This window comes from Candidatus Poriferisodalis sp., assembly GCF_965219595.1.
Classification (GTDB): domain Bacteria; phylum Actinomycetota; class Acidimicrobiia; order Acidimicrobiales; family Poriferisodalaceae; genus Poriferisodalis.
Window position 1 is genome coordinate 749,729 of record NZ_OZ244781.1, and the last position, 230,686, is coordinate 980,414.

Consider the following 230,686-nt stretch of genomic DNA (forward strand, 5'->3'; position numbering starts at 1 on the left):
GGGCGATGCACTTGCGTGACTCGCCTCCGGTAGCTGCGGATTCCACCGAAGTTGCCCGCATGCGGGCCGCCGGTGCCGTGATCCTGGGCAAGACCAACACGCCCGAGTTCGGCTGCATGGGCGACACCTACAACAACGTCTTCGGCGCCACTTGGAACCCGTGGAACACCGGCCGCTCCCCGGGCGGGTCATCCGGCGGAACCAGTGCCGCGATCGCTTCGGGCATGGTGCCGGTGGGCACGGGCTCTGACGGCGGTGGCTCGATTCGCATCCCGTCGTCGATCTGTGGCATGTCGGGCCTCAAGCCCAGCCACGGGCGCGTGCCCAGCGGGCCGCCGCCACCCGGGTTGCTCGACCTGTCGTGCGTCGGACCGATGGCCCGCCGGATCCGCGATGTGGCGTACTGCCTGGATGCAGTCATCGGTCCCCATCCCTCAGACCTGCGCAGCCTGCCGACGCCAACCGAGTCGTGGCGCGCTGCGCTGGACGATCCTCCCCTGCCCGCGCGGGTGCTGTGGGTGCCGTCGTTCGACGGCGATGCAGTGGACTCGGAGATCCTGGCGAGCTGCGCCGCTGCGGTCGAGCTGCTGGCGGCCGAAGGCGTCGAGGTAGTCGAGATGGGCACGCTCTTCGACACCGTGTCAGCCGCGTTCGTGCCGCTGTTCCTGGGCGGGCTGATCGCGCCTTCGTACAGGCCGCTGCTCGGCACGCCCGCATGGGATGACGTGACCGACCTGCTGGCCGTGGCTCTTGAGGAATCCTTGGAGAACGTGACCGTGGAAGCGATCTCGTCGGCTCGCCAGCAGGCCACCGAGTTGTCCATGCAGCTCGGCGAGGTCATGTCGGGCTTCGACGTGATGCTGCTGCCGACCATGGCGTCGCAGACCCCCGTGGTGGGCGGCGACGGGCTCATTGACGGGGTCGAGACCGAGAACTGGGTGCGCTTCACACCGCTCGCCAATCTCACCCGGCGGCCGGCGGGAACGGTGTGCAGCGGCTTCACCGATGACGGGATGCCGATCGGCCTCGGAGTGCTCGGCCACCAGACCGACGATGTGGGAGTACTGCAGACCCTCGCGGTGCTGGAAGACCTGCTCGGACTGGACCCGATCGCACCCGACATCGACGCCGGCTGAGGCTGGTTGCGCCGGTGGATGCCGACGATGTGATCGAGCTGCTGGGGCTCGAGCCGCTGGCTGGCGAGGGCGGCCAGTGGGCGCAGACCTGGCGAGACGAGCACTCCTCGGCGATCTACTTCCTGCTGCGGCCCGGTGACTTCTCGGCCCTGCATCGGCTGGGCGGCGTCGAGCTGTGGCACCACTACTCGGGCGCTGCAGTCGAGATGTTCTTGCTCGAACCGGACGGCACCGTGCTGCGGCCACGGCTCGGGGCCGACCTGGCGGCTGGCGAGCGCCCGGTAGTGATCGTTGGGGCCGACACGTGGATGGCCGCCGGCACGACCGGCGATTGGTCGCTGGTGGGCACCACCATGGCGCCTCCGTTCGACGAAGCGAGCTTCGAGCTCGGCGACCGGGCGGTGTTGTCGGCCGCATACCCCGAGGCCGCGGACGACATCGCCCGCTTCAGTCGCGAGGATGCAGCCGATGGCTGAGCAGGACGAGTTGTCGGCTGGAGACCATCTGCCGGCGCCGGACGAATTGATCCGGTTGGACGGCCGGGTCATCGTGGTGACCGGTGCTGGCGGCGGCATCGGCAGTGGCATCGCCCGGCGGCTCATCGCCGCGGGTGCGAGCGTGGTGGCGCACACCCGCTCGTCGCCGGTCGATCATCTGGCGGATCTCGATGGAACGCCGGTCGCCTCAGTACAGGCCGACCTGGCTGCGCCCGACAGCCCGCAGCGTGTGGTCGATGCCGCGCTCGAGCACCACGGCCGCCTGGACGGGCTGGTCAACAACGCTGGCATCCAGCCGCTCGTGCACTTCACCGAGCTGAGCGATGCCGAGTGGGCCGAGATGATCGACGTCAACCTGACGGCGGTGCACCGGCTGACCCACGCCGCCGCGAACGCGATGCGCGCACACGGCACCGGCGGGTCGATCGTCCACATCGCCTCGATCGAAGGGCACCAGCCCACCGACCTGCACGGTCACTACGCAACCGCCAAGGCCGGCCTGCTGATGCACGCCCGGGCAGCCGCCGGCGCATACGGCCCCGACGGGATCCGCGTCAACAGCATCTCGCCAGGCTTGATCGACCGGCCCGGCCTCGCCGACGACTGGCCCGAGGGCGTGGCGCGCTGGCACGCGGCGGCACCGCTGGGTCGGCTGGGCACCGCTGCAGACGTCGGCGATGCGTGCGTCTTCCTGTGCTCGGACCTCGCCAGATGGATCACCGGCGTGGATCTGGTGGTCGACGGCGGCGTGCTCACCCGGCCCACATGGTGAGCCCGCGCTCTTGGTTGTCACACCCCCTTGGTGCACTGAGGGAAACACCACGTGCACCTCACGGGCACGCTTCACAGAAGCGGAGAAACCACCATGGACACCTCGACTCAGCCTCGGGCCCGGGCCGGCGACTGGCTGCTCGCCATCGCCGTGGCGCTGGCCGGCTGCCTGCTGGTCCTGAGCTGGACGATGGCCAGCGGCTAGCCGGGCCCGCCCGGTCACCGGGAGCGTTCTGCTAAGTAGAGGCCAGCCTCTACAAGGAGACACGAATGCTCATCGACAATCCCCGAGGCGGCTACCGCTTCCTCACCGGCATCTCACCGTTCTCCAGCGGGGTCGTGGCATCAGACGGCCATGAGGTGGTTCACGCCACACTCGGCGCCCACGTGCCGTGGCGCCAGGGGTTCGAGCTGATCGACGCCCATCTGTCCGCCGTCGGTCGGGAGCGCCCGGCCCTGTGCGCGATCGAGCTGCGCTGCCCCGAGCCGTACTCCATGCCCGGCTTCATCGAGTTCAACGCGGGCTACGTCGAGCTCATCCGCTCATGGGACCTCTACGTCGGGGATCACAATCCGCTGGCCCGCACCAACGTGGCTCCCGCGCATGACCCGCCTGCCGAGCCGGTGCTGCACGCCTTCTCCTACACCGTCGAGGCCGCAGCCGGTACGCCGACGACGTTCGTGGTGTCGGGCGCGGGGGAGATCCCCGAAGCGACGCTCGACGACAACGAGATCGTCCGCAAGGGCGAGACCGACCCCGAGGCCATGCGAGAGAAGGCCGGCCATGTCGTGGCGACGATGGGGTCGCGCCTGGCGGCCATGGGCGCCGGCTGGAGCCAGGTCACCACCACCGACGTGTACACGGTCTTCATGCATGAAGGCCTGCTCGAGGATGCGGTCATCGGCCAGATGGGAGCAGCCACCCGTCACGGCCTGCGCTGGTACCGGTCGCGCCCGCCCGTCATCGATCTCGACTTCGAGATGGACGTCCGCGGGATCCGGCACGAGATCATCGCGTGAAGAAATCCTCACGAGCACGGCTCGAATGAGGGAGCCCGTCGAGGTCGCATCGACCGATCAAGTGCGACGGCTACGCTCGGCAGTCAGTGACAGCGGCACAGGACCCCGGGCCTCCGATCCATGAGGAAACCACCCAACCCAGGCGGAAGTCCGAGCGGGTCACCGAACAACTCTTAGACGCGGCGACAGCGGTGTTCGGCGAACGTGGCTTCGAAGCCGCCACGGTCTCAGAGGTCGCCCGCAGATGCGGCATGACGTCTGGCGCCGTGTATGCGCGCTGGCCCAACAAGCGCGAGCTGTTCCTGACCGTCATCGAGCACACGTCGGCCCAGCGCATGCTGCTGTTGATCAAGCAGGCTGAGGCGGCGGCCGACGACAAGCTCGAAATGCTCGGCGCCAACCTGCTCACCTCGACACGAGACGAGATGCGCAACCTGTGGATCGAGGCATGCGTCAGCGCCAGCCGCGACCCGTCGGTGCATCCCACGGTTGCCGGGTGCATGGAGCTCGAAGCGGGCGATCTCACCGAGATCGTGGAGGACGGCAAGGCAACCGGAGTCATCGACCCGGCGCTGAGCACCGCCGCCATCGTGTTCCTCTGCCAATCGCTCGGCCTCGGCACATACCTGGCGCTGCGGGTCCAGTCCCCCGAGCGGCCCCAGCTGTCCGGCGACGACTGGTCAGCAGTGGTCGACCGGCTCATCACAGCAGTCGCACCCCGCTCCTAGCGCCCGGTCGTACAGCCTGACCGCGCCGCGGTCGGGTGGACGTGGCAAGGTGAGCGGCGCATGACGCCTGTTGAGCTTGAGGCCATCGCTGTTGATGTCGCCCGGGCGGCGGCTGCGTTCCTGCGGGAAGCGGCGGGCACCGGCGAGGCCTTGCGCACGAAGTCCTCCCCGACTGACGTGGTGACGGCGCTGGACATCCAGTCAGAGGAACTCATCCGTGGCGAACTGCTGCGTCGCTGCCCCGGCTCCTCGATCGTGGGCGAGGAGCTAGCTGACCAAGTGGGGCACAGCGGCGTCGGATGGATCGTGGACCCGATCGACGGCACCGTCAACTTCCTGTACGACCTGCCGGTGTTCGCCGTGAGCATCGCTGCCACCCGCGACGGCACGGTCGTGGCGGGTGCTGTTGCCGACGTGCTGCGCGGCGAGGTCTTCTCCGCGGCACGCGGCTCAGGCGCTCGCTTGGACGGCTCGTCCATTGCCGCCGCCGCGTCGGACGGCCTGGCGCAGGCGCTGGTGGCAACCGGCTTCTCGTACCACGCCGAACGGCGTCGCCAGCAGGCGGCGGCGCTGTCGCGTGTGCTTCCCGCCGCCCGCGACGTCCGAGCCTTCGGCTCCGCGGCGCTGCACCTGTGCTGGGTTGCCAACGGTCGCTGCGATGCCTTCTTCGAGCACGATCTCCGCATCTACGACTGGGCCGCCGGCGCGCTGATCGCCGAAGAAGCCGGAGCCCAGGTCGAGCTCCCGAACGAGCTCAACGACGACCTCGTATTCGCCGCCAGCCCGCCTCTCTTCGCCCCACTGCGAGCGCTGATCGTCGGCTGAGCGGTCGATGACGGTCGCACTGCGTCGTCCGTCGGCCACGCAGTCGCGGCCTGAAGCCCGGGTGTGGCGGTGACCTGAGAGACTGGGCGGCGTGGCCCGCAACGTTGTCGGAGGCGAACTGCAGCCGTGCTCGTATGACCCGCTGACGGGCTGGTTTCGGGACGGCTGCTGCAACACCGACTCAGGTGACTTCGGCGTGCACACGGTGTGCGCGGTGATGACGGCGGAGTTCCTGGAGTTCTCCAAGGCGGCCGGCAACGACCTGTCCACTCCGCAGCCGACGGTCGGCTTCGACGGCTTGGTTCCCGGCGACCGCTGGTGCCTGTGCGCGTCCCGCTGGACCGAAGCGTTCGAGGCGGGCAGCGCTCCCCCGGTCGTCCTCGAAGCGACCCACGCCCGCACCCTCGAGTGGGCCTCGTTGAGCCAGCTCGAAGCACACCGCCACACCGGCGACCCCACCTGATCCGACGGCGGCAGCGTCATGCCGCATTGCCTAGAGGTCAGGGTGGGGTTTGAGAGGTGCAGGTGGCATCAGGGCGCCGTTGAGCAGGGCTCGTTCGCCGAGCGGACGCGACAGATCCACCCTGACCGAGGTGGCCGGGGCCCCTTGGCAGGTGGCAACACCCCACACCGGAATCACGGCGAACGCCACCAGCACCTCGTCGTCGGTCTCGATGATCTGCGGCCCTCGCAGCTCGTTGTCGATCTCGCGCCCGTTGGAACAGCCGATGTCTTCTACGAACAGGAAGATGCTGGTGCTGGCGGGCCTGGGCAGCGTGTCGGGATCGAGGTGGACTCTGACGTGGGCGATGCCCGGCGGGAGCGGGACACGCGATTCGCACGGGCGGCCACCGCCCCCATAACCCGACAGCACCCACCGATCGCCGGCCAGGCGGAACGATGCACGACCGGCGATGACATTGCCCTCGACGATGGCGAACGTGGCGCTGTCTTCATCAACGTGCATGACGGACCAGTCGCCGGCAGGAAGCGGCTCGGGGCTGGGCGCTTCGATCTCCGCCCGCAGAGCCTCTACGGCGGCATGATCGACCTCGTCGACTGAGACCGGATCGACAAGCCGGGAATAGCGAACGGTGCCGATGCCGCGGCATTCCACCAGCGGATCCTCGGCATTGACGAGCGGGATGATGTTGAGCGGCCCGCTGGGCGGATCAGGGGGGTAGAAGACTTCGACGCACACCATCGCTGCAGGCACGAGCTCGACGAGCCGGTCCAACGTGATGTCAGGCGGGTCGACGAAACCGATCTCGACCCGGTTGAGAGGCGCCGGGGCTCCGAAACTGCTCAGTCCTTCAAGCTCGGCAACGTTGGCATGAATCACTGCCCGGACTGCGTCGAGCTCGGCGACGGAATTCTCGGCTCGGACGACGTCGAAGGGTGTGCCTTGCGGCAGCAGGGCAGTCAACGCTTCGCGGTGATCCTCAAGGTCATCAGTGAACGCGGCCACAAGCGCCCCGCCGTGTGCCCGGTCGATCCACAGATCAGCGAACGACTCATGCTGGCTGCCGTAGGAGCGGATGATGCCGATCAGCCGGTCAGAAGGGTTCTGAGTACCACTCAAGTTGCCTTCGACCGTGCCCTCGAGCTGAGGAACGTCATCACACGCAAGGAGTGCGTCATCGACGGTGGCAGCGGCCTCGGGCAATGACCCGTTTGACCCTCGAGGCTCGGCCGTCACGGGCGAAGCCAGTGCAGATGCCAGCGTCGATTCCGGGGTACTCGCTGCCCCCGCAGTCGAGACCTGCTCCCCTTGGTCAGCCGAGCCGCATGCCGAGGCGGCGAGGAGCGCAACAGCCCCCACTGTCCACGCACAGGCCCGCAGCCGAGATCGTGCCGCCAGGTCACACTGCCCACTGCCCTGAACGGCGTCGTAGCGAGTCACGGCAGGTCCTCAACCAGCTTGATGTGGACCGCTCCCCAAGTGTGGTCGTAGCTGCACGACGGCGCATCCCGCCCTTTCGCGAATTCGCCTCCGATGGCGCCGACCTGGTCGCCGGAAGCGAACGGACCGTTGCCGAACACCCACAGCTCTCCGGTCTCGGTGTCGTACCGAGCACCCAATCGGGGCAGATGCAACAGATGCCTCTCGGGGGGAGTCGTGGCGCCAGCCCCAGACGGCGGCGCCACGAGCAAGTACGCGCAGGGTGGCTCGAGGGCGAGTGTGCCCACTCGCACGCTGGTATCGACCGACATCGGGCCGTACTCGTACCCGTACAGCATCGACTCGAATTGGGGCGAAGGCACATAGTTGACGGCTTCGGCGGTGGCATCCTCCGCAACGTAGGCAGGCAACGCGTCGCGGATGGTTTGTTCAAGCTCGCTGAGACTCATGGTGTTGCTGTCGTGCTCGACCGCCGACATCGAGGCGTCGCCGTCGGTACCGGGCTCGCGTGGCAGCAGCGGATTCCGCAGACCATCGGGCGCGCCGATCAGCACGCCTTCGACCGAGGTCAGGTAGTAGCCGGTGTCCCACCCCGCGACGACCTTGGCTGCAGTGTCGGCATCGAGACCCTCGATCAGTGCCAACGGGTCGATGCCACGAGACGCGAAGTACGAGTCCTTCGCCTGCAGGAACAGCAGCGCAGGCCGCGTGCTGTCCGTATTGATCCACGTCTCCACGGGCGGGATGCCGCCCTGCCAAACCGACACCTCGATGTTGTCGGCGCGGTGGTGGCGGAACTCGCCCGCGACGACTCGCTCGACACGCACTCCCAAGTTGGCGTACGACAATCCGAGCGGACGCGGAGCATCCTGTGTGTAGTCATCCCGCTTCGGCACGTAGATCGGATCGAAGTCGATGAACGCGACCCGGCCGATAACGACCAACGTCGAATCGCCGGCGATCTCTCCGACTGATTGCGGGTCAGCAGCCCATGGCACCTCGTCGGCGATCAAGCGGCCCCACGCCCCAGCCGTCCAGGCCAGTCGCTCGCTGTTGGAGGAATCGAGCAACTGCTCAAAGCTCAGCGGTCGAGGGATCAGGGTCAAACCGGTCGCGGACCACACGGAGTCGAAGCTGCACTCAGCCGCGTCATCTTCCGGTGAGCCTCCCCCTCCACCGGCGCCGACCTGATCACCAGTGACGAAGGGGCCGTTGTCCCACACCCACATTTCGCCGGTCTCAGCGTCGAAGCGAGTACCCGACCGGGGAAGTTGAAGCAACGCGCGTTCAAGTCTCGGCTCGCCGCTCCCCTCGTAGTAGTTGTTCCCCACGAGGTACACGCACGGAGCCTCAATGACCAAGGTGCCCTCCAGCAACGCCTGATTTGCTCCATCGCCTCGCTCGTATCCCCACATCGACACGAACTGGGCCGGTTCGCCACCAGGAACCCTCGTTGGTTCGGTATCCGGCACGTTGGCCTGCGCATCACTTGAAGAATCGGGCGGGTCTGCCGCAGCGTCGATGTGACTCTGTGGTTCGGATGCTGCAGTCATCCCGGAGTCTTCGGTCGGCTCAGAAGCCGCCTCTTCGGAAGGCGTGCTGCAAGCTGCGGCAGCGAATACCGCAGCGATTCCCAGAAGCCAGACCCCAGCCCGCAGCCACTGACGTGCTGCCATGTAGCCCGGCTTACTACCTGCAGTGCGTGGCAGCGAGACGCGCCGCAAGATTGACACCGAGTTGCCGTCGATTCGACACCCCTCAGCCGAGGCAGTTCATGGATGTCACCCCGGCGAACGGAGTTCTGCCATCAAGCTGGCGACGGCGGCCATCTCGGTCCTGTCCGCTTCGTCAGCCTCCAGTGCAGCGGTCTCGGCGGCGAGGGCTTTACGGTCTCGAAGACGTTCGACTTCGTTCCCTTCGCTCACAGGGGATCCGCTCATTGCTTCGGATTGTGTCAGCTCCTAGGCCTCGACCCTGTGAAGGGCGTTGTTCATCGATGAATGCGCTGCGTCGTCCGAGACTGAGCCTGCTTGTCAGCGGTATGTGGCGATGGAGACGCCGGGCAGACCTTCGAAACCTGACGGATCGGCGGTGATGACGATGCGGATCGCTGGTGCTGCACTGATCGTCGGGGTCGTCTTGGGCTGCACTGGAAATGCCGCCGACAGTCAGATAGTCGAAGATCGACCTCGACATCAATTCGTCGAGTGCCGGGATGTCATCGACATCGTCTCCGACGAGCTGCTGGGTCACGGCTATATGGCATACGGCGCTGGCGGCGGGTTCATCGCTCTGCCTTCGCGGCAACTGCAGCTCGGGCGGTCGGGGCCGGAGGGCTCGGGCTACGAGGACTACCGATTCGCAAAGTTCGGGCTGCTGGTGCGCCGCTCACAGCAGGCATCGCTAGCGATCGTGAAAGCCCCGGGCCGTGCGTTCCTCGAATATGGGCGGGTCGAGTTCGGGTCTGCGGATGCACTGACAGCCGGCCCCTGCGACTCACACGGTCCCGCATGCGAGGTCGGCTCGGCCGAGTACGTAGGCGGCTGGCCCTGCGGGGCCGATCGCGGCGAGTGGATCGTCTGGGCAGGCGGAATCTGGGTGGACGAGCGCGGCTGCGTCGACGTGCTCGCCTCCTCCGGCGAAGAAGAGATCCCCATACCGCTCGCAGTCGGCACTTCCTGCAACTGACCGAAAGACCGATCGACAATCGGCGAGTCGGCTGGGCGCACCTGAGGGCTCGCAAACTTGGCTCATACGCTTGCCGGAGTGTCAGTTCTGAGGTGGTCCGATGGGCTGCCGCTGAGGCCGAAACGGGTCTTGGTGGCAGGTGCGGCTGCTTCTGGCAAGTCGACGCTTGCCCGACTGCTCGCTGCCCATTGGGAACTGCCGTACGCGGAACTAGACGCTCTGTATCACGGCCCGCAATGGCAGCCAAGACCGACGTTCCGCGACGACATCGTTGCGCTGGCCACTCAAGATGAGTGGGTCACCGAATGGCAGTACACGATCGCTCGCCCGCTGCTCGCCGTGCGTGCCGATCTGCTCGTGTTCCTAGACCTGCCCAGATGGCTGGCGACCACCCGCGTCATCAGGCGGACGCTGCGGCGTGTCGTTCGTCGAAGCGAGCTGTGGAACGGGCTTCGTGAACCACCTCTGAGGACGATCCTGAGCGATCCTGACCACATCATCCGCTGGGCGATACGAACACACCACGAGCACGCGCCACGTGTCCGGGCACTGGCAGAGCAGCGCCCCGATCTCCCGATCGTCTGGCTGTCGACTCGGCGTGAGGCCGAAGCGTGGGTCAGGTCACTGACAGCAACGCCACCCGGCACAGTCGACGGAGAGGCGTGACGGCCGCAATTGGTTCGGCTCGGACGAAGAGTTCGTGGCATTGTGAGGACGAGCGCGCGTCCCGGGAGGTTCTCATGGGTCAAGTCACGTCGCTGCTTCACCGTGAGGTGTATGTGATGAGCCAGGTGGATCGCTTGCTCGACTTGGGCGTCGGCACAGCGCGGCGTTGGATCGATGGCTACGAACGTCGCGGTCGCCAGTACGAACCGCTGGTGCGTGCAGAAACCACGGGTTCCGATGCGGTCACGTGGGGCGAGTTCGTCGAGACTCGGCTGATCGCCGAGTACCGAAGCCGCGGCGTCGCGGTCGTGCGAATGCGGCCGGCGATCATGGCGTTGCGCAGAGAGTTCGAGACCGACTATCCGCTCGCAACCGCTCGCCCATTTCTCAGCGAAGACGGTCGGGATCTCGTGCTGCGCATCCAGGACGAGACGGTGCTGAGCCCGTCGCTGCGATTCGTGGTGCGCACCAACCAGAACGTCATGCTCTCGATGGAGGTTCAGCGCTTTCAGCAAGACGCCGAGTACGAGGAGACAGATGAAGTGCGCCGCTTCCGCCTATTCGGCACGCCGAACGTGGTGCTGGACCCCGAATACGGCTTCGGCGAGCCCACTGTCCGGGGCAGGCGATTGCGGGTCTCCGCTATCGCCGAGGCGATCGCCGCTGGCGAACCACGTGACGACATCAAGGCGACTTGGGACATCAGCGACGACATCGTCGACGATGCCCTGAGATGCTCACGGGTCGCATGAGCCTGCACCACCATGGCGCAAGGCGGCACGTTCAGCGGAGTCTTCATTGACGAGAACATCCTGGGCGTCGCGCACGAGCTCGACGCGCTCCGCCCGGGACTTGTGTATTGGGTCGGCCACCCTGCGATTCCGGAGATTCCGGTGTCCGCCAAGGACCCGGATCTGCTCGACGCGCTCGGCGCGAGCAGCCGAGACCTGATCTTCATCACGCGAGACAAGCGGATCCGTCGCGACAAGAACGAGCGCGATCACCTGGTCCGGTCGGCCGTCAGAGCAGTGTTTCTCACCAGCACCAAGAACATGGACAAGTCCCAGATGGCTGCACTCATTGAGCGGCACTGGGATGACATCGTTGGCGAGGTCGGAACCCAGAGAGGTCCTTCACTCTGGTCCTTAACCCGACGCGATGGCTTGAAGCCGATCGGCTAGCGGATCAGGCCTTGGTCTGTGCGGTGAGCCAGTCGGTGAGGAGCTGCAGGAACTCTGGGGCGAATTCGGGCGCAAGTTCGGTGTACTCGTCGGGGCTGCCGGTGACCGCCGCTTGGAAGAGGTGGTTGGCGCCGGTGACGGTGCCGATGGCATAGCTCGGAATGGCAGATGCTGCGATCGCCTCGGACAGTGCTGCTGCGTTGGCTGCGGGCGGCACTTGGGTGTCGAGCTCGCCGAACAGCGCGAGCACCGGCACTTCGAGCTCGACGAGGTCTGGCCGGGGGTCGTGGGTGACCAAGGATCGGAAGTAGCGGCTACGCAGCGGGGACAGCTGCTGCTCGACAGAGATGTCCAGAAATGCCTCCTCATCAGGGATCGACTCGCGTTGCTCCTCGGACATGGCTTCGAGTTCTCGACGGACCGCTTCCCGAGCGGACATCTCTGCCTCGCCCCAGCCTTCACCTCTCAGGATCGCCTGCAAGATCAGTTCCTGGTGAGCTTGTTGGCGAGCGATCTCGTCCGGCGGTGTGCCCGCTACCCTCAAAATACGAGGCAGCTGCATCCGCAGCAGCTCGTCACCCGGCACGGCGGAGCCCGCCAGAAGCGCCACGAACGCGATGCTGTGGGAGCGGTTGGCCACGATTGGGGCGATAAAGCCTCCTTCGCTGTGACCGATGAGGCCGATCCGATCGGCGTCAATGTCGGGGTGCGTGCGCAGCAGCTCGACTGCGGCCTCGACGTCACCTGCCCGATCTTCGAGGGTGGTGTGCGGGCCATAGCCATCCGAGCCGCCCACGCCCCGGTCGTCCCAGCGCAGCGAGGCGATGCCCGCCTGCGCGAGGTGACCGGCGAGATCGGCGAAGAGCCGGAACTGCCCGATGGTCACGTCGCGGTCCAGGTCGCCGCTGCCGTTGATGAGGACGACTGCAGGGTGGGGACCGTCGCCGTCAGGCAGGGCAACCTCGCCGGCCAGGACGAAGGCACCATTGGCGAAGGTCACTTCCTCGGAGCGGTGGCCATAGTCTGGGTCGGACTCTGCGGCAAAGTCCGGCTCGGCCCCATGACGGTGCAATCGGAAGGGTCCCGTATTGCTGAGCTGGGTGAATTCGCCCTCGATCACTCCGTCACGCAGCTCGCCATCCCACTTGATGAGCCCGAGCGGCGACTTCAGCTCAAAGCGCAAGCGCGTTCCCTCCAGCACGAGCTCGCTCAGCGGCAGTCCGATATTGCCCTGGACATCGATGGTGCCGCCGAGGCCGTCGTCGACGACATGCAGGTCGATCGCAAAGGGCAGGGTTCCCAGCCCTGGTACGTCGGCAGTGCCTTCCCAGCGGCCCTCGATCTCGGTCACAAGGCCGTCGCCGCCGTCCGGTTCCGCGAGTGCGGTAGTGCTCGGCGGCTGCGTCGCCAAGGTTGTTGACGAAACCGGCGCCGAGGTGGTGGCCGGAACTGCGGCATCTGCCGTCTCGTCCTCGCGCTCAGCGGGCGCAGAGCCGGTCGTCGCGGTCGTGCTTCCCTCACCGGGTGCGTCGGTTGCGGCGCTGCATGCTGCGGAAGTGCCTGCCAGCAGCATCAGCGCAGCCGCTGCCGCTGCGACGGTCAGGGTTCGCTTCATGGCGTAGCGAGTATTGCGCGGTTGCTCCCGAATCCCTTCCGGTGAGGGTCGACGGCTGGACGGCGCACGCTGGTCGGCTGCTCGTTCGACGGTGGCGGCGACCTGAGAGACTGGGATGCGTGGCCCAGAACGTTCTCGGAGACGAACTGCAGCCGTGCTCCTATGACCCGCTCACCGGCTGGTTCCGTGACGGCTGCTGCAACACCGACTCGGGCGACTTCGGCGTCCACACAGTGTGCGCGGTGATGACCGCAGAGTTCCTGGAGTTCTCCAAGTCGGCCGGCAACGACCTGTCGACGCCGCAGCCGGCCACGGGCTTCGACGGGCTGCGACCGGGCGACCAGTGGTGCCTGTGCGCCTCTCGCTGGACCGAAGCGCTCGAGGCGGGCGTCGCTCCCCCCGTGGTGCTGGAGTCGACCCACGCCCGCACTCTCGAGTGGGCAAGCCTGAGCGACCTCAACGCCCACCGCCACACCGGCAACGCCAACTGACCCCCGCAGCGGCAGCGTCACATCGACTCGCCGGCTGCTCGCGCCCTAGGCCCTTCGGCGGGCGTAGCGTGGCGGTGTGGTCGCATCATTGCTGGCGGCCGCTGTGGCGCTTGCCCACGGGCTGCTGGCCGTCTTCATCGTGGTGGGCGCACCGCTGGCTGCGCGCAGCCCCCGGTTGATGCGCTGGTACCTGGCTGCGCTGGCGCCGATCGCTGCGATCAACCTGCCCGGGTTGCCGTGCCCGCTGACGGTCTGGGAGCAAGATCTCTGGCGCCTCGCCGGTCAGACGCCGTATAGGGGCGGCTTCATCTCCCAGTACTTCGTCGAGCCGTTCTACGCCCCCGGATTAGACGCTCGTGGAGAGACGGTTCTGCTGGTGGCAGTGACGGTCTGGTGCCTCGGCTGGCTGCTGTACGCCGCCGCGTCACGCCTGCGCCTGCGCGCCGCACGCTGAGCGGGGCGCTAGGTCTCGTCGGCTGGATCTGCTCGTTGCAGCCAGAGGTCGAGTGTTGCGGTCGTCCACGTCGGCACACCGGTGCCCAGAAAGTCGTTGTCGTTGGTCCACACTCCGGCGCCGAGCGACAACGCGCACGCCACGACAGGCCAATCGTCTGGGTCGCGCAACGAACGGGCCCGCGCCTCGTCTTCACGTGCCAAGTAGATCGGCTCGGCGACGATGTCGACGTTCCCCATGACCGCCTCCAGGCAAGCCGTCACCAGGTCACGCTGTGTCGTCGGCGCGAGCCCGTGCTGCTCGCCGAATCGCTCTATTCGGGCAGGAAGCATCCACTGCGTCTCCTGCCACATGCGTTCGGGGAGAAACAGGTCGAGGCGGTTGTCACGCAGGCGCTCCCGTCCGGCCTCCCGCAGCAGTTCGCCGACGAGAACGCTGGTGTCAACGACGAGCCTCATCGGGTTGGGGGACCCAGTGCGCGGTCGAATAGACCACCCCCGCTGACGGGTCGTCGCTCACCCGAGCGGTCTGCAGCTGGATTCTCCAGTCGCTGCCGTCGCCGGCACCGACGATCTCAGACACCAATTCGTCCTCGCTCAAACCCCGCTCTTCGAGCACTTCGGTGACCAGAACGTCCAAGCGCTCGAGTGCTTGCGCCCCTGCGCGCCGGTCCTTGGCGACAATCGGGACGAAGAAGCCGACCGGCTCGCCGTGCTTCTCGATGACGAGCGTCTCGCCGGAGCCGATCAGCTTCGTCGCATGGTCGCGGAACTCCCGCACCCCGACTGACCTCATCTGAGCCGCCTCCCGCACCGTTGAGCTGGTTTGTGACCACAAGCGTAGCCACACCGCCTCGTGCCCGGACGACCGCCGATGCCGGCGACTCGGTGGGTCGAGCCCGTATCTCGTGATGGTTCGGTCGTGTCGAATTCCTTCATGGCGTTTGACTAGCCGGTGAGGTCGCCCTCCAAGAAGTGAATTTCCGGCGAGCTGACAACTGCCGCTGATTGCGGTAGGCGAGCGCCTGCTGCGGCGGCGCAATGTCGGGCGGGCAGACTGCGGGGGTGCGCGTTTTGTGGCGCGGATTGACGCTGGCTTGCCCGTCGTGCGGGGGTCGCGGCCTGTTTCGACGCTGGGGGCTGTTTGCCATGCGAGAGCGGTGCCCGAGCTGCGGCCTGAAGTTCGAGCGCATGGAAGGTCACTGGCTGGGCGCCGTGGCGGTGAACACGGTCGTGTCCGCAACCGCCGTGATCCTGACCGTCGTGGTGGCCATGCTCGTCTGGGGCACAGACGTCAGCCGCGGCTTGCTGCTGGCAATCGCAGCACCCGTCGGCGTGGTGGTGCCAGTGCTGTTCGACCCGGTGTCGCGCACACTGTGGACGGCGATCGACGCACTGGTCAGGCCACCGACCCCGGCCGACTTCGACTGATCCAACCGGTGCCGAGGCTGGGTGTAGGTTCCGCTCGGTGACGCGCTCGGGACGACGCCCGAACATCCTCGTCGTGATGGCGGATCAGCTGGCGCCCCACTTCACCGGTGCGTACGGCCATCCGGTGGTGCAGACCCCGGCGCTGGATGCGCTCGTCGAGCGCGGCGTGCGCTTCGATGCGGCGTACTGCAACTTCCCGCTGTGCGCGCCGTCACGGTTCTCGATGCTGTCGGGCCAGCTGCCGGCGTCGATCGGAGCGTGGGACAACGGCGCTGAGTTCGCGGCGTCTGTGCCGACGCTGACGCACTACCTGCGACTGCTGGGCTACCGCACGACGCTGTCGGGCAAGATGCACTTCATCGGTCCCGACCAGCTCCATGGCTTCGAGCAGCGCCTCACCACCGACATCTACCCCTCGGGCTTTGCGCTCACGCCCGACTGGGATGCGGCGTCGGGGCCGCCGAGCGACTGGTACACCATGGCCACCCTGTCCGAAGCGGGCCCGGTGGTCACCAACTACCAGCACGATTTCGACGAGGAAGTCGGGTTCGCTGCGGTGCGGCACCTCTATGACCTGGCCCGTGCCCCCGACGAGCGGCCGTTCTTCGTGGTGGCCTCGTTCACCCATCCCCACGATCCCTACGAGGCTCGGCCGCAGTGGTGGGATCTGTACGACCACGACAGCATCGACCTGCCCGACCCGATCGCTCCCGACGCCGTCGATGCGCACACCCGGCGGCTGCGCCAGGGCATCGGGGCCGACGGCGTCGGCTTCACCGAGGAGCAGTGCCGCAACGCCCGCCACGGCTACTACGCCAACACCAGCTATTTCGACTCGTGGGTCGGGCGCCTGGTGGAGGTGCTGGACCAGACGGGCCGCACCGACGACACCGTCGTGATCGCCATCAGCGACCACGGCGACATGCTGGGCGACCGCGGCACGTTCTTCAAGATGTGCTTCTTCGAGCGGGCCGCGCGGGTGCCGTTCGTGATGGCCGGGCCGGGCGTGGCCAACCGTGCCGTGCCCGATGTGTGCTCGCTGGTCGACCTGCTGCCGACGCTGCTCGACATTGCGACCGACGGGGGCAGTGACGGCTGGCCCGAGATGAGCACGCCGCCGGCGGGGCGCAGCCTGTGGGAGCTGGCGTCGGGCGGTGGTGGCAGCGGCGCCGGTGGCGAGGGCGACGGCGAGGCGCTCGGCGAGTACACGGCGGTGCTGACCACCCAGCCGATGTTCATGATCCGCCGGGGGCGCCACAAGTGGATCCACTGCGAGGGCGACCCGGCCCTGCTGTACGACCTGGTCGACGATCCGCTCGAGCGCAACAACCTGGCGGCTGATCCTGCCCATGCCGATCTGGTCGCAGCGTTCGCTGCGGAAACCGCTGAGCGCTGGGACAGCGCCGCGCTGCGCGATCAAGTCCTGGCGTCGCAACGCTCCCGGCGGGTAGTGAGCGCCGCGGCACACGCCGCCGGCATCGACTGGTGGGACTACAGCCCCCAGCGAAACGCCGCCGGCGAGTACGTCCGCGACGGCATGAACTGGCTGCACACCAGCCGAGGCAGCCGCATCCCCACCCCTCCCTGACCAGCAGCTCCGCCGAAGCCACTTTCGTCTATGTCGGCACGCCGGTGCCCAGGATGTGGCCGTCGCCCGCGTGCGCGAACCAGGCCGCCGGCGACCGCCGCCTCACACGCTCCGTGTCTCGCCGGTTCGGCGGAGGAAGGCGTCGTAGGGGTCGGCGTCGTCTTCCTGGTCGATGATGGCTTTCTCCTTGGGGAGCGCTTCGAGCACGTCGTTGACGAACGTGACGAGGGCCTCGGGGTTCTCGACCTGCCGGCCGGCGGCTCGGGAGAGCTCGTTGCGGTGCTCGATGAACTCGTAGATGAGCTGGGCATCGTCGAGCCGGTCGCGGTACCGGGCCGGGATCGCGGCGATGACCGGTTCGTAGCGCTCCGACAGCCAGCGGTAGGCCTTCACTGCCTCGGGCAGCGGTCCGCCGGCGTCGTGCTCGAGCGACAGGCCGTAGGCGTCGAGCGCATTGAGCAGCGTGCGGGCCTGGTTCTCCTGCACTTCCAGCCCGGTCAGCTTGCGCAGGCGCAGATGGGCGTGCCCCTCCTCCACCACGACAGGCCGGATGCGCAGCCGCGAGCCGTCGGACGACTGCACCACAGACAGCTCCTCCACGTCGAAGCCCATCGCGTTCAGGCGCTGGATCCGCTCGTTGATGCGCCACCGCTCGTCGGCGGAGATCTCGTCTTCGCGCGTGAGCTCCGCCCACACCCGGTGGTACCGATCGAGCAGGTCGTCGGTGATCTCGACCGGGTCGACATCTTCCTCCAGCAGCCCGCCGGCAATGGCGTCGTACAGGCCGCCGGTGATGTTCTCGACGCCGAGCTCGAGGTCGTGTCGGCGCAGCGCATCGCTGAGAGCCGGACGACATTCGGCGGTCTCGGCATCGACCAGGTACGCCATCAGGGCGCCCGCATCACGCCGGAACAGGATGTTCGCCAGCGAGATGTCGCCCCAGTACACGCCCTCGAGATGCAGCCTGGTGAACAGCACCACCGCCGCGTCGAGGAGCCGGTCGCGCAGCAGCGACGGCGAGGTGGTGCGGAACAGGTACTGGTACGGCAGGGCGAAGTCCAAGAAGCGGGTCACGAGCACCGACTGCAGCAACGAGCCGTCGGCGCCGCGCCGCCCGCTCACCACGCCCACGGCACGCACCGCTGGCAGCCGCTCGTCCTCGAGGTGGCGCAGCACGCGGTACTCGTGCTTGGCCTGCGCCTGCTCGGTCTCCTTGAGGGCATAGACCCGGCCGTCGTACTGCACCATGCGCACGACGTGGCGGCTGAGCCCCCGCCGCACCCGGATCAGCCGCTCGGTGACGTCGTGCCATTCCGCCAGCGGCCGGTCCCACGGCAGATCCAGGTAGTCGGGATGCCCCTGCCGGGTGAGGATCGTGAGCCCCGACTCAGCCGCAGGCTCAGGCCCCGACGACTGCACAGTCATCGATCTCGCGGACGAGGCTGGTGCCGCTGCCGGGCTGGCTCTCCCATTCCCATTCCTCGTGCAGCTCCAGCGAGCCGTCATCTGACACGACGATGCGGCTGCGGCAGTGCCCGTTGGCCGTGGTGCCGCTCGTGGTCACGTGCGAGTACCGGAAGTCCAAGCCGTCGCCGTCGCGCCGCCCGACGAGATGACCGAGCCGCACAGTGCCGCCCTCATAGCGGGCCCACACGACCCCGTCGGATTCCTCGTGGTACTCGAAGCGCGTCTCCGAGCCCACATCGCCCGCAGGATCATTCGAGACACCGGCAAATGTGCGCCCGTCAAGACTCGGTGCAGTACCCATCAGCGCAAGCTATCCACCGAGCAGCACCGGTCCGGTTGGCGCATCAGCTCCGGCAGGCAAACGCGGCTGCAGTGCGGGAACGGCCGGTCGCGTAGTTTCGGCTCATCACGCCTGACAGTCCACGGGTTCCCGCCGGGGCCACGCCGGCGCGCCGAACGCCCGCCTTCGACGCCGCCAACGTCCCCCCGGCACTCATCAGGTCTCATGTGACGTCGACATGGGCCGAACTCGTCGTGCTCGACGGATCGGTGCTGTTCGTCGACGACACCCCACGGCGAGTCCGTGCAGCGGCGGGAGAACGCGTGCCGATCATGCCCGGCGTCCGCCACCACATCGAACCGGCGCCCGATGCCGCGTTCTACATCCAGTTCTACGAACGCACGCTGGAATCCGCCGACTGAGCTGAGGCGCCGGCGAACCGGCTCGCGCTGGGGTCCATTTATTCGTTTGGCGGCCAGAGTCGTCAGACCTAGCGTCGCTGGGGTGTCGAGCAACTCTGGTGCGCTGAGTAAGATGATCGGTATGACAGCCACGAAGAGCCGGCTCACGATCACTGTCGACGCCGACATCGCTGACCAGGTGAAGGCGCTCGTAGCCCAAGGTGGCGCGCCGAACGTGTCGGCCTACGTCGAACATGCCGTGAAGTGCCAGCTCGCAGCCGATGCCGACTTCGACGTGCTGCTGGCCACGATGCTCGACGAAACCGGCGGGCCGCTCACACCCGACGAACGCGCCGCCGCGAGGCGTGTGCTGTCGGGCGAGGCTGCTGCCTGAGCGGCGTGGTCATCGACACCGGGGCACTCATCGCGTGGGAACGCGCGACCCGCACCATGGTTGCGCTCGTCGCAGAGGCGCGGGCTATCGGTACGACGCTGACGGTCCCGGCTGGCTGTGTCGCCCAGGCATGGCGAAATCCACGCCGTCAGGCACGTCTCGCAGCGCTGCTGCGCAGACCCGAGATCAACATCGTCCCGTTAGATGCCAGCGATGCGCGTCGAGTCGGCGTACTGCTGGCTTCAACGCAGACCACCGACACCGTCGACGCGCATGTCGCCGTTTGTGCACTGCGCCGAGGCCAGCCGGTGCTCACCAGCGACCCAGGCGACCTGGCTCGCCTATCGGCTGACATCCGAACGGTCCGCGTCTAGCCACCGAGGCACCGGCGGGCAGCCTCGCTCAGTGCGGCGGTCAGGCGTCTTCGATCATGGCTTTGAGGAGTCTGAGCTGTTTGGCGTCGGAGGTTCGGATGGCGATGCGCAGCAGGGGCCACATCGGCCGCCACAGCACGCCGGTGCTCTGGCAGTCGGCGGTCAGCGTGACCCGTGACGAACCCTCGTCGTGCCCGTGGATCTCGTAGGTGTAGTCCGCAGTCACGCCGCCCTGAACCGAGCGCAGCACGAGCGACTGCCCGTCGACGCATCGCACGATGGTGCTGGAGCGATCCTTGCCGCGAGCCCGGAACGTCAGCCGGGTGCCCTCGGCGGTGTCCCCATCGGCGGTGATCGTGTCGATCCCGGGCATCCACCGGTGAGCGTTCGGCCAGTCGGTGAGCGCGGCCCACACCCGCGGAGCCGGGTGACCAATGATCTCCTCAACAGCGAAAGCCTGCGAAATGACGCGCCCCCTCGGCAGCCCAGTCTGCCGCCGACCATCCGGCCGTCCTTAAGCTGACCGCGTGCGCAGACGCGAGAAGGTGCGGTGCCGCAGGCTGCGACGCGACGGCGAGCGATGCCGCAAGTACACGCGCTACCCCGATGCCGACTGCGGACGGCATGCGCCTGTGCACGTCCCAGATTCCACGGTCTTCGACCTGCCGGACTGTGGATTCTGAGGCCCTCGCCGGGCGCCATCAGCCCGAATCCGAAGTGGACTCAGCGTGGACGTAGCTTGCCGCTACGCGGTCTCGAACTGGAGCGAGTTGAGGTTGAGATCTGGCGATCTGGCCGACACATTCAGCATCTCAATGCCGACCACCTGTTCGGCTGCATTGAAGTCCAACACCACCCCGGGCGCGACCTCGAGCGAGTCGACGATCGCAGAATCATCGAGATGGAAATACAGCGCGTCGTCCTCCTTGTCGATTCGCAGCTTCATGCCTCACCTCGCATTCCGCGGTCAAAGAACACCGTAACCACTCGCCACGGATCTGACGACGTGTTCACCGCCGCACGCAGCACTCGGCCGTCACGCTCGTGTATTGGCCCATAGAAGCGCTCCACTGTGCTGTCGTCCGGGTCCCGCACGCGATGAGACGGCGACGCCACGATTCGCTCTACCCATGACCAAGGAATCGCTCGCCGTTCCATCTGCTGTCGTGCGTGGAGCGTGAACCTCAGTCGCATCTCGGCCTCGGTGCAGCAGTGCAGCTCTCAGGCGACGAGCACGCCGGTGTCGAGGATCACCGTTGGCTGAAATGGCGCTCGTGCATCGCAGCCACCCCGTCGGGGTCTGGCGGCCCCGATTCGGCTACCCACTCGGCCATGAAGTCCGCCAGGGCACGTCGACGGCGATGCTCTTCGGCGAGCATCACCAGTCCTTGCTTGATCGCTGCTGAGCGACCGCCGAATTCGGACGCGAGCTCGTCGAGCAGCGCACGGTCCTCGTCATCGAGGCGCACCGTGGCCGTCTCAGCAGTCGCCCCGGTATCAGCGTCGGACTCCATTTGCTCAACGGTACTCGCCATGGTCGCTCCCGCTTTCACCGCGTCACATGATGAGTCAAAAGTAGATGAAACCGCATGACACGCAAAATTGTTTTGTCGCGTCAACCGGCAACACTCCGGGCGCTGTCGCGGCGCTAGAGTCAACTTGGCCCGTTGGGCACCATTTTGGTCCGGGTTCCGGTGGAACCCGCTTTGCTAGGGATCTCTGTCGAGGTCCAGCCGGGACCCCCGCTGGGGGTCCCATTTTTTCATTTGGCGGGAAGTGGCGCCAGACGTAACGTCGCCGGGGTGTCGAGCAGTAGTGCCACGGTTTCAGGCCCTTCCCGTCAGGCTAAACTGACAAACATGAGCCTTCTAGCTCACGATCGCCTGCCGGCGCAGCCCATCGACGCGCTGCGGGAACTCGTGCGCACCATCGACGAGTGCGACGAACTCAAGCGCGACACGGTCGCAGCGGCTCGCGAAGCGGGCGCGACATGGGAAGCCATCGGCACGGCCCTGGGCATCACTCGACAGTCCGCTTGGGCGCTCTACTCAGCCGACGCTGCCGCCATCAGTGCTGATCTCGCTGCAAGCGCCGCGAACAACCCAGACCTTTCCGAGGACGAAGCACTCGACATCGCCGTCGAGGAAGTGCGGGCAGTCCGCAGATCTCGCCGGGCACGCTGACCCAGCCCAATGCGAGAGGCGTCACGTCAGTAGAGTCGCCCCTCAAAGCCACGGAACCGTCCCTGCTTCGGCAAACGGCCGGGGTTACGTCCTTTGGGGGAGCCTCAGTCACCCGCCGCCCGAGGGTGACTCGGCACTGCCGGCAGCGGCGGCGTCGGCGATGAGCGGGCGGAGCTGTTCGGCGGCGCGGTGCTGGCTCTCGAGCGTGGCCAGGATCCCCTCGCGCTCCATCTGCACGAACGCCGGGATCCCTGCAGCGATCTTGCGCACCACCGCCCGCCTGCAGCCGGCGATCACCTCGGCCACCATGTCGGCGAGCTCATCGGCCCTGCCGACGCCCAGCCCGTAGCCGCCCACCAACGCCGCTATGCGCGCCGACCGATCAGGCACGCCGGGCCAGCCCTCCAACCACCGATCCGCATCGCCGCACACCGGCGCGAACTGCCACACGGCGTGCGCGAGGTCCCACATCGGCGACGCCACGAAGATCCCGTCCCAATCGATGAACGCCACCGCCCGCCCGCCGGCGAACACCGTGTTGCGCGCAGCGACGTCGCCGTGGCACACCACCTGCCCCGACCCCACCGCGTGGGGGCCCTCGGCGAAGCCCGAGCCCGCAGCGAACCCCGCGACGCAGTCGTGATAGGACCCCAGCAGCTCCCCCACCGAGGCCAGCTCGCCTGCGCCCAGCCGCCAGCACTCGACATCGGCCGGCACCCACCCCTCGACCCAGCTGAGCACCATCGACCCGTCAGGCTCGGTACCGAGATACCGGGGAGCGCCGCCGAAACCGGCCTCCTCGAGATGGATCAGGAGCTGCCGCATCGACGCTGAGGACCCGGTCGCAGGACGCCGCACCGTGTCACCGACCCTGACGAACTCAGTGACACGGCCAGCCAGGGCTTCGGGCTCGTCTGTCACGGTTGCGGCCTCACCGCTCGGATGACGATCTTGTCGTCGCTGAAGCTCTCGATCTGAGTCTTCCTGCGACGACTTGTCGGCATAGCGCCCACTTCAGCACACCGGCCAGGTGCACTGACGCCGAGTGCGACGGACTCAAGCGCGGCTCTGTCGCGGAGGCAGGCAGAACCACGTCTGATGCGCCAGCGCGGTCTCGAAGCGACCAGCGCGAGCCTGCGCCTCGAGTTCCTCGCGTGTGAATCCGGTCTCGGCGATCGCGCTGTCTAGAGCTTCCCGAGCCTCGTCAGGAGTCGGCCGATGCACGACGATCTCGCTCGGCGATGGTGTTGAGGGTGCGGCTGACGGCGACGACCCATGTCTGGCAGTCGGCACACATCCATCCAATCAGTTCCAGCAGCTGAGCGTGATCACGCCGAAGATTGCGGCGGAAGATCGGCTCGTGATGGGCGATCCGGTTGCGGAGCAAGTGCAGCCCTTCCATTCGGTGCTCGACATCGGCACGGATGCGGCGCGGGTCACCTTGGGCTGGGTGGCACGGGAACGCCGACGCGAGGGCTGGCACCCACAGGGCCGTGAGATAGGCGGGGACGCAGATAAACCTCCAGAACCCGAATCCGAGTTCGGAGATGACAGCGCCATGCGCTGGCGAACCGCGGCGGCGGCGACTCGCGCGTTGCACGGCAGTGTCGATGGCATCACGCTGACGCTCGCGAAACAGCAGTTCTTGGGCAAACCACGGCTGTTTCCAGCCGCTCGCTGCGGCGAGGTCTTTCAGTGCTCTGTCCACAGCGTTTCGGAAGACGACCTCAAGCCGGCCGAGATCTGCATGAATGGCACCCGCCACAGCGCTGTTCCAGTCGTACAGGCGCAGGGCAGCAGCAAGGTCGCCTGCAGCGGAGTCGAGATATGGCCCCATGCGCTCGACGGTGAGGCGCTCCACGACGACGTCGAGGCCGTAGGCAGACTGTTGCGGCGCTGAGGTCATGCGTCTAAGGTGACTCCGAACACCTCGGAACCGTCCCTGCTTCGGCAAACGGCCGGGGTTACGTCTTTCCAGGATCCGACACGTCGGGAACCGCCAAGCGGGTGCCCTCCGCTGCGAGCTCGATGCAAGCTCCGGTCGCACCGTAGAGCCGGGCTACGGATGGACAGGCATGGTTTTCGGGGACGCGTTCGTCACCCGCTGATCGGCATCGCCACACACCGGCGCGAACTGCCACACGGCGTGCGCGAGGTCCCACATCTGCGACGCCACGAAGATCCCGTCCCAATCGATGAGTGCGACCGCCCAGCCGCCAGCACTCGGCGTCGGCCGGGACCCACCCCTCGACCCAGCTGAGCACTATCGAACCGTCAGGCTCGGTACCGAGGTACCGGGGCGCATCGTCGGCATTCGCCGACGCATCGAGGGCTACCGTTGCCGAGATGGCGGGGCGCATCCGGTTCGGTCCGCAACAGCCCGAGATCACACTCCGCTCAGGTGAGAATGTGCCGCTCGTCAGGCTCAAGGAACGGGCTGCGGCACGCGCAATCGACCTGGTGCCCGCCGGACTCGTGCTGGTGTTCGCAACTGCGCTCATGGGGTGCTTGGCGTACGCCAGTCTCGCCACGGGCGACGAATACGAACCATACGGGTGGTTGCTTGCGCCGCTGGCCATCGTGTTCGTGGCGCTGTTCTTGACCGCTGCGTATGAAACCTGGACAACATCGGCGACTGGGCAGACGCGAGGAAAGCGCCTGAAGGGAATACACGTCGTGCGTTTGCGCGACGGACGCAAACCGGGAGTGGCGGCGTCGTTCGTCCGCGCTGCATTGCCCGCCTCGGCAAGTTTGCTTGGGTTGACACTCATCTGGAGGGCCAGCCCGCTGATAGCGACGCTCGTCGCAGCCGCCTTGTATTGCCTCACCTATCTCTCGGCGATCTGGAATCGACGCGGGCGCGCCTGGCACGACAGCCTCTCCCAAACTCTCGTCACCACCCGCGTCACGAACGGCCGCTGACGCGCATCGGCTCCCGGCGTGCAAGTGACCGTGATCCAGCGATGTCCGCGCAATGGTCGCCGCTACTCTCACTTGCCGTGAAACGGGATGACATACCGATCGACAAGCTCCTGCTTGATGCCGAGAATCCACGGCACGGCGAGGTAGAGAACCAAGACGCGGCCCTGGAGCGACTCGTCGCTGTGAGACCACAGCATCTCAGGAACCTCGCAGAAGACATCGCCGAGAACGGACTTCACCCTGGACTCGGCTTTCTGGTCTATGCAACGGGGGATGGCCACTTTGTGGTGCTCGATGGCAATCGACGATTGGCTGCGATCAAGCTCCTCACACAACCGGAGTGCGCACCTGCGTCTTGGCGCCCACTCACAACTGAGATCAAGGTCGACTTGGCATCGTTCGAGAAACTGCCATGCACCATCTTGGATTCGCGTGAGGAGGGAAAGCCGTGGCTTGAACGGATGCACACGGGCCAGCGCGACGGAACCGGGGTCGTGCAATGGCCGCCGATCGCACAGCACCGCTTCAGCCCGCGGAACGACCAGCGCGGTCGTGGTGCAGCGGCATTGGCCTGGTTGAGCAGCCGCACTGCGACCGATGCGATCGAGATCCATGAAGCGATCGAAACCGTGGAGCACGAGATCACGACATTTGGCCGGTTTGTGCAAACCAAGGACGTTCGCCCAATCTTGGGGTACGACTTCAAGAAGAGCGACCTGGTGCCGACAGCGGGCACCAGTGACGCGGTCCTCTATGGACGCTTGATCGCCGCCGTCAAGGACCTCGCAGGCGGCAAAGACGTCAACGATCTGCGGTCGATTCAGCAGCGTGTCGCATACGCGCACCACTTGGCCGGTTCAGACGATGCCACCGACGAGGGCGAACCCGAGACGCAGGAGGATCCTTCGGAGGAAGCCAGCGAATCAGAGGAACCAGAAGGCGAACAACCCGCTGACGATAATCAGGAGCAGGAAAGCCACCGCGGATCACAGGAACAGTCCGAGCCGACAAGGCGGAAGCGGACACGTCGGCAGCAGGCAAACGTTCTCGAGGCTCCGCTGCCGGATGCGTACAAGCCTCGGATCGTGCGAATCTCAGAGGAACTCTGCGACCTCAACGTTCACGAAAAGCCCAACGCAGTGGCGGTCCTCTTGCGATTGCTGATCGAGATGACCACGGAGCAATGTCGACGACACGAGAACCTGCAGAAGAAGGGCTCGCTGAATGATCACATTGAACGGGTGATCGAGCGCGTCCAAACACCTCAGGATCAACAGGACAAGGTGTTTCACGGCGTCAAGGTCAGCCTGCAGTCTCCGGACGACCGTGACCACACGAAGAACTTCAACCAGCATGTCCACAACGTTGACTACCTTCCCGCCCCAACGGACCTGATCAACACTGCCCACAACTACGGCATCTACTTCGACCGCATCGCGTTACGCCTCGCCACGAGCTCCTAGGTCCCAGCAATGCCTCACGTGAGCCCGCTGCGCTACCCGGGTGGAAAATCGCTGTTGGCGAATTTCGTCGCAGACGTGCTCGGCGGCCTGCCTGATGTCAAGCACTACATGGAACCCTTCGCGGGGGGCGCAGCTGTTGCGCTACGTCTGCTCTACGAGGGCCGCGTGTCGTCGGTGGCCATCGGCGACTCTGATCCCGCAGTAGCAGCGTTCTGGCGCTGTGCTGTTGCGGACACGGACGAGTTGATCGAGAGGGTGAACGAGTGCCAGGTGGATCTCAGCACTTGGCATGCTCAATACCGAACGTTGACGAGCTCAGAGCCCGCGAACGACCTCGATCTTGGGTTCGCGACGTTCTTCCTCAACCGCACCAACCGGTCGGGCATCTTGCGCGCAAGGCCAATTGGCGGGCTGCACCAGGACGGCCCTTGGCGCTTGGACTGCCGCTTCAACAAGAGCGACCTTGTCAAGCGACTGCGCAAGATCGCCCAGCACGCTTCCCAGATCGAAGTCTTCGAAGGCGAGGCGATCGACCTGCTCACCGGCACCGACGAGGATCGACGGCAACGCACATTCGTGTATGTCGATCCGCCATATCTGACGCGCTCTTCGGGTCTGTATCTGGATGAGATGTCGTTCGGAGGGCATAGGGACATCGCGCAGTTGCTGCGGAGTGAATTCCCTTACTGGATGGCGAGCTACGACATCGATGATCGCGTCAAGTCGGAGCTGTACCCCGGCAGCCACATTTTGACTTTCGCTCTGCGCCACTGCGCTTCGAGCCCGCATGTGGGGACTGAACAGATCGCGTTCTCCGACGCCTGCGCTCTTGGCGGCAAAATCCGCTACCCCAACGCTGCCGCTTCGGTGTGGACTCCAGCCAGCGCGGCACGTCGCTCGCAGAGCTCTAGCTCATGAGCCTGCCGCTCAAGAAGTGCCGCGGCGGCACTCCTTGCCCGAGCGCCCCTAGATCCATCCTCGCCCGACGAGGCATGCGCGCCCCAGGGCGCGGCTAGCGCATCAGGCCTGCCCGAGGGCGAATCTCGGCCACGAGCTCGACTGGGCGCAGGATTCGGATTCCGAACCGCTCCACGTCATCCCTCACTCGCCAGATCGACTTGTAGTCCATCGTGAGGAACACATCGCAGCGCAGCAGTAGGGCGTCGATCATCAACTGGCGATCGCCTTCGTCCGGCATCGCTGCCAGCAGCTCGGCCATGAAGCATCGTTGGCGTGCGGTGAGGACATCAGTGTCGACCGGTCTCCGTGATTCCGGTTCATCTGCACACGCCTCCAGGAGCCCAGACGAATAGCGGTCCAGATCAGCGCCCCACAAATCAAGCCGTACGCGCTTAACGGGATTTGGTGTGGCAGCAAGCTCGTCGCGGGTCCTGGGCGAAATGACGATTGGCAGTCCACCGCGACGGCCCAAGTCCATGAGTTCGGCCAACGCGTGTACGTCGTCGGCGGTTCTCGGGCCCAAGCGGCTCAGCTTCTCCTCCGACTCAGGCGAGAGATCATTGTCGTAGATGAACTCGCCAAATGTTGCGAGGTTCTGAACAACATTGGTGTCCAAGAAGATCAAGCGGGGAAAGTCCGGGCGACCGTGTTCGCTCGCGTTCGGCGGGTAGAGAGAATTCGCCATCACATTCTCCGTTGAGTGCAGAACGATTCGTCCGGCGTACGCAGGCCGAGGGGAACCGTCCAGCCCAGGCTGACTTAGGAAGATAGCGGTGACTCGGATCGCCTCCTAGCCCATTTTCTTGTACAACCGTCGGCGGCCCACCCGCATCACGCGCACACAACCTCACGCGAACCCACATCTAGCTAGCTGTTGGGTCGGGTCCTCGTCACCTGCGAGAGCTCAGATGCCGTGACCGGGCAGATCAGATAGCGAGTGCCTCATCCTCAGCCCATGCCAGCCGAGTTGAGTGATGCACAGGCTCGCCATCGGAGTCCGAGCCCAGCTCCACTGTGATCAACTCGTCACCCTCGAAGGCAGGGCTCAGTTCGAGCGCAAGGTATTCGAATAGCTCACGTTCGTGAACTGCCAGCACCAATTGTCGTTCGTGGTGCTTCGCCAAGATACGAAGGAGTGCCGCGAACTGCGCTATGTGCACCTCATCCATCGACTGCACAGGGTCATCGAGAACGAGACACGGGAACTTCGGTTCGACTGCTAGATGGAGAGCGATGAACAACGACAGTGCAGCTGTGTTCAAGTTGCCGGTGCTGAGCATCATGGACGGCGTCCCGGCCGTGCCACCCGCTCTGTGAATTGTCTCTAAGTGGAGTTCAAGCGCGGTGCGCGTCGCAGTTGGGGGCCCGAAGCTCGGAACAAAGGGCTCGGCAGGTGCCAAGCGCGAAAAGACGTCCCTCCAGACGTCATTGAGCGACTGGGTGAAGACGCGCTGGACGATCGCCGTTCGACTGCGCGATGCGGCTGCGTGGACGGAGCGTGCAACCTCGCGTCGACGGTCGGCTTCCCTAATTCGCTGGTCCCACAGTTGTTTCGATCGGGCTGCCTCAGCGACTGCCTCCTTGAACCCTTCGGAGCGGGCGATTGCCGCCCGAAGCCGTCCAAGAAGCGCCCTTGCTTCGGACGACGACCGGGAGTGTTGGCCAAGCTCCTGCAGTTGGCTCGAAGCGAGGTTATGTAGCCGTGTCCAAACCTCGTCCGGTGACTCACGCGGTCCCGGGGTGATGGTGCGAAGCTCGGTCGCAAACTTGGTGAGCTCATCTGCGACGGCTTGCTGCTCGCGATCCTCGGCTTCAGTCTCGGCAAGCTCCCTCGCCGCATTCTCAGCGCCGGTTTGCAACTCCTGCCCTCTGTCCATCGAATCGGCCAATGCTTCAAGTCGGTCTTGAAGTCCAGCCACGGCCAAATGACGTGCAGTCAACTCATCGTGTTCCGCCTCTGTGAGCAAGGAAGCCTCAGCCGCGGGCGCACGTTGTTGCGCGGCGAGAAGTTGCGTCGTCAGCTGAGCTCTCTCATCTGACAGCGTTTGGATCTCGGCCCCAACGCTGGCGAGATCGGCGATCTTCCGGTCAATGTGCACCAGCAGGTGCTCCTCAGAAACTTCGGAGAAGTCTCGATCGCAAACAGGCTCTTCGTGTTTTAGCGTGGAGTCAGCGTGTCGAGCAGGGTCCAGTCGGGCTTGCCTGCATACAGCAGGACTCGTGTGCGGTAGTGGTCGAAGTTGGTGATCCCGAACGACACCCGCTTGATCAGCTTGGCGAGGTTGTTCGCTGCTTCGGTCGGCCCGTTGGTCACACGCGACCGGTGCCAGTTCGTGATCTGGGTGCGCCAGGTGGCCAGTGGGCTTCCCCCGGAATCTGGGAGGCATGCTCTTTGAGGAAGGGGAGCTGTGCCAGAGACAAGAAGAAGGTTCGATCCGGAGTTCCGCGCGGGTGCGGTGAGGATCGTGACAGAGACAGGCAAGCCGATCGCTGTGGTCGCCCGCGATCTTGGGATTCACGCGGGCACTTTGGGCAACTGGGTCAAAGCGGAGCGTCAGGCTGGCGGGGAGGGCGTTCTGGACGCTGACGAGCGTGCCGAGCTGGTCCGGCTGCGGCGCCGCTGCGCTGAGCTGGAGATGGAGCGCGACGTGCTCAAACGATCCGTGGTCCTGTGGGTGAACGAGGCGACAAGGTGACCCTGGCGCGGTTTGTGGCTTCCCAGAGGACCGATCACGGCATCCCCCACGCGGTCGCGTGCCGGGCGCTGGGGGTGGGCGAGTCGTGGTTCTACCGGTGGCGCCACGGGCCGCCGTCGGGCATCGAGGCGCGGCGGGCCGATCTCGACGCAGCGGTGAAGCGCTGCTTCGAGGACTCCGGTGGGACCTACGGGTCCCCCAGGGTGCGGGTGCAGCTGCGCCGAGCGGGGCGGGCTGTGTCGAAGAAGTCCGTGGAGGCCTCCATGGCCCGCCAGGGCCTGGTCGCACGCCCCACCAAGCGCCGTCGCTCCCGCACAGACGACCGCGACGCCGCCCCCGAGGACCTGATCGGACGCGACTTCACCGCCGACGCGGCCGACCGGCGCTGGGTGGGGGACTTCAAAGAGATCCCCACCGGCGAGGGCAAAGTGCACCTCGCCGCGGTCATGGACCTGTACTCGAGGCGCATCGTGGGGTTCGCGACCTCGAACTCCCATCCCACAGCCGAGCTCGCCCAGGCCGCCGTCGAGATGGCCGTCGCCACCCGAGGCGGCGACGTCGCCGGGGTGATCTTCCACAGCGACAAGGGCACCCAGTACACCGCCGGCGACTTCGCCCTGGCCTGCGAGAATCTCGGCATCACCCGCTCCACCGGACGGGTCGGCTGCGCTTTGGACAACGCCCCAGCCGAGTCGTTCTTCTCGACTCTCACCCACGAACTCATCCACAAGCGACACTGGGCCACACGCCGCCAAGCCAGACGCGACATCGCCAGATGGATCACCGACTGGTACAACCCCCGACGGCTGCACAGCACCCTCGACATGACCAGCCCCATCGACTACGAACAAGCCAACAACGACTGACCGACCCTCCCAAATTTGGGGGGAAGCCCACCAGGGTGCGGCCGAGCTTGTTCAGCTCCGCCGAGAACGTGTCGTCTTGGAGGTCGCGGGCGAGCTCGTCGAGCGTCTCGGCGGCGACGCTGCGTTTTGGGATCCGGTAGACGCCGCGCAGGGTCTCCTTCGCGTGCCACGCGTCGCGCACCTCGCCGCGGGGGTCGCCGGCTGCGAGCAGGCCCCGCAGCTTGGCTCGTCCGCGGTCGGTGACTCGCTCGGACGCTTTGAGCAGCAGTCTGCGTATCCGGTAGAGGGGGTCGTGTTTGGTGCCTCGCCCGCCGGTGGTCTCGTTCTGAACCCGGCGGCGCACGTCGTCGATAGCCGAGTTGGCGAGCTTGATCACGTGGAACGGGTCAGCGACCTGGCGGGCGTGCGCCAAAGCGTCGGTGAACGTCTTGCGATAGGGACCCGACAGGTCCATCACGCCCCAGCGGATCTGCTTGCGCCATAGCGACGATCTCGCTCGGATCCATGCGGTGGCCCCGTCGGCGCTGCGACCAGCGACTATGTCGAGCAGCCTGCCGCGGCGGGTGTCCACGATCGTGGTGCCCCAGTGCTTTTCTCGGTACCGGCCGCGGCGGAACATCAAAATCTCGTCCAGGCCCAAAGCGGTTACCCCGTCGAGGCGTGCCGAGTCGGCATCGAGCAGCGCCGATCCCCACCGGTGCACTGCCCGCATCACCGTGTGCCATCCCGCACCCAGCTCGGCGGCGATCTCGCTGACCGCCCGACCGGCACCCGCGCGGCGGGTCGCGTGACGCGCTGCCCGGCTGGTCATCCGCGCCCTGGGCGGCGCGACTGCGGGGTCCTGGTCGGTGAACGTGCCTACCGCGCACGACCCGTCGGGGCAGCGCCAGCGGCGCTTGCGCCACCCCAGCCGCACCGGCCGCCCGAACGCCGGCAGATCAGCCAGCCTCACCGTGCTCGCGCTGTGCGCCCACACCGGCCCCCCGCAGCCGACACAGCACGGCCGCCCCGCCAGCTCGACCCCGATCTCGAGCGGACCGCCGTCGCGGTCCCTCACACCGGTCACCGTCACGCCGGCGCCCAAGCCGACAACCACATGCAACGCGCGAATAGCGTCAACCCTCACAGGGATCCTCCAGAACTCGGGGCTACGAACACCTCCGATTCTGGGGGATCCCTCCCAATCAGGCCGTGACCCTCACACAGCTACTCCACGCGCAAACGCGAAGCGCCCGCAAACAGGGCAGATGCCCTCCGAGGCTTGATCCCGCAACTCGGCCAGCACCGTCGCCAACGTGCCCGCCTGTGACTCTCTTGCCGCGATTTCGGTATTGACGCGGTCTAGCCGGAGATGAAGATCGGCCGAGGTCTGCTTGACTTCGGCGAGCTGGGCAACAGCAGTGCCGTGCTCCGCGATGCGGAGCTCTATGGCTCTGGTTTCGTCTACCAACGATTGTCGAAGCGTGGGGCCGGCGCCTAGGCCGAGCGCGGCAACGTCGTCACGAAGTGCTTGGATCGGGGCCTCATAGGATGCGCGCCACTCCTGAAGCGCCGCCTCAGCGGCTGCGAGTAGAGCGCGGGCTTCCTCGAAGCGCGCCGCTGCCGGGCGCTGGCCGAGTCCGCGAATTCGGCCGCGGAGTTCAGTCATCGCCCTAACGCGCTACTCCGACGCAGCAAGCGCTCCAGCCTGGTCTCCCTCGGTGAGCAGAGACTCGATCTCTTCCAGATCTCCTTCCGATCCGGGGAGAGCCGCACTTAGGCCCAGACTCGCCAGCACCGCCACAAGCCGCTCACGTATCTCAGCAAGCTCGCCCTCGGCCCTCGACAGTTCACCGGAAGTAATCTCGATCACAGCAGTGGATTGCTTCACTTCACTCTCTGCGTCGGCGTAGTGGTCCGAGAGATTCCTCAACCGCCGAATATCTGTCGCGTCATGCAGGCCAGATCTCAGCGCGTCCAACTGATCAAGGCCGAGTAGCTCACTCACGAATCGAGCAAGCGCGGACTCCTGATTGCCTTCTGTGTACTGATAGAGGTCCAATAGCTGACCCAGAGATGCTTGGTCGAGATATGAGCGCTCAGCGAAGAACTGGGCCGTCTCTGGGTCGAGTGTCGGAGCGCCCCTGACCTCGTCTCCGCCTACCGTGGTCCGCGTCGGCAGATGCGCGCGACCGTCGTCGCCAGCGATGTCTACTTCGATTGTCGCAAAGGACGAGCCACGATGTGGCAGGTGTGCTGTGTAGCGGTCGTCTTGGCGGTGCATGGCCCGGATCTCACCCGTGAGTCCGAGTTCAATCGCGGAGAGAATGCTCGTCTTCCCACTCCCATTGGCACCGTGAATCAGGACGATCGGGGCGTCCAGCAGAATGCCCCAGCTGCCCTTGATACGCCGGAAGTTAGAGATCAGCACTCGGCGAAGGGGGAGTGGGGTCACGGAGTCTCCTCCCCCTCGTCCTGCTCCGTGCCGTCCTGCAGCGCATCGTCCAGGTAACGGCGGAGCGCCTGCTGGACTGCCTCGGGCCCGGTGCGTGCGGCATCAATGAGCAATCGGTGTCCGTCAGAAACCGAGTGGCCGAGATCGGCCACGACTTCATCGAGTGGGTCAACGACCTCCTGTGCGGTGGGCGGAAGGCGCAGCGGGAACAACACCGCGATCGCGTTTCGTATGTCCGAGGGCTCTGGAAGCTCACTCTCGATGACCATGACTCGAGCGTTGTCTTCGAGTTCAGCCAATGTCGCGGGCTCTGGACGAGACCCGACGAGTGCCAAGCTCACGGGCCTTCGCGACGCAATGCGATCCAGACTCCTGTTCAGACCTGACAGGAGCTGGATGAGGTGGACCGGGTCTGCCCCTTGGCCACCCACAACCACGAGGTCATGCGAGACTCCTGTGCCCGTGACGGCAGCGTCGAAGTCAAATGCCGCGCCGGCAACGACCAGTGGCTTCGGAAGTCTTCGGAATCCAGCCGACTCAAGCTCCGCGAGCACCGACTCAACCGCGGCGTTCACAAATCGGCCCCTTGGCGAAATGCCCCCATGAGTGCCTGGAAGTCCGGTGCGTCGCCGGCGATCGTCTCGATTGCGACCTGTCTCGCTGGCTGCCAACCGGTCCGTCCGTAGCGAGTCTTCGGCGACCGGGCTTGTCGTGGTGGAATCGCCTTCGCATGAATCGCAAGCACACTGCCGTCACTCATGTCGATGTGCCCATGCCCCTCTAGCTGAGCCAGCACGCTTGAGTCTCGCACCAAGAACACGTGTGAGTTGCCCGACGTGCTCTCGACTGTGAAGGCACCTTCCTCTGGAACATCGACATCGCCTGGCTCCAGTTTCCAGAGATGTTCGGCAGCACCTCGGCCGATCAGCGAGGCCGCTACTGCCAAGTACCCGAGCGCATCCGTATCGACGTTGGGGTCAAGCACCGTCTGCTCGATCGGCTGAGCTGTGAGTGGGTCGTAGCGGCGATCGGTGGCATCGAATGGCGCTCCGGTGCGAAACATCGACAGCACGATCCCCACGCCTGCGATAAGGCGTTCAACGAACCCTAAGGCGTCGTCGTCCGGAGCTCGCGCTACCAGGTCCCGCAAGTCGCGTATGCCTTCCTGTAGCGCCTCCTTGGTTGCATCGTCAATCACTTCGGACGAGATCACTGCAACGAGCGAAGACAGCTTGCCGGCCAGGATGTAGAGAACTAGAGCGAGGAGAAGCGGCTGCGCGTAGGCCCCGAGAAGGGCTGCCGCCTCGATCTCGTCACGATGTTCGGCGAAGCTCTGCCCATATGTGATTCGAAGAACGTCCCTTTGGGCCTGCTTCAAATCCTCTAGCGCAAACACAACAGCGGGTGGCATGACAGGCCAAGTACGCCCAAGGTTTTCGGCTGCATTGTGCAAGATCGTTTGAATATTCGCGTCTTGGGCCGACAGGCCGACCACTAGAGCGTTGCTCGTCGCCACGAGATGCTCAAGGTGGCCCTTCATCACAGGGTTGTGGGAACCGGCCGCCCAGCCCAAGACTTGCAAATGTTGCGCGATCAGTGCCTTTCGGTATGCATCAAGGTCTTCGCGAGCCTTCACTGCACATCCATGGAACTTAAGGAGGTCACATCGAGATTCGGGCTCTGAGAACTCATCAGGCAGGACGACGACTCGCAGATAGCCAGTTGCTTCGCCGGTCAATCGATGGATCGCCCGCTCGACGAGACCGTCCCAGTTTGCAGAGGCAGCGCTCCGGATGACCCCCTCGAGCATGAGAATGGCGAGGCAGAGGTGCTCCGCCGCCGGTTCGAGATCCGGAGATCCGTACGTGTTGACGACATCGACTCCCTCCCATAGCAAGAAGTCCGAGTCTTCGTCGTCCACGAGCACGCCAAACACCAAAGAGTATTGGCCTGTGAGTTGCTGCACGATCTCGTCGATCTGGGGCCAAGCATCGACCGAAGTCGTTAACGGAACCTGCGCAAGATCTTTCCCCGCGATTTCTAGGATCTCGCGAAGAGCTTTCCTAAAACGGCAAGCCTCGTCGGCCGGGTCAATTCGTGATTGGACGTACGACAGAAGTTTCCTGAGCAGCTCCCCTACATCGGGTACAACCGAACGCGATAATCCCGAGCCCAACCAGAACACGTATTCCCCGCGTGCCACTCCTGAGGCGACGCTTTGCAGCCGGCCGTCGAACGACTGCAGCAGTTCCAATGTCCCGCCACTGGCCGGCCCTTGGTCCGCCGCTCCGGTCACAGCGCAGCCCTGGCCTCGATTGCAGTGAGCACGCGGGCTACTCCTCCGAGAAGCCAGTGCCGTCATCGAACCTCAGTGTTCGAGCGTTCTCGGTGATCGTTCGAATGATGTGGTCGGTAAACCCATCTTGATTCTCAGCAGTGATGATGAGCTGTACATCAAGGTCGATGCCGATCTGGCTGGCGAAGTGATCGAGGATCTCCTTGCTGATGTCACCGAAGTGCCTTACGGGTCGTGTGTCGTCGAGGCTGATCGACCCTCGAAACACCCGGACGTCGGGGGGCGATTCAGGAGTCTCCTCGCCGTCTCCAGCCTCGGGCGCTCCGCCACCGGGACCGGGACCGGGTTGTTCCCCCGGGGTCTGGGCCTCGTTCTCCATCTGGCGGTTGGCGACCTCGGGTTTGACCACCAACGCAGTCGGAGTGAGCGGACTCGGGTGAAAGCCTGCCGTCAGCCCGAGATAGCGGCCGGTGCCGTCATCAAGGCCGACTGCGACGGCGAATCCCTCCGATTGCCAGACGGTTGAAGACGGCCCGGCTTCGATCGTCGACAACAAAACTCCTTGGTCTCGAAGACGGGGCAGATAGAGATACTTGGCGAAGTCCTCCCAAAGCTGCGAGACCGACACGTGGCCGTCCTCCCATCGCGATGCGAGCTCGTTGTCGAGCTTGAGGCGCAACATCACCGGTGGGAACTGAACTGCCAAGCTCCCTTGGGAGACGAGTTTGCGGCTGACCCGCTGTGCAACCGAACCCTGCTGGTCGAGCGAGACGACATCGAGCGCGACGGCACCGGTCGAGTCATCCTGTCGGGGAACGACCGCGTACTTGTAAGCCTCCGCTATTCGAAGACCTACGGCGTCGTCAGATTGCTGGCGACGGGTATTGGCCTGCGCGGTCTGGTGAGCATCGAGGTTCAGTTCTTCGACGCGTTCGCCGATCGACGACCACGCCAGAAACTCGGCCGTTGCCTCTTCGAGCCCTTCGAGGGATCGCTGGTCGCACACGGCGAACACCATCATGTTGCGGTACTGCCGTGGGCTGTTGCCGCGCTGGTCGAGGATCGTTCGAGACGCTTCGAGCGCCGGCGACTCCTCGGCCTTCGCGATGTGAGGAGCGTCGGGGCCCAGCACAACGAGCCGACACATCGGGTCGTCGGCCACATCGTTCGTGGTAGCAGGCGCGACATGAACTCGCCGGAAGTCACCGTCGCCGTGCTCGGCGCGGAGGCGTTGCACGATCTCGTCGCGAACTTCGTGCTTGTCACCGGACAGCAGTCGCGCTGCTTCGTCGCGGGCCGTGCGGTTGACGTTCTGCTGGCGGTCGAACCAGTACCGATTGCGATCGACGTACAGATACGGGGCGTGGGCCGAGAGTCGGTTGAGAGCGTCGGCCACGAACCCGGGCTTCTCGCCGGCGAAGGTGGCACCCAGACGAACCCGTTCGGTCTCGATCCCACGGTTTGCGTGTCCAACGTTCGGAGTCGCGCCGAGGAAGATCGTCCGCGCAACCCGGCGGGTTGCGTGGTGTTGACCGAGCGCAGGCACCTCGCGGTCGATCTGCCAAGCGCGCGACGTCGGGCCATCGACGTCGGCGTCAATGACCGGCGCCCAATAGTCAGGCAGCTTGCCGGCCAGCTCGCCACTGACGCGGCTGTCCATCAACGGAATCGAACAAGGCAAGATCAGTGGCGATCGATCATCGCTCTCCCATAGCGACGAGATGACGGCGGCCATGAGGCGAAGCACGCCGCGAGTCCGCTGGAAGCGATCGACGGTGGACCAATCCTCGTAGAGCCGGTCGAAGACCTCAGGGTGGATGGGGTAGGCCGTCTTGATCCTTTCGACATAAGCCATCTCCCTGCATTCGGAGGGAAAGTCGGCTCGTTGGCTGCGGTACAGCTCACCGAAGGCTTCAGCAGTCGCATCCCGGTCGGCGGCCTGATCGGGGTCGAGCGGCTCGAACAGGCGTCGCCGGACGATCTCGAAGGTTTCATCTCCCTTGGCCGGCTGCCATTGCTCGGCCTGACGGGCGACCACGTTGGTCAGCCGATGCAGTGCTTCTCGCCCCGCCACGCCTCCGACTTCGAGGCTGCTGGCCAGCGCCTCTTCGTCCGATGAGCTGGTTCCCTCGGACGCAGGGATCGACACGACAAAAAGCGCCCCCTCGGTCCCGCGCGCAGCTTCGGTAAGCGCCTGGGCGAAGCCGAACTGACTGTCGAAACTGCCAGCCTTGAGCGTGTCTTGCCCATAGAGCTCTCTGGCATAAGCGACCCATTCGTCAATAAGGACCATGCAGGGAGCTGCGAGCTTGAACACGTCACGGATACGGTCACCGGGATTCGTGCCGTTTCGGTCGGACTCCGCGACCAGCGCGTAGCCGTGCTTCCCAGCGAGCTGCCATGCGATCTCACCCCAGATGGTGTGAACGACGGTGCCGTCGGGCTTCTCGTGCGTCTCGCCAGCCGCGAAACGGTTGCCGACTACGACCGCACGGTTCACAGCCGGGAGTTCTTCAACACCGGCCGCTGCAGCTATGTGGCGGACTTCATCAGGTAGCGAGTCCAGAGGTACGCCCGAGAAGAGGTGGTAGAGGGCAATGAGGCTGTGGGTCTTTCCACCGCCAAAGTTGGTCTGGCAGTTGATGACGGGCTGACCGCCCTGATTGGTGACGCGCTTCACACCGAACGACAGCAGTTCCGCGAGCCCGACTGTCAGGTAAGTACGTTCGAAGAACAGGACCGGGTCCACGTACTCAGGGCTGCCTTCACCTCTTCGTACGAGCTCAAGGTCAGCGGCAAACTCGGCAACGCTGAACATCCCGGTCGAGACGTCGTCGTGCGGGCGAATGACATCGCGCCACGGCCTGAGGCCGGCCTTCGGAGCTTGGAGCACGTTTGAAGCGGCGCCCTCAGTCTCCACCTTCTTCCTCTCGCGTGCGAACAATGATCGGTTCAGCTCGTCGAGACTGATATGGACCCGGTCTATCTCGCGGGCGTCGATGGCCTCAAGAAGGGTCAGGATGCCGCTAAGCGTGAACTGCGCATCGTGCGGTTGGATGGCGCGGTTGTGGGCCCAATCGTTGCGCTTGTCGCGCAAGGTGAATAGCAGATTGCGAGTCGAGCGAGGCAACTGGCTGCGGAACACGCCGTCCCAACACTCGATCATCACGTTGAGCAGGAAGCTCGGGTCAGAGGTCGAGTACTCCCGGTCTGGGCTGCGCGACGTAGCGACGAAGTGCGCGGCCCACTCCCTGCCGTTCGGAGTCGTGCGTTGCATGTGACGTGCGACGAATGGCTCGAGGCCTCGGGCGAGGAGGTCAAACGCTTCGCCGATCCGGGCCTTATTCGTGAGTTCGGCCATACTTCAGTCCTCTCGCTGCGCTGGCTGCTGCGCGACGGTCATCCGTCGAGACTCAACTGCTCGTACTCAGCTGTGGGATCCACTATCTCTTTGGCGAGACGCTGGATCTCGGACCACGAGGCCACCAATGCGTTGTATGGCCCAGCCAGGTTCGGCCTCGTGCGTTCGCACACCGTGTAGAGACGGTACGCCAGCAGCTGGGCCGAATCGCCAAGAGCACCCATGCGTCTCAGCAAGCGTGCTGCGGACGCCTCGCCCTCGGTCTCCAACCGCTTCACCAGATGCTGCGTGGCCTCCCAGATCGGAGTGCGCTGGTCAGCGAGGGGGTCCCAGTCCGGCGGGAGTTCATTCCGGTTGAGCAACCGCACATTGCCCCCGCCTGACTCCAGGATCCCTGACTCCTCCATTCCGGTCACAGCCACATTCATGGACAGAGCCAACTGCTCCGCAGTTCCGTACGGACCATTCTCTAGAAAGAACTGGGCGAACCAGTGGATCGCCCATCGAGTCTCCGAGTCAAAGTCCTGCTCTTGTGAATCGAGAACTTCGTCAATAACCTGGTTGATCAGGCCCAATGCCGTCTGGACGGACATGCGCGAGTTGTCCGCTTCCACCACCCGATCGAATCCTGAGTAGATCGACATGCCCGGGCCAATTGCCGCTTGGCGTAGGTCTACGGGTGCGACGTGAGATCGCTGCAGGTCCCGCAGCGGATCGGGCAACCCGCGTCGCAGTTGCAGGACGAAGCCTTGTCGATCGACAATGGCCGCTCGCTTGGGTCGCTTCCGACATGTCAGGACGATCGACGACATAAGGGCATTGCTGTCGAGGCCACGTCGACGAGTCTTGCCTTCGGTCAGCAGGGGCCAAGTGGCCACCACTTGCCAACCCGCAGAGACTAAGCCCTCAAGCATGGTCGACCAGCCCGTTGAGCCAAGAAGATCCTCAGTCGATCGGATCTTCTCTCCCTGCTTGAATGCATAATAGACGCATACTGGAACATTGTCTACTGACGCTTCCCTCGCAGCGACAAAGAACTCATTCAGGCCCTGCTGGAACGTTGAATCCGCCACATGCCGCGAACCGGCTCGGTGTGCGTCGGCGACGATCTCGTCGGATTTGGGCGTCAGAGTCGTTGCTACAAGATCCGGCTCTGCGACGTGTACCACCTTGCGTAGCCAATAGTAGAAATGATCGGCCAGATCACTGTACGGAATGTTGTCGTAGTATGGGGGATCGGTACAGATGATTCTCCGTTCATCCACACCAATACGACGCGCATCATTCTGCGCAACCTTACCCTGAGCAGCGGGACGTAACCTGTCGAGCACATCAGCCGTTCCGGCGATGAGGCCATTGATATCGCCACCAGAACCAGCAAATGGATTCGCCTCAGCGAAATCCCATGTCATCTCCATCGCTGGTCCGCCAAAGGCTCCCCTGAACTTCTGCTCGTCGGGTCGCCAAGTGCTGAGAGTAGTATGGAATCGAGCCATCTTCGAAATGGTTAGCCCGAGAAGAACAGTCAGGTCTTTCGCATAGCGCTTCGCTTGGGGTGCCGATCTACACTGAGAGAGTGCATCAGATTCCACTAGTTTAGGCAGATTCTGCGCTAGTGACACCATAGTTTCCATCAGCTCAAGTTGGCGTGCCGTGTAAAACGATTTCACATCCCGGAGGCCGTACGACACGCCGCCCATATGCCGTGAGTTCCCGGAGAGTTCTGGCCCAGAGCGGTCCACGGGCGTCGTGATGACTTGGGCTGAACCTGCCAAAAACTCCCTTCCAGCTTCGGTCTGCACGCATGTGGCGAGCTCAAGGCAACTGTCCACTGACTCAGCGAGAGTCTCCTTGACGTGCGTCTCCTCGCAGATTTCGCCACACACGAGACATCTGAAGCTGGCACCCCGGGGAGTCACTTTGGGCGCCGGGGCGGGTTCACCTCGCGGACCCCGGACTTCAAGGTTGATCTCCCCGCTCTCGATCTCGGCGGAGAGATATCTTTCCTTGCCCTTCTTCCTGCTCAGCCAGAAAGATCGCGCAAGCGGCATCTGCGCACCGCAGGTCGGATTCGGGCATTTGACAGTACGCGCCCAGATCCAGGCAATCACCTCGGCAGTGGAGCCATCGGGGCGCATAGCCTTGGGGTAGTTGGGAGAGAGGCGTTCGTAAGCCTGTTCCCGGAGCCAATTCCCGTAGCGGCGCACATCCTCGGCCAGTCCCTCGGCACCCTGCCATCGTGTCCGATTCTCGGCGTCCGGATGAACCGGTTCGGAGCCATCCCAGCGCATCGTTATCTCTATCAGGGCCTTGTTGATCAGGACTGCTACCGGGTTCAAGTCAGAGGCGTACACGTCTAGCCCGAGCCGCTGAGCCTCTAGAGGGATCGAGCCGCCACCAGCGAACGGGTCGAGTAACGGCGGAGGGTCGTCACCGAGGGATCTTCGGATCTCGGCCCGTGCGGCGGCGAGCACATCATCGTTGGTGGAGTTCTCCCACTTGACAAGGTTCTCGATGATCGTGAACAAGCGCTGCCGCTCGGCACCCTGCTCAGCCTCCGTCGGGAACTCGTCGGGGTGTGCAGAGGGGTCGTCAACGAGCTGCGAGAACAAGACCGCTCGGCACGCTGCGAGTGGTCGCCGGGCCCACCAGAGGTGAAGGGTGGAAGGGTGCCCGTGCCGAATGGACTTCTCACGCGCTGACTCAGCATTGATGGCATCGAGCGGGAGGGCGACTTCGATCAGTTTCTTCTTGTCGGGCTGATCGCTCACTCGCTCTTCCTCACGATTGCCGCGGCGGTCCTGTACGCCCTAATCATGATGGTGTCTCGGATCGGTCCCAAAGCGCTGACCACGTGAAATTGACGCTTGTGACGTCGAAGACGAAGTCGTCGCTGCGTCCGTCGAAGGGTCTGCGGAGGTACCGAACGGTGTCTGTGCCGTCGGGCGACACTTCGACGAGTGCGAGCACGAAGTGCTCAGGGTCGTTCAGTCCGGTCAGGATCTCGTTGCGACTGATGGTCACCGTCGGTGCGCCGGCGATGCGTCCTTTGACCTCGATGAACTTCATGCCACCTGGTTCGTGATCTCGTCCTGGGCGACGTGACCGGATGTCATAGCCAGGGTGGTTGCGATGCTCCTCATTGAGATCGACTGCTTCCCAGCCGAGATGATCTTCGGCAGCGAGCACGGCTTGGATGGCCCGACGCTCGACCTCGGCGCGGGTAATGGCGAACTCCTCTGGTTCGTCGATTCCCGCAAGTCGGCGGAGGAGGCCAACCGGTACGACGAGAGCACCGCCAATCACGACGGGAGGGAGTGCCCGCAAGCTGCGTTCGGCCTGGAGCTCGCCAACGCGGTATTCAAGGCGGAGGGCGAGCTGGTCGGCTCGCTTGCGAGCCCGATCTGCATTGGCCTGGGGAGTCTTGCCGGCGTCAGCTCGCAGCTGGAGCTCGTTGGCGCGATGGTCCCAGTAGTTGACCTCGCGCGTCAGTCGTTCCTTGACGGCGGCGAGCGTGGCGTCAACGCGATTCTCGGTATGGAGCCGAACCCGGGCGAGGTGTTCGGGCACAGCGACGCTGATGGCGTGATCGAGTCCCACGGTCTCAAGGTCAGTATCGAGCCATTCTGATTCGAGAATCGACGTGACGTGAGCGATCTCGTCTTCGTTAGGCGGCCGGTAGTCGAGGTATGGGGCGTAGCCGGCAGCGACGGCGTGGTCACCACCCTTGATCTCAACAAACTCGAACCTTCGACTGACAACTGTGTGAGGGTGGCTGCGCGTGGGCCGCCCGTCAGCAATGGAATGTTCAAGCATGATGAGCACGCGGGGTTGGTCGCCTTGGTCGGTCTCATCTACCAGCACGGTCCCTTGAGTGAACAGACCTCGGTGTCGTTCGAGGATCAGGTCAATGGTGGCGCTCAGCAACGGATGGCCAGGGGCCAGAAGCTCAGCTGGAGGCGCGCCAACCTGACGGATGAGCTCCTTCTCGAAGGTGATGCGCTCGTAGCGCGTGAGCACTGGTGCACCGGTGCCGATCTGCCGGTCGCGTTGGCGGACCGACGCGGGCACGTTGGAGATCTGGAACCGACCGGCCTCGCGCTCGACGAGCTTGCCGCCAAGATGGGCTATCGCGGCCTCAAAGAACGCCCGTATGTAGTGGGGCTGAAGCCGTCGTGCCGAAGCCTCCTGCATCTCCTGGCGGACGCGTTCGACGTCGGCGAAGGCCATCGTCTCTTCGGCGAGAGGTGGGTGCTCGATGGCGTCCCGAATGCGTTGTTCAACGGTGTCGTCAATGACGTGGTTGATGCGGTCGCGAACTTGGGGGTCCTCTCCGTAGCGGATGGCGTCGAGGAGCAGCCGTCGGAGCTCGGCACCACTCAGTGCTTCCCCGAGCACATCGAAGACTTGGCCCTTGTAAGCGATTCGTTGCTGTTCGATCTTGTCGAGCAGACGAAGGTACACCTGCGCTTCGCGGGTCTCGGCGGCGACGAGATTCCACATATGGCAGACCTCGGTCTGGCCGATTCGATGGACGCGACCGAAGCGCTGCTCGATGCGGTTCGGGTTCCACGGAAGGTCGTAGTTGATGACCAAGTGGGCTCGTTGGAGATTGATGCCCTCACCCGCTGCATCGGTGGCAACGAGCACGAGGCACGTCTCGTCTTGGGTGAAGCGGGCCTGGATCTTGCGCCGATCCTCGCGTGGAGTGCTGCCGGAGATGTACTCGACGGCCTCTGAGTCACCGAGGAAGGTGCGGAGCCGGTCGACGAGGTAGTTCATGGTGTCGCGATGTTCGGTGAAGATGAGGAGCTTTCGACGTGACCCGTCGGGCTTGAACATCGCCTGATCGGTTGAGAGCAAGCCTGAGAGCTGGACCCACTTGGCATCGACGCCTTCACCCCGCAGGCGACGGGCAAGAGATTCGAGTTGCCCGAGCGTCTTGATCTCGAGCTCGAGTTCGGAGATGGTGGCCGCCGCAGTTGCGGCGTCGACGACTTCAGATTCCAACTCCTCCTGTTCTTCTCCGTCGAGGTCATCCCAGGCGTCGAGGTCGAACCCGTTGTCGTCGACCGTGTCATCCGACAGAAGAGAGGACAGCCGCTGTTCCTGTGGAGTCATTCCAAACGCTGCAGCGCGAGCCCGTTGGCGTTCTTCGATGATCCGCTTCTCCAGCCGTTTCCGACGGCGTGAGAGCGACTGGTAGATGGCTTCGGGAGACGAGGCGAGTCGACGCTGGAGCATCGTCAACGCGAACCCAACCGTGTTGCCGCGACGCCCTTGACCTTCTTCGGTGAGCCGGTCGGCCCGATTCATCTGCTCGCGGACGTACTCGGTGACCTCGTCGTAGAGGGTCATCTCGTCGTCGGACAGCTCGTAGTCGACGGTGGTGGCTCGTCGCTCGGGGAATAGGGGCCGGCCATCGAAGGTGAGCAGTTTCTCCTTGACCGTGCGGCGCATGAGGTCACTGGGGTCAACAGAGTGGACCCCGTCGCGGAAACGTCCCTCGAAACGGTCGCTGTCGAGCAGAGCCAGGAACAGCTGGAAGTCCTCCTCCTTGCCGGAATGCGGCGTGGCAGTCATGAGAAGAAGGTGCCTTGCGGCGGCGCCAAGGGTCTCGCCCAGCTGGTACTTCTTCGTCTTCTTGACCTCGGACCCGAAGAAGTGCGCGGACATGCGGTGGGCCTCGTCGACTACAACGAGGTCCCAGTCGGTTTGGGCCAATCGCTCCACCAGATCCTCTCGGCGGCTGATCTGATCGACGCGACATATCAGCCGGTCACGTTCCTGGAACACCTCACCGACGTGGGTACTGTCAAGGTGTTCCTTGGTGACCACCTCGAAGCGCATACCGAATTTGTCGAATAGCTCGTCCTGCCACTGATTGACGAGGCTTCCCGGCGCGACCACCAGCACCCGCTCGGCGTCACCACGGATGATGAGCTCCTTGATGTAGAGGCCAGCCATGATCGTCTTGCCAGCGCCTGGGTCATCGGCGAGCAAGAAGCGCAGTGGCTGACGTGACAACATCTCGCCGTAGACGGCCTCGACCTGGTGCGGCAGCGGGTCGACTTCGCTGGATGTCAGCGCCAGGTACGGGTCGAAGAGGTGGGCGAGGTGGATACGTCGAGCCTCGGCGGCAAGGCGGAACCTGTGGCCGTCACCATCGAAGCTCCACGCCCGCCGGGTTCCCTCGCGAATCGAAAACGTGCCCTCGTCAGAACGGTAGAGAAGTTGCTCTCGGGGCTGGTTGGCCGAGTCGCGATACGTCAGCGTGATGGCCTGATCTCCATGCCACACCGCTGACACCACCGTGACCGGTCCATTGGGTTCGACCCCGTCCGCAATCGATCCGGCGACGAGATCCTCCAGTTTCGACACATCTGAACTGTAGGAAGCGGCTGAGGGGCGCGTCGTATCTTCGTTCATGCGTGCTCGAGTCCCAGCCGGCGACGCTCCAGTTCAATAATTCGGCGCTCTTGCTCGGCCTGGCTCGCGACTTCGGTGGTGCGCTCGTCGTCGGTGATATCGATGGCTTCGGGCGTCGCTTCCTTCATGGCGCTCTGTCGAACGTACTCGGCGAACAATGCCGACTTGCGGGCGAGGATGACAAGCATCCGTTCGTCGACGCTGTTCTCGGTGAGCAAGCGATGAACCTCGACAGGCCGTAACTGGCCGAGCCGGTGACAGCGAGCGATGGCCTGGTCCTCGGTACTGGGCTTCCACTGCGGTTCGGTCAGGACTACGACCGAGGCCGCCTGGATGTTGAGCCCGACTCCCCCGGCTTCGATCTGGCTCACCAAGACAGCGGGATCCTTGCGGCTCGCGAAGTCGTCCACAATTTGCTGGCGTTGAATTGCCGACACGCTGCCCGTCAGCGGGCCGAACGCCAAGGACCCCAGCGCCGCGTGGACTCGGCCGATTACGTCACGGAAATAGGAGAAGACGACTACCTTGCGGTCGTTGTCTGCCGCCTCCTCCGCTATCTCGAGAAGGCGGCTGAGCTTCGGCGAGTCATGTGCCCGGTCAGTGAGGAAGGCAGCTCGGCGCATCGACATGAAGTTCTTCGCCGCGACTGCAGCCCGGTAGACCTCGGCTGCGGGACCGTCGAGCGGGAGCCACTCGGCCGTCTCGATCCGAGGCGGGAGTTCCTCGAGAACATCGGTTTGATTGCGCCGGAGATAGACGGGCCCAACTGACCTACGGAAGGCTTCAGCCCCGGCAATTCCATCGGTTGTGCGGATAGCAGCTGCTACGTCCGGTCGGACGTGATGCACCAGATTGCGGAACTCCTCGACGCGGTTCTCCATCGGCGTGCCGCTCATCAGCAGCGATAGTTCTGACCGAGTCAGCCACGACCGCACAGACCTAGTGCGCAGGGCGTCGGGATTCTTGACGTAATGGGCCTCGTCGACGACCATCGCTGCGATCCGAACTGCCGGGACGTCGAGGGATCGGAGCGTGTCGAAGGTGGTGACACCGATACCACCTAGCCGGGCCCAACTGGCGAGACTGCGATCGCGTTCCAGGCCGTGCAGCCTCCAAGTCCGCTCGATACAGGTGTGGCGATCGATCTCGTGCTCCCAATTGGCCAGGACACTGGCGGGACTGACGACGAGAAAGTGAGTGGCGCCTTGGGCCCGGAGATGCGAGAGCACCGCAAGGGCCTCAATGGTCTTGCCCAGGCCCATTTCGTCACCGAGTATCGCTCGACCCTGAATGAGCGCGAACTTGGCCCCGAATGACTGATAACCACGCAGGGACACCTGAAGCAGCGACGTGTCGAGCTTGAAGGCTCGGATCTTCTCGACAATCTCTTCGGGAAGGAACCCGTGCGACGCCTCGTCGTCGGGACCCTGGCCGCTGATCTCGATGAGAAGTCCGTTGTAGGTCACCGACCGGGCGATGTAGTCGTCCCACTGAGATTGAGCCGACAGGCGCTCGGGCAGCTTCGATCGGGCATCCGACATCTCGTGCGCCAGCAGCACCGTCGAGGCCTCATTCACCAGCGCTGCCAGTTGCTCGAGCGCTAGACGGGCCTTTTCCTTGCGCTGACGACCGGCGAAGAACCGGCGGACGCGCCGAGTTTCAAGTCGTGCTGGCCCGCGGCGTTCGTCGATTGTCGCTTCCAACCTGTCAAGCCGCTCATGCAGCGGATCGATGTGCCGGTGGGCTGCCTCCCACTCGCGCAGCCGAGCCAGAAGCGCCGTCTGCGTCTTCGGTCGACCATCGACGTCGAATCTGACCCGCGTGACGTCGTGAAGCGCCGTTTCAATCTGTCGGGCCGCTGCAACCGCCTGGACCGAAGTCTTCTCTCCAACCCCTGGAATCGACTGCAACCGGTAGCGACCCGCAGCCTGCACCGCGGCAACGGTGCGTAACCCAGCGGCTTCGACAGCACCCAGTCGTAGACGTCCCTCAGAAGCCGACCTCAGTGCGTCGAGCGGCATCCGTTCGAGTTGTTCCTGCACAATTCGAGCTCGCTCGGCTTCATAAGCCTCTTCGGCTCGGACACCGACAATTCGCAAATGGTCGAGGAGCCCAGAAGCCGCTGAGTGCAATTGCTCGACGCGTGCTAGTACCGCCTGTGGCGATTCGTCGGCCATGTCGCGTTGCCCGGCCTGATTGTCCGTATCGCCGGACGTGCCCACATTCACCTCCCGGCTGCCGACAGCACGAGTAGACCCGCCGGTGCATAGTAAGTGGGGCCTGTGACAACTGAGCGGGTTCGTCCCGCCGCTCCGGCCGGCAGCGGTCAGCAGTCGATGGCGGGAACCCGATAGTCGGAGCCGAGTCAGAAAGCCCCGTCACATTGGAGATCGCGCATGGCATTGTCCACTGGTCATGACTGAACCCATTCTTGATCCCGACAGGGCGCTGGTGCTTGCGCTCAAGCCGAGGTTCGCGGAGGCGATGCTGGCCGGCACCAAGACCGTCGAGGTGCGACGGGCCATGCCGCGCATCACCGTCCCGACGCTGGCACTGCTGTACGCATCAGGCAGCGTGCGGGCGCTTGTCGGCACATGCCTGGTCCGAAGCGTCGCCCGCTACCCAGCTGACGAGCTGTGGCATCTGTACGGCACCGACACTGCGCTGTCCCGCGTCGAATTCGACGCCTACCTCCAAGGCCGAGACAGCGGCGTCGCCGTGCTGCTTGAGAGCGCCGAGCCGCTTGCCGCCCCGATATCGCTGCACACACTTCGACGGGCTCACGGCTTCCGCCCGCCCCAGAGCTTCGCCTATGTGAGCCACGCCCAGCGCAGGAGACTGCTGGCGGCGTAGATACCTGCCACGCAGAACTGCGAAGGTCGGACCTTCCTATACGTCGTCCTTTGGCGGCAGCATCAGCACCCGGTCGTCTTTGGCGTTGGCGACGACGAGCCGGGGCATGCTCGGGTGTCTCCATCTGCGAATGTCGGGTGTGTTGCCCTTGTACTTGTTGCACCGCGGGTGGGCTGCTTGGAGGTTCTCCATGCCGTGCAGAACGCTCGTGTAGTACGTGCCCTGCTGTGCCTTGCCTTCGGCGGTGAGTTCGAACACCGCGAACCGTTTAGGGACCACGTGTTCGACTTGGGCCCCTTTCAGCTTCATGGTGCCGCCGCACAGCCCGCAGCGCTCCCCGTCACGAATGTGTAGGTATTCGAGCACCTTGCGGCGGTGCTTGGGCTTCCAGCGATCCGTCGCATCGGGCTCGTCTGCTTCGAGACTCCAGCGCCAGATGCCGTCCATGGCCGCGACGGCTTTCCGCAGCAGTCCCTTCTGCGGTGCAGGAGGCGGGCTGCTGAAGGGACAGATTTGGTCGCTTCGGTCAGCAGTCGGAGGCTCCTCTGGCGCTGATTCCTCGATCGGCACGATCGATCTGCACTTCGGGAACGTCGAACAGCCCCAGAACTGGCTCCCCGCGTTCTCGCCCCGCTTCGCGACCCGGCGCACCATCGCCGCACCGCACTTCGGGCACGACCGCTCGGCGGAATCCGCGGAGGCGGAGGGGTCGACACGTTTCAATGTCATGCATGGCCTCCCAGCGAACGGGGACTGTAATTCGGGGCTGCCTACACGGGCCGCAAGCTGGGATTGCGCTGCAGATGTCCATCCGCTGCGCGCGTCGTCGACCCTTCACGGGCGACTGCTCGCGGAGTAGCGACCGGCGAGGGGCCGCGTCGGCGTCAGCCGGTAGGCGTCTCTTGAGGGGTCGGGATCTCGACTTCGACCGTTTGGAACCGGGCCGACTGCGGCGCCATGACGTCGCCACCCGCAGCCAGCCATTCCGCGTCCACGTCGGCGAGGGACTGGCTGTGGTAGGCGATGGCGTCCTCGATGGACATCGCAGGCGTCGGCACCGGGTCGCCGCCGCGGATCAGGCCGTCAATGTGGAAGGCGAGCGCCTCGCGGATGTTCGCGAGCATCTCGTCGGGGGTGGCGGCGGTGCTGATGCATCCCGGGATGTCCGGCGCGTAGGCGCCGTAGTTGTTCGGGGTCTGCTCGATGACGACTGCATAGGTCAGCTTCATCGCGAACTCCTGCTGTGGCCTGCCTGTCTCAAGATGTTGAGCCACGTACCCCTCGGCATCTCGGCCGAAGCTAGCCGTACTGGTGGCGGTGCCCCGGCTCGTCTGGACGGCAAACCGGCGTGGCTGTTGTCCAGCGGCTGTCCACGGTGCTTGTCACACCCCTTCGCGAGGATGTCGCCCTATCCGCAGTCGAGTACGAGGAGCAGGGGTTGTGATGGTGCTGAGCAAGCCGGGTTGTCGAGGCCAGTCCTCGGGAGGTGGATACGCTGGACGTGTGACCCGTCTGCGTACCGATGTGTCTCGTACATCGGAGGCGATGAAGGCGCTGTTGGGGCTTGCAGCGGCCCGAAACTTGTGGATAACACGCACCAAGTACGCCAAGCTGCTGTATCTGGCCGATCTGCGTTCAGTCGAATATGACGGCGTCACGGGCTCCGGTGTGGTGTGGCAGTGGCACCACTACGGACCGTTCTCGGACGATCTATACAGCGTCGAGAAGCAACTGGCCGCGAACGGCGACATCGTCATCGACGAGACCAGCAACTTCTTCGGCAACCCTGAGTACCGCTTGCGGGCCGCGTCTGAGACGACGAGCCTGGACGAGGCAGATCGTTTTCTGGTGCACCTCGACGCCGTGCTCTCCCAGCACGGTGACCTCAGCCCGACCGAGCTCAAGGACCTCACCTATGAGACCGAGCCGATGCGCGAAGCCCAGGCAGACGGCGAACGCAACGTGATCCTCGACATGGGGGACTCGCCTTCCATCCCCGATGCGTCTGCGACACTGCGCCGTTTCCAGCGCATGCTCGACAATCACGTCGATGACGAAGAGCCGGCACCACCCGGCTGCAGCCCAGAAATCTTGAACCCGCTACGAGCAAGCCGAGCGCGAGCGAACCGGATCCTGCTCGACGACTAGCTGTGGCCCGGCCTGTCACCGGCGGCATCTACCTGGTCGCGGACGAACTGATCTCGCTGGATGACGGCAAGCACCGGAACGTGCACGATGCACGCCGGCCGTTTCTCGTTCTCAGCGCTGCCGATTACAACGATCAGGACGACTGGCGTGTCGTGCTCGGCTGCCCGATTTCGAAGTCCACCAGATTCCGCACCGAGCTCTGCGTGAAGCTGGCAGCCGGCGAAGGCAACGTGCCCGAGAAATGCTGGATACGGGTGCCGGCGCTGCAAGCCATCCCCAAGTCGGATCTCCAAGACCTCACCGGCAGCGTCCCGCGGCCCAAGCTGAACGAGGTGCAGATGCGAGTGCTGCAGTACTTGGGGCTCATCGACGAGGAAGTGCCCTTCTAGCGCACCTGGCGCGCAGAACGGGAGGCCTGTCCGCAGGACTTCGACGCGATGTCCCATGGAGAAGCTGAGCGTACGCTGTCGGACGGAAATCACGTTCCGGTCCAACATGCGCATTTGGCGGTCGAGCCACATCAACACCGGCCGAAATGTGTCGCAGAGACCATGGCTCGGGACACGCAGCCAGCCACCGGAACTCAACTTCCATTGAACGGTATATAATTTCCAATGAATGGAAACTAAATCGGCTCCGAGTCTGCTTCCCATCTTGCGATCGCGTCAGCAAGGCGAAGTGCTCACCTATCTGATGTGCGACCCGGATCGGGAAACCAGCATGAGCGAGCTGGCCCACCGTGTCGGGGTGCCGCTCAGTTCGGTGCACCGAGAGGTCGAGCGCGCCGAGGCGGCCGGCATCGTCACCAGCCGCCGATTGGGCAACACCAGGTTCGTACGGGCGGACACCGACAGCCCTTACTTCGACAGCCTGTCTGACCTGTTGGTCAAAGCGTTCGGGCCGCCGCATGTGCTCGCCGAGGCGCTCGACGGCGTCGTCGGGATCGAGGCTGCGTACGTGTTCGGCTCGTGGGCGGCGCGCTTGCACGGCGTCTCGGGCAGGCGGCCTGTCAATGACATCGACGTGCTGGTGCTGGGCGAACCCGACCGGGGAGAGCTCTACCGAGCACTCAGCGGCGTCGAGGAGCGTCTGGGGCGCCCTGTCAACGTCGTCATCCGAGACTCCGAATGGCTGCAAGACGGGTCAGGCGGCTTCCACGCGACCGTCACTGAACGCCCAGTCGTCGCAATCGAGATCAAGAAGTCACGCGGTACGGACCGAGTTCGACAGAGCTCGTGAGATCTTGTGCGCCCGACAGCGCATCATCGGCAAGGCTGACCGCCCACTGAGCATCGCTGTGGGTCAGCTCCGGAGATTCGAAGTCCGGGTATTGCGAGGCGTTCCTCATCTGGCGGAACTGCTCGAACTCCGGCTTGGAGAACGCTGATATCACATCGCCGAATTGACTCGAGACCGCTTCCTCGACCGTCCGATGCGAGCCTTCGCCGCCTGTAACCCGTAGACACTGCCGAGCCAAGAGCGAGTCCGCGGCCATTCGATACGCGTCGTACGCCAACGAGAATGCCGACCCGCTGTCCGAACCGAGCAGGCTGCGCGCCGAACGAAGCCTCTTCGACGCGTCGTGAATCAACCGATCAGCGGCTCTGTCTCGTCCTTCCTCCGATACCGATTCCAGTCGCTCTTTTTCGATCAGGAAATCGATTGCAGAGCTCCCCTTCCGCACGTGCTGCTCGCGGCGGTGCTCGGGCCTGTCAGGAATTTTGTGTATCGGGCGTGGTCTGATGGTCCGCAGCTTGGGGCTGTGGGCCGGGGAGGATCATGTCTGTGACTGATCTTGACAGGCCGGCTGTGCCGGCGAGCGATGCTGCCGGTGAGGCGGCGATGACCGAGTGGGCTGAGCAGCTGGTGGCCCAGGCGCGCGCCGAGGGCGTGGAGCTGACCGGCGACGATGGCCTGTTGACCGGGCTGGTGCGTCGGGTGCTCCAGACCGGCCTGGAGGTCGAGATGACCGAGCATCTGGGCTATGAGCGCCACGCCGCCGAGGGCAGAGGGTCGGGGAACTCGCGCAACGGGTCGACCCCGAAGCGGGTGACGACCGAGATCGGCGAGGTCGACTTGGCGGTGCCCCGTGACCGTGCGGGCACGTTCGAGCCGGTGACGGTGCCCAAGCACCGCCGTCGTCTGGACGGCCTGTCGGGCAACGTGATCTCGCTGTATGCGAAGGGCCTCACGACCGGCGAGATCCAGGCGCATCTCGAGGAGATCTATGACGTCTCGGTGAGCCGGGAGACGATCTCGAAGATCACCGACGAGATCGTCGCCGACATGGCCGTGTGGCAGAACCGGCCCCTCGAGCCCGTGTACGCGGTGGTGCTGATCGACGCGATCGTCGTCAAGGTCCGCGACTCCCAGGTCGCCAACCGGCCCGTGTATGTCGCCATCGGCGTCGATCTTCAAGGCGAACGAGACGTGCTGGGCCTGTGGCTGGGCCCGACAGGCGGCGAGGGCGCCAAGCAGTGGGCGACGATGCTGACCGAGCTGAGAAACCGCGGCCTGGCCGACGCGTTGATCGTGCGCTGCGACGGCCTGGCCGGCCTGCCCGAGTCGATCCGGGCCACCTGGCCCGACGCCACGGTGCAGACCTGCGTCGTGCACATGGTCCGAAACAGCCTCCGCTACGCGTCCAAGAAGCACTGGGGCCAGATCACCAAGGCCATGCGGGAGATCTACACGTCCCCCACAGTCGAGGCCGCCGAGGCCCGCTTCGAGAGCTTCGCCGACGACTGGGAAACCACCTACCCCGCCATGATCCGCAGCTGGCGGACGTCCTGGCACGAGTTCGTGCCGTTCCTGGAGTTCCCCGCCGAGCTGCGCAGAGTCGTCTACACCACCAACGCCATCGAGAGCCTCAACGCCAGATTCCGACGAGCCGTCAGACACAGAGGGCACTTCCCCAACGAGCAGGCAGCCATGAAAGTGCTCTACCTTGTCGCCACGACCAGACGCAAGAACCGGTCCAACCTGACCGGCAAGACCAACGGCTGGAAAGCCATCCTGAACACACTGACCGTCCACTACGGCGACCGGATCGCCGACCACATCCGATGAACACCACCACAGCCGGATACACAAAAAACCGGACAGTCCCAGCTCAGGGCCAGCAGTACATTTCGAGGGAGTCCCCGCCCTCGTAGCTCAGGGGATAGAGCGTCGGTTTCCTAAACCGTGCGTCGCAGGTTCGAATCCTGCCGAGGGCGCATGGACGGCCGGTTCAGGCGAGAAGCGTGTTCAGGGTCGAGGTGAGCACAGCCTTGGTCTCAGTGGCGGACAGGCCGCGGTGGCGGCGGAGGTAGTCGATCGAGTCGAGCTGGGTCAGCAGATCGCCTGCCGCGAGCACTGCGTCGCCGTCTGCCGCCGTGTCTGACGTCGGCGCACTGGTCTTAGGCCGAGGCGAGCGCGACGCCGACTCGGGGGCGTCGGTCCCCGAGTCAGGCGTGCGGGCTTCGAGTTCGGGGGCGAACTGGAGCTTGAACTGCTGACGCATCTCGTCGCGGGCCGTGGCGAGCTGCTCGCCGATGCGGGGCAGCCGGTGGGCATGCGCCAGGGTCGCCCGGTATTCCGGACCGATCGAGTCGTACAAGCGCAGGCGCATCGTCACGAAGTCGTCGATGCGGCCCTCCAGCGGACCCTGGCCGATGGCGTGCAAGCGTGTGAGGGGAGCGGTGCGCTCACGGTTGCGCCTGATCGTGGCTTCGAGCAGCTCGCCCGGATCGGCGAAGTACCGGTACAGCGAGCGCAACGAGAGTCCTGATCGGGCCGCCGCTTGCTCCATGGTCGGGAACAGCGACTCCTCGGCGAACATCTCGAGCACCACGTCGAGCACCGCGTTGATGTTGCGCTCCCGCCGAGCCACCCGGCCATCCGCCGGCGTCGCATCATCAGGCGGAGGGCCAGCCTCCACACCCGGTGGCACCCGATCAGTCACTGATGCACGCACCCGCTTCTGACGCCCAGCCATCTGCAGTCGCCTCGGCGCCGGGCGTAACGGATGACGCGCCACCTCGGGGGCCGGCCGCATCCCGGTCAGTCATGACATCAGTCTCAGCATCTCGCGGGCCACCATGGGGCCGGCGTTCTGGTTCTGGCCGGTCACGAGGTTGCCGTCGACCACCCAGTGGTTGGCGAGCGGGTCGCGGAACCGGGTCACGCTCTCGAACAGGGCGCCGGCCTTGCGCAGCTCGGTCTCGGGATGCTGCGGCGTGGCGGTGATGCGCAGCTCCCGGACTTGCTTGTCGGTTACCCCGGTCACCCTGCGGCCCGCCACCAGCGGGCTGCCGTCGGCGGCCTTCGCCTTGAGCAGCCCGAGCGGGCCGTGGCAGACGCCGCCGATCACGCTGCCGCGCTGGTTGGCCTCGGTGATCTTGCGGCCGAGCTCCTCAGAGAACCCGAAGTCGAACGCAGCACCCCAGCCGCCTGCCAGGAAGACGATCGAGTAGGCGGCGATATCGACCTCGCCAATGGCGAGCGAGTTGTTCACCTTGGCTTTGAATTCATCGTCGGCCAGGAATCGGTCACAGGCCTCGGTGCGCAGCGGGGCACGCACCGACTGGGGATCCACCGGGATGACTCCCCCGTTGGGGCTGGCGATGTCCACCGACATGCCCGCATCGGCGAAGGCGTAGTACGGCACGGTCATCTCGCTGGCGAACACCCCGGTCGGCTTGCCGACGTCGAGCACGCCGTGGTTCGTCGCCACGATCAGCGCCCGCCGCCCGGCGCCGTCGGCGTCAGTCGTCTCGGTGTCTTCCGGGTGCATGCCGAGCCGCTGCAGCACCTTGCGTATGGCACGAGCGGGCGGTGGCACTCTCTTCGAAGCAGAACCCGTCGTGGCCGGGATGGGGCCGGGCGTTCGGGTGGCGTAGGGCCATGGCTGGTTGCGTTCGGGCACGGCCCGGGCTCGTTCGACGGCCAAGCGTTGCTCCAGCTCGGCGAACACCTCCTGCGCGCTGGGATCCGCCCAGCGGTTGTGGGCCTCGATCGGGTCGGCGTCGAGGTCGTACAGCTCCCACTGGTCGGGCAGCGGCTCGGTGCGGTACACCTCTCCCGCAGGGCCGTCGGCCGCCAGATGCCGCACGCCCGGCTCGGTCCACGTCGCCGGATCGTCGAACGTGCGCACGATCTTCCACAGATGGCCCGCGTCGTCGTCCCCGGCCCCGTCCGTATCTCTGCCCCCGCCCGCGCCGCCGTCCCCACTCCCGGCCGTGCCTCCGGCCCCGGCCACCCGGCAGACCAGGCTCTCGAAGTTGGCACCCACATGGGCGGGCACCTGGATGCGCAGCGGCGGCGGCGTCCTGCCCATCCGGCGAGCCATTCCGCTGGCCCCCGAGTCGCCCTCGGGCATGTTGTCGCGTGTCATCAGATAGACCGAGCGGTCGCGGTCGGGCTCGGCATCGCCATCGACCACACCCATCAGGTCACGGCCCGGCAGCGGGTGCACCTCGGTGTGGCTGCCCCGCAGCTCCTCGGCGGCCGACGCCGCATCGATTCCCGCCGCCGAAAGCAGCGTCGGCACCAGATCGACATGCGACGTCGGCGCATCGACAGCCCGGCCAGCCGTCGCCTTCGAGCCCACCCGGGCGATCACGAACGGCACCCGCGTCGCCTCGTCATACAGGTTGAACCACTTCTGATGCAGCCCGCCGTGGGCGCCCAACAGTTCTCCATGGTCCGACGTGCGCACCAGCACTGCGTCAGACGAGCCGCCCTCTGTCACTGCACGGCGCACCCGGTCGAGCGGGCCGTCGACCTCGGCATGGAGCCGGTAGTACAGACTGCGGTATTCGGCCGCGTGGTTGCGATACAGCCGCTCGACCGCCGGCGCCAGCCCGTAGGTGGTCGGATACGACGCCCGGTAGGCAATCTGCGCCGCGGGCTTGGTCGACAGATCCTCGTCGTCGGTCGGCGATGCGGGGATCGGCGGCGGTTCGGCAGCAGTCAGCGGAATGTCGCTGCTGCCGCGGCGCAGCCACGCCGGGCCGAGCCACACCGGAGCAAACACGATGTCATGGGGGTTGACGAAGCTGGCCACCAGCAGGAACGGCCGAAGCGCTGCCGCCTCGCCCGCCCGCCGGCGTGCGTACCGGTCTTCCAGCCAGGCCACCACCCGGTCAGCGAACAGGGGGTCGCGCACGAGGCCGCTGTTGGCCAGTGCGGCGCCATGAGGCTCGGGCCCGATCCAGCCGGAGAATCCGAACTCGTCGAGCGGGTCGGCGTCGAGGTACGCCTGCACGGCGTCGCCGTCGACTACACCCTCGTCGTCATTGGTTGCCAGCGGGACCCCCGCAGCGCCGACCAGGTCGGCGTGGCTCATATGCCACTTGCCCTGGTAGTGCGTGTCGTAGCCGCCGGCCCGGAACCAGTGGCCCAGCGTGGGCACCTCGCCGGGCCGCAGCCAGCGCATCCGGCTGTCGTCGGCCATCTTGCCGAGGCCGTTCGTCTGGGTGACGCCGTGCACATCGGGGTACTGGCCGGTGAACAGCGTGGGCCGGCTCGGCACGCAGGCCAGCGAGCCGGTGTAGTGGCGGCTGAACGATACGCCATGATCGGTGAACCACGCAGCGCCCAGACTCTGGCGCCATGCTGCGACCTCAGGCGGCTCGTAGGGAGGCGCGGCCCGCTCCTGGTCGGTCATCAAGATCACGACATCGGGCCGAGCGCTCATCGAGCGGCCTTTCGCAGGTGATCGTCGAGGCCGTGCAGCATCTGGTTCGACACCTTCGAGAGCTGGCGGCTCAGCACCGTTGCTGCCAACTGCTGCGGCGGGCGCGGCCCGACATCCACGGAACTGGTCAGCGTGATCTGCGTCGAGCCGTCCCCGTCGTCGAGCTGCCAGGTGTTGCGCAGCGACCGGATCGCCGACGGCAGTCCTTCCACGACGTAGCTGAGCCGTTCGCCGTCAACCCATTCGACGACGCGCTCGACAAGCGTCCTGCGGCCGGACTGGATGCGCCGCACCATGCCCACGCCTTCCCGCTGGGCGCTGAGCAGGCACGAATGATCCACGATGGCAGCCCAGCGAGCGATCTCGCCGAAGTCCGCCAGCACCGCCCACACCTCGGCGGCCGGTGCCGGGACCCTCAGCGTGGCCGTGGTGTCGCTCACGCCGGCCACCCTAGCCCCGGCGCCATCAATTGTCGTGAGGACTGGCACTTGTTTCGCCTGTTCACATCTGCGGCCAGCCGGCGCCCGCGGCAACATTGGGGCCCAGCGAAGAGGAGCCAGCATGCACGTCAGCGCCACCCTGCCCCAGCACAACCTGCGAGCCGTGCCCGACGAGGTGCGGCGGATCGAGGCCGACGGGTACGACTGCGTCGTCACCATGGAGAACCGGCACGAGCCGTTCATCCCGCTGGGCATCGCAGCGGTGCACAGCGAGCGGGTGCGGCTGGCGACCAGCGTGGCGATCAGCTTCCCCCGCAGCCCCATGGTGACTGCGTCGACCGCCTGGGACCTGCAGGGGGCCTCGGACGGACGGTTCGTGCTCGGCATCGGCAGCCAGGTCAAGGGGCACAACGAGCGGCGGTTCAGCGTGCCGTGGTCGGCGCCGGCGCCCCGCATGGCCGAATACGTGCAGGCGATCCGGGCCATCTGGCGTGCTTGGTCGACCGGCGAGCGGTTGAGCTACGAGGGCGAGCACTACCAGTTCTCGCTGATGACGCCGAACTTCACGCCCGAGCCCATTGAAGCTCCGCCGCCAATCATGATCGCTGCGGTCGGGCCCGCCATGCTGCGGGTGGCCGGCCAGCACTGCGACGGGGTGCGCCTGCACGGCTTCTGCACGCCCGACTACTTGCGCCAACATGTCATGCCTGAGCTGCAAACCGGCCTCGACCGGGCCGGGCGCAGTCGCAGCGACTTCTGGATCACCGGCGGCGGGTTCATCTGCACCGGCCCAGACGACGAGACGGTCGACCGCATGGTCGAGTGGGTGCGCTACCGGATCGGCTTCTACGGCAGCACCCGGGCGTACTGGCCGGTGCTCGAGCAGCATGACCTGGGCGATCTCGGCGAGAAGCTGAACCACCTCTCGCGCAACGACGGCTGGGGCGAGATGGCCGGCTGCGTCGACGACGACGTCGTGCAGCTGTTCGCCGCAGTCGGACGTCATGACCAGATCGCCGGTGCGATCGCCGAGCACTTCGACGGGCTGGTCGACGAGGTCAACGCCTCGGTCTCGATGGACATCGGCGCCGACCTGCCGCCCGACGTGATCCAGGACATCCAGGCCATCCCCACCGACGGCAGCTGAGCTTCATGTCACAGGCCCCTGCAAGACTGCGTCTCGCAGGCAACGAAAGGAACTGCCATGTCAGAAGCAATCGTGGAAGTCCGCGACTACACCATCGATCCGGAGTGGTTCGAGGCGTACAAGGAGTGGGCCGCCGAGCACGCAGCGCCGTGGCTGCGAGAGAACCTCGACGTCATCGACTTCTGGGTTGATGACGGTCACGAGCCCGAGGTCGCCGGGTCGGATCCGCAGGTGTCGCCGCACGGCCAGCCGAACGTGTGCTGGATCATCCGATGGCCCAGCCGCGAGGCCCGCGAGGAGGGCTTCAGGTCACAGCTCAGCGGCCCCGAGTGGCAGGCGATCTGGGCGAAGCATCCCAACCCGAACGCCTACCTCCACCTCAACGTCCGCTTCATGGCGGCTGCCTGATCAGAACTCGCGCAGCACCGACGAGCGGGCCACCTGCACCTGGCGGGTGGTGGGCGGCGTGTTGCGGCTGCGGCCGACGAATCGGGGCACGCCGTCGGTGATCACGGCACCCACCGCAACCATGTCGCCGTTCTTCATGGCGTCAAGCGCGGTGTCTTTGGTGCCGCCGAGCGGGGCGTCGATCACGATCAGGTCGGCGTCGCGGCCCACGGCGATCAAGCCGTTGTTCAGCCCGAACATCTGAGCCACGTTGCCGGTGGCCGCGCCGATCAGATCAGTCACCTCGAGATCGCTCACTGCCGCCATGTGGATGATCGTGTAGAGCATCCCGAGCGGCATGATCCCGCTGCCGGTGGGCGTGTCTGTGCCGATGAGCAGACGGTCGAAGGCGTCGTGGCGGTGGGCTGCTTCGGCGGCGAGGATGCCGGTGCGCAGGTTGCCCGCGGCGCACACCTGCATGCCCATCTGCGTCTGGGCAATCACGTCGTAGTAGCGGTCTTCGATGGCGACCGGGCCGCCGTTGATGTGGAACGAGATGTCGGGATTGATGTCGAGCACGTCCTCGCCCGTCACCGGGAACGTGCCGGGGATCGAGCAGCCGCCGGTGTGCAGCGTCGTCATCAGCCCTGCTGCCTTGGCCATAGCCACGAGCTCGACGTAGTCCTTGGCGCTGTCGACGGCGCCGAATCCGGCCTTGGAGAGCCACACGCCGTCGGCTCGCACGGCCGCGAAGTCGTCCGGCTCGAGCCCCGGTTCGAGCAGCAGCGAACCGGCGTGGACGCGCATGCCGCCTGGACGGAAGTTCTCGAAGCACTTGTGCGCTGCGACGGCGAGCGCCTTGACACCCGCGACGTCCTGCGGGCGGCCGGGGATATGCACCTCGCCGGCTGACAGCACGGTGGTGGTGCCGCCGTGGAGGTAGCTCTCGAGGTAGCCAATCGTGTTCTGGCGTGGCGTGAAGTCGCCGAACGCCACATGCACATGCGAGTCGATCAGGCCCGGCGCCACCGTGGCACCGCCCGCATCGATCACCACATCGCATGAGCCGAGATCAGCAGCGCCGACGGACTCAATCAGGCCGCCGTCCGCTACCACCGTGTCGGCCTCAACGAACGGATCGCGCCAGTCCCCCGACAGCACCACGCCGATATTGGTGATCGCAGTTCGCATGAGCTCAGCCCCCGATCATGTCCTCGCCGATGGCGTCGTCGATGCTGAGGCCGCCGACTCGGTGGTGCGGGCGGCCACGGTCAGCAAGACAGCAGAGCACCGCCATCGCGCAGATCGCAGCAGTGCCGACGGTGGCAGGGGTCGGCATCGGATCTGCCGGCATCAGGTCAGACCGTCCTCGCCGGTGGCGTCGTCGATGCTGAGGCCGCCGACTCGGTGGTGGGGCCGGCCACGGTTGGCGAAGCAGCAGATCACGGCGATCTCGTCGGACAGCGGGGCGTCGTGCAAGGTGATGCTCATGGCGTCGTAGTGCGAGCGCACATACAACGCATCCTTGTACGCGAGCGGAATGTCGATGGACGCCCCGGGCTGCGCACGCTTGGTCGCCGAGGAGATCCAGGCCGCGCCGCCGCCAGCTGCCTCGCGCAGCACGTTGCCGTACGGCGTCGTCAGCAGCGCCACGCCGTGCTCCTGCTCGCCGTCGAGGCCCACGATGGCCGCCTTGCCGTAGCTCTCGATCGAGTACGGCTTCATCTGCTCCACCGCCAGCCCGGCGATCTCGTTGCCGATCTCGACGCTGGCCTCGTAGTACGGCGACAGATCGTCGACATGACGACCGGCGTACTCGTTGCGGACGACCGCCACCACCGCCACCTTGCGCAGCACCGGATCGACCGCCTCGCCGGCCTCGCTGCGCGTGTCCTCGACATAGGTCAGCATCTTGCGAATCTCCATCAGCGTCCCTTCCAGTCGGCGTCGTTGCCTTCGAGCATCGCCTCGAGCAGCCGGTCGGCACCCTCCCAGTCGTAGGTGCGGAAGCTGTGGCCCTGGGTCACGAACTGGGCGCCGGCGTAGAACATCTCGTACTGGGTGTGGCGGCTGGCGAACTCCGAGCCGACGGCGTCCCAGGCCAGCTTCAGGAACTTCATTCGCTCGTAGGCCCCCTCGCCCTCACGAGCCGACACCAGCGTGCTGTCGAGCACCGACGCCACCTCATCACTGGACAGGTCGGCCGCCGACGACGGCAGCATGATCAGCCCGCCGCCGGCCAGCTCCCGGATCTCGGTGATCAGCTGCGGGTACAACGCCTGGGTGGTGACCTGCGCCGAATACAGCAGGTGCCGGTTGGGCACGTAGTACTCGCCCATACGACATCCACTGGCCTCCATGCCGAACAGCAGACCCTCGATCGAGGCCACCCGGGCGGCCAGCTCGCCCAGCTTCCCCTGCACCATGTTCAGCGTGCCGATGGTCTCGGTAAGGCGCCGGGCTACCGCCAGCAGGAACCGGAGCTTCACCACCAGACGAACTTGCGCTTGGTAGTTCTGGTACACGTGCCCCGGCGTGTCATGGAACTGCCGCCGGCACATGTCGACGTCGCGGTACACGAAGACCCGCTCCCAGGGCACCGTCACGTCGTCGAAGTAGATGATGGCGTCGTTCTCGTCGAACCGGTGTGACAGCGGATTGTCGAACGGGCTGACTGCATGCTGCTCGAAGCTCTTGCGCGACACGATCTTGATGCCCGGCGTGTCGAGCGGCAGGGCGAATGAGATGGCCAGATCCTCCTCGCCGGCCTGAAGCGGCTGCAGGTTCGCGACGAAGACCTCCTCGGCCATGATCGAGCCGGTCCCCAGCATCTTGGCTCCACGCACCGTCGGCCCGTCCGGCCCCTCGTCGACGATGTGGGTGCTGATCTGCTTGGCCTGATCGCCCCACGCCCGGGACCGGTCGCCCTGTGGGTTGATGATCACGTAGGTGAGGAAGATGTCGTTGGCCCGGGCCCACTCGTAGTAGTCCCAGTAGGCCTTGGCGCAGCGGGGGTTGTGCTCTTCGAACAACTCGAGGGCCATGAGCTGCCCCGACACGGCGCACGCCAGATGGTCCGGCGAGCGGCCCATGAAGCCCGCATGCAGCTCAGCCCACGCCGTCATGGCCTGGCGCTTGGCCACCAGATCGCTATACGAGCGAGGCATCTGCCACGCCCGGTTGGCCCGACGGCCGTCGCCGACGTCGAACGTCATCAGTTCATGATTCGCGGCCTGGAAGTCGTACAGGCCCGCGATCGCCCGGCAGCTCTCGGCAAACGCAGGATGCTCTGCGACCCGGGAGATCAGCTCGCCGTCCAGGAAGACCGCTCGGTCAGTGTCGAGCGCAGCCAAATGGGCCTGCCCGTCCTTGACCGCCCCCGCCATCATGCCCGGACCTTAGAGGCTCGGCCGAATGGCATAACCGTGGCCCATGCGGCCCGAGCGGCCTGCGAGTGACGCGAGTTCGACCGGAACGCACAGGGCGAGACGGTGGCTCACGCGGCCCGCGCGGTTGTCTAGTTCATCGGCGCGAGCGCAGCGGTACCGAAGACCACGCGGAACCGGACGCACCAGACCGACACCGTGCTGTAGCGGTCGAGATCGACGTCGCTGGGAATCACGAAGTTCTGCGCCCCGATGTTGCCCTTCAGGTCGCCCAGGTCGATGAAGTCGCCCACAAGATCATCGACCGATGCGTCCGGACCCGCAGTGTGCAGGTACACGTTCAGGTCCGGGCCGTTGTCGGTGGCGAAGTCGTCGTCGAACCGCAGGAACGTCTGCGTGCCGTCGGTGAGCACCACCGCCGTGCCCTCGGCCGGGTGCGACCGGGGCCCGAAGCTCCCCACGTAGGCCACCCGCACACCCTGATCCTCGGTCTCCCCTGATTCCCCAGAATCGCTGGACTCGGCAGACTCAGTGGACCCGTCGGAACCGGCGGACGCGTCAGACTCAGCGGGCTCGCTGGGCTCACCGGATGCGTCAGTCTCGGCAGACTCGGCGGACTCGCTGGTTCCAGCAGACCCCGCTGAACCGTCAGTCTCCGCCGAACCGGCTGACCCGTCTGATGCGTCAGTGTCAGCATCATGCTCACCCACCGACATCGACTGGTCGGCGGGCTGGTCATCGCTGCCGGTCTCGGCGACGGCAGCCGTCGTCGCTACGGGACCGGCCTCGAGCGCCTCGCTAATCAGCTCGTCGATGTCAACCTCGACGGCGAACTCGGGGCCCGCCTCGTCGACCACCTCGTCCACGAAGATCAGATGGAACGCAAAGACGAAGAACACCAGGTAGATGCCGACCCCGATCACACCGGCAACGCCGAGGCCTGCCGCCCAGCGCCCACCAGTGGATCGAGGAATGAGCTTGCCGAGCAGCCGTCTCATTGCTCGGTCGCATTCATATTCATGGTGCACACCGTAGGAGCACAGCGGACCGACTCATGTTCACGAACTCTGAGTTCGCCGAGGCAACTGATGGCGAACGGCAACGTCAGGCTCGGTGGCGCGACAGGTTCAGCAGCACACCGACGAGCACGAACACGCTGCCGGCCATGTAGGGGATCGACACGAACCCGAACTCCCACGCGTACCGCACGGCGCACGGGCTCGTGATGCTGCACGTCGTGGCGCCCTCGAGATCCGGAAAGTGCTGCAGCAGGTAGTGCCACGTCGACATCGCAGCGCCCGCCAGGCACATCGGCAGCCCGTACAGGTGAACCCCACGGTCCCGCCGCAACCAGCCCACCACCAGCACCAGTGCGAGCGGGTACATGGCGATGCGCTGGAACCAGCACCACCGGCACGGCTCCAGATGCGCAATCTCGGACAGGTACAGCGAACCCAGCGTGGCACCCACAGCCAGCAGTGCCGCAACGCTCACGAGCGCTCGAGCGCTGACCGCTCCACGCCCGGCCGAATCACGGCCACGGCGCCGCACTACCGCCAGACTCAGCGTCGCGACATTGCACGCCAGCGCAGCCACCGCGAACAGCCGGAGCATCTGATCCAACGACACCGTCGCTCAGCGTGCCAGACGCACGCGCCCGGCATCAACGCGAATCGGCTAGCGATCTGACTGGCCAGGCCGACTCATCGGAATCCACAGCGACGCGAAGCCCACGCAGGCGGCGATCAGGAAGAGCACGAGGGCCCGCTGGTAGTAGATCAGCGAAGCCGCACCGGAGTCTTCGGTGAGCACCGCAAAGAGCGCCGCTATGCCGATCGCCGCGGATGCGTAGCGCAAGGTGTTGAACAGCCCGCTGACTTCCCCGAAGTACTTCTCGGGCACCGCTTTGAGCGCCACGCTGTTGAGCAACGGCACGCACATGCCCCAGCCCAAGCCGAACAGGGCGATGCTGGGCGCCATGACGAACCAGTAGCTCGGCGTGGTCCCCAACGTCAGCACCATCCAACCGACGGAGGCGATCTGCATCGCCGAGCCGGTCCGGCAGAAGCCGACCGCATTCCAGCGTTCGCCCAAGCGGCTGAAGGTGATGGTGGAGAAGCCCGCGGCGATCGGCCCGAGCGTCAGCGCCAATCCGACCTTTGCGACGCCGTAGCTCCACACGTTGAGCAGGAACAACGGCCACAGCAGCCACAGCGACTGCGACGAGAGGCCGACGAGGAAGTTGGCCAGCTGCGTCACCCACACGTTGCGCCGACGGAACAGGTGCAGGTTCAGCAACGGTTCCTGATGGCGCAGTGAGTTGAAGACGAAGATCGCGAGCGCCACCACACCGACGCCCCCGAGTGCCAGTGCGACAGGTGAGAGCAAGCCCCAGTCCCTGCCCTGCATGAGCGGCGTCACGATTGCCAGCAGTGCCACCGTGCCGGCGGTCGCTCCCACGATGTCGAGCCGCTGGTGTCTCGGCGGTGTCGGCTGTTCTCGCAGTACGCGCCAGCCCACGACGAACAGCAACGCAGCAATCGGAGCGCTCACGAAATACAGCACGCGCCAACCCGCTGCCGCCAGCATCAGCGTGGACACCTGCGGTGCAATCGCGGCGGCCAGCGGCCCCGAAGCCGACCACAGCCCAACCGCGGTCGTTCGTCTCGACTCGGGGAACAACGGCAGCACAAGACTCAGCGACGCCGGCAGGATCGCTGCACCGCTGATTGCCTGCAGCACTCGGGCCATGTTCAACGTCCACACCGTGGGCGCGATGGCGGAGAACACCGCAGACAGCGCGAACAGCGCAAGCCCGATCTGGAAGATGCGCTTGCGGCCGATCCTGTCGGCGAGACGTCCGGCAAGCGGCAGAAACGCAGCCGTGCCGATCATGAACCCGGCGATGCCCCAGCCCACGTCGGCTGCCGATGCGCCGGCGAAGCTGTCGCGGATCGAGTCCAGCGCCAGGTTGGAGGCCGTGCTGTTGAAACCGACCAGCACGGTTCCTAACGAAGCGACTGTGAGCGCCCGCCAGGCCCGCCCCGACACCGCTTCGCGAACTTGCGAAGGCGCCGCAGGAACCCGACGATCTGCAGCGGGGACGGGAGGAGCTGCCGTGGCCGGACGAATCGCAGCGGCCGAACGAGTCGCCGTAGCGGAACGGGGTGCCGTGGCCAGGCCGTTTTGCAGACCCGTCTCGACATCGCGACGCTCGATAACCGGGGTACCCGCCGCCCTGACTCGGGAACCCACCGGCTCACCCGACTCAGCCGGAGCGTCTGACCCAGCTCGTGCAACCTGCGGCACGCGCGCCAGATCAACCTGAACTGGCTCGACCTCGTTCCGCATCCGTACCAGCGTACGGCTCAGCCCGAGCCGCCAATCGCAGAAATCGAATGTCCGTTAGAAGATGGACTCGCCGTCAGGATCAACGACCGTGGAACACCGGCTCGCGCTTCTCCACGAATGCCTGCGCCGCTTCCTTGTGGTCGTCGGTCTGGCCGGTATGGATGTGGTGCGCCGCTTCCATGTCGAGGCACTCGCCCATGTCGCCGTGAACTGCCCGGTTCAGGTTCTCCTTCATGTACCGGTACGCCACGGTCGGGCCGTTGGCCAGCCGCCTTGCGACCGCTCCCACCTCGTCCATCAGGCTCTCCGCGGGGAACACGCCGTTCACCAGGCCCAGCGACACCGCCTGATCCATATCGACCCGGTCGGACAGGAAGTACAGCTCACGCGCCTTGGCCGAGCCGATCAGCCGCGACATGAACCACGTACCGCCGTAGTCGCCGCTGAACCCCACCCGGGCAAACGCCGTGGTCATGATCGCGTTGGGCGCCGCATACCGCAGGTCGCACGCCAGCGCCAGCGACAGGCCCGCCCCAGCAGCCGCCCCCGGCAGCGCCGCAATGGTCGGCTTGGGCATCTCGTACAGCTTCCCGGAGGTGTCCCGCTGGCTGCGGCGCTGATTGTGCACCCGGGCGTCGTACTGCAGCGGGCTGCCGCCGCCCTCGCCGCCGGCCGCAGCCATGCCCTTCACATCGCCGCCGGCACAGAACGCACCGCCCGCACCGGTCAGCACCAGCGCCCCCACATCGGAAGCCGTCTCGGCATCGGCAAGCGCCGCGACCAAGCCTTCCATCATCGGCGTCGACATCGCATTGCGACGGTCAGGACGGTTCAGCGTGACGGTCATCACGCCGTCGGTGATCTCGACAGCAATGTCGTCGGTCCCCGTATCGAAGATTCGGTCAGCCATCATTTTCTCCTTGCGGATGTGTTGAGTCGGCAGCCAGCCCCCGCAGTATCGCGAACCGCTGTGACACGCGCCGGATCACCCCTCGGCGTCGTCGGGCACGAACGAACCCAGCTCCACCTGGACCTGCCTGAGTTTGCCGTCGTTGCCGATCACACCGATCTCGACCTGATCCCCCGGCAGCCTCGCCAGAATCTCCACCACGAGGTCGTTGCTCGTGCGAATCTCCACGCCCTCGAAGCCGACGATCACATCACCGGGCTCGATGCCCGCCCGATCGGCGGCCCCGCCGGCCTCGACGCCCACCACCAGCGCTCCAAAGGTGACCTCCGGCAGCAGCTCGATGCCGGCGAACTCGTCGTCGGGATCCGGCCCCGGCTCCACGGTCTCCGGGCCGCCGTCGCCAAGCTCTCCGCCCGGATCATCGGATTCATCAGGTTCTTCAGGAACTCTCGAACCAATGAAATCCTCCACCGACACGATCCGCACGCCCAGATACGCCTTGGCCTGCACAACGCCCTCAAGCAGCTGATCGATGATCGGACGGGCATGGTCAATCGAGATGGCGTAGCCGATGCCCTCGGCGATGCCGCGAATGCTCGACGAGGCAGCCTGGATCGCCGTATTGACGCCGATCACCTCGCCCGCAGCATTCACCAGCGGCCCGCCCGAATTGCCCGGATTGATCGCAGCGTCGGTCTGTATCAGCCGCACCAACCGCTTGCCGTCTGGGAACTCGAGGTAGCGATCCAGGCCCGACACGATGCCCGACGTCACCGTCGGCTCGCCGATGATGTCGAGCGCATTGCCAATGGCAATCACCTCGTCGCCCACCTCGACGCCGTCGGTGGAGCCCAGCCGCACGGTCGGCAGTTCGTCACGTTCGACCTTCAGGATCGCAAGATCTCGCTCCGGGTCGACGGCCATCGCCTCCGCCGGCAGGAGCTCCCCGCCGAACAACCGCACAGCCACCGTGGTCGCTGCCTCGACCACATGCGCATTGGTCACGATGTGTCCCTGCGGCGTCACGATGAAGCCGGAACCGCTGCTCTCGCCCTCCTCGGCGGTGACCTTGACGATCACCACCGCCTCCTGCACCTCTTCGAGCACCGCCTTGACGTTGATGCCTTCGATGCGGCTTCCGAGCGGCGAACCCGGCTGGTCCGATTCGCCGGCCAGCATGCGCGCCCACGCCTCAGCGAGCGTGTCCGGGTCGAGATCGACGGGCCCCGAGCTGGCGCCGGAGTCGCCGGGTGCGGCGCCGAAGAGATTGGAATTGGCGAGCACCTGGCTCCAGAAGTCGGCATCGCCCGTGGATCCCTCGGGCGGCTGCACGTCGCTCGCCTCGCTCTCGTTGCTTACCGGCACCGCCACCGTCGGCGCCGGCGACTCCGGCTGCGAAGAAGAAGATGCCTGCGTGTCGTCCTCGGGCTCCGACGCCTCCGGGGAAGCCGGCGCCGTCGGCGCGGCAGTGTCCGGACCGTCGTCGCCGGCGAGCACGATGACCAGGAGCAGCCCGGCCACCAGCGCCCCGATGAGCGCCCCCACAGCCCCCGCAATACCGACCAGCAGGCACCCCGGCCGCCTTGATTCAGACGACTCGGTCGCGATCTCCAGACCTGCCTCCTCCACGGGGAAAGCTGCCGTCTCGTCTGCTGGTTCGACGGGCAGATCCGGTTCAGCCATCAGCGAACGGCGAGGCGTTCGGCTGCGCTGGTCGACAAGAAATCGACGTTCTCACGGAACTGATCGGTGTCGGCTTCCTCGGTGTCAGCCATCACGCCACGCAGGTACCGGTTGAGCACGCCCTCCGATATAGCAGCCAGACGCCAGTACGAGAACGCGCGGTAGTAGTCGACCTGCGACAGGTCGCGCCCCGACGCATCGGCATACCAATCCAGCATCTGGCTGCGGGAAGCGAACCCGCCCGCCTGCGTGGGCGCCGAGGAGCCCGCCGACACCTCATCGGGCGACACCCAGTTGTTCATCAGGTAGCCCACATCGGCCATGGGGTCGCCGAGCGTGCACAGCTCCCAGTCGAGCACCGCAACGATGTCGCCGGAACCCGACAACATGTTCCCCAGCCGGTAATCGCCATGGACGATCGCCGAGCCGACCTGCTCAGGCTTGCGAGCCTCCAGCTCCGCAGCGACCTCATCCATGATCGGCAGCTCACGAGTCTTGGACTGCTCCCACTGGCGCTTCCAGCGACGCAGCTGCCGCCCCAGGTAGTCCTCCCGCCGCCCCAGATCGCCGAGCCCCACATCGTCGGGCTCGATCGCATGCAGCAGGGCCAGCACATCAGCAACCCGGCGGCTCAGCGGCACACGCTCGCCGTCAGGCACCAGCGCCGACTCATCAGCCGAATGCAGCACCGCCCCCTCCTCGTAGCTCATGACATAGAACGGCGCCTCGTTCACGGTCTCATCCGCGCACAGCGCGATCGCCCGGGGCACCGGCACCTCGGTCTGCCCCACACCCGAGATGATCTTGTGCTCCCGGCCCATGTCGTGCGCCGTGGCCAGCACATGGCCCAGCGGCGGCCGCCGCAGCACCACCGACGAGCCGTCGCCGCAGTGCACCCGGTAGGTCAGGTTCGAATGCCCGCCGGCAATCAGCTCGAAACGCAGCGGTTGAGCAGCCTGCGGCACATGAGCGGCGAACCACTCGCTGACCGCAGGGGCATCGATGCCCGTCGGCACCTCACCGTCAGCCGACATGTCAGCCGTAGGTGTAGAAGCCCCGGCCGGTCTTGCGCCCGAGCAGCCCGGCGTCGCACATGCGGCTGAGCATCGGCGGCGGGGCGTAGAGCTGCTCGCGGAACTCCTCATACAGCGACTCGGCCACCGCCAGCGTCGTGTCGAGGCCGATCAGGTCGCACAGGGCCAGCGGGCCCATCGGATGGTTGCAGCCCAGCACCATGCCGGCGTCGATGTCTTCGGTCGAAGCGAAGCCCGATTCGAGCATCCGGATGGCCGACAGGATGTAGGGGATCAGCAGGGCATTCACCACGAACCCCGCTCGGTCCTGACTGTCGACCACCCGCTTGCCGAGCCGTTCAGAGGCGAACGACCGGCAGCGCTCTGCCGTCTCCTCAGCGGTCAGCAGCGACGAGATGACCTCCACCAGCCCCATCACCGGCACCGGATTGAAGAAGTGCATGCCGATGACCTGCGACGGCCGATCGGTGGCCATGGCCAGCTTCATGATCGGGATGGCCGACGTGTTCGACGCCATCACTGCCGCCGGATCGTCGAGCACCTTCGACAGCCGCCCGAACACCTCCAGCTTGGCCGGCTCAGACTCGACCACCGCTTCGATCACGAACTCACGATCCGCCAGCTCGTCGAGATCCACGCCGAACGACATGGCGCCCAGCGCCGATTCCCGCCCCGATTCGTCGAGCTTGCCGGCGTTGACGGCCCGGTTCAGGCTCTTCTCGATGCGGGCCATGCCGGCGGCCAGCGCATCCTCGTTGACCTCCACGATCTTCACGTCGCACCCGTTGCGGGCCGCAACCTCGGCGATGCCCGACCCCATCAGGCCGCAGCCCACCACACCGATCTTGTCCATGAGCCCCTGCCCTCAACTCGACGCCGTGGGCAATCTACCCGTCGAGGCCCGCTGACTCCGTGGCCGGGGCCCAGTCTCAGGATTCGGCCGGCGTGCTCCGGGATCGGTCAATGGCGCCCTGCACAGCAGCCACCACCTCGTCGGCGGTGGCACCGGGCGTGAGCACTGCCGCCACGCCCGCCTGCTCCATGGCTTCGAGGTCGCCGTCGGGCACGATGCCGCCCAGGATGACCGGGATGCTCTCGGCGCCGGCCTCGCGCAGGCGCTCGACGACCAGCGGCATCAGCGCCTCATGCGCACCCGACAGCATCGACACCCCGATGGCGTCCACGTCTTCGTCGATGGCAGCGGCCACCACGCTCTCGGGCGTCTGGAACAGCCCGGTGTAGATCACCTCGAAGCCGGCGTCGCGCAGCATCCGGGCCACCACCTTGACGCCGCGGTCATGCCCGTCAAGACCGAGCTTGGCAATCAGCACCCGTGACACGGGCCGAGATTACCGGCCTGCCCTGCTGATCTGCCGTGCCGATCTGCCCTGCCGGCTAGCTGTCCATCAGTCCGGGGAACGGAATGGCCTCGGGCAGCGGACCGGTGATGACCGGCGCCGCGGCCTCCAAGCCGGCGGCAAGCCGGAACGCCGTCTCCCAGCCCGTCGGGCGCGCCCCGAGCTGCGCGATCCCCACCTCCGCCTCCGACCGCAGCGCAGCAGTGTCGGGCGCATCGAAGCACTCATGACCGATGGCACGGGCCAGCCGCACCACGGTCTGGCTGAGCCGGCTGTCGGTGGCCTCGGTCAGGATCATCACCTGCTCGAACGCCGCCTCCATCGCCGGCAGGTCGGCGTCACGGGCGTGCGCCAGCGCCCGTGCCACCAGGGCATTGCGCACGTCGACGTAGGTGCCGGTGCCGCTCGCCATGGCGAAGCGCGACTGCTCGAGTGCGTCCACCGTGCGTCCGGCGGTGGCATAGGCGATGGCGAGGCACGAGTGCAGGTAGGTCGACGGCAAATCCGCAGTGGGAACGGCCTCGAGCGCAGCAATGGCGTCCTCCGCCTGGCCGAGCTGCGCCAGCGCCAGCCCCAGCGAGACGTCGAGATCACGCTGGCCGATCACTGCGGTCTGGTCGGGGCCCCGTCCCGGCTCGCGCGGCCGCTGATCAGCCGGCTGCTCCCAGCCGGCACGGGCCAGATCCTCACTGACCATCTCGGGCTGGCCCATCTGCACCGCGGCACCGGCCCGCACCGCCCGGGCGAATCCCTCCAGCGGCTGGCCCGGCATGTCGTTGGCCCGCTGCAGGCATTCGGCCAGCATCGCCCGGCTGCGCTGCAGCTCGCCGACGGCCGCGTACGCCCGGCCCAGCAGCCCCATCGCCTGCACCTCGCCGAAATCGCTGTGCACGTCGCGGAACACCTGCTCGGCAGCCTTGGCCCGCTCGACGGCATCCGCGGCCCGGCCCGACCACAGGCTGAGCGACCCCAGCAGCAGGTCCATCATGGCCTCGGTGAAACGCTCGCCCCGCTCGTGGGCGATGGCATGCACCGACGTGGCCAGCTCCTCGGCCTCGTCACGATCCCCGGCATGGAAGCGCAGGAACGCGAGCAGCCCTTCCGCCGTCGCCAAGCCGACCGTGTCGCCCAGATCGCCGAACCGTTCGATGGCGGTGGTGATGCGATCGCCGGCCTCGTCGATCAAGCCCTGCTCGAACGACAGCCACGCCAGATTCTGCAAGCACCACGCCACGCCGCTCTCGTCGCCCAGGTGCCCGAACGTGCCGTTGGCCTCGTTGATGTAACGGTCGGCCCGGGCGTACTCACCGGCTCGCAGCGAGGCCAGCCCCCGCAGCCGCAGCGACTCGGCCGCCTCGCGCACCTCGCCCAGCGTGCGGAACTGGTCGAGCGCGTCGGCCAGCAGCTTGTCGGCCGCCGCGTGCTCGTCGCCGGCAAGCGCCACCTCGCCCAGCACCCGCAGCCCATGAGCCGCAGCGAGCCGGTTGCCGTTCAGCGTTGCGAGCGCTCGGGCCAGCTCGGCGTCGGCATGGGCGCCGTGCAGCTCCCCCAGCCGCAGGCGTGCCGCCGCCCGGCCCAGCGCCATGTCGATGAGGCGCGGGTCGGCATCGCCGAGCATCTCGATGGCACGCCGGTAGAACTGCGCCGCGGCGTAGTGGCTGTCTCGGGCCGCGGCCCACTTGCCGGCACGGCCCAGCCACTCGATGGCCACCTCGGTCATGCCGCCCTCGAACGACTCAGGATCTGCAGCGGTCTTGCTGGCTCCGGACTGACCGGCGTCGGCACCCATCTCCACCGCCGAGGCGAAGTGATCCGCAATCACGCCCACCGAGTCGCTGGCAGGGTCGTCGCGGTTCTGCGCCAGCCACAGCGCGACGTCGAGATGCCGTTCGGCCCGGTCGGTCTTGGTCAGCATGCTGTAGGCCACGTCGCGCACCACGTCGCTGCGGAACGTCCAGACATCGGCCTCGCTGGTGAAGATGTCCTTGTCGACCAGCCGCTGGAAGGTGGCGGAGTCGCTCTCGGCACTGGTGTCGGGATTGGTGGCCGCCGTCATCTCCAGCAGCTCGCTGGTCGAGCCGCCGCCGCCGAGCACCGATGCGGCGTCCACCAGCCGCCGCTCGGGCGAGCTCAGCGTGTCGAGACGGGCCGCAACCAGTCCGCGCAGCGTGTCGGGCATCTCGGCCAGCGATCGTTCCTCGTGATCCGGGCGAGCACCAGGACCCACCACGCCCGATTCCCGCAGCAGCACGCACATCTCTTCGAGGAAGAACGGGTTGCCGCCGCTGCGCTCGTAGAGCTGATCGGCCAGATAGGCGGGAGCGCTGCCGCCCAGCAGCTCGGCGGCCAGCTCGGCGGTGGCCTCGCGGCTCAGCGGATCCAGGTTCAGCACCACCGTGCTGTGGCGGCCCGGCGGCACCGTCCAGCGCTGCTCGTCGACGTTCCAGCGGGCCGTGGTGATGACCACGAACGGCTGGTTGGCCAGTGCTGCCAGCAGCTGCTCGAGCACGCTGAGCAGCCGCTCTTCGGCCCAGTGCACGTCGCTCAGCAGCAGCACGACGGGCTGGCGACGCGTCATCGCTCCCAGGAAGCGGCGCAGGGAGCGGAAGGTGGCCTCGGCGCGCCATTCGATCTCGGCGGGGTCGCCGCTGCCCACCCGGCCCAGCACGGCGAGCACCACGTCGGTGATCTCGTCGATCTCCTCGTAGTTGACGATCTGGCTCTCGCCGTTGTTGTTCGTGGGCCGCAGCACGTCGGCCACCAGCGACGAGATGCGCCGGGTGGCCTGCACGGTCGAGTCGCCGGCGTTCACCCCTGCTGCGGTCGCGATGGCATCGCCCAGGCAGCGCAGCGGGTTGGTCTCGTCGTAGGGCAGCGCCATGCTCTCGAGCACCATCGCGTCGTGGCGTTCGGTGGCGCCGTGCGCGGCTTCCCGGGCGAGGCGCGTCTTGCCCATGCCGGCCTCGCCCACGATCTGGCACAGCCCCGCGCGGCGGCGGGCCACTGCGGTGTCGATCGCGGTCTCCAGCAGGGCATGTTCGAGATCGCGCCCTACCAGCGGCGAGATCGTGGCGCTGCGGTGGCGACCGGGCGGCGCCAGCTCGCCGCTGGCCAGGAAGACGGGCACGGGCTCGTCACGCCCGCGCAGGCCGATCTCGCCCCGGGGCGTGTAGTCGACGATGCCGACCGTGGCCGCCTGCGTCGTCGGGCCCACCAGCACCTCGTCGGCCTCGGCCAGCGTCTCCAAGCGGCTCGCGATGTTGACCGTGTCGCCCATGGCGGTGTAGTCGCCGCCGGCTCGCAGCGCTCCCACCAGCACCTCGCCGGTGTTGATGCCGATGCGGATCCGCAGATCGAGATTGCGCTCGGCGTTGAAGGCTTCCAGTGAGCGCTGCATGCGGAAGGCGGCCCGCAGCGCCCGCTCAGGGTCGTCTTCGTGCGCCGTCGGCGCGCCGAACAGCGCCAGGATCGCGTCGCCGATGATCTTGTCGACCGTGCCCCCGAACGCGGTCACGTCGGCCACGAGCCGCTGGAAGCACTGGTCGATCAGATGCTTGATCTCTTCGGGGTCGGCGGCCTCGCTCATGGAGGTGAACCCGACCAGGTCGGCGAACAGCACCGTGACGACGCGGCGCTCCTCGGTCGAGACGAGCAGGTTGCCGCAGGTATGGCAGAAGCGTGCGCCCTGCGGGACCTCGGTGGCGCACGCAGGACACTTCATCGCGGCATTCTAGAAACGACGCCCGGAACAGGCTGAAACCCGCTATTCGTGGGCGATCGCGTCCAGGATCTCCATGCGCCCGGCGCGGCGGGCCGGCAGCACTGCTGCCAGCAGACCCGCCAGCCCCGCAACCACGATGTAGACGGCCAGCGTTGCGTAGGGCACATCGACGGTGGTGATGAACGAGTCTGGCGTGGCCAGCGAACCGGCCACGCCCAGCACGGTGCCGACTACCACGCCCATCAGGCCGCCGAACGTGGCGACGATCGCCGCTTCCCACCGCACGGCCCGACGCAGCTGGCGCCGGGTCATGCCCACGGCTCGCAGCAGGCCGATCTCACGGGTGCGCTCGAACACCGACAGCGCCAGCGTGTTGGCGATGCCGATCAGCGCGATCACGAACGACAGGCCCAGCAGCACCGTGATCACCGCGAAGATCGAGTTGACCAGGCTCTGGTTGGCTTCGCGGAACTCGACCCGGTTCTCGCCGATCACGCCGGGATAGCGGTTGACCACATCGGCGAGAGCGACCTGGCTGCTTTCGGCGTGGCCAGCATGAGCCAGTGCAGTGCCGAAGCGGTAGTCGCGGCGGCCGAAATGCTGCTCCCACAAGGCGTTGTCGATGAGCCAGTTGCCGTAGATGGCCGCGTCGGCGAAGATCGCTGTCACGGTCAACGTGACGGTCTCGTTGTCGGGGAACGTCGCCTCGAGCGTGTCGCCGACGGCGACGCCGAGATCTCCGGCGGGGTCGACGTGCAGCGCGATGCCCGTGAGTGGATCACCGCTCGTCATCGACCCGGAGATCACATCGCCGTCCATGTGGCCCTCCACCGTGTCGAAATCGGCAGTGACGACATCACGGCTGTCACCGCCCACGACCATCCCGCCGAACGCCACCCGGTAGCCGACGACGCTCTCGATCTCGTCGCGATCTTCGAGGTCGTCGAGCAGCTGCGCCGGAAAGCCAGTCGCAGGATCGAACGGTGATGCTTCGCTGCGGACGAAGTAGTCGGCCCGCACGGCGTCGCTGAGGACATCGGCGATGGTGCTGCTCACCGAGGCGCCGACGACCGACGTCGTCGCCATCAGCGTCACGCCGATCATGAGGGCGCCGGCGGTGGACGCCGTGCGCCGAGGGTTGCGGGCGGCGTTCTCGCGCGCCAGCCGGCCCGGCATCCCGAACAGTGCCTGGATGGGCCGTCCCAGCACGCGCACCACCGGCCGCGCAATCGCCGGACTGGCGACGTTGAGGCCCACGAAGGTGACGAGCGCGCCGATGCCCGTCAGTGCGAGCACCGCGGCGGTGCTGCCGACGCCGGCCATGCCCAGCGCCAGGCACACCACGCCCGCGGCGGTGACAGCTCCGCCCACGGCGACCCGCCGGCGCCACCCGCTGCGCTCGATGCGGTAGTCATGCGCCAGAGCGGCAATCGGCGTGATGCGGCGCGCCCGCATGGCAGGCACGATCGAGGCGATCATCGTGACGCCGAGCCCGATCACCAATGCCAACACGACGGTACGCGGCCGCAGCACCAGCGGCCCCGACGGCAGGCCGAAGCCGCTCGCACGGATCGCTGCCCGCATGACGAGGCTGACCAGCATGCCGACGGCAATGCCGATGGCCGTGCTGAGCAACCCCACGATCGCCGACTCGACGACGATCGAGCGCGACACCTGCTTGGGCGTCACGCCGATAGCCCGCCACAGCCCGATCTCGCGCACCCGTTGAGTGACGACAATCTGGAACGTGTTGTTGATGATGAACGCCGACACGAACACCGCGATGAAAGCGAACACCAGCAGGATCGAGGTGAAGATGTTGAGGACAGTCTGGAACTGCTCGGTCTGCTCCTCGGCGGCAACCTCCTGGGTGATCACCTCGTAGTCAGCACCCACCGCCGCGCCGATTGCCGCGCGGACCTCGGCGACATCGGCGTTCACGAGCACGCGTATCTCCACCAGCCGGTCGCCGAAGCCCAGGAACTCCTGGGCGGTGTCAGTGTCGAACACCGACATCGTCTGCCCGAGGCTGGTGTTGGTGTCGGGCGATCCGAAGTTGAAGATGCCGACCAGCTCGAAAGGCTGCGAGCGAACCGGGCCGTTGATGTCGTAGGTCTCGCCGACCTCGAGGCCGTTGTTCGTCGCCGTCGTCGCGTCAACGACAAACTCCCCGGGCCCGTCAGGCGGTTGGCCCTCGATGAGGAAGAAGACCCGTGACGAGAAGTTCATCCCCAGCGCGGGCGGGCCCTGCGGCCTGATCGCATTCCCCTCGCCGTCCACGATGACCACGTTGCGCGCCTGCACCGTGCCCGAGGCCTCGACCACGCCGTCAATCGCAGCGACCTCGTCGAGCAGCGAATCCGGCATGGTCGGGCGGTCGGCTTCGTTGCCGACCTCCTGCGAGGCCCGCACGGTCAGGTCGGTCTCACCAGCGATGTCCTGCGCCAGGTCGCCGAAGGTCGAGCGCAGGCTGTCAGTGAGCGCGAACGTGCCCACCACGAACGTGACGCCGGTCACCACCGACAGCGTCGTGAGCGCGAAGCGGATCTTCTTGTCGAGCAGATTCCGCAGGGCGAGCTTCAGCACTGCTTCACCTGCCCCGCACCTGTCCGACCAGCGTTACTCGTCTGCGATCGCGTCGAGCACGTTCATCCGGCTGGCCCGGAATGCCGGGAACAGCGCAGCGATCAGCCCGAACCCGACCGAGATGACCAGGAAGATGAAAAGCTGCAGGTAGGGCACCGCGATGGTGTCGATGATGTCCTCGGGGATCGCCGCCGAGGTGGCCATACCGAACGCTGCACCCAGCACCACGCCCACCACAGCGCCGTACAGCGACACGGCGGCAGCCTCCCAGCGGATCATGCGCCGCATCTGGCGGCGGGTCATGCCGACCGCCCGCAGCAGCCCGATCTCGCGGATGCGCTCGAACACCGACAGCGTCAGCGTGCTCACAATGCCGATCAGCGCGATCAGCAGGGCGAAGCCCAGGAACACGTTCACCAGCACGAGCACGGTGTTCAGGCTCGACTCGATGCTCTCCTGGAACTCCTGCCGGTCTTCGAGCACAGCTTGCGGGTAGCTGTCCAGCACGTCGTCGATGGCCGCGCGGGCGGCCTCGGGGTCGTCGATAGCCGACTGCACCATCACGACGTCGTCGAACGCGGTCGTCGCGAACTGGTCATACAACGCGCTGTCGATGAACCAGCTGCTCCAGAACCCGTTGCCGTCGAAGATGGCCGCGACGCTGACCGTGGCACGGTCTCCGCTGACGAAAGTCAGTTCGACGGTGTCGCCGAGCCCGAGGTTGTCATCTGCGGCTACGTCGCTCTGTATCAGCAATCCGGTCTGGGGATCGAAGCCGTCCAAGCTGCCCTCGATCACATCGATGTTGATCACCGCTTCCAAGTCGCTGACGCGGGCCGCGGTCAGCTGGGTCTCCACCTGTGAGTCGCCGATGTCGATCTGCACGAGGTCGAGATCGAATCCCACCGGAGTGCCGATGCCGGCGGCGCGGATGTCGGAGCTGAGCGTCTTCGGCAGCCCGGCCTGCGTGTCGGCGGTCACGATGAAGTCGGCAGTGAATGCGTTGGCCAGGCGGTCGCCGAAGGACACCTTGAGCGACTGCCCCACGATCGACACCATGGTCACCAGCGCCAGGCCGATCGTGAGCGCCACCGCCGTGGCGGAGGTGCGCCGCGGGTTGCGAGCGGCGTTGGCACGGGCCAACCGGCCCGAGATCGGCATCATCCACTCCAGCGGCCGCGCCAGCAGCGACACCACTGCCCGCGACACCAGCGGGCTCAGCACGGAGACTGCCACGAAGGTGACCGCGGCACCGGCGCCGAGCGTGCTGAGCTGCGGCGTCGCGCCGTCGAAGTCGCCGAACAGGCCGAGGCCAGTCGCCACCAGGCCGATGGCCAGCAGCACACCGCCGCTTGCCAACCGGGGCCAGCCGAGGCTGGCACCCTCGTCGCTGCTCGTGCCCTCGGCCAGGCCCGCCACCGGCGAGATGCGCGAGGCCTTGATGGCCGGCACCAGCGACGCCAGCACGGTGAAACCCACACCCACCACCACGGCCCACAGCACGGTGCGCGGCACCAGGGGCAACGGACCGTCAGGCAGCGACGCCCCGAAGAAGTTCAGCAGGGCTTTCAGACCCAATGCGCCCAACATGCCCAGACCGAGCCCGGCCACCGAGGCGACTGCGCCGATGATCGCCGACTCGGTCAGCACCGACATGCGCACCTGCCCGGGCGTGGCACCCACGGCTCGCAGCAGCGAGAGCTCCCGCACCCGCTGACCCAGCACGATGTTGAACGTGTTGGAGATGATGAACGTGCTCACGAACAGCACGATGAACGCGAACACCAGCAGGATCGTCTGGAACGGCCCGATGAAGGTCTCGGTGGCGTCGCTGAACTCCTCTTCGGAGTCGGCTGCGGTGATCACCTCGACGCCGTCGGGCAGCACGGCTTCGATGCGGGTCTGCAGCTCGGCGATGTCGGCCCCTGCTTCGGCCCGCACGCTGATCACGGTGAACTCGCCGGGGAAGCCCAGAATCTCTTGGGCTGTCGCCGTGTCGAACAGCGAGAAGATGGCGCCAACGCCGGCGTTCTCGGGGAAGCCGAACTGCGCCACGCCGGTCAGGGTGAACTCACGCGGACCGGTGGGCGTGACCACCTGGTACGTGCCGCCCAGCTCGAAGTCGTAGCCGTCGTCTTCGAAGGTGGTGATGTCGATGGCGAACTCGCCGATGCCGACGGGCCAGCGGCCCTCCATCAGGTAGAACTGCGACAGCGACTCGTCTTCGAGCCAGTTGGTGCCCGCCACCGGCGGCCCGAACGTGGTGACGGCTTCGCCGTTGCCGTCCACCGGGATCACGCCGTTGACGAACAGGCCGCCCTTGGCGATCTCCACGCCGTCCACTGCGGCAATGTCGTCGACGAGGTCGGCGGATACGGCTGGTGCCACGGCTTCGGTGATCTCGCCGAACGGCAGCTCGCCGCGCACCGTGTAGTCGGTGCCGGTGTTGATGTCCTCAGCGAGCTGGTCGAAGCCCGAGCGCAGCGAATCGGCCGTCACGAACGACGCCACCACGAAGGCCACGCCGATCACGATGGTGCTCGCGGTCAGCGCAAAGCGGACTTTGTGCGCGAGCAGCGATTTGATGCCGAGTCGCAGCATGTATCAAGCGCCGAGCTGGTTCATGTGGGCGCGGATGCGCTCGGGTGTGGGGTCGACGAGCTCGTCGACGATCTTGCCGTCCACGAGGAACACCACCCGATCGGCGTATGAGGCCGCGACTGCGTCGTGCGTCACCATCACGATGGTCTGCCCCATCTCGTCCACGGCGTTGCGCATGAAGCCCAGGATCTCGGCGCCCGTGTTGAGATCGACGTTGCCGGTGGGCTCATCGGCGAAGATCACCTGCGGCTGGCCGGCCAGCGCCCGTGCCACCGCCACGCGCTGCTGCTGGCCGCCCGACAGCTCGCTGGGCCGGTGCTTGAGGCGGTCGGCCAGCCCGGTGGCGCTGACCACCTCGTCGACCCAGTCAGTGTCGCCTTGGCTGCCAGCAAGGTCCATCGGCAGCATGATGTTCTCGATGGCGGTCAGCGTGGGGACGAGGTTGAACGCCTGGAACACGAACCCCACGTTGTCGCGGCGCAGCAGTGTGAGGTCTCGTTCGGACAGGGTGGACAGGTCGATCTCGCCGATGAGCACCTGCCCTTCGGTCACCCGGTCGAGCCCTGCCATGCAGTGCATGAGGGTGGACTTGCCCGAGCCCGATGGTCCCATGATGGCGGTGAACTGGCCTCGCTCGAACGTGACGTTGATGGCGTCGAGCGCGCGCACCGCAGTGTCGCCTGAGCCGTAGATCTTCGTGGCGGCGACGGCTCTCGCCGCTGCATGCGTGGGTGGAGCCGCGACAGACATGAAGCCTCCCGGAGAGGTTGCAGACCAGCGCGCAACTCTACGCACACCGTCCTCCCGCCCATGTTCAGGTTTTTCTCAGGTTCGCAGCGTGGGACCTCGGTATCCGGCGGTGAAGCCATGCTCGATCAGTGCGTCGTGGATCGGGTGCTCGGCTGCAGGGCCAGCGTCGATGCGGGCCAGCTCGACCTTGGCAAGACGGCCGTCGGCGAGTGCTCGACGCAGTGCGTCGATCCAGCGCAGATCGACTGCTGCGTGCTCGAAGGTGTGCAGGGTGCGCCCGCCGCGGTCCAGCGCCACGAGCGGCGCGCCGTCAGCCAGCACCACGTGCGCGCCGGCCGTGCGGCTGGGGCGGCCCTCGCTGGGCGGCCAACTCAGTGCGGCGCCGTAGGGCTGGGCCGGGTCGGCCGCGCCGAGCACCACGACCTCGTCCGAGCTCTCGCGGTAGTCCCGCAGGCGCTCGACCGCTGCGGCGGTGGCGAACTGTGCCGCGCCGAGACCCTCCACGAAATGGCCGCGCCGCACGCTGCCGCGTTCTTCGAGCGCCCGCAGGATGCCGTAGGCCGCTGCGAAGCCCCCCGGATGGCCCTCGGCCAGCACGCCGGGGCGGGTGACGATGCCATGCCGCTCCAGCAGCGCTTGCGCGCCGCCGTGCGCACGCTCGGTGGGAGACGGCGCGGGCTCGCGCAGCAACGAGGTCAGCGACCAGCGGCCCGCCGCGCTCGGCGGCCCGCCCGAGCGCAGGCGGCCGGGCCGTCGACGGGCCGGGCCCGAACGGGTCAAAACGCCTGACCGGCCCCGGCGTGCACCCTGCCGGGCGCCTGTAGCTCGGCCAGCGCCAGCGGATCGGCCGCTTGACTTGCTTCGGCCGCTGCGACGCGGGCCGAGCGCTCGCAGCGGCGCCAGCGTGTCGTTGGTGACCAGCCCTGCCCACACCAAGTCCCACAACGCAGTCAGCACCCGCTCGGACAGGTTCGCCAGATCCGTGGGCCGTGCCGAGGCGGCGGACTTCGGTGCGAGCGCTCGCCCATCGGGTGCACCATCTGTCGACTCAGCGGGGAGTGCCGCACTGTCACCCTGCTGACTGCTGTCGGCGGTGGCGGCGTGGGCTGCACTGAGCAGGTCGGGCCAGAAGGCGGCACCGTGTTCGCTGAGGTGAGCGAGCACTGCTGCTGACACCGGGTCGTCGGGCTCGTCATCGGTTGGCGGTGCCAAGGTGGCGATTTCGTCGCGCCAGTAGAGACGGATGCGGCCGTCGTTGGGGCCGAGTGATCCCGCACCGATCCACACCAACTCGCCGCTCGCCAGCAGTGCATCCAGGTCGGCACTGCTGTAGCGCGCGACGCGCGCCGGCAGCACATCGGTCTCGAGGATCGAGGCGGCCACAGGCGCACCAGCGAGCTGCGTGATGGCATCGGCGAGCGCATCGGCGCCCCGTCGCGGCCGGTCGATGCTGTGCCACGCCGCCAGGAAGCGCGCGTATGCCTCGGGCGGCACCGGCTCCACCTCGCGGCGCAGCCGTGCCAGCGAGCGTCTTCGCACGGTTCGCAGCACCGACGTGTCGCACCATTCGGTGCTGGTGCCGTCGGGCCGGAACGCTCCCCGGGTCACCCGTTTGGCTGTCTCGAGCCGATTGAGCGCAGCCGTGACGCGCACAACCGCAATGCCCAACCGCTCGGCAACCGCATCGGCTTCGAACGGCACATGCGTGGATGCGAAGCGGGCCACGAGCTCGTCGAGCGGATCGGCACCCGGCGTCAGCACGTCGACAGTCAGCGCCGCGGGCAGGCCCACGGGCAATGCGCACCCCAGCGCATCCCGGTACCGCGCGGCGTCCTCCACCGCCACATACCGGGTCTCGCCCGCCACCCGCAGCTCAACAGCACGACGCTCGGCCACCAGCTCAGCCAGCCAGCCTTCGCCCGGCGCACTCGGCTCGCAGCGGTGCTCGATCTCCAGCGCGGTGAGGTCGCCGACTCGGCTGAGGATGTCGGCGAGCTCGTCTGCGCTGCGAGCCCGGCGTCCGTCGGCCAACCGCTGCAGCTCCAGCTCGAGCGTGGCGAGCACCTCCGCATCGAGCAACTCCCGCAGCTCCTCGGCGCCGAGCAGATCGGCCAGCAGGTCGCGGTCGAGCGCCAGGGCAGCGGCCCGCCGTTCGGCCAGCGGCGCGTCGCCGCCGTACATGAACACCGAGATCCAGTCGAACAGCAGGCTCTGTGCCATCGGCGAGGCACCGTCGGTGTCGACCGTGACCATGCGGATCTTGCGCGACCGGATGTCAGACAGCACCTCGGTCAGCGCCGGCACGTCGAACACTTCCTGCAGGCATTCTCGCGACGTCTCGAGCAGCATCGGGAAGCTCGGGTATTTGGCCGCTACCTCCAGCAGCCCGGCCGAGCGCTGGCGCTGCTGCCACAGCGGCACCCGCTCGCCGGGCCGGCGGCGAGGCAGCAGCAGCGCCCGGCCCGCCACCTCCCGGAAGCGCGACGCGAACAGGGCCGTCGAGGGCAGATGACTCACGATGGCGTCGCGCACCTCGTCGGGATCGAGCGCCAAGTCCGTCGCATCCAGCACGGGCGTACCGCCGGCACCCGGCGAGTCCCACGCGGACCCATTGGGGGCAGCGCCGTCATGGTCGTCGGGCAACCAGACATCGGGCAGCCGCAGCACGATCCCGTCGTCGCTCCACAGCAGCTCGACGCCGCCCATGCCGTTGACTTCCCGGCTGCCAGCGGCCTGCTCGGCGAGCTTGGCCTGCAGCGCGATCCCCCACGGGGCATGCACCCGGGCGCCGAATGGCGTGAGGATGCAGATGCGCCAGTCGCCGATCTCGTCGCGGAAGCGCTCCACCACGATCGTGCGGTCGTCGGGCACCGCACCGGTCGCCGCCCGCTGCGCGTCCAAGTAGCGCAGCACGTTGACCGCGGCCGAGCGATCGAGGCAGTTCTCACGCTGCAGCTGTTCGACGAGCCGAGCGGTCGGCTCCGCTGCCTTCGAGGCCCGGCGCGGCGGCGCTGCTGCGCCGCCCGTCTCCGATGACGGCTGGCCTGCCGGATCCACGTCGCCGCGCCGGGCCATGACAGCAGCGCGCTCGGCCTCGGCGTCGAGTTGCATCAGGTGGGACTCAAGATCTGCCGGCAGCTCGTCACCGATCGTGCGGATGAACGCTCCCACCGCCCGGCCCAGCTCCAGCGGCCGGCCGGGCCTGTCGCCGTGCCAGAACGGCATCTTTCCGGGCTCGCCCGGCGCCGGCGTGACCACCACCCGGTCGAAGGTGATCTCGGCGATCCGCCACGTCGACGCTCCCAGCAGGAACGTCTCGCCCACCCGGGCCTCGTACACCATCTCCTCGTCCAGCTCGCCCACACGCGACCCGTCGGTGGTGAACACTGCGTAGAGGCCCCGGTCGGGAATCGTGCCGGCGTTGGTGACCGCCAGTCGGCCCGCGCCCTGGCGAGCCCGCAGCATCCCGGTGGTGCGGTCCCACACGATCCGCGGCCGCAGCTCGCGGAACTCCTCGGACGGGTAGCGGCCCGCCAGCAGATCGAGCACCGAGCTGAACACCTCCTCGCTGAGCTGCTCGTAGGGCGCGGCCCGCCGGATGACCGCCAGCAGGTCGGGCACCGACCAGTCGTCGACCGCCACCATGGCCACGATCTGCTGGGCCAGCACGTCGAGCGGCTGACGGGGGTAGCGGATCGACTCGATCTCGCCGGTGCCCATGCGCTGCGCCACCACCGCTGCCTCGACCAGATCGCCCCGGTGGCGCGGAAAGATCTTGCCGACGCTGGGCTCGCCCACCTGGTGCCCGGCCCGCCCGATGCGCTGCATGCCTGCGGCCACCGACGGGGGCGACGCCACCTGCACCACCAGGTCGACCGCGCCCATGTCGATGCCCAGCTCCAATGACGAGGTGGCCACGATGGCGCGCACGCGGCCCGCCTTGAGATCGTCCTCGATTCCCAGTCGCTGCTCGCGGCTGAGCGAGCCGTGATGCGCCCGCACCAGCTCGGCACCCTCCGGCGGCGAGGTGCCCTCGGCTTCGGCAGCCCGGTTGAGCCCCTCCAGATGCAGCTCGTTCAGCCGGGTGGCCAGCCGCTCGGCAAGCCGGCGCGCATTCGTGAAGATGATGGTGGAGCGGTGCGCGTAGACAAGCTCCAGCAGCCGGGGATGAATCGCCGGCCAGATGCTGTTGGAGTGCGTCTGCGGCGCCGTCGCGTCCGGCTGGGTCAGCGTCTCTGGGGGCGCAGTCTGAGGAGGCACCGCTTCGTTCGGCGCTGGGTCGGCCTGAGCTGCCGGCACGACCGTGTCTGATGGCGCCACCGCCACCGCCACCGGCGCGGCGAAGTCGTCATCATGATCGACACGCACTGCGCCATTGGGCGTAGCGCCGGCACTGGCAGCCGCCAGATCGCCCATGTCGGACACGCCGACGATGACCTCCACGTCAAGCTGCTTGGTCATCCCGGCATCGGTGATCTCGACATGCCGAGACGCCGGCTGCTCGGGATCGCTGCCGCCCAGGAAGCGGGCAACCTCCGACAGCGGTCGCTGCGTGGCCGACAACCCGATCCGCTGCGGAGGCTCAGCCGTCAACTCGCACAGCCGCTCCAGCGACAGCGCCAGGTGCGTGCCCCGCTTGGTGGCCGCAACCGAGTGGATCTCGTCGACGATCACCCACCGCACCCACCGCAGCGTCTCGCGCGCCTGCGACGTCAGCATGAGGTACAGCGACTCCGGCGTGGTGATCGCAATGTCGGGCGGCCGGGTGACCAGCCGCCGGCGTTCAGCAGCGCTGGTGTCGCCCGTGCGCACCCCCACCGTCGGCATATGCACGTCGACACCCAGCCGTTCGGCGGCCAGGCTGATGCCGGCCAGCGGCGCCCGCAGGTTCTTGTCGACATCGACGGCCAGCGCCCGCAGCGGCGACAGGTACAGCACCCGGGTGCGCTCCGCACGCGCCGGCTCCGGCTCGCTCATCACCCGGTCGATCGCCCACAAGAACGCGGCAAGCGTCTTGCCCGACCCAGTAGGAGCAGCAATCAGACAATGCCGCCCCGCAGAAATGCTCTCCCACCCAGAAACCTGACACTCAGTAGGAGCAGCAAAAGTAGAAGCAAACCACTCCCCCGTAGGCGCGGAAAAAGCACCCAGCGCCGGGTGCATCCGGCCAGAAGCACCGTTATCAGCAATAGCGCCAGCCATCCAGCGCCATTACTACCGCCCCGGTGTCACACCAACCGCCCAGAAAGGCACAGACGCCAAGGTTCTACCGCCGCGGCGTCGCACACACCGCCCGCAAAGAAACGGACGCCATAGCTGCGGAGGCGGCAGGAGAATCGGCGACGTTGCGACCTGCCGGATCGCTGGTCGCTGAGGCGCCTGCCGCCTCCGCAGCGGTCGCGCGCAGGAACGCCCGCTAGCTAGGCGGGTTCAATGTCCCGTCGAACCCCTGGTTGTGGCTGCCATCGCACATCGGCTTGGTATTCGACTCACCACACCGACAAAGCGCAACAACCGCATCGCCCTCAGACAGCGTGTTCCCCTCGTGGTCCGATACCTGGCACGGACCACGCACCAGCAGCGGTCCATTGTCCAGCACTGTCACCGTGACATCAGCCATGTGAATCTCCCGAGCTCGCCTCTGCCGCAGCGGCGTTTGCGGCAATGCGGCCAGTGTTGCACGCCCCGGCGTCGCATGACGCAGCAGCCGAATGGAGCGGTTCGGGCAGCGGCCGCGACGACACCACCGCAACACGCTTGGTGGCGCGGGTCAGCGCCACGTACAGCGCCCGTAAGCCCTGCGGCTCCTCGTCGATCATCGCAGCCGGCTCCACTACCACCACGCCGTCGGTTTCCAGCCCCTTGCACAGCCGCACCGGCGCCAGGGTCACATGCGGATGCAGCGCTCCAGTGGCGTTGCGGCTCGCCGCGGTGGCGCGGCCGAAGTCGACGCCGGCAGCAGCGAGCAGCTCGGCAATGCCGTCCATGTACTCGGCGGGCGACACCACCAGCATGCTCCCGCCGTCCAGCTCGGCCGCCTCAAACACCACCGTGTCCAGCACCGCCTGCGCCACACCGCCGGACGCTGTCACGAAACGGGGCGGCGAGCCGTCGATGCGCACCGCAGCGGGCGGTGCCAGGCCGGGTGCGGCGGCAGCGAGCACCTGGTTGGCCAGCTCGAGGCTGGGCTGGGGGATCCGGTAGCTGAGCGTGAGCTCGGACAGCCGTGGCGCAACGGGTCCCGACGGCAGGTGGGCCAGAATCTCGTGCCAGCTCGACGGCGCATGCGCAGACGTGGCCTGGGCAACGTCGCCCACCAGCGTCATCGAGCCGTTCAGCGACCGCCGGGCGATCATCCGCAGCGCCATCGGCGGCTGGTCCTGGCATTCGTCCACCACGATGTGGCCGTAGGTGCGCATCTCGGTGTCGCTGCGGCGCTTGCGCGAGCGCGACCGGGGCCCGAGCACGGAATAGGCCTCGTCGAGCATGGGCACATCGGCGTCGCTCCACTCGTAGTCGGCCTCGCCGTCGCCCCGGGGGCGGTACAGCTGCTCGGTTTCGGCATCGGCCAGCACCCCGTCGGCCGCCGACCGCAACAGCGCACGCGAGCCGTAGAGGTCGCGCAGCAGTTGCGCAGGGGTCAGCAGCGGCCACATGCGCTCGAACGCCTCCATCACATCGGGGTGACGGGAGAACCGTTCGCGCAGCTTGGACGGGTCGGGGCGGCGGCGGTGCGACGCCGACATGGCTGCATAGGCCGCCTGTTCCACATATGCCCGGCCGGCGTTGTGATGGCGGAAGCGGCGGCGAGCCTCGGCCACGATGGCCCGCGACGTGCTCGCCGCCAGCGTGACGTACCCCAGGCCGAACTCGAGGCGCAGATCGCTGCGAAGCGGGCGCTGCCGGTCGCGCACAGCGTTCTTCACCACCTGCGACATGCGGACATCACCCTTGATGCGCGCCACGTCGGGCGCGTCGGCCAGGCGCACCCGCACCTCGGGGAAGATCTCGTTGAACAGGTCGGCCAGCACGAACAGGTGCACGCCCGCCTCGCCCAGGCTGGGCAGCACCCGTTCCACGTAGCGCAGGAAGAGCCGGTTGGGCCCCACCACGAGCACGCCCTGCCCGGCCAGCGGGAACCGGTACGTGTACAGCAGGTAGGCGGCGCGGTGCAGCGCCACGATGGTCTTGCCGGTGCCGGGGCCGCCTTGTGTGACCAGGATGCCCTTGCGCGGGCTGCGGATGATCTCGTCCTGCTCGGCCTGGATCGTGGCCACCACCTGGCGCAGCTGGCCGTCGCGGCGCTGTTCGAGCGCGGCGTACAGCGCCCCGTGAGCGCTCAGCCGGGAGCGATGGCCGCCGCTCTCGCAGTCGAGCGCATCAAGGTCGAAGAACTCGTCTTCGAGGTCGGCAAGGACGCGGCCGCGGCACACGAAGTGCCGCCGGCGCAGCAGGCCGAGCGGGTCGCCACCGGTGGCCCGGAAGAACGGCTCGGCGACCGGGGCCCGCCAGTCCACCACCACCGGCTCCTGGCGCTCGTCGGCCACCGCAAGCCTGCCGATGTAGAAGGTCTCGCTTGCGCCATTGCCATCAGGGCTGCCGTCGAACTTGTCAGCGCCGCCGTTCGGCCGCGCGGACCGGTCGATGCGGCCGAACACCAGCGACGACGAGCCGAGCTCCAGCTGGCTCAGGCGCCCGGCCACGGCATCTTCGATCACGTCGCGTTCGAAGCGGGCCTGCCGTGTGCCGCCTCGACCCACCTCAACCATGTCGCGCAGCCGCGTCGCCCGCTGCCGGGACGACTCCAGCAACGCGTACGCACGGTCGATATGAGCTTGTTCTGCCTGGATTTCGGGATGGCTCACGCTTGGCTCGTCACCGCTTTTGAGGCTGATCAAGGCTACTCGCGGCTCGTCACCCCTCCGCACGGTTGCTGCGCGTGCCGACCGGCGAAACGCACCACGCGAGTACCAGAGCCGCAGCCACGATCAGCGGCCAGGAGCCCAGCGCCACAGCGGGAGTCGAACCGGATCGAAGCTCCGCATCTCCGGCCAGCACGATGGATTCGCGCAGCTCGCTGCGGTGAGTGACCTCGCCGTCGGGCGACACGATGGCGCTGTAGCCGGTGGTGGACGCCTGCAGAACCCAGCGCCCGGTCTCGACCGCCCGCAGCCGGGCGCTGGCGAGCGATTGAGAAGGCACCACCGATGTGCTGTACGACGACGCCAGCGTGGGATTCGCGACGATGCGGCCTCCCGCCCGGACCCCGTCGCGCACGAGGTCGCTGAAGTACACCTCATAGGAGGTGACGACGGCGAGGTCGCCCAGCGAGGTCGACAGCACGCCAGGACCCTCGCCGGCGATGGCTTCGCGGGCGATCAGCGACAGGTCGGCGAACGGTTCCACCACGCTGCGCAGCGGCACGTATTCGCCGAAGGGCACCAGGTGGGCCTTGTCGTAGCGGTCGGCGAGACCCGTGGCGGGATCGATGGCGACCGTGGCGTTGCGAAAGCGCTCGGCGTCAACTGCCCGCTCGTAGAAGTTGGCGATCAGGACCGTGTCGCGCCACCCGGCCAGCGCCTCCAGCTCAACCAGGTTGTCGGAGGCCTCCAGCGGGCCGTCGGCAGACGTGCTGCTCTCGCTCCACACCATGAGATCGGCGCTGCCCTGCCAGGCATTGGTGGTGTCGAGGTGCCGCAGCCGCACGCTGCGCTGCGGCGTGTCGACGTTGGTGCCCAGTTCGCCGCCGGCCTGCACCACCGCTGCGGTGATGGTGGCGTCGACGGTCGTGTCCGGCACGGCCAGCGCCGCGATCGGAATGCCGATGGCAGCCACCGCCGGCCAGGAGACCGCGCACCATTCGCGTGCGCAGAGGCGTTCGATGATGACGGCCCCGACGCCGACGAGTGCCACCATTCCGAGCGGACCGGCAAGCACGGCCGCGCCCAGCCAGGGACCGTCGACCTGCCCGAGTGCGAGGTTCGACATGGGCACGCCGCCGAAGGGCAGCTGCCAGCGCACCGCCTCGCCCAGCACCAGCGCGGCGGGCACGCCCAGAGCTCGCCATCGGCCGCCTGCGGGGACGAGCGAGAGCGGCAGCGCCATGATCAGCGTCTCGACCGGCACCGCCGCAATCCATCCCGGCACGGTCAGCTCGGTCATCCAGAACAGCCCGAGCACGTACGCACCCAGCCAGAATGCGGCGGCCACCTCAAGCCGGTCACGCCAGCGCTGCGCTCCCCGGTTGCAGAAACGCAGCCACAGGCCGAGCCCGACCGGGCCGAGCGGCCACAGCCCCCATGGCGGCAGCGACAGCATGGTGAGCGCGCCCAGCACGAGCGCAAGGCCGTCGCGAAGCAACCGGTTCACGGCGAAGCGGGGGTGCTTGCTGAGGCGAGGTGCGCTCTGGCCTTCTCGGCCGCCTCATTGCCCTGCCGGATGCACGCGGGGATGCCGAGACCCCGGTACGCAGCCCCGGTCACGAACACACCAGGCATCTCGCGAGCCAGCGCCTCTTCGACCCGGTCGACGAGATGACCGTGTCCGGGCCGGTACTGCGGCAGCGAATGGAGCCAGCGCGAGACCCGCCACTCGGCGACCGCGTCAGGGTCGCTCAGGCCCCGCAGCGGCGGCAGGCTCGACAGCTCGGCGAGAACGGTGTCGCGCAACTCGGCATCGTCGAGGCGCGTGTGGCGGTCATCGTCGTCCCGGCCCACCGACACCCGCAGCACGATGTTCGGATTGCTGCCGACGCCGCACCAGTTGGGCCACTTGGCCGAGCCGTAGCTGCAGGCCGTCGTGAGCCAGCCGACGTTGCGGGTGACCAGGAAGCCGGCTTCGTTGGGTGCTTCGATGGCATCGGCGCGCACGCTGAGCGTCACCACCGCGACCGACGCGTACTTGATGAGCCCGAGCGCTGCCGCAGCGTGCGGTGCGGCCGGCAGCATCTGCGCCGCCGCATGGGCGGGTGCCGCGATGACGACGGCATCTGCGTCATGCACCTCGGAACCGGTGTCCACGGCGAACCGTGTGGCGGGATGGCGGATGGCCTCCACCGGTGTGCCGAGCCGCAAGATGCACCCGTCCAACCGCTCTGTCAGCGCCTGGACCAGCCGGCCCATCCCGACATCGAAGCTGCCGAAGATCGGTGCTGGTGCGGCGCCGTCTGCGGCAGGCGCCGGCTGCATCTGGCGCAGTCCCCGCATGAGCGAGCGGCTGCGCTCCAGCGCCTGGCCGAGGATCGGCGCAGAGGTCGCGGCGTCCAGCCGGTTGATGTCCCCCGCGCTGATGCTGCCGAGCAGCGGATCCACCACCTGCGCCGCCACCGCCGCTCCCAGCCGGGCGCGCACGATGTCGCCCACGCTGGCGGAGCTGAGCCAGGAGCCCAGTTCGTCCCTCTCGCCCTCGGTCACGACGTCAATCCCGTCCGGCCCGAGCGGGCGTGTGATCGTGAACCAGCGAGGCAGGACGTAGTCGGCCGCGGCACGCAGCGTGTCCGCCCGGCCCAGCAGCGGCGAACGCAACAGCGGTCCGAGCCGGGTCGGCACCCCGCCCACGAGGCCATCAGGCAGGGGCGTGAGCTGTGTGCCGCGTGCGGCCGGATGGGCCACCGAGGCCCCGCCGACCGCCGGCGAGATGCGCTCGGCCGAGATGCCCAGCTCGTCGCACAGCTCGATCGCCCACGGAACCCGCAGCAAGAAGGCGTCGGCACCTTCGTCCACGAACCGCCCTTCGAACGGCGTCGAGAGGATCTTGCCGCCCAGGCGCTCGGCGCTGTCGATCAGCACCACACGGGGCACCTCGGCCCCCGCGTCGGCAGGGTGCAGCAGGCGGTATGCAGCAGTCAGCCCGGCGATGCCGCCGCCGACCACAACAACCCGCTGAGTTGTCATGCCGACAGGTCACCACGGCTACGGGGTGCCACGATGCAGGCCACCGCCCGCTCAGTCGGGTTGCTTGGGCAGCGGGCGCCGGTACGCGTGCACATGGTCGGTCAGCCGTTCAAGCACGGTGGGGTCAGTCTCGGGCAGCACGCCGTGGCCCAGGTTGAAGATGTAGCCGTGCTCGGTCGTGCCTGCGGCCAGGATGCGGTCGGCGGCGGGGCGCACGGCATCCCATCCCGCCACGCACAGGGCCGGGTCGAGGTTGCCCTGCAGCGCGACGCCCGGCCCGACCCGCTGGCGAGCCACCTCGAGCGGCACCCGCCAGTCCACGCCCACCACGTCGGCGCCCACCCCGGCCATCTGATCGAGCAGCTCGCCGGTGCCCACGCCGAAGTGCGCCCGGGGCACGCCCAAGTCGGCCAGCTCGTCGAAGACCCGCTTGCTGTGGGGCGCCACAAATGCCGCATAGTCGGCGGGCGACAGCGTGCCCGCCCACGAGTCGAACAGCTGCACGGCGCTGGCGCCGGCCAGCACCTGTGATCGCATCGAGGCCACGGCAATGGACGCCAGCCGTTCCATGAGGTCGTGCCACAGCGCCGTGTCGGTGTACATGAGCGACTTGGTCCGCAGGTGCTGGCGGGAAGGTGCGCCTTCGACCAGGTAGCTCGCCACCGTGAACGGCGCCCCGGCGAACCCGACGAGCGGCACGTCGAGCTCAGCGGCCAGCAGCCGGACGGTGTCGAGCACGTAGGGGGTGTGCGCCTCGGCGTCAAGCTCCGGCAGCCGATCCAGATCAGCGCGGCTGCGCAGCGGCTGGCCGGCCACCGGCCCCACTCCGGGCACCACGTCGATCCCGAAGCCGACTGCGGCGGCCGGCACCACGATGTCGGAGAACAGCACGGCCGCATCGACCCCGTAGCGGCGCACCGGCTGCAAGGTGATCTCAGCGGCAGTGGCCGGATCGGCGATGGCGTCGAGAATGCTGCCCTGCCCTCGCAGCGCCCGGTACTCGGGCAGCGAGCGCCCCGCCTGGCGCTGGAACCACACCGGCACCTGCTCGGTCCGCCGACAGCGGGCCGCCCGCAGGTACAGGCTGTCGCCCAACCGGTGGATCGGATGATCCGCCGGCAGCGTTGCAGCCGGCGCCGCAGCGCCCTCAGGTGTGTCAGCCATGCGCTGCGAACGGTACCGGCACCGGGTCGGGATACTCCGCTCCCGTCCGGGCGTCCAGATCGGCCTCGGCAGGTTGGCAAGTAGCCTCACGCGACCTTGACGAGCTCGCCCGCTCAATCCGGTTCTGCCGGGACGGCGCCTGCCGGGTTCTCGCTTTCCGACGGAGGCTGCGATGGGTCCCGACACCGGGCCGGCAGACATGCAGTCCGACGACGAGCCGGCTGACAGCGGGCCGCCGTTGCGCATCGCACTGCTGACCTACCGCGGCCATCCCTGGGTCGGCGGCCAGGGCATCTACGTGCGCCACCTGGCACGTGAGCTGTCAGCCCTCGGCCACAGCGTCGAGGTGTTCAGTGGGCCGCCCTACCCACACCTCGACCCGGGCATCAAGCTGACCGAACTGCCCAGCCTGGACCTGTACCGCATGCCCGACCCGTTCCGGGTGCCCAAGCTGGCCGAGTTCCGCTCGCCCATCGACGTGCTGGAGTGGCTCATCACCTGCACAGCCTCGTTCGCCGAGCCGCTGACGTTCAGCCTGCGAGCGTTCCGGGCACTGCGCAGCCGGCTCGACGACTTCGACCTGGTGCATGACAACCAGTGCCTCGGCTATGGCATCGACTGGCTGCGGCGGGCCGGCGTGCCCACGCTCGGCACGATCCATCATCCGATCACGGTCGACCGGCGGCTCGAGATCGCCCATGCACCGAACCGCGGCAAGCGCCTCGCCATGCGGCGCTTCTACGCCTTCACCCGCATGCAGAACCGGGTGGCGCGGCGCCTCGACCGGATCGTGACCGTGTCCACCAACAGCTTCGACGACATCGTGACCGACCTCGGCGTCGATCCCGCCCGCCTGAGGGTCGTGACGGTGGGCGTCGATCCGGCCCAGTTCCGACCCCTGCCCGACGTAGTGCCGGTGCCGGGCCGGCTCATGACCACTGCCAGCGCCGACGTGGCCATGAAGGGCCTCGCATACCTGCTCGAAGCGCTGGCCAAGCTGCGCACCGAAGACCCCTCGCTGCACCTCGTGGTGATCGGGCGGCCAAAGGACGGCTCGGCGGCGAGCCGGCTCATCGATCGGCTCGACCTGGCCGGCAGCGTCGAGTTCGTGAGCGGCGTGCCCGACGAGCGCATCGTGGAGCTCTACAACGAGGCGCAGCTCGCCGTGGTGCCGTCGCTGTACGAGGGCTTCTCGCTGCCCGCCGTCGAGGCGATGTCCTGCGGGGTGCCGCTGGTGGCGACTACCGGGGGCGCGCTGCCCGAGGTCACCGGCGCCGACGGCGAGACCTGCCTGCAGGTGCCGCCTGGCGACTCGGAGGCGCTTGCGGCACGCATGCGCTGGGCGCTCGCTCAGCCCGATCTGCGTGCCACCGTGGGAGCGGCAGGACGGGCGCGGGTGGCAGCGAACTACTCGTGGGCCGCTACGGCCCGCAAGACCGTCGAGCAATACCGTGCGCTGCTGGCCGGGGCCCCAGCGCGGCCGCCGCGCAGGTCGCCGATCCGGAGGCTGAGTCGGCGCTGATGCTCACTGTCGACTACGAGCGTCTCGGCGCTGTTCGCGGCGACCGGGTGCTGGACCTGGGCTGCGGCGCGGGCCGTCACGCCTTCGAGAGCGCCCGGCGAGGCTGCGTCACCGTGGCGTCTGACCGTGACGCCGACGAGCTGCGCGCCGTCACCGGCATGTTCGCGGCCATGGACGATGCCGGCGAGATCGACTCGCCGGGCGACCAGCAGCTCGGCCACGCGGTCGTGGCCGATGCCACCGCCTTGCCGTACCCCGACGCCAGCTTCGACCGGATCATCGCCGCGGAAGTGCTCGAGCACATCGTCGACGACGAGCGGGCCATCGCCGAGCTGGCACGGGTGCTGCGGCCCGGCGGCACGATCGCGGTGACGGTTCCGGCGCGAGCCGCCGAACGGGTCTGCTGGGCGCTGTCGGCCGACTACCACGCACCCGCGGTGCCCGACGGACACGTGCGCATCTACAGCTCTGGCGAACTGCGGGCGAAGATGGCGGCGGCCGGCCTGTACGTCTCCGACAGTCACGGCGCGCATGGCCTGCACACGCCCTACTGGTGGCTGCGCTGCCTGGTCGGGCCGCGCAATGACCAGCATCCGCTGGTGCGGGCGTACCACCGGCTGCTGGTGTGGGACATGACGGCGGCGACGCCCGTGACGCGCACGCTCGACCGCTTGCTCAACGCGGTGCTGCCGAAGTCGACAGTGCTGTATGCCTACAAAGCCCGGGCTAGTCGGGCGGCCGAGCCGGTCGCCCAACCAGTAGGAGCCGCACATGCAGCCTGAGTTCGCGCCCGCGGAATTCGCCGCGGAATCCGACGTCGGACCGAACGGTCACTCAGGGCTCGCCACGGCACCCGACCGCGGACGTGTCCGCCAAACGCAGGCCGTTGAACAGACCACGCCGCTGCTGACAGGCGCTGAGGTCGCTACCACCGCAGATGCCATCGAGGCGTGCCAGCAGCCCGACGGTCTCATCCTCTGGTTCGACGGCGGGCACGCCGATCCGTGGAATCACGTCGAGGCGGCCATGGCACTCGCGTCGGCAGGGCGTCACCGAGCGGCCGAAAACGCATACGAGTGGCTGCAGGCGAACCAGCACGACGCAGGCAGCTGGCACAACTACTACACCGCACTCGGCATCAAGGATTTCAAGGTCGACACGAACTGCTGTGCCTACGTGTCCGTGGGCGTCTGGCACCACTGGCTCGCCACCGGCGACCGGGGCTTCGTCGAGGCGATGTGGCCGACGGTGGCACGGGCGCTCGACTTCGTGGTGAGCCTGCGCACTGCCAGCGGGCACATCCCCTGGGCGGTGCACGCCAACGGCACGCCGTGGCCATACGCGCTGCTGACGGGTTCGTCGTCGATCGTCCAGTCCCTGCGTTGCGGTCTCGCGCTGGCCGAACTGACCGGTCACGAGCGCCCCGCATGGGCGCGCACCCTGGCCCGCACCGAACACCAGATCCGCCACCGGCCCGACGGCTTTGAGCCCAAGGACCGCTGGGCCATGGACTGGTACTACCCGGTGCTGTGCGGCGCGCTGACGGGCGCGCAGGCCCGGTCTCACCTCGCTGCAGGCGCACCCAAGTTTCTGTTGAGTCAAGGCGTGCGCTGCGTGGCCGACCAGTCCTGGGTGACCGCGGCGGAGACCTGCGAGTGCGCGCTCGCCTACCTGCGGTCCGGCAGCGCCGCCACTGCCCGCCGGCTCGTCGAGGCCACATCTGCGATGCGCAATGACGACGGCAGCTACTACACCGGCTGGGTCGTGCCCAAGTCCCGGACCTTTCCCGACGGCGAGCGCTCCAGCTACACCGCCGCGGCCGTGCTGCTGGCCGCCGACGCGCTCGACCGCCGCAGCAGCGCCGCGGGCGCACTCATCACGACGCCGAGCGGCTGACCGGTCTGGCCGGAGGCCGGATGCCGTGGCCCGACCGGCCCGAACAAAACGCGGACAACCGGCGTCGCGCCGGCCAGCGTCACCGGCTGACGGATCTGCGCAGCACGCGCAGGCTGCCGGCGGCTGCATGTTCAGCGAAGCCGTCGTCGAGGGCCCGCAGCCAGATCTCATAGGGGGGCCGCCCGCCGTCGGCGGGATCCGGGAACACGTCGTGGATGGCCAGCAGCCCACCCGGCATCACTCTCGGCGACCACGCCTCGTAGTCGGCGTGGGCCGGCGCCTCCCCGTGGCCGCCGTCGATGAACACGAGTGCCGCACTCGACCAGTGCGCCGCGACCGTGACCGAGTCGCCCACGATGGCCACGACGGTGTCGTCGAGGCCGGCGTCGATGAGGGTCTGGCGCAGGACCGGCAGCGAGTCCATGCGACCGGTCCGGGCGTCCAGCAGCCCAGGGTCGTGATGCTCCCAGCCGGCCTGCATCTCTTCTGAGCCACGGTGATGGTCGATGGTGAACAGCACGCCGCCAGCGGTTGCGGCAGCAGCACCCAGGTACACCGCCGACTTGCCGCAGTACGAGCCGATCTCCACCAGCGGTCCCAGCGAGGCGACCTCGGCGGCGGCGCGGTACAGCGCCAGGCCTTCGTCGTGGGGCATGAAGCCCTTCACCTGCCGGGCCAGCGCCGCCAGCTCGGGGTTCATCACGCTTCCGGGGCGTCCGCCGCGCGGCGGGCATCGGGACGGCCGCCGGCGGGGACCTCGGGCCGAGCGAACAGCACCCGGTCCAGCAGAATGAACTTCCCGGCCCACAAGACGCCGAAGCCGATGAGGTTTGCCGCCGAGACGGCCACGGTCGACTGCCACCACCGGTCGGCCAGCGCTACCAGCAGCGACGATATGCCGAGCCCGGCGAGGCTGTAGGCCCAGAAGGGCAGGATCTCACCGGTGAGCGAGTGGCGGTCGGTGCGAGACCACACCCAGCGCCGGTTCGCGTAGTAGGCCGGCCCGGCGGCGACGCATACCGCCACCACGTTGGCCGCGACTGCCGGCCACCCCAGCACCGCATAGGCCACCACCAGCACGGCCTGGGTCACCACCACGGTGCCGGCCGACACCGTGCTGTAGCCGACCAGCCGCCCGAAGAACCCCCACCTCATCGCTCGCGCCTCACAACGACGATCTCACTGCGGGGATCTCGGCTGCGCGGATCTCTGGGCGCGAGAGGATCCGGCGAAGTGTTGCAAGCGGAACGAGGCGGTCACTGCTCCGCTGGAGCGTTCGGCCGGTAGAACGCGGCCAGCAGCAACAGCGTGGAGACCAGCCCGCCGGCGATGGCGATCACGAACCAGACCGGCCCGCTCCAGTCGAGGCCAAGCGCGTTGTCAACCGACCAGTCGCCCGGACCGGTCGCCGCCACGGCCGCGGCGGCCACGGCCAGCACGAACACGTACTCCCAGCCCTCACGGATGATGAAGAAGCCATTCTTGCGGTGGCCGACCCACCCGGCGGTGGTCATCACGCCGATGAAGGCCATCGCGCTGAGGGGTGTCAGCAGCCCGAGCGCCAAGCCGATGCCGGCGCCGATCTCGGTGAGGGCAGCCAGGTAGGCGTGGAGCAGTCCCGGGCGCAGCCCTTCGGCGGCGAACCAGTTGCCGACGCCGCGGATGCCGCCGCGGAACTTGGCGATGCCGTGGAGCGCCAGGGTGACGCCCACGATCACTCGCAACACGAACAGACCCAAGTTGATGCTGTCGGGATCCATGGTTCTGGGGCCTCCTCAAGATGGTGCGGCGCGACGCTCGCGCTCAAACCGTACTTACAGGTCGAGTCGGTAGACGTTGGTGCTCCGCTGGTTGAAGCCGAGCCGGGCGTAAAGGCGGTTGGCGGCCTCCCGGTCGGGTCGCGAGGTCAGATCCACCGTGCGGGCGCCTGCCTGCCGGGCGATCTCGATGGCCCGCCGGTTGAGCGCAGCACCAATGCCGCGGCCCCGCGCCGACTCGTCCACCACAACGTCCTCGATCCAAGCCCGCAAACCGCTGGCCAGCGGGAAGAGCACGAGGATCATCGCGCCCAAAATCTCCCCGGCGCCGTCTCGCGCGATGAGCACCGTGTTCGCCGGATGACCGACGATGCGCTCCAGCGCCGCGGCATCAGGCGGCGGCGAGCTGGACAGCTGCGGGTGCAACCGCGCGAACGCCCCCACCAACGCATCGTCGACAACGTCGCACACCTCAATGCGAACACCAGCGTCCGAGCCAGCCGCCGACGTGCCAGGTTCCGCCACGATGAGCATCGTACGACTACGGAACTTGCCGAAGGCATGGGCCTCGGGGCACAGACGTCATAGCTGTGGAGGCGGCAGGAGACTCTGCGACGTTGCGACCTGCTGGATCGCTGGTCGCTGAGGCTGCTGCCGCCTCCGCAGCGGGCGCGCCGCACAGGGTCGGCTCACAACAGGGTGCCGCTAGCCTCGCCGACGTGGGCCATCTTGAGTGGTTGGAGCGACCCGAACCCGGCAAGGACACCATCCTCATTGCAGCGTTCTCGGGCTGGAACGACGCCGGCGATGCAGCCACCGAATCCGCCAAGTACCTGCGCCGACGCTTCCGCTGCCACCCGGTGGCCCACATCGACCCCGAGTACTTCTACGACTTCGCCTCGGTGCGGCCCAGCGTGCAGGTTGTCGAGGGCGAGCGGAAGATCGACTGGCCCACGCCCGATGTGCGCATCGGCGAGGTCGACAACGGCCGGCCGGTGGTGACCGTGCTGGGCGTGGAGCCCCGGTTGCGCTGGCGCACCTTCTGCGACGTGATCATCGAGATGGCCGAATCGCTGGGTGTCTCCACGGTGGTCACGCTGGGCGCGCTGCTCACCGACACACACCACAACGCACCGGTCAACGTGGTGGGCGCCTCCAACAACACCGCCCTCAACCTGAACATGGGCCTGCGCCAGTCCACCTACGAGGGTCCCACCGGGATCATCGGCGTGCTGAACGACGCCTGCCACCGGGCCGGCTTCGACAGCGTGTCGTTCTGGGCCACCGTGCCCACCTACGTGCACAACTACCCGTCGCCGAAAGCCGCCCTGGCGCTCGCCGAGCGGGTGGGGCAGTTCCTGGGCGTGACGTTGGGCGAATCGGAGCTGCACAGCGCCGCCGCCAACTACGGCCGCCAGATCGACGAGCTGGTTGCCGGCGACGACACGCTGGCCCAGTACGCGCAGCAGATCCTCGAGGAGTCGGCCGCCGAAGCCGTGGAGGACTTCAGCGAGATGGTCGAGAACCCCGACGGCCTCATCGACGAGCTGGAGCAGTTCCTGCGTCAGCAGGAACCAGACTGATCAGCAGCGCTAGGCGAGGGCGTGGCGCAGGGCCAGCTCTACTTCTCGCTGGTGCGCCTCGTCGATGACCGGCCCGTCGGGGCCGACCACGTAGAACGAGTCGACCACTTCGTTCGCCAGCGTCTGGATCTTGGCCGAGCGGATGTCGAGGCCCATCTCGGCCAGCACCCGGGTGACCTTGTAGAGCACGCCGATGTGGTCCTCGGTGCGGACCTCCACGATCGTGGCCCCGGTGGCCGATCCGGCATCGAACGTGATGCTCGTGGCGGCCCGGGTCGCCGACAGCGCCCGGCGGCGCCGGTACACCCGCGCTCGCTCGGCAATACGCGCCTCCAGCGCCAGGTGCCCTCGCAACGATCGACGCACGTCGAAGGTGACCCGGTCCCAGTCCACCGGCGTGTCGGGCGGCACGATCCGGAACGACGACACCGCCATGCCCGCCGGGCTCGAATAGGCGTCGGCCTGCAGCACGTCGAGCCCCCGCAGCGCCAGCACACCGGCTGCTCGGCTGAACAGGCCCCGCTCGTCGGGCGCCACCACGGTCAGCACATCGTCGTCCACTCGCAGCGCCGTGTCGCCCGCCGCCATCAGCTCCACGACCTCTTCGGTAAGCAGGCGGCGGTGGCCCGGCGATGCCTGGTCCGCGCCGCTCATGTGCTCGGTGGTCATCTCGACCAGGGCGGTCACCAAGTTCGACGTCCACTCCCCCCATGCCATGGGACCGGTGGCCAGGCAGTCGGCTTCGGTCATCACGGCCAGCAGTTCCAGGAACTCCGGCGTCTCGGCGGCCCGGGCGACCGTGGCCACGGTCAGCGGGTCGTCGAGGTCGCGCCGGGTCGCGACGTCGGTCAGCAGCAGGTGGTGCTGCACGAGGCGCACCAGCGTGTCGGCGTCGACGGCGCTCCAGCCGCAACGGCGGGCGATGGGACCGGCCAGCCGCATGCCGGCCTGCGTGTGATCGCCGGGATAGCCCTTGCCGATGTCATGCAGCAGCGCACCCATCACCAGCAGGTCGGGGCGTGCCACGCGGTGGGTGAAGCGGGCCGCCTCGGCGACGGCCTCGAGCAGGTGCCGGTCCACCGTGAAGCGGTGGTAGCGGGAGCGCTGGGGGCGATTGCGGTTGGGCGCCCACTCGGGCAGCACCCGCGTCCACACGTCGAAGTAGTCGAGCGTCTCGATGACGTCGATGGCCTTGTGCCCGCAGCTCAGCAGCTCGACGAAGAGCGCTCGTGCTCCGTGGGGCCACGGGTCCGGGAAGTGCGCCTGCCGCTCGGCCAGCTTGTCGAGGCTGGCCCGGCTGATCGGCATTGCGCTGCGGGCCGACTGCACCGCTGCGTGCAGTACCAGCACGACATCGGTGGCGGGGTCGCCGTCGATCACCAGCTCGCCGTCGCGCGCCGACAGCCCGGCGATGTCGACCTCGGGGGCCGCGAGCTCAGCGTGCTGGCGGGCGACGCTCGACCACAGCTGGTCCGACAGGAAGGCGATGATGCGCCCGGCCTGTGCGATCTCGGCCACGAACGCATCGGCGTCGATGGCGCCTGATCGCTCGGCCACGGCATCCTGGTCGTCGGCCGACAGCACGTCGCTGCGCAGGCCGGTGGTGCGATGCAGCTCCACGCGTGCCCGCAGCAGCGTCTGGTAGGCCTCGGCGAGACGTTCGCTGTCGGCGGCTGGGAGTTCGGCACCCGCCAACCGCGCCCAGCGGATCGCGTGCGCGTCGCGCAGCCCGCCGCGGCCGGTCTTCAGATCGGGTTCCAGCAGGAATGCCACCTCGCCGCTCTGGCTGTGCCGGCGGCTCACCGCGCGCTGCAGCTCGTCGAGCCGCCCCGATGCGTTGTCACGCCAGTCGGCCGTCACTCCCTCGATGAGCCGTTCGGTCAGGCCTTCGTCGCCGGCGAGGTGGCGGGCATCGACCAGCGCCGTTGCCGTGTCGATGTCCGAGGCTGCCAAGTCGAGCGTGTCGGACAGCGAGCGCACGGCATGGCCCAGCTTCAGCTTCTCGTCCCAGATCGGGTACCACAGGCGGTCGGCCAGGTTGCCGCCATGCGAGCTGTCCCCGAGTGCACCGTGGCCCTCCAGCAGCGACTCGCGGCCGTCGTGCAGCAGGAGCAGGTCGATGTCGCTGCCGGGGCACAGCTCGCCGCGGCCGTAACCGCCGACGGCCACGAGCGCCACGCCCGTGCCGACCCCATTCGCACTGTCCCCCGGCGCGCTCGCCAGCCCGCACTCTGCAGCTTCCGTTTCGAAGCGCTCGGCCAGCCACGCGTCGGTCAGCGCGGACAGCGCCGCCGGCAGCTCGGCTGCGTCAGCGGTCCGGACCAGGGCAGCCCGCCGCTCGCCGAAGGCCGTCATCGTTGCCCCTCTGCTGTGTGATCGCGCCTCGCAGGCTCGGCTGCGTCATCGGGCCTCGCAGGCTCGGCCGTGCGCCGACGCTGCAGCACTTCGAATGCCTTCGCTGCGCCCCAGGCGATACCGATCGGGCCGAGATCGGGGTCGATGTCGGCGAACGAAGCCGGGGTGAGTCCGTAGGGATCGTCAGGGAAACGGGAAGCATCGAAATCGTCACGCTCGGGTGCCGGCACGCCGCCGTCGACCAGCACCTCGGTCGGGAATCGCACGGCGCTGCGCAGCACACTCAGGGGCGTGGTCTGCTGCTCGTCGACATCGGTCTCAAGCAGCTCGCGTAGCGGCGGGCCGATCTCAGCGACGCACTGCAGCCCCGCTGCGCGCACCGGCACGCTGAGTTCCTGCGCAGTCACGCCCGCACGCTCGCACGCCCAAGCCACGCATCGCGCCACCCACCCGGGCAGCGCAGCGATCGCCCCATCCGCAAGCAGCGTCGCGGCCTCCTCCACCGATGCCGGCACCGGCGCGGCAGCACCTTCACCGCACTGCCTGCTGGCTTCGTCCGCCGAACCAGGCACCGGAGGGACGGGCGACGGCGGTGCGTCGGCGTCGGTCGCGATCATCGATCGGTCCCGGAGAGGCCGGCGCTCATTGGTGGGCCTCTTGGGCGGCGGCAGGTACCACGCAGTTGCCGTCGGCGAGGGCGCCGTTGAGATTGCCCGAGCGGAAGCCTTCTAGATCGAGCGTGACGTATCGGTAGCCGACACCGCTGATCGCCTCCACGATCGCTTCTCGCCGCTGGATCGCTTCGGCCAGGTCGTCGAGCGGCAGCTCAATGCGCGCTGTGTCGCCGTAGTCGCGTACCCGTAGCTGGCCGAAGCCGAGCCGGCGCAGCGCCGCTTCGGCCCGATCCAGCCGTGCCAGCAACGGCACCGTCACCTGCGTGCCATAGGGCACCCGCGAGGCCAGGCACGCGGCTGCCGGCTTGTCCCACGTGCGCAAGCCGAGCTCGGCGCTGAGCCGCCGGACATCGGCCTTGGTGAAGCCCGCCTCCACCAGCGGGAAGCGGGCGCCCCGGTCGCGTGCAGCGTGCTGACCGGGCCGGTGATCGCCGAGGTCGTCGAGGTTCACGCCGAGCACCACCGTCGCGCCCCGCACCGCCACCAAAGGCTCGAGCTGGTCCATGAGGGCCGATTTGCAGTGGAAACAGCGGTCTGCATCGTTGACTCGGTACGCGGCGCGTGTCATCTCGTCGGTCTCGACGGTCTGCCACGAGAGTCCCCACTCGGCCGCCAGGGCCGCGCAGTCGGCCTCCTCGTCGGTCGCGAGGCTCGGCGAGACGGCCGTCACGCAGAGCGCATCGTCGCCGAGCACGTCGTTGGCCGCCCAGGCCACCAGCGACGAATCGACACCGCCGCTGAATGCCACCACCACCGGCCCCGACTGTTCGAAGAAACCGCTGAGCCGCTTGATCGACTCGTGGGCGGGCTCAGCGCCGGGCATCTCGCCGCTCCCGTTCTTGCCCTCGCCCAACGTCATCAGTGCGGCGCCGGGCGGCTCAGAGCCGGTCGGCCGGGATGGCGTAGAACATCTCGGCGCCGCCGGTGACCGCGGGCACCAGCCCGCGAGCCGACGGCAGGATCTGGTCGGCATAGAAGCGAGCGGTGGCGACCTTGTCGGCCAAGAACTGGGGCGACGCGGCACCGTCGGCCGTCGCTGTGCCGCCGTCGCGGGCATCAACGACAGTCAAGCCCTGGTCTGCCAGCAGCCCGGCGGCCGCCTCCGCGCTGCGGCCCAGCAGCCAACCGCCGACCACAACGCCGGCGAGCCGCATGAACGGCGACGAACCAGCAGCCACGTCATTCGGCGCCGTCGAGAGCTGACCGCCCAGCCACATCGCCGCGTCGCCCATCGCCGCCACGCCATCGCCCAGCGCAGCGCCGATCGCAGCCAGATCGGCATCGTCACTGGCGGCCAAAGCCCCCGCCGTCGCGCCCATCTCGCCGATGAGGCGGGCCATGGCCTCGCCGCCGCCGAGCGGCAGCTTGCGGAAGGCCAGGTCCGCCGCCTGGATGCCGTTGGTGCCCTCGTAGATCGGGGCGATCCGGCTGTCGCGCCAGTGCTGCGCTGCACCGGTTTCCTCCACGTAACCCATGCCGCCGTGCACCTGCACCCCGAGCGAGGTCATCTCGACGCCGAGATCGGTGCCCCAGCCTTTGCTGATCGGCGTCAGGATCGCGGTGAGCTCGTCGGCCCGCTCGCGCTCGTCGGGATCGGTCGCCACGATGGAGCGGTCGATCGCCGCCGCGTTCAGGTACATCACGCAGCGCATGGCCTCGGCGTTCGCGCGCATGGTCAGCAGCATCCGCCGCACGTCGGCGTGATCCACGATCGGCGACGACTCGCCCGGCGGCAGCTCAGCGCCGATCGCCCGCCCCTGCTTGCGGGTCAGCGCGTACTCCCGCGCCTGCTGGTACGCCCGCTCGGTCAGCGACAGCCCCTGCAGGCCCACCGACAGCCGGGCGTTGTTCATCATCGTGAACATGGCGCGCATGCCGCCGTGCTCGGGGCCCACGAGATAGCCGACGGCGCCGCCCTCGTCGCCGTAGGACATCACGCACGTCGGGCTGGCGTGGATGCCGATCTTGTGCTCGGTGGACACCGCCCGCAGGTCGTTGCGGGGCCCCAGCGAGCCGTCGGGGTTCACCAAGAACTTGGGCACCAGGAACAGGCTGATGCCGCGGGTGCCCGGGGGCGAGTCGGGCGTGCGTGCCAGCACGAGGTGCACGATGTTGTCGGCCAGCTCGTGCTCGCCGTAGGTGATGAAGATCTTCGTGCCGGTAATGAGGTAGCTGCCGTCGTCCTGCGGGATCGCACGGCTGGTGAGGGCGCCCACGTCAGAGCCGGCGTGCGGCTCGGTCAGATTCATCGTGCCCGACCACTCGCCGCTGATCATCTTGGGCAGGAACGTCTGCTGCAGCGTTTCGTCGGCGTGGTGGGTGAGGGCGTCGATGGCGCCCTGGGTCAGCAGCGGGCACAGGCTGAACGCCATGCTGGCCGACGTCAGCATCTCCTGGACGGCCAATCCGACGCACCACGGCATCCCGCCGCCGCCGAAGTCGTCGTCGAAGGCCATGCCATTCCAGCCGGCGTCGACGAACTTGCGGTACGCATCTGCGAAGCCGTCGGGATGGGTGATCACGCCGTCGTCGAAGTCGAGCCCCTGCTGGTCGCCCGGCACATTCAGCGGGGCCACCTCGGCAGACATGAAGCGGCCGGCTTCGTCGAGGAGCGCGCTCGCGGTCTCCAGGTCGGCGTGCGCGAACCGTTCGTGCCCGGCCAGATCCTCCAGATCGGCCACATGCTCAAGCACGAACAGCATGTCGTCGACGGGGGCGGAGTACTCAGACATCGCAACCTCGCAGAGTGGTCTCGCCGGGCAGCCCGAGCAGGGCCCGGATGTGCTGGCCAACAGACTACGACTCGCGCCTAACAGGCTTCTGCGAGACAGGGCAACTGCCCTTCAGGGGTCAGGCGATCCGATGCCATCGAGCTCGCGGCCTCAATCGAACCGGCTAGAAGATGGACCGTCTTCCACCATTCGGGTGTAGCGAAATCCCGCCCGTCGATGTAGCACTTGCACAACACCAGAATGATGCTGACGCCGGGCCTCGCAGCGAGATCGCACTACCTGAGCTTGCTACCCAAAGCCGAGCTGCGCGGGTTGCACAGATCGAATTGCAGGCTGAACCAGCGAGTGCGGCAGATACTCTGCGAACGTGGGGCCGAACGGGTATACCGACGACGAACTCGCGGCCATGATGACCGACCCCGAGTCGGACCTCGTCGAACGTAAGCAGTCGTTGTCAGGCAATGCAACCGAAAAGGTGAGCAGGAGCATCTGCGCCTTCGCCAATGATCTTCCGAATCACGGAACGCCCGGCGTGATTCTGATCGGGGTCACCGACGATGGGCGATGCGCCGGCTTGAGCGTCGACGACCAGCTCCTTAAGCGTCTCGCGGACCTGCGCGACGACGGGCGGACGCTGCCGCTCCCGTCGATGGACGTGCAGCGTCGAACGCCTAATGGCTGCGAAGTCGCGGTCGTAACGGTCCAGCCTGCTGCCGAGCCGCCAGTCCGATTCGAGGGCCGTGTCTGGGTGCGCGTGGGTCCGACGGTTCGACTCGCGTCGCCAGGCGATGAACGCCGCCTCGCAGAGCGGCGGCGCTCAAGCGACACTCCATTCGATTTGCGGGCTTCGCTCAACGCACACATTGACGATCTCGACCTTGACCAAATTGAGCGCCAGTATCTACCGAGAGCGATCTCATCCGATGTGCTGGACGAGAATCAGCGCACGCTGAGCGAACAGCTGCACTCGCTTCGGCTCAGTGACGGCGAGCATCCGACTAACGGCGCCTTGATCGCTTTCGCCCGCGACCCGCAGCGATGGTCGCCAGGCGCATATGTTCAATTTGTCCGATTCGATGGTGATGAAATCACGGACCCAATACTGAGCCAGTCAGTCCTCTCCGGTTCGCTCGCCGATGTTCTCTCGTCCGTGAGCACGATCATCGAACTCAACATTCAAACCCGCATGGAAATCGCTTCATCGGCCCGCGACCAGCGCTTTCCGGACTATCCCGTGGAAGCACTGCGGCAATTCGCCTACAACGCCGTCATGCACCGGAACTATGACGGTACCCACGCGCCGATCCGCCTGTATTGGTACCGGAACAGCGTCGCAATCGAGAGTCCGGGAGGTCTCTTCGGCACCGTCACTGCGGAGAACATCGGCGGTGGATCCACCGACTACCGCAACAGGTTGATCGCAGAGACGATGCACCATCTGGGGTTCGCGCAGCGCTTCGGCTACGGCATTCCGGCCGCCAAACGGACGCTGGAGGCGAATGGAAACCCGGCACCAGAATTCAACATTGAACCAGACCGGGTGATCGTCACGACAAGGCCTGCAACATGACCACAGTTGCGTTCTTCAACAACAAGGGCGGCGTTGGCAAAACATCGCTCGTGTACCACCTCGCATGGATGTACGCGGACTTGGGCGTCACAGTCGTAGCGGCCGATCTCGACCCGCAGGCGAACCTCACGAGCATGTTCCTTGACGAATGGGAGATGGACGATCTCTGGTCGCCGTCGCCACCGAGGGAAACGGTTCACGGTGCCTTGCTGCCGCTGCTGGAGGGCATCAGCGACATCAGCACCCCCGCAACACTCATGCCGCGCCCAGGCCTGAGCCTCGTGCCTGGCGACCTCTCACTATCAGTAGCCGAAGACGAATTCTCTGGTCAGTGGCCCCTGTGCCTGGACCGCAATGTGCGGGCCTTTCGAGTGATCTCGGCGCTTAGCCGCATCCTGCAACAAGCCCGCGAGGAGGCAGAGGCAGAACTCGTCCTCGTCGATGTCGGGCCCAACCTCGGCGCCATCAACCGAGCTGCCCTCATCGCGGCGGACTTCGTCGTCGTCCCGCTGGCACCCGACCTGTTCTCGCTTCAAGGCCTCCACAACCTAGGACCCACGCTGGCGACCTGGAGACACGGTTGGGAGCAGCGTCTGGAGCAAGCGCGCATGACCGAAGGGCTCAAGGCGCTGGAGCTTCCCGCGGGACGAATGAAACCAATTGGCTATGTGGTGCAACAGCACGCGGTTCGTCTGGACCGACCGGTCAAGGCATATGCGCGATGGATGGATGCCATCCCAGGTGAATACCGTTCAGCGGTCCTGAAGAAACCGGGCGGTCGAAACAAACAAGTCGAGTATGACAAGCACTGCCTCGGGTTGCTCAAGAACTACAGAAGTCTCATGCCGTATGCCCAGGATGCTCGCAAGCCCATGTTCTTCTTGAAGGCTGCCGACGGTGCTGTAGGCGGTCATGTGAATGCGGTCCGCGATTGCTACTACGACTACCGAGACCTGGCCTGTGCCATCGCAGACCGAATCGGAGTCCCCTGCCCACAACTGGACTAAGCAGTTCCGTTGACATTCGCCGCACTGTCGGTGCGTCGGGATCGCTCGTTGAGCTAGTGCTGCGGTTCGGGTCGTCCGAGGGTTGGCAGCAGGGCGCTAAGCGCCGCCGCATATCCGAGCGGAATAGTGACGGCATTGCCGATCCACTTCGACAGCTGCGCGCTCGTAGCAGGGTTGCCCGCAGTTGGCTCAAAGCAGTACACGTCCGGAAAGCCCTGCAGCCGCGCCGCTTCTGCGTGGCTGATCGTGCGTGGCAGGGTGGGATGAACGAAGCGGCCTCTTCCGGGCGTGGTGTACCCGGTGGTGATGGTGGGCGAAGGTCGGTCGGCGTGCATCCGGCCATAGGAGGCCCCGTACGTCGTTCCGTCACGATGTGACTCGGGGCGTTCGGTGAGCGCGAGATCATGGGCGTCGTTGTCAAACAGCCAGGCGATGCGCTCTCGGTTTGTACCGCTGATTTCTGGCAGTTCGTGCAAGCGCGCGTCGCCCGACATCGCTTGGTCGTCGCCGATGGCCCACATCACTGACCGGCCATGCGGGTCACGCAGCGCCGCGGCGACATCAGCGAGCGGCAGCGGCCCGCTCTCGCATCCGTCCACCGGCATACGGGCAATCAGGAAATGTCGCTTACGCGTCTGGGGCCAGCCCATGTCGTCGGCTGCGAGCACCCCATCGGTGACTCCGTACCCGTGCGCCTCAAGCAACGTACGCGCGCTGTCAACCACACGATCCCTGTCGTGAATCACTGAAGTGACATTCTCAATAACGACTGCCCGCGCTCGGCAAGCCAGCGCAAATGCCACCGCGCAGAGGTACAGATGGTTCCGTCGGTCGCTGCGCCGAGTGTGGTTGTTCAGATTGGAATGCCCTTGGCATGGCGGCCCTGCGACTACCAGATCCACTCCTGCAGAGCACTGCGCTACATCATCATCCAGCAGTTCCGGCGCATAAACGAAGGTCGCAGATTCGCCTTCTCCCCGTACGCGGTAGTCGACGAGGGCTTGTACCGATTCGTCAACAAGCCGTCTAGCGCGATGGTTGCGAGCGAAGACGGCCAGAGCATCGGCATCGGCATCGGCGGCCAGTTCGCATCGAATCTGCTGTCCCAATTCAGCCCCGGCGAGTGCCACCCCGGCCGTCAGCCCGCCGACACCGCAGAACAGATCAACGGTTCGAATCCGGCCCAGATCCTTGGAGCACACATCATCCCGATGCGCCGAGTGCAAGTGAGGTTCCTTGACAGAGGCCATCGGCGGTGAGGCATCTTCGCCTCGGCCGCCATTCGACGCAGACGGGCTTACTCCAGCCAGTACTGCCTTCCACCACGCGCCTTGCGGGTCACTGTGCGCCTCACGCCCGATGACATGGGCGGACTCGCTGCCGAAAATGGCCCCGGCACTCAGGTCTATCTCTGATTCCAGCCGCATGCCACCGACAGTGACCACACGCCTCAGCAGGCGCCCATGTGCCGTAACCACGCTCACGTCGATTGCCGATCCCACAGCTCGCCCACCAAGTCGTCGGCAGCTGTGTCGTCAAGCATCGCGGGTGCCAAGTTGACCAGCGTGCGATTTAGCTGCTTGGCGAACTCGCGCAGAGGGTCCCTGTTGAGTCGAGTTGCCTCGTCGGCTTGACGCCGAACGAGGGCCCGCACGATGGGCGGGTGCTCGCCCGCCACTACTCGCAGAATGTGGCTGCGCCAGAAATCGGTACCTTGGCGTACTGCGCTGGCCAGGTGAGCGTGAGCCGCTCCACCCAAGCACCGCACCCGAAGGTACATCCGCAACGGCACGCACTCATCCGGTTTGCGACCGTCCACGTAGACGCCAAGGTTTCTTGACGCCGCGATCGTGCCGCTCTCGACCATCACGGGCGCGAAAGCGCGGGGCTCTCGCCACGCAGCAAAGTTCCATACATGAGCCAGTGCAACGTAACGCCAGAAGCCCGGGTCGTCGAGCGCTGACGGCTCGATTCCAGTGCCGACGACTGCGCTGTACACAAGTGAAGCTGCCTCACCCTCCACCATGTCCTGATCCGATGTTGCCGCAGTGCCGTCGAGATCGCGATCTGCCGCGGTGAGATTCTCGATCTGCACCCGTGCATGTTCCAGCGGAGTCACGTCAATGCGTGATCCGATGCCTGTCCATCCAATGCCATCGCGCGTGTCGGTCGCCAGATCTTCGAGAACATCGCTTCCGCCTCGGTGCATCTGACGGATGCGTTCCTCGGCCACCGTCAGGGCGGTTCGCAGCGGCAAGTGGGGATACATCAGGCTTCGCCCTTGAGTGACGCGACCGCAGCCCTTCGCAACCGAAGACGGTCCTGAGCGACTGCGATGACCTCAGCGGGCGAATTCACACAGGTGTTCAGTAACGCATCTAGCTGTTCGTCATCTGCACCGCGACCCGCCAAGAGGAGCACGATCCGGCCGAACAGGCTGTCCCGAATGTCGTCCATGCGTTCCTGAGGCGCCGATGTACCAAGAGCCGCTACGCCGTAGCGATGTAGCACCGCAGCTACGAACTCAGCAAACAGCCAGCGTTGCAGAACCTCCGCCGTGCCTGATCGCGCCTGAGCGTCGATGGTCTGAAGCAGTTCCTCATCAACCCAGAACGTGCACACATCGGCGCTATCGGCTTCCGCGTCGGCCACGTCACCGTCGAATTCGGCGAACGTGACCGTTCCCTCGGGCAAGCCCAACTCGGTGCGCTTCTCTTGGTCAAGCGGCTGGGGCCGGAACAACTCCGCGTCTTCCCAGCAACGCACGCGAAACCTGGCGTGCGACAGCCAAGTGCCGATTCGCCAAGGAACCAGCGGCACCCGTTGATCCGAGGGCAGTGTCCGTGCGAGCGCCAAGTAGCAGTCGACCGTTACGCCGTGAGTTGCCGCGCGGAACACTTCACGTCGTTCACCGGTCCCGGATTCGTCCAGCCGGGGCACGCGCGCCAAAGCGCTCGGATCGTCCAATGAATGACAGTAGACAACTTCACTGGACTTGAGGTAGCCCGAGCGAGCGGCGACTACCAAACAAGTGTCCGCGAGCCTCAACCCGGTGCCGATCACCCCTTCACGCAGGCGTTGCACAAAATCTGCGAAGCAGTCCTGTGGCGCCAAGTGCAGCGCGACCGTGCACCGCTCAAAGTCCTCACGAATCGAAACCGATGCGCCGGAAAGGCACTGCTCACGTCCGAAGCTGAGAATCGCGCCCGCAAAGAGTCCGTCAAGTCGCGCATCCGTCCGAAACGGGCGAACCGTCCGTTTCTCGCTACTCACTGGCCGTCACTCAAACCGTCATCAGCCGAAGGCTGCGTCTGCACAGGCACCAATTCGGCTTCCACGCTCAGCGCTCCCGACCATTCCGGGTTGTAGGGGTCACTCTCATATCCGAACTTGGCAGTCTCATTAGCCCTCAGCCGGCCTCGGTATGTGCCGACCCGACCGCTTACTTCCTCAAACTCCTCAGGCCCGGTTACCAGCAGCGCCACATCAGCAGCTTCTTTGCGATCAGCACCTTCGAACTGATAACGCACCCGCACCTCAATGAGGTCGCCTTCCGGGACCGTCGGAGTGTGGTGTTCGCTGAAGCTGATCGATGCCCTTCCTGTCAGGCGTACTCCGCCGTTCGGTGCAGGCTCCAAGCGCTCGCCGGGATGAATGGAAAGCAACCTCGGGGGAGCCGGTGGGGGCGGTCTCGGTGGACCTGGGCCTCGCACGCTGCCTTCAAGCTGGCGAGCCAACTCATCCCAGACTGGGAGTTTCAGATCGCGGTTGGGCTTGGGCTTCGGCTTGATGTCCTTGCGGAACCGGTTGACGTGGTTCGTGATGCGCCTCAGCACAGCCTTGGCCAGAGCCGCTGAGTCAGCGGGCACATCGCCAGATCCGGCATCTGCGTGCCACTCGTCGTGCGCCTTCGGCTCGGTATCTCGCAGCATGTCGTCCGCTTCGTCAGACGCCACGAAAGTGCCGCGAATGTGTGGCGCTACGCGCGACGGTTCGAAGTACTCAACCACCATTCTCGGCCCACGCACGAGGGCCACCAGACTGCAATGTTCCGTCTCTGTACTCGTCAAGTCGTCGCTTGAATTGGCGCCCGCATCTGAGGTGTCATCGGCCTGGTCCGTATCTCCTGAGATGACACCAGTTCCCCAGCTGGGTCCAACACTTGGAAACGACCAACCGTCTGGATCGCTTGCCAATGCAACCGTGCCCGGATGCTTGACGCCATCAATCGAACCTAAGCGGTGCTCTCGGTGGCGCTCCCGCTTCGTACCCGGCGGCATTAGCGCGTTGCCAAACGTGTCCAGAAACGCCTTCAGGTCGGAGTTCTGCTTGGGCCTTGGGTGACACTCGCGGCCATCGGACGTCTCATCGGTGACCGACACCTCAAACGCCAATTCGTCGTCACACAGCGCCGGCCACCAAAAACGCTCGGTAGCGCGCAACAAGCCATCGGCGTCAACTGTCGGCTCGATGACCAGCAAGGTGGTCCCGAGCTGAGCCGGTTCGCTCTCGCTGCGAAGCGAGATACCAATCCGACGGGCCACCTCGTCGGCATGTTGATTCACATAGGGAACACCCTTACCGTCGGCGGTTCGGTCGCTAAACCAGCGCGTCCCGTTGAAGCTGCTGCCCTGCAATTGATGGCTACCCCAGTAGGTCATGCCCAGCAGACGACGGGTCACGCCGGGGTCGTCTGGATGATCTGGGAAGCATGTGTAAGCCACGACAGTGCGAATCGCCGAACCTCGAATCAAGCCTGCCTTGCCATATCCGTACGAACCACCCCGGCCCGAGGTGGACGGCGTGATGCCCAACGAGCACATCGCCTTGAACAGCTTCGAGCGGTCTCCCTGCCAAGGACCACCCATCCCGCCTCCGTGCTCCTCCGACACCTCTAGCAGCCGTAGCGTGTCACCCTCATTAAGGCGCGACAGGCAGTCCCGTTCACTCAGGCCAAGCATCCGGCGACCGCCAGTCCCGTGCTCGGCGCGGACGTTGGCAACCCGCCGGGCCAAGTCGTCCAGTCCAAGCTCTTCAACAATTCGCTGACGGTCGCCGCCTTCCAGTTCGTACAGCCGAAATCGAACCGCGAAATCCTCCGGCCCACGCCCTTCGTATCGCTCGCGCGCTGCGTCCCAAGAATTCTGGATGGCCTCGCGCACTAGCAATACGGCCTCGGCAGAAATGTGATCCGCTGCGAAGATGCCCGGCTCCTTGACCGTTTCGTTCTTGAATTCCTTGGAGAAGTCGCCGCTCACAGCGGTGAATCCCGCATCAATCTCTTGCCAGAACCAGGGAACGCTGCCCGACACCGCAATCACCTGCCCGTGCAACTGCGCCGGTCCAGCGCAAGGGCATTATTGGGGGGGTGCTCCGCCTTCACTGCGGTGCTGAGAGGCGCCTTCGCGGCGGTGCACATCATCGGCGACAGATTATGCAGATGCCTGCCGACAACGCGGATGCCTGCGCCTGCTAACGCAGGCCGATGCGATCGAGGACCGTGGGGGTGTCGGCGAGGAGTCCCGTGTAGAAGGTGCCGAACTCGCCGTAGACGGCGCTCGCCTCGTCAAAGCGCATCGTGTACACAACCTCTTTGAGGTCGTCGAGGTGCTCGCCGAACAGCGTCACGCCCCACTCGAAGTCGTCGACGCCAGTGGAGCCCGTGACGACCTGCAGGATGCGGCCCCGGAACTTGCGGCCTGACGTGCCGTGTTCGTACATCAGCTCGCGGCGGGTGTCGTACGGCAGTGTGAACCAGTTGCCGCTGCCGTCGCCCGTTGCGTCACGGCTCTTCGACATGGGGTAGAAGCAGAAGGCCCGCTTGCCCTCGGGCGGCAACTGGGGATAGAGCCGTGGCGTTTTCATCTCGGGCGGCAGGTCGGGCGCGTACTCGCTCACCTCGGTCATCGAGACATAGCTGTCGGCGACCTCGAGTCCGGCCTGCTGGAGCTGCGTCTGCAGGTTGCGCAGCCGCCACAGGTCGGGCCCCAGCGCCATGAAGCCGACATCGGCCTTGTGTCCCAGCACGGCCACGGTCAGCACCTGGTGGTCGCTGTCGGCAGTGGCCTCGACGGCGGCCAGCACACCCGAGCGGTCCGCAGCGGGGGTCAGCTTGCAGAACAGGTGCAGCACCCCCCACCCGACCGACGTCGTCACCTCCGGCATCTGTGACACCCGCGCAGCCTAGGGACGGGCCCCGGCAGGTGCGGCGGTGTCCCCGAGACGCTCGGGAACCCCTGCCAGGCTGCCGCTGTACACGTTCAGCTCGTCGCCGCGTGCGAAGCCTGCCAGCGTGATGGCCGCAGCCCGCGCCGACTCGATGGCCAGCGAGCTGGGGGCGCTGACGGCGATGAGGGTGCCGATCCCCGCCGCCCACGCCTTCTGCACCATCTCGAAACTGGCCCGACCGCTCACGAACAGGGCCATCGCGCCGGCATCGTCACGCCCGTCGAGGAGTCGCCTCCCGATCACCTTGTCGACGGCGTTATGGCGCCCGATGTCCTCGCGCAGCACGTCGATGCGCCCCTCGGCGTCGAAAGTCGCAGCGGCGTGCAGCCCGCCGGTGCGGCCGAACATCTCCTGCGCATTGGGCACTGCAGCCAAGGCCCCGCTCACCGCATCGATGCTGAATTGACGGGTGCCCACCAGCGGTCCCAGGCGGGCGGCCATGTCGGTGATGGTGGTGCTGCCGCAGATCCCGCAGGCGGCGCTGACGTTGCCGAGACGGGGCGTCGGCACCGGCGCCTTGCCGCCGGTCTCCACAGTGACGACGTTGTATTCGAACTCGGCCGCAGGACCCTCGCCGCAGTAACGCACCCCCGTCACTGCCGCATCACCGAGCAGCCCATCACCTGCGCAGAACCCCGCCGCCAACTCGTAGTCGTGGCCGGGCGTGCGCATGGTGGTGGCCACCATGTGCCCGTCGAGGCGGATCTCGAGCGGCTCCTCCACCACGACTTCATCGGGCGACCGCCGCCACTCGCCCTGCCGCAGCCGGTCCACCAGCACCCGCATCGTGCGCCCCCGCCGCATCCGGTCAGGGTACCGGCACCCCCCGCACGGCTCAGTCAGACATCGGGTGCGGGCGCGAAACGGCCCGGGTGGGGGACCCGGGCCGGTTCGATTGGGTTGGGCTGTTCTTTGGGGGTTTGGGGAGGCTTCCGCTAGAAGTCCATGTCCGGCATGCCGGGAGCACCGCCGCCGGCATCGGGCTCGTCGCAGATCACAGCCTCGGTGGTGAGGAACAGCGCGGCAATCGACGAGGCGTTCTGCAGCGCCGACAGCGTCACCTTGGCAGCGTCGATCACGCCCGCCGCAACCAGGTCCTCGTACTCGCCGGAGGCAGCGTTGAGGCCCATGGCACCGTCGAGCTCGCGCACCCGGCTGACCACCACGCCGCCTTCGAGGCCGGCATTCTCGGCGATCTGCTTCAGCGGTCCGGCCAGCGCGCGCTCCACGAGCCGCGCACCGGTGGACTCGTCGCCGTCGAGGCCGTCCGCAACAGAGCGCACCGCTTCTTCGGCACGCACCAGCGTGACACCGCCGCCGGCCACCACACCAGCCTCGATGGCCGCCTTGGTGGTGCTGACCGCGTCCTCGATGCGGTGCTTCTTCTCCTTCAGCTCGACCTCGGTGGCCGCGCCGACACGCAGCACCGCCACGCCGCCGGACAGCTTCGCCAGCCGTTCCTGCAGCTTCTCGCGGTCGTAGTCAGAGTCGGTGTTCTCGATCTCGTTCTTGATCTGCTCGATCCGGCCGCGCACCTCGGACTCGTCGCCGGAGCCCTCGATGATGGTCGTCTCGTCCTTGGTGACGACCACGCGCCGGGCCGTGCCCAGCAGGTCGAGCGTGGTGTTCTCCAGCTTGAGGCCGACGTCCTCGCTGATGACCTGGCCACCGGTCAGGATGGCCATGTCGGCCAGCATCGCCTTGCGACGATCGCCGAACCCAGGGGCCTTCACGGCCGCCGAGCGGATCGTGCCGCGGATCTTGTTGACCACCAGCGTGGCGAGGGCCTCGCCCTCGACGTCCTCGGCGATGATCACGAGCGGCTTGCCCGCCTGGGTGACCTTCTCGAGCACCGGCAGCACGTCGCGGACCGCGGAGATCTTGCCCTGCATGAACAGCAGGTACGCGTCGTCGAGCACCGCTTCCTGCGAGTCGGGATCGGTGACGAAGTAGGGCGAGATGTAGCCCTTGTCGAAGCGCATGCCCTCGACCAGATCCATCTCGAGGCCGAACGTCTGCGACTCCTCGACGGTGATCACGCCGTCCTTGCCGACCTTGTCGAATGCGTCGCTGATCAGCTGGCCGATGTCGCCGTCGGCAGCGGAGATGGCCGCCACCTGGGCCACATGGGTCTTGGAGTCGGTCACGCTGATCGACATGTCCTCGATGGCGCCCACAGCGGCGTCGACACCGGCCTCGATGCCCCGCTTGACGGCCATCGGGTTGGCGCCGGCGGCCACGTTGCGCAGGCCGTCGCGCACCATGGTCCACGCCAGCACGGTGGCCGTGGTGGTGCCGTCGCCGGCCACGTCGTCGGTCTTCTTGGCGACTTCCTTGACCAGCTCGGCCCCGATGCGCTCGACCGGGTCCTCCAGCTCGATGTCCTTCGCGATGGACACGCCGTCGTTGGTGATGGTGGGCGCGCCCCACTTCTTGTCGAGCACGACGTTGCGGCCCTTGGGCCCCAACGTGACGCGCACGGCGTCGGCGAGCTGGTTCATGCCCGACTCGAGTGCGCGGCGGGCCTCGTCGTCGAACGTGATCATCTTGGCCATATCGGCTGGCTCCTGTCTCAGGTGACTCTCGGAAGGGGTGACTGGGCGTCACGATGCCGCTGCGTTCGCAGCAGCCGTTAGCACTCTAGAGATGAGAGTGCTAACCGCCAACCCCGGAGGCTGAGCCGAAGGCGAAGCCGGGGCCCGAGCGGCCCGTGAGCGAAGCGAACAAGAGCGGGAAGCGAAGCCTTCAACCGCCTCCCTGCTGGTCCACGCTCGCGGAAGCGGGGAGGAGACTGGCAGCGAGGTCGGCGGCGGCGTCGCGGGTTGCCGCTAGCGTGTCGTCCATCGACCGCTCGGCCCCGTATCGCTCCGACAGCACCACCAGGCTCGTGGCCGGGACGTCGCCGGCAGGCGGCGGGCGCCAGTCGGCGAGATCGGTATCGGGGTCGCGAGCTCCCACCACGACGCCCACGGGCACGCCGACCTCGGCCGCGATCTCCAGAACGCCGCCCACGACCTTCCCGTCGAACGAGCTCGCATCGAGCCGTCCCTCACCGGTGATGACCAGATCGGCACCTTCGATCGCATCGGGCAGGCCGACCTCGGTGGCGACGACATCGAATCCCGGTGCCAGCTCGGCCCGGAGGCCGGCCGCGAGCCCGCCCGCCAAGCCGCCTGCGGCACCTGCGCCCGGCATCTCGCTGACGTCGATGCCGTAACGCTCGCTGTAGAGGTCCACGAGCCGCTCGAGGCGGCGGGTGAGCAACTCGATCTGCGGCGCCGACGCGCCCTTCTGCGGGCCGAAGATGCGCGCAGCATCGCAGAAACGGGTACGGACATCGCAGGCCACCACCACCGAGACGCCGGCGAGGCGTGCCAGCGGCGACATCGCGTCCAGCGCGCCGAGCCCGCCGTCGGTGGTGGCCGAGCCGCCCACGCCCACGATGACCCGCCGGGCACCGCTCGCGACCGCTTCTGCTATCAGCTCGCCGGTGCCCGCGGTGGTGGCGGCGAGCGGATCATTTCCCTCCGCGCCGCCTGCCAGCAGCAGCCCGCTCGCGCAGGCCATCTCCACGATCGCGACGTGGCCCTCCAGCCGCCACCCCGCCTCGGTCCGTTCCCGCAAAGGCCCGATCACCAATGAGGTGCGATTCGGGCCGCCCAGCGCGTCGAGCGTGCCCTCGCCGCCATCCGCCACGGGCAGGCAGACAACCTCGACGTGCGTGCCGAGCTGCCGGCGCACGCCATCGGCGATCGCTGCTGCCACCTCCGCAGCGGAGGCAGTGCCGCGGAACTTGTCCGGGCACGCGACGACCCGCATGTCGACTGCTCGGCTACTCAGCCAGATCGGTCCCCAGCGCCAACAGCACGTCGGGCGTCTCGAAGCCTTGCACGGCTGACGTGTCTGCCAGCATCGGGAACACGTCGTTGTCGGCGTCGAGCTCCAACACCCCCGCTATCGCCCGCGCTTCGAGCAGCGAGCCCGGCTGGTAGTAGATGCGCGTCCGGTCGATGGGCGTCCCCACGTAGTTGGTGGGCGTCTTGGTGATGTAGCTCAGCGTCTTGAACCGGTCGGTGAGCCGCCCCGCCGCCCCCCGGACGGTCGTGGAGTTGGCAACCTGCACCGACACCTCGGCCGCCGGCCTCGGCTGGAACGGCTCGGCGCCTGCCGAGGTGGTGTCGGTGGCGGGCGCGGCGGTGACGGTGGTGGCCACGGTGGCGACCGTGCCCGAGCCGGAGTCGCCGGCATCGGCGGGGCCGCTCGTGGGTGTGGGCGCCTCTGTGGCCGTCGGGAGTGTGTCGCCTGGTGCGGCAGGCGGGGCTGTGTCGGTCACGGTCGTGTCGTCTGGATCGTCGACCGAGCGGAGCAGCAGCACTCCCACGACGACGGCAACCAGCACCAGCAGCAACCCGCGCACTGCGGCGCCGCTGTTGGATTCGCCAGCTTGGCTATTCACGGCTGTGAGCGTAGAAGGAAAGATGCGCTGCCGGGTGTACCCCTCAGTAGTTTGCGAAACGGACCCCGACCGTGAGAGCCAGACCATGAGTGTCACCATTGTCGACCACCCCGTAGCCGCAGCCCTGCTCACCCGGCTGCGCGACAAGGACACCGCCGTGGAGGAGTTCCGCCAGCGGCTCGATGCGCTGACGTTCCTGCTGGTGTCCGAAGCGCTCACCGATGCGACATCGGTGCCCGAGGCGGTGGAGACGCCGCTCGGGCCGGCCGAAGGCTCGCGCCTCGAGCCGATGCCGGCGATCGTGCCCGTGCTGCGAGCCGGGCTGGGCATGCTCGATGCAGCGCTGCGGCTCCTGCCTGCTGCGCCGGTGGGTTTTGTCGGGATGCGCAGGATCGAGACGTCCGACGGTGTCGGCCACGAGTGCTACCTCGAGTCGCTGCCAGGTGTGCTGGAGGATCGACCGGTGCTGGTGCTCGACCCGATGCTGGCGACGGGCGGCTCCGCGGCCGCGGTGATCCGGGTGCTCGCGGAGTCGAGCGTGGGACCGGTGACGATGGTGTGCACGCTGGCCGCACCCGAGGGGATCGCTGCCCTGCAGCGCAGCGCCGCCGATGTCCGCATCGTGACGGCCGCCGTCGACAGCCACCTCGACGAGCGGGCCTTCATCGTTCCCGGTCTGGGCGATGCCGGCGATCGTCTCTACGGCTCTGCCTGACCGACAGTCCGCTCTTGTTCCCCGCCCTCATCTGATACGGGCTCACGGGCCGCTCGGGCCCTGGCTTCGCCCAACCAGGTCCTGCAGCTGCACCATCGTCGGCAGGCTCGGCTGCGCACCTGCGACTGTCACTGCCCAGGCGCCAGCTCGCACGGCCAGCCGCGCCGCTTCGGCCACGGTCGCGCCCGATGCCATGCCGACTGCGAACGCCCCGGCAAACGCGTCCCCTGCACCGGTGGCGTCGACCGCGGCGACCCGCGGTGCGGCCACGATGATCTCCCCATCGACACCGGCTGCGGCGTCGGCGGAAGCATCAGGTGATTGCTGCGATTGCAGTGCCAGTGCGGCAGTTCGAGACGGGTCAATGACGCAGCCCGCTGCGCCTCGCGTCTCGACGAGCACCGCTTCGGGACGCAGCTCGGGCACGCTGCCCTCGGCGTCGGGATGGCGCAACTGCTCGGCTTCGGCGCGATTCACGATGACGAAGTCGGCCAGCGGCAGCACAGCGGGGGCAACGTCGTTGTACGGAGCGGGATTCAGCACCACGAACGTGCCGTGCTCGCGGGCGATCTCTGCTGCGGCCCGGGCCGCGGCGGCGCTCACCTCGCCCTGCAGCAGCAGCGCATCGGCCGCGGCAATCTCGTTGGCGGCTGCCTGCACGTCCCCGGCATCCAGCGATGCGTTGGCGCCCGCAGCCACCACGATCGACACGTCATCGGGATCGACGGTGATCACCGCCAAGCCGGTCGGCACATCGACACTGGCCACGTGCCGGCAGTCGATCCCCTCGGCCTCCAGGCCAGAGCGCAGCCACCGGCCCTGCTCGTCGTCGCCGACCCGGCCCACCATCACCACCCGCGCGCCCAGCCGGGCCGCGGCCACTGCCTGGTTGGCACCCTTGCCGCCGCGGAACCATGCGATGCGCTCGGCGTGCATCGTCTCGTCGGGCGACGGGCGCCTCGGCACCCACAGCGTCACATCAGCGTTCAGGCTCCCGACAACAGCGATCCGCGGCACGCCTGAGGGTGTCACCGGTTCAGCGCCCGTTCGATGCCCGTTCGTGGCCGAGCGCCGACAGCAGCAGCGTTGCGAGATGGTCCACAGCGTCCTCGCTGTGCACCGAAGCGATGCCGGACTGCTCGGTCACCAGCGGCCCGGGCCGGTAGCCGCGGCTGCGAATGCCGCGCTGGGTCGATTCGACCAGCTTCAGGTCTTCGGACACCGTCGTGTTCCAGTCGAGGTCGATGATCTCGCGCAGCTCATCGGTCGGCTCGGCGACATCGAACCACCACTCCCGCACCAGCAGTGTTCGATCCGGAGCGCACGGCACCCAGCGGTACGTGTTCACGGCCTGGCCGGGATACACCTGGATCGACGAAGCCGGCCAGATGTAGAACGCGGCATAGTCATCGCTGGCGACCGGGCGCGTGTAGGTGGAACGGTCGCCCTCGACGCCTCTGGCCGTATGGCGGATCACCGTGCCGCTGGGCGTGACCCGGTAGCTGGCGGGGTCGACCACGCCGGAAGTAAACGATCGATGCACGTTCGGGCAGTGATAGCACTCGTTGTAGTTCTCCACCGCGATCTTCCAGTTGGCAGCGATGAGGTGGGTCCGGCGCCACGTCAGCATGCGCGCCGGCGTCTGCGGGGCAAGCGCCAGGACCTCGTCGCCGACGCCTGGGGCGTGCTCGGCCAGCGGGGTCGCGCCGGCATCCGTATTGACGAACACGAAGCCAGCGAGCTCGTCGACGGCGACGGGCGGCAGGCAGATCTCGCCGACATCGCGGCTGCGTGCGCTGAGCAACGTGCCGTCCAGCCCGTACACCCAGGCGTGATACGGGCACATGATGACGCCCGGAGTCTCGGCGACATCGCCGCCCGGCTGCTGCGGCGGGAACAGCTCGTGCCCCCGGTGCTGGCACACGTTGAAGAAGGCGCGGATCTGGCCGCCGTCGTTGACCACGAAGACCGGCTCGTCGCCCACCGTCGCCGTGAGCACCTGGCCGGGTTCGCTCACCTGGCTGCGGTGACCCACGAGGTGCCAGGACCGGGCGAACACTGTGTCCAGCTCGACCGCGAGGATCTCGGGATCGGTGTAGTAGCGAGCTGCCAGCGCGCTTCGCCCAGCCGCATCGGTCGCACTGGGCACCGGTGTCTGGCGGGCTGCCACTGAACGGTATTGTGCCGCGTCCCGATGGCCGCCTGTGACCCCCGCGAGAGCGAATGAACCCGCCGAACACCATGCGTGCCGCGCTGCTGGTAGGCCATGGCGGGCCCGAGATGCTGCAGGTGCGCGATGACGTGCCCGTTCCGGTGCCTGGTCCCGACGACGTGCTGATCGCGGTGGCGGCGTGCGGCATCAACAACACCGACATCAACACGCGGGTTGCCTGGTACAGCAAGTCGGTGACAGCGGCGACGTCGGGTGAGGGATACGCCGACGCAGATGCCGCCGATTCCACCTGGGGTGGCCGGGGCGTGGAGTTTCCCCGCATCCAGGGGGCCGATGTGGTGGGACGAGTGGTGGCCGCCGGTGAGCGCGCCGATGCAGCACTCGTGGGGCGGCGGGTCATGGTGGAACCGTGGTTGAAAGACCCCGCCGACCCGACCGACCGCAGCAAGGCGCGCTACCTCGGCAGCGAGGTCGACGGCGGCTTCGCCGAGTTCGCCGCCGTGCCGGCCGTGAACGTGTATCCGGTCGAGTCCGATCTGTCCGATGCGGAGCTGGCGACCTTTGCCTGTGCGTCCTCGACGGCTGAGCACATGCTCCAGCGCATCGGGCTCACCGCCGGCCAGAGCATCGCGGTGCCCGGTGCGAGCGGTGGCGTGGGCTCGGCACTGGTGCAGCTCGCGAGCCGGCGAGGCGCACATGTGGTGGCCATATCCGGTGCTTCCAAGGCGACACAGGTGCTCGAACTCGGTGCGGATGCGGTGGTGCCACGCCAGGGCCCTGATCACGATGTCGCGGCGGCGGTCGAAGCCAACGGCGGCCCGTTCGACGCCGTGGCCGACGTGGTGGGCGGCGATGCCGTGGGGCTGTGGCTCGATGCGCTGGCAGGCCGCGGGCGCTATGTCACCTCGGGCGCCATTGCCGGACCCATCGTCGAGGTCGATCTGCGGACGATCTATCTCAACGACCTGGAGCTGTTCGGCGCCACGATCTACGGACCGGGGCTCTTCGCCGACCTCGTCGGTTACATCGAGCGGGGCGAGATCCGCCCGGTGCTGGGCGGCACGTTTCCCCTCGAGCGCATACGCGAGGCGCAGGAAGCCTTCGTGCGCAAGGAGCACTTCGGCAATCTGGTGATCACCCTGTCGTGAGCCCGAGGTGGGAATCGAACCCACAACCCCCGCTTTACAAGAGCGGTGCTCTGGCCGTTGAGCTACTCGGGCACCGGTCCCAGCGTATGGGCGGCGCCCCGGATTTCAGGGCGTGCGGGCGCGGGCGATGTCGAACAGGGCCACGGCGGCCGCCGCTGCCACGTTGAGCGATTCGATGCGTCCGAGCACCGGGATCGAAACCACCTGGTCGCAGCGGCGCTCCACCAGCGACGACAGGCCGCGTCCCTCAGCGCCCAGCACCAGCACCAGCGGCTCGTCGCCGACCCGCAGCGACTCGAGCCCGTCCGGCGCGTAGCCGTCGAGACCGATGGCCCACAGGCCCGCGTCGCGGAGCTTGGCGAGCGCAGCGGGCAGGCCGCCGACCAGCGCGATCGGCAGGTACTCGATGGCACCCGCGGCGGCCTTCACGGCGGCCGGCGTGAGGTTGGCCGAGCGGTGGCTGGTGAGCACGATGCCGGTGGCACCGGCGACCTCTGCCGTGCGCAGGATGGCGCCGAGGTTGCCCGGGTCGGTGACGCCGTCGGTCGCCACGACGAGCGGCAGCGTGTTCCCCGCAGGTCTGGCCAGCTCTTCCAGCGGCACGGGCTGCACGGCAGCGGCCTTGGCGATCACGCCCTGCGGTGCGGCGGTGAGCGCTGCCTCGTCCAGCTTGCGGCGGGTGACCTCGCGCACCGGCACACGCCGGTCGCCGGCGAGGTCGACGATCTCGGCCAGCGTGGCCGCCGAGTGCGCGTCCTCGGAGATCAGCACCTCGTGCACCTTGCGCTTGCCGGCGCGCAGCAGCTCGCGAACGGCCTGCCGGCCTTCAACGTGATCCCCGCCAAGACCCTTCGGCCGTCCCTGCGGCCGACCAGCCTGCACCTGATTCGCACCACCCCGCTGCTGTCTCCCGTGTCCGCGACCTGGAGAACGATTGCTGCGCTCGCTGCGTTGGGGAGCAGACCCCCGCCCGCGGCGTGAAGGAGCGCCACGCCGCTCGCCCCGTTCTGCGCTCATTGTTGGCGTCCGACGACTACGAGTGCCACGGCGTGGGCCACGATCCCGTCGGCGTTACCCAGTCCCTCGGTGCGCTTGCCACAGACCGTCACCGGTCCGCCGGCTGCGCCGCTGAGCCGCTCCTGCATCTGATCGCGGTGCGGGGCGATCATCGGCCGGTCGCAGATCACCGTGCAGTCGGCATTCGCCAACATCCAACCGCCCTCCGCGAGCAGCGCCGAGACCTGCCGCAGCATCTCGATGCTGTCAGCACCCCGCCAGCGCTCATCGCTGTCAGGAAACTGCGTGCCGATATCTCCAAGTCCAGCAGCACTCAACATCGCATCGATCACCGCATGAGCAACAACATCGGCATCGCTGTGGCCCACTAGCGGCCGTTCACCCGGAAACCGAACTCCGCCCAGCACCAGTATCCGCCCCGAAGCATCGGCATCGGCAAACGGATGGGCGTCATACCCATGCCCCACCCGCATCACCAGCCCAGCCCCGCTGTCAGCAGCACTCACGCCAGTTGACGCTAGAGCCCGTCGCCCGAGCCGCGGCCACCCAGCAGCGCCTCCACCACGACGAGATCCGCAGCCGTAGTGACCTTGTGCGCCGCCGCCTCGCCCGGCACCGCCATCACGGTGCCCCCCGCAGCCTCCACCAGCGCAGCATCGTCAGTGGCCTCAGGCTCTCCGTCATGCGCAGCCACCAGCGCCGCCCGCCGAAACGCCTGCGGCGTCTGCACCCCAAACAACCCCGAACGATTCACCGTTCCCGCAACGACTCCCCCCGAGTCGCCCCACTCCGGCACCCGCTTCAACGTGTCGCTCACCGCCAGCGCCGGCACAGCAGCATCAACCCCACCCCGAACAGCAGCAATCACCCTCTCAAACAACCCAGCCGAAGCCCCCGGCCGAGCAGCGTCATGACAAACCACAACATCAACATCACCAGGAACAGTCGCCAACCCAGCCCGAACCGACCCCGACCGCGTATCGCCACCCTCGACAATCACATCGACACCGGTGTACTGCTCCTCGACCATGGACGGCGCAACGACAAGCGTCACCCCATCACAAGCCACGCCAGCGGCTTCAACGCTCCAACCGACCATCGAGCGCCCAGCAACAGAAACCATCGCCTTCGAAGCCCCACCGGCAACTGCCCCGAACCGAGTCCCCGCCCCAGCAGCCAACACAAGCGCCCAAGTCCGAGCCACCCACCAAGTCTGCCCCCGTGAGGGACACCACGAGACAAGGGCTGGGGAGGGCAGCGGCACCCGCGCACAGTCACGAAGCACCCCGGTCCAGGACACCACGAGACAAGGGCTGGGGAGGGCAGTGGTGCCCGCGCGCAGTTCGCAGCGCCACAGCCCATCCACCTCGTCACGGGCGGCGCTGCGCATGTTTGAAGCACGGGTGCCACTGCCCTCCCCTGCCCGGCACCCAGAAGCCCAAGCGCAACTAACGGAAGGTGAGCCCGCGCCGGCGACGCCGACCCCGAAGAGCAACAACAAGCACAACCAAGACGATCAAACCGAGAACAATCCACCAGACCACCGCAATCCGAACCCCCCGCGAAGCCCGCTCAGCAAGTCGCTCAGCCTCCGCCTCAGCCGCAGCCAGCTCAGCATCCAGCAGCTCACCCGAAACCCGCAGCTCCCGAACACCCCCCTCGTTCAACGTCATCGCGCCGTCAACAGGCAAGCTCCCAGCCCCCTGGGGAACCGTCGCCCGCACCACCAGCGTCACCAGCTCGTCAAGCGGCGCCCCCGCCCGCGCCTCGATCTCAGGTATCGGCAACCCGAACAGCTCGCCTTCCAGCGCGTCAGCAGTAGCCGGATTCACGAGCCCGGCAACTGGCCGGTCCAAGCCGACGGTCACCGTCAGGTCGTACCTCACGTGCACCCCATCGCGCGAGCCCACGAACGTCGCCGACCGGAACAGCCCCGCAGAGCCATCGGCAGGCCGGTCGATCTCCGCGAGCACCGCTGCCAACTCGGCAGGCGAGGAGAAGCGCTTGGATGCCGTCACCCGGAGGCGCTCGCCCTCGGGCGTCTGCTCGCCGAACTGCCGGATGTCCCACCCGACCAGGCCGTCGGTCACGATGAGCTCGCCCAGGTCGGGCACCCATCGCATCACCTCTTCGTCGAACGTGATCTCCACGGTGACCCTGCCGGCGCCGTCATGCGCGATGTCGATGTCGACGACGATGTCGACCCGGCAGCCCGCCGCCAGCACCAGCACGGCGACGCCGGCCAGCGCAGCGCACAGCATGCGCCGCCGCGGATTGTGGCAAGCGTCAATCCCCGGCGAACCGCACGCAGGCATTCGCCAGGACACGCTTACTCGGCGGTTGCGGCCTCTTCGAGCTCGATCGGCCCGGGGTCGAAGCCCTCGATGGCACGGAACACGATCTCGTCGTCCTCGACGTCGACCACGATGATCTCGCCGGCGTGGAACTCCTTGTAGAGGATCCGCTCGCTGAGCGCGTCCTCCACATGATGCTGCAGCGCACGGCGCAGCGGCCGGGCACCCAGCTGCGGGTCGTACCCGGTGCGCGCCAGCCATTCCTTGGCGGAGTCGGTGAGCTCCAGCCCCAGGCCCTGCGCCCGAAGCTGGTCAGAGGTGCGCTTGATCATCAGGTCGACGATCTGCACCACTTCTTCGATGCTCAGCTCGTGGAAGACGATGGTGTCGTCGATGCGGTTCAGGAACTCCGGCCGGAAGTGCGCCTTGAGCGCATCGTTGACCTTTTCCTTCATCCGGTCGTAGCTGGCGTCCTCATCGGCGGTCGCGAAGCCCACACGCGCCTTGCGCAGGTCTGCGGTGCCCAGGTTCGAGGTCATGATGAGCACGGCGTTGCGGAAGTCGACCGAGCGGCCCTGCGCGTCGGTCAGCCGGCCCTCTTCCAGGATCTGCAGCAGCGTGTTGAACACGTCCGGGTGGGCCTTCTCGATCTCGTCGAACAGCACCACCGAGAACGGCTTGCGGCGTACCGCTTCGGTGAGCTGGCCGCCCTCGTCGTAGCCGACGTACCCGGGCGGGGCGCCCACGAGGCGGCTCACGGTGAACTTGTCCATGTACTCGGACATGTCGAGGCTGATGAGCGCTCCCTCGTCACCGAACAGGAACTCGGCCAGCGTCTTGGCCAGCTCGGTCTTGCCGACGCCCGACGGGCCCAGGAAGATGAACGAGCCGCCGGGCCGCTTGGGGTCTTTCAGGCCGGCGCGGGTGCGGCGGATGGCCTGACTGACCGCCTTGATGGAGTCGTGCTGGCCGATGACCCGCTTGTGCAGCTCGTCTTCCATCTTGAGGAGCTTCTGGGTTTCCTCCTCGGTGAGCTTGTACACCGGGATGCCGGTCCAGATGGACAGCACCTCGGCGATGCCTTCCTCGTCGACCTCGTCGAACAGGTCGTGCCCCTCCGAGCGAGCCTGGGCCATCACCTCGGTCCGCCGCTCGAGCAGCTCCTTCTCCTCGTCGCGCAGCGCCCCGGCGGTCTCGAAGTCTTGCGACTCGACTGCCTGCTTCTTGCGCTCGGTGACGTCGGCCAGCTTCGTCTCGATCTCCTTGAAGTCGGGCGGCGTCGACATGCGCTTGATGCGCAGACGCGACCCGGCCTCATCGATGAGGTCGATGGCCTTGTCGGGCAGGTGGCGGTCGGCGATGTAGCGATCGGCCAGGTTCGCCGCGGCCACGAGGGCCTGGTCGGTGATGGTGACCCGGTGGTGCTGCTCGTAGCGGTCGCGCAGCCCCTTGAGTATCTCGATGGTGTGGCTGAGCGTGGGCTCGTCGACGGTGATCGGCTGGAAGCGGCGCTCGAGCGCAGCGTCTTTCTCGAGGTACTTGCGGTACTCCTCGAGCGTGGTGGCGCCGATGGTCTGCAGCTCGCCGCGCGCCAGCATGGGCTTGAGGATCGACGCAGCGTCGATCGCGCCCTCTGCGGCGCCGGCGCCGACGAGCGTGTGCAGCTCGTCGATGAACAGGATGATGTCGCCGCGGGTGCGGATCTCCTTGAGGACCTTCTTCAGGCGCTCCTCGAAGTCGCCCCGGTAGCGGGAGCCGGCCACCAGCGCCCCGAGGTCGAGCGTGTAGAGCTGCTTGTCTCGCAGCAGCTCGGGGACGTCGTTGTTGACGATCTTCTGGGCGAGGCCTTCCACGATGGCGGTCTTGCCCACGCCGGGCTCGCCGACGAGCACCGGGTTGTTCTTGGTGCGGCGCGACAGCACCTGCATGACGCGCTCGGTCTCGCGCAGGCGGCCGATGACCGGGTCGAGCTTCTTGGCCCGAGCGTCCGCGGTGAGGTTGCGCCCGAACTGGTCGAGCACCAGCGAGCCGCTCTGACCGCCCTGCTCGCTTCCCTGCCCCGACGAGGCGCCGACGGTCTCGCGGCCGCCGCTCGAGCCGCTGTATCCGGAGAGCTGCTGGATGACCTCTTGGCGGACCTTCGACAGGTCGGCGCCGAGTTTGACCAGCACTTGTGCGGCCACGCCCTCGCCCTCACGGATCAGGCCGAGCAGCACGTGCTCTGTGCCGATGTAGTTGTGGCCGAGCTGCAGCGCCTCACGCAGCGACAGCTCGAGCACCTTCTTCGCGCGCGGCGTGAAGGGGATGTGGCCGCTGGGCGACGAGCTGCCCTGCCCGATGATCTCTTCCACCTGGCTGCGCACGGCCTCGAGCGAGATGCCCAGCGACTCGAGCGCCTGGGCTGCCACGCCCTCGCCCTCGTGGATCAGCCCCAGCAGGATGTGCTCCGTGCCGATGTAGTTGTGATTCAGCAGGCGCGCTTCCTCTTGCGCCAACACCACCACTCGGCGAGCCCGATCAGTGAAGCGTTCGAACACTGGGCCTCCTGGTTTGAGCCTTGCGCAGGGTGCAGAAGGTCTCCTGAGCGCAGTGTAACGATGCCCTGCCGCATCGCTCCTTGCTGTCGCTGTCGTTTACGGTTGCGCCGTGGCGCCCCTTTCCCCGTTGCAGGCCCGGCCCGATGCCGAGGCTGACCTGGCCCGTGTGGAGACGGCCCTGCGCGCTGCAGCGGTCACCGGCGACGAGTTCCTCACCGAGGTGACCTCGCACCTGATCCCGGCCGGCGGCAAACGGCTGCGGCCCGCGTTCGTCATCGCGTCGGCGCTCGCGCTCGATCCCGACGGCGCTGCGCCCGACGCAGTCACCGACGACATGGTGTGCGGCGGCGTCGCGGTGGAGCTGGTGCACCTGGGCTCGCTGTACCACGACGACGTCATGGACGACGCGGAGACCCGGCGCGGCATCGAGGCGGTGAATCACCGCTGGGGCAACCTGAAGGCGATCCTGGCCGGCGACTTCCTGCTGGCCAAGGCGTCAGAGCTGGCGGCGTCGCTGGGCACCGAGGTGGCCGCGCTGCTGGCCGCCACCATCGGCCGGCTGTGCGAGGGGCAGGTGCGCGAGCTGCAGCTGATCTATGACCGGAGCCGCACCGAGGATCAGTACTTCCTGGCCATCCAGGGCAAGACCGCCGAGCTGTACGCAACGTCGTGCCGCATCGGCGGGCTGGTGGCCGGCGTCGACGGCGAGACCCTGGACCGGCTGAACAGCTTCGGGCTCGCCTACGGCATGGCGTTCCAGATCGTCGACGACGTGCTCGACCTGGTTGCCTCCGACGAGGAACTCGGCAAACCCTCGGGCAACGACCTGCGCGAGGGCGTGTACACGCTGCCGGTGATCCGGATGCTGGCGGACGCGCACCCCGACGGCGATCGTCTGAGCGAGCTGCTGGGCGAGCCGCTGGACGACGACCGGCGGGACCGGGCCCGAGCGATCGTGGTGGACGGCCCCGAGATCGCCAGTTCCGTGCAGACCGCGCAGCACTATGTGACCGCTGCCCTCGATGCGTTGGCACCGCTCGACGCCACACCCGGGGTGGTCGGGCTCCGTGCCGCAACGTCGAACCTGCTCAGCGCCCTGCCCTCGTCGGCCGGCGCTGCAGCAGCCACGGGCGCCGCGGGCCGATCCTGAGCGTGTCCACCGACGCCATGGGTTCCCTCTGGCCGGTCCGTCGCCGTTACCGCCATGAGCAGTGGGACCCCGGCCGGGGACTGTGCTGGCAGTGGGGCACCCGCACGTTCGTCATGGGCATCATCAACGCCACCGAGGACTCGTTCTCGGGCGACGGCGTCGCGGACCGGCTCGACGAGGCGCTAGCCCTGGCGCGGGAGCTAGTGGCAGCCGGAGTGGACATCATCGACATCGGCGGCGCGTCCAGCCGGCCCGGCGCCGAGCCCACACCACTGGAGGTGGAGAGGCGCCGCGCTGTGCGGGTCATCGACGCCGTCCGGGCCGAGTTGGACCGGATCGGGGCTGACCTTCCGATTTCGGTCGACACGACGTGGGCCGAGGTGGCGGCTCCCGCTCTCGATGCCGGCGCGTCGGTCGTGAACGACATCACCGGATTCCGCCTCGATCCCGGAATGGCGCCGCTGGTGGCCGAGCGCGGGGCGGCCGCGGTCATCATGCACAACCAGCGCGGCCGGCCTCATACCGACCTGGTCGCCGATGTGACTACCGGGCTGGAAACCAGCCTTCAGATCTGCGCTGATGCCGGCGTGGGTTCTGATCGGATCATCGTCGATCCGGGCTTCGGCTTCGGATTCGGCGTGTCACAGAACCTCGAGATGATGCGCCGCCTGCCGGAACTGTGGGCACTCGAGCTGCCAGTGCTCATCGGCACATCGCGCAAGTCCACGATCGGCGCCGTCACCGACACCAAGCCCGGTGATCGTCTCTTCGGGACGGCTTCCACCATCGTGGCTGCTATCTGTGCGGGCATCGACGTGGTGCGCGTGCACGACGCTGCCGAGATGATGCAAGCGATCCGGATGACTGACGCCATCGTCCGCCCCGCCCCCTGAGGAACTGGCGGGTCAGCTCTCGACTGGGGCGACCGTGCCGTCGGGCATGAGCTGGCGGCGGGTGCCGTCGGCTGACTGGGCGTAGAAGGTGGGCTGGCCCGATGCTTCGAGTGTGGCGAGCATCGCCGGCAGCGGGGCATCGATGCCGCGCAGGAACTCGATCACCCGGGCAGGGCCGAGGTGGTCGAGCATCTCGAACGGGCCGTGCACCCAGTTGAAGCCCCAGCGGATGGCGTTGTCGACGTTCGCGATGTCGTCGGCGATCTCGGGCACCAGGTCGGCCGCGTAGGCCAGCGTGCCGCCGAAGACGTGCCGAGCCAGCTCGCCCTGCGGGGAATCGGCGAACATCACCTCGCCCAGGTCGGCGGGCACGCCTTCGAGATCGGGCGCCGACGCGGGGCGCCATTCGCCGGTCACGAGATCGAACGTCTCGGCCTTGCGGGACCCGTCGTCGAGCTTGGTACGGCGGCTGAAGCCCCCGCCGGTCTTGCGGCCGAGCTGGCCCCGGTCGGCCATGTCCTGTTCCGCGGCAGGAAACGCAGTGAAATCGAGCCCCCGATCGCCGGCAGGCAGGTTCTGGGCCAGGTTGGCACCAACCAGCTCCATGACGTCGAGGCCAATGAGGTCGATGAGCCCGTACAGGCCGGTGGGCGGCAGCCCGACGGGAGCTCCCAGCACGGCGTCGATGGTCTCCTGGGTCATGCCGTCGGCCAGGAACGGCTTGGCCATGTGCAGGCCCGACAGCATGAAGAAACAGCCGATGCGGTTGCCGATGAAGTTGACGGTGTCCTTGGCGTGCACCACGCCCTTGCCCAGACGCTCGGCGCCGAATCGGGCGAAGGCGTCGATCACCTCGGGCTCGGTGTCCTCGCCCGGCACCAGCTCGAACAGCTTCATCACCCGCACGGGGTTGAAGAAGTGGGTGATCGCCACATCGCGGCGGAAGCGCTCGCTCATGCCGTCGGAGATTTGGCGCAGGGGAATGCCCGAGGTGTTCGACGAGATGACCGAGCCGTCGCTGCGCGCAGCTTCGAGCCGCTCGAACAGCTCACGCTTGGTGGCCAGATCCTCGATGACCGCCTCGCACACCCAGTCGTAGCCGGCAATGTCGTCGAGCCGTTCGTCGACGGTGCCGATCTCGACCAAACCTTGAGCGTCGGCGTCGACGCCGTCCAGCGCACGCCGCGCTGCGGCCTCGTCGCTGTCGAGCACGAGCACCCGGCACCCTGCCGCTGCGGACGCGGCGGCGATGCCGGCACCCATCGTGCCCGCGCCGATGACTGCTACTGAATTGATGCGCCTCATGGCCCCTGCCTACCGGGTGCCGGAGACTTCGCGGCCGATGATCTCCTTCATGATCTCGGTGGTGCCGCCGTAGATGGTCTGGATCCGGGCGTCTGCGTAGGCCTTGGAGATCGGGAACTCGCTCATGTAGCCGTAGCCGCCGAACAGCTGCAGGCAGCGGGTGATGAGCCGCAGCTGCATCTCGGTCACCCACCACTTGGCCTCGGCGGCATCGGTGGCGGTGAGCTCGCCGGCGTTGAGCGCCTCGATCTGGCGATCCACGAACACCCAGGCAATGTCGAGCTCGGTCTTCATCTCGGCCAGCTCGAAGCGGGTGTTCTGGAACGAGGCGATGGTCTGCCCGAACGCCGTGCGCTCGCCGACATAGTCCACCGTCCAGTCGAACGCCGCCTGCGCGTGCGCCACGCCGCCCACTGCGATCGACAGGCGCTCTTGGGGCAGGTTCCGCACGAGGTGCAGGAACCCGTTGCCCTCGCCGCCGAGCAGGTTCTCCTCGGGCACGAACACGTCGTCGAAGAACAGCTCGGCCGTGTCCTGGGACTTCAAGCCCAGCTTGTCGAGATTGCGGCCCCGCTCGAAGCCCTCCATGCCCTCCTCCAGCACGATCAGCGACATGCCCCGGTGCTTCTCGGTGGGGTCGGTCTTGGCCGCCACGATCACCAGGTCGGAGTTGATGCCGTTGGTGATGAACGTCTTGGCGCCGTTCACCACGTAGCCGTCGCCCGAACGCACCGCCGTAGTGGTGATCGAGGCCAGATCGGAGCCGGTCCCCGGCTCGGTCATGGCGATGGCGCTCATCAGCTCGCCGCTGGCGAGGCCCGGCATCCAGCGCTCGGCCTGCTCGTCATTGCAGAGGTTGATGAAGTACGGCAGGCAGATGTCGTTGTGCAGCGTCATGCACTGCCCCGAGCTGGCCGCGCCCGACGCGTGGACTTCCTCGTTGACGATGGCGTTGTAGCGGAAGTCGAGAACCCCGCCCCCGCCGTATCGCTCGTCGACGGCCGTCGCGAGCAAGCCCACGTCTCCCGCCTTGCGGAACATGGCCTTGTCGATCTTGCCGTCGGCTTCCCATTTCTCGTGGTTGGGGACGATCTCGCGCTCCACGAAGGCTTTGGCCGTCTCGCGGAACATCTCGTGCTCGTCTTCGAAGATGGTGCGCCGCATGAGGCGAGCGTATGCGGCTGCGCTGCAGCGAGCCACGGCCGGTCGCGGCGGGCAGGCGTCGGGGCTGCACAGATGCCGCACAGATAGCGTCTCGGCCCGTGACCGAGCACGACTCGCCGAGCGATCTCAGCGCCACGGTCGAGCCCGGTCACGACTGGAGCGCGGTCGAGCGAGCGGCTGCCGCGATGCGGCGGCTGAACCAGGCGCTGGCGAACCGGCGGGTCGACGACGAGGTGCTCGACGAGATCACGGCCACCGTCGAGGCCACCGCGGCGCGGCTGGAGCAGGGCACGCTGCGGGTGAAGATCGACGACATGCTCTCGCGGCCGTATCTCCGAGAGATCTACGAAGGCCAGTACTTCCCGCTGCCGCTCGAGCCCGGCGACGAGATCGAATTCGATCCGTTCTCGATCGGCGGCGGCACGCTGCATCCGGCATCGGTGAACGTGCGGTACTTCAAGGAGTCCGACGACGCTGTCACCGGCGAGGCCGTGGTGGACCCCATGTTCGCCGGGCCGCCCGAGCGCACCCACGGCGGCGTGGTGGCGCTCATCATCGACGAGCTGATGGGCGCGCTGAACCGCATGCGGGGCCGGCAGGCCTATACCGGCCGGCTCACCGTTCATTACCGTGCTGCGACCCCGCTGGGTGTGCCGTTGCATCTGCGGGCGTGGATCGAGAGCACCTCGGGCCGCAAGATCGTTCAGCACGCCGAGGTGCACGGGCCCGAGGGTCTGTGCGTCAACGCTGAGGGCCTGTTCATCCTGCGAGCCGACGCGCCGCCAATCCCCGAGGGTTGAGTCGCGATCCTCAGTGCGCCCGCTGCGGCGGCGGCAGGACCCTCAGCGACCAGCGATCCAGCAGGTCGCAACGTCGCAGAGTCCCCTGCCGCCGCCTTCGCTATGGCATCTGTGCGTCTCGGGTGAGGTGCTTAGTGCTGGTCTGACCCCGGCGCGGAAGCGGCCAGTTGGCGCAGCATCTTGACGGTGCCGACGTACTCGCAGTCTTGGTCGGCGACTGCTGCCAGTTGGCCGAGGGTGACCAGTTCGGGCGCCAGTTCCGCGAGGGGGTCGAGCACGAAGCGACGCTCCCGTAGGCGAGGGTGCGGGATCTGCAGCTCGGGGTCATGCATCTCCACCTCGCCGAACAGCAGCACGTCGACGTCGAGCGTGCGCGGGCCCCAGCGCTCACGGCGCACCCGCTGTGCTGCGGCTTCAAGGGCTTGGCAGCGGGCAAGCAGCTCGTAGGGGCCGTCGGGTACCGACAGCTCGGCGACGAGGTTCAGGAACTCCGGCTGTTCGGGGCCGATCGGCGCGCTGCGGTACACGCCCGAGACGGCCACGAGCACGCCTGCGGCGTCCAGTGCTTCGAGGGCGTCGGCCAGCTGTGCGGCGGGATTGCCGATGTTCGCGCCCAGCCCCACAAAGGCCCGCACGCTGGGCGGGCTCACCGGCTCAGGATCCCCCGCCCGGCTGGCTCACGCCGGGCGACGGGTGATGCGCACGCCGCTGGTGCCGAGGTCGGCCGCAACGGGCGGGCGGAGCTTGGTGACCGCGACCATGGCGGCGGTCACGCCGTCGATGCCGCACAGCTCCGCAGCGATCAGCTCAGCCAGCCGTTCGAGCAGCTGCGGCTGAGCCTGTTCGCACAGCGCCACGATTCGGTCGCACACGGCGCCGTAGTCGATGGTGAGGCCTAGGTCGTCGGTGGTGCCCGCTTGGCTCAGATCGGCGTAGAGATCGATGTCGATGCTGAGCGGCTGCGGCGCGGTGCGCTCATGCGCCAACGCCCCGATCACGCACGTCACCCGCAAATCGCGGAGTTCAATGCGGTCGCTCGTGGCGACCGCATCATCGACACGGCGGTCTGGTGCCGTCACTGCAGGGCTCAGCTCGTTGTGCCCTGGCCGGGGAGGATGCTCAGCGCCACGTCGACCACACGGCGCCCTTCAGGGCCGACACGCTGGCCGAAGATCCGCTCGGTGATGGCCGTGGCCTGGGGACCGGTGGGCACCTTGCCCGACAGCAGCAGGTACGACGCCACAAACCCGCACACGTCCTCGCCGACTCGTTCCTTGTGCAGGATGACGCGCTTGCGCTCGCCGGCCAGCCGCTCCAAGTCGTCGTGGACCGACTGCAGGTACTCGCCCAAGTCGTCGAAAGCGGGCCACGGCCGGTGCAGGTAGGGCATGTCCAGCTCGTCGTAGTTGTGCAGGTTGTGCGGCGCCGAGATCAGCGACACGACGATGTCGAACTCGTTGCGGCGCAGCCAGATGATCTCTTCCTGACGGCGGACGCGCCGGTGGCTGGCGCCATAGCCGCCAGGACGCTCGCACACTGCGAGGCGGTCGGCGACGACCCAGTTGAAGTTGCGGGGCTGAATGCCCTCCGCCCACTTCCCTCTCATAGCTCGCCGTCCCTGCAAGCGTGTACCCGGCAGAATTTACCGGTGCCCGACTGAGCCTGCACAGCCGTTCTGCAAGACCTTCAGGCGCTGTCTGCGGAAGCAGCGTCGTACGCGCGGATCTCAGCCAGATTGCGGTACTTCTGCGCCAGATCCAGCCCGTAGCCGATGACCCACACCGGCGGCAGCCGGAAGCCGATGTAGTCGACGAGGCCGTTCAGGCTGCCGTTGTGTTCGCGGGTCAGCAGCGAGCACACGGCCAGGCTGGCCGGGCCGCGGGCCAGCAGGCTGCGACGCAGGTACGACAGCGTGAGACCGCTCTCCACGATGTCCTCCACCAGGATCACGTCGCGCCCCGCAATGTCGATGTCGAGATCCTTGAGAATGCGCACGACGCCGCTGGATCGGGTGCTGCTCCCGTACGACGAAACGGCCATGAAGTCCATCTCGACCGGCAGGTCGATGGCACGGCTGAGATCGGAGGCGAACATCACCGCCCCCTTGAGCACCGCCACGAGCAGCGGTTGGCGACCCGCGTAGTCGGCAGTGATCTGCGTGCCCAGTTCGGCCACCCGCTCGGCGATCTCGGGGCCCGAGACGAGCACTTCGCCGACGGCGGGGTCGCCGGCGAGCATCGAGTCGAGGTCGCTGTGGGATTCCTCCGAAGCCGATGCGCCTGCCACGTGAGCCGAACTTAGTGGTTATGCGTTTCCGATGGCGGAACAGCTTGCTCGAGTCGGAGCCGATCGGCTGAGCGGCTGACCCGCCGCCCGCCGCCGACCTCGGTGGCGCGGTGGCTGTGCCTGGCCACCTCGAGCACCCGCTCGACCGTGCCGGCGTCGGGCGGATGATCGGTGCGCAGCCACGCCCGGATGGCTCGCCGAGCCAGGGCCACCGGCGCATTCCGCAACTCGGACGCACTGGTGGGATCGATGTCGGCCGCCAACACGTCGAGGAGGTCGGCGTCGGCAGCCGCCAGCCCGGATCCACGGGCCAACAACGGCACCACGTCACGCCCGGCGACGTCGCACAGCAGCGGGATCACCTCGTGACGGACACGGCTGCGCCAGAAGCGAGGGTCGGCGTTGGATGGATCTCGGATGGGCTCGTAGCCGACCAGCTCGCAGACCCGCTCAGTCTCGGTGCGCCGCAGCCCCAGCAGCGGCCGCCGGTCGGCTCTCATGGCGGCGAGCGCATCGAGCGCGCCGCCGCGCAGCAGCTGCAGCAACACCGTCTCTGCCTGGTCGTCGGCGGTATGGCCCAGCAGCGCGTCGGGGCCGAGCGCGGCGTGGCGGGCCTCGCGAGCCCGCGCCTGCAGGTTCGCCCCAGGGGCAAGGTCGAGGTGCATCACGCTGAACCCCGCCCCGAGCTGGTCGCACAGCGCCTCGACTCTCGCCGCTTCGGCCCTGCCCGCTTCGCGCAGCCCGTGATCGACATGGACTGCAGAGACGGCGGTGATCCCGCTGCCGCTCCGCTGGGCAAACCGGCAGGCAAGCACCAGCAGAGCAGCCGAATCGGCGCCGCCCGACACTGCGCACACCAGATCAGGGCCCTCGATGTTGCCGAACGTGCACCGGTCCACCAGACACTCGAGTTCGTCTGAGCCCCGTGACGCATCGCCAGCAGGACTGGGCGACGCGGTAGGGGTGCCGGCAGCCGTCACCCGCGGCGAGCGGGGTCCGGCGGCTCGATCAGGCCGCGGGGACACGCTCCAGCCAGGCTTGAGGGTCGCGGATCTCCGCCATGGACGGCAGGTGCTCGACGCGCTCCCAGATCCGGTCCACCGCCCGGGGGCCGCGCTCGGCCTCGATCTCGGCGATGAAGTCCTCGCCGGCCTGGTATTGCGCCAGCTTGGCCTCGATGCCCAGCAAGCGCTGGATCAGGCGCGCCATGCCGCGCACATTGCGGCGCCGGTGGTGCATCACCACGGCAAACCGGTCGGCGTCGGGGATGTGCCCGCGGGCGGCGCGCGCCATCGTGACGTCGCCGTGCCCTTCCACCAGGCTCATCATGCCGCCCACCTGGGCGATCAGCTCGCGCTGTTGGTCAGTCGCGAACACTGCGGCGAGCCCTCCCTCGCCCAGCAGGTCCTGGCCGTCTTGGTCTGAACCGCGGCGACGCAGGGACACCAGGCTGCGCAGACCCTCGCGTACACGCTCGGGATCGGGTTGGGCCTCGTCGACCAGCCCGTTCACCAGTTGCAGGAAGTGCGGCCGCAGCCACGGCACGCCGGTGAACTGCGAGCGGTGGGTCAGCTCGTGGAGCGCCAGCCACAGGCGGAATTGAGCCGGGACGAATGCGTAGCGCTTCTCGGTGACCAGGATGTTCGGGCCGACAAAGTAAACGGTGTCTCCCGCTGTCGCCGTCTCGTCGTCTGAAGCCCACAGCAGGTCGTATTGGCCGAGCACCCGCTTGGACATCCAGCCAAGTACGGCGCCCAGCTCCACCGCTCCCAGCGTCTGCGTTGCCCGCGAGGTCGCTGCTGCGCCGTCGGCGCCGGCCGCTGCGCCCAGCAGCGGCTGCAGCAACCGCCGGAATGCAGCGATGTTGGCGTCGATCCAGCCCGTCCGGTCGATGACCTCTGCGTGCGCCTCGCCGGGCGTCTCCAGCCCGGTCTCGATGGCCACCAGCTCAGCCGCAACCGGCACGAAGCGGGCGAAGTCCTGTCGCAGCGGTTCAGCGAGATAGGACTGGTACAGCGGCTCGGTGCCCGCCACCCGCACCGCGATGCGACGCGCCAAATCCCAATCGACGTGCTCGTCGGCGGGATCGCTCATCGTGAGCTCAGCGCTTGGGGTACCGCGGCGCAACCACCTTCTGCACGTAGCCCGCGACCAGCTTGAAAACGGTCAGCACCGTCACGATGGTCAGCGGGACCGCCAGCCAGTAGTGCCAGACCTGCGCGCCAAGGAGCTCCATGGCGCAGATATTAGTGGTCGACTGCGCCGGAACCCCATCGGGAGGGTGGCCCGCCGCTGCTACCGTGAGCCGCCCGTTGCCCGAGTAGCTCAGTGGCAGAGCGGCTCTCTCGTAAAGAGCAGGTCGTGGGTTCAATCCCCACCTCGGGCTCGTCGGCGGACCGCAGGGCCGGCTGGTGGGCGAGGCCTTACCCGCCGAGTTGGCCGAGGCGGATGAACAGGCAGCTCAGGGCCAACCGTTGGTTGGCGTTGAAGCGCAACGCCTCGGCGGCGTTGCCGATGGCGTCAAGCTGTCCCGCTGCCGACTCTGCACGCAGGCTGCCGTTGCCGGATTCATCGCGGATCTGCGACGCCAGCACGGAAAAGCCCATCGTGATCTCGTCGGTGCGCACCCGGCGCAGTTCACGGCGGTGACGCTCGTCGAGCGAGCTGCGGCCCACATTCGTCCCGTAGAGCTCGGCCTGCTCGTCGGCTGCTGCTCGCTCTGCCTCGTGGCGGGCTTCGAGCGGTGCCGCTGCCTGCTCGGCTGCCTCCAGCGCGGTATCCACTGCTGCCATCGCTGCGGATGCCGTGCCGTTCAGGGTGCCCCGCAGGCCGCGCCACGTCTCGATGCGCACGGCAGCGTCGTCGTCGGAGGCCAGCAGGCGAGCACGGTCGATCGAACCGCCGGCAGCGGCTGCAGCGAAGCTGGCACGCCCCTGCTCGATGCCCTCGGCGACGAGCAGCGCTCGCAGATCGGCGTCGCCCAGCGATTCGAAGTCCACACGTGCACAGCGGGAGGCCAGTGTCTCCATCGACCGGTTGACTTCCTCTGCGAGCAGCACGAAGACGCACGATGGCGGCGGCTCCTCGACGGACTTGAGCAGGATCGGCGCGCTCAGCGCTGCACGGTCGACGTCGCAGAGCACGATGACCTTCTGTTCGCCGGCGACGGGCGCAGCCGCGGCGGCACGCACCGCCTCGCGAGCTTGCTCGGCCGTCATAGCCGCACCGACACGGTCGAAGACCAGCAGGTCGGGGTGCTGCTCGGCGAGCGCGAGACGGCGTTCACGCTCAGGCGTAGCGCTGCGCGCCGCCAGCAGTTCGCCGGCGAAGCGGCATGCGGCGCCGCGCAAGCCGGCGCCTGCAGGGCCGACAAAGAGGTAAGCGGGCAGCGGCGAGGCCAGCGCTGCCTGCAATCGATCAACCGCGGCCGGCTGGCCCACGATGCCGTCGAGCAGGTTGCCAACCGGCGCCTCGTCCACGGGCGCTTCGGCCGGTGCCGGCTCGTCGATCGATGGCGGGGCAGGCGGAACCGGGAGGTCGGGCTGCGCCGGTGGCTCATCGACCTGCGAGGACGATTCGAGCGGCGGCGGATCGGGGGAGGCGGGCGGCGGGTCACCAAAGTCGAACAGCGACAGCGGGGCCGGCTCGGCAGCGGCGTGCTCGGATGTGTCCCCCGGATCGTCGGTGCCAGATTCTGAGGTCACGATGAGCGCTCTAGTCCGCCATCGCAGGATGCTCGGCAACCGCAGCTCGCACCCGTTCAGCCACCTCGTCGACGCTGCCGGTGGCGTCCACACGGACCCAGCGATCGGGTTCCGCGTCGCACAGTTCGCGATAGCTGCGCCACACGCGCAGCGCGAACTCCAACGCTTCGCCCTCCAGCCGATCCGGCCCGTCACCGTCGAGCTCGTCGGCGTCGGGATCGGCGTCTGAGTCGCCTTCGAGCAGCGACATCTGCTCGCCGCCGACCCGGTCCAGCCGGTGAACGCGCCGGTCGGAGTCCGCGAGCGGCACATCGAGCAGCACCACCACGTCGGGCAGGATGACGTCGGGCAGCTCCTCGGCAGCACCGGCGGGCCGCCGGCAGGCGTAGTCGATCAAGGCGCGGAGCTCGTCGAGCGCCAGCCCCCGCCCGTAGCCCTGGTAGGCCAGCGTGGAACCGTAGGAGCGGTCGGTGACCACGTCGCGGCCCGAACCCAAGGCGGGCGCAACCACGGTCGCAATGTGCTGCGCCCGATCGGCACAGAACAGCAGCGCCTCGGTCCGGGCCGACGGCGCCTCGTCGGGCGCGGCGTGCAGCAGTACGTCCCGCAGCGCCTCACCAAGCGGCGTCCCGCCGGGCTCGCGGGTAAGGACGGCATCGAGGTGCGACGCCAGCATTTCGGCCTGCGTGGACTTGCCGCTGCCGTCGAAGCCTTCCAGGGCGATGTAGCGGCCGCGAGAACTCATGCCGTTGCCTCGCCGCAGGGCGAGCCGTCGGGCCTGCGGGCGGTCATGACGCATCCTCGCGGCTATTGGCGGCCTGCGGTGCCCGGCGCCCCTCGCCCTGCCGGCTGCGCAGTGACAGGGCCGCCAGCACGCCCGCCATCAGGATCAGCAGAGCCCCCAGCCACAGCGCTCCCCGCACGCCGGGCAGCGCCAGCACCGAGTCGCCGACGCGGATCTCGTTGTCGAACGCGACCTCGAAGAGCCAGTGGAAGCCGTCGGACAGGAAGCCCCCGGCCGCCATGGAGATCAGCAGGCAGAAGCGCACCAGCGTGTACATGGCCGCGAACACCCGCCCCCGCAGCACCTCTTCCACGTTCTCGTGCAGCAGCGTCAGCCCGGTGACGTACACCGAGCCGGCGGCCAGCCCCAGCAGCAGCACACCGGCGAGCACCAGCAGCGTGATGGACACCGAGGCGGCGAACATCAGCGAGGCGCCGGCGAGGAACACCGAGAACACGAAGAGGCGGGCGCGCCCCTCCGCGGCAAGCGCGGACTGGCGCCCGAGGTAGTTGGCGGCGCTCTGCAGCAGCGTCACCAGCGCTACCCCGCCGCCCACGCCCAGGCCCATCGCCACCAGGATCGAGCTGAATCCGGCGCTGCCGGCACCCAGCACTTCGTCGTTGAAGACCGCTCCCAGCGGCACGAGCATGCCGCCGCCGATCATGCCGGTGCCCAGGCCCACCAGCACGGCACGCACCTGCGGGTTCAGGGCGATGAAGTCCCAGCCTTCGCGCAGCTCGCGGAAACCCTGGCGCCAGTCGATGCGGCGACCGGTGTCGCGCTTGCGGTGCGCTGCGGTGATGTGCGGCGAGAGCGGCAGCGTGGCGATGATCGCCGCGGCAATGAGGAAGGTGGCCGAGTCGAGGACCAGCGACATCTCCACCTGGCCGATGTCGGTCCAGCCGATCAGCTCGCCCAGCTTGGCCATGAGGGCGAAGGCGCCGGCGCCCAGCGGGAACGTGCCGTACGCGGCCACCAGGCCCAGCGAGTTCGCTGCGGTGAGGTGCCTCGCCGGCACGATGTTGGGGACGATCGCCTCCTTGGCCGGGCTCCACAGCGAGGTGGCCAGCTCCAGCGCCAGCGACGCCAGCACCAGCAGCCACACCCGGTCGATGAACGGGATGGTCAGCAGCACGCTGGCCCGCACGATGTCGCAGATCACCAGCAGCCGTTTGCGATTGAAGCGGTCCACGATGATGCCGCCGGCCGATGCCAGGAAGAAGCCCGGCAGCACCCGCGCGGTCACCACCAGTGCGATGGCGGAGCCTGGCTGATCGCCGCCGATGCGGCGCGCCACCTCGATGGTGGCGAGCAGCCCGATCCAGTCGCCGAACGAGCTGACCACCTGCGCGATCCACAGGCGCAGGAACCCCGGCGCTGCGAACAGCCCCGGCTGCGGCGCCTCGGCCGCAGCGCCGGCGTCGTCGACGGCTTCAGCGTCGGCGTCAGGCGCTTCTGAGTCCCCGAACGACTGCATCGAGCGGTCCGAATCCATGGCACTCAGCAGGCTAGAAGCCGGGCGCTCCCTGCTAGCCCGGTTTCTTCTTGGCGGCGCGCTTCTTTGCTGGCGACTTCTTGCCGGCGCGCTTGCGGGCCGGCGACTTCTTGGCCGCACGCTTCTTCGCCGGCTGCTTGCGCCGGGCAGCACGCTTCTTTGCCGGACCCTTGGCACGCCGCATCGCAAGCAGCTCAGCCGCCCGCTCCACGGTCAGCGTCTCGGCATCGTCGCCCTGGCGCAGCGACGCGTTGTACTCGCCGTCGGTCACGTACGGGCCGAAGCGGCCATCCTTCAGCACCATCGGCTTGCCGCTGTCGGGGTCCTGGCCGATCTCGCGGCCCGCATTCGCCGCCTGCTGGCCCCGGCGGCGGCGGGGCTGGGCGAGCAGCGCCAGCGCCTCGTCCAAGGTGAGCGTGAAGAGCTGCTCCTCCGATTCGAGGCTGCGGTTCTCTGCCTTCCCATCGCCGACCGGCGCCTTGGTGAGATAGGGGCCAAAGCGGCCGTTCTGCACCGTGATCTCGCCGCCGTCCGCCGGATCGGCGCCGACGGTGCGCGGCAGCGTCAGCAGCTGCAGCGCTTCTTCCAGCGTCACGGTCTCGGGCGACTGACCAGACAGCAGCGAGGCAGTGCGTGGCCGGTCGTCGGTCTCGTCGGGCCGTCCCACCGAGACGTACGGCCCGAAGCGCCCAGGCCGCACGATGATGTCGAGGCCGCTTGCCGGATCGGTGCCCAGCACCCGTTCGGTGGGCGCAGCGAGCAGCTCGAGTGCTCGTTCGATGGTGAGCTCGTCGGGCGCGAGGTCGTCGGGCAGCGGCCGGGTGGCGTCGCCGCGCCGCAGGTACGGCCCGAAGCGTCCCACCCGCGCCACCACCGGTTCGCCGTCGCCGTCGGTACCGATGGGGATGCTGTTGATCTCGGCCGGGTCGATATCGGCCAGCCGGTCGTCGGAGACGAGGTAGCGCAGGCCGCCGGCGGCCTCGGGCGTGGCCGCGCCGTCATCGCCGAAATAGAACGCCGTCAGCCACGGCTGGGCGTCGCGCTCGCCGCTCGCGATCTCGTCGAGGTCCTCTTCCATGCGGGCCGTCAGCGCGTAGTCGACCAAGTGATCGAAATGCCGCTCCATCAGGCCCACGGTGGCGAAGGCAGTGAACGCCGGCACCAGCGACGAGCCCTTCTTCCACACGTACCCGCGTGCCTGGATGGTCTCGATGATGCTGGCGTAGGTGCTGGGCCGGCCGACGCCCAGCTCCTCGAGCCGCCGCACCAGCGACGCCTCGGTGAACCGGGCCGGCGGGCTGGTGCTGTGCTCGGCAGGTTCCAGCGACACCGCCGTTGCTGCATCGCCCGCGTCGAGGTCGGGCAGGATGCGCTCGGGCTCCTCATCGGCACCGGCCGGCGGCGGCGCGTAGACGAGCCGGAAGCCGGGGCTGCGCACCACGGTGCCGGCGGCGGACAGCTCGACGCTGTGGCGCCCGGCCGCCGGCGAGCCCTGCGACAGTGCCGGCGCCAGGTCGCAGGCTGCCGTGCCGGCCAGCCTGATCGTGACGGTCTCGCCGGTTGCATCGATCATCTGGCTGGCCACGGTGCGCTGCCACACGAGGTCGTACAGCCGGGCGGCGTCGCCGCCGAGATCGGTGACGCTGCCAGGAGCGGGCCAGCTGTCGCCGGCGGGGCGGATGGCCTCGTGCGCCTCCTGGGCGTTCTTGACCTTGCGGGTGTAGATGCGGGGCTTCGGCGGCAGGTTGTCTTCCCCGTAGCGGCCGGCGACGATCCCCCGGGCCGCACCGAGCGCCTGCCCGGACAGCGTGGTGCTGTCGGTGCGCATGTAGGTGATGCGACCGTTCTCGTACAGCCGCTGGGCCGCGGCCATCGTGCGCGAGGCGGAGAAGCCCAGCCGAGCACCGGCCGCCTGCTGCAGCGTCGAGGTGATGAACGGCGCCGGTGGGCGGCGCCGGTACGGCTTGGATTCGCGCGAGGTCACGGCGAGCTGGGCCCCGGTCAAGGCGCCGGCGAGCGATGCCGCAGCGCCGGCGTCGAGCACGGACACCGAGTCCGCGCGCAGCTGGCCTTGCTGATCGAAGTCGCGACCGGCGGCGATGCGGCGCTCGTTCAACGACACCAGCGATGCATCGAAGTGCTCGCCGGCCGGTGCGCCCGACCGAGCACCGGCTGCTGTGCCGGACTGGGCCTCGAGCGTGGCGGTGATGCTCCAGTACTCGGCGGCCCGGAAGGCCATCCGCTCCCGCTCGCGCTCCACGATGAGCCGGTTGGCCACGCTCTGGACCCGCCCCGCGGAGAGCCGGGGCGCCACCTTGCGCCAGAGCACCGGCGACACCTCATAGCCGTAGAGCCGGTCGAAGATGCGCCGTGCTTCTTGCGCATCCACCAGCCGCCGGTCGAGATCGCGGGGGTTGTCGATGGCGTCGCGGATCGCCGCGGCGGTGATCTCGTGGAAGACCATGCGACGCACCGGTATCTGCGGGTTCAGCACCTCGAGCAGGTGCCAGGCGATGGCCTCGCCCTCGCGGTCCTCATCGGTCGCGAGGTAGAGCTGGTCGGCCGAGCGCAGCAGCGATTTGAGGCGCCGCACCTGGTCGCGGGCCGTCACCACATAGAGCGGTTTGAAGCCGTCGTCGGGGTTCACGCCCAGCGTCGCCCACGACTCCGACTTGTAGGCAGCGGGCACCTCGGAGGCATTGCGCGGCAGGTCGCGGATGTGGCCCACGGACGACTCCACCACGTACTCGTCGCCCAGCAGGCGCGAGATCGTGCGCGCCTTCGCGGGCGACTCGACGATGACGAGAGAAGTGGCCATGGAGATCCGAGGTGAGCGGCGCCCGTGTCGCAGTGCCGAAGGTGACGGAGCCGACACGAACAGCGCCGGACGGTAGCGCAACTGTCTCAGTTAACAGCAGAAGATCTGTTCTACGGGGATGCCTGCCGGGTGCCCATCCGATGCAGCGCCACCGCAACAGCGCCCGCAGCGACAGCAGCCACGACGGCCACCAGCAGTTCGGACGCAGGCGGCGCGCCGAGCGCAGCATTCCCGAAGCCGCCCGAATCGGCGTCGCCCACCGGCCAGGGCCACAGCACCCGCAGCGATCCGGCCATGAGGCCCATCAGCACGGCAATCATCGCGTCGCGCCAGCGGTCGAGCAGTCGCTGCAGCAGCCGTGAGAACACGGCGAGGCCGATCACCGCGCCCAGCCCGAACAGCACGACGGTGCCGACGTCTCGATCGGATACCGCTTCGGTAATGGGGTCGTACAGCCCCAGCAGCAGCAGCACGAACGCCCCGGAGATGCCGGGCAGGATCATGGCGCAGATCGCCAGCGCACCCGCGCCGACGATCACCACCCAGGCCGGATCGGCAACGCTGCCCGAGCGAATCCCCAGCAGCAAGAACACCCCCACCCCCACCGCCACAAAGATGCCCACAAGGCCGACCCGCCATCGGCTCACCTGCGACCTCGTAGCCACCACGGTCACCGCAACCAGCCCGAAGAACGCCGCCGACAAGCCCACCGGCTGCTCATCAATCAGCAACCGCACCACCTCAACAAGCCCCAAGATGGCAATGCCAATGCCCGCCGCCAGCGCAACAAGGAACCCCCACTCGGCCCGCAACGCCATGCTCGCCGCGCTGCGAAGCCGACCCCGCAGCACTTGCGAAGCGGCCGCGCTCAGATGCGCAATCTGCCCCACCAGCCGGTCATAGATCCCCAACAGCAGCGCCACAGTCCCACCAGACACCCCCGGCACAACATCCGCAGCCCCCATCGCCAACCCTCGCGCCAGGTTCGTGAGCGCTCGCCGGAACATCAAGTCGAAGCTAGACGCGGGAAGTCCCCGGGCGATCACCCGGGGACTTCCGCTGACAGCAGAGATGGTGCCGCTGGGCAACTCAGCCCATGGCCGAGTGTCAGCCGCTCGAAACCACGTCGTCCAGCGCCATTCCGGGGCCCCCGTGTTCGGAAACGTCGAGACCCACCATTTCCTCCTCCGCCGACACCCGCAGCCCGATGGTCGCCTTCAGGACCCCGAACAGGATCATCGAGGTCACGATGACCCACACGGCCACGATCACCACCATCAGGAACTGCACGATCAACTGCTCGATGCCGCCGCCGTAGAACAGGCCGGCGTTCTCGCGGCCCAGGAAGGCATCGTCGTAGCGGGCGAACAGGCCGATGGCGAGCGTGCCCCACATGCCTGCGGCGCCGTGAACGGCGAAGGCGCCGACCGGATCGTCGACCTTCATCTTGCGATCCACGAAGCCCACCACGACCACCACGATGAGCCCGGCGATGAAGCCGGTGATGATGGCGCCCCAGGGCGTCATGGTGCCGCAGCCGGCGGTGATGCCGACCAGGCCGGCCAGCGCGCCGTTGCCTGCCATCGGCACGTCGGGCCGGCCGGTGCGCAGCCAGTTCAGCGCCGTCGCGCCGATGGTGCCGGCGCACGCCGCCAGCACCGTGTTGAGCGCCACGAACATCACGAACTCGTCGGCTGCGAGCTCCGAGCCGGGGTTGAAGCCGAACCAGCCGAACCACAGGATGAACACGCCCAAGATGGCGAGCGTCACGTTGTGACCCGGGATGGTGCGCGACGTGCCGTCGGCTGCGTACTTGCCGATGCGCGGCCCGAGCATCCAGGCGCCGACGAGGGCGATCCAGCCGCCCACGCTGTGCACGATGGTGGAGCCTGCGAAGTCGCTGTAGACGGCGTCGCCGATCGAGATGTTGGCGATGAGGCCGCCGCCCCACGTCCAGTGGACCACGATCGGGTAGATGATCGCCGTGGTCACGAGGCTGAAGATGAGGTAGGTGCTGAACTTGGTGCGCTCCGCCATGGCGCCCGAGGCGATGGTGACCGCCGTGGCCGCGAAGACGGCCTGGAAGAAGAAGTCGGTGGAACCCGACAGGCCTTCTGAGATGTCGAACAGGTCGACGCCCGACAGGGCGAACGAGCCCCAGCCGAAGGCGCTGTTGCCGTCGCCCCCGTAGGCCAGCCCGTAGCCGACGAGGAAGAACGCCAGGATGCCGATGGATGCGTCGGCGAGGTTCTTGGCCATGATGTTGGCCACGTTCTTCGAGCGGGTGAGGCCCGACTCGAGCATGGCGAACCCGGCCTGCATCAGGAAGACGAGCACGCCGGCGATGAACACCCACAGGTTGTCCATGACGGCCTGCACCATCTCGGCGGACAGCGAGTCGTCCTGCGCGCCGGCGGGACCGGCGAACAGGAACAGGCCGCCGAGGGCGCCCGCGACGATGAGGAACAGCTTGCGTTTCATGGCCAATCTCCTACGACTCGGCTCCCGTTGGCTGGCTGATGTGGGGGAACCTAGAAACGACGTGTTGCGCGGGAGTCACCCCGACGTGACCGCTCGATGCACAGCGCGGGTCGGGCCTGTTGCCGAGATGTTTCGGCCGCGTTGCGGGATGCGCTTGCCGCTCTTGTTCCCGAATTCGATTCGATACGGGCTCGCGGGCCGCTCGGGCCCGGGTTACTCGGCGTCGAAGGGGTAGCGGAGCTTGGGGCCGGCTTCGGCCCAGTCCATGTGGTCGCGGACGTACTCGTTGGCAGCATCTCGCGGCGGCGAGTAGTCCCAGCCCGCCCCGGCGGCGGCGTGGACGACCCGGCGGGCGCGCTGAGAGGCCACCACCTGCTCGCGGATCGCGGCAGAGTCCCAGCGCTGGACGACCTCCGTGGCGAACGCAGCCGATAGATCCGCCAGCTCGGGCGACCCCGCCAGGTTCCGATGCTCGGCCGGATCGGCCTCGATGTCGTACAGCAGCGGCGGATCGGTGTCGCAGTGGATGTACTTGTAGCGGCCACGGCGGATCATGAACATCGGCTGAGAGGTCATCTCTGCCATGTACTCGCCGATGGCTTCGCCGCCGGCGCTCCCGGCCGCACCAGCGCTGCCGCCTGCTGCCGGCCACAGGCTGCGTCCGTCGAGCGGTGCGCCGAGCTCGACAGGCAGTCCTCCCGCAATGTCAATCAGGGTGGGCGCCAAGTCGGCCAGGGAGCACACATCGGGCACGATGCCCTGGGCGATGCCAGGGCCGGCGATCAGCAGCGGTACCCGTGCAGACTGCTCGAAGAAGGAGAACTTGAACCAACTGCCCCGCTCGCCGAGCATGTCGCCGTGGTCGCTGGTCACGATCACCACGTTGTCGTCGGCCCGACCGGTCTCGTCGAGCGTCGTCAGCAACTCGCCGAGCCACCAGTCGAAATAGCTGGTGTTGGCATAGTAGGCGCGGCGGGCGTTGCGGCACTGATGCTCGGTCCAGCCGACGGTGTCGGCCTCGATGCCCGCCCGTAGGCGCTGCGTGTGGGGGTCGAACTCGGCCGGCAGTGACCCGGGCAGGTCGATCTCGTCGTCGCTGTAGAGATTCCACCACTCCGGGCGCGCCACATAGGGGTCGTGCGGGTGAATGAACGACGCCGTCAGGAAGAAGGGGCGCTCGTCTGCGTCGCGGGCCAAGTCGTAGAGGCAGCGGCGGGCGGCGAACCCGACTTCGTCGTCGTAGTCGATCTGGTAGGTGGCGAGCGCCGTGCCGGCCCCCGACAGGCTGTCCATGTTGTGATACCACGCATCGATCCGCTCGGCGGCGGCGTCCCAGTTGGGGGTCCACGCGAAGTTGGCCGGGTAGATCTCGGTGGTGAGCCGTCGGCTGAACCCGTGGAGCTGGTCGGGGCCGACGAAGTGCATCTTGCCCGACAGCACGGTGCGGTAGCCCGCCAGGTTCAGCCAGTGGGCGAACGTGGGAATGCCGGCCCGCCACTCGGCGGCGTTGTCCCACGCGCCGATCTGCGATGGCAGCCGCCCGGTCATCATCGAGTAACGGGACGGCGCACAGATCGGCGAGTTGCAGTAGGCGGCATCGAACCGGGCGCCTCGCTCGGCGAGCGAGTTCATTGCGGGTGTCTGCACGACGGGGTGGCCGTAGGCACCCGTGAAGTGCGGCGCCAGCTGGTCGGCCATCACCAGCAAAATGTTGGGTGCGGTCATCAGTCCGCACAGTAGGACCGCTCGACGCGGTCGGGCACATCGAACTGTCAGCGTCTCGATGGTCCGAGCGATCAGCCGGATCGTCAACAATCTGACCTGTGACTGAACCCCTGTACGACTTCATCATCGTCGGCGGCGGATCGGCCGGCTGCGCGCTCGCCAACCGGTTGAGCGCGGATGCCGCCAACAAGGTGCTGGTGCTCGAGGCCGGTCGCCGCGACTACCGGTGGGACGTGCTCATCCACATGCCGGCCGCGCTGGCCATGCCGATCGGCAACCGCTTCTACGACTGGCAGTACGAAACCGAGCCGGAGCCGCAGATGGGCGGGCGGCGGGTGTACCACGCCCGCGGCAAGGTGCTCGGCGGCTCCAGCTCCATCAACGGGATGATCTTCCAGCGCGGCAACCCGGCCGACTACGACAAGTGGGCCAGCCGGCCGGGCATGGCGGCGTGGGACTACCGGCACTGCCTGCCGTACTTCAAGCGGATGGAGACCTGCCTGGCGGGCCCCGATGTCTGGCGCGGCGGCGACGGCCCGCTGGTGCTCGAGCGGGGCCCGGCCACCAGCCCGCTGTTCGAGGCGTTCTTCGACGCTGTGCGGCAGGCCGGCTACGAGCTGACCGACGACGTGAACGGATTCCGCCAAGAAGGCTTTGCAGCGTTCGACCGGAACATTCACCGCGGCCGGCGATTGTCGGCGGCACGGGCCTACCTGCATCCCGTGCTCGACCGCCCGAACCTGACGCTGCGCACGGGCGCGCTGATCGAGCGAGTGCTCTTCGAGCGGAACCGGGCCGTCGGCGTGGCCTATCGGCAGACCGGGATGCGCCGCTTGGTCCTGCGCTCGCCAGGTGGGGTGCAAGCCGGCGGCGGCATCGGGCATCGAGCGGCCCGTGCGGGGCACGTCATCCTGTGCGCAGGGGCATTCGGCTCAGCCCAGCTCTTGCAGCTCTCCGGCGTGGGCGACCTCGAACTGCTCGGACGGCACGGCATCGACGTCGTCTCACCCCTTGAGGGCGTCGGCGAGAACCTTCAAGACCACCTTGAGGTGTACATCCAGCACGCCTCAAAGCTGCCTGTGTCGATGCAGCCCCACCTGCGGCGTCGGCGACGGCCGTGGATCGGCTTGCAGTGGTTGGCACGGCGGGGGCCGGGGGCCACCAACCACTTCGAGGCAGGAGGCTTCGTGCGCAGCAACACCGACGAGGCCTACCCCAACCTGATGTTCCACTTCCTGCCGCTGGCCGTTCGCTACGACGGCTCGGCGCCGGCCAATAAGCACGGCTACCAGGTGCATGTCGGGCCGATGTACTCCGATGCCCGCGGCTGGGTACGCATCCGCTCACGTGACCCAGCAGAAAAGCCGGCTGTCCAGTTCAACTACCTCTCGACCGCCCAAGACCGCCGCGAATGGGTCGAGACGGTGCGCATCACGCGGAACATCATGAACCAGCCCGCTTTCGAGCCCTACAACGACGGCGAGCTGTCGCCCGGCCCGACCGTCCAGTCCGACGACGAGATCATGGACTGGGTGGCACACGATGCCGAGACGGCGCTGCATCCCGCAGGCACCGCCCGCCTCGGCACCGACGAACTGGCTGTGACCGATCCGTCCACGATGGGCGTGCACGGCACGTCAGGCCTCAGCGTGGTGGACGCCTCGGTGATGCCCACCGTCACCAACGGCAACATCTACGCGCCGGTGATGATGATCGCCGAGAAGGCCGCCGACCTGCTGCTCGGCAACGAGCCGCTCAAGCCGGTCGACGCACCGGTACACCAAGCCACCTCGCCAAGCCCAGAGGCGCCCTAGACGCGCAATGCTGAGGCGGCGGTGATCGGCGCGCTCGACGTGCCCGTTGGAATCAAGCGCCGAGCCTGATACGAGCTTGGGCGGCGCTGTACATATGTAGTCTCGATTCACCGCATTTCGTGGCTACATCATGCGCTAATGTAGTCACATGAGTGCGCACATCGGCATCCGGGAACTGAAGGCAAAGCTCTCAGACTGCGTGCGGCGGGCCGCCGACGGTGAGTGCATCGTTGTCACTGACCGCGGGCGCCCCGTCGCGCAGCTGACGGCCTTGGACGATGCGACGCTGGACGACCTAGCACGTATCGAACAGGGCGTCGCCGAAGGCTGGATCACCCCCGCCAAGCGGCGCGGCGGCCTCAAGCACTTCGATCGACCGCAGCTGAGCGACGATGCACCGACCATCCAAGAAATGCTCGACGAAGACCGCGGCGACTGATGCTGTACGTCGAATCGAGCGCGCTGTTCAAGAGGTACCGGCCGGAGCGCGATTCCGACGTCGCGCTCCGATTCATGGCCGAGGATCAGGTGCTCGTCACCTCGCGTCTGACCGAGATCGAAGTCAGGCGCAACCTCACGCGGCTCTTTCGGGGAGACGATCTGGCGCGAGTTCAGAATCAGCTGCAGATCGATCTCGACGAGTTTGCGCTCATGAGCCTGGATGCCGAGGTGTGTGAGGACGCGGCTCGGATTGCTGAGGACACGCTCTGCCGCTCGCTCGACGCGATCCACCTGGCCGCGGCCCGACGGGCGAGCCCAAATGCGACCGTGCTGACGTTCGACCGGCGTCAGGCAGAAGCGGCCCGCGCCATCGGCATGGCCGTCCTCGGCGCCTGATCTCTCAGCGGGCGCGCCTGCCCGCGCGGCTGGCTAGAGGAAGGCGGGGACGAAGACCAGGCTGACGATGGTCATCACCTTGATGAGGATGTTCATCGCCGGGCCGGAGGTGTCCTTGAACGGGTCGCCGATGGTGTCGCCGACCACGGCCGCCGCATGGGCATCGGTGCCCTTGCCGCCGTGCGCGCCCGCCTCGATGTACTTCTTGGCGTTGTCCCAAGCGCCGCCCGAGTTCGCCATGTAGATCGCGATCAGGAATCCGGTCACCACCGCACCGGCCAGGAAGCCGCCCAGCGCGTTCACGTCGATGAAGCCGATCACCAGTGGCAGCACCACGGCCAGGCCGCCCGGCAGCAGCATCTCTCGCAGCGCCGCTTGGGTGGAGATGTCGACGCAGCGGCGGCTGTCGGGCTTCACGCCCGGCTCGCCCTCGCGCAGCCCGGGGATCTCGGCAAACTGGCGCCGGACCTCCACGATCATCGCCTGCGCTGCCCGTCCCACCGAGCTCATCGTCAGCGCCGCAAAAATGAACGGCGTCATGGCGCCCAGGAACAGGCCGATGGTGACCGCCGTGTCGTTGATGTCGAGGAGCACCTTCTCGCCAGCGGTCAGGCTGAACGACTTGAACAGCGCCAGCGCCGTGACCGCAGCCGAACCCACGGCGAAGCCCTTGGCCACCGCCGCAGTGGTGTTGCCCAGCGAGTCGAGGCTGTCGGTGACGCCGCGCACCTCGGGCGGCAGCTCGGCCATCTCGGCTATGCCGCCGGCGTTGTCGGCGATCGGCCCGTAGGCGTCCACAGCCACGATGACACCGGTGACCGCCAGCATGCCGATGGCCGCCAGCGCCACGCCGTAGAGCCCGATCTCGTTGCCGGCCTCGCCGAAGGCCATCCCGCCGAATAGGTACGACAGACCGATCATCGCTACCACGAGCACGACCGCTGGCAGCGTCGAGAGCTTGCCCTGCGCGATGCCCTCGATGGTGACCGTGGCGGGGCCCGTCTCGGACTGCTGGGCAATGCCCTTCACTGGCCTGAAGTGCTCGGAGGTGAAGTACTCCGACGTGAACCCGATGGCCCAGCCGCCGAGCAGGCCGACGATGATGGTGAACGCCAAGAAGATGGGGGCACTGAGCTCGTAGGTCGTGTCCTCTGTGACGAACGTCGGGCTGCCGCTGAACAGCACCAGCGTGCCGACGATGGCAAACACCACGGTAAGCGCCATGGCCACGTACTGACCGGTGTGCAGCTGCCCCGGCAGGCTGCGGCCCTCACGGCCCCGCACGAACAGCGCTCCGATGATTGAGGCGATCATGCCGAGCGCCCCGATCAGAATCGGGTACATGAGCAGCCCTTCGGCATCGCCGAAGCTGCCGGCCAAGCTGTCGCCCTCGAGGAACACCGGCACCAGCAGCGAGGCCAGCACCACCGGCGCCACGATCGACCCCGCGTACGACTCGAACAGGTCGGCGCCCATGCCGGCCACGTCGCCCACGTTGTCGCCGACCGCGTCGGCGATGGTGGCCGGGTTGCGGGGATCGTCCTCGGGAATGCCGGCCTCCACTTTGCCCACCAGGTCGCCGCCGACATCGGCTGCCTTGGTGTAGATGCCGCCGCCGATGCGGGCGAACAGCGCGATCGAGCTGGCACCCAGCCCGAACGCGGCCACCACCTGGAAGGCCTGGTCGACGCCCAGCCACTTCACCCACAGCAGGTAGTTGATCGAGATGCCCAGCAGCGCCAGGCCGGCCACGCTGAAGCCCATGACGGCTCCGCCCTTGAACGCCAGCGGCAGCGCCTTGGCAGCGCCCTCGCGGGCGGCATTGGCTGTGCGGGTGTTGGCCGCCGTGGCGATGCGCATGCCGATGAAGCCCGCCACCGACGAGAGCACCGCGCCCATGAGGTAGGCGAAGCTGGCCGCCAGCCGAGGTGCAAAATCATCGGCGATGGGCACGATCAGCAGCAGCACGAACATGGCTGCCACGAACACCGACACCCACCGGTACTCCCGGCGCAGGAACGCCATGGCACCCTCGCGAATGGCTGCGCCGATCTCGCGCATCAACTCGGTGCCCTGGTCGGCCCGCAGCACCACCTTGGCGAAGTAGTAGGCCAGCAGCAGCGCCAGCACGGAAGCGATCAGGGCCAGATACGGAACAGCAGTCACATGGGCCTCCAGGGGCACATCGGAATCAGGTCACGTCGGAGTCGGGGGAATATCGGGGCGCCGAGCCCGCGGTGCACGTTCCGGCCGGGCCGACGCCGCACACGCCCCAGGCGCTGCTGCGGAAGGCTCGACCGGCGTCGAAGCGTCCGCGACGCCCCGGAAACGCTAGGCCCCGCGCCAGTTGGCCGCAAGCAGCGCTCGGCATGGGTCCGGGTTGATGTCACACATCACCAGTACGGTGCTGCTTGGCGACACAGATCAGCAGCAGATCGACAGGAGCAGGGCATCGGGAGGCGAACGTGAGTCCACGCATGGCCGAGCCGGCCCTCAATTCGTTCGTGGCAAGCGCGCTGGGTGCGCGTCTGGGGGGCTGGACCGTCTCGGCTGAAGCGACGCGAACGCTCACAGAAGCCGGGCTGCAACCCGACATCGTGATCGAGACCGGGGCGGCGCCGGTCGTTCTCGAAACCGAGTATCTGCCGGCGCACAGCGTGGAAGACGACGCCATATCGCGCATCGGGCAGACGCTGGCGTCGACGGGCAGAGCCATTGAAGTAGCAGTGGCCGTTCGCCTCCCGGGGGCACTCGGCGAGGTCGCCCCCGTCGATCTGCTCGCGTCGGTGGCGTCGCGCAACGATCTCGAATGGTGCGCTTGGATCGAAGGCGCTGACGCAGTTCGTTTTCCGTCGTCGGGCTGGCTCTCCGGCGACGTCAACTCGCTGGCCGGTTTCGTCGAGACCGTGGCCATATCCGAACGGCGCATCGCCGCAGCCGCCGACGCCTTCCAGTCCGGGGTTGCACAAGCGGCTCAACGCCTTCGGCAATCGTTGCTCAGCAGCGATTCCGGCGCAGTGCTGGACAAGATCGCCGCGGCGCTCCATCAACGCGACAGCGAGCAGACGACGTTGATGGCCGTGGCCGTTCTGGCGAACGCCTTCGTGTTCCAGAATGCGCTCGCCGGCATTCACGGCACGCCAACACTGCTGGAGTCCCGCTCCGACACTGGCGTCTTCTCCGCCGGGAGCGTCTCAGACGCGTGGCAGCAGATTCTCGCGATCAACTATTGGCCCGTCTTCGCCGTGGCCAAGGACATCCTCCAGCCCGTACCGCAGGCACCGGCGCAGCAGCTCCTCGCGCAGCTGGCCGAGACCGTCGAACGGCTCTCCGGATCGGGTGCCGCCTCGGTTCAAGACTTGGCAGGGCAAATGTTCGGCCGTCTGATCGCGGATCGAAAGTTCCTCGCCACGTTCTACACCCTTCCCGCTTCTGCTGCGCTTCTGGCGGAACTGGCCGTAGGCCAGCTGGACGGGCACGTTGCATGGGACGACATGGTCGCCGTCGGGCGGCTGCGCGTCGCCGATTTCGCCTGCGGTACCGGCACGCTGCTCTCTGCCGCGCACCGACGCATCGCATCGCGTGTTCGGCGTGCCAACGCAGCCGACGGCACCGACGCGTCGAAGCGGCTCCACCACGCCTTCATGGAGGACATCCTGATCGGCTGCGACATCATGCCTGCGGCTGTGCATCTGACGGCGACCATGCTCTCAGCAGCTCACCCGGCCACCCCATTCGGCGACACCAACATCCACCTCATGCCGTATGGCTATCCGGAGGGCGACAAGTCGCAGCCTGCGGCCATCGGTTCCCTGGAACTGCTCGGCGACGAGACAGTGCCCTCGCTGTTCGGCACCGGGCGACGGCGCTCGAGCGGTCACGGCGACATCTGTGACGTCGGCAACGGTGCCGTGGGCTTCGCGGTCGACGATTGCACCGTCGACCTCGCGATCCAGAACCCCCCGTTCACGCGGCCGAACGGTCCCGAAGCCTCGCGACTTGGCGTGCCCATTCCATCCTTCGCCGGCTTCGACACTGGCGAAGACGAACAGCGTGCAATGACTGGGCGCCTGCGCAGGCTGTATCGGGCCATGGACCGGCCCGCCGCAACCGGACATGCCGGCTTGGCAACGAATTTCATCGACTTGGCTCACGCAAAGCTGCGCCCCGGCGGCGTGCTGGCACTCGTGGTCCCAGCCACGGTGGCTTCGGGCGACGCATGGGCCGCCGCACGCGCCTTGCTCGCTCGGGCCTACCGCGACATCACGGTGGTCACCATCTCCGCAGGCGGCAGCGACGATCGCTCGTTCTCGGCTGACACCGGCATGGCTGAGGCCCTGATCGTCGCCACTAAGCGAGAACACGAATGCAGCGACGCCGAAGCGGCCAATCACGACATCACATGGGTGAGCTTGAGGCGCCGCCCTGTCAACCCTGCCGACGCTGTCGGGATGGCCTGCGCCATCGCAGAGAAGAGCACCGCTGTCTCGGAGTTCCTGAAGGTCGGTGGCTCGGAAATCGGCTGCCGGATCACCGCTCCACTGAGCGAAGGCGGATGCGCACACGCCGCCGAGCCGACAGTCGCCGCAGCCGCAAGCCGTCTCCGCGACGGCCATCTGCTGCTACCCAGAATGCACGCCTTCGAAGCGCCGACGGTGGCCCTGGGGGAACTCGGCCAAGCCGGCCCCCATCACGGCACATTCGCCAACAAGCAGGTACTGACCGGGCCCGATGGGCAGCCGCGCCTCGATGCCCACGGCGGGCCCGTCTACAACGGAGTCTTCGATGTCAGCAGACAACTACCGCCTGGCAGCGTGGTCGAGTACCCCGCCTTGTGGGCGCACGACGCCGCCTCCGGGCGTGAGGCGCAGATCGTCGTGGCGCCCGACCGTGACCTGCGCCCATGGCCTGCCCACGTCGGTCGAGCCCCCGAGCTCTGGCGCGACGCCACGCGGCTTCACATCAACCGTGACTTCCAGCTCAACAGCCAGATGCTCGGTGCTTGCATCACCCCCGAGCGGTGCCTCGGCGGCAGAGCATGGCCGTCCTTTGTTGCCGCTGAGACCGAGTGGGAGCAACCGCTCGCCCTCTGGGCGAACACCACACTGGGCCTGATCGGGCATTGGTGGGTAGGAACCCGCCAACAGAACGGCCGAGCCATGCTGAGCATCCGGCTGCTTCCCGATCTGCCCGCCTTGGACTGCCGTGCATTGACCGCGGATCAACTGGACACGCTCAGCGAGATCTTCGACGAGTTCAGTCATCGCGCGCTGCTGCCAGCGAATGAAGCGTGGCACGACGAGACGCGCCGCGCGCTCGACGAAGCAGTGCTCTGTGATGCGCTCGCGCTGCACAACGCTGGCGGAGTGAGCCGCAGCGATTTCCTCGAATCGCTGGCAGCCCTGCGCGCAGCATGGTGCAGCGAACCCACGGTCCATGGCGACAAAGCAACCGCTCCACCCGCCGACTAGTCCGCCAGCGGCCCGCCCTACTGTGGCAAGGGCCCTCAGGACTCGGAGGGGACCTCGTCCATATTGGGCGGGATCTCAGTGTGGTCGCCGTGCTCGCCGGACATTCTCAGGAGTATCAGCGCGGCCACCGCAGCGCACGCCGATGCCACCAGGATGCCGATCTTGGCGAGATCGATGATGCCTCCGTCGTCGAACGCGAGCCCCGTGATGAAGATCGACACCGTGAAGCCGATGCCCGCGGCGAAGCCCATCCCGACGAACTGCGGCCAGTTCATCCCCTGGGGCAGCCGGAAGCCGAACAGGGTGGCCACCCAGGTGAACAGCGTGATGCCCAGCGGCTTGGCGACGACTAAACCCAGAATCACGCCCCACGTCACCGGCGAGCCGGCGGCATCGGAGATCGCGTCGCCCGACAGCGGCACGCCGGCGTTGGCCAGGGCGAAGATCGGCACGATCAGGAACGCGGTGAACGGGTGCAGCATCACCTCGAGCCGCTCGGTCATCGGCACCGATTCCTGCACCACGAACGCTGCCTGGTGCACTTGCTCGATATTGGGATCGTCCGGCAGGTCGTCGACTGCCTTTTGGGCCGATTCCCGTTTGACCAGCGGCCGGGCCGGCGTCAGCAGGCCGAGCGCCACGCCGGCGATGGTGGCATGCACGCCTGATTCCAGCGCGCAGTACCAGATCACGATGCCGATCACCCAGTAGACCCCGATGGCCCACACCTTCATCAACGTGAGCGTTCGCACAACGAAGAGCAGCGCCACGGCGGCGACCAGCCAACGCAGATCGAGGTTGCCGGTGTAGAAGATCGCGATGACCGCGATGGCCCCGATGTCGTCCACGATCGCCAGCGTCAGCAGAAACAGCTTCAGCATCGGCGGCACGCGTGAGCCCAGCAGCGCAACGACGCCCACCGCAAACGCGATGTCGGTGGCCATCGGGATGCCCCAGCCCGCCGCGGCCTCGCCGGACGTGTTCAGCATGAAATAGAACAGCGCGGGCACGACCATTCCGCCGACGGCGGCTATCGCCGGCAGTGCGGCGGCACGGGCACTGGCGAGGTAGCCCGTCACCAATTCGCGCTTGATCTCGAGGCCCACCACGAAGAAGAACAGCACCATGAGGGCGTCGTTCACCAGCTCCCTGAAGTCGAGCGGGTGGATGTGGTAGCTGGCGATCGTGATGTCGATGTGGGTGTGCCAGAAGTCAAAATAGGTGTCGCTCCACGGCGAGTTCGCCCAGATGAGTGCGATGGCCGTGGCGAGTAGCAGCAACACGCTGCCGGCAACCTCGCGGTGAACGAAGCTGAGGATCGGCCGGGCCACGAACCGGGCCAGCCACCTGTCGCCGCCCGCGAATGTCTCGCGCTGGAACAGGTACTCCGGACCCGCCATATGGCCGCACAGGATAGGTGCAGCTACGAGGGGTGCCTTGCCGCGGAGCCTGTGGTTCGCGGCGGATGGGGCGAACCTATCCGCGCGGCTCCGCAGGCATCTGCACCTAGTGGTTCGAGTGCGCTGCTTCGGAGATGCGCGCAAGCGCGGCTTGCAGTTCAGTTGCCGTCTCGAAGAGCGAATCGACCCCGGTCTCAGACAACGTCGCGGCCACACCGGCCGTGCTCACCACCAGCACCAGGCCACCGTCGGCGGTCCGGCAGCGTCGACGCGCGTCAAGCAGCACACCGAGCGTGACTGGCTGCAAGACATCGACATCGGACAGGTCGATCACCAGCCGCGGCTGCGGGCCCGCTGTCGCCAGCGCCGAGCGCAGCGCACTGTCCAGCGACGCGATGGCGGCCAGATCGAGCTCGCCTCGGGGCGTCACCACCACAGCCGCGGTGCCGTCGGCGGCCGTCACCGTCTGCTCAGCGATGCCCAGCATCAGGGCGACTGCGCTGATTGTCGTCGTGGCGCCGACAGGCGCATGGAACCAGCCGGCGGCTCACGCAAAGCGGGGCATCACCTTGTCGCTGATGAGCTCGAGCGATGTGTTGATCTGATCGGCGGAGTGGATGCCCTGTGGCACCAGGAAGAACGCTTCCTCGACGCCGAGCACTGTCTGCGCCTCTTCGATCTGGCGGCTGATCGTGTCGGGGCTGCCGACGAGCTGCAGCGGCATGCCCTGGCCGAACTGAATGGCCCACTGGTTCCAGAACCACTCCATGTCGGCGAACAGCTCCCAGGCCTCGGCGTCGGTGGGCGCGCACACCGCCACGCCGCCCCAGCCGCACTCGTGGCCGCGGGGCTTCTCCACGCCATGCTGCGCGGCCTCGGTGCGGTACGCGTTCCACAGCGCCTCGCAGAAGTCCATCTTGTCGCTCAGCACGATCGGCGTGCCGCCGTAGCGGGCCCAGAAGACCGCCGAGTCCATCGACATGGTGAACCCGCCGTACAGGGGCGGGTGCGGCGACTGCAGCGGGCGCGGGGCAATGCCCACCTCGTGGATCGTCATGTCGGGATCGACCCCGGCGCCGTAGTCGGAATAGACGGTGTGGGTGTGCGGGTTGAGGTTGTCGTTGGGGAAGCGCCAGAACTCGCCCTCGTAGGAGAACGTGTTGTTCTTCAAGGCGGTGAGCACCACGTCGACGAACTCCTCGAAGAAGCGGCGGTTGTAGGCGTCTTCGTCGGTGCCACGGTTCCACTTGCCCACCGCTGCGAGGTCGGGGCGGATCTTGAACTGGTCCACCCAGCGGTGCTGGTAGCCGCGCACCACGCCGAAGCACAGCCGCCCGCCGGTCATGTGGTCGAGCGTCGCCACCTGCTCGGCGACTCGCATCGGATTGTGCGTGGTCGACACGTAGCCGCACGCGATCGGCCGCAGCCGGCTGGTGTGCTGGCCGATCCAGCTCGCCATCAGGTTCAGGTCGTTGGAGATCTCGAAGCCCTCGATCTGCAGGTGATGCTCGGGGTGGCCGAAGCCGTACCAGCCGTTGTCGTCGGCGAAGCGTGCGATCTCGGCAATCTCGCCGAGCATGCGCTGGTAGTAGTCGTTGTTGAGCCCTGCGAGGCCGGCTTCCAGCTCGTGGCGCCGGCCGATCGTGCAGTACATGAACAAGCTGAACTTCACCCTGGCTCCCGCTGCCTCGTTCCCCGGCACGATCCGGGCTTCTCCGCGGAGTGTAGGTGAGTGTTCTCTGGAGAGTCCCGGGCGCCGCCGCACGCACCCTCAGGCAGTCGACCACTGCATGAACGCCCGTTCAGGACTAGGTTTCTCCGAGGCATGGAAAGCACCGAGGCAGCCACTGGCAGCTCGGCCGAGCCGGATACCGAAGACAGCACCGTTGCCGCTGGCGCCGACGAGAACGGCGGCAACGGGAACGGCAATGGCCGGCGGATCCGCAAGGGCGAGCGCAGCCGTATGCGCATTCTGGACGCCGCCGCGCGCCTGCTCTCGTGCCGCGGCTACGCCGCCACCACGCTGACCGACATCGCCGGTGCTGCGGAGATGCAGGCCGGCAGCCTCTACTACCACTTCGACTCCAAGGACGCGATCGTCGAAGAGGTGCTGAGCGTCGGCATCGACCACGCCCGCTCTGCGATCGATGCAGCGCTGGAGGCGCTGGGTCCCGAGGCACGGGGTTCCGACCGCCTGGCCGAGGCCATCGTGGCCTACGTCAACTGCATCGTCGCCGAGAGCAACTTCACGGTGGCCAACATCCGCTGCTTCAACGAATCGCCCCCGCAGACCCGCGAGAGCCTGGCAGTGCCGCTGCGCGAGTTCACCAACCTCTGGGTCGGCCTGCTGGCAGAAGGTCAGGCCGACGGTTCACTGCGGGCCGACACCAACGCCAAGGTGCTCGCCCGGATCATGATCTCCGGACTGAATTCGCTGGCCAGCTGGTATCGCCCCGGCGGCGAACTGCGGCTCGAAGATCTCGCCCGCCAGTTCGCCGACATGGTCCTCGACGGCCTGCACCCTCCGGAGGCTGAGCCCACAGGGCGAAGCCGTGGCCCGAGCGGCCCGTGAGCGCAGCGAACAAGAGCGGGAAGCAATAGCTGACAGCGCTGACAGCTACATACGGCCGCTGGTGATGAGCTTGCGACGGTGCTCCAGGAAGTCGACCAGCACGTAGTCGCCCAGGTTGTGGGGGCTGGTGAAGAAGGCCCGGCCGCCGTTCATCTCGGTCATCTTCTCCACGAACGCCCGCAGGTAGCTGTTCGGGTCGAGCATGAACACGTTGATCCGGATGTCCTCGCGGGTGGCCCGGGCCACCTCGAGCAGCGTGGCCTCGATGGTCTCACGCACCGGCGGGTAGGCGAAGAACGGCCGCCCGTCACGAGCCAGGTGAGCGGTGGGCTCGCCGTCGGTGATCATGATGATCTGCTTCGAGCCGGTCTGGCGGGCCAGCAGGCGCCGGGCGATCATGAAGCCGTGCTGCATGTTGGTGCCGTAGGCGAAGTCCCACGAGACCTCCGGCAGCTGCGCCGCGGTCAACTCGGAGGCTGATTCGGCGAAGCCCACGATGCCCAGGTAGTCGCGCGGGAACTGCGTGGAGATCAGCGAGTGCAGCGCCATCGTGACCTTCTTGGCGGGCAGGAAGTTGTCGCGCATCGGCATCGACAGCGACAGGTCCAGCATCAGCACCGTGGAAGCCCGCGACAGCAGCTCTGATCGCTCGATCTCGAAGTCGTCCGGCGTCAGGCTCACCGGCGTGCCGGTGCCCTGTCGGGCCACGGCGTTGCGCACGGTGCGCTCGATGTTCAGATTGAACGTGTCGCCGAACTCGTACGGCTTGGTCTCGTACGCGAACTCGTGGCCGACGCCCGACTTGCGCACCTGGTGGCTGCCGACCTTGTCGTCCATCAGGCGGTTGAACAGGTCGCCGAGCGCGTTCTGCCCGATGCGGCGCAGCGCTCGCGGCGTCAGCTCCAAGCGGCCTTCGTTGTGCTGCGCGAGGCCTGATTCCTCGAGCATGCGCGCCATCTCGCTGAGCCGTTCGAGCGCCTCGGCCGACTGGTCGCCGAGCAGCTCGCGCACCCGCTCGGGATCCACCTCTGCCAGCGCCGAGGGGCTGACGGCGCCCTGCAGCATCTCGGCCAGCGCGTCGAGGTCGCCGAGCTGGGCGAGCACGTCGGCCGCCTGCGACATCGACAGCGGGTCGTCGCCGCCGAACTGGTAGTTGCGGTCCCAGCCCATGTCGGGGAACGCCTGCTGGAGATTCTGGGCGAGCTGCTGGGCCTGCCACTGCAGGTCCATGTCGTCCATGAGCTGCGACGCCAGGTCGGCGAGCTGCTGGCGCTGGGCGGGCGTCATCGAGTTCAGCATCGAGGCCATGGCCGCCATGCGCTTGGCCATGATCTCGAGCAGCTCGTCGAGCGTCTGGGGGTTCTCGGGGAAGAAATCGCCGTAGCGATCCATGAAGCCCTCGAAATCGGGTTCCTCGCCGCGGGCACGCTGCTCGAGCATCTGGTTGAGCTCGGCCATCATGTCCTTGGTGCGGGCCAGGTCTTCGGGGCTCATGTTGCCCATGGCGCCGGTCATCTGGTCGAAGTAGCTCTGGGCGACTTCCTGGCGCAGCCGCTCGACGAGCTCGTTGAACTGCTCGCGGGCCTCGGGCGACTCGAAGTCGTAGCTCTGCAGGCCGCGCATCTTGCCGGCCAGGTCGGGGGGCAGCATGTCGAGCTGCAGGTTCCGCTCCGCCGCGCTGGACTGGGCGATCTCTTCGCGCCGCTCGTCGCCGCTGTCGGACGCGTCCTGCGCGAACTCCTCCAGCGCCTCGCGCTCGGTGTCGGTGATCTCGTCGAGCTCGCGGGCGATGTCGTCGTACACGCCGCCGAGGTCGAACTGCTCGAGCATGTCCTTGCGCCGGTCGCGCAGCCGCTCGATCATCTCGCGCAGGCCTTCGAGCCGGTTGCCCTCGGGGTCGGTGAAGCCCTGCTGCATGAGCCGGCGCAGGGCGGCATTGAGATCGCCGTGATACAGCAGGTCGTCGGTCATCTCGGCGAAGAGGCTCTCCGCGTCGAAGTCGAAGCCGGTCTGGGTGCCGTCCCACGCCGAGTAGCGGAACCGGGCGCCCTCGCGGCGGGCCCGACGCCAGCGAATCTTCATGGGTTCACTCAACCACGCGAGCGGTAGGTGGCCCGGGCGCCGACGTGCTCCTTGTTGAGCCGCTTCGACAGGTGCAGGCCCTCGAGCACCAGCTCGACGGCCGAAGCCAGCACTGCAGGCGCTGCGCCCTCGTCCGACTGCGGATCGGCCGCCGCGGCTACCAGCGACTCAGCGGCAACTGCCAGTGCCTGGTTGCCGGCGAGCAGCTCCATGTAGGCCTCCGAGCCGAGGTCGTCGCCGGTGTGCACCACCTTGCCCTCGCCGAAGCTGGCAACCACGTCGCTCAGCTCGTCGGGCGAGAAGCGGTTCTTGAACACTTCGAGCACGGCCGCCTTGAGCATGGTCTCCACGATTTTGCCGTCGCGCCCCTCCTCCATCGACTCGATCTCGATCTTGCCGGCGGTGGAGCTCATGAGCGATTCCAGGTCGCTGACGCGGGGCACCACGTGGCGCTCGCCCCGTTGCAGCGCCCGGCGGGTGGCGTTGGCCGCGAGCGTCTCGGTGTTGGTGACGGTCATGCGCACCGACACGCCCGAGCGCTGGTTGACCTGGCTGCTGGCACGGGCCACATGGCTGAAGGTCGCCACGATCTCGGCCATGAAGTCGGGCAGCGTCACCACCACGCCTTCGCCCATCTCGGTCAGGTCCAGCGGGCGGGCCTCCGCCGACGCGATGTCCATCTCGGTGTCGACATCGAGCGGGTAGTGGGTGCGGATCTGGGCGCCGAATCGGTCCTTCAGCGGTGTGATGATGCGGCCCCGGTTGGTGTAGTCCTCGGGGTTGGCCGTGGCCACCAGCAGCACGTCGAGCGGCAGGCGGATCTTGTAGCCGCGGATCTGCACGTCACGTTCCTCGAGCACGTTCAGCAGGCCCACCTGGATCCGCTCGGCCAAGTCGGGCAGCTCGTTGATGGCGAAGATGCCGCGGTTGGTGCGCGGCACCAAGCCGTAGTGCAGCGTCAGCTCGTCGGACAGGTACCTGCCCTCGGCCACCTTGATCGGGTCGACCTCGCCGATGAGGTCGGCAATGGACGTGTCGGGCGTGGCCAGCTTCTCGCCGTAGCGAATGCTGCGATGGGCCCAGGCGATCGGCGTGTCGTCGCCGTGCTCGGCAACCAGATCGAGGGCATGGCGGGACACGGGGTTGTAGGGGTCGTCGAAGATCTCCGAGCCCTCGATGTAGGGCATCCACTCGTCGAGCAGGTTTACCAGCGAGCGGATCATGCGGGTCTTGGCCTGGCCCCGCTCTCCCAGGAACACCACGTCGTGGCCGGCCAGCATGGCGTTCTCGAGCTGGGGCAGCACGGTGTTCTCGTAGCCCAGCACCCCGTCGAACAGCGGCTCGGACGCGGCGATGGCCTTGGCGGCATTCGCACGCATCTCCTCTTTGACCGGCCGGGAGACCCAGCCGATCTTGCGCAATTCGCCGAGCGTGGTGGGTTGGGTCATGGCGGGCAACCTACCCGCCCACTTCGATACCGCGCAGGTCGGTACGGTCGCGATGTGGGCCCGGTCGATCCATACGTCTGGTCGTTGGCCTCAGCTGCTGGCGGAGGCGCCCAGGCACTGGCGGGCGGCTGGCTGGTGCGGGCCGCTGGGCAGGGCGAGTGGCGCACGGTGGCTGAACGTGGGCTCGACGAATCGGGCTGGCAGGCCACCCCGACTCCCGGCCGGTGGTGGCTGGACCCTGGCCTCGCCGATGAGAGCGCCGTCCTGTACCGGCGGCACTTCGAGCTTCCGCTGGGCCTGGCGGCTGAGTTGGACGGTGCTGCGCACGGGGACACTCACGGAGACGCTCGCTGGTGGCTCGTTGCGACCGGGCTGTGCGACCTCGGCCACCTGTGGCTCGACGGCACGTACCTGGGCGACCTGCGCGGGCGCCACGCAGAGCACGCCTTCGAAGTGAACCCGCTGCTTCGCTTCGGCTCTGAGCACCTGGCGGCGGTGGAAGCCGCTCATGGAGCTGTTCGGGTGCCCCAGACCGAGAACGCGCAAGTGCAGATCCAGCGAACCGGACCCGCGCGCATCGAGCGGGTGCGTGCACTGGTGATCGAGGCCAGCCCTGACCGGGCCGTGCTGCGCATTGCTGCCACCGTCGACAGCGCCGGCACGCATCGATGCGAGGTCACCACCACGGTGCTGCCCGCCAGTGACCCCGACGCAGGCTGGTCGAGAGACGCCACCCGCAAGGTCGCGTCGCTCGACGACGGCATGACCCTGTCCGAACCCGTGCTGGCGCGCGGGCGCAACGAGCTGGAATGGCTGGTCGCACTGGAGCGGCCGTCGCTCTGGTGGCCGGCCGGAATGGGCGACCAGGCGCTGTACTGCATCGACATCGACGTCGCCATCGACGGACGCTCCAGCCACGCAGTCAGGCTCCCGACGGGCATCCGGACCGTGTCGGTCCGCCGCGGCAGGCTGGCGGTGAACGGCGAGCCGCACCGTGACGGGCTCGACGCCCTGCGCGTCATCGAGCACGAGCTGAGCCATCCCAGCTTCTACGAATCAGCGAACACCGACGGCAGGCTGCTGTGCCAGCAGGTCACGCTCGATCCCAGCGTGTTCACCGGCGCCGAACGCGGCCTGCGCGCACTCGCCGCCCAAGCCGCCGCGGCAGCCGCCGATCACGCAGGCCACCACCCCAGCGTCGCCACCTGGCAACCAGTGCCAGTCACCAGCGAACACCGACGTGGATCCGGAATGGCGCCATGGGCACACCGCACAGCGCGCACAGCCATGCAAGCCGCCGACCCCACCCGCCCCGTGCACACCTGAGCAGTGCGGCAGGCGCGCAAGTACCGTACGGCCCTGGCGCGAACGGCCTCCAAGGCAGACCGCGCCGATCGCCGCACCACGCCACGCACGGGAGGAACACATGGCGCCGACTGCCACGCAGGCCGCCGGGTCTGCACCGGTGTTCAAGACCAAGCGCCCGCTGCCGTTCCCGCTGAACATCTACCAGTCAGCGATCGGCCGCAAGTGGGTCATGGCGTGGACAGGCATCGGGCTGCTGGGCTTCGTGATCGTTCACATGATCGGCAACCTGCACCTCTACGAGGGTCCCTCGCGGATGTACGAGTACGCCGAGACGCTGCGCGACCTCGGCGGCGGGCTGCTACCCCGCACGCTGCTGCTGTGGATCATGCGGGTCGGGCTGCTGGCCATGTTCGTGGTGCACCTGCACTCGGCGTACACGCTGAAGGAACGCAGCCGGCTGGCCTCGGAGCGGGCGGGCTTCGTGGGCGGCGCCAAGAAATACGCATCCAAGCGCGACTACATCGCCGCCAACTACGCCTCGCGCACCATGCGCTGGACGGGTCCCATCGTGGGCCTGTACGTGCTGTTCCACCTGGCCGACCTGACGTGGGGCTGGTGGCTGGGCGACGCCTATGTACGGGGCGATCCGTATCACAACGTGGTGGAGTCGCTGTCGTCGATCCCGGTGGCGATCATCTATGTGGTGGCCAACGTGGCGCTGGCCGTCCACATCTTCCACGGCACCTGGAGCATGTTCCAGAGCCTCGGCGTGAACAACCCGCGTTACAACGGGCTGCGCCGCAACCTGGCCACGGCGCTGGCCGGCGTGGTGCTGGTGGGCAACCTGTCATTCCCAGCGCTGGTGCAGGCCGGGCTCGTCGACGAGGACAACCGGGACTGCCCGATCAACGACACCACCGGCCTGGAGTGTCTGGGCGAAGCTGCGGAGGCGCACTGACATGGCTGAATCACACAGCGGCCCGAATGGTGCAGTGAACGGCGTGCTCGACTCCCGCGTGCCCGACGGGACGATGGCCGACAAGTGGACCGACCACAAGTTCTCCATGAAGCTCGTCAACCCGAACAACAAGCGCCGCTTCGAGATCATCGTGGTGGGCACCGGCCTGGCGGGCGCCTCCGCAGCGGCATCGCTGTCGGAGCTGGGCTACCGGGTGAAGGTGTTCACATTCCACGATTCGCCCCGCCGGGCGCACTCGATCGCTGCCCAAGGCGGCATCAACGCCGCGAAGAACTACACCAACGACGGCGACTCGGTGCACCGGCTGTTCTATGACACGGTCAAGGGCGGCGACTACCGCAGCCGTGAGGCCAACGTGCACCGCCTGGCCGAGGTGTCGCTGAACATCATCGACCAGTGCGCCGCCCAGGGCGTGCCGTTTGCACGCGAGTACGGCGGCCTGCTCGACAACCGGTCGTTCGGCGGCGCGCAGGTCAGCCGCACGTTCTACGCCCGTGGCCAGACCGGCCAGCAGCTCCTGCTGGGCGCGTACCAGGCGCTTGCCAAGCAAGTCGCAGCCGGCAGTGTCGAGCTCTACACGCGCACCGAGATGCTGGACCTCGTCACCAAGGACGGGCGGGCCTGCGGCATCATCACCCGCGACCTCATCTCGGGCGAGATCGCAGCGCACACCGGCCATGCGGTGGTGCTGGCCACCGGCGGGTACGGCAACGTCTATTACCTGTCCACCAACGCCATGGCGTGCAACGTCACTGCTGCATGGCGGGCGCACCGGCGTGGCGCCTACTTCGCCAACGCCTGCTACACGCAGATCCATCCCACCTGCATCCCGGCCAGCGACGAGTTCCAGTCGAAGCTGACGCTGATGTCGGAGTCGCTGCGCAACGACGGCCGCATCTGGGTGCCCGAGGCGATGGACGATGAGCGCTCGCCGGACCTGATTCCGGAGTCGGAGCGCGACTACTACCTCGAGCGCAAGTACCCGGCCTTCGGGAACCTGGTGCCGCGTGACGTGGCCAGCCGCAATGCCAAGACCGTGGTGGACCAGGGCAAGGGCGTGGGCCCGCTGCGCAACGGCGTGTACCTCGACTTCTCCGAGGTGATCGAGCGCGACGGCCACACCGCCGTGGCGGCGAAGTACGGGAACCTCTTCGACATGTACGAGCGCATCACGGGAGAGAATCCCTATGCAGTGCCGATGCGCATCTACCCGGCCATCCACTACACGATGGGCGGGCTGTGGGTCGACTACCACCTGATGACCACGGTGCCCGGCTGCTACTCCATCGGCGAGGCCAACTTCTCCGACCACGGGGCCAACCGGCTGGGCGCCTCGGCGCTGATGCAGGGCCTGGCCGACGGCTACTTCGTGCTGCCGTACACGATCGGCGACGACCTGGCGGCCCGCCTGGGCGAGCCGGTGGTGCCGCTCAGCGACCCGGTCTTCGCCCAGGCAGTGTCGGAGGTAACCGACGCCACGCAGCGGTTCCTGTCGATAGGCGGCACCCGCTCGGTGGACTGGTTCCACCGGGAGCTGGGCAAGATCGTGTGGGACTACATCGGCATGGAGCGCACCTCCGCCGGCCTCGAGAAGGCCCTGTCGGAGATCCCGGCGCTGGAGGCCGAGTTCTGGGCCGATCTGCGGGTGCCGGGCTCGGGGGCCAACCTGAACTCGAGCCTGGAGAAGGCCGGCCGGGTGGCCGACTTCTTCGAGCTGGCCAAGCTGATGGCCCGCGATGCGCTCGTGCGCGAGGAGAGCTGCGGCGGCCACTTCCGGGCCGAGCACCAGACGCCAGAGGGCGAGGCGCAGCGCGACGATGAGAACTTCGCCCACGTCGCCGCCTGGGAATGGCACGACACCGACACCGTGCAGACCCGTCACGTCGAGGAGCTGGAGTTCGAAGAAGTGGCACTGACACAGCGGAGCTACAAGTGAGCGGGGCAAACGGCGTGACCAGTCAGGCCAGCCATGGCGGCACCTTGAGCCTCACGCTGCGCATCTGGCGCCAGGACGGACCCGACGCTCCGGGACGGTTCCACACCTTCGACGCCCCGAACATCAGCGAGGACATGTCGTTCCTGGAGCTGCTCGACATCATCAACGAGCGGCTCATCGAGGGCGGCGATGTCCCGATCGAGTTCGACCACGACTGCCGTGAGGGCATCTGCGGCATGTGCAGCCTGATGATCAACGGGCGGGCGCACGGGCACGAGCTGGCCACCACCACCTGCCAGCTGCACATGCGCAAGTTCTCCGACGGCGACGTCATCACGGTGGAGCCGTTCCGGGCGAAGGCGTTCCCGGTGGTACGCGACCTGGTGGTCGACCGCAGCTCGTTCGATCGCATCATCGAGGCGGGCGGCTACATCTCGGTCAACACCGGTGCGGTCGGCGACGCCAACCAGACGCCGGTGCCGAAGGAAGCCGCGGACACCTCGATGGACGCAGCGGCCTGCATCGGCTGCGGGGCCTGCGTGGCGGCCTGCCCGAACTCGGCAGCGCAGCTGTTCACCTCGGCGAAGCTGGCACATCTCAACCTGATCCCCCAAGGCCAGCCCCAGCGCTGGGAGCGCACTGAGGCCATGGTGGAGACGATGGAGCAGTTCTTCGGCTCGTGCACCAATCACGGCGAGTGCACGGAGGCCTGCCCGAAGGAGATCAGCCTCGACTTCATCGCGTTCATGAACCGCGACTACGTCAAGGCCAAGATCAAGAACCGCAAGCTGACCGGCCAGAGCTGAGCCGGTCAGGCAGGGCTCGCAGGCGTGGCTAGCGTGCCGCGTTCGTGGAGAGGCTGTGCCAGTGACGCGTGATCATCTGCCCCGCTCGAGAGCCGTCAAGGCGGCCGTGGCGCTGGTTGTGGCGCTGGCGCTCGCCGTGCCTGCGGTGCCGGCTGCGGCTCAGCAGCCGTCGAACTTCGTGCGCAGCGGGCCGAATCTGACGTTGGTGGTGGCGAGCTGCCCCGGCCCCGCCGACAACGCGGTCGCAGAGGCGCTGGCCGCCCATGCGCGCAACGCCGCCAAGGTGTGCGTCGATCCGAGCGGTCTCTCGCCGGAGACAGCGGCGCTCATAGCCGACTTTGCGCCGGATCGCGTGATCGTGGTGGGTGGCGAGGTTGTGGTGCCCCCTGCGGTGATGGACGATCTGACGGCGGCTGTCCGAGCTGCCTACCGCTGGGCAGTTGTCGAGCGCCTCGACGGCGCCACCCGGATCGACACCGCTGCATTGGCGGCGCGCGTGTCGCTGGAACACCCCGACGTGGCCGGGCCGGACGCGGTCACCCTCATCGTGGCCGACGGCTGGAACGGCAACGAGGTCCGCACCGCGGCCGACGTTGCCGAGCAAGTCGCCGACGCTGCTGTTGCCTACATCGCGCCGCGCACGATTGCCGACGGCCTGCCGGCCGCCACGGCCGCGCTCATTGCCGACTATCGGCCTGCCCGGGTTGTTGTGGTGGGCCTCCCGGACGAGATGGGGTCGGTCACCGAAGCGGCAATCGAGTCAGCGCTCGACGCACACGAGCTGACCGTGGAAATTGAGCGAGTCGCCGAAGCCGGCGAACCTCGCTTCTTCACTCCCGAGGCATCGCCGTCGGTCGAGCGCGCCCGCGAGACCATCACCTCCATCGTCGAGGGCACGCACCGGCCCGGAACGATGACCGATGAGCAAGCACCGGTCCTGGCGGCGAGCTCGGCGCGCGGCCCCCTTGGCTCGGGCCGCGGACACCGGCTCTGGACGGTTCGCGCTGACGGCTCGGGGCGCCAGCTGCATTCGACAGAACACCGGGGCTGGGCGTGGAACCCGAGCAGCGGCCAGTTGAGCTGGACCGGCCTCGACGGGCAGCTGCGAGCCTCCGAGCTCGCCGGCGACGAGAGCGTCCTGTTCGAACCGGGTCAGTACCCGGCCTGGTCGCCCGATGGCAGCCACGTCGTCACCTTCAGCTTCGCCGGACCCTCCGCATTCGGTGCCCGCAACCGCACGACGGCGCACATTGCCGCCGCGGACGGGCGAGGCCTCCGGCGAATCGGTCTGGTCGACTACCGCACATTCCTCTATGCAGACTTGCCCCTGTCGGCGTGGTCTCCCGACGGGAAGCACTTCGCCTACGTCGAGCTGGTTGCCGATGGCGACAGCGGCGACACGACACCGGTCGCCCGCATCTGGTCAACCGATGCATCGGCGCCGACTGTCACCCTGGGCCCTGACGTCACGTTCCTGGGCTGGTCGCCCGACGGCAGCCATTTCGCCTACGGCACCCCGAGCGACTGCGACGGCAACGGGCGAGACGAGAGCCAGAACCTGTGGATCGCCCGCTCCGACGGCAGCGACGCCCGCGACCTGGGCTTCATCCAGCGCATCCAGTGGCGCCTGCTGTACGTGTGGTCGCCCGACGGCACCCACCTCGCCTACGAATCGCTCGACCCGGCCGACTGCTCGCAGCACCTGAAGGTGACCGCGGTCGGCGGCGAGGCCACTGCGCTCGCGCCGATCGCCGAGGGCCGGCTGCTCGGCTGGTCGCCCAACGGCACCCACTTGGGCTACGGGATCACCGTGGGCACGCCGGGCAAGGGCGTCCCGCTGCGTGAGCATGCGTGGGTGGTGCGACTCGACGGCAGCGACCGGCGCGAGCTCGGCGAGGCCAGGCCCACCGTGTTCGGGTCGGTGCTGTGGTCGGCCGACGGCGATCACCTGGCGTACACCGAGACGCTGCGTGACTCCGACGGTGCTGTGATCGGCGCTCGGCCGGTCGTGCAGCGGGCTGACGGCATCGGCGGGCCGGCGGTCGTCGCCGAGCGGGGGAACGTGGTGGCCTGGTCGCCGGTCGATCAGCGTCTCGCCTACGTCTCGCACCTCGACGAGTACGGCGACGACGGCATCGACCGGCGTGCGCTGCGAGTCCACACCGCCGGTTCGCCGGATGCCGACGTGACCCTCGTGTACGAGCTGTCCGACATCACGCTGGGCGGTCGGTGGTCGCCCGACGGCGACTACATCGGGTACGTGTCGGGTCCCACCGAGCTGCTGTTGGACTGGTTCATCAACCGCCGGCGTGGCTCGGACGCGTGGGTCGTGGCCACGAGCGAACCGCGCTGGACCCACCGCGTGGTCACCGACATCACCTGGGGCGAATGGCAGCCCCGCTGAGCGTTGGCCGCCGCCCAGTGGCCGAGCAGCCCAGCGATAGCATTCCGCCCCGATGAAGATGCTTCATGCAATTGCGAGTTCGCACGCGGCGTCGGTCCGGCGGCGCGGGCGGCGGGCGCGAGCTGCCGCTGCAGCAGTGGCGCTCGCAGCCCTGCTGGGCTCCGTGCTGCTGGCGACTCCCGCAGCAGCGCAGGAACGGCCGACGAACTACACGCGCAGCGGGCCCAACCTGACGCTGGTGCTGGCGAACTGTGAACGCTCCGCCGACACCGTGGCGGCGGTGGAACTGGCCCGGCATTCCCGCAACGCGGCCGCCGCCTGCCTGAGTGCAGACGGCGTGCCCGAAGAACTCGCAGAGCTCATCGCCGCATTTGCGCCTGATCGTGTGATGGTCCTCGGCGGTCCCGATGCCGTGCCGCCGCTGGTGATGGACGATCTGGCCAAAGCAGTGCGTTCGGCCTACCGGTGGGGCGTGCTGCAGCAGCTCGACGGCGCCACCCGCGCCGAGACAGCCGCAGCGGCAGCCCGTATCGGGCTGGACACGCCCGAGCGCGTGGGCCCCGACACCATGGTGCTGATCGTGGCCGACGGCTGGAACGACGCCGACATCAACACAGCGAGGGAGTTCGCCGCAGGCTTCGAAGATGTCGCCGTCACCTACTTCTCGCCTGCCACGATCGCCGACGGCCTGTCCGAGGCGACCGTGTCGCTGATCACCGACTACCGACCGGCGCGGATCGTCTTCGCCGGGCTCGCCGACGAGCACGACCTGGCCGCTGAGGCGGCGGTCGAGGAAGTGCTGCAGGCGATCGAGTCAGACGTCTCCGTGGAACGGGTTGCGCTCGCAACCGACACGCCGTCCCCCGCCGTGGAGGTGGCAACGCTCACCAGCGACGCACGCACGACCTTCGAGGCCATCAGCCGGGGTGAACGAATTCGACCCGCTGTCGCCGACGAAGGCGAGCGGCCGCCCTTCCTGGCGCTTACCGAGGCATCGGGCCTCCGGGGCATCGGCTCCACGCTGTTCACGGTTCGGGCCGACGGCAGCGAACGCATGCTCCGCACCGTCGACCACAACGGCTGGGAATGGCACGACAGCGACGGGCGGCTGACATGGTCCGACGATGAGGAGCAGGTGCTGGTGGCCGCTCCCGGCGGCGAAGCCGAGCCGGTGGGGCCCGAGGGCACGTGGCCGTGGCGGTCGCCCGACGGCGAGCACCTCCTCGTCTGGAACAACGCCGACACCGACGACAACGACCGTCTCGATTCCTTCGAGGCGTTGCTGTTCGACGCCGACGGCACCCTGATCCGCAGCTTGGGCCAGATGGATGTGCGCACCTGGTACTACGGCGACATCCGCGACTTCATCTGGTCGCGTGACAGCGCCTACCTGGCGTACGTCACCGAGCACACCGACTCCGAGACGGGCGAGGACGTCAACGAACTGCGCATCGAACCGACCGACGGCAGCACCCCGCCGGTCACACTCGCCGAGGATGCCGCCATCCTGCGCTGGTCGCCCGACAGCAGGCACCTCCTCTACGCCACGCCGCACGAATGCGAGGCCGACCCGGCCCATGAGGGCTGGAGCTTGTGGATCGCGTCTGCCGACGGCAGCGAGACACGCGAGATCGGCCCGATCCACTTCCACGCATGGACGGTGGTCATCACCCATCCGTGGTCGCCCGACGGCAAACACTTTGCCTATGAAGCCATCGATTCAGACGACTGCTCGGCGGAGTTGCGCATCGAGTCGGTGGACGGCGACGCCGAACCGGTGAGCATCGCTGAGAAGGTGGAGTTCCTGGGGTGGTCGCCAGACAGCACCTACTTCGAGTACGGGGAGGTAACCGACCGCCCGGTGACCGACTACATCACCCCCGAACTGTCGTGGGTGGCCCATCGCGACGGGAGCTCGAAGCGCTTCATCGGCGAGGTCTCCCCGTCCCTCTACGGCTGGATCTTCTGGTCGCACGACGGCACGTACCTCTCCTACACCGAGATGCTGCGCGACGACGACGGCGAGGTGGTGGGCCTGGTCGCCCGCGCCGAGCGAACCGACGGAACGGGCGAGGTGACGACGCTGGCAGAGGCGGGCAGCTCGCTGTCGTGGTCCGACGACGGCCGTGTCGCCTACGTGGCACAGCACGACGACGACGGCGACGGTGTGCCGGAGCGGGAGGCGTTGTATGTGCACACGCCAGGCTCGCCGGATAGCGATGTGGAGCTCGTGCGCGAGTTGCCCGCGCCGACGCGGGTTGCCATCTGGTCGCCGACCGACAGCCACCTGATCTACGCCTCGGGATCGATCGAGTCGCTGGTCGGCTGGTTCCGTGACCGCAGGGGTGGAGTGAACGTGTGGGGCATCGAGACCGGCCAGCCCCGGTGGATGCATCGCCTGATCACCGATGTCACCTGGGGCGAGTGGCAGCCCGAGATCAAGCCAGAGGCCGCGGCTGAGGCCGACGCCGAGTAAGAGGTTGAGCCCCGGGGCCGAGCGGCCCGCGAGCCCAATCGCATGAGAATGAGGAGCTGGAGCGGAACGCGCAGGGCGAAGCCGTGGCCGCTAGGGCTCTACGGCCGCCAGGCGGTACACCGTGCCTGCTGCGCTGAGCGCGTAGAGCTCACCGTCGGCGTCCTCGCCGAACGACACGAGCGTGTTGCGCGGCACTGACACGCCCAGATCGATGCGCTCGGCTGTGCCGTCGGGGCCGCGGACGAGGCCCCACAGGTCGCCCGTGCAGTAGTCGCCGAACACGTAGGTGCCCGCAAGCGCCGCGATGGCTCTGCCCCGGTAGACGTAGCCGCCGGTCACCGAGCAACCCTCGTCGTGGGTGTAGGTGTAGACGGGGAACACGAGATCAGCGGGCGACTCGCCGCCGCTGAAGCGCTCGTTGCCCTCGAACAGCGGCCAGCCCAGGTTGGCCCCCGGCAGCCAGCCCTCAGCTGCGGGCAGCACGTGGATCTCTTCGATGCGGTTCTGGCCGACATCGGCGATCCAGAGGTCGCCGGTCAGCCGGTCGAACGAGAAGCGCCACGGGTTGCGAGCGCCGTAGGCCCACACCTCGGGCGCTTCGCCGATCGCTGCGAAGGGGTTGCCGGCAGGTATCCCGTAGCCCTGCCCCGAGGCGGGGTCGGGGTCGATGCGGGCCATCGTGGCCAGCAGGGTGGAGCGGTCTTGGCCCTGACCGAAGACGTCGTCCGCCCCGCCGCCGTCGCCGAAGCCGATCCACAGGTTCCCATCGGGCCCGAAGGTCAGGTCGCCGCCGTTGTGGTTGCACGCCGGCTGATCAAGCGCCAGCAGCACCCGCCGCCGGTCGGCCTGGGGCGTCTCGCCGTTCATGGGCATCACGGCGATCCGGCTGTTTCGGGCGGTGTCGGTGTAGCTGAGGTAGAGCTGCGACCCGTCCGGGCTGAAGGTGATTCCCAGCAGCCCGTTCTCGCATCCTTGGCTGACCCTCGAACCGAAGTCGGCCACGAGCTGCGGAGCGGCCCCGGCATCAGCGCCGCCATCGTCGTCGCGGCCGTCGGTGGGGTCCAGCAGCCACACCTGCCCAGTCAGGGTCGCGACGTACCGCTGGCCGGTTCCGGGCCGAGCGACCAGCGCTATCGGCGCTTCGATCTCGGCCACCGGCACCAACTCGAACCGTGCCTCGGCCAGCGACGGGCCATCGCCGTCGGCCGATCGCGCACTCGTCTGCGGCGTCGTCGCCGATCCCGGCACATCTTCTGCGATGTCGGCGTTGTCAGGCGCGCCCGCTGGACGTGGCTCGTCAGCTGTGGCTGATGCGGATGCTGCGTTCGCAGGGACGTTCTCGTTGCTCGCCGGCGCGGGAATGGAACTGGCTGGTAAGTCAATGGTCCGCAGCGCAGGCGGTGCCGTCACGACCGGTGTCGTTCCTGCGAATGCAGGGTCGACCTGCTCGACGACCGTCCATTCGTCGGGATCGCCAGACGTGATCCCGCACGCGCCCGCCACAAGTGCCACCGCAATCAGTGCCGCCGATGCGCGTGCCAGCCTCACGGTGGCCGACCGTACCTACAGCGCTGGTGCAGAATCACGCGGGATGGACAGCGGAGGTGACCTGATGGGTGCGCACGGCGGCGACGTGGATTGGGGAGCGTTTGCGGCGGCCAGCCCGGAATTGGCCGCACGCATCCAGAAGCGCTTCGAGAGCCACCTGCATGCGGTCATGGCCACGATCCGCGCTGACGGCGCCCCTCGGATGTCGGGCATGGAAGCCCCGATCCGAGACGGCCATCTCTGGCTGGGGATGGACCGCAACTCGCGCAAGGCCGCCGATCTGTATCGCGACCCGCGGTTCGGGCTGCACTCAGCGCCCGAGAGCGGCGAACTCAAAGCAGGCGATGCCCGCATCGAAGGCACGGCAGTGCCGGCCGACGCCAACCAGCTCGAGACCTTCATGCGCGGGCACCATCACGAGATCGACGACGCAACACCGATGGCCCTGTTCACCGTGAGAATCGCTCACGCCGTGCTCGTGCGGGTCGATGGTCAGCAGCTCGTCGTCGAAACCTGGACGCCCGCAGGCGGCCTGACCGAACGGCGCCTCAGCTAGTACCTCCCCCGGCCTCCCGGCAGATCTGTCTGCGGCAATCCGCGCAGACGGGCGGGCCGTATCGACACGTAGAGTTCCCGCAGGGAGGCAGTTCATGGGCGACTGGTGGCAGGCTCTGACCGGCGATCTGCAGATCTTCTATGCGATCGCCTTCATCTCCAGCTTCTTCCTGCTGGTGCAGATTGCGCTGCTGGCATTCGGCATCGGAGCGGATGTCGACATCGGCGACGACGACCCGAGCAGCGGGTTCCTCTCGATCCGGACGTTGACCGCGTTCTCGTTTGCATTCGGCTGGACGGGCGTCCTCATGAAGCAGGCAGACCGCTCCACAGCTCTGTCAGTCGGCGTCGCTATCGCCGCCGGTCTCGCAGTGTTCCTTGCCGTGGGCTTCTTGTGGCGCTCGTTTGCGAAGCTCGGCGAGAGCGGCTCGATCGACTACCAGTCCGCCGTGGGCGTACACGGCACCGTCTATCTCACGGTTGCTGCGAACCGTTCGAAACCCGGCAAAGTCGAAGTGATGGTGCAGGGACGCCTGCGGGTCATCAATGCCCTGACGGAGTCCGACGAGAGCCTGCCGGCGCAGACTGCCATCACCGTCGTCGGCGTCGTCGACCCTTCGACCGTGCTCGTGGCACCTCACTAGCCTGACCTTCCCCACCACTCAATACGAGAGGCAAATATGGCTGTCATCGCCCTCGCAGGTGGCATCTTCGCCATCCTGCTGATCGCCCTGCTGTGGATCTCGTCGCGCTTCAAGCGCTGTCCATCCGACCGGATCCTCGTGGTCTATGGACGCGTCGGCGGGGAAGGCGAGTCGGCGAGGTGCCTGCACGGCGGCGGAGCCATGGTGTGGCCCATCGTGCAGGGCTACGCATACCTGGATCTGACGCCCATCCCGATCGAGATCAAGCTCCAAGGAGCGCTCTCCCAGCAGAACATCCGGGTCAATACTCCAGCGACGTTCACGGTCGGCATCTCGACCGAGCCCGGTGTCATGCAGAACGCTGCGGAGCGGCTGCTGGGCCTGTCGCTGCTCGACATCGAGAACTTGGCCCGCGACATCATCTTCGGCCAGATGCGCGTGGTGATTGCCACGATGCCGATCGAGCAGATCAACGCCGACCGCGAGCAGCTCATCACCAACATCACCGAGTCGCTCGAGCTCGAACTTCGCAAGGTCGGGCTGCGCCTCATCAACGTCAACATCCAGGACATCACCGACGAATCGGGATACATCGACGCCCTCGGCCGCGAAGCAGCGGCCCGCGCCATCAGCGAGGCGAAGGTCAAGGTGGCCGAGCAGGAGCGCGACGGCGACATCGGCGCCGCCGAGGCCCAGCGCGAGCAGCGCATCCGTGTGGCGCAGGCCAACGCCATTGCAACCGAAGGCGAGAACGAATCGCATGTGGTGATCGCCGAATCTGCCAGCGAGCGGCGCCAGAAGGAAGCCGAAGCCGAACGTGCCGCCAACGCTGCCGAACGCGTCAGCCAGGCCCAGGCCGAACAGGAATCGTTCATGGCTGAGGCAGAAGCCGAGCGGGTGCGCGCAGAGCGCGACAAGGCCGCGCAGGACGCTGACATCGTGGTGCCCGCTCAGGTGGAACGCGAGCGGGTGCGGACGCTGGCCGAGGCCGAGGCCGACCGCATCAGGCTGGTCAAGGCCGGCGAGGCCGACGGTCAGCGGCTGCTGATGGAAGCCGAGGCATTGGGCTTGCTGGCGTTGCTGACCCGCCGCGCCGAGGGCCTGGGCGCGCTGGTGACCGCCAGCGGCGGGGCAGCGCCAGAAGCAGCGCTGCTGCTGGTTGCCGAGCAACTGCCGAACCTCGTGGCCGAGCAGGTGAAGGCGATCTCGAACCTGCAGATCGACAAGATCACCGTATGGGATTCCGGCGGCGGTCCCAATGGCGAGAACGGCACCACCGCCAACTTCATCTCCGGCCTGATCGGCGCGCTTCCCCCGCTGCACGAAGTTGCCAGCCAGGCGGGCATCCGGCTGCCGGAGTTCTTGGGCGAGCTCGACAACGCAGACACCGTCGAGCGGCTGCGTCAGATTGCCGAACAGCTTCGTGACCGCTCGGCAAACGCGGACGTCACCGAGGCCGAGGTGGCCGAAGACGGCGGCAGCAACGCCGACGTCTAGCGAGCGCGTCTAGGGAGCGACCCCTGGATCGTCGGGCGGAGTGTCGGCGGTCCCGCTGTCCTCGTTGCCGACTGGATTCGCATCACCAGCAGGTGCGAATTCGGGGAGGCGGCGTTCGTGGAACTCGACGGGCGGCGTGCTCGGCTGGCGGTTGCGCTTCATCCGCAGGTTGAGCGCTTCCACCAGCACGGCGAAGCCCATGGCGAAGTAGATGTAGCCCTTCGGGATATGGAACTCGGCGCCTTCGGCCACGAGCGACATGCCGATGAGCAGCAGGAACGCCAGCGCCAGCATCTTGACCGTCGGGTGCTTGCCCACGAAGCGCATCACCGGCCCTGACGACCACAGCATCACGCCGACGGCAATGACGACCGCGGCGATCATCACGCCGACCCGGTCGGCCATGCCCACCGCAGTGATGACCGAGTCGAGGCTGAACACCAGGTCGAGCAGCAGGATCTGGATGATCACCCGGGTGAACGTGGCGCCTGCCCGGTCGCCCGCGTCGTCGTGATCGTCGCCTTCCAGCTTGTGGTGGATCTCGAACGTCGACTTGCCCAGCAGGAACAGCCCGCCGCCCAGCAGGATCAGATCTCGCCCCGACAGCTCGTGGCCGAACACCGAGAACAGCGGCGTCGTCAGCCGCACGATCCACGAGATGCCGAGCAGCAGGAGCACCCGCATGCCCATGGCCAGCGACAGGCCCACGACGCGGGCGCGCTCGGCTTCCTTGCCGCCCAGCCGTCCGGCAAGAATCGAGATGAAGATCACGTTGTCGATGCCGAGCACGATCTCGAGCACCGTCAGTGTGACCAGAGAGATCCAGACCTCAGGATTCGCGACCCATTCCACGAGCGCACACGCTAGAGCGAGCGCGTGTCACGCTCACTGCTCGCTCTGGTGCGGGGTATCCACCGCGGCCCACCAGGCGTCGAGGCGGCGGCGGACCTCGGCGTCGCCCAGCTCGCCTTCGGTGCGGCGCAGCTCCAGCAGGAACTTCATGGCGCGGCCCACGTCGGGCCCCGGCGAAAGCCCGAGGTGGGTCATCACCTCGTCGCCGTTCAGCTCGGGCCGCACTTCCTTTTGGGCCTGCTCGCGGGCCAGCCGGGCGATGCGCACCTCGAAGCGGTCGAGCGCGTCGTGCAGGGCCTCGACACGCTTCACGTTGCGTGACGTGCAGTCGCTGCGGACCATGTCATTCAGATCGCCCAGCAGCGGACCGGCGTCGCGGGCATACCGGCGCACGGCAGCATCAGTCCAGCCGGTGTCGTACCCCTTGAAGCGGCCCGACAGGTGCACCAGGCGGGCGACTTGCGACGTCAGATCGTCGCTGTAACCCATCTCGGGCATGCGACGGCGGGTCATCTTCGCCCCCACCGCCTCGTGGTTGCGGAACGTCACACCGCTGTGGGTGATTTCGCGGGTGAGCGGCTTGCCGATGTCGTGGAACAGCGCGCCGAGGCGCACCCGCAGGCGGGGCGGGCTCTGGGCCACCACGGCGATCGTGTGGGCAAGCACGTCCTTGTGGCGGTGGATCGGGTCCTGCTCCAGCGCCAGCGCCGGCAGCTCGGGAAGGTGCTCGTCGGCCCAGCCGCTGTCGACCAGCTCCCACAGGCCCGGGCGCGGATCGTCGACCACCAGCACGCTGTTCAGCTCGTCGCAGGGCAACACGGCGCCTGCGTCGAGCTCCAGCTCGTCCACATCCGCGCGTTGCTGCGAAGCCATGCCTCCATGATGCAGCCCTGCGAGCGGTCCTCCAACCATGTTTCTTGGGGTTTCGCGTATCTCGGGCTGCGAGCTGCCCGCGGGTTCGCCGCGCGCAAATGAGACCGGTCTATGTTCGACAGACGGGTCGTTTTGGACGAGATCGAGGAACAGCGTGGCAGCGTCGTTCGTGCACCTGCACACCCACACCGAGTACTCCCTGCTCGACGGCGCGGCGCGCGTCAATGAGGTGGTCGCGGCGGCGGCAGCCGACGGCCAGCCGGCGCTGGGCATCACCGACCACGGCAACATGTACGGCGTCCTCGACTTCTACCGGGCCTGCAAGACGTACGGCATCAAGCCGGTCATCGGCACCGAGGCCTACATGGCACTCGAGAGCCGACACGAGCGTCCCAGCCGCAACCGGGCCAAGAACGCCAAGGTCGACGACACCGGCGACGACGGCGAGGGCGGCGGGAAGCTCTACTACCACCTGACACTGCTGGCCCACAGCGACGCCGGCTACCGCAACCTGCTCAAGCTGGCCAGCCGGGCCTTCCTCGAGGGCTACTACTACAAGCCCCGGATGGACTGGGAAATGTTCGCCGACCACGCTGAGGGGCTCACGGCCACCACCGGCTGCCTCGGCAGCGTCGTGCAGCAGGCCCTGCTGAACGGCGACTACGACGAGGCCCGCCGCCGGGCCGGGCGCCTGCAGGACATCTTCGGCCGCGACTCGCTGTACGTGGAGCTGCAGGACCACGGCATCGACGCCCAGCACGACTGCAACCCGCAACTCCTGCAGATCGCTCACGATCTCAACGCGCCCCTGCTGGCCACCAACGACCTGCACTACACCCACCAGCACGATGCGGTGGCGCACGACGCGCTGCTCTGCGTGCAGACCGGTTCGCTGCGCAGCGACGCCGACCGATTCAAGTTCCACGGCGACCATCACTATCTCAAGTCGGCCAAGGAGATGCGGGAGCTGTTCAGCGAATTCCCCGAGGCGTGCGACAACACGCTGGCCATCGCGGATCGGGCCGAGACCAACATCTCCTTCGGCCAGGTGCTGCTGCCGCACTTCGAGGTGCCCGCTCCCCACGCCGACGCCGACGCCTACCTGTCGCACCTGGCGTTCGAGGGGGCGAAGCGGCGCTGGGGCTCGAACGTGCCCGAAAGCACTGCTGCACGCATCGCATACGAGCTGCGGGTCATCTCCGACATGGGCTTCAGCAGCTACTTCCTGATCACCTGGGACCTCATCCGTCATGCCCGCGAGAGCAACATCCGGGTGGGACCGGGGCGGGGCTCGGCGGCAGGCTGCGTGGTGGCCTACTGCCTGGGCATCACCGACCTCGACCCGATCAAGTACGGCCTGCTGTTCGAGCGCTTCTTGAACCCGGCACGCATCTCGATGCCCGACATCGACATCGACTTCGACGACCGTCACCGGGACGAGATGATCCACTACGCGGCGCGCAAGTACGGCCATGACCACGTCGCGCAGATCATCACCTTCTCCACCATCAAGGCACGGGCGGCGGTGCGCGACGCAGCCCGGGTGCTGGGCAAGCCCTATGCGCTGGGCGATCGCATCTCCAAGGCCATGCCGCCGCTGATCATGGGGCGCGACACCCCGCTGGGCGCCTGCCTCGAGCGCGACGACAAGCACGCCGACGGGTACGCGGCCGCTGCCGAACTGCGCACCATGTACTCCACCGACGACGAGGTGCGCGAGGTGGTGGACGTGGCCCGCGGCCTCGAGGGCCTCATCCGCCAGGACTCGGTGCACGCCGCGGCGGTGGTGATCAGCCCTGAGCCGCTCACCGAATACCTGCCCATCCAGCGCAAGCCCGAGTCGGGCAGCGACCCCGACGAGGCGCCGATCGTCACCCAGTTCGACATGGGCGGCGTGGAAGACCTGGGCCTGCTGAAGATGGACTTCCTGGGGCTGCGGACGCTGTCGATCATCGACGATGCGGTAGGGCTCGTGGAGCGCAGCAGCGGCACGCAGCTCGACATCGACTCGGTGCCGCTCGACGACGCCGCCACATTCGAGCTGCTATGTGCGGGCGACACGATGGGCGTGTTCCAGCTGGAGTCGACGCCGGTGCGGTCGCTGCTGCAGTCGATGCGCCCCACCCGCTTCGAGGACATCTGCGCGTTGGTGGCCCTGTACCGGCCCGGGCCGATGGCCGCCGACATGCACAACAGCTACGCCCACCGCAAGAACGGACGCCAGCCCGCCACGCCGCCGCACCCCGATCTCGCCGAGCTGCTCGATGAGACCTACGGGCTGATGATCTACCAGGAGTCGATGATGCGGGTGGCCCAGGAGATCGCCGGCTACTCCATGGCCGAAGCCGACGACCTGCGCAAGGCGTGCGGCAAGAAGAACCGCGAGCAGATCGCCGAGCACCGCACCAAGTTCGTGGAAGGCAGCGTGGCGAAGGGCTACACGGAAAACCTGGGCAAGCAGCTCTTCGACATCATCGAGCCGTTCGCCGATTACGCATTCAACAAGAGCCACGCCTTCGCCTACGGGCTGATCGCCTACCAGACGGCCTACCTGAAGGCCAACTACCGCACCGAGTTCCTGGCGGCCGTGCTGACCGGCTCGAAGCGCAACATCGACAAGGCGGGCGTGTACCTGGCCGACTGCCGCCAGTCGGGCATCGACGTGCTGGTGCCCGACATCAATCGCTCCGAGCTCGACTTCACCGCCGACGGGCGCACCATCCCGTTCGGGCTGTCGGCAGTGCGCAACGTGGGCGTGAGGGTGGCCAAGCCGATCCTGGACGAACGCGCGGCCAACGGCCCGTTCGCCGACTTCGAGGACTACTGCATGCGGGTGCCACGCGAGGTGCTCAACAGGCGATTCACCGAGTCGCTCATCAAGGCGGGCGCTTTCGAGACGTGCGGGCACAGCCGGGCGGGGCTGCTGCGGGTGTTCGAGCAGGTCGTCGAGTTTGCACTGCGGCGGCGTGAGGAGGCAGCCGCAGGGGTGCAGTCGCTGTTCGGCGGCGGCAACGGCCGGGCCGACAGCGGCAACGACGACGGCGGGCCGGGCTTCGACGAGCGCATCGAGGTGCCCGACATCGAGGCCTCCGAGCGCGACACGCTGGCGTGGGAGAAGGAACTGCTCGGGCTGTACGTGTCCGACCATCCGCTGCGCGGCGGCGAGGCCCAGCTTCGGCGATCGGTGACCTGCCCGGTGTCGGGACTCGGCGACCTGCCGCCCAGCCACGATGGCGGCCAGCAGTGGGTGACGCTGGGCGGCGTGGTGCAGAGCCTGCAGCGCCGCTACACGCGCGGCGGCGACCCGATGGCCCGGTTCATGCTCGAAGACCTGTCCGGCTCGATCGAGGTCACCCTGTTCCCCAAGGGCTTCGCTGCGGCGGGCGCCACGCTGGCCGAGGATGCGGTGCTGCTGGTGCGGGGCCGCCCCGACCGTCGCGGCGAGGGCGAGACGACGTTCCTGGCGAGCGAGGTGGAGGCGCTGGAGTTGCGCAAGGGGCCCGTGCCGGTGTCGCTCGACGTGGAGCGGGTGGACATCGACGATCACTGGCTGGAAGCGTTCGAGCAGATGCTGTCGGACTACCCCGGCGATGCGCCGGTGCACATCCGGGTGGGCGACTCGGTAGTGCAGCTGCCAGAGTCGCGCTGGGTGGATGCCCGCACGCTCGCCGGACCGATGCGGGAACTGCTCGGCGCGGACGCCGTGCGCACCTAGCCGGCGGCACCGAGCGATCGGCTGCGGCGGGCCCCGAAGCCGAGACCTCCGCACGGGTCGCTCCGCCATGCCGGGGCCAGACCACTAGTCTTTCCCGGTGGCTGCGAGCGCAGCCGGCCCCATCACCGCGGCATCGGCCGCTGAACAGCTGCTTCAGGAGAACGCATGAGCGACGCCGATACCCGCAAGGTCGACGGAAAGGCGCTCGAGGACCCGCACAAGATGATGGTCCCGTTTGCGAAGTTCAAGAGCTTCGAGTTCGCCGACAAGCTCTGGGTGCTCGGCGGGCTGCTGTTCCTGATCATCCTGATCAACATCGTCTTCTCCGGCGGCACCGGGGGCTAGTCGCCGCTGCATGTCATCCGCACTACGCACGTCGCCTGCGCTGTTGCCACAAGCTCAGCCGGCTGCGACCGGCGGCCATCGATCTCGGTGAGCACGAATCACGCCCGCGCAGAACGCCGCATGCTGAAATTCGTTGGAATGCGCGGCACCGAGACAGGGAAACTGTCCTTATGAGCGGCAGCAACGGCGCAAACCCGGGTGATGCGAGCGACGGACGCGCCGCGGTCACGGTGGTGCTGCCCGACGGGCAGACCCGGGAGCTTGCCGGCGGCGCGACCGGCGCCGATCTCGCTGCGTCGCTGGGGCGGCGGGCGGCCAAGGACGCCTTGATCGCCGTTGCCGACGGCGAGCAGCTCGATCTGAACCGGCCCCTGCCCGACGGCGCGTCGGTGTCGCTGGTGTTCCCGTCGTCGGACGAGGGGCTCGAAGTGCTGCGCCACTCCACCGCCCACGTGCTGGCCCAGGCGGTGCTGCGGCTGTACCCCGGTGCCACTTTCTCGATCGGGCCGCCGATCACCGACGGCTTCTACTACGACTTCGACCTTGGCCTCGACGACAGCGGGCGGCCGCGCACGTTTTCCGATGAGGATCTCGAGGCCATCGAAGCCGAGATGCGAGCCATCGTGGACGCTCGCCAGCCGTTCATTCGCGCTGAGGTGGACCGCGCTGCTGCCGATGAGCTGTTCGCCGCGCACCCCTACAAGATCGAGATCCTCGACGGCGAGGCCGACGACCCCGCGTCGGGTCCCGAAGGCGGGGTGATCACCACCTACCGCAACACCGACGAGTTCGTCGACCTGTGCCGCGGCCCCCATGTGCCCGACACCGGGCGGCTGGGTCACTTCAAGCTCATGCGCGTGGCGGGCGCGTACTGGCGCGGCGACGAGAACCGCCAGATGCTCCAGCGCATCTACGGCACCGCGTGGGGCTCGAAGGCCGAGCTGGCTGCACACCTGGAGCGGTTGGAGGAGGCCGCCAAGCGTGACCACCGCCGGCTCGTCACCGAGCTCGACTTGCTGAGCTTCCCCGCCGAGCTGGGCGGCGGGCTGGCCGTGTGGCATCCCAAGGGCTCTGTGATCCGCAAGATCATGGAGGACTACAGCCGTGACCGCCACGAGGCGGGCGGCTACGAGTTCGTGTACACGCCGCACCTGGCCAATGCCCGGCTGTTCGAGACCTCCGGGCACCTCGACTTCTACGCCGAGGGCATGTACCCGCCGATGGAGATGGACAACGGCGTCTACTACCCCAAGCCAATGAACTGCCCGATGCACTGCCTGATCTTCAGTCAGCGCCAGCGCTCGTACCGGGAGCTGCCGCTGCGGCTGTTCGAGCTGGGCACCGTGTACCGCTACGAACGCTCTGGCACCTTGCACGGGCTGATGCGGATCCGAGGATTCACCCAAGACGACAGCCACATATATGTGCCGCCTGAGCAGCTCGGCGACGAGATCGAGGGGCTGCTCGACTTCGTGCTGTCGGTGCTCGGTGCGTTTGGTTTCGACGAGTTCACGTTCAAGCTGTCCACCCAGGATCCCGACAAGTACGTGGGCGACGACGAAGGCTGGGAGCGCGCCACCGCAGCGCTGCGGGCTGCCCTGGACCGGCGGGGCTACGACTATCTCGAAGCGGCGGGCGAGGCGGCCTTCTACGGGCCGAAGATCGACATCGACGTGCTCGACGCTGTCGGGCGCTCATGGCAGCTGTCGACCATCCAGGTCGACTTCAACCTGCCCGAGCGGTTCAACCTGCGCTACACCGGCGCCGACGGCGAAGTGCACCGGCCGATCATGATCCACCGGGCGCTGTTCGGCGCGATCGAGCGGTTCTTCGGCGTGATGGTGGAGCACTATGCGGGTGCGTTCCCGCCGTGGCTGGCGCCGACCCAGGCGGTGGTGCTGGGCGTGCGGGCCGATCACGACTCGTTTGCCGAGTCGGTGGTGGCTCAGCTCGGCGAGGCGGGTTTCCGGGCCGAGACGGTGCCGGCAGATGATCCGCTCGGGGCTCGGATCCGTCGGGCGAAGCTGGACAAGGTGCCCTACGTGCTGGTGGTGGGCGACGACGACGTGGCCGCGGGCACGGTGGGCGTGAACCCCCGTGGCCAGAAGGTGCGCCGCGATGTGCCGCTCGCTGAATTCGTCGCACAACTGGCCGACGAAGTCGACAGCAAAGCCACTGATGTGGGTTCTGCCGAGCAGGGCTGAGACAGCGTGCGCGGAGTCGCGACAGTCGGAGGCATGCGGCCCGCAGTCCCCGTTGCCGGTGCAGAATTGCCGACGATGAGCTGCAGGCGCATGGCTCCAGCAAATGGCGTGACGTGAAGGCGCTGGTCTTCGAGCGCAAGGAACTGCGGTTTGCCGCGGCGATGGCTGCGGGAAAGCTGAAGCCGGGTTCAGGGGCGGGCGTGGGCCCGCTGCGGCTGACCGAGATGGATCCGCCCGAGCTGCCCGACGCCGGCTGGCAGTACGTGCAGACGGCATTGTCGGGCATCTGCGGTTCCGACCTGGCGACGGTGGACGGGAAGGTGTCGCGCTATTTCGAACCGCTCGTGTCGTTCCCGTTCGTGCCCGGGCATGAGGTGGTCGGCCACACCGCCGACGGCTCCCGGGTGGTGCTCGAGCCGGTGCTGGGCCACGAAGCGCACGGCTTCGCCCCGCCGTGGCCCGAGGCCGCACCTGCCGACGGCGACGACTACGGCCACCTGATCGGCGGCCAGATCGAGGCCGGGCTGCAGACCGGGTCGTGCGCATCTACCGGCGGCGGCTGGTCGGAGACGTTCGCTGCGCATGAATCTCAGCTGCATTCGCTGGGGTCGCTCGGCCCGCAAGAGCTGTCGGACGAGGCCGCAGTCATGATCGAGCCGACCGCGGCCGGCGTTCACGCGGTGCTCCGGTCGGGCGTGACCGAGGGCGGCACGGCGGCGGTGATCGGGGCCGGCACGATGGGCCTGGTTGCAGTGGCAGCGCTGCGCCAGCTCACCGGTGTCGCGGCGATCGTGGTGGGCGCCCGCTACAGCCACCAGCGCCGCTTGGCCCGCGAGCTCGGCGCCGACTTGGCCGTGTCGCCCGATGAGCTGGGCCGGGCCGTGCGCCGGGCTGCCGGCACCCGGGTGATCGGCGAGACGCTCGGCTCGGGCACGCACGTCACGATCGACGCTGTGGCCTCGTCGGAGTCGCTGACCGACGCCATCGCCCTCACCCGCCCCCGCGGCAGGGTGGTGGTGCTGGGCATGCCCGCCAACGTCGAGCTGAACCTCTCCGCGCTGTGGCACCGCGAGACCGAGCTCGTCGGTGCGTATTGCTATGGCACCGAGCCATCGCTGGATGGGGGCCACACCTTCGAAGCCGCCATCAAGCTGGTGCGCGACCGCGACCTGGGCCGCCTGGTGTCTGAGCTGTACCCGCTGGAGGAGTACCGCAACGCCCTCGAGCACGCCGCCAACGCCGGTGCTCGAGGCTCGGTCAAGATCGCCTTCGACCTCCGCGACAACTGAATCTCTCAGGGGTTCCATAGAAAACGCTCAGCCCGAGGTCGGTTCCGCGGCAGACAAGCACGATTACGGTTCGGCGCTCAGCCTCCGTTTGATAGTTCGCGGCACTAGCTGCCTCGTTCTCAAGCGGGGGCTGTTGTGATTTCACATCCCCCATCAGAGGCAGCGGCCCGGCCGCAGTGTCTCAAGGAGCGCGTCCCCCGTGCGATACCTCCCCCCGTTCCGTCGATTCGTCGCGCCCGCAGTCACGCTGGCTTTCGTCCTGGCGGTGGCTGCACCGCCTCCGGGCCAGGCCCTCAGCGTCGACGCCGCAGACACGGGCACCGATGCCGTTGGCGACACCGACGACGACACGGCCGCCGGTTGGGTTCCTGACGGGGGCAGTGCGGTCTGGGAGGCAGACCTGACCGTCGGAGGCGACACGACGTCGCTGGGGTACAGCTCGTCGCTAGGCGGCGATCTCACCGATGGCAGCTTCAGCTGGGACGGCACCGACTATCGCGTGACCGGCGTCACCTTCACCCTGGCGTCGGCCGGCGCCGACACCGGCACGGTCAGCTTCGACATCGACCCCGCACTGTCCGGCGAAGCCAGTGCGCTGCGGCTGCAGCTCGGCTCACTCGGGCTCAATCTCGCCGACGCACGCATCGACGGCGGCACTCACACATGGAGCGACATCGAGCTCGACTGGGAGAGCGGCGACTCTGTTGCGGTCGGCTTGGAAGAGTTCCCGCAGCACTTCACGCCCCGGGCGTTCGACGGCCGCCGCAACAACGCAGACAACCCGACATGGGGCTCGGCCGGCACCGCACTGCTCAAGCTGGCGGCCGACGCGTACGCCGACGGAGTGTCGACGCCGGCCGAAGGACGGCCGAACGCCCGCACCGTCAGCAACCTCGTTGCCGCTCAGGACGGGTCGGTGCCGCACTCGTTACAGGGCAGCGACATCGTGTGGCAGTGGGGCCAGTTCATCGATCACGACATCACGCTCAGTCTCGACAACACCGACGAGGCGTTCCCGATCGCGGTCCCGAGCGGCGACTCGGTGTTCGATCCGGCGAGCACCGGCGAGATGACCATCCAACTCCACCGCTCCGCGTCCGACGCCAGCACGGGCACAGGAACAGACAATCCGCGCCGGCAGATCAATGCCCTCACTGCATTCGTCGACGGATCGCAGGTGTACGGCTCGGATCGTGCACGCGCCAGCGCGCTGCGCACCAACGACGGCACCGGGAAGCTCATCACCTCGGGCGAGGGCAAGTTCCTGCCGTACAACGCGCAAGGGCTCGAGAACGAGGGCGGGGCGCATCGCACCAACCTGTTCGTGGCAGGCGATCTGCGGGTCAACGAGCAGATCGGTCTCATCGCGATGCACACGCTGTTCGTACGGGAGCACAACCGCCTCGCTGATCTCATCGCCGACGAGAACTCCGACCTCAGCGGCGACGAGATCTACGAGCTGGCCCGCAAGATCGTGGGCGCCGAGATCCAGAACATCACCTACAGCGAATTCCTGCCGCTGCTGCTCGGCTCCGACGCACTCGGCACCTACGAGGGCTACGACCCCGATGTCGATCCGACCATTGCGAGCGAGTTCTCTGCTGCGGCCTACCGGGTCGGCCACACCCTGCTGTCGCCGAACCTGCACCTGCTCGACGACGACGGCGCGTCGTCCCACGTCGGGCTGCGGGATGCGTTCTTCCGCCCTGCGTTCTACGACGACCATGACATCGCAGAGGTGCTGCGCGGCTTCGCGACGCAGCAGGCCCAGAACGTCGACGCGCTGGTCATCGACGACGTCCGGAACTTCCTCATGCGCGGGCCGGGAGGTCCGGCATTCGACTTGGCGGCGCTGAACATTCAGCGGGGCCGCGACCACGGCCTCAGCGATTTCAACACCGTGCGTGAGGCGTACGGCTTGGACCCGGCGGCGAGCTTCGCGGACATCAGCTCGGATCCCGCTGTCCAACAAGCACTCAGCGACGCCTACGGCGACGTCGACGGTCTCGACCTGTGGCCTGCCGCTCTGGCCGAAGACCATGTCGACGGCGCATCGGTCGGCGAGACACTGCAGGCCGTCATCGGTTAGCAGTTCCGGCGCCTGCGCGACGGCGACCGCTTCTGGTTCGAGAACGATCCGTTCTTCGTGGCTAATACCGACCTGCTCGACGAGGTGCGCGACACCACGCTCGCGGACATCATTCGCCGCAACACCTCCGTCGAAGACGAACTGAGCGACAATGTCTTTGTCGTCTCCGACGGCAGCGAAACCGCGAACGGCTCGGTGTCCGCCGACGGCGCTGCATTGGATGGGGCCGCCAGTCTCGGCAAGCTGGTCGCTCGCCAGCCTGCGCCCGCGACGGTCAAGTACACGCCACCGCTGGTGTTCTACTAGGCGGCCTGCGGGCCAGGGTCGGCGTGGACTGAGTGTTCACCCGGGAGACAGGGTTCGTTTGCTTGTGAGTGGCAGGCTGTCCCGGTGCCGCAGCTGCGTGAGACCACGGCCAGCCGTCTGACGTCGGAGCTCGTGGGGACGGGGTTCCTGCTGCTCAGCGTGGTGGGCTCGGGGATCATGGCCGAGCGGCTCAGCCCGAACGACGTGGGGCTGCAGCTGCTGGAGAACTCGATCGCCACGGCCGGTGCGCTGACGTGTTTGATCCTGCTGTTCGGGTCGACGTCGGGGGCGCACTTCAACCCGGCGGTGACGCTGTGGGCGCGCCTCGCCGGCGACCTCGACAACCGCATGGCCGGGCTGTATGTGGTGGTGCAGGTGGCCGGCGGGATCCTGGGCGTCATGGCTGCCAACGTGATCTTCGAGCTCGATGCAGTGTTCTGGTCAACCAAGGACCGGATCAGCGGGGCCGCCTTCCTGTCCGAAATCATCGCCACGTTCGGGCTGGTGATCGTCATCATCGGCGTGGTGCGCTCGGGCAAGACGCAGTTCGTGGCCTTCGCCGTGGCTGCCTACATCGGCGGGGCGTACTTCTTCACGTCGTCCACGAGCTTCGCTAACCCGGCGGTGACCGTGGGTCGCATGTTCTCCGACACGTTCGCCGGCATTGCTCCGGCCAGCGCGCCGCTGTTCATCGTGGCGCAGTTCATCGGCGCGCTCGGCGCCATCGGCGTGGCCCGGGTGACCCACCCGTCCCGCTGATCTGAGGGGCTGGCGGCTACTGGAGGGTTTCGGCGAACTCTCTGGCGAGGTAGGTGAGGGTCAGGTCGGCACCGGCCCGCTTGATGGCCGTGAGGTGCTCGACCGCCGTGGCCGCCCCGTCGATCCAGCCGTTCGCAGCGGCCGCCTTGAGCATGGCGTACTCGCCCGACACGTGGTACGCCGCCAGCGGCAGGTCGAAACGGGCCCGGGCCGCAGCGATCACGTCGAGATACACCAGCGCCGGCTTCACCATGATGATGTCGGCGCCCTCGGCGATGTCGAGCTCGATCTCGGCCATGGCCTCGCGGGCGTTGGCGGGGTCTTGCTGGTAGCCCTTGCGGTTGCCCCCGCCGGCGATGGTCACGTCGACTGCGTCGCGGAACGGCCCGTATTCGGCCGAGGCGTACTTCGCCGAGTAGGCCATGATCGGCAGGTGCTCGTAGCCATTCCGGTCGAGCGCCTGGCGGATCGCCCCGACCTGGCCGTCCATCATCCCCGAGGGGCCCACCATGTCGGCACCGGCCTCGGCCTGGGCCAGCGCCACCCGCTGGTACAGCTCGAGCGTGGCGTCGTTGTCGACATCGCCGTTGTCGGTCACCACGCCGCAGTGGCCGTGATCGGTGTACTCGTCGACGCACAGGTCCGCGATGATCGCCATCTCCGAGCCGTGGTCGTCACGCAGGTTGCGCAGTGCCACCTGCACGACACCGTCGGGGTTCCAGGCCTCTGAGCCCACCGGATCCTTGCGGGCCGGCAGGCCGAACAGGATCACCCCGCTGATGCCCAGGTTGGCCAGCTCGTTGACCTCCTTGCGCAGCGACTCCTGGCTGTGCTGCACGATGCCGGGCAGCGAGCCGATCGGCTGCGGCTCGGCGACGTCCTCACGCACGAACAGCGGCGCAATGAGGTCGCTGGGCGTGACGGTGGTTTCCGCAACAAGCCGGCGCAGCGCCGGAGTGCGACGCAACCGACGAAGGCGGCGAGCCGGAAAGGTCACCCCGTCATGCTATTGGGGCTCTGCGCTCGAGGAAGCAGTGGGTGCCTGTGCTGTAGCCGGAGGCGGTGCGGATACCGCGGGCGGATCGACAGCCGGCGGGGGTGCGGACGCCGACGGGGATGTGGTCGCCGGTTGACCAGCAAAGGCGAGCGGCGGAGCGGCGATGCCGAGGTGCGCCTTGACCGTCGCCATGTCCATCACCAACTGCGCGAGCGTCTGCTCCACCCGTTCGAGGCGCCGCTCCACCCTGTCGATGCGCCCGTCGAGACGGTCTTCGAGTCGGTCAACACGCCGGCTGAGCGAACGGCAGCACATCAGGCTGGCAGTGAGATTGAAGCTCATCACGACAGTCACTGCGGCGAGGATGGAAAATGTCGACGCGTCCATGGGACTTCCTTTCGGAACGGTAACAGGCGGGTATGCCGCCCTGTGAGTCCGACGAACTGCCAGCGATACGGATCTGCGCAGCGATGCGCTGCTATGCAGCATAATAGATTGTTTCAATATTTATTAGTAATTTTCAATCTTTTCGAGGGTCATCGAGTTTGGGCGGCGCAGGCCGCTCGCGGCGACTCGAATGGAACTCGCCCAGGCGGCGCGCGCGCAGGCCGGTGGCGTGACATGGGGTGGCGAGCGGCATAGGTTCGCTGGCGTGGAGATCGGGTCCGAGAGCTGGTGCACGGCTATGTCCGATGTGCTGGCGGACGTGGAGCTTCCGGAGGTGCAGGCCACCGTGGAGCAGCGGATCGGCGGCGGCAACGGCGGGCCGGTGGTGGCCTACCGGCTGGTGATCGACAGCGGTCGGGCGCATCTCGAGCCGGTGCCTGCCGATGCTGAAACGGCACGCGGCGAGTCGGGCGAGCATGGCGAGGTCGGCGAGACGGTGGTGATGAGCCAGTCGCGGGAGACGGCGGAGGCCGTGCGGCGGGGTGAACTGGGGGCGCTGGCTGCCTTGCAAGCAGGGCTCATCACAGTGAACGGCGACGTGCGGGTGCTGATCGCGGCATCCGAGGCGCTGGCGCTCGTGAACACGGCGCTGGGCCAGGCGCTTGCTGACGGGGAAGACAGTGCTTCGACCGGCGATGCCGCTGCTACTGACGACGGCGCCGATGGCGACAGGCCAGACGGCCCCGGCGATGCTGGTGGGACGAGCGAGCCTGACGGACCCGGCGGGGGCTGACGCTTCGTGCCGGAGATTCCTGAGATCCGGGCGCACGCTGAACGACTGGAAGCGCTCGCTGCTGGCGAGGTGCTGAAGCGGTTTGAGCCGCTGTCGTTCACGGCACTCAAGACCGCCAGCCCGCAGCCGAGGGAGGCCGTCGGCTGGCCGCTGCGCAGCGTGGGCCAGCGAGCCAAGTTCCTGCTGCTGCGGTTCGCTCCCCCGTCGCACAACGCGGCCGACGATGGCGAGGCCGCAGCCGACAACGTTGGTCAGGCCCCGCGCGACGGCGGCGGAGTCGCGGCCAACGATTCGAGGACAGACAACGCGGAGTGTGACGAAGAGGGGCTGACGTTCCTGGTGCATCTCATGCAGGGCGGCAGGCTGCGGGTGCTGGAGCCCGATGCGAAGCGGCCCCGTCGGCCCCGCGACGGGCTGGCCCGCTTCGAATTCGAAAGCGGCCTGGGGCTGCTGCTCACCGAGCCGGGCACGCAGAAGCGCGCCGGCGTGTGGGTAGTAGCCGGCGATCCGGCCGGGGTTGAACCGCTCGGCCGCCTGGGGCCCGAGGCCACCGACCTCGACGCTGCAGCCATGACCGAGCTCATGGCGGCGCATCCGTCCCGCCTGCACAACTTCCTGCGCGACCAGCGGGTGATCTCGGGGCTCGGACGGCGGCTGGCCAACGAGATCTGCCATCGGGCCAAGCTGTCGCCATTCGCACCTACCGGGCGGATGGACGCCGACGGTGTCGAAGCAGTCGTGGCTGCGATCAGCGCCGTGGTCGACGAATCGCTGGCCGCCGAGCGGCAGCTCCCCCAGATGAGCCGATCGGCCGAGCGTCCCTCGGCGGTGCACAGCCGCACCGGCGAGCAGTGCCCGGTCTGCGGCGACGTGGTGCGGGCCGTCGAGTACCGCGACTACTCGGTCAACTACTGCGCCAGATGCCAGGCCAGCGGGCGGGTGCTGGCCGACAACACCACCAGCAAGTTCCTCCGCTGATGCACTGGCGGCATCCGCGCCGCCCGTCAGTCCCCATCGGGAATGCGGCACCGTGAGCGCCCACATCGACGCAGCATCGGCAACGGCTTCCACGCGGGTGTGACAGGCCCGGTGCGTCTGACAGGCGCCGGTTAGGGTGCTGCGCGAAATTCACCACACCAGCAACGCCCGCCGGGCGCGAGGAGCACACCATGAGCGACGACGGAATCAAGCTGGGCCTGACGGCCGACGAGGTGCTGCAGTCCACCCGGGCGGTGCGCAAGCGGCTCGACTTCGACCGGCCGGTGCCCGAATCGGTGCTGCGGGAGTGCGTCGAGATCGCCGTGCAGGCGCCGACGGGTTCCAACATGCAGGGCTGGCACTTCGTGTTCGTCACGGAGCGCGACAAGATCGAGGCCATCTCGGCGCTCTACAAGCAGGGCTTCGACGCCTACCGCAACAGCCCCATGTATGCCGGCCGGGTGGGCTCGGGCCTCGGCGCCCAGCGAGAGGCCCAGCAGGCTCGGGTGACCTCCTCGGCGGAGTTCCTGTCGGAGAACATGCATCGCAGCCCGGTGCTGTTCCTGCCCTGCATCACCGGCCGCACCGACGATGCCCGCATGATGGTGGGCCAGGCCGGCTCGATCATCCCCGCAGCGTGGAGCTTCATGCTGGCTGCCCGCGAGCGGGGTCTCGGCACCTGCTGGACCACCCTGCACCTCGGCTACGAGCGCGAGGCCGCCGAGATCCTGGGCATCCCCTACGACAACGTGCGCCAGTACGCGCTGAGCCCGGTGGCCTACACCGTGGGCACCGACTTCAAGCTGGCCACCCGCACCGATCTCGACTCGGTGATGAGCTGGAACTCCTGGAGCCGCTGAGATGGCTGGCGAGTCGAACGCAGCGTTGTTCGACCTGTCGGGCCGGGTGGCGGTGGTCACCGGCGGGTCGCGCGGGCTGGGCCGCGAGATGGTGCTCGCATTCGCCCGGGCCGGCGCGGATGTGGTGATCGCCTCGCGCAAGCTCGACAACTGCGAGGCGCTGGCGGCCGAGGTGCGCGACACCACCGGCCAGCAGGCGCTGGCGGTGGAGTGCCACGTGGGCTACTGGGACCAGAACGACGCCCTGTGCGAGCGTGTCTATGACGAGTTCGGGCACTGCGAGGTGCTGGTGAACAACGCCGGCCTGTCGCCGCTGTACCCGTCGCTGTACGAGGTGTCCGAGGGGCTGTTCGACAAAGTGATCGACGTGAATCTGAAGGGGCCATTCCGGGCCTCGGCGGTGTTCGGCAAGCGCATGTACGAAGCGGGCGGCGGCTCGATCATCAACGTGAGCTCGGTGGCAGCGGTGGCGCCTTCTCCCAACGAGACGGCCTACGGAGCGGCCAAGGCGGGCATCCACGCCATCACGCAGTCGTTCGCCCGGGAATATGCGCCCCGCGTGCGGGTGAACTGCATCATGCCCGGGCCGTTCCTCACCGACATCTCCAAGGCCTGGGATATGGACGCCTTCAACGAGCGGGCCGAGAACGAGATCGCTCTGGGCCGCGGCGGCGAGGCCGACGAGGTCGTCGGCGCCGCGCTCTACTTCGCCTCAGAGGCGTCGAGCTACACCACCGGCTCGGTGCTCAAGATCGACGGCGGCACCGCCTGGCAAACCGGCTGAGCGCAGCCCCAGTTTCAGGCCGCCATTTCGAGAATGGCGGCACAGCGTCCGACGCGGCCGTCGATGAGTTCGACGAGGCGCTCGGCGAAGTCTGCCGCCCCGCAGTCGGCGATGACCGGATCAGCCGCTGCCTCAGCGACGGCAGCTGGAACACGGCGGACGAGGTCGGCTACGCGTGCGACAACGTCATCTGCATCGAGTCCGAGTTCGCTCGCAGACTTCAGCCATGCACCGGGACGGTCGGCCCGCGTCAGCCGGTAGCCGTCACCGATCTTCATCGCCAAGTTCACCTTGTGACCCTTCGAATCGTCGTACGGCAGGAACGAAGCGACATCGAACAGCGGCGCGAGCCGCGCCCACGAACCATGCAAGAGCAGCGCGTAGTTCTTGGCATGGGCATCGGTGCCCGCGATCAGCCAGTTGAAAGCGAGCGCATCCAGGAAGCGCCACACGTCTTCAGCGGCTAGCTGACCCGGCACCACCGAACGCAGCAGACTGGCAACGTCTTGAGCCCCGGGCCCGCCATCGGATTGGTACTTGTAATCCGGGTGCACAGACAGGGCTTGGCAGAGGTCTTCCTGGTGAAGGCGTTGCACCTGCGGGCCACGCCAGACCCGGTCAAACCGCTCGACCACGATCGCTGTCTCATCTTCGAAGGTCATCAACGACGTTCGCACTGCCGGCAGATCCGACTTGGCCGCGGCGGCGAGGCAGAGATACTCGTTGACCTGACTCCAGCGGTACTCGGCAATCGCAGGCTTGAGAATGTGTGTGCTCGGCAGCGAGCCACTCGCCAGATACCACTGCCCGTCACGGCGGTGCAGCGCAGTCTTGGCCTGCGCACCGCCGAGGCTGAACTGGCCGCGGAAATCACTGCCGAACCACAACGCGCGGTTGGCACGCAAGTCACGCAGCCGCACAGCGATGTCGGCCTCGCTCATCATCTTTGCCTCAGCCGCTCGCTCCGAAAGCGCGTCGATCTCCGACGGAGGGCACAGCTGCACAGCCCCGGGACAGTCACGGCCGATTGGTGTGCTCAACAGCGAGAACGGGTTTGCGCTCGACACAGAGAACTCACGGCCCCAGCGCCGCAGCACTTCGCGGTCGTCGGGCAGCAGGCCCCACAGCCATGGCGTAACGACCGGGTCGTCGTAAGCAGCCGACGACAGCGGCATTGACACCGACAGTGGCGTTGCTGCGGGATCGGCGCGGTAGCTGTCGTCGTAGCGAAGCCGCAGCTTGCCCGCGGTGGTGAGATACAGCTCAGCAGCAATGTGCCCGCGCAGCAACACGACGAGAACGCTGTCAGTCATGGTGCGCGCACGAGCGCTCGGAACTGGAGCTCCCGGCGTTCCAGTCAGCGATGTACCGATTGAGATCGAACCGGTCGCTCCCGGTGCCGAGGCCGGTAAGGACATCAGCATCAGCCCGAACGAGACCGAAGCCGAGACCCAGTGCGATCATCACGCGCAAGACCCCTTCCAAAGAAACCGTCGGCTTGCCGTTCTCGAAACTCGACAGCCACGGGCGGGCCACGCCAGCCTTGCCCGCCAAGATCGCCTGCGACCAGCCGCGCTCCTTACGGGCCGCCGCGACGGCTGCTCCAAGGTCGCGGCTGGTGAGCAGCGGACGAACTGCGTTTGCAGTCTCCATATGGGGACACTCCGGACATATCGTTGATTAGTAACATAATATGTATGTCTCTGAACATTGACAAACATTGATTGTCGTCGTCAAGCTACTCCAAATCGCGCACCCTCTATGTTCCGCTGCAGGACGTGCAAGGGATGCATGACAGAACGGAGATGCCGACATGACCACATCGCGGATCACTTACGCTGACGCCGCGAGAGCGGAGATTGCGTTCACAATTCTGAACACCATGCGAAAGGTCCACCATCTGGTGGGAGCGAGTGCGGAAGCCTCACGCGGGTGGTGGACCACCAGCAAGGCAGAGCTGGATGGCCGAACGCCATCGGAGGCTGTCATCGCTGGCGATCACGAGGCCGTGGCCCGACTAGTCGATTCGTACCTCGATCCAGACTTCGTCTAGCGACAAAGCCACAGTCGCACTCAAAGCCTCGTTCGGCAGGTCGGCTGAAGCCGTTGCGGCTACGTTGAGCGCCGCCGCGGGCCGTGCGCAGTGCCCGACGAGCACTGGAGGATTGCTGTGGGGACGACGAAGCGACTGTCGACACTGAACCGGTCGATCGAGGGCCGGGTGGCGCTGATCACCGGCGCCGGCATGGGCCAGGGCCGGGCCACGGCGCACCTGTTCGCCGACGAGGGCGCGCACGTTGCGGTGACCGACCTTGGCCAGGCCGAGGTGGACGCCGTGGTGGCCGAGATCAACGACGCCGGCGGCTCAGCGGCAGGCTGGACGATGGATGTGGCCAACCGCGACCGCGTCAACCAGGTCACCAACGAAGTAGCCGAGCGCTTCGGCGGCATCGACCACGTCATCAACAACGCCGGCATCTCCCGCTTCTCGCCGATCGACGCCGAGGAATACGAGGACAACTGGGCCATCTCCCTCGAGGTGCTGCTGACGGCGCACACCTACACCGTGCGGGCGGCGCTGCCGTACCTGCGCCAGTCCGATGCGGCCCGCATCGTCAACATCGCCTCCACCGAGGGCTGGGGCGCCACCAAGTTCGGCTCGCCCTACACGGCTGCCAAGCACGGCGTGATCGGGCTCACCAAGTCACTGGCGGTGGAGCTGGGCCGTGAGGGCATCACGGTGAACTGCATCTGCCCTGGGCCGATCCGCACGGCCATGACCGCGGAGATCTCCGAGGAGCACAAGACGATCTTCGCCAAGCGCCGCACCGCCCTGGGCCGCTATGCCGAGCCCGAAGAAGTGGCCCACGGCACGCTCAACTTCTGCCTGCCCGCCAGCCAATACATGACCGGCGCCGTCCTCCCCGTAGACGGCGGCCTCCTCATCAAAAACGCCTGACCGTCTCGCCCTCGAACGCCGCCGCGGCCTGCAGAAGCCGGCCGGCTGCGATCGGCAGGCGCAGCGGCTACTGGGTGAGGGTTATGGACAGGGCGGCGGGCATGCCCTCGGCGTCGAGGGTGAGCGTGCCGGAGAGGTTGCCGCGCTCGGCGAGCGGCAGCGACTCGGTGCCGGTGGCGGTGAAGAAGCCGGTCATGGCGAGCGAGCCGTCGTCGTTGGCGGTGCCGCGGGCAGCCAGGCGCATCTCGGCGGACATGCCGTCGTCGCCGGGGGCGAAGACCAGCAGGGCGCTGAAGCGTCGTTCGTCGACCGCCGGGTCGGCAGCACCGAGCGAGGCTGTACTCGGCGAGATCACCGCAACCGACTCGGTGGAGGTGACCGTCTCGGAGGTCTCGACGCCGTCAACCGTCGTAGTCGTGACCGTGGTGACCGTCAACGACAGCGAACCGGCCACGTCGTAGCGGTCGGCACCTGAAGGCGTGAACGTCAGCTCGGCGCCCTGCACGCTGCCGCTGGCCGACACCTCGGTGTCGGGCTGGATCACGACCTGCGTCGCAACGCTCGTCTCGATGATCTCCTCGGCACCGCCAGCGGCGGCCTCCGAAGTCTGGCTGTCGTCGATCACCGGAGTCGCAGCAACAGCAGCAACCGTTGCCACTGCCTCGCTCTGTTGAGGAGCTGCCTCGACCACGGGCGCAGCAGCCGCTGCAGGAGCCGCCTCAGCAGGCGCCACGGAACCGGCAGGGTCAACCACATCGGCAACGGCGGTCACCGGCGCGGCGGCGGGAACGATCACGGGCGCATCGGGCGCCGGCAGCTCCACGGCCAGCGGCGTCAGCACCTCCATCACCGAATCGGGCAGCACCCGGTCGGCCGCCTTGTGCACCGGCGAATCGACTGTCGGGGCGATCACGGCCGTGGCCAGCCCGAAGCCGACAGCGGCCTTGGCCACCACCGGCACGCCGACGGTTGCCGCATTCGCCGTGGCAGCAGCGGCCCGTGTGGCCATCGGGGCGGTCTCGGCCAGCATCGGCATCGCCGAATGCAGCGCAGCCCGCCCGCTGCCGGGCGACGACTGGCTGGTCACCGCAGCGGCGGCACGCTCGCCGCGGCGCAGCAGCCCGATCAAGGCCACCGGCGCAGCAGCCGCCAGCTTCAGCGCGGCCCGAACGGCGTTGCGGGCCCGCGACACCCGCGCCCGGGCATTCTCCTCGGACACGCCGGCCTTCTCGGCCACTTCCTCGTAGCTCAGCTCCTCCACGAAGCGCAGCATGAGCGCCTCGCGGTACTGCTCGGACAGGTTGTCGACGGCGTCGGCCAGCTCGGAATCGTCGATGTCGAGCCCCAGCTCGTCTTCGATGGATGACGGCGGGTTCAGCGCCCGATCATTCGACGCGAACCGCTCGGTCTTCTCGCTGTCGCGGCGCAGGCGGTTGCCCTCGTCGCTGCAGACGTTCGACAGGATGCGATGCAGCCACGGCCCCACCAGGTAGTTGCCGTTGAACCGCGGCATGGCCCGCAGCGCCCGCACCAGCGCTTCCTGCACAGCGTCTTCCGCCGCCTCGGGGCAACCGAGCTTGCGGCGCGCGTGACCGAGCAGCTGCGGCCGGTACTCCCGCACCAGCTCGGCGAACGCTTCGTCGTCGCCGGCTTGGTACGCGAGAACCAGATCTCGGTCTTCAAGACGCAAGGCCATTGCAGTTACGCATCCGAACAGCGGGAACGCCATCGCTCCCGTCAATCACGATGCTACCGCGGCCCCCAAGAGCTATTGCCGTCACATTTCGGGAGGTCGCGAAGTTGCAACCGATCCGCCTGCGGGCCGCAATGCAGCAAGGCTGCGGCTGGTCCAGCGCCAGACTGGAGTCAGGAATTGCGTGTGATGGCCACTGTATGGGTGTCGCCGTCGTCTGCGGTGACGGTGATGGTGTAGCCGTGCAGCGTCACTGACTCGCCCACACCGAGCACCGGGAAGTCGTCGACCTCGCTGTTGCCGCTGTCACCGGCCACCTTCACGGGCAGCTCGCCCGAGCCGATGAACGAGTCGACGGTGTACACCATCACGCCTTCGGTCACGAGGCCCGGGAAGGTGGTACGGGCGTTCGAGCTTGGATCGACCCACTCCTGGCCGGTGTCGTAGCCGACCGCACGGCGGCTCTCGATCACGATCACGTTGTGGGCGGTCAGCGGCACCACTGCCAGCGCCACGCCGTCGCCAGCCTCAGCGATCGGCGCCAGCGACACGGTTGCCCCGGCGCCGCTGTCGCAGTGCACCTGCGACGGGTCGAGCCAGCCGAGCTGCCACCGGCTCCAGCCGAGCATCTCTTCGAGCTCGAGGTGAGCCGCCGTGCCCAACGACGTGTTCCCGTCGGGGAAGCGCCACACATGCTGCAGCCGCTGGTCGCTCGACTGTGTCTGGAACTGGACTCGCAGGCCCATCAGCCCCATGTCCACGAACGCCCACACGTCGTCACCGGACAACTCGGGCAGCGTGTGCCGGTCGAAGTCGTAGGGATACATGTCGAGCAAGCCCAGGTTGTGGGCGATCTCGTGGGCGCCAACGGAACCCCACTCGTCGGGTTCCTGGGTTTCTTCGAGCTCGTTTGTGTTCACCCTGGTGGTGGTGATGGTGACGTCATCGGCGGTGGCTTCGCCGGTGGCGTTGCCGCCCGAGAAGTGGCTGCCAGGGAACACCGTCAGCACCATGTCGAGCGTCGAGAAATCGACCTCGTCGTCTGCCAGGGCGACAGCGTGCGCCGATGCGCCGCGGACCAGACCCTCGCCGGTGGCCGTCGGACCGATGTACTCGGCGGTGTCCTGCTCGGCTCGCAGCCAGCGATGCAGCGGCACGAACTCGACATCGAGCCTGCCGTAGCTGGCGGCCTCCAAGTACTCCTCGGCCCACGGCAGCCCTAGCGCAGCCTCTTCCTCGGTGGTGTGGGCGGCCTGGGCGTCGGGGAAGTCCATGAACAGCACGCCGATGCGGAGGGTGCCGACCGCCGACGGCGCCCAGTGGGGCAGCGGGAACCCTGCCGTCGTGTAGCCGAGGCCGCTGGGCCGGCAGTCGTCAGCGATGCCTGCGGGCTCGCCGCTGGCTCCGGCCACATAGGCGCGGTGCTTGCCCTCAGTGTCGATGGTGTGGACGGCGATGCGCTGCCCGTCGGGCGACCACCGCGGCGCGAGCGTGCGAAGGCCCTCGTCGTAGACCACCTCTTCGTCGATGCCGTCGATATCGGCAATCACGATGGATGACTTGATGCCGTCGCCGCGTGCAAAGGCCATGCGTGTGCCATCGGGCGACCACGACAGCCCGCCGGCGAAGTACACCGCGGCGTGCACGCGGCGCTCATTGCTGCCGTCGGTGTCGGCCACCACCAGGAAGCCGTTGGCCTGGTAGGCGAGCTGGCTGCCGTCGGGCGACCAAGTGGCCCAGCGATCGATGACGTCGCCTTCGGTCCGCTGGTTGTTGTGGCTGCCGTCGGCGTTGACGGTCCAGATGTGTGATTGCCAGTTGCCGTTCTCGTCATTCTGGCCACGGGAATAGGCGATGCGGGTGCCGTCGGGCGACCAGACGGGGGCGTACAGGTAGCCGCCGTCGTGGTCCACCAGCTTCCGGGCATCGGTGCCGTCGTTGTTCACGGTCCACAGCGAGGCATTCCCGGTGTAGACGAGGCGACTGCAGTCAGGCGACCATGCGGGGTCTTCGGCGCTGGTGGAGGGCACGAGCTGTGTCGGCTCGTCGTCGATGGCGCCGCCGCAGGTGCCGGCGGGCAGCACCCCGGGCGCGGTACTGGGCTCGCTGTCTTCGGCTTCTTAGGCGGCCTCGCCGTCGCCGGTGTCGGGTTCCTCGCCGGTGAGATAGGCGTCGATGGCGGCCTGAGACACGGCTGCGTCGCCGCCGAACACCCGCAGGCCCACGGCGTCGTGCTGGTCGCGGGCAGCGTCGAGATAGGCGGCGGTGTCGTCGGGAATGTCGCCGGGGTCGGCGAGCACCAGCGGAGCGCACAGCCGGCCGAGCAGCGGCGCTGCGCTGAACGAATCGAACGGCACCCGTGCTCGGGCCACGCCGATCGTGTCGTTCGCGAAGCATGTCCTGCCGGCCACAGCGCTGTATTTGTCCTCGGCCAGCTCGGCAGCCTTCACCGCGGTGCCATAGCGGGTGCTGCCCGCCACCCGCGACACATCGATGCCGAGGTTCTTGACGGCCTGCTCGACGGCGTCGCTGAGCGCGGCGGTGCCGCCCATCAGCACCACGTGCTCGATGCCCGCGCCGCTCAGGTAGTCAGCCACCTCCGCGTGCAGCTCTCCAGGCGGGCTCAGCAGCACCGGATGGATGCCCCGCGCAGCGAACGGGCCCGCCACCAGCGCATCGGCGAACACCTCCCCGCTGGCGATCACCGCCGTGGGGCCCAGATCGCCCATCGCACCCGGCGTCACCCGCCCCGCAGCCGCCACACCGGTGGCGTACAGGTCGTCGCCTGTGACACGCTCCGTCGTGATGTCGGCCTCGCTGAGCGCGTCGAGAACCTCAGCGCTTACGCCGCGCCCGGAACCGTGCGCGCCGCCGCTCGCATCAGGCCCCACCACCAGCGCCTTGGAGACGCCCACCCGCTCTAGGTACTCCAGCGCGTCGGCGCGCAGCTCCTCTGGCGGAGTCATCAGCACCGGCGCGCCCAGCGATCCCGCCAGTGGTGCCGCAACGACGGCATCGGTCCAGCGTTCGCCCGACACCAGCACTACCCACTCCAACGAGCCATCGGCATCAGCGGCTACCGCCTCGGCCACCTGCAGCGACGTCTCATACCGGTCGGCGCCGCCATACCGTGTCGCCCACACATCTGTGCCGGCGGAACCGTCGTCGCCCTCTGCAGCACCAACCGCGGTAGCCGGAACCACCAGCACACCACCGAGGCCCGCCATCACCGACAGCACCACCAACGTCAGACGTCGCACCCGTCGCAAGCTAGTAGCCGTCTGTACGCAGAAATCCCTACGCATCAACGCCTATTGGTGTGAAATTACTCGCCGATTTCGCCATCGAGCAGCGCCAGCACGTCCACTGCCGGTGCCAGCAGGCTGAGACTGCCGACAGCGAATCCGCCGCTGTCGGTGATGGCCACCCGCAGCTGCGTCGCTACGCCGACCACCTCGAGCCGGTCGTTCAGCACTGGGCCGCCGCTGCTGCCGGGGGCGACCGGCGTGTCGGTCTTGATCCAATTCAGCCCGTCCAGCATCGTGGTGCCCGAGTAACGGCCGGTGGTGAGCGTGAGGGTGTCGCCGCCGATTTCCGGGTAGCCGAGTGCTGTCAGCGTCTCGCCCGCCGATGGCAGCTGAGCGGCGATCGTCAGGGCGGGAAGCGGAGCGATATCGGGATCCATGGTGAGCAGCGCCAAGTCGCGTTCCTCCGCAGCCCGCACAAGAGAGAGCGGCACGAATCGCTCCGGTGCTTGTTCGAAGGTTCCGCCCAGGTAGGCACGAATGCGACGGCACTCGCGCCCGTCATCGTCGACGAGCACATGGTGGTTGGTCACAATCTGGTAGCCGTCGCCGACGATGAATCCGGATCCCTGCTTGCGCGTGGCGCCGGCGGCGCTGAGGCAGCGCACTTGCACCACCGATGGGGCCACCGAATTCCAACCCAGCCCGCCCGACACGCCTGCGTCAGCCGAACCGGAATCCCGCACGATGCCGGTCGCCACAGCCGACAGCGCCGCCGTGGGAACGGATGATCCCATGCCGACGCCGGTCACCGTCGCCCGAGTGCCGCCGTCGATGGCCAGCCGCCAGTCCTGGCCGAACCTGCCCAGCGTCTCGGGCACAGGTTCGCCCTGGGGCGGGGCAAGCAGCAATGGCTCGCAGGGGCCGCGGACCGCTCCGGCGGCCAGGCCGCCGAACGGCACCGTCCCGCTGGCGACGGCCACGTCAGTGACCGGGTGACAGCCCGAGTTGCTGAACGCACGGCTGGCGATCAGCGCGGCCGTCTCGTAGCGGTCGGCACCGGCAATGCGATCGGTGTCGATGCCGAGTTCGGCGATCTCCTCTTCCACATCAGCGGAGATGGCCGCCGTGCCGCCCAGGATCGTGACCGAGGACACCTCCCGGTCCCCGTCGGTCAGAAAACGGCGTGCCTCGTCACCAAGCTCGTCGGGCGTGGTGAGGATGAGCGGGGTCGCCATGGTGACGCTGGGGGCCGCAGCTACCGCATCGGCGAAGTTGACGCCAGAGGCCAGATAGACGGTGTCGATCTCGTCAGGAGCGAAGGTGCGTGCGACCCGGCGGGCGGTTGCGTACCGGTCATCGCCGGCAAACCGGTCCACCCGGAACCCCATGCCGCGCAACGTCTCGGCCACGCCCTCGGACACCGCCGCAGGAACGCCCAGAATGATCACCTTGGCCTTGGCGTGCGATGCGCACGGCTCCAAGTACTTGCGGGTGACCGCCGGCAGGAACGCCTGCTTGGTCAGCAGCAGCGGCCGGTCGAGCGCTGCACCGGCCAGAGCATCGGGCCAGTTCTCGCCCGATGCCAGCGCCACGCTGTGCGAGCCGATGTCGCTGTCGCAGCTGCCGCCGGCGACATTGGCCGCCAAGGCGTACACGCTGGCGCCGCTCACCCGCTGCACCGTGATGCTGGCCGACTGGGCACCTGCGGGCTGCGGGGCGAACAGCACCGAGCCCGCCAGCGCGACGCTGCACATGGCGAGGAACGACCGCCGTGGGCTGCGCCGCGGCCGACTGCTTGCTGGACTCATGCCGACCTCACACTCCAAGGCTCGCCGTCGCAGAAACGCTAGGGGAAGCGTCGGCGGCACAGACGGCGCGTTTCGTCACAAGTTGCACGCCTTTGCATGAGCACACTTCGGGATACGCGGTCGTAGGCGTTTGCTGGCCGCTAGGGGCGGGCATTGATGTAGGCGTCGACTCGCCAGACGATGGTGTCGTCGTCGCTGCCGAAGTCGTTCACGGCGATGGTGGACATGAACCCGCCAGCTCCGTAGCCGTCGTCGGCCAAGCCCGCCACGGCGGCGCCGGCGAGGATTTCTGACGGCTCGTCGGGGTGCGTGCCGTACACCGAGCGCATCCACGATCCCGACCGCACCACGCTCATGCCGCGCAGCTCCCACCGGTCCGACACAAACTTGGCCTCGCCCTCGGCGATGCCCGACACCGTGCCCGCCGGGGTCTCCACCGACCACCGGGCGTTGAACGTGTGCGGGCGCCCGGCGCCGAAGCCGCGGTCGATCTCCAGCGACACGAATGCCTCGGTGACCTGCTGGCGGTGCGGCGGCAGGTGTGCGAACACGCCGGGGCTGCGGTTGCGGAATGCCAGCCGGGTGTTCTCGCCGGTGGACGGGCTCTCGTCGCTGGGCACGCCGCCCGACACCGGCTCGGCCGCCTCCACCACATCGGTCAGCCAGAAGCGCCGGTTGGCGTTGGCCGCCACCGTCACTGACCGTGAGGTTCGCCCGTAGGGCCCCACCGCCCGCGCATAGGCGGCTGCCGTCTCGGACAGCTCGAAGGCCACGCAGCCCGGGCTGGCCGGCAGCGGCTTGCGGCGCTCGCCGTCGACGTCGCCCCGGTACCAGCCGAGCGCTGTCAGGTCGGCCTCGAGCACCGGTGAGCGGTCGGGCGATGTCTCTGCCAACAGCCAACGGGCCTCGGCATAGGTGCCTCGGGGGAAGCACAACCACGTCTGATCGGTGCTGATCGAAGCACGCGTGGAGCTGCCAGCGCTGTCTATGGGCCCTTCGGCATTCGCTCGATGGAACACGGTTCCGTCGATAGCAAGCCTGGTAGCGAACACACCGATGCCTCGCTTCGCATCGGGCGCCTTCTCGATGCGATCGGGGTCTTCGTGGTGCGGCGCATACGCGCCCACGAGCACCGGCACTCGCGGCTCGGCATCGGGTGCCAGCCTGCCGCTCACCAGCGACGAGGCTTGGGCCAGCACTTCAGAGGAAATGACTGCTTCGCCGCCGAACGCCACGACTAGGCCAGGGGCGAAGCAGCTTCCTGAATTGACTGCGGCGGTGTACGCGTCGTGGTCGTCGGCCCCTGATCCATCGGCGTCGATCCTGCCGACATCTCGCAAGCACAACCGTCCCGGCACGAACACGTCCTGCAGAAACTCCGCTACCGACGTGGGCAGTTCGGTGGCTCCCGCCGGCACCAGCAGCATGGGAGTTGCGGTTCGCTTCGGACGAGGCACCGCCGTCGAGGTTGAGGCGCTCACAGGCCGCCGCGCTATCGCGACCAGGCCCGGCTCATTCGCGTCGACCGGCCCCGCCAACCGCTCGGTGACGTATGGGTGATCGTCAGGCGACGGAGCCGACGCGGCACCGCAGAACGCACCGGCACCGAGTGCGTCAGGCCAGCCGTAGGTGCGGCGGGGACCGTCGCTCAGCGCCGCCAGGCACAATGACGACCGAGCAAAGTGGTCGCCTGAGCCGGTGGGCCACCAACCGCCGAAGATCTTGGCCATCTCCACGCTGGTCTCGTATCGGTCTGCTCCCGCCACCCTTCGCAACTCGGCTCTGGCGATCTGAGCGGCCAGTTCCGCGACAGCTGCAGGCACCCGTGACGAGTCGCCGAGCACGATCAGGTTCTCGACGTCGAGCAGGCTCAGCGCTACCGCGGTCTCTTCGGGCAGTTCGTCGCTGCCGTCGTGCAGCAGCACCGGCACTTGCCAGAAACTGGTCCACCAGCCGGCTGCCAGGGCATCGAGGCCCTCAGCCAACACGACGGCGCGGCCCAGCACTTCGCATCTGCTGGCTCGCTCACGCCACTCCACCACCGAGTTGGCATAAAAGGCCGGCACCGCATCGCCGTCCGATGCCGATGGGTCTTTGCAACCGGTAACGCTGCGTGGAACCGAGCGTGTTCCTAGCGACAGCGCGACGGACGCGGCCGTTCCGTATCGGGACTCGCCGCTCACCCTGAAGACCTCGTCGTAGCCGATAGAGACGAGCTCTCGTTCGATCTCGACGGGCACGGCGGCGGGTCCGCCCACGATGATGGCCTGGCGGGCGGAATTGCAACCGCCGATCCGCAGGTCTTGCGCGGCCAGCTGGGCGGCATGGTTCAGCGAAGCGGCCCCGTCGCGGACCGAGTCGGTCAGCAGAATAGGTGCAGCGAATGTGTCGACCCGTGCGAAGCCGCCTATGGGGTCGAACAGGGGGTCGCTGGCGGCGACACGCCGCAGGTATGGCTCGCTTGAGCGGCCGGTCGAATCGGACAGCGAAGCGGCGGTCACCGCATCGGCCGGAACATCCGACGCCACCACGATGATCGACCGCGGGCACAGGCCCAAGCCCCACCAACCGTCGGCCGAACCCAGGCTTCGGCCGGTGCCAGAGGTGGCGTCGGGTGAGTCGAAGGGATAGCCGCCGTTGCCTCGCAGAGTCAGCGCTACGGCCAGGGCGGTCTGGTGACGGTCGGGACCCCACATGCGCACCGCGTTCGGCCATGCTTCCAGCTCAGGTATTGCCAAGTACGAACGTGGCCACTGGCGAGGCGAGATCGGGCCGTCTTCGGGTGCGCTCTGGCCGCTCGCGCTCGGGATGGCCAGCAGCGATGCCGCTGTCATGGCTGCGGCCAGCGCAGCAACCCACCGAACCCGCCTGCGCGGCCGCGTCAATTCCACGAGAGGACAGCTTGTCTCAGCAGCAGCATGGCTCCAGCGCGCGATTCGGGAATCGGCGGCGATGGTATCTCGCTGTATCACCGCGTCGGCGGGCTGGGGCTGTTCGGCCGGGAATGTCCATGCAAGAATCCTCCCGGTGCAGATCCGCGAGACGCATTGCGAAGGCGTGGTGATCCGGACGATCGGCCCGAGGTCCAATGCTGTCTTCGGTTCCAGCTCGCAGAGCGTCACCGCTCCGCAAGAACAGGTGTCGATTCTGCTTGCCGATTCACCGGAACTGATTGCCGAGCCGCCTCAGAGCGAGGTCGCAGTGATGCTGTCAACACTTCCGCCGATCGCGACGGTGCCCGCATTCGACGTGAGCAGGGTCAATCCGATCGGATGGAAGCCGGCTCACGGCCCTCCACTGCACCCGACTGGCTCGCTCTCCGAGAGTGGATTGAGCACCGTCGACATGCGCAAAGCGCACCACGTATCGGACTGGACTCGGCCCGGCGCCGATCCGGCACTGCGTGCGGGCGAACTCGCGGCCGCTGCAGCCTCGGGCGTGGTGGTATCCGTCGGGCCCAACAGCACCAAACTCGAGCCCTTCCTCGGCAGCGAGCTGTACGAGCTGATGTCTGCAACCGACCGCATCGAGGGCGCCGACGCCCACGGTCGAGAGTTGCTCAGCATCGCTCTTCGACGCGCCGCCCTTCGCCATCATTCCCCGAGCGCCCGCACCCGGCAGCTGCTCACCGCCGCCGGCTTGGAGCCGCCCCGGCTTCACCTGATATCGGTACTCGCACCCACGTGCCGACCCGGCCGTGTGCCTGCGCTTATCGACGCCATTGCCGCCCAGACATATCCGAGCGTCGAACTCGTTGTGGCCCAGCACGGCAGTGGCTTTGAGCGCTCCGAGACAGAGGCACAATTGGGACGTCTGCACTGTCCTGCGCGAGCCGTTGATGTCGAAGCGGATCGCTCCCTGGGGGAGGTGCTGAATATGGCACTCTCAGCCGCATCGGGAGAGATGGTCGCGAAGATCGACGACGACGATCTCTATGGCCCAGATCACCTGTGGGACCTGGTGCTTGCCGCTGAGTATTCAGGCGCCGCTCTCGTGGGCAAGGTGTCTGAGTACGTGTACCTGGCCGAAACGGGCCGCATGGTCCGCCGGTTCGTCGGCTTCGGGGAACGCCACATCGACCCGGAGCGTCTCAGCGTTGCCGGCGGTGCCGTGGCAATGCGCCGCGACGCGCTCGACGCCATCGGCGGATGGCGTGCGATGGGTGTGGGGGAGGACAAGGCACTTGCCCGCGACATCGCGACGAACGGCGGAAGCGTGTACCGAACCCACGGCGCGGGGTATGTCCTCATGCGTCACAGCGCAGGGCACACCTGGGAAGTCGACGACTCGTATTTCTTGGAGCAGGCGCACGAGACGTGCGAGGGCTGCGACCTTCAGTTCGCCGGCATGAACTGAGAGCCGGCGGCATGGGAGACACCGACCCGGGCTCCGCTGATACTCGGCGCTCGTCGCCGAAGCTGTCTCGCCTGCGATCGGGCTGGGCGGCGATGGTCCTCGTGCCCCTGGCGATGCTGGCGCTCTGGCTGCCCGACCTCGACTTGCCCCTCGGCAACAGCGACGACGGCCGTCTCGTGGCCTTTTCGGGCTTGCACGCACGCAGCTTCTGGGAGATGGGTCCGATCGAGTCCAGATTGGGCGCTCGGGTCGATCCGTTCGTGCGTCCTGAGTTCGGCGTGATTCCTCGCACAGATCCCCCGGTCGAGGCCGTGACGTACGCACACCATCCCCCGCTGAAGGAGTTCCTGTCGATCGGGTCGGCCGGTGTATTCGGCGAGAACCCCTCGGCGCTGCGAATACCGATATATCTGCTCGGGGCAGCGACGCTGCTGTTCATGGCTTCGCTGCTGCGTGCATGCGATGTCCGCTGGGGACCGATCATCCTGGCGATCGGCGCCATGGCGTGCACCGGCTTCTTCTACGTGTTCGGCCGTCTGGGGGTCAGCTTTTCCCTGCTGGTGGCCTCCACAGCAACCGTGGCGTGGCTGATCAAGCATGAACGGCCGTCTCGGCTTGCGCTGGCTGGCACAGCGGCACTCGCGGCGCTCACCGCCATGCAGTCGTGGATCAACATCGCATCGTTGGCACTGCTGGCAGCCTGGCTCTTCGCGAACCGTCTGCGGCAAAGCCGCCAAGCCGACGCGGGGTCGAATCGGTCGGGGCTCGGACTGTGGAATCGCTTGAACGACGGCTGGTCGCCAACGCTCAGCTGCTTCGTCATCGGCGCTTCTGTCGGTGTCTGCATCACCGCCGCCTGGATGCTGTACGCCACCGGGTTCACCGAACTCAGCGATCAAGTCGCCGTGCGTGTCAGCAACCGCGTCACCTCGGGCGAGCAGTCCATCACGTTCACGTTCGACGAGTTCCTGTCGAGGCAGTGGCGCTTCGCCACCGAGGAACTGCTCGTTCCCCCGTGGCTGCGGCTCTTGCTGGCGCCGGCCCTTCTCGCGGGGCTGATCGACCGGCGTACCCGCGTGCCCACGGCAATCACGCTGACCGTGGCCGCTGCGCTCACGTTCGGTGTCCCCCAAGGAGCATGGGTTCACAGGCTCTGGAACTTTCCATGGCTCGTGCCGGTGACCATCGGGCTGGCCGCGCTCCTCGACGCAGTGCGGCGAAGGCTGCCCTCCGGTGCCCGGGGCGCTGCGGCGTTGGTCGCGGGCGCAGTCATTGCCGCCACGATGTTCGCCGTGGTCAACGGTTCCACCCGGGACCGGTACATCTCCAACCCAGCCCACGTCGGCGAGGCGCTCGAACAGGTCGTCGGCACGCCGGCAGCCGCCGGTGCCGAGCTGGCCTGGGTGGGGCCGGGATTGCCAGCACCTCGTTGGGTCTCGTACTACCTCGATGTGCCGGTATGGGATCTCGATGCGGCCCGGCTCGACCAGATCGAAGACTCCGACATCGTGGTAGTGCGAGCCAGCAGAGTGCCCGAGTACTTCCCGGCAGATGCCCTCGCCGACCCCTTGGCGTCGGTCGGCGACTTCCGGGTCATCAGTGCCGCTTCGCTGTTGAGATAGCCCGGGGCCGGCACCACCGCGCTCCGCGGCCGGCACAACGTGTGGTTCGTGCCCGCAACCCTTGACGACCACCGGGTGCATGGCTTCCGCTGAGCGCGGTTCAGGACCAGCGGAGACTCTGTTCACCGCAGAACGAATGCTCGGCTACTTGGCCGAACTGGACGCACTGCTCGCCGACGAGGGCGTAGCCGAAGTACTGCACCTGCACGTGGCCGTTGGCGCGGTCATCGCCCCCAAGACCGACGCCCGGCTCACTTCAGATGTCGACGTCGTCTCTGAGGCGATGACTGAGCAGCTGCGACGCGCCGTTGCGGTGGTGAGCGAGCGTCACCCAGGACTTCGCCGTGATTGGCTCAACGACGGCGCCAAGCCCCAGCGCGTCAACCTGCCCATGGAACCCGAGCGCATCTACACCGGCAGTTGCCTGGTGGTGGACTCGGCGGGCGACCGCTACGTGCTGGCAATGAAGCTCGCCAGCGGACGGCCGATCGACGAAGCCGACTGCGAATTGCTGATCCGCAGCCTCGCCATCCGCGACGAGCGTGCAGCTCGGGTCACCCTGCGGCACGACACCCACGTGGGCATCATTATCGACGACGCCCGCAGAGGCGGTTCTTGCAGCGTCGTGACCGTCTACGGCTGCTGCACTGTCCGCGACTCGACGCCCAAGGTCGTCTCGATGCGCGCCAGACGCTCGGTGTGATCAAGCAGCACAGCGTTGACCTCCCCGAACCTCGCATTCATGTCGTCGCGCAGGGTGTTGAAACCCACCACGGCCAGCCCGAGCACGCCCGCGATCAGCGCCGCGCATGCCGTGCTCAGCACCGGCACCAGCAGCGACCGCCGCTCAGCAGCCCGTGCCGCCGACAGCGCAGCCGACTCAGCCGGCTGCTGGCCGCCAGCATCCGGTGCGACAGCCGACGGGCGGTCCTCGGTCACATCAGCGATGGTACTCACCGTGCCTCCCGGCCCTCGCGCGCACCCGGCCAGCGCGCTCGTGAGCGAACCTAGAAGCACCGCCGCGCGGCAGCCAAGCGATTTTCGCCCAGCGCAGACGGCCCGGCCCGGCGCCCGCGGAGCGCTCCAGAGCAGCAAGCACCGTTGCAGCGCACCGACCGCCTCAGCCGGCAAGGCGATTGCTTCGGCTCGACAGTTCGAATCTGTCGAGCGGGGACGCGGGGGAGCCCCGGGGCGGGTGCCCCGGGGCTCCTCTGTTGTTGTCAGTCGTGTGACTGTTGGTTGTCGGTCTGTGCCGTTCGGGCGGGTTGCCCGGTCGGTTCGGGCCGACTGTGCAGCAGCTCGCTAGTTGCGGGCCTTGACGCTGCTTGTCACCGCGATGCGACGCTGCGAGCCGGCGTTCATGCTGTCGTCGGTCCTCGCCCTAGCAGTCGAGGAAGTGACATCAGCCGCATAGCCGGTCGCAATCGCAGCCACCGCAGGCCGGAAAGCGGTCTCGGTGGCATCGGTGTTCGGGTCATCAGCCAGCTCAGCCGCGCCTGCTGCGGTGTTCACCAGATCGCGTGCCATCGGCAGGTTGGCGGCCAGAGCCGTCTCGCCCTCATAGCGGACGACCTGCACCGGACCGCTCACCGCTGTCTGATCGGACGACACCAGACCGAGGCCGCCGCCGGCGGTCCCCGCGGTGACAGTCCCGTCATCAGCGACGGTGCCTCCCGCCACAGCAGCCCGGATGCCCGCATCGGTGTTCGCCGCCCCAGCACGGTGGGCTGCCGCGAACAGCAGGTCCTCGAGCAGCTCGTCATGATCGACGGTGCTGACATAAGCATTGAACCGCACCTCGATCGCGAACTGGGTGCGGCCCGTGTCAGCCGAAACGGCCTCCACGTTGCGCGGCGCCGGCGAACCCGCCGTCACCACACCCAGCGCAGTCGCGGCCCGCCCGGTGGTGCAACTCGTGAAGCCCGCCGAGAACCGAGCGTCGAAGTCGGCGTTCGCTCCCAAGGCCGCGAGCAGATCGCCCAAAGCGGCCGGATGAAGACCTGCTCGGCATGGCCTTCGAGGACTGTTGAATCAACAGCTCAGGCACCCTCGCCACTTGGACCGAATACGGCTGGCATCGGAATCGAACAGGGTGCAGAGTCACCCGCGCAAACGTTTGTGGACACAGCACTAGTCGGTGGTTGCGGCAGGAAAGATGGCACGCGCAGTAGGGGGTGCGAGCAAGCCGCTGCCCACTCTGAGGAAGGCATGACCTTGGGCCTCCGCGTCTCGGATGGCCGTCTCAATGCGATCAGCCACACTGAAACCGAACGAGATCAGATTGTCGAACTGCGCACGCATGTCGGGCCCGAAGAAGTCGTCCGGGCCTGAGCCCTCCAAGGCTTCTCGCAACTGCTCCACAACGCCTTGCGCCTTCTCAAGTGCCATGCCGTTCAGGGCTGTCACGGCGATAAACCGGGCGATGCCTATCGCAGCGTCGCTGGCGGCTTGATCCTCAGTCATGCCCGCACGCTATCTACGGCCAGCCCTAGTCGGTCATGGAACGCGAGGCCCGCGAGCGTCGCCTACGCGTGCTCAGCGGGGCGGTCGCTAGCGAACCCTGCTCGGAACGACAACGGGATTTCCCCAGCGTTCTCAGGAACCACTACGACTTGGTAGCGGCCTTCCTTGGGCAACTGGACCAAGCGCAGATCAAGCGCGCCCGGCACCACCAGCATCTCGCCGGGGTCCAGCTCTGCGATCTCACCGACTTGGAACGCCCACGTCATCTCTGCGATCTTCCCGCCGTCGCTGTCTTCCACACGCACCAAGACTTCGTGCGGCATCTTTGCATCAACCTCAGAAATCTCGATCAGGAGCGCCAGCATGACCTCCATGCGTGCCGGGTAGCTCTCACGCCATGCGCGGGTGACGCCCGCCGAAGCGAGCGTCAGCAGGTTCTCGCGTACTTGCGCGTAGTCGCAGAGCGCGGCGACGCGGACGATCACTGGCTATACAGCCGTGAGAACTGGGGGCAGGGTACGGCTGACGAGCAGCGTTCCGCCGTCCGTGGCTGGCATGTACCCCGGTTTGGTGAACGTGACACGCTCAGGCTCTGGCGGCGCTGGAGTCGATTCGACCTCTAGACGCACTTCGAGTTCGTCAGCAAAGCCTTCTGCCTCGGCCCATTCCTCGATCATTTCGATCAGCGAAGCGAGTCGGTCGGCTGCGCCGGTGAAACCGCGGTCATCCTCAGCGCACCAACGAGGGCCTGCTTCGAGATTCGGGTACACCAACACTTCTGCCATTGTGCCCTCCAGTGAGTGTCCTGTGCTGTTCATAGTAGATCGGCTATCTCGGCGTTGGTCAACCCGGCTCGGTCAACCAGCATCCGACGCAACTGATGCGGGGGAACGTCCACACCATCGTGGTACGCAAAGCCTATGGGCAAACGTCCCTCAGCGACGAGCTTGCGATGCGAACCGCTGCGCCGCGCCTCTTGGTACCCAACCTTCTTGAGCAGGCGTAGCACTTCTCGCGCCTTGAGCGCAGGCAAGCTGCTCACCGAGACTGCCACACTTGCAGATGCCTAGTCCTGCGGATTGTCAACGCCTGCGTCGCGCTGGTAGCGCCATTCGTCGGGTTTGCGTGGCGGACTCGACATCAGCGCAGCAGCGACGTTCTCAGGCATGTCGTGGATCGGCTCAGGCATCGTGCGCTTGCGTTGCTTGCGGGCCGTCATGCGTCCACCGTAGCGGCTACGGAGCTGTCAGCCATCAACGCCGTGCATGTCTCAAGATGTCACGCAACCAGAAGCGCGGGGGATCATTGGCATTGCCATGGTCCCCTTCGGGCCAAATGCAGCGCAACAGCCGCGACGACAGCCCACACGACCAAGCTGACGACGAAGGCTGCTGCGATGACCGCGGCGACGATGCGGCAGCCTGCACAGCCGACAGGCTCCACACCCGGACGCGACACACCGCAATGCGGACAGCGCTTCGCGGCGGAAGCCGACGGCTCGGCGGCAACTGTTCGTGGACGCGGGGGAGCCCCGGGGCGGGTGCCCCGGGGCTCCTCCGTTGCTGTCAGTCGTGTGACTGTTGGTTGTCGGTCTGTGCTGTTCGGCCTGTGCCGCCCGGGCGGGCGGCTCGGGCCGACTGTGCAGCAACTCGCTAGTTGCGGGCCTTGACGCTGCTGGTCACCGTTATGCGGTTCTGCGAGGAGCCGTTGAGGTTCTCGTCGACCTTGTCCTGCGCACCGGTGTTGTCTGCCCCGGTGTTCGCGTCGGCGGCGTAGCCGGTCGCGACCGCAGGCGAAGCTGTGATCGCCGGGAATGCTGGCGGGCCAGTGATGGCGGGCGCGCCAGCGTGTCCCTCAGCAGTGGTGACCAGGTCGCGGTTCATCGGCAGGTTGCCGACCCGTGCGGTCTCGCCCTCGTAGCGGACCGTCGTCACCGGACCGGCGACTGCCGCCGGGCTGGCAAGGCTGAGACCGCCTGCCGCATCGGCGCTGTCGGCCGCCGCGGCCCGGATGCCGGACGCATCGTTGGTGGTCTTCGCGCGGCTCGCCGCTGCGGCCAGCACGTCCATCAGCAGCTGGTCGTGGTTGGCGGAAGCGATGTACGCGTTGAACCGGACCTCGATAGCGAACTGGGTGCGGCCAATGTATGACGTAGTGGCCGACACGCCTCTGGCGGCGGCCGTGTGCACCAGCGGTGTGCTCGGCGGGGCGCTGCACGGATTGACGCTCGCGCTGAACCGCTGATCGAAGTCGCTGTTGGCGCGCAGCGCCGCGAGCAGATCGCCGACCGTGGCCTTGCCGTTCGTCCATGTCACCGTCGCCCACTTGCGCTTGGAGTCGACGAGCACGTCAATGTCCAGCGGCTTCGCGGGGTCATAGCCAGAAGCAGTGTCGAACGTGATCGTCCAGTCATTGCCCGCAGCGCCCGCAGCGTCACCGCTGCCCTTGGCGTTGATCGTCAGCACCGCAGCGCCGCCGGACGCGATTGGCGTACCGAACGGGTTGCCCGCCGGCACCGTCCAGGAGTTGTGCTTGGAGTGCTTGAGGTTGCTCATCAGCACCGCGCTGATCCGCGGGCTTGCCTGCGCCCTGAACGCCGAATTCGACGCGCCTGCACTCATGTTGCCCGCTGCGTCTTTGACCGCGCTCGGCTTCACTGTGAGCCTGTCGCCCGTCGCGAGCTCACGGCCGATGGGGACCGAAACAGTGAACGACTTCGCGCCGTCCGCGACAGCGTCATGCGTGGGGCTTCCGACGGACCCGCCGGTGCTCCCCGTCGCGTCCCTGAACGAGAACTGGCCTGCTGCGACGCTGTTGGCATCCATGGCAGCGAAGCCGCCGGCGTCGCGGAAGGTCACCGTGAACGCCTGCTGCTCCGTCGGCGACGCATGCGCAATGCCCAAGATCATGGCTGTCGGACGCGCTCGGTCAGGCGCTGGCGCGCTCACCGAAGCTGACGCCGGAGCGACAGTGCGCTGATCGGCTGCTGTGCCGAACTTGTGCGATGACTGAGCAACCGAGACCATGTCGCCCGCGCTGAGCGCCCGGCCCAGGGTCACATTGACCCTGCGGTCCAAGCACGAACCAGCCGCCGAGGTCGACGCAGCAGTGACCGGCGCCGGCAGGCCGTTGATCTTGATGATGTCACGCAGCTTGCCCAGCAGCGCATTGTTCTCATTACTGCCGGCATCGCCAGCAGCCATGATGTCGTCGCTGAAGTACAGCGAGATCTGGTTGCCGGGCCGCACCGGGTCATCAGCGTTCGCCACGCCGTCGCCGTTCGTGTCGCCCTCGTCGGAGCCGTCGCTGCTGGGATCGTCCCCGCCCGCGATGCTCACCGACAGCGCGCCTGAGGACGCTGCCGCTTCGAGCGCGTCGTCCATGGTGCTCTGGCTGACCGCAGCAGTGCCGCCGACGGCGACGATGCCCAGGTTCAGCTTGTTGGCGCCGATGTTCTTCGGCGTCGCGGCGAGATAATCGCTCACCGACGCCGGCAGGCTGTCGCCCACGACCAGCGGCGGCACCAGATAGCCGCTCGCGAAGCTGGAAGCCAGCACCGGAGCAGCGACAACACCGTCAGGGTTGCCGCGCACCAAAGCCACCCGGTCGTTGGACACAAGACCCAAGGCGGCGCTGCAGCCGTTGCCGGCCATCTGCGCCAGCGCGACCGACACCGCCGCAGCAGAATCACCATCGACCCGATCCACAGTGTCCACACCGAGCGTGGTCAGCGCCGAAGCGACCTCAGCAGACACCGCGCCGGTGCCGCCGATGATCTGCACATGCTCCACATCGTTCTCGCTGATGAAATCAGCAGTCGCGTCCGGCAGCATGTCACCAGCGGTCATCAGCACCGGAAGCTGCAGACGATACGCAACCGTCTGCACCGCCACGCCATACGGCATCATGTCCGAGGCGCCGTTGATCAGCACCGCCGACGCAGCGTCGGTACCGCACCACGACGACTCAGCATCAATCATCGACGCGATCGCAGCAGCAGTCGCATACCGATCATCACCCGCAATCCGGGTCACCTTCGGCTCAGACGACAGACCCTCAATGGCAGTCACCGCAGCGTCGCTCACCGCAACAGAACCGCCCAGCACATACACCGTGCTCACGCCGTAATCCTCGATGAAATCAGCAACACCGCCGTGCAAGCTGCCCGAAGGCGTCAGCAAGATCGGAGCATCCACATAACCGGCCAAACCGGCAACCGAGATGGAATCGACCAGCGTCTCACCCGACGACACAAACGCCGACGGAACGGCACCAAGACCGCCCTTCGACATAGCGAAATTCTTCGCCAAACGCAACGCCGTGTCATAACGATCCTGACCAGCGAACTCACGCACCGTCGCCGTCGACGCATTGCTGTCGTGATCGATCCTCACCTCAAAAGAAGTGTTCGCAGCCTGAGCCGGCGACCCCGCCACGACCGCCAGCACCGACGCCACAAGCATCGCCACCACAACCGCAGCCAAAGAGCGCCAGCCCCGCCGCTTCGAATAAATAGTCAAGGTTCCGAGCCTCCTGCTTGGAATGTTGGGCTATTGGTATCCGGGCACGGGGCCTCGTGGCACCGATCTCCCGCCTGACATGTAGAACCGCGGCAGGGCCTTCCCTGTGACACGGCAACGCGCAAGAGTACGGACAGTTTCCCGGCTGCGCAACGCAATAATGATGTTCGCGCTGCGTGCGGCTCAGGTCACCCTGCGGTACGACACCCACGCTGGCATCATCACCGACAACGCCCGCAGAGGTGGTTCTTGCAGCGTGGCGGCCGTCTACGGCTGCTGCACAGGACGCGACTCGACGCCCAGGGTCGTCTCGATGCGCGCCAGGCGCTCGGTGTGATCAAGCAGCACAGCGTCGACCTGCGCGAACCTCGCATTCATGTCGTTTCGGAGCATCCCGATCTCGGCGTGCATGTCGTCGCGCAGCATCCCGATCTCGCCGCGCACACTGCCGATCTCGCCGCGCACGCTGCCGATCTGTGTGTCGATCTTGGCGTCGAGCGATCTGATGTCGTCGCGCAGGGTGTTGAAGCCCACCACGGCGAGCCCGAGCACGCCCGCGATCAGCGCCGCGCATGCCGTGCTCAGCACCGGCACCAGCAGCGACCGCCGCTCAGCAGCCCGTGCCGCCGACAGCGCTGCCGGCAGGTCGCCGACCGCATCCGGTGCGTCAGCGGGCGGGCGGTCCTCGGTCACATCGGCGATGGTACTCACTGTGCCTCCCGGCTCTCGCGCGCACCTGGCCAGCGCGCTCGTGAGCGAACCTAGAAGCACCGCCGCGCGGCAGCCAAGCGATTTTCGCCCAGTGCAGACGGCCCGACCCGGTGTCTCCGCAGAGTGCGCCGACGCAGCAAGCACCATTGCCGCACATCGACCGCCTCAGCCGGGCTCGGCGATGGCTTCAGTACGCGGCAGGCAGTGCAGCTGCATCCAACATGCGGATGCTCGTGACCTGCGCGGGTGCGTTCAGGCGTCCTGCTGACGTTTGTAGATGTCTGCAACCGAGTCGATCAGAGCAGCAGTCTCGATCTTGACACTTCCGAGCGTGCTCTTGATCTGGCGAAGCTCGCGGTCTTGATGGTCAAGGCGCCCGTCCAGATGGTCAAGGCGCCCGTCTTGATGGTCAAGGCGCTGGTCCAGATGGTCAAGGCGGCCGTCCAGATGCTCTCGCAGTTCCGCGATCTCACTCTTGGCCTCGTCTCCCATGCCGTCATCCTAGACACAGCGGTACGGATGGGGGTCGCAACTTGGGAGAGTGACCGCTCTCGCCGCAGTCGGTTGTATCGTTAGTCATCAAACTGTTAGGTGAAATATTCTCAGAACGTTATATGCGAGTGCGACAAAGCGACAAGGGGCCGACCGGCGGGGGCGGTGCGCCGTGAGCAGGCCGTCGCAGCATCCGTACCCGCGTTACCGGTCGCGTGTGTGCGAGGCCGAGATCGACGACGCGCTGGGCCGACGCGGCGCGGTGCTGATCGAGGGCGTCCGCTGGTGCGGCAAGACGTGGGCGGCACTGCGGTTCGCCCGCAGCACGCTTCGCCTCGACGATGAGGACGAGCTGCTGCTCGCGCAGATCGATCCGTCCGCCGCGCTGGGCGGGCACACGCCTCGGCTGGTCGACGAATGGCAGAACGCGCCGCACTTGTGGAACCGGATCCGTCGCGAGTGCGACGAACGGGCCGAGCCGGGACAGTTCATCCTGACCGGATCGGCCTCGCCGCGCTCAGACATCACCCGGCACACGGGCACCGGCCGCATCGCTCGTGTGACGCTGCGGCCGATGTCGCTGTACGAGAGCGGGGCGTCCGACGGCGCTGTGTCGCTGTGCAGCCTCATGGAGGGCCAGATCGCCTCGTGCGCGCCCCGCGAAGGCATCGGGCTGCGCGACATCGCGTCGTTCGTCTGCGTGGGCGGCTGGCCCGCGAACCTCGACGTCGAGGAAGCCAGAGCCACACGGTCAGCACGCGACCACCTCACCGAATCGGTGCTCGTCGACGTGCCCGAGGCGTCGGGCGTCCGGCACCGCCGCGAGACCATGCTCGCGCTGACACGCTCGGTGGCGCGCAACTCGGCCACCGAGGCGCGCACCTCCAAGCTGCTCGCCGACATGTACCCCGACTACGGCCAGAGCCCGGTCGCACGACAGACCGCGGCAGCCTGCCTCGATGCCCTGCAGCGGATCTTCGTGCTCGAAGACCAGCCGGCGTGGCCCGTGCACCTGAGATCACGCGCCGTGCTGCGCAAATCGCCCAAGCGCCACTTCGTCGACCCGTCGCTGGCCGCCGCCGCGCTCGGCGCGGCACCCGACCATCTGCTGCGCGACACCAACACGCTCGGCCTCCTGTTCGAATCGCTCGTCGTCCGCGACCTGCGCGTCTACAGCGCCCCCCTGCCCGCATCGGTGTACCACTACAGAGACAGCGACAACCTCGAGGTCGACGCAGTCATCACCCGCGACGACGGCGCCTGGCTCGCAGCCGAAGTCAAGCTCAGCCACCGCCCCGAGAGCGTCGACGCGGCCGCCGCACGCCTGCTGCGCCTACGCGACAAGGTCAGCGCCTCGCGCGCAGCCGACCTCGCCGCGCTCGTCGTCATCACCGCTCGAGGCGCCGCATACCGCCGCCCCGACGGCGTCTGCGTCACACCCATCACCTCACTGGGCCCCTAACCCACCGCCGCCCCCCAAGCACTCGCCCCGCCACTCTTGGGGGTCGCAACATTGGGGAGTGACCGCTCTCACCACCGCTCTCTCGGGTGGCCGGGGACGCGGGGGAGCCCCGGGGCGGGTGCCCCGGGGCTCCTCCGTTGCTGTCAGTCGTGTGACTGTTGGTTGTCGGTCTGTGCTGTTCGGCCTGTGCCGCCCGGGCGGGCGGCTCGGGCCGACTGTGCAGCAACTCGCTAGTTGCGGGCCTTGACGCTGCTGGTCACCGTTATGCGGTTCTGCGAGGAGCCGTTGAGGTTCTCGTCGACCTTGTCCTGCGCACCGGTGTTGTCTGCCCCGGTGTTCGCGTCGGCGGCGTAGCCGGTCGCGACCGCAGGCGAAGCTGTGATCGCCGGGAATGCTGGCGGGCCAGTGATGGCGGGCGCGCCAGCGTGTCCCTCAGCAGTGGTGACCAGGTCGCGGTTCATCGGCAGGTTGCCGACCCGTGCGGTCTCGCCCTCGTAGCGGACCGTCGTCACCGGACCGGCGACTGCCGCCGGGCTGGCAAGGCTGAGACCGCCTGCCGCATCGGCGCTGTCGGCCGCCGCGGCCCGGATGCCGGACGCATCGTTGGTGGTCTTCGCGCGGCTCGCCGCTGCGGCCAGCACGTCCATCAGCAGCTGGTCGTGGTTGGCGGAAGCGATGTACGCGTTGAACCGGACCTCGATAGCGAACTGGGTGCGGCCAATGTATGACGTAGTGGCCGACACGCCTCTGGCGGCGGCCGTGTGCACCAGCGGTGTGCTCGGCGGGGCGCTGCACGGATTGACGCTCGCGCTGAACCGCTGATCGAAGTCGCTGTTGGCGCGCAGCGCCGCGAGCAGATCGCCGACCGTGGCCTTGCCGTTCGTCCATGTCACCGTCGCCCACTTGCGCTTGGAGTCGACGAGCACGTCAATGTCCAGCGGCTTCGCGGGGTCATAGCCAGAAGCAGTGTCGAACGTGATCGTCCAGTCATTGCCCGCAGCGCCCGCAGCGTCACCGCTGCCCTTGGCGTTGATCGTCAGCACCGCAGCGCCGCCGGACGCGATTGGCGTACCGAACGGGTTGCCCGCCGGCACCGTCCAGGAGTTGTGCTTGGAGTGCTTGAGGTTGCTCATCAGCACCGCGCTGATCCGCGGGCTTGCCTGCGCCCTGAACGCCGAATTCGACGCGCCTGCACTCATGTTGCCCGCTGCGTCTTTGACCGCGCTCGGCTTCACTGTGAGCCTGTCGCCCGTCGCGAGCTCACGGCCGATGGGGACCGAAACAGTGAACGACTTCGCGCCGTCCGCGACAGCGTCATGCGTGGGGCTTCCGACGGACCCGCCGGTGCTCCCCGTCGCGTCCCTGAACGAGAACTGGCCTGCTGCGACGCTGTTGGCATCCATGGCAGCGAAGCCGCCGGCGTCGCGGAAGGTCACCGTGAACGCCTGCTGCTCCGTCGGCGACGCATGCGCAATGCCCAAGATCATGGCTGTCGGACGCGCTCGGTCAGGCGCTGGCGCGCTCACCGAAGCTGACGCCGGAGCGACAGTGCGCTGATCGGCTGCTGTGCCGAACTTGTGCGATGACTGAGCAACCGAGACCATGTCGCCCGCGCTGAGCGCCCGGCCCAGGGTCACATTGACCCTGCGGTCCAAGCACGAACCAGCCGCCGAGGTCGACGCAGCAGTGACCGGCGCCGGCAGGCCGTTGATCTTGATGATGTCACGCAGCTTGCCCAGCAGCGCATTGTTCTCATTACTGCCGGCATCGCCAGCAGCCATGATGTCGTCGCTGAAGTACAGCGAGATCTGGTTGCCGGGCCGCACCGGGTCATCAGCGTTCGCCACGCCGTCGCCGTTCGTGTCGCCCTCGTCGGAGCCGTCGCTGCTGGGATCGTCCCCGCCCGCGATGCTCACCGACAGCGCGCCTGAGGACGCTGCCGCTTCGAGCGCGTCGTCCATGGTGCTCTGGCTGACCGCAGCAGTGCCGCCGACGGCGACGATGCCCAGGTTCAGCTTGTTGGCGCCGATGTTCTTCGGCGTCGCGGCGAGATAATCGCTCACCGACGCCGGCAGGCTGTCGCCCACGACCAGCGGCGGCACCAGATAGCCGCTCGCGAAGCTGGAAGCCAGCACCGGAGCAGCGACAACACCGTCAGGGTTGCCGCGCACCAAAGCCACCCGGTCGTTGGACACAAGACCCAAGGCGGCGCTGCAGCCGTTGCCGGCCATCTGCGCCAGCGCGACCGACACCGCCGCAGCAGAATCACCATCGACCCGATCCACAGTGTCCACACCGAGCGTGGTCAGCGCCGAAGCGACCTCAGCAGACACCGCGCCGGTGCCGCCGATGATCTGCACATGCTCCACATCGTTCTCGCTGATGAAATCAGCAGTCGCGTCCGGCAGCATGTCACCAGCGGTCATCAGCACCGGAAGCTGCAGACGATACGCAACCGTCTGCACCGCCACGCCATACGGCATCATGTCCGAGGCGCCGTTGATCAGCACCGCCGACGCAGCGTCGGTACCGCACCACGACGACTCAGCATCAATCATCGACGCGATCGCAGCAGCAGTCGCATACCGATCATCACCCGCAATCCGGGTCACCTTCGGCTCAGACGACAGACCCTCAATGGCAGTCACCGCAGCGTCGCTCACCGCAACAGAACCGCCCAGCACATACACCGTGCTCACGCCGTAATCCTCGATGAAATCAGCAACACCGCCGTGCAAGCTGCCCGAAGGCGTCAGCAAGATCGGAGCATCCACATAACCGGCCAAACCGGCAACCGAGATGGAATCGACCAGCGTCTCACCCGACGACACAAACGCCGACGGAACGGCACCAAGACCGCCCTTCGACATAGCGAAATTCTTCGCCAAACGCAACGCCGTGTCATAACGATCCTGACCAGCGAACTCACGCACCGTCGCCGTCGACGCATTGCTGTCGTGATCGATCCTCACCTCAAAAGAAGTGTTCGCAGCCTGAGCCGGCGACCCCGCCACGACCGCCAGCACCGACGCCACAAGCATCGCCACCACAACCGCAGCCAAAGAGCGCCAGCCCCGCCGCTTCGAATAAATAGTCAAGGTTCCTGTGCTCCTTGTCTTGTACGACGGGAGATGCTCCCGCTCTGTGTCGTCAAACCCCGCGTCGTCGCGGTTTGTGACGGCGCCGACCGGTTGAAGGACTCGCCGCAGCGCGATTGCACCTGGTGAGCCCCACTTGCTGTTCCGCCTACGCGAGTACGCGCAACAGGTCCAGTGTAACGGCCTTCGCCGCCGCGTCATAGAGGAATTTTCGCCGTCTGCGAACACACCGGGCGCTACCGTGGCTACCCGTTGAGAGGAGACCGGTGCGCTACGAGCCGAACCCAAAGCACAAGCCAGCAGCGCCCGGTCGCAGGGGTTCGCGGTGTCCACGGGATGCAGACGCGGGCACGCTGCTCGAGAACAGCACGCCTCACAAGCAGAAGCGATATGCGACGGACGGCAGACAGGCGTACTGCGCGCAGTGCCACGACGGCGAGCGCGACGTGTGGCATGGGTACCCCGTCGATTGGAACGAGGTTCCTCCGGCGATCGTGAACGACTGGGTCGCCACGAATGCCGTCGCGCGCCGCACGGTACGGCAGGGAAACAGGCGCAGGCGATGAGCGTCCGCTGGGAAAGGCTGTTCGGCGAGCCGTCGTCGTTCGCGGTGAGAATGGCGTTCCACCACGATCCGGACGAAGGTGCAGCAGCGTCGCCGGAGATGGCTGCCAGTTGGGGGGCATTTCAAATCTGGGTGCGCAACGTGAACCTGTGCGCCCATGTGGATGAAGGCGAAACACTGCAGTACTGCCACTGGTACCTGCTTCCCCTGCTCGAATGGCTGACCGAGAACTGGGACCCGATGCTGCATGAGGAACGTCACCCCTCGGCGGTGCGGCCCGCTGCTACCGCCGCTGAAGTCGGCAGCATTGCCTCGACGCTGAGCCTCGGATCGACTGGTTCCGAGAGTGCATTGGCCACACAGGAAGCCTGTTTCGCGTGGCAGCAGAGACATGCTCTGCGGTCCGCTCGCGACGGCGGGATCTTCCCCGGAGTGCATATTCGGCGGCTCAGAGACGAGGTCGAGGTTTCCTGGACGGCTGACCATCTCGCGGGTGCCGAGGACATTGGCTTCCTGGCGACTGAGGGGGCTACGCGCGGCGATCTGACCGCTGTTGCCAACGCGCTGTACGAAATGCTCGACAGCGCATCAGAGTGGCTTCATGCCCAGGTCCCAGAATCGCAGCGGTGCCAATCGCTCGTTGAGTCCGTCCGAGCGTTGCGTCAACCAAATCGATCTGAGGAGCGAGCTGCGTGGCTTGCGGGCCTAGGCGATCTTCGGGACGAGATCGTCACGCGCTGGCGACGTTTGCGCAACCGAGTCAGCGACTTGGGGTCACCGCAAGCCGTCGAGGCCGTGTTCGGCCGAAAGAGCTCAGACGAGACCGTGCTGAACGGGTGCCTAGCACCTCTTCTCTTCGGTTCCGCAAGCCCCACAATCACCGAAGACGACGCCTTGTCGTTGGCTGTGCTGTTGCTCGAGACCTACGAGAGATCGCCCGAGGACGGTCTGGCCCACCTAGTTTGCGATGAACCAATCGATGCCGCGCGGCCGCCTTGGCAGCAGGGATACGACCTCGCCGATGATCTGCTTGACGAACTCGGGAATGACCTCACGGCCTCGAGCTCGATCTTGAACGCATGGCTGGCGGACTGGCGCGTCCGGGTGGGTGAGATCACTCTGGACGACCCGGAACTGCGAGCTGTTTCGTTCGTCAGTGCTCATCACGCCCCCAGCATCTATGTGAACCAAAGCCACTGGTCAGCGCCCCTGCCGCATGCGAGGCGATTCACGCTCGCGCATGAACTGTGCCATTTGCTGCACGACCGTTCAGTCGGGACGAACCTGGCGGTCGCCAGCGGTCCGTGGGCGCCGCTTTCGATCGAACAGCGCGCCAATGCATTTGCGGCATGGCTTCTGATGCCACCCGGCCGCTTGAATTCTGCGATTGCGTGGATTGATAGTCCAATCAACACGCCGGAGGGCCTTGGAGCCGTTGCTGCCGAGCTCGAAGTGAGCAAGCTCGCCTTGCTAGAGCATCTGGGCAACCTGGGCTTCCTCAACGAGGATGACCGACACCGCTTGCGCCTCGATATCTGAAACACCCTGAATGCAGGCTTGCGGTCTTCGCTGCTTTGGCAGGTGACCACCAAGAGAGAGCTGCGGAGCGCTCAGCCGATCACGCCGGCAGCGTCGAGCCAGATCGACACCAGGGCCGACAGACCGATGCCAGCGAGCCAGTAGTGACGAACTCGACCCGCGACACGGTCCTCGGCGCGCTGGGCCACCAGAACATCGACCTTCGCATCAACGGCGGCGAGGTCTTCCTTGGTGGCAAACCGTGACAGCTCGGAGGTCAGGAAATCCTTGGTCACCAAGTCCGGCTGCGGTGCGGCAGGGAGGCACGACATCATGTATTCGGCGATCGGCTCGTCAGCGTGCTCACGCAGCCAAGCGTAGAGGCGGGAACGATCTTGTTCAGACACGGCGAGATTCCTTCGGTAGCGATCTGCGGCGCACCGTAGGCGGTATCACGCTGAAGCTGAAATGAATTTCAGTATTTTTCGATGTTTCGCTGATCTGCCGTTCTGCGCTGGCGGCGGGGGCAGTTCTGCCTCACGGGCAGCCCGCTCCCCGCACACATCTTCACTGTTTTGCGCAGGCTCCAGAGATTGGAGCAAGCATGGGATCTATGGATGCAGAGCTTCGTCCGGCGGCGACGTCGAGGCGGTATTCGCCTGAGCAGAAGGACCAGGCGGTGCGCATGGTGCTGGAAGTCTTCCTTGGTGGCGAGCTCGGCCAGCGGCACGTGGTTCAAGCAGGACATGGCGTATTCGGCGAACGGCTCGTCGGCCTGCAATGACCAACCTGGTTATCGCAGAGTTCGCTAGCTAGATTATCTGTCTAGCTGCTAATGACTTGAGGTGTGGAGGGCGTTATGGCGGATGCAGCGCAGAAGTGGCAGTTGCAAGATGCCAAGAACCGGTTCAGCGCCGTTGTCGATGCGGCGCTGGGCGGCGAGCCGCAGCATGTGACGCGGCGCGGCCGACCCGTGGTCGTGGTGGTGGCGGTGGATGAATTCGAGCGGCTCTGCCGGCTCGACAGCGGCGCCGCGCCCACGTTCGGCCGTCTGCTGGCCGCAATCCCGACCGACGACGGCGAATTCGAGCGGCTCGAAGTGTCACCCAGGGACATCGAGTTGTGAGCTTGCTGCTCGACACCGATGTCCTCTCGGCGCTGCGCCGCCGCGACCGCAACCCGTCGGTAGCCAGATGGCTGGAGAGCCAGCGCACCGCCGACCTGCATCTCAGCGTGGTCACCATCGGCGAGATCGAGCGCGGCATCTGCCGGCTGCGCGATCGCGACACTGCGTTTGCCGGGGAGCTCGCCGCCTGGCTCGACAAGGTGCTCAGCTGGTACGGCGACCGTGTGCTCGCCGTCGACACCGGCACCGCCCGGCGATGGGGCCAGCTCTCTGGGCTGCTCGGACACGCCAACGCCGACCTCTTGATCGCGGCCACAGCGCTCGAGCACGGCCTGACCGTGGTCACCCGCAACACCCGCCACTTCGAGCCCACCGGAGCGAACGTGCTCAACCCCTGGGAGTAACGGACGCTCAGTCGGCGGCGGTGGGGGTGGCTGTTTCGGTGCCGATGGCCGGGATGCCCATGTCGCGGTAGGTGGCCATCGGGAAGTACGGCACTTCGAGCTCGTCGAATGACCGCTGGGCGTCGTGGCCCCGGTCGGCCAGCGTGACCGCGGCCACCACCTGTGCGCCGGTGTCGCGCACGTTCTCATACGCCCGCAGGATGGAGCCGCCGGTGGTGACCACGTCGTCGATGAGCAACACCTGGTTGGCGTCGCCGATCCGTGTGCCTTCCACCAGGCGGTTGGTGCCGCGCCCTTTGGCTTCCTTGCGCACGATGAACCAGCTCGAGCCGCTCACCACCGCAATGGCGGCAGCGAGTGCGTCGGCGCCGAGCGTCAGGCCGCCGACCGTGTCGAAGCGGATGCCGGCCGCGGTCACCCGTTCGGTGATAGCTTCGGCGGCGAGGCGGAGATCGTCGCCGGCGCCGAGCGCCACCTTGCCGTCGATGAAGTAGCGCGAGTAGCCGCCCGAGGCGAGCTGGACCGGTTCGGGCAGCTCGGTGAGGCCCTTGGCGCGCAAGATCTCTAGCAGTTGCTGCGACGCCCCGGTGCTCATCGGCGCCAAGCGTAAAGCCGTGAACGCCGGGCGCAGGCATGCCGTCAGCTCGCTATCAGCAGTGCTGATTGGGGGTGCAGCGCTGCGAGGCCGCGGTCGAGTGTTGCCAGACGGCCCCCGAAGTGCCGGGCGAGCGCGGCGAGGTAGGCGTCGGTCACTTGGCGATGCCCGATGACCCCGGCGAGCGTTGCGGCGTCGAAGCCGATCTCGTCTGCCCAGAACACGTGCTGGGGCAGCGACTGCACCTGCTGCAGCGCGCCGAACGCGTCGAGCGCGCCGATGCCTTCGCGGATCAGAAAACGCAGCAGCGTCCCCTGAGTGATGGGGCAGGTGGCCAGATCATCGTCGTGGCCGTCGAACCAGGCTCGGGCCAGACGGTGATGGACATGGTCTTCGACGACGAGCGCGATGAGGACGTTCCCGTCGGCGAGCGCTGCGGTCATTCGTCTTCGAGGGACCGGACGTCTTCGGCTGTGACAACCCGCCCGACCCGGAGGGTCGGCAGCCCCGCGGCAGCCGGCGTTGCGGGCGCATCGACCGGGCTGAGCGCCAGCCGGATCAGCTCAGTGACGACTTGGCTCAGCGACTTGCGCTGTTGGTGCGCGATCTCGCGGGCGAGGGCATGCACATCGGCCGGCAGGTCGATCGTCGTCCGCATCACTGCATCATAACATCACGATGCTGCTAGCGAGCGCCCGACCTACCGCGACGTGGTGGCCGACCGGCCATGACGCCCGACGCGACACCGCCCAGGCTCTGGAGCGCTTCGGCTGGGTCGAGGACCGATTCGGCGTGTCCTGGCTCCTGAACATCAGCTGACCCAAGCCCCTCGTCAGCTTCTCCAGAGTGACGAGATGGGCCGCATGCTGATGCGGTCGCCGAGGCTGAGGTCGTGCTCGCCCATGTGCAGCACGATCCCGCCGGCGAACGCCCCGGGAGCCACGGTGTCGAGCCGGTCGCGCAGCCAGCGAAGGTGGTCTGCTGCGCGGGGCGAGGGAGAGCTGCTGGCCTTGACCTCGATGGCAGTCACCGAGCCGTCGGGCGTCTCGAGGATGATGTCTGCCTCGTGGTGCGCGTCGCGGTAGTGCCACAGGCTGATGCGAGCCGCGGCGCTGGTGGCTTGACGGGCGATCTCGTTGACGACGAATGACTCAGCGAGCATGCCGAATGCCTGTGATGTCGGTGCCAGCAGCGCCTGTGGCCCGGTGCCGAGCAGGTGCGCGGCGAGGCCGGTGTCGGCAATGTGCAGCTTGGGGCGCCGGATCGCTCGCGCCGACAGGTTGCGCGACCAGGCTGGGAGCTCCTGGGTCAAGAACACGGCCCGGAGCCAATCGAGGTAGCTGACGACGGTTGGCTGGCTGATGGCGAGCCGCCTCGACGCCGCTGTGAGGTTCAGTTCCTGGGATGTCTGGGCGGCAGTCCAGCGCAGCAGCGGCGCCAGCGCCGTGGATCGCCGGATGTCCGCGAGCGCGGTGATGTCACGGCTCACGACGGTCTCGATGTAGCTCTCGAACCAGCCCGCACGCAGGTCCTCGGGCAGCCGCAGCACCTCCGGGTAGCCGCCAGTGCAGATCAGCTCGGCATAGTCGCGTCGGGTCAGCGACGGCGAGCTGCCACGGCGCGGGGCGCCGGGCTGGCGGTCTGCGCTCATCCATCTCTCGATCAGCGGCTCCTCGGCGCCGGCGATCTCGGCTTGGGACAGAGGGGTCAGGCGCATCAGCCGCGCCCGCCCCGCCAGCGACTCGCTGATAGTCGGCACCAACAGGAAATCGGTGGAACCGGTCAGCAGGAACCGGCCCGGCGTCTGCTCTTCGTCTGCCAGACGCTTGACCGCCCTGATCAGCCGGTCGCCGGCCAACTGCACCTCGTCGACAGCCAGCGGCGTCGGCCATGCGGTCAGCAACGCCGCAGGATCGTCAAGCGCAGCCTGCAGCATCGGCTCGTCCTCGAGGGTCACATAGGTGCCGCCTGCACGCTCTGCCACCCTGCGCGCCAGGGTCGTCTTCCCCGACTGGCGCGCACCGTGCAACACCACGACGCGAAAGCCGCCAAGCGCATGACTGACACGAGGACCGAGATGCCGGGCGATGTGCCCCTCGATGTGCGCGACCACACTTCCACACTAGCGCAAATGACTATTTCGCACGGACACTAATT

At 67.5% G+C, this 230,686-nt stretch carries 202 protein-coding genes, 3 tRNA genes and 2 pseudogenes (1 of these 207 only partly in view); 78 read left to right on the forward strand and 129 right to left on the reverse strand.

Going from position 1 to position 230,686, the window contains the following annotated elements; translation table 11 throughout:
* The 7 genes from ACOQPE_RS03045 to ACOQPE_RS03075 form a co-directional block, all read left to right on the forward strand.
* Positions 1-1,136, forward strand: the 3' portion of a protein-coding gene (locus ACOQPE_RS03045) for an amidase (RefSeq protein WP_420610450.1). Its footprint begins 283 nt before the window's first position; the window shows 1,136 of its 1,419 coding nt (coding positions 284-1,419); the start codon falls outside the window, past its left edge; its stop codon occupies positions 1,134-1,136.
* Between the two features lie 14 nt (positions 1,137-1,150).
* Entirely contained in the window at positions 1,151-1,612 is a 462-nt protein-coding gene (locus tag ACOQPE_RS03050; RefSeq protein ID WP_420610451.1) for a cupin domain-containing protein, read from the forward strand.
* Positions 1,605-2,405: an SDR family NAD(P)-dependent oxidoreductase gene (locus ACOQPE_RS03055; protein WP_420610452.1), complete on the forward strand. Its 801-nt coding sequence runs from the start codon at positions 1,605-1,607 to the stop codon at positions 2,403-2,405. Before ACOQPE_RS03050 ends, ACOQPE_RS03055 begins: the two co-directional genes overlap by 8 nt.
* A 269-nt stretch (positions 2,406-2,674) precedes the next feature.
* The gene (locus ACOQPE_RS03060) at positions 2,675-3,424 is read left to right on the forward strand and encodes a RidA family protein (protein ID WP_420610453.1); all 750 of its coding nucleotides are present in this window, start codon (positions 2,675-2,677) and stop codon (positions 3,422-3,424) included.
* An 86-nt stretch (positions 3,425-3,510) separates the two neighbouring features.
* The gene (locus tag ACOQPE_RS03065; RefSeq protein WP_420610454.1) at positions 3,511-4,152 is read left to right on the forward strand and encodes a TetR/AcrR family transcriptional regulator; all 642 of its coding nucleotides are present in this window, start codon (positions 3,511-3,513) and stop codon (positions 4,150-4,152) included.
* 60 nt (positions 4,153-4,212) lie between these two features.
* Positions 4,213-4,977, forward strand: coding sequence for an inositol monophosphatase family protein (locus ACOQPE_RS03070; RefSeq protein ID WP_420610455.1), 765 nt, complete (start codon positions 4,213-4,215; stop codon positions 4,975-4,977).
* 91 nt (positions 4,978-5,068) lie between these two features.
* Positions 5,069-5,440: a DUF2237 family protein gene (locus ACOQPE_RS03075; RefSeq protein ID WP_420610456.1), complete on the forward strand. Its 372-nt coding sequence runs from the start codon at positions 5,069-5,071 to the stop codon at positions 5,438-5,440.
* A gap of 30 nt (positions 5,441-5,470) precedes the next feature.
* Here the strand turns inward: ACOQPE_RS03075 and ACOQPE_RS03080 are convergent, their stop codons facing one another.
* Positions 5,471-6,676: a hypothetical protein gene (locus tag ACOQPE_RS03080; protein WP_420610457.1), complete on the reverse strand. Its 1,206-nt coding sequence runs from the start codon at positions 6,674-6,676 to the stop codon at positions 5,471-5,473.
* A gap of 200 nt (positions 6,677-6,876) precedes the next feature.
* On the reverse strand, positions 6,877-8,433 hold the full coding sequence (locus ACOQPE_RS03085) for a hypothetical protein (RefSeq protein WP_420610458.1): 1,557 nt from the start codon (positions 8,431-8,433) through the stop codon (positions 6,877-6,879).
* Positions 8,434-8,974: 541 nt separating this feature from the next.
* Here ACOQPE_RS03085 and ACOQPE_RS03090 point away from each other — a divergent pair.
* The 4 genes from ACOQPE_RS03090 to ACOQPE_RS03105 all read left to right on the forward strand — a co-directional run bounded on the left by ACOQPE_RS03090 (position 8,975) and on the right by ACOQPE_RS03105 (position 11,415).
* Positions 8,975-9,568, forward strand: coding sequence for a hypothetical protein (locus tag ACOQPE_RS03090; protein WP_420610459.1), 594 nt, complete (start codon positions 8,975-8,977; stop codon positions 9,566-9,568).
* Positions 9,569-9,646: 78 nt separating this feature from the next.
* Positions 9,647-10,234 (forward strand): AAA family ATPase, encoded by a 588-nt coding sequence (locus ACOQPE_RS03095; RefSeq protein ID WP_420610460.1) that lies wholly within the window; start codon positions 9,647-9,649, stop codon positions 10,232-10,234.
* A 74-nt stretch (positions 10,235-10,308) separates the two neighbouring features.
* Entirely contained in the window at positions 10,309-10,986 is a 678-nt protein-coding gene (locus ACOQPE_RS03100; RefSeq protein ID WP_420610461.1) for a DUF433 domain-containing protein, read from the forward strand.
* A 12-nt stretch (positions 10,987-10,998) separates the two neighbouring features.
* A complete protein-coding gene (locus ACOQPE_RS03105; protein ID WP_420610462.1) occupies positions 10,999-11,415 on the forward strand; it encodes a hypothetical protein in 417 nt (138 codons plus the stop codon).
* A 4-nt stretch (positions 11,416-11,419) separates the two neighbouring features.
* On the opposite strand, the gene ACOQPE_RS03110 is transcribed toward ACOQPE_RS03105, so the two are convergent.
* Positions 11,420-13,030, reverse strand: coding sequence for a serine aminopeptidase domain-containing protein (locus ACOQPE_RS03110; RefSeq protein ID WP_420610463.1), 1,611 nt, complete (start codon positions 13,028-13,030; stop codon positions 11,420-11,422).
* A gap of 119 nt (positions 13,031-13,149) precedes the next feature.
* Between ACOQPE_RS03110 and ACOQPE_RS03115 the strand changes: the two genes are divergently transcribed.
* Positions 13,150-13,521, forward strand: a complete 372-nt coding sequence (locus ACOQPE_RS03115; RefSeq protein WP_420610464.1) for a DUF2237 family protein — start codon at positions 13,150-13,152, stop codon at positions 13,519-13,521.
* A gap of 76 nt (positions 13,522-13,597) precedes the next feature.
* The gene (locus tag ACOQPE_RS03120) at positions 13,598-13,975 is read left to right on the forward strand and encodes a DUF2784 family protein (protein WP_420610465.1); all 378 of its coding nucleotides are present in this window, start codon (positions 13,598-13,600) and stop codon (positions 13,973-13,975) included.
* 8 nt (positions 13,976-13,983) lie between these two features.
* On the opposite strand, the gene ACOQPE_RS03125 is transcribed toward ACOQPE_RS03120, so the two are convergent.
* Both ACOQPE_RS03125 and ACOQPE_RS03130 read right to left on the reverse strand, forming a co-directional pair.
* Entirely contained in the window at positions 13,984-14,433 is a 450-nt protein-coding gene (locus tag ACOQPE_RS03125; protein WP_420610466.1) for a PIN domain-containing protein, read from the reverse strand.
* Positions 14,417-14,770, reverse strand: coding sequence for a type II toxin-antitoxin system Phd/YefM family antitoxin (locus tag ACOQPE_RS03130; protein WP_420610467.1), 354 nt, complete (start codon positions 14,768-14,770; stop codon positions 14,417-14,419). Before ACOQPE_RS03130 ends, ACOQPE_RS03125 begins: the two co-directional genes overlap by 17 nt.
* Positions 14,771-15,123: 353 nt before the next feature.
* On the opposite strand from ACOQPE_RS03130, the gene ACOQPE_RS03135 reads away from it, so the two are divergent.
* A complete protein-coding gene (locus ACOQPE_RS03135) occupies positions 15,124-15,405 on the forward strand; it encodes a DUF983 domain-containing protein (RefSeq protein WP_420610468.1) in 282 nt (93 codons plus the stop codon).
* A 37-nt stretch (positions 15,406-15,442) separates the two neighbouring features.
* Positions 15,443-16,993, forward strand: coding sequence for a choline-sulfatase (betC, locus tag ACOQPE_RS03140; RefSeq protein ID WP_420610469.1), 1,551 nt, complete (start codon positions 15,443-15,445; stop codon positions 16,991-16,993).
* Positions 16,994-17,095: 102 nt separating this feature from the next.
* Here betC (ACOQPE_RS03140) and ACOQPE_RS03145 read toward each other — a convergent pair whose 3' ends face one another.
* On the reverse strand, positions 17,096-18,418 hold the full coding sequence (locus ACOQPE_RS03145; RefSeq protein ID WP_420610470.1) for a DUF4032 domain-containing protein: 1,323 nt from the start codon (positions 18,416-18,418) through the stop codon (positions 17,096-17,098).
* Positions 18,393-18,761 carry a hypothetical protein gene (locus tag ACOQPE_RS03150; RefSeq protein ID WP_420610471.1) on the reverse strand — a complete coding sequence of 123 codons (369 nt, stop codon included), beginning with the start codon at positions 18,759-18,761 and terminating at the stop codon, positions 18,393-18,395. Before ACOQPE_RS03150 ends, ACOQPE_RS03145 begins: the two co-directional genes overlap by 26 nt.
* Positions 18,762-18,865: 104 nt before the next feature.
* On the opposite strand from ACOQPE_RS03150, the gene ACOQPE_RS03155 reads away from it, so the two are divergent.
* The 3 genes from ACOQPE_RS03155 to ACOQPE_RS03165 all read left to right on the forward strand — a co-directional run bounded on the left by ACOQPE_RS03155 (position 18,866) and on the right by ACOQPE_RS03165 (position 19,909).
* Positions 18,866-19,162 (forward strand): DUF1971 domain-containing protein, encoded by a 297-nt coding sequence (locus ACOQPE_RS03155; RefSeq protein ID WP_420611344.1) that lies wholly within the window; start codon positions 18,866-18,868, stop codon positions 19,160-19,162.
* A 121-nt stretch (positions 19,163-19,283) separates the two neighbouring features.
* Entirely contained in the window at positions 19,284-19,535 is a 252-nt protein-coding gene (locus ACOQPE_RS03160; RefSeq protein ID WP_419916646.1) for a hypothetical protein, read from the forward strand.
* A 5-nt stretch (positions 19,536-19,540) separates the two neighbouring features.
* Positions 19,541-19,909: a PIN domain-containing protein gene (locus ACOQPE_RS03165; protein ID WP_419916647.1), complete on the forward strand. Its 369-nt coding sequence runs from the start codon at positions 19,541-19,543 to the stop codon at positions 19,907-19,909.
* A gap of 40 nt (positions 19,910-19,949) precedes the next feature.
* On the opposite strand, the gene ACOQPE_RS03170 is transcribed toward ACOQPE_RS03165, so the two are convergent.
* Positions 19,950-20,393 (reverse strand): SRPBCC family protein, encoded by a 444-nt coding sequence (locus tag ACOQPE_RS03170; RefSeq protein WP_420611345.1) that lies wholly within the window; start codon positions 20,391-20,393, stop codon positions 19,950-19,952.
* A 43-nt stretch (positions 20,394-20,436) separates the two neighbouring features.
* Here ACOQPE_RS03170 and ACOQPE_RS03175 point away from each other — a divergent pair, with 43 nt between their 5' ends.
* Complete coding sequence (locus ACOQPE_RS03175) at positions 20,437-20,592, forward strand: hypothetical protein (protein ID WP_420610472.1); 156 nt, start codon at positions 20,437-20,439, stop codon at positions 20,590-20,592.
* A gap of 62 nt (positions 20,593-20,654) precedes the next feature.
* On the opposite strand, the gene ACOQPE_RS03180 is transcribed toward ACOQPE_RS03175, so the two are convergent.
* From ACOQPE_RS03180 to ACOQPE_RS03190, 3 genes are read right to left on the reverse strand one after another with little or no spacing between them, the layout of a single operon-like run.
* Entirely contained in the window at positions 20,655-20,855 is a 201-nt protein-coding gene (locus ACOQPE_RS03180) for a DUF2283 domain-containing protein (protein WP_420610473.1), read from the reverse strand.
* The gene (locus tag ACOQPE_RS03185; protein WP_420610474.1) at positions 20,852-21,103 is read right to left on the reverse strand and encodes a DUF4258 domain-containing protein; all 252 of its coding nucleotides are present in this window, start codon (positions 21,101-21,103) and stop codon (positions 20,852-20,854) included. The genes ACOQPE_RS03180 and ACOQPE_RS03185 overlap by 4 nt, the downstream gene beginning before the upstream one ends.
* 56 nt (positions 21,104-21,159) lie before the next feature.
* A complete protein-coding gene (locus ACOQPE_RS03190; RefSeq protein WP_420610475.1) occupies positions 21,160-21,423 on the reverse strand; it encodes a hypothetical protein in 264 nt (87 codons plus the stop codon).
* A 345-nt stretch (positions 21,424-21,768) separates the two neighbouring features.
* On the opposite strand from ACOQPE_RS03190, the gene ACOQPE_RS03195 reads away from it, so the two are divergent.
* Entirely contained in the window at positions 21,769-22,092 is a 324-nt protein-coding gene (locus ACOQPE_RS03195) for a hypothetical protein (protein WP_420610476.1), read from the forward strand.
* A gap of 108 nt (positions 22,093-22,200) precedes the next feature.
* On the opposite strand, the gene ACOQPE_RS03200 is transcribed toward ACOQPE_RS03195, so the two are convergent.
* Both ACOQPE_RS03200 and ACOQPE_RS03205 read right to left on the reverse strand, forming a co-directional pair.
* On the reverse strand, positions 22,201-23,013 hold the full coding sequence (locus tag ACOQPE_RS03200; RefSeq protein ID WP_420610477.1) for a phosphotransferase: 813 nt from the start codon (positions 23,011-23,013) through the stop codon (positions 22,201-22,203).
* Between the two features lie 283 nt (positions 23,014-23,296).
* A complete protein-coding gene (locus ACOQPE_RS03205) occupies positions 23,297-23,998 on the reverse strand; it encodes a hypothetical protein (RefSeq protein WP_420610478.1) in 702 nt (233 codons plus the stop codon).
* A 440-nt stretch (positions 23,999-24,438) separates the two neighbouring features.
* On the opposite strand from ACOQPE_RS03205, the gene ACOQPE_RS03210 reads away from it, so the two are divergent.
* The 3 genes from ACOQPE_RS03210 to ACOQPE_RS03220 all read left to right on the forward strand — a co-directional run bounded on the left by ACOQPE_RS03210 (position 24,439) and on the right by ACOQPE_RS03220 (position 27,395).
* On the forward strand, positions 24,439-25,014 hold the full coding sequence (locus ACOQPE_RS03210; protein ID WP_420610479.1) for an RDD family protein: 576 nt from the start codon (positions 24,439-24,441) through the stop codon (positions 25,012-25,014).
* Between the two features lie 77 nt (positions 25,015-25,091).
* A complete protein-coding gene (locus ACOQPE_RS03215) occupies positions 25,092-26,477 on the forward strand; it encodes a hypothetical protein (RefSeq protein WP_420610480.1) in 1,386 nt (461 codons plus the stop codon).
* Between the two features lie 9 nt (positions 26,478-26,486).
* Positions 26,487-27,395: a DNA adenine methylase gene (locus ACOQPE_RS03220; RefSeq protein WP_420610481.1), complete on the forward strand. Its 909-nt coding sequence runs from the start codon at positions 26,487-26,489 to the stop codon at positions 27,393-27,395.
* A gap of 94 nt (positions 27,396-27,489) precedes the next feature.
* Here the strand turns inward: ACOQPE_RS03220 and ACOQPE_RS03225 are convergent, their stop codons facing one another.
* The 3 genes from ACOQPE_RS03225 to ACOQPE_RS03235 all read right to left on the reverse strand — a co-directional run bounded on the left by ACOQPE_RS03225 (position 27,490) and on the right by ACOQPE_RS03235 (position 29,919).
* Positions 27,490-28,122 carry a hypothetical protein gene (locus ACOQPE_RS03225; protein ID WP_420610482.1) on the reverse strand — a complete coding sequence of 211 codons (633 nt, stop codon included), beginning with the start codon at positions 28,120-28,122 and terminating at the stop codon, positions 27,490-27,492.
* 241 nt (positions 28,123-28,363) lie between these two features.
* Positions 28,364-29,536: a hypothetical protein gene (locus ACOQPE_RS03230; protein ID WP_420610483.1), complete on the reverse strand. Its 1,173-nt coding sequence runs from the start codon at positions 29,534-29,536 to the stop codon at positions 28,364-28,366.
* A gap of 59 nt (positions 29,537-29,595) precedes the next feature.
* Positions 29,596-29,919 (reverse strand): transposase, encoded by a 324-nt coding sequence (locus tag ACOQPE_RS03235; RefSeq protein WP_420610484.1) that lies wholly within the window; start codon positions 29,917-29,919, stop codon positions 29,596-29,598.
* Between ACOQPE_RS03235 and ACOQPE_RS03240 the strand changes: the two genes are divergently transcribed.
* A complete protein-coding gene (locus ACOQPE_RS03240) occupies positions 29,846-30,133 on the forward strand; it encodes a transposase (protein ID WP_420609514.1) in 288 nt (95 codons plus the stop codon). The two genes, ACOQPE_RS03235 and ACOQPE_RS03240, sit on opposite strands and share 74 nt — an antisense overlap.
* A complete protein-coding gene (locus ACOQPE_RS03245; protein ID WP_420609513.1) occupies positions 30,109-30,999 on the forward strand; it encodes an IS3 family transposase in 891 nt (296 codons plus the stop codon). Before ACOQPE_RS03240 ends, ACOQPE_RS03245 begins: the two co-directional genes overlap by 25 nt.
* On the opposite strand, the gene ACOQPE_RS03250 is transcribed toward ACOQPE_RS03245, so the two are convergent.
* From ACOQPE_RS03250 to ACOQPE_RS03290, 9 genes are all read right to left on the reverse strand, one after another.
* Complete coding sequence (locus ACOQPE_RS03250) at positions 30,914-32,125, reverse strand: ISL3 family transposase (protein WP_420610485.1); 1,212 nt, start codon at positions 32,123-32,125, stop codon at positions 30,914-30,916. The two genes, ACOQPE_RS03245 and ACOQPE_RS03250, sit on opposite strands and share 86 nt — an antisense overlap.
* A gap of 72 nt (positions 32,126-32,197) precedes the next feature.
* Positions 32,198-32,647, reverse strand: coding sequence for a hypothetical protein (locus ACOQPE_RS03255; protein WP_420610486.1), 450 nt, complete (start codon positions 32,645-32,647; stop codon positions 32,198-32,200).
* A 12-nt stretch (positions 32,648-32,659) separates the two neighbouring features.
* On the reverse strand, positions 32,660-33,409 hold the full coding sequence (locus ACOQPE_RS03260) for an AAA family ATPase (protein WP_420610487.1): 750 nt from the start codon (positions 33,407-33,409) through the stop codon (positions 32,660-32,662).
* Positions 33,410-33,429: 20 nt separating this feature from the next.
* Positions 33,430-33,702 carry a hypothetical protein gene (locus tag ACOQPE_RS03265; protein WP_420610488.1) on the reverse strand — a complete coding sequence of 91 codons (273 nt, stop codon included), beginning with the start codon at positions 33,700-33,702 and terminating at the stop codon, positions 33,430-33,432.
* Between the two features lie 302 nt (positions 33,703-34,004).
* Entirely contained in the window at positions 34,005-35,687 is a 1,683-nt protein-coding gene (locus tag ACOQPE_RS03270) for an SIR2 family protein (RefSeq protein ID WP_420610489.1), read from the reverse strand.
* A gap of 79 nt (positions 35,688-35,766) precedes the next feature.
* The gene (locus ACOQPE_RS03275; protein ID WP_420610490.1) at positions 35,767-39,090 is read right to left on the reverse strand and encodes a DUF499 domain-containing protein; all 3,324 of its coding nucleotides are present in this window, start codon (positions 39,088-39,090) and stop codon (positions 35,767-35,769) included.
* A gap of 38 nt (positions 39,091-39,128) precedes the next feature.
* Positions 39,129-41,861: a DUF1156 domain-containing protein gene (locus tag ACOQPE_RS03280; RefSeq protein ID WP_420610491.1), complete on the reverse strand. Its 2,733-nt coding sequence runs from the start codon at positions 41,859-41,861 to the stop codon at positions 39,129-39,131.
* Positions 41,862-41,904: 43 nt separating this feature from the next.
* Complete coding sequence (locus ACOQPE_RS03285; RefSeq protein WP_420610492.1) at positions 41,905-45,471, reverse strand: helicase-related protein; 3,567 nt, start codon at positions 45,469-45,471, stop codon at positions 41,905-41,907.
* Between the two features lie 44 nt (positions 45,472-45,515).
* On the reverse strand, positions 45,516-47,096 hold the full coding sequence (locus ACOQPE_RS03290) for a DEAD/DEAH box helicase (protein WP_420610493.1): 1,581 nt from the start codon (positions 47,094-47,096) through the stop codon (positions 45,516-45,518).
* Positions 47,097-47,934: 838 nt separating this feature from the next.
* Here ACOQPE_RS03290 and ACOQPE_RS03295 point away from each other — a divergent pair.
* Entirely contained in the window at positions 47,935-48,372 is a 438-nt protein-coding gene (locus tag ACOQPE_RS03295) for a hypothetical protein (protein WP_420610494.1), read from the forward strand.
* 36 nt (positions 48,373-48,408) lie between these two features.
* Here the strand turns inward: ACOQPE_RS03295 and ACOQPE_RS03300 are convergent, their stop codons facing one another.
* Positions 48,409-49,101 carry a topoisomerase DNA-binding C4 zinc finger domain-containing protein gene (locus ACOQPE_RS03300; RefSeq protein WP_420610495.1) on the reverse strand — a complete coding sequence of 231 codons (693 nt, stop codon included), beginning with the start codon at positions 49,099-49,101 and terminating at the stop codon, positions 48,409-48,411.
* A 155-nt stretch (positions 49,102-49,256) separates the two neighbouring features.
* Positions 49,257-49,601, reverse strand: coding sequence for a type II toxin-antitoxin system HicB family antitoxin (locus ACOQPE_RS03305; protein WP_420610496.1), 345 nt, complete (start codon positions 49,599-49,601; stop codon positions 49,257-49,259).
* A 274-nt stretch (positions 49,602-49,875) separates the two neighbouring features.
* On the opposite strand from ACOQPE_RS03305, the gene ACOQPE_RS03310 reads away from it, so the two are divergent.
* The 3 genes from ACOQPE_RS03310 to ACOQPE_RS03320 all read left to right on the forward strand — a co-directional run bounded on the left by ACOQPE_RS03310 (position 49,876) and on the right by ACOQPE_RS03320 (position 51,759).
* Positions 49,876-50,520 (forward strand): Panacea domain-containing protein, encoded by a 645-nt coding sequence (locus tag ACOQPE_RS03310; protein WP_420610497.1) that lies wholly within the window; start codon positions 49,876-49,878, stop codon positions 50,518-50,520.
* A 2-nt stretch (positions 50,521-50,522) separates the two neighbouring features.
* The gene (locus tag ACOQPE_RS03315) at positions 50,523-50,909 is read left to right on the forward strand and encodes a type II toxin-antitoxin system PemK/MazF family toxin (protein ID WP_420610498.1); all 387 of its coding nucleotides are present in this window, start codon (positions 50,523-50,525) and stop codon (positions 50,907-50,909) included.
* A 229-nt stretch (positions 50,910-51,138) separates the two neighbouring features.
* Entirely contained in the window at positions 51,139-51,759 is a 621-nt protein-coding gene (locus ACOQPE_RS03320; RefSeq protein ID WP_420610499.1) for a winged helix-turn-helix transcriptional regulator, read from the forward strand.
* Here the strand turns inward: ACOQPE_RS03320 and ACOQPE_RS03325 are convergent.
* Complete coding sequence (locus tag ACOQPE_RS03325) at positions 51,716-52,204, reverse strand: hypothetical protein (protein WP_420610500.1); 489 nt, start codon at positions 52,202-52,204, stop codon at positions 51,716-51,718. The genes ACOQPE_RS03320 and ACOQPE_RS03325 overlap by 44 nt on opposite strands.
* A 95-nt stretch (positions 52,205-52,299) precedes the next feature.
* Here ACOQPE_RS03325 and ACOQPE_RS03330 point away from each other — a divergent pair, with 95 nt between their 5' ends.
* Both ACOQPE_RS03330 and ACOQPE_RS03335 read left to right on the forward strand, forming a co-directional pair.
* Positions 52,300-53,589 (forward strand): IS256 family transposase, encoded by a 1,290-nt coding sequence (locus ACOQPE_RS03330; protein ID WP_420610501.1) that lies wholly within the window; start codon positions 52,300-52,302, stop codon positions 53,587-53,589.
* A gap of 76 nt (positions 53,590-53,665) precedes the next feature.
* Positions 53,666-53,738, forward strand: a tRNA-Arg gene (locus ACOQPE_RS03335).
* A gap of 14 nt (positions 53,739-53,752) precedes the next feature.
* Here ACOQPE_RS03335 and ACOQPE_RS03340 read toward each other — a convergent pair.
* The 4 genes and pseudogenes from ACOQPE_RS03340 to ACOQPE_RS03355 form a co-directional block, all read right to left on the reverse strand.
* Positions 53,753-54,499, reverse strand: coding sequence for a TetR/AcrR family transcriptional regulator (locus ACOQPE_RS03340; protein WP_420610502.1), 747 nt, complete (start codon positions 54,497-54,499; stop codon positions 53,753-53,755).
* Positions 54,500-54,568: 69 nt separating this feature from the next.
* Complete coding sequence (locus tag ACOQPE_RS03345) at positions 54,569-55,297, reverse strand: type 1 glutamine amidotransferase domain-containing protein (protein ID WP_420611346.1); 729 nt, start codon at positions 55,295-55,297, stop codon at positions 54,569-54,571.
* Positions 55,298-55,360: 63 nt separating this feature from the next.
* Positions 55,361-57,202: pseudogene (locus ACOQPE_RS03350) on the reverse strand (sulfatase-like hydrolase/transferase); the annotation flags it as partial.
* Positions 57,199-57,642, reverse strand: coding sequence for an SRPBCC family protein (locus ACOQPE_RS03355; protein WP_420610503.1), 444 nt, complete (start codon positions 57,640-57,642; stop codon positions 57,199-57,201). The gene ACOQPE_RS03355 and the pseudogene ACOQPE_RS03350, both read right to left, overlap by 4 nt.
* 121 nt (positions 57,643-57,763) lie before the next feature.
* Between ACOQPE_RS03355 and ACOQPE_RS03360 the strand changes: the two genes are divergently transcribed.
* Positions 57,764-58,789, forward strand: coding sequence for a TIGR03617 family F420-dependent LLM class oxidoreductase (locus tag ACOQPE_RS03360; protein ID WP_420610504.1), 1,026 nt, complete (start codon positions 57,764-57,766; stop codon positions 58,787-58,789).
* Positions 58,790-58,846: 57 nt separating this feature from the next.
* Positions 58,847-59,197 carry a hypothetical protein gene (locus ACOQPE_RS03365; RefSeq protein ID WP_420610505.1) on the forward strand — a complete coding sequence of 117 codons (351 nt, stop codon included), beginning with the start codon at positions 58,847-58,849 and terminating at the stop codon, positions 59,195-59,197.
* On the opposite strand, the gene ACOQPE_RS03370 is transcribed toward ACOQPE_RS03365, so the two are convergent.
* The 22 genes from ACOQPE_RS03370 to hemE all read right to left on the reverse strand — a co-directional run bounded on the left by ACOQPE_RS03370 (position 59,198) and on the right by hemE (position 92,612).
* Positions 59,198-60,367 carry an amidohydrolase family protein gene (locus ACOQPE_RS03370; protein WP_420610506.1) on the reverse strand — a complete coding sequence of 390 codons (1,170 nt, stop codon included), beginning with the start codon at positions 60,365-60,367 and terminating at the stop codon, positions 59,198-59,200.
* Between the two features lie 4 nt (positions 60,368-60,371).
* Entirely contained in the window at positions 60,372-60,530 is a 159-nt protein-coding gene (locus tag ACOQPE_RS03375; RefSeq protein ID WP_420610507.1) for a hypothetical protein, read from the reverse strand.
* Complete coding sequence (locus ACOQPE_RS03380) at positions 60,530-61,102, reverse strand: amino acid synthesis family protein (protein ID WP_420610508.1); 573 nt, start codon at positions 61,100-61,102, stop codon at positions 60,530-60,532. The genes ACOQPE_RS03375 and ACOQPE_RS03380 overlap by 1 nt, the downstream gene beginning before the upstream one ends.
* Positions 61,102-62,565 carry a 4-hydroxyphenylacetate 3-hydroxylase family protein gene (locus ACOQPE_RS03385; protein WP_420610509.1) on the reverse strand — a complete coding sequence of 488 codons (1,464 nt, stop codon included), beginning with the start codon at positions 62,563-62,565 and terminating at the stop codon, positions 61,102-61,104. Before ACOQPE_RS03385 ends, ACOQPE_RS03380 begins: the two co-directional genes overlap by 1 nt.
* 128 nt (positions 62,566-62,693) lie before the next feature.
* A complete protein-coding gene (locus tag ACOQPE_RS03390) occupies positions 62,694-63,560 on the reverse strand; it encodes a DM13 domain-containing protein (RefSeq protein WP_420610510.1) in 867 nt (288 codons plus the stop codon).
* Positions 63,561-63,666: 106 nt separating this feature from the next.
* On the reverse strand, positions 63,667-64,191 hold the full coding sequence (locus ACOQPE_RS03395) for a disulfide bond formation protein B (protein ID WP_420610511.1): 525 nt from the start codon (positions 64,189-64,191) through the stop codon (positions 63,667-63,669).
* A 48-nt stretch (positions 64,192-64,239) separates the two neighbouring features.
* The gene (locus tag ACOQPE_RS03400; RefSeq protein WP_420610512.1) at positions 64,240-65,913 is read right to left on the reverse strand and encodes an MFS transporter; all 1,674 of its coding nucleotides are present in this window, start codon (positions 65,911-65,913) and stop codon (positions 64,240-64,242) included.
* A gap of 79 nt (positions 65,914-65,992) precedes the next feature.
* Positions 65,993-66,823, reverse strand: coding sequence for an enoyl-CoA hydratase-related protein (locus ACOQPE_RS03405; RefSeq protein ID WP_420610513.1), 831 nt, complete (start codon positions 66,821-66,823; stop codon positions 65,993-65,995).
* A 75-nt stretch (positions 66,824-66,898) separates the two neighbouring features.
* On the reverse strand, positions 66,899-68,506 hold the full coding sequence (locus ACOQPE_RS03410) for a trypsin-like peptidase domain-containing protein (RefSeq protein WP_420610514.1): 1,608 nt from the start codon (positions 68,504-68,506) through the stop codon (positions 66,899-66,901).
* Positions 68,506-69,540 (reverse strand): phosphotransferase family protein, encoded by a 1,035-nt coding sequence (locus ACOQPE_RS03415; RefSeq protein WP_420610515.1) that lies wholly within the window; start codon positions 69,538-69,540, stop codon positions 68,506-68,508. Before ACOQPE_RS03415 ends, ACOQPE_RS03410 begins: the two co-directional genes overlap by 1 nt.
* Before the next feature lies 1 nt (position 69,541).
* On the reverse strand, positions 69,542-70,393 hold the full coding sequence (locus ACOQPE_RS03420) for a 3-hydroxybutyryl-CoA dehydrogenase (protein WP_420610516.1): 852 nt from the start codon (positions 70,391-70,393) through the stop codon (positions 69,542-69,544).
* A 76-nt stretch (positions 70,394-70,469) separates the two neighbouring features.
* The gene (locus ACOQPE_RS03425; protein WP_420610517.1) at positions 70,470-70,880 is read right to left on the reverse strand and encodes a cobalamin B12-binding domain-containing protein; all 411 of its coding nucleotides are present in this window, start codon (positions 70,878-70,880) and stop codon (positions 70,470-70,472) included.
* 55 nt (positions 70,881-70,935) lie between these two features.
* Positions 70,936-74,619 (reverse strand): adenylate/guanylate cyclase domain-containing protein, encoded by a 3,684-nt coding sequence (locus tag ACOQPE_RS03430; protein ID WP_420610518.1) that lies wholly within the window; start codon positions 74,617-74,619, stop codon positions 70,936-70,938.
* 42 nt (positions 74,620-74,661) lie between these two features.
* Positions 74,662-77,205 carry an ABC transporter permease gene (locus tag ACOQPE_RS03435; RefSeq protein WP_420610519.1) on the reverse strand — a complete coding sequence of 848 codons (2,544 nt, stop codon included), beginning with the start codon at positions 77,203-77,205 and terminating at the stop codon, positions 74,662-74,664.
* 33 nt (positions 77,206-77,238) lie between these two features.
* Positions 77,239-79,806 (reverse strand): ABC transporter permease, encoded by a 2,568-nt coding sequence (locus ACOQPE_RS03440; RefSeq protein ID WP_419916689.1) that lies wholly within the window; start codon positions 79,804-79,806, stop codon positions 77,239-77,241.
* 3 nt (positions 79,807-79,809) lie between these two features.
* Positions 79,810-80,556, reverse strand: a complete 747-nt coding sequence (locus ACOQPE_RS03445) for an ABC transporter ATP-binding protein (protein WP_420610520.1) — start codon at positions 80,554-80,556, stop codon at positions 79,810-79,812.
* A gap of 75 nt (positions 80,557-80,631) precedes the next feature.
* Positions 80,632-85,719 (reverse strand): Lhr family helicase, encoded by a 5,088-nt coding sequence (locus ACOQPE_RS03450; RefSeq protein ID WP_420611347.1) that lies wholly within the window; start codon positions 85,717-85,719, stop codon positions 80,632-80,634.
* 253 nt (positions 85,720-85,972) lie between these two features.
* The gene (locus ACOQPE_RS03455) at positions 85,973-86,176 is read right to left on the reverse strand and encodes a CDGSH iron-sulfur domain-containing protein (RefSeq protein WP_419916691.1); all 204 of its coding nucleotides are present in this window, start codon (positions 86,174-86,176) and stop codon (positions 85,973-85,975) included.
* Positions 86,169-88,421, reverse strand: coding sequence for a HelD family protein (locus ACOQPE_RS03460; RefSeq protein WP_420610521.1), 2,253 nt, complete (start codon positions 88,419-88,421; stop codon positions 86,169-86,171). Before ACOQPE_RS03460 ends, ACOQPE_RS03455 begins: the two co-directional genes overlap by 8 nt.
* Before the next feature lie 49 nt (positions 88,422-88,470).
* Positions 88,471-89,925 (reverse strand): apolipoprotein N-acyltransferase, encoded by a 1,455-nt coding sequence (gene lnt / locus ACOQPE_RS03465; RefSeq protein WP_420610522.1) that lies wholly within the window; start codon positions 89,923-89,925, stop codon positions 88,471-88,473.
* Positions 89,922-91,448 (reverse strand): protoporphyrinogen oxidase, encoded by a 1,527-nt coding sequence (hemG, locus tag ACOQPE_RS03470; protein WP_420610523.1) that lies wholly within the window; start codon positions 91,446-91,448, stop codon positions 89,922-89,924. The genes lnt and hemG overlap by 4 nt, the downstream gene beginning before the upstream one ends.
* Before the next feature lie 51 nt (positions 91,449-91,499).
* The gene (gene hemE, locus ACOQPE_RS03475) at positions 91,500-92,612 is read right to left on the reverse strand and encodes a uroporphyrinogen decarboxylase (RefSeq protein ID WP_420610524.1); all 1,113 of its coding nucleotides are present in this window, start codon (positions 92,610-92,612) and stop codon (positions 91,500-91,502) included.
* A 172-nt stretch (positions 92,613-92,784) separates the two neighbouring features.
* Here hemE and ACOQPE_RS03480 point away from each other — a divergent pair, with 172 nt between their 5' ends.
* From ACOQPE_RS03480 to ACOQPE_RS03490, 3 genes are read left to right on the forward strand one after another with little or no spacing between them, the layout of a single operon-like run.
* Complete coding sequence (locus ACOQPE_RS03480) at positions 92,785-94,134, forward strand: glycosyltransferase family 4 protein (RefSeq protein ID WP_420610525.1); 1,350 nt, start codon at positions 92,785-92,787, stop codon at positions 94,132-94,134.
* Entirely contained in the window at positions 94,134-94,916 is a 783-nt protein-coding gene (locus tag ACOQPE_RS03485; RefSeq protein WP_420610526.1) for a class I SAM-dependent methyltransferase, read from the forward strand. Before ACOQPE_RS03480 ends, ACOQPE_RS03485 begins: the two co-directional genes overlap by 1 nt.
* Positions 94,906-96,030: a prenyltransferase gene (locus ACOQPE_RS03490; RefSeq protein ID WP_420610527.1), complete on the forward strand. Its 1,125-nt coding sequence runs from the start codon at positions 94,906-94,908 to the stop codon at positions 96,028-96,030. The genes ACOQPE_RS03485 and ACOQPE_RS03490 overlap by 11 nt, the downstream gene beginning before the upstream one ends.
* A gap of 79 nt (positions 96,031-96,109) precedes the next feature.
* Here the strand turns inward: ACOQPE_RS03490 and ACOQPE_RS03495 are convergent, their stop codons facing one another.
* The 4 genes from ACOQPE_RS03495 to ACOQPE_RS03510 form a co-directional block, all read right to left on the reverse strand.
* Positions 96,110-96,730, reverse strand: a complete 621-nt coding sequence (locus ACOQPE_RS03495; RefSeq protein WP_420610528.1) for a class I SAM-dependent methyltransferase — start codon at positions 96,728-96,730, stop codon at positions 96,110-96,112.
* A complete protein-coding gene (locus tag ACOQPE_RS03500; RefSeq protein ID WP_420610529.1) occupies positions 96,730-97,185 on the reverse strand; it encodes a GtrA family protein in 456 nt (151 codons plus the stop codon). The genes ACOQPE_RS03495 and ACOQPE_RS03500 overlap by 1 nt, the downstream gene beginning before the upstream one ends.
* A gap of 101 nt (positions 97,186-97,286) precedes the next feature.
* Positions 97,287-97,790 (reverse strand): DoxX family protein, encoded by a 504-nt coding sequence (locus ACOQPE_RS03505; protein WP_420610530.1) that lies wholly within the window; start codon positions 97,788-97,790, stop codon positions 97,287-97,289.
* Positions 97,791-97,844: 54 nt separating this feature from the next.
* Positions 97,845-98,312: a GNAT family N-acetyltransferase gene (locus ACOQPE_RS03510; protein WP_420610531.1), complete on the reverse strand. Its 468-nt coding sequence runs from the start codon at positions 98,310-98,312 to the stop codon at positions 97,845-97,847.
* Positions 98,313-98,506: 194 nt separating this feature from the next.
* Between ACOQPE_RS03510 and ACOQPE_RS03515 the strand changes: the two genes are divergently transcribed.
* Positions 98,507-99,370, forward strand: a complete 864-nt coding sequence (locus tag ACOQPE_RS03515) for a PAC2 family protein (protein ID WP_420610532.1) — start codon at positions 98,507-98,509, stop codon at positions 99,368-99,370.
* Between the two features lie 9 nt (positions 99,371-99,379).
* Here ACOQPE_RS03515 and ACOQPE_RS03520 read toward each other — a convergent pair whose 3' ends face one another.
* From ACOQPE_RS03520 to ACOQPE_RS03535, 4 genes are read right to left on the reverse strand one after another with little or no spacing between them, the layout of a single operon-like run.
* Positions 99,380-101,725 carry a [protein-PII] uridylyltransferase gene (locus ACOQPE_RS03520; RefSeq protein WP_420610533.1) on the reverse strand — a complete coding sequence of 782 codons (2,346 nt, stop codon included), beginning with the start codon at positions 101,723-101,725 and terminating at the stop codon, positions 99,380-99,382.
* Positions 101,722-102,342 carry a hypothetical protein gene (locus tag ACOQPE_RS03525; protein ID WP_420610534.1) on the reverse strand — a complete coding sequence of 207 codons (621 nt, stop codon included), beginning with the start codon at positions 102,340-102,342 and terminating at the stop codon, positions 101,722-101,724. The genes ACOQPE_RS03520 and ACOQPE_RS03525 overlap by 4 nt, the downstream gene beginning before the upstream one ends.
* A 25-nt stretch (positions 102,343-102,367) precedes the next feature.
* Positions 102,368-103,258, reverse strand: coding sequence for an ATP-dependent sacrificial sulfur transferase LarE (larE, locus tag ACOQPE_RS03530; protein ID WP_420610535.1), 891 nt, complete (start codon positions 103,256-103,258; stop codon positions 102,368-102,370).
* Positions 103,259-103,277: 19 nt separating this feature from the next.
* The gene (locus tag ACOQPE_RS03535; protein ID WP_420610536.1) at positions 103,278-105,131 is read right to left on the reverse strand and encodes an acyl-CoA dehydrogenase; all 1,854 of its coding nucleotides are present in this window, start codon (positions 105,129-105,131) and stop codon (positions 103,278-103,280) included.
* 367 nt (positions 105,132-105,498) lie between these two features.
* Between ACOQPE_RS03535 and ACOQPE_RS03540 the strand changes: the two genes are divergently transcribed.
* Together ACOQPE_RS03540 and ACOQPE_RS03545 are read left to right on the forward strand one after the other, a co-directional pair.
* Positions 105,499-106,701 carry an RNA-binding domain-containing protein gene (locus ACOQPE_RS03540; protein WP_420610537.1) on the forward strand — a complete coding sequence of 401 codons (1,203 nt, stop codon included), beginning with the start codon at positions 105,499-105,501 and terminating at the stop codon, positions 106,699-106,701.
* Positions 106,698-107,708 (forward strand): ParA family protein, encoded by a 1,011-nt coding sequence (locus ACOQPE_RS03545; RefSeq protein ID WP_420610538.1) that lies wholly within the window; start codon positions 106,698-106,700, stop codon positions 107,706-107,708. The genes ACOQPE_RS03540 and ACOQPE_RS03545 overlap by 4 nt, the downstream gene beginning before the upstream one ends.
* A gap of 53 nt (positions 107,709-107,761) precedes the next feature.
* On the opposite strand, the gene ACOQPE_RS03550 is transcribed toward ACOQPE_RS03545, so the two are convergent.
* From ACOQPE_RS03550 to ACOQPE_RS03590, 9 genes are all read right to left on the reverse strand, one after another.
* On the reverse strand, positions 107,762-109,135 hold the full coding sequence (locus ACOQPE_RS03550) for a DNA cytosine methyltransferase (protein WP_420610539.1): 1,374 nt from the start codon (positions 109,133-109,135) through the stop codon (positions 107,762-107,764).
* Between the two features lie 53 nt (positions 109,136-109,188).
* On the reverse strand, positions 109,189-109,977 hold the full coding sequence (locus tag ACOQPE_RS03555; RefSeq protein ID WP_420610540.1) for a hypothetical protein: 789 nt from the start codon (positions 109,975-109,977) through the stop codon (positions 109,189-109,191).
* The gene (locus ACOQPE_RS03560) at positions 109,977-110,981 is read right to left on the reverse strand and encodes a hypothetical protein (RefSeq protein ID WP_420610541.1); all 1,005 of its coding nucleotides are present in this window, start codon (positions 110,979-110,981) and stop codon (positions 109,977-109,979) included. The genes ACOQPE_RS03555 and ACOQPE_RS03560 overlap by 1 nt, the downstream gene beginning before the upstream one ends.
* Positions 110,978-113,020, reverse strand: coding sequence for a hypothetical protein (locus ACOQPE_RS03565; RefSeq protein ID WP_420610542.1), 2,043 nt, complete (start codon positions 113,018-113,020; stop codon positions 110,978-110,980). The genes ACOQPE_RS03560 and ACOQPE_RS03565 overlap by 4 nt, the downstream gene beginning before the upstream one ends.
* A gap of 160 nt (positions 113,021-113,180) precedes the next feature.
* On the reverse strand, positions 113,181-113,873 hold the full coding sequence (locus ACOQPE_RS03570) for a chlorite dismutase family protein (protein ID WP_420611348.1): 693 nt from the start codon (positions 113,871-113,873) through the stop codon (positions 113,181-113,183).
* 18 nt (positions 113,874-113,891) lie between these two features.
* On the reverse strand, positions 113,892-114,740 hold the full coding sequence (gene fdhD, locus ACOQPE_RS03575; RefSeq protein ID WP_420610543.1) for a formate dehydrogenase accessory sulfurtransferase FdhD: 849 nt from the start codon (positions 114,738-114,740) through the stop codon (positions 113,892-113,894).
* A 131-nt stretch (positions 114,741-114,871) separates the two neighbouring features.
* Positions 114,872-116,491 carry a chaperonin GroEL gene (gene groL, locus ACOQPE_RS03580; protein ID WP_419916715.1) on the reverse strand — a complete coding sequence of 540 codons (1,620 nt, stop codon included), beginning with the start codon at positions 116,489-116,491 and terminating at the stop codon, positions 114,872-114,874.
* A gap of 190 nt (positions 116,492-116,681) precedes the next feature.
* Positions 116,682-117,755 carry a glycerate kinase gene (locus ACOQPE_RS03585; RefSeq protein ID WP_420610544.1) on the reverse strand — a complete coding sequence of 358 codons (1,074 nt, stop codon included), beginning with the start codon at positions 117,753-117,755 and terminating at the stop codon, positions 116,682-116,684.
* A 13-nt stretch (positions 117,756-117,768) separates the two neighbouring features.
* The gene (locus tag ACOQPE_RS03590; RefSeq protein ID WP_419916717.1) at positions 117,769-118,392 is read right to left on the reverse strand and encodes a LytR C-terminal domain-containing protein; all 624 of its coding nucleotides are present in this window, start codon (positions 118,390-118,392) and stop codon (positions 117,769-117,771) included.
* An 85-nt stretch (positions 118,393-118,477) separates the two neighbouring features.
* Between ACOQPE_RS03590 and upp the strand changes: the two genes are divergently transcribed.
* Positions 118,478-119,107 (forward strand): uracil phosphoribosyltransferase, encoded by a 630-nt coding sequence (upp, locus tag ACOQPE_RS03595; protein WP_420610545.1) that lies wholly within the window; start codon positions 118,478-118,480, stop codon positions 119,105-119,107.
* Between the two features lie 42 nt (positions 119,108-119,149).
* Here the strand turns inward: upp and ACOQPE_RS03600 are convergent, their stop codons facing one another.
* Both ACOQPE_RS03600 and ACOQPE_RS03605 read right to left on the reverse strand, forming a co-directional pair.
* On the reverse strand, positions 119,150-120,139 hold the full coding sequence (locus ACOQPE_RS03600) for a PfkB family carbohydrate kinase (RefSeq protein WP_420610546.1): 990 nt from the start codon (positions 120,137-120,139) through the stop codon (positions 119,150-119,152).
* Between the two features lie 4 nt (positions 120,140-120,143).
* Positions 120,144-121,277: an aromatic ring-hydroxylating oxygenase subunit alpha gene (locus tag ACOQPE_RS03605; protein WP_420610547.1), complete on the reverse strand. Its 1,134-nt coding sequence runs from the start codon at positions 121,275-121,277 to the stop codon at positions 120,144-120,146.
* Between the two features lie 53 nt (positions 121,278-121,330).
* Here ACOQPE_RS03605 and ACOQPE_RS03610 point away from each other — a divergent pair, with 53 nt between their 5' ends.
* Positions 121,331-122,428, forward strand: coding sequence for an alcohol dehydrogenase family protein (locus ACOQPE_RS03610; protein WP_420610548.1), 1,098 nt, complete (start codon positions 121,331-121,333; stop codon positions 122,426-122,428).
* On the opposite strand, the gene ACOQPE_RS03615 is transcribed toward ACOQPE_RS03610, so the two are convergent.
* The 6 genes from ACOQPE_RS03615 to ACOQPE_RS03640 form a co-directional block, all read right to left on the reverse strand.
* Positions 122,428-122,500: transfer RNA gene (locus ACOQPE_RS03615), tRNA-Thr, on the reverse strand. The two genes, ACOQPE_RS03610 and ACOQPE_RS03615, sit on opposite strands and share 1 nt — an antisense overlap.
* A gap of 33 nt (positions 122,501-122,533) precedes the next feature.
* Entirely contained in the window at positions 122,534-123,310 is a 777-nt protein-coding gene (rlmB, locus tag ACOQPE_RS03620; RefSeq protein WP_420610549.1) for a 23S rRNA (guanosine(2251)-2'-O)-methyltransferase RlmB, read from the reverse strand.
* A gap of 131 nt (positions 123,311-123,441) precedes the next feature.
* Entirely contained in the window at positions 123,442-123,951 is a 510-nt protein-coding gene (gene ispF / locus ACOQPE_RS03625) for a 2-C-methyl-D-erythritol 2,4-cyclodiphosphate synthase (protein WP_420610550.1), read from the reverse strand.
* Positions 123,952-123,962: 11 nt separating this feature from the next.
* Positions 123,963-124,835, reverse strand: coding sequence for an IspD/TarI family cytidylyltransferase (locus ACOQPE_RS03630; protein WP_420610551.1), 873 nt, complete (start codon positions 124,833-124,835; stop codon positions 123,963-123,965).
* A gap of 58 nt (positions 124,836-124,893) precedes the next feature.
* Positions 124,894-125,760 (reverse strand): hypothetical protein, encoded by an 867-nt coding sequence (locus tag ACOQPE_RS03635; protein WP_420610552.1) that lies wholly within the window; start codon positions 125,758-125,760, stop codon positions 124,894-124,896.
* Positions 125,761-125,774: 14 nt separating this feature from the next.
* Positions 125,775-128,276, reverse strand: a complete 2,502-nt coding sequence (locus ACOQPE_RS03640) for an ATP-dependent Clp protease ATP-binding subunit (RefSeq protein WP_420610553.1) — start codon at positions 128,274-128,276, stop codon at positions 125,775-125,777.
* 109 nt (positions 128,277-128,385) lie between these two features.
* Here ACOQPE_RS03640 and ACOQPE_RS03645 point away from each other — a divergent pair, with 109 nt between their 5' ends.
* Together ACOQPE_RS03645 and folP are read left to right on the forward strand one after the other, a co-directional pair.
* A complete protein-coding gene (locus ACOQPE_RS03645; protein ID WP_420610554.1) occupies positions 128,386-129,426 on the forward strand; it encodes a polyprenyl synthetase family protein in 1,041 nt (346 codons plus the stop codon).
* A gap of 2 nt (positions 129,427-129,428) precedes the next feature.
* Positions 129,429-130,319: a dihydropteroate synthase gene (gene folP / locus ACOQPE_RS03650; RefSeq protein ID WP_420610555.1), complete on the forward strand. Its 891-nt coding sequence runs from the start codon at positions 129,429-129,431 to the stop codon at positions 130,317-130,319.
* A gap of 12 nt (positions 130,320-130,331) precedes the next feature.
* Here folP and ACOQPE_RS03655 read toward each other — a convergent pair whose 3' ends face one another.
* Both ACOQPE_RS03655 and ACOQPE_RS03660 read right to left on the reverse strand, forming a co-directional pair.
* Entirely contained in the window at positions 130,332-131,624 is a 1,293-nt protein-coding gene (locus ACOQPE_RS03655; protein WP_420610556.1) for a 3-hydroxyacyl-CoA dehydrogenase family protein, read from the reverse strand.
* 9 nt (positions 131,625-131,633) lie between these two features.
* A complete protein-coding gene (locus ACOQPE_RS03660) occupies positions 131,634-132,788 on the reverse strand; it encodes an acyl-CoA dehydrogenase family protein (protein ID WP_420610557.1) in 1,155 nt (384 codons plus the stop codon).
* Between the two features lie 98 nt (positions 132,789-132,886).
* Between ACOQPE_RS03660 and ACOQPE_RS03665 the strand changes: the two genes are divergently transcribed.
* A complete protein-coding gene (locus tag ACOQPE_RS03665) occupies positions 132,887-133,588 on the forward strand; it encodes a PaaI family thioesterase (protein WP_420610558.1) in 702 nt (233 codons plus the stop codon).
* Between the two features lie 131 nt (positions 133,589-133,719).
* Here the strand turns inward: ACOQPE_RS03665 and folK are convergent, their stop codons facing one another.
* From folK to ACOQPE_RS03700, 7 genes are all read right to left on the reverse strand, one after another.
* A complete protein-coding gene (gene folK / locus ACOQPE_RS03670; protein ID WP_420610559.1) occupies positions 133,720-134,238 on the reverse strand; it encodes a 2-amino-4-hydroxy-6-hydroxymethyldihydropteridine diphosphokinase in 519 nt (172 codons plus the stop codon).
* 27 nt (positions 134,239-134,265) lie between these two features.
* Complete coding sequence (gene folB / locus ACOQPE_RS03675) at positions 134,266-134,667, reverse strand: dihydroneopterin aldolase (RefSeq protein ID WP_420610560.1); 402 nt, start codon at positions 134,665-134,667, stop codon at positions 134,266-134,268.
* 8 nt (positions 134,668-134,675) lie between these two features.
* Entirely contained in the window at positions 134,676-135,194 is a 519-nt protein-coding gene (locus tag ACOQPE_RS03680) for a hypothetical protein (protein WP_323671930.1), read from the reverse strand.
* 80 nt (positions 135,195-135,274) lie between these two features.
* Positions 135,275-135,826 carry a hypoxanthine phosphoribosyltransferase gene (gene hpt / locus ACOQPE_RS03685; RefSeq protein ID WP_420611349.1) on the reverse strand — a complete coding sequence of 184 codons (552 nt, stop codon included), beginning with the start codon at positions 135,824-135,826 and terminating at the stop codon, positions 135,275-135,277.
* Between the two features lie 59 nt (positions 135,827-135,885).
* Positions 135,886-136,899 (reverse strand): tRNA lysidine(34) synthetase TilS, encoded by a 1,014-nt coding sequence (gene tilS, locus ACOQPE_RS03690; protein ID WP_420610561.1) that lies wholly within the window; start codon positions 136,897-136,899, stop codon positions 135,886-135,888.
* A complete protein-coding gene (locus ACOQPE_RS03695) occupies positions 136,883-137,968 on the reverse strand; it encodes a zinc-dependent metalloprotease (RefSeq protein WP_420610562.1) in 1,086 nt (361 codons plus the stop codon). The genes tilS and ACOQPE_RS03695 overlap by 17 nt, the downstream gene beginning before the upstream one ends.
* 7 nt (positions 137,969-137,975) lie before the next feature.
* Entirely contained in the window at positions 137,976-138,110 is a 135-nt protein-coding gene (locus tag ACOQPE_RS03700; protein ID WP_419855224.1) for a hypothetical protein, read from the reverse strand.
* 78 nt (positions 138,111-138,188) lie between these two features.
* Between ACOQPE_RS03700 and ACOQPE_RS03705 the strand changes: the two genes are divergently transcribed.
* A tRNA-Thr gene (locus tag ACOQPE_RS03705) sits at positions 138,189-138,260 on the forward strand.
* A gap of 37 nt (positions 138,261-138,297) precedes the next feature.
* Here ACOQPE_RS03705 and ACOQPE_RS03710 read toward each other — a convergent pair.
* The 7 genes from ACOQPE_RS03710 to betC (ACOQPE_RS03740) form a co-directional block, all read right to left on the reverse strand.
* A complete protein-coding gene (locus tag ACOQPE_RS03710; RefSeq protein WP_420610563.1) occupies positions 138,298-139,578 on the reverse strand; it encodes a hypothetical protein in 1,281 nt (426 codons plus the stop codon).
* Between the two features lie 10 nt (positions 139,579-139,588).
* The gene (tmk, locus tag ACOQPE_RS03715; RefSeq protein ID WP_420610564.1) at positions 139,589-140,323 is read right to left on the reverse strand and encodes a dTMP kinase; all 735 of its coding nucleotides are present in this window, start codon (positions 140,321-140,323) and stop codon (positions 139,589-139,591) included.
* A gap of 43 nt (positions 140,324-140,366) precedes the next feature.
* Entirely contained in the window at positions 140,367-141,857 is a 1,491-nt protein-coding gene (locus ACOQPE_RS03720) for an MFS transporter (RefSeq protein ID WP_420610565.1), read from the reverse strand.
* A 34-nt stretch (positions 141,858-141,891) separates the two neighbouring features.
* A complete protein-coding gene (topA, locus tag ACOQPE_RS03725; protein ID WP_420610566.1) occupies positions 141,892-144,675 on the reverse strand; it encodes a type I DNA topoisomerase in 2,784 nt (927 codons plus the stop codon).
* Positions 144,676-144,785: 110 nt separating this feature from the next.
* Complete coding sequence (locus ACOQPE_RS03730) at positions 144,786-145,682, reverse strand: DUF368 domain-containing protein (RefSeq protein WP_420610567.1); 897 nt, start codon at positions 145,680-145,682, stop codon at positions 144,786-144,788.
* 100 nt (positions 145,683-145,782) lie between these two features.
* Positions 145,783-147,156 carry an ammonium transporter gene (locus tag ACOQPE_RS03735; protein WP_420610568.1) on the reverse strand — a complete coding sequence of 458 codons (1,374 nt, stop codon included), beginning with the start codon at positions 147,154-147,156 and terminating at the stop codon, positions 145,783-145,785.
* A 213-nt stretch (positions 147,157-147,369) separates the two neighbouring features.
* A complete protein-coding gene (betC, locus tag ACOQPE_RS03740; protein WP_420610569.1) occupies positions 147,370-148,881 on the reverse strand; it encodes a choline-sulfatase in 1,512 nt (503 codons plus the stop codon).
* A gap of 98 nt (positions 148,882-148,979) precedes the next feature.
* On the opposite strand from betC (ACOQPE_RS03740), the gene betA reads away from it, so the two are divergent.
* The 3 genes from betA to ACOQPE_RS03755 all read left to right on the forward strand — a co-directional run bounded on the left by betA (position 148,980) and on the right by ACOQPE_RS03755 (position 151,532).
* Complete coding sequence (betA, locus tag ACOQPE_RS03745; protein ID WP_420610570.1) at positions 148,980-150,695, forward strand: choline dehydrogenase; 1,716 nt, start codon at positions 148,980-148,982, stop codon at positions 150,693-150,695.
* Between the two features lie 148 nt (positions 150,696-150,843).
* Positions 150,844-151,134, forward strand: a complete 291-nt coding sequence (locus tag ACOQPE_RS03750) for a type II toxin-antitoxin system Phd/YefM family antitoxin (protein ID WP_420610571.1) — start codon at positions 150,844-150,846, stop codon at positions 151,132-151,134.
* A complete protein-coding gene (locus ACOQPE_RS03755; protein ID WP_420610572.1) occupies positions 151,134-151,532 on the forward strand; it encodes a type II toxin-antitoxin system VapC family toxin in 399 nt (132 codons plus the stop codon). Before ACOQPE_RS03750 ends, ACOQPE_RS03755 begins: the two co-directional genes overlap by 1 nt.
* A gap of 33 nt (positions 151,533-151,565) precedes the next feature.
* Here the strand turns inward: ACOQPE_RS03755 and ACOQPE_RS03760 are convergent, their stop codons facing one another.
* Positions 151,566-153,698: a sodium-translocating pyrophosphatase gene (locus ACOQPE_RS03760; RefSeq protein WP_420610573.1), complete on the reverse strand. Its 2,133-nt coding sequence runs from the start codon at positions 153,696-153,698 to the stop codon at positions 151,566-151,568.
* Positions 153,699-153,997: 299 nt separating this feature from the next.
* Here ACOQPE_RS03760 and ACOQPE_RS03765 point away from each other — a divergent pair, with 299 nt between their 5' ends.
* Positions 153,998-157,003 carry a hypothetical protein gene (locus ACOQPE_RS03765; RefSeq protein ID WP_420610574.1) on the forward strand — a complete coding sequence of 1,002 codons (3,006 nt, stop codon included), beginning with the start codon at positions 153,998-154,000 and terminating at the stop codon, positions 157,001-157,003.
* A 35-nt stretch (positions 157,004-157,038) separates the two neighbouring features.
* On the opposite strand, the gene nhaA is transcribed toward ACOQPE_RS03765, so the two are convergent.
* The 3 genes from nhaA to ACOQPE_RS03780 form a co-directional block, all read right to left on the reverse strand.
* Positions 157,039-158,403, reverse strand: coding sequence for a Na+/H+ antiporter NhaA (gene nhaA, locus ACOQPE_RS03770; RefSeq protein ID WP_420610575.1), 1,365 nt, complete (start codon positions 158,401-158,403; stop codon positions 157,039-157,041).
* A 106-nt stretch (positions 158,404-158,509) separates the two neighbouring features.
* Positions 158,510-158,890: an STAS domain-containing protein gene (locus ACOQPE_RS03775; RefSeq protein WP_420610576.1), complete on the reverse strand. Its 381-nt coding sequence runs from the start codon at positions 158,888-158,890 to the stop codon at positions 158,510-158,512.
* 60 nt (positions 158,891-158,950) lie between these two features.
* The gene (locus tag ACOQPE_RS03780) at positions 158,951-160,075 is read right to left on the reverse strand and encodes an LLM class flavin-dependent oxidoreductase (RefSeq protein ID WP_420610577.1); all 1,125 of its coding nucleotides are present in this window, start codon (positions 160,073-160,075) and stop codon (positions 158,951-158,953) included.
* Between the two features lie 153 nt (positions 160,076-160,228).
* Between ACOQPE_RS03780 and ACOQPE_RS03785 the strand changes: the two genes are divergently transcribed.
* Positions 160,229-160,975 carry a TetR/AcrR family transcriptional regulator gene (locus ACOQPE_RS03785; protein ID WP_420610578.1) on the forward strand — a complete coding sequence of 249 codons (747 nt, stop codon included), beginning with the start codon at positions 160,229-160,231 and terminating at the stop codon, positions 160,973-160,975.
* Between the two features lie 45 nt (positions 160,976-161,020).
* Here the strand turns inward: ACOQPE_RS03785 and ACOQPE_RS03790 are convergent, their stop codons facing one another.
* Complete coding sequence (locus ACOQPE_RS03790; RefSeq protein ID WP_420610579.1) at positions 161,021-163,057, reverse strand: hypothetical protein; 2,037 nt, start codon at positions 163,055-163,057, stop codon at positions 161,021-161,023.
* An 8-nt stretch (positions 163,058-163,065) separates the two neighbouring features.
* Positions 163,066-164,505 (reverse strand): sigma 54-interacting transcriptional regulator, encoded by a 1,440-nt coding sequence (locus ACOQPE_RS03795; protein ID WP_420610580.1) that lies wholly within the window; start codon positions 164,503-164,505, stop codon positions 163,066-163,068.
* Positions 164,506-164,559: 54 nt separating this feature from the next.
* On the opposite strand from ACOQPE_RS03795, the gene ACOQPE_RS03800 reads away from it, so the two are divergent.
* From ACOQPE_RS03800 to ACOQPE_RS03825, 6 genes are all read left to right on the forward strand, one after another.
* Positions 164,560-165,831: a hypothetical protein gene (locus ACOQPE_RS03800; RefSeq protein ID WP_420610581.1), complete on the forward strand. Its 1,272-nt coding sequence runs from the start codon at positions 164,560-164,562 to the stop codon at positions 165,829-165,831.
* Positions 165,832-165,931: 100 nt separating this feature from the next.
* Positions 165,932-166,771, forward strand: coding sequence for a succinate dehydrogenase cytochrome b subunit (locus ACOQPE_RS03805; protein WP_420610582.1), 840 nt, complete (start codon positions 165,932-165,934; stop codon positions 166,769-166,771).
* Position 166,772: 1 nt separating this feature from the next.
* A complete protein-coding gene (locus ACOQPE_RS03810) occupies positions 166,773-168,728 on the forward strand; it encodes a fumarate reductase/succinate dehydrogenase flavoprotein subunit (protein WP_420610583.1) in 1,956 nt (651 codons plus the stop codon).
* Between the two features lie 44 nt (positions 168,729-168,772).
* Positions 168,773-169,534 carry a succinate dehydrogenase/fumarate reductase iron-sulfur subunit gene (locus ACOQPE_RS03815; protein ID WP_420611350.1) on the forward strand — a complete coding sequence of 254 codons (762 nt, stop codon included), beginning with the start codon at positions 168,773-168,775 and terminating at the stop codon, positions 169,532-169,534.
* Positions 169,535-169,595: 61 nt separating this feature from the next.
* Positions 169,596-171,938 carry a hypothetical protein gene (locus ACOQPE_RS03820; RefSeq protein ID WP_420610584.1) on the forward strand — a complete coding sequence of 781 codons (2,343 nt, stop codon included), beginning with the start codon at positions 169,596-169,598 and terminating at the stop codon, positions 171,936-171,938.
* 52 nt (positions 171,939-171,990) lie between these two features.
* Positions 171,991-174,414, forward strand: coding sequence for a hypothetical protein (locus ACOQPE_RS03825; protein ID WP_420610585.1), 2,424 nt, complete (start codon positions 171,991-171,993; stop codon positions 174,412-174,414).
* 90 nt (positions 174,415-174,504) lie between these two features.
* On the opposite strand, the gene ACOQPE_RS03830 is transcribed toward ACOQPE_RS03825, so the two are convergent.
* Positions 174,505-175,962 carry a PQQ-dependent sugar dehydrogenase gene (locus ACOQPE_RS03830; RefSeq protein ID WP_420610586.1) on the reverse strand — a complete coding sequence of 486 codons (1,458 nt, stop codon included), beginning with the start codon at positions 175,960-175,962 and terminating at the stop codon, positions 174,505-174,507.
* Positions 175,963-176,005: 43 nt separating this feature from the next.
* Here ACOQPE_RS03830 and ACOQPE_RS03835 point away from each other — a divergent pair, with 43 nt between their 5' ends.
* The 3 genes from ACOQPE_RS03835 (at position 176,006) to ACOQPE_RS03845 (ending at position 178,658) form a co-directional block, all read left to right on the forward strand.
* Positions 176,006-176,518, forward strand: a complete 513-nt coding sequence (locus tag ACOQPE_RS03835; protein ID WP_420610587.1) for a pyridoxamine 5'-phosphate oxidase family protein — start codon at positions 176,006-176,008, stop codon at positions 176,516-176,518.
* Between the two features lie 94 nt (positions 176,519-176,612).
* On the forward strand, positions 176,613-177,161 hold the full coding sequence (locus ACOQPE_RS03840) for a hypothetical protein (protein WP_420610588.1): 549 nt from the start codon (positions 176,613-176,615) through the stop codon (positions 177,159-177,161).
* A gap of 36 nt (positions 177,162-177,197) precedes the next feature.
* Complete coding sequence (locus ACOQPE_RS03845) at positions 177,198-178,658, forward strand: flotillin family protein (protein ID WP_420610589.1); 1,461 nt, start codon at positions 177,198-177,200, stop codon at positions 178,656-178,658.
* A gap of 9 nt (positions 178,659-178,667) precedes the next feature.
* Here ACOQPE_RS03845 and ACOQPE_RS03850 read toward each other — a convergent pair whose 3' ends face one another.
* Positions 178,668-179,510: a TerC family protein gene (locus tag ACOQPE_RS03850; protein ID WP_420610590.1), complete on the reverse strand. Its 843-nt coding sequence runs from the start codon at positions 179,508-179,510 to the stop codon at positions 178,668-178,670.
* A 33-nt stretch (positions 179,511-179,543) separates the two neighbouring features.
* Complete coding sequence (locus ACOQPE_RS03855) at positions 179,544-180,383, reverse strand: HDIG domain-containing metalloprotein (protein ID WP_420610591.1); 840 nt, start codon at positions 180,381-180,383, stop codon at positions 179,544-179,546.
* Between the two features lie 154 nt (positions 180,384-180,537).
* Between ACOQPE_RS03855 and dnaE the strand changes: the two genes are divergently transcribed.
* From dnaE to ACOQPE_RS03885, 6 genes and pseudogenes are all read left to right on the forward strand, one after another.
* On the forward strand, positions 180,538-184,098 hold the full coding sequence (gene dnaE / locus ACOQPE_RS03860; protein WP_420610592.1) for a DNA polymerase III subunit alpha: 3,561 nt from the start codon (positions 180,538-180,540) through the stop codon (positions 184,096-184,098).
* Between the two features lie 165 nt (positions 184,099-184,263).
* The gene (locus tag ACOQPE_RS03865) at positions 184,264-184,443 is read left to right on the forward strand and encodes a hypothetical protein (protein WP_420610593.1); all 180 of its coding nucleotides are present in this window, start codon (positions 184,264-184,266) and stop codon (positions 184,441-184,443) included.
* Positions 184,444-184,613: 170 nt separating this feature from the next.
* Positions 184,614-186,647 (forward strand): threonine--tRNA ligase, encoded by a 2,034-nt coding sequence (gene thrS / locus ACOQPE_RS03870; RefSeq protein ID WP_420610594.1) that lies wholly within the window; start codon positions 184,614-184,616, stop codon positions 186,645-186,647.
* A 113-nt stretch (positions 186,648-186,760) separates the two neighbouring features.
* Positions 186,761-187,936 carry a zinc-dependent alcohol dehydrogenase gene (locus ACOQPE_RS03875; RefSeq protein WP_420610595.1) on the forward strand — a complete coding sequence of 392 codons (1,176 nt, stop codon included), beginning with the start codon at positions 186,761-186,763 and terminating at the stop codon, positions 187,934-187,936.
* Between the two features lie 499 nt (positions 187,937-188,435).
* Positions 188,436-190,331 (forward strand): annotated as a pseudogene (locus ACOQPE_RS03880) (peroxidase family protein).
* Positions 190,332-190,415: 84 nt separating this feature from the next.
* Positions 190,416-191,090 (forward strand): aquaporin, encoded by a 675-nt coding sequence (locus tag ACOQPE_RS03885; protein WP_420610596.1) that lies wholly within the window; start codon positions 190,416-190,418, stop codon positions 191,088-191,090.
* Between the two features lie 16 nt (positions 191,091-191,106).
* On the opposite strand, the gene hemB is transcribed toward ACOQPE_RS03885, so the two are convergent.
* Both hemB and ACOQPE_RS03895 read right to left on the reverse strand, forming a co-directional pair.
* Positions 191,107-192,087, reverse strand: coding sequence for a porphobilinogen synthase (gene hemB, locus ACOQPE_RS03890; protein WP_420610597.1), 981 nt, complete (start codon positions 192,085-192,087; stop codon positions 191,107-191,109).
* A gap of 9 nt (positions 192,088-192,096) precedes the next feature.
* Positions 192,097-192,474: a hypothetical protein gene (locus ACOQPE_RS03895; RefSeq protein ID WP_420610598.1), complete on the reverse strand. Its 378-nt coding sequence runs from the start codon at positions 192,472-192,474 to the stop codon at positions 192,097-192,099.
* 265 nt (positions 192,475-192,739) lie between these two features.
* On the opposite strand from ACOQPE_RS03895, the gene ACOQPE_RS03900 reads away from it, so the two are divergent.
* The 4 genes from ACOQPE_RS03900 to ACOQPE_RS03915 all read left to right on the forward strand — a co-directional run bounded on the left by ACOQPE_RS03900 (position 192,740) and on the right by ACOQPE_RS03915 (position 195,889).
* Positions 192,740-193,267 carry a hypothetical protein gene (locus tag ACOQPE_RS03900; RefSeq protein ID WP_420610599.1) on the forward strand — a complete coding sequence of 176 codons (528 nt, stop codon included), beginning with the start codon at positions 192,740-192,742 and terminating at the stop codon, positions 193,265-193,267.
* Between the two features lie 6 nt (positions 193,268-193,273).
* Entirely contained in the window at positions 193,274-194,245 is a 972-nt protein-coding gene (locus tag ACOQPE_RS03905) for a DNA-formamidopyrimidine glycosylase family protein (RefSeq protein WP_420610600.1), read from the forward strand.
* Positions 194,246-194,436: 191 nt separating this feature from the next.
* Positions 194,437-195,105, forward strand: coding sequence for a nitroreductase family protein (locus tag ACOQPE_RS03910; protein WP_420610601.1), 669 nt, complete (start codon positions 194,437-194,439; stop codon positions 195,103-195,105).
* A gap of 1 nt (position 195,106) precedes the next feature.
* The gene (locus ACOQPE_RS03915) at positions 195,107-195,889 is read left to right on the forward strand and encodes an SDR family NAD(P)-dependent oxidoreductase (RefSeq protein WP_420610602.1); all 783 of its coding nucleotides are present in this window, start codon (positions 195,107-195,109) and stop codon (positions 195,887-195,889) included.
* A 14-nt stretch (positions 195,890-195,903) separates the two neighbouring features.
* On the opposite strand, the gene ACOQPE_RS03920 is transcribed toward ACOQPE_RS03915, so the two are convergent.
* Together ACOQPE_RS03920 and ACOQPE_RS03925 are read right to left on the reverse strand one after the other, a co-directional pair.
* Complete coding sequence (locus ACOQPE_RS03920) at positions 195,904-197,202, reverse strand: type II toxin-antitoxin system HipA family toxin (RefSeq protein WP_420610603.1); 1,299 nt, start codon at positions 197,200-197,202, stop codon at positions 195,904-195,906.
* Positions 197,195-197,542: a helix-turn-helix domain-containing protein gene (locus ACOQPE_RS03925; protein ID WP_420610604.1), complete on the reverse strand. Its 348-nt coding sequence runs from the start codon at positions 197,540-197,542 to the stop codon at positions 197,195-197,197. The genes ACOQPE_RS03920 and ACOQPE_RS03925 overlap by 8 nt, the downstream gene beginning before the upstream one ends.
* Before the next feature lie 517 nt (positions 197,543-198,059).
* Between ACOQPE_RS03925 and ACOQPE_RS03930 the strand changes: the two genes are divergently transcribed.
* Positions 198,060-198,848 (forward strand): SDR family NAD(P)-dependent oxidoreductase, encoded by a 789-nt coding sequence (locus ACOQPE_RS03930; RefSeq protein WP_419916784.1) that lies wholly within the window; start codon positions 198,060-198,062, stop codon positions 198,846-198,848.
* A 67-nt stretch (positions 198,849-198,915) separates the two neighbouring features.
* Here ACOQPE_RS03930 and ACOQPE_RS03935 read toward each other — a convergent pair whose 3' ends face one another.
* The 5 genes from ACOQPE_RS03935 to ACOQPE_RS03955 all read right to left on the reverse strand — a co-directional run bounded on the left by ACOQPE_RS03935 (position 198,916) and on the right by ACOQPE_RS03955 (position 208,488).
* On the reverse strand, positions 198,916-200,544 hold the full coding sequence (locus tag ACOQPE_RS03935; RefSeq protein ID WP_420610605.1) for an RNA polymerase sigma factor: 1,629 nt from the start codon (positions 200,542-200,544) through the stop codon (positions 198,916-198,918).
* Between the two features lie 170 nt (positions 200,545-200,714).
* Positions 200,715-202,625, reverse strand: a complete 1,911-nt coding sequence (locus tag ACOQPE_RS03940) for a hypothetical protein (protein WP_420610606.1) — start codon at positions 202,623-202,625, stop codon at positions 200,715-200,717.
* A gap of 36 nt (positions 202,626-202,661) precedes the next feature.
* Positions 202,662-203,801: a cell wall-binding repeat-containing protein gene (locus ACOQPE_RS03945; protein WP_420610607.1), complete on the reverse strand. Its 1,140-nt coding sequence runs from the start codon at positions 203,799-203,801 to the stop codon at positions 202,662-202,664.
* Positions 203,802-203,866: 65 nt separating this feature from the next.
* Complete coding sequence (locus ACOQPE_RS03950) at positions 203,867-205,597, reverse strand: cell wall-binding repeat-containing protein (RefSeq protein WP_420610608.1); 1,731 nt, start codon at positions 205,595-205,597, stop codon at positions 203,867-203,869.
* Between the two features lie 140 nt (positions 205,598-205,737).
* Positions 205,738-208,488 (reverse strand): cell wall-binding repeat-containing protein, encoded by a 2,751-nt coding sequence (locus tag ACOQPE_RS03955; protein WP_420610609.1) that lies wholly within the window; start codon positions 208,486-208,488, stop codon positions 205,738-205,740.
* A 136-nt stretch (positions 208,489-208,624) separates the two neighbouring features.
* Between ACOQPE_RS03955 and ACOQPE_RS03960 the strand changes: the two genes are divergently transcribed.
* The 3 genes from ACOQPE_RS03960 (at position 208,625) to ACOQPE_RS03970 (ending at position 212,278) form a co-directional block, all read left to right on the forward strand.
* A complete protein-coding gene (locus tag ACOQPE_RS03960) occupies positions 208,625-209,953 on the forward strand; it encodes a glycosyltransferase (protein ID WP_420610610.1) in 1,329 nt (442 codons plus the stop codon).
* Positions 209,954-209,964: 11 nt separating this feature from the next.
* Positions 209,965-211,575, forward strand: coding sequence for a hypothetical protein (locus ACOQPE_RS03965; RefSeq protein ID WP_420610611.1), 1,611 nt, complete (start codon positions 209,965-209,967; stop codon positions 211,573-211,575).
* A gap of 148 nt (positions 211,576-211,723) precedes the next feature.
* Positions 211,724-212,278 carry a hypothetical protein gene (locus ACOQPE_RS03970; protein ID WP_420610612.1) on the forward strand — a complete coding sequence of 185 codons (555 nt, stop codon included), beginning with the start codon at positions 211,724-211,726 and terminating at the stop codon, positions 212,276-212,278.
* On the opposite strand, the gene ACOQPE_RS03975 is transcribed toward ACOQPE_RS03970, so the two are convergent.
* The 10 genes from ACOQPE_RS03975 to ACOQPE_RS04020 all read right to left on the reverse strand — a co-directional run bounded on the left by ACOQPE_RS03975 (position 212,209) and on the right by ACOQPE_RS04020 (position 219,761).
* Positions 212,209-212,532, reverse strand: coding sequence for a hypothetical protein (locus tag ACOQPE_RS03975; RefSeq protein ID WP_420610613.1), 324 nt, complete (start codon positions 212,530-212,532; stop codon positions 212,209-212,211). The two genes, ACOQPE_RS03970 and ACOQPE_RS03975, sit on opposite strands and share 70 nt — an antisense overlap.
* A gap of 345 nt (positions 212,533-212,877) precedes the next feature.
* Positions 212,878-213,558: a hypothetical protein gene (locus ACOQPE_RS03980; RefSeq protein ID WP_420610614.1), complete on the reverse strand. Its 681-nt coding sequence runs from the start codon at positions 213,556-213,558 to the stop codon at positions 212,878-212,880.
* Between the two features lie 147 nt (positions 213,559-213,705).
* Positions 213,706-214,038, reverse strand: a complete 333-nt coding sequence (locus ACOQPE_RS03985; protein ID WP_420610615.1) for a hypothetical protein — start codon at positions 214,036-214,038, stop codon at positions 213,706-213,708.
* 62 nt (positions 214,039-214,100) lie between these two features.
* Complete coding sequence (locus ACOQPE_RS03990) at positions 214,101-214,523, reverse strand: DUF6941 family protein (protein ID WP_420610616.1); 423 nt, start codon at positions 214,521-214,523, stop codon at positions 214,101-214,103.
* A 3-nt stretch (positions 214,524-214,526) separates the two neighbouring features.
* Positions 214,527-214,856, reverse strand: a complete 330-nt coding sequence (locus ACOQPE_RS03995) for a hypothetical protein (RefSeq protein WP_420610617.1) — start codon at positions 214,854-214,856, stop codon at positions 214,527-214,529.
* Positions 214,853-215,092 (reverse strand): type II toxin-antitoxin system HicA family toxin, encoded by a 240-nt coding sequence (locus tag ACOQPE_RS04000; protein WP_420610618.1) that lies wholly within the window; start codon positions 215,090-215,092, stop codon positions 214,853-214,855. The genes ACOQPE_RS03995 and ACOQPE_RS04000 overlap by 4 nt, the downstream gene beginning before the upstream one ends.
* A gap of 12 nt (positions 215,093-215,104) precedes the next feature.
* The gene (locus ACOQPE_RS04005) at positions 215,105-215,257 is read right to left on the reverse strand and encodes a hypothetical protein (protein ID WP_420610619.1); all 153 of its coding nucleotides are present in this window, start codon (positions 215,255-215,257) and stop codon (positions 215,105-215,107) included.
* A 433-nt stretch (positions 215,258-215,690) separates the two neighbouring features.
* Entirely contained in the window at positions 215,691-218,558 is a 2,868-nt protein-coding gene (locus tag ACOQPE_RS04010) for a cell wall-binding repeat-containing protein (RefSeq protein ID WP_420610620.1), read from the reverse strand.
* Between the two features lie 267 nt (positions 218,559-218,825).
* Positions 218,826-219,251 (reverse strand): hypothetical protein, encoded by a 426-nt coding sequence (locus ACOQPE_RS04015; protein WP_420610621.1) that lies wholly within the window; start codon positions 219,249-219,251, stop codon positions 218,826-218,828.
* Positions 219,252-219,521: 270 nt separating this feature from the next.
* Positions 219,522-219,761: a hypothetical protein gene (locus tag ACOQPE_RS04020; RefSeq protein ID WP_420610622.1), complete on the reverse strand. Its 240-nt coding sequence runs from the start codon at positions 219,759-219,761 to the stop codon at positions 219,522-219,524.
* Positions 219,762-219,933: 172 nt separating this feature from the next.
* Between ACOQPE_RS04020 and ACOQPE_RS04025 the strand changes: the two genes are divergently transcribed.
* Entirely contained in the window at positions 219,934-221,223 is a 1,290-nt protein-coding gene (locus ACOQPE_RS04025) for an ATP-binding protein (protein ID WP_420610623.1), read from the forward strand.
* Between the two features lie 230 nt (positions 221,224-221,453).
* On the opposite strand, the gene ACOQPE_RS04030 is transcribed toward ACOQPE_RS04025, so the two are convergent.
* Positions 221,454-224,522 carry a cell wall-binding repeat-containing protein gene (locus ACOQPE_RS04030; RefSeq protein ID WP_420610624.1) on the reverse strand — a complete coding sequence of 1,023 codons (3,069 nt, stop codon included), beginning with the start codon at positions 224,520-224,522 and terminating at the stop codon, positions 221,454-221,456.
* Between the two features lie 361 nt (positions 224,523-224,883).
* Here ACOQPE_RS04030 and ACOQPE_RS04035 point away from each other — a divergent pair, with 361 nt between their 5' ends.
* Positions 224,884-226,425: an ImmA/IrrE family metallo-endopeptidase gene (locus ACOQPE_RS04035; protein ID WP_420610625.1), complete on the forward strand. Its 1,542-nt coding sequence runs from the start codon at positions 224,884-224,886 to the stop codon at positions 226,423-226,425.
* Positions 226,426-226,496: 71 nt separating this feature from the next.
* Here the strand turns inward: ACOQPE_RS04035 and ACOQPE_RS04040 are convergent, their stop codons facing one another.
* The gene (locus tag ACOQPE_RS04040) at positions 226,497-226,811 is read right to left on the reverse strand and encodes a hypothetical protein (RefSeq protein ID WP_420610626.1); all 315 of its coding nucleotides are present in this window, start codon (positions 226,809-226,811) and stop codon (positions 226,497-226,499) included.
* A 206-nt stretch (positions 226,812-227,017) separates the two neighbouring features.
* Between ACOQPE_RS04040 and ACOQPE_RS04045 the strand changes: the two genes are divergently transcribed.
* From ACOQPE_RS04045 to ACOQPE_RS04055, 3 genes are all read left to right on the forward strand, one after another.
* Positions 227,018-227,188 carry a hypothetical protein gene (locus tag ACOQPE_RS04045; protein ID WP_420610627.1) on the forward strand — a complete coding sequence of 57 codons (171 nt, stop codon included), beginning with the start codon at positions 227,018-227,020 and terminating at the stop codon, positions 227,186-227,188.
* 75 nt (positions 227,189-227,263) lie between these two features.
* On the forward strand, positions 227,264-227,530 hold the full coding sequence (locus ACOQPE_RS04050; RefSeq protein WP_420610628.1) for a type II toxin-antitoxin system prevent-host-death family antitoxin: 267 nt from the start codon (positions 227,264-227,266) through the stop codon (positions 227,528-227,530).
* Positions 227,527-227,934, forward strand: a complete 408-nt coding sequence (locus ACOQPE_RS04055) for a type II toxin-antitoxin system VapC family toxin (protein ID WP_420610629.1) — start codon at positions 227,527-227,529, stop codon at positions 227,932-227,934. The genes ACOQPE_RS04050 and ACOQPE_RS04055 overlap by 4 nt, the downstream gene beginning before the upstream one ends.
* A gap of 7 nt (positions 227,935-227,941) precedes the next feature.
* Here the strand turns inward: ACOQPE_RS04055 and ACOQPE_RS04060 are convergent, their stop codons facing one another.
* The 4 genes from ACOQPE_RS04060 to ACOQPE_RS04075 all read right to left on the reverse strand — a co-directional run bounded on the left by ACOQPE_RS04060 (position 227,942) and on the right by ACOQPE_RS04075 (position 230,642).
* Complete coding sequence (locus ACOQPE_RS04060) at positions 227,942-228,529, reverse strand: phosphoribosyltransferase family protein (RefSeq protein ID WP_420610630.1); 588 nt, start codon at positions 228,527-228,529, stop codon at positions 227,942-227,944.
* A 44-nt stretch (positions 228,530-228,573) separates the two neighbouring features.
* The gene (locus ACOQPE_RS04065) at positions 228,574-228,972 is read right to left on the reverse strand and encodes a TA system VapC family ribonuclease toxin (RefSeq protein ID WP_420610631.1); all 399 of its coding nucleotides are present in this window, start codon (positions 228,970-228,972) and stop codon (positions 228,574-228,576) included.
* Positions 228,969-229,187 (reverse strand): antitoxin, encoded by a 219-nt coding sequence (locus ACOQPE_RS04070; RefSeq protein WP_420610632.1) that lies wholly within the window; start codon positions 229,185-229,187, stop codon positions 228,969-228,971. The genes ACOQPE_RS04065 and ACOQPE_RS04070 overlap by 4 nt, the downstream gene beginning before the upstream one ends.
* Positions 229,188-229,361: 174 nt before the next feature.
* Positions 229,362-230,642: an ATP-binding protein gene (locus ACOQPE_RS04075; RefSeq protein ID WP_420610633.1), complete on the reverse strand. Its 1,281-nt coding sequence runs from the start codon at positions 230,640-230,642 to the stop codon at positions 229,362-229,364.
* Between the last annotated feature and the right edge of the window lie 44 nt (positions 230,643-230,686).

Coding starts and splice junctions, on each gene's coding strand:
- ACOQPE_RS03210 (WP_420610479.1), top strand. CDS start 24,439: ATGGCGGGGCGCATCCGGTTCGGTCCGCAACAGCCCGAGATCACACTC.
- ACOQPE_RS03790 (WP_420610579.1), bottom strand. CDS start 163,057: ATGAAGATTCGCTGGCGTCGGGCCCGCCGCGAGGGCGCCCGGTTCCGC.
- ACOQPE_RS03275 (WP_420610490.1), bottom strand. CDS start 39,090: ATGGCCGAACTCACGAATAAGGCCCGGATCGGCGAAGCGTTTGACCTC.
- ACOQPE_RS03480 (WP_420610525.1), top strand. CDS start 92,785: ATGGGTCCCGACACCGGGCCGGCAGACATGCAGTCCGACGACGAGCCG.
- ACOQPE_RS03300 (WP_420610495.1), bottom strand. CDS start 49,101: ATGACATTGAAACGTGTCGACCCCTCCGCCTCCGCGGATTCCGCCGAG.
- ACOQPE_RS03985 (WP_420610615.1), bottom strand. CDS start 214,038: ATGACTGAGGATCAAGCCGCCAGCGACGCTGCGATAGGCATCGCCCGG.
- ACOQPE_RS03130 (WP_420610467.1), bottom strand. CDS start 14,770: ATGAGGTCAGTCGGGGTGCGGGAGTTCCGCGACCATGCGACGAAGCTG.
- ACOQPE_RS03365 (WP_420610505.1), top strand. CDS start 58,847: ATGTCAGAAGCAATCGTGGAAGTCCGCGACTACACCATCGATCCGGAG.
- ACOQPE_RS03920 (WP_420610603.1), bottom strand. CDS start 197,202: ATGACTGACAGCGTTCTCGTCGTGTTGCTGCGCGGGCACATTGCTGCT.
- ACOQPE_RS03545 (WP_420610538.1), top strand. CDS start 106,698: ATGACCACAGTTGCGTTCTTCAACAACAAGGGCGGCGTTGGCAAAACA.
- ACOQPE_RS03405 (WP_420610513.1), bottom strand. CDS start 66,823: ATGGCTGACCGAATCTTCGATACGGGGACCGACGACATTGCTGTCGAG.
- ACOQPE_RS03415 (WP_420610515.1), bottom strand. CDS start 69,540: ATGTCGGCTGACGGTGAGGTGCCGACGGGCATCGATGCCCCTGCGGTC.
- ACOQPE_RS03520 (WP_420610533.1), bottom strand. CDS start 101,725: ATGACGGCCTTCGGCGAGCGGCGGGCTGCCCTGGTCCGGACCGCTGAC.
- ACOQPE_RS03585 (WP_420610544.1), bottom strand. CDS start 117,755: ATGCGGGTCGTCGCGTGCCCGGACAAGTTCCGCGGCACTGCCTCCGCT.
- ACOQPE_RS03220 (WP_420610481.1), top strand. CDS start 26,487: ATGCCTCACGTGAGCCCGCTGCGCTACCCGGGTGGAAAATCGCTGTTG.
- ACOQPE_RS03495 (WP_420610528.1), bottom strand. CDS start 96,730: ATGAACCCCGAGCTGGCGGCGCTGGCCCGGCAGGTGAAGGGCTTCATG.
- ACOQPE_RS03195 (WP_420610476.1), top strand. CDS start 21,769: ATGAGCCTTCTAGCTCACGATCGCCTGCCGGCGCAGCCCATCGACGCG.
- ACOQPE_RS03135 (WP_420610468.1), top strand. CDS start 15,124: ATGCGAGAGCGGTGCCCGAGCTGCGGCCTGAAGTTCGAGCGCATGGAA.
- ACOQPE_RS03810 (WP_420610583.1), top strand. CDS start 166,773: ATGGCTGAATCACACAGCGGCCCGAATGGTGCAGTGAACGGCGTGCTC.
- ACOQPE_RS03180 (WP_420610473.1), bottom strand. CDS start 20,855: ATGAAGCTGCGAATCGACAAGGAGGACGACGCGCTGTATTTCCATCTC.
- larE (WP_420610535.1), bottom strand. CDS start 103,258: ATGACGTTGGGCGAGGGCAAGAACGGGAGCGGCGAGATGCCCGGCGCT.
- ACOQPE_RS03145 (WP_420610470.1), bottom strand. CDS start 18,418: ATGACTGTGCAGTCGTCGGGGCCTGAGCCTGCGGCTGAGTCGGGGCTC.
- ACOQPE_RS03390 (WP_420610510.1), bottom strand. CDS start 63,560: ATGAGACGGCTGCTCGGCAAGCTCATTCCTCGATCCACTGGTGGGCGC.
- ACOQPE_RS04045 (WP_420610627.1), top strand. CDS start 227,018: ATGGATGCAGAGCTTCGTCCGGCGGCGACGTCGAGGCGGTATTCGCCT.
- topA (WP_420610566.1), bottom strand. CDS start 144,675: ATGGCCACTTCTCTCGTCATCGTCGAGTCGCCCGCGAAGGCGCGCACG.
- ACOQPE_RS03225 (WP_420610482.1), bottom strand. CDS start 28,122: ATGGCGAATTCTCTCTACCCGCCGAACGCGAGCGAACACGGTCGCCCG.
- hemE (WP_420610524.1), bottom strand. CDS start 92,612: ATGGCTGACACACCTGAGGGCGCTGCGGCGCCGGCTGCAACGCTGCCG.
- ACOQPE_RS03500 (WP_420610529.1), bottom strand. CDS start 97,185: ATGAGGTGGGGGTTCTTCGGGCGGCTGGTCGGCTACAGCACGGTGTCG.
- ACOQPE_RS03695 (WP_420610562.1), bottom strand. CDS start 137,968: ATGAGCGATCCCGCCGACGAGCACGTCGATTGGGATTTGGCGCGTCGC.
- ACOQPE_RS03090 (WP_420610459.1), top strand. CDS start 8,975: ATGACGATGCGGATCGCTGGTGCTGCACTGATCGTCGGGGTCGTCTTG.
- ACOQPE_RS03555 (WP_420610540.1), bottom strand. CDS start 109,977: ATGTATCCCCACTTGCCGCTGCGAACCGCCCTGACGGTGGCCGAGGAA.
- ACOQPE_RS03680 (WP_323671930.1), bottom strand. CDS start 135,194: ATGAGAGGGAAGTGGGCGGAGGGCATTCAGCCCCGCAACTTCAACTGG.
- ACOQPE_RS03755 (WP_420610572.1), top strand. CDS start 151,134: ATGCTGTACGTCGAATCGAGCGCGCTGTTCAAGAGGTACCGGCCGGAG.
- ACOQPE_RS03305 (WP_420610496.1), bottom strand. CDS start 49,601: ATGAAGCTGACCTATGCAGTCGTCATCGAGCAGACCCCGAACAACTAC.
- ACOQPE_RS03060 (WP_420610453.1), top strand. CDS start 2,675: ATGCTCATCGACAATCCCCGAGGCGGCTACCGCTTCCTCACCGGCATC.
- ACOQPE_RS03255 (WP_420610486.1), bottom strand. CDS start 32,647: ATGACTGAACTCCGCGGCCGAATTCGCGGACTCGGCCAGCGCCCGGCA.
- ACOQPE_RS03655 (WP_420610556.1), bottom strand. CDS start 131,624: ATGAGGCGCATCAATTCAGTAGCAGTCATCGGCGCGGGCACGATGGGT.
- ACOQPE_RS03525 (WP_420610534.1), bottom strand. CDS start 102,342: ATGATCGCGACCGACGCCGACGCACCGCCGTCGCCCGTCCCTCCGGTG.
- ACOQPE_RS03445 (WP_420610520.1), bottom strand. CDS start 80,556: ATGTCTGTCGCGGCTCCACCCACGCATGCAGCGGCGAGAGCCGTCGCC.
- ACOQPE_RS03775 (WP_420610576.1), bottom strand. CDS start 158,890: ATGCTGGGCATCGCTGAGCAGACGGTGACGGCCGCCGACGGCACCGCG.
- ACOQPE_RS03360 (WP_420610504.1), top strand. CDS start 57,764: ATGCACGTCAGCGCCACCCTGCCCCAGCACAACCTGCGAGCCGTGCCC.
- ACOQPE_RS03320 (WP_420610499.1), top strand. CDS start 51,139: ATGGAAACTAAATCGGCTCCGAGTCTGCTTCCCATCTTGCGATCGCGT.
- ACOQPE_RS03995 (WP_420610617.1), bottom strand. CDS start 214,856: ATGAACAGCACAGGACACTCACTGGAGGGCACAATGGCAGAAGTGTTG.
- ACOQPE_RS03455 (WP_419916691.1), bottom strand. CDS start 86,176: ATGGCTGATGTCACGGTGACAGTGCTGGACAATGGACCGCTGCTGGTG.
- ACOQPE_RS03440 (WP_419916689.1), bottom strand. CDS start 79,806: ATGCTGCGACTCGGCATCAAATCGCTGCTCGCGCACAAAGTCCGCTTT.
- ACOQPE_RS04070 (WP_420610632.1), bottom strand. CDS start 229,187: ATGCGGACGACGATCGACCTGCCGGCCGATGTGCATGCCCTCGCCCGC.
- thrS (WP_420610594.1), top strand. CDS start 184,614: ATGAGCGGCAGCAACGGCGCAAACCCGGGTGATGCGAGCGACGGACGC.
- ACOQPE_RS03490 (WP_420610527.1), top strand. CDS start 94,906: ATGCAGCCTGAGTTCGCGCCCGCGGAATTCGCCGCGGAATCCGACGTC.
- ACOQPE_RS03570 (WP_420611348.1), bottom strand. CDS start 113,873: ATGCCGGAGGTGACGACGTCGGTCGGGTGGGGGGTGCTGCACCTGTTC.
- hemG (WP_420610523.1), bottom strand. CDS start 91,448: ATGACAACTCAGCGGGTTGTTGTGGTCGGCGGCGGCATCGCCGGGCTG.
- betC (WP_420610569.1), bottom strand. CDS start 148,881: ATGACCGCACCCAACATTTTGCTGGTGATGGCCGACCAGCTGGCGCCG.
- ACOQPE_RS03070 (WP_420610455.1), top strand. CDS start 4,213: ATGACGCCTGTTGAGCTTGAGGCCATCGCTGTTGATGTCGCCCGGGCG.
- ACOQPE_RS04050 (WP_420610628.1), top strand. CDS start 227,264: ATGGCGGATGCAGCGCAGAAGTGGCAGTTGCAAGATGCCAAGAACCGG.
- ACOQPE_RS03385 (WP_420610509.1), bottom strand. CDS start 62,565: ATGATGGCGGGGGCGGTCAAGGACGGGCAGGCCCATTTGGCTGCGCTC.
- groL (WP_419916715.1), bottom strand. CDS start 116,491: ATGGCCAAGATGATCACGTTCGACGACGAGGCCCGCCGCGCACTCGAG.
- fdhD (WP_420610543.1), bottom strand. CDS start 114,740: ATGCGGCGGGGGCGCACGATGCGGGTGCTGGTGGACCGGCTGCGGCAG.
- ACOQPE_RS03840 (WP_420610588.1), top strand. CDS start 176,613: ATGGGCGACTGGTGGCAGGCTCTGACCGGCGATCTGCAGATCTTCTAT.
- ACOQPE_RS03795 (WP_420610580.1), bottom strand. CDS start 164,505: ATGACCCAACCCACCACGCTCGGCGAATTGCGCAAGATCGGCTGGGTC.
- ACOQPE_RS03105 (WP_420610462.1), top strand. CDS start 10,999: ATGGCGCAAGGCGGCACGTTCAGCGGAGTCTTCATTGACGAGAACATC.
- ACOQPE_RS03400 (WP_420610512.1), bottom strand. CDS start 65,913: ATGCGGAACGAGGTCGAGCCAGTTCAGGTTGATCTGGCGCGCGTGCCG.
- ACOQPE_RS03185 (WP_420610474.1), bottom strand. CDS start 21,103: ATGCGACTGAGGTTCACGCTCCACGCACGACAGCAGATGGAACGGCGA.
- ACOQPE_RS03450 (WP_420611347.1), bottom strand. CDS start 85,719: ATGCACCCGGCGCTGGGTGCTTTTTCCGCGCCTACGGGGGAGTGGTTT.
- ACOQPE_RS04060 (WP_420610630.1), bottom strand. CDS start 228,529: ATGAGCACCGGGGCGTCGCAGCAACTGCTAGAGATCTTGCGCGCCAAG.
- ACOQPE_RS03100 (WP_420610461.1), top strand. CDS start 10,309: ATGGGTCAAGTCACGTCGCTGCTTCACCGTGAGGTGTATGTGATGAGC.
- ACOQPE_RS03865 (WP_420610593.1), top strand. CDS start 184,264: ATGAGCGACGCCGATACCCGCAAGGTCGACGGAAAGGCGCTCGAGGAC.
- ACOQPE_RS03380 (WP_420610508.1), bottom strand. CDS start 61,102: ATGGAGATTCGCAAGATGCTGACCTATGTCGAGGACACGCGCAGCGAG.
- ACOQPE_RS03910 (WP_420610601.1), top strand. CDS start 194,437: ATGAGCGACGACGGAATCAAGCTGGGCCTGACGGCCGACGAGGTGCTG.
- ACOQPE_RS03750 (WP_420610571.1), top strand. CDS start 150,844: ATGAGTGCGCACATCGGCATCCGGGAACTGAAGGCAAAGCTCTCAGAC.
- ACOQPE_RS03730 (WP_420610567.1), bottom strand. CDS start 145,682: ATGTTCCGGCGAGCGCTCACGAACCTGGCGCGAGGGTTGGCGATGGGG.
- ACOQPE_RS04065 (WP_420610631.1), bottom strand. CDS start 228,972: ATGACCGCAGCGCTCGCCGACGGGAACGTCCTCATCGCGCTCGTCGTC.
- ACOQPE_RS03950 (WP_420610608.1), bottom strand. CDS start 205,597: ATGAGTCCAGCAAGCAGTCGGCCGCGGCGCAGCCCACGGCGGTCGTTC.
- ACOQPE_RS03835 (WP_420610587.1), top strand. CDS start 176,006: ATGGACAGCGGAGGTGACCTGATGGGTGCGCACGGCGGCGACGTGGAT.
- ACOQPE_RS03420 (WP_420610516.1), bottom strand. CDS start 70,393: ATGGACAAGATCGGTGTGGTGGGCTGCGGCCTGATGGGGTCGGGCATC.
- ACOQPE_RS03370 (WP_420610506.1), bottom strand. CDS start 60,367: ATGCGAACTGCGATCACCAATATCGGCGTGGTGCTGTCGGGGGACTGG.
- ACOQPE_RS03635 (WP_420610552.1), bottom strand. CDS start 125,760: ATGCCTGCGTGCGGTTCGCCGGGGATTGACGCTTGCCACAATCCGCGG.
- upp (WP_420610545.1), top strand. CDS start 118,478: ATGAGTGTCACCATTGTCGACCACCCCGTAGCCGCAGCCCTGCTCACC.
- ACOQPE_RS03375 (WP_420610507.1), bottom strand. CDS start 60,530: ATGCCGGCAGATCCGATGCCGACCCCTGCCACCGTCGGCACTGCTGCG.
- ACOQPE_RS03825 (WP_420610585.1), top strand. CDS start 171,991: ATGAAGATGCTTCATGCAATTGCGAGTTCGCACGCGGCGTCGGTCCGG.
- ACOQPE_RS04020 (WP_420610622.1), bottom strand. CDS start 219,761: ATGGGAGACGAGGCCAAGAGTGAGATCGCGGAACTGCGAGAGCATCTG.
- ACOQPE_RS03735 (WP_420610568.1), bottom strand. CDS start 147,156: ATGAAACGCAAGCTGTTCCTCATCGTCGCGGGCGCCCTCGGCGGCCTG.
- nhaA (WP_420610575.1), bottom strand. CDS start 158,403: ATGGCGGGTCCGGAGTACCTGTTCCAGCGCGAGACATTCGCGGGCGGC.
- ACOQPE_RS03340 (WP_420610502.1), bottom strand. CDS start 54,499: ATGGCTGGGCGTCAGAAGCGGGTGCGTGCATCAGTGACTGATCGGGTG.
- ACOQPE_RS03935 (WP_420610605.1), bottom strand. CDS start 200,544: ATGGCCTTGCGTCTTGAAGACCGAGATCTGGTTCTCGCGTACCAAGCC.
- ACOQPE_RS04005 (WP_420610619.1), bottom strand. CDS start 215,257: ATGACGGCCCGCAAGCAACGCAAGCGCACGATGCCTGAGCCGATCCAC.
- ACOQPE_RS03660 (WP_420610557.1), bottom strand. CDS start 132,788: ATGCGGCGCACCATCTTCGAAGACGAGCACGAGATGTTCCGCGAGACG.
- ACOQPE_RS03895 (WP_420610598.1), bottom strand. CDS start 192,474: ATGGACGCGTCGACATTTTCCATCCTCGCCGCAGTGACTGTCGTGATG.
- ACOQPE_RS03295 (WP_420610494.1), top strand. CDS start 47,935: ATGACTGAACCCATTCTTGATCCCGACAGGGCGCTGGTGCTTGCGCTC.
- ACOQPE_RS03550 (WP_420610539.1), bottom strand. CDS start 109,135: ATGCGGCTGGAATCAGAGATAGACCTGAGTGCCGGGGCCATTTTCGGC.
- ACOQPE_RS03610 (WP_420610548.1), top strand. CDS start 121,331: ATGAACCCGCCGAACACCATGCGTGCCGCGCTGCTGGTAGGCCATGGC.
- ACOQPE_RS03805 (WP_420610582.1), top strand. CDS start 165,932: ATGGCGCCGACTGCCACGCAGGCCGCCGGGTCTGCACCGGTGTTCAAG.
- ACOQPE_RS03700 (WP_419855224.1), bottom strand. CDS start 138,110: ATGGAGCTCCTTGGCGCGCAGGTCTGGCACTACTGGCTGGCGGTCCCG.
- ACOQPE_RS03720 (WP_420610565.1), bottom strand. CDS start 141,857: ATGGATTCGGACCGCTCGATGCAGTCGTTCGGGGACTCAGAAGCGCCT.
- tmk (WP_420610564.1), bottom strand. CDS start 140,323: ATGAGTTCTCGCGGCCGCTACATCGCCCTGGAAGGCTTCGACGGCAGC.
- ACOQPE_RS03345 (WP_420611346.1), bottom strand. CDS start 55,297: ATGCACCCGGAAGACACCGAGACGACTGACGCCGACGGCGCCGGGCGG.
- ACOQPE_RS03485 (WP_420610526.1), top strand. CDS start 94,134: ATGCTCACTGTCGACTACGAGCGTCTCGGCGCTGTTCGCGGCGACCGG.
- ACOQPE_RS03150 (WP_420610471.1), bottom strand. CDS start 18,761: ATGGGTACTGCACCGAGTCTTGACGGGCGCACATTTGCCGGTGTCTCG.
- ACOQPE_RS03190 (WP_420610475.1), bottom strand. CDS start 21,423: ATGGAGTCCGACGCTGATACCGGGGCGACTGCTGAGACGGCCACGGTG.
- ACOQPE_RS03430 (WP_420610518.1), bottom strand. CDS start 74,619: ATGAAGTGTCCTGCGTGCGCCACCGAGGTCCCGCAGGGCGCACGCTTC.
- ACOQPE_RS03330 (WP_420610501.1), top strand. CDS start 52,300: ATGTCTGTGACTGATCTTGACAGGCCGGCTGTGCCGGCGAGCGATGCT.
- ACOQPE_RS03630 (WP_420610551.1), bottom strand. CDS start 124,835: ATGCGCAGCGCCGCCCGTGACGAGGTGGATGGGCTGTGGCGCTGCGAA.
- ACOQPE_RS03085 (WP_420610458.1), bottom strand. CDS start 8,433: ATGACTGCAGCATCCGAACCACAGAGTCACATCGACGCTGCGGCAGAC.
- ACOQPE_RS03205 (WP_420610478.1), bottom strand. CDS start 23,998: ATGACCTCAGCGCCGCAACAGTCTGCCTACGGCCTCGACGTCGTCGTG.
- ACOQPE_RS03505 (WP_420610530.1), bottom strand. CDS start 97,790: ATGGATCCCGACAGCATCAACTTGGGTCTGTTCGTGTTGCGAGTGATC.
- ACOQPE_RS03855 (WP_420610591.1), bottom strand. CDS start 180,383: ATGGCTTCGCAGCAACGCGCGGATGTGGACGAGCTGGAGCTCGACGCA.
- ACOQPE_RS03410 (WP_420610514.1), bottom strand. CDS start 68,506: ATGGCTGAACCGGATCTGCCCGTCGAACCAGCAGACGAGACGGCAGCT.
- ACOQPE_RS03110 (WP_420610463.1), bottom strand. CDS start 13,030: ATGAAGCGAACCCTGACCGTCGCAGCGGCAGCGGCTGCGCTGATGCTG.
- ACOQPE_RS03785 (WP_420610578.1), top strand. CDS start 160,229: ATGGAAAGCACCGAGGCAGCCACTGGCAGCTCGGCCGAGCCGGATACC.
- ACOQPE_RS03125 (WP_420610466.1), bottom strand. CDS start 14,433: ATGAGGCTCGTCGTTGACACCAGCGTTCTCGTCGGCGAACTGCTGCGG.
- hpt (WP_420611349.1), bottom strand. CDS start 135,826: ATGCTCGCCGGCGACCCCGCCGTCGGCGAAGTGCTCGTCTCGGGCCCC.
- ACOQPE_RS03915 (WP_420610602.1), top strand. CDS start 195,107: ATGGCTGGCGAGTCGAACGCAGCGTTGTTCGACCTGTCGGGCCGGGTG.
- ACOQPE_RS03535 (WP_420610536.1), bottom strand. CDS start 105,131: ATGTCTGAGTACTCCGCCCCCGTCGACGACATGCTGTTCGTGCTTGAG.
- ACOQPE_RS03055 (WP_420610452.1), top strand. CDS start 1,605: ATGGCTGAGCAGGACGAGTTGTCGGCTGGAGACCATCTGCCGGCGCCG.
- ACOQPE_RS04030 (WP_420610624.1), bottom strand. CDS start 224,522: ATGACGCGGCGGCGAAGGCCGTTACACTGGACCTGTTGCGCGTACTCG.
- ACOQPE_RS03965 (WP_420610611.1), top strand. CDS start 209,965: ATGGGAGACACCGACCCGGGCTCCGCTGATACTCGGCGCTCGTCGCCG.
- ACOQPE_RS03845 (WP_420610589.1), top strand. CDS start 177,198: ATGGCTGTCATCGCCCTCGCAGGTGGCATCTTCGCCATCCTGCTGATC.
- ACOQPE_RS03160 (WP_419916646.1), top strand. CDS start 19,284: ATGACAGCCACGAAGAGCCGGCTCACGATCACTGTCGACGCCGACATC.
- ACOQPE_RS04035 (WP_420610625.1), top strand. CDS start 224,884: ATGAGCGTCCGCTGGGAAAGGCTGTTCGGCGAGCCGTCGTCGTTCGCG.
- ACOQPE_RS03925 (WP_420610604.1), bottom strand. CDS start 197,542: ATGGAGACTGCAAACGCAGTTCGTCCGCTGCTCACCAGCCGCGACCTT.
- ACOQPE_RS03265 (WP_420610488.1), bottom strand. CDS start 33,702: ATGGTCATCGAGAGTGAGCTTCCAGAGCCCTCGGACATACGAAACGCG.